Annotated in this window: 192 protein-coding genes, 2 tRNA genes, 3 pseudogenes and 2 riboswitches (2 of these 199 cut by a window edge); of the genes and pseudogenes, 109 read left to right on the top strand and 88 right to left on the bottom strand. The window is 63.7% G+C overall.

Going from position 1 to position 228,740, the window contains the following annotated elements; translation table 11 throughout:
* Positions 1-94, bottom strand: the start of a protein-coding gene (locus tag ACMGGG_RS21705; protein ID WP_063546542.1) for a 16S rRNA (uracil(1498)-N(3))-methyltransferase. Its footprint begins 626 nt before the window's first position; only the first 94 of its 720 coding nucleotides appear in the window; the start codon lies at positions 92-94; the stop codon falls past the left edge of the window.
* A gap of 122 nt (positions 95-216) precedes the next feature.
* A complete protein-coding gene (locus ACMGGG_RS21700; protein ID WP_063546540.1) occupies positions 217-1,623 on the bottom strand; it encodes an adenosylmethionine--8-amino-7-oxononanoate transaminase in 1,407 nt (468 codons plus the stop codon).
* A gap of 274 nt (positions 1,624-1,897) precedes the next feature.
* On the opposite strand from ACMGGG_RS21700, the gene ACMGGG_RS21695 reads away from it, so the two are divergent.
* The 3 genes from ACMGGG_RS21695 to ACMGGG_RS21685 all read left to right on the top strand — a co-directional run bounded on the left by ACMGGG_RS21695 (position 1,898) and on the right by ACMGGG_RS21685 (position 5,069).
* Positions 1,898-3,688: a flavin monoamine oxidase family protein gene (locus tag ACMGGG_RS21695; protein ID WP_414154411.1), complete on the top strand. Its 1,791-nt coding sequence runs from the start codon at positions 1,898-1,900 to the stop codon at positions 3,686-3,688.
* 216 nt (positions 3,689-3,904) lie between these two features.
* Positions 3,905-4,456, top strand: a complete 552-nt coding sequence (locus tag ACMGGG_RS21690; RefSeq protein WP_063546536.1) for a cytochrome b — start codon at positions 3,905-3,907, stop codon at positions 4,454-4,456.
* A 34-nt stretch (positions 4,457-4,490) separates the two neighbouring features.
* A complete protein-coding gene (locus ACMGGG_RS21685) occupies positions 4,491-5,069 on the top strand; it encodes a YceI family protein (protein WP_054894828.1) in 579 nt (192 codons plus the stop codon).
* A gap of 53 nt (positions 5,070-5,122) precedes the next feature.
* Here ACMGGG_RS21685 and ACMGGG_RS21680 read toward each other — a convergent pair whose 3' ends face one another.
* The 4 genes from ACMGGG_RS21680 to ahcY form a co-directional block, all read right to left on the bottom strand.
* A complete protein-coding gene (locus ACMGGG_RS21680; protein ID WP_414154410.1) occupies positions 5,123-7,027 on the bottom strand; it encodes a DEAD/DEAH box helicase in 1,905 nt (634 codons plus the stop codon).
* Positions 7,028-7,366: 339 nt separating this feature from the next.
* Positions 7,367-8,443, bottom strand: a complete 1,077-nt coding sequence (locus ACMGGG_RS21675) for a hypothetical protein (protein WP_414154409.1) — start codon at positions 8,441-8,443, stop codon at positions 7,367-7,369.
* A gap of 91 nt (positions 8,444-8,534) precedes the next feature.
* The gene (gene metF, locus ACMGGG_RS21670; RefSeq protein ID WP_065863854.1) at positions 8,535-9,380 is read right to left on the bottom strand and encodes a methylenetetrahydrofolate reductase [NAD(P)H]; all 846 of its coding nucleotides are present in this window, start codon (positions 9,378-9,380) and stop codon (positions 8,535-8,537) included.
* Positions 9,381-9,511: 131 nt separating this feature from the next.
* On the bottom strand, positions 9,512-10,921 hold the full coding sequence (gene ahcY / locus ACMGGG_RS21665; RefSeq protein WP_414154408.1) for an adenosylhomocysteinase: 1,410 nt from the start codon (positions 10,919-10,921) through the stop codon (positions 9,512-9,514).
* Between the two features lie 21 nt (positions 10,922-10,942).
* A riboswitch (S-adenosyl-L-homocysteine riboswitch) is annotated at positions 10,943-11,038 on the bottom strand.
* Positions 11,039-11,217: 179 nt separating this feature from the next.
* Here ahcY and ACMGGG_RS21660 point away from each other — a divergent pair.
* The gene (locus tag ACMGGG_RS21660) at positions 11,218-11,619 is read left to right on the top strand and encodes an acyl-CoA thioesterase (protein WP_054894823.1); all 402 of its coding nucleotides are present in this window, start codon (positions 11,218-11,220) and stop codon (positions 11,617-11,619) included.
* A gap of 58 nt (positions 11,620-11,677) precedes the next feature.
* Here the strand turns inward: ACMGGG_RS21660 and ACMGGG_RS21655 are convergent, their stop codons facing one another.
* Positions 11,678-12,913, bottom strand: coding sequence for a cation:proton antiporter (locus ACMGGG_RS21655; protein WP_065863852.1), 1,236 nt, complete (start codon positions 12,911-12,913; stop codon positions 11,678-11,680).
* A gap of 200 nt (positions 12,914-13,113) precedes the next feature.
* Here ACMGGG_RS21655 and ACMGGG_RS21650 point away from each other — a divergent pair, with 200 nt between their 5' ends.
* Complete coding sequence (locus ACMGGG_RS21650; protein WP_054894821.1) at positions 13,114-13,947, top strand: DMT family transporter; 834 nt, start codon at positions 13,114-13,116, stop codon at positions 13,945-13,947.
* Positions 13,948-13,971: 24 nt separating this feature from the next.
* Complete coding sequence (locus ACMGGG_RS21645; protein ID WP_054894820.1) at positions 13,972-14,358, top strand: MAPEG family protein; 387 nt, start codon at positions 13,972-13,974, stop codon at positions 14,356-14,358.
* A 39-nt stretch (positions 14,359-14,397) separates the two neighbouring features.
* Here the strand turns inward: ACMGGG_RS21645 and ACMGGG_RS21640 are convergent, their stop codons facing one another.
* Positions 14,398-15,549 carry a murein transglycosylase A gene (locus ACMGGG_RS21640; RefSeq protein ID WP_414154407.1) on the bottom strand — a complete coding sequence of 384 codons (1,152 nt, stop codon included), beginning with the start codon at positions 15,547-15,549 and terminating at the stop codon, positions 14,398-14,400.
* Positions 15,550-15,668: 119 nt separating this feature from the next.
* On the opposite strand from ACMGGG_RS21640, the gene ACMGGG_RS21635 reads away from it, so the two are divergent.
* A complete protein-coding gene (locus ACMGGG_RS21635; protein WP_414155832.1) occupies positions 15,669-16,115 on the top strand; it encodes a c-type cytochrome in 447 nt (148 codons plus the stop codon).
* A gap of 46 nt (positions 16,116-16,161) precedes the next feature.
* Here the strand turns inward: ACMGGG_RS21635 and ACMGGG_RS21630 are convergent, their stop codons facing one another.
* From ACMGGG_RS21630 to ACMGGG_RS21620, 3 genes are all read right to left on the bottom strand, one after another.
* Complete coding sequence (locus ACMGGG_RS21630) at positions 16,162-16,557, bottom strand: DUF1090 domain-containing protein (RefSeq protein WP_054894818.1); 396 nt, start codon at positions 16,555-16,557, stop codon at positions 16,162-16,164.
* Between the two features lie 204 nt (positions 16,558-16,761).
* The gene (metK, locus tag ACMGGG_RS21625) at positions 16,762-17,952 is read right to left on the bottom strand and encodes a methionine adenosyltransferase (RefSeq protein ID WP_063546518.1); all 1,191 of its coding nucleotides are present in this window, start codon (positions 17,950-17,952) and stop codon (positions 16,762-16,764) included.
* Between the two features lie 12 nt (positions 17,953-17,964).
* The gene (locus tag ACMGGG_RS21620) at positions 17,965-18,963 is read right to left on the bottom strand and encodes a metalloregulator ArsR/SmtB family transcription factor (RefSeq protein WP_063546517.1); all 999 of its coding nucleotides are present in this window, start codon (positions 18,961-18,963) and stop codon (positions 17,965-17,967) included.
* Between the two features lie 279 nt (positions 18,964-19,242).
* Between ACMGGG_RS21620 and tkt the strand changes: the two genes are divergently transcribed.
* The 8 genes from tkt to ACMGGG_RS21580 all read left to right on the top strand — a co-directional run bounded on the left by tkt (position 19,243) and on the right by ACMGGG_RS21580 (position 30,712).
* A complete protein-coding gene (gene tkt, locus ACMGGG_RS21615; RefSeq protein WP_063546515.1) occupies positions 19,243-21,240 on the top strand; it encodes a transketolase in 1,998 nt (665 codons plus the stop codon).
* Between the two features lie 151 nt (positions 21,241-21,391).
* A complete protein-coding gene (gene epd / locus ACMGGG_RS21610; RefSeq protein WP_054895473.1) occupies positions 21,392-22,453 on the top strand; it encodes an erythrose-4-phosphate dehydrogenase in 1,062 nt (353 codons plus the stop codon).
* A gap of 12 nt (positions 22,454-22,465) precedes the next feature.
* A complete protein-coding gene (locus tag ACMGGG_RS21605; protein ID WP_063546513.1) occupies positions 22,466-23,629 on the top strand; it encodes a phosphoglycerate kinase in 1,164 nt (387 codons plus the stop codon).
* The gene (locus ACMGGG_RS21600) at positions 23,629-23,880 is read left to right on the top strand and encodes a hypothetical protein (RefSeq protein ID WP_371105668.1); all 252 of its coding nucleotides are present in this window, start codon (positions 23,629-23,631) and stop codon (positions 23,878-23,880) included. The genes ACMGGG_RS21605 and ACMGGG_RS21600 overlap by 1 nt, the downstream gene beginning before the upstream one ends.
* 106 nt (positions 23,881-23,986) lie before the next feature.
* Positions 23,987-24,316 (top strand): MliC family protein, encoded by a 330-nt coding sequence (locus ACMGGG_RS21595; RefSeq protein ID WP_054895470.1) that lies wholly within the window; start codon positions 23,987-23,989, stop codon positions 24,314-24,316.
* Positions 24,317-24,416: 100 nt separating this feature from the next.
* Positions 24,417-25,481, top strand: coding sequence for a class II fructose-bisphosphate aldolase (gene fba, locus ACMGGG_RS21590; protein WP_009399343.1), 1,065 nt, complete (start codon positions 24,417-24,419; stop codon positions 25,479-25,481).
* A gap of 216 nt (positions 25,482-25,697) precedes the next feature.
* A complete protein-coding gene (locus ACMGGG_RS21585; RefSeq protein ID WP_063546509.1) occupies positions 25,698-27,839 on the top strand; it encodes a putative bifunctional diguanylate cyclase/phosphodiesterase in 2,142 nt (713 codons plus the stop codon).
* Between the two features lie 59 nt (positions 27,840-27,898).
* Positions 27,899-30,712 carry an RHS repeat-associated core domain-containing protein gene (locus tag ACMGGG_RS21580; protein ID WP_414154406.1) on the top strand — a complete coding sequence of 938 codons (2,814 nt, stop codon included), beginning with the start codon at positions 27,899-27,901 and terminating at the stop codon, positions 30,710-30,712.
* Between the two features lie 38 nt (positions 30,713-30,750).
* Here ACMGGG_RS21580 and ACMGGG_RS21575 read toward each other — a convergent pair whose 3' ends face one another.
* The 8 genes from ACMGGG_RS21575 to ACMGGG_RS21540 form a co-directional block, all read right to left on the bottom strand.
* Entirely contained in the window at positions 30,751-31,683 is a 933-nt protein-coding gene (locus tag ACMGGG_RS21575) for a carbohydrate kinase family protein (RefSeq protein WP_414154405.1), read from the bottom strand.
* A gap of 41 nt (positions 31,684-31,724) precedes the next feature.
* Complete coding sequence (gene xylB, locus ACMGGG_RS21570) at positions 31,725-33,215, bottom strand: xylulokinase (protein WP_414154404.1); 1,491 nt, start codon at positions 33,213-33,215, stop codon at positions 31,725-31,727.
* Between the two features lie 16 nt (positions 33,216-33,231).
* Positions 33,232-34,707 carry a mannitol dehydrogenase family protein gene (locus tag ACMGGG_RS21565; RefSeq protein ID WP_414154403.1) on the bottom strand — a complete coding sequence of 492 codons (1,476 nt, stop codon included), beginning with the start codon at positions 34,705-34,707 and terminating at the stop codon, positions 33,232-33,234.
* A 21-nt stretch (positions 34,708-34,728) separates the two neighbouring features.
* Positions 34,729-35,841, bottom strand: a complete 1,113-nt coding sequence (locus ACMGGG_RS21560) for an ABC transporter ATP-binding protein (protein WP_054895464.1) — start codon at positions 35,839-35,841, stop codon at positions 34,729-34,731.
* A gap of 157 nt (positions 35,842-35,998) precedes the next feature.
* Positions 35,999-36,832, bottom strand: coding sequence for a carbohydrate ABC transporter permease (locus ACMGGG_RS21555; RefSeq protein ID WP_063546497.1), 834 nt, complete (start codon positions 36,830-36,832; stop codon positions 35,999-36,001).
* 10 nt (positions 36,833-36,842) lie between these two features.
* The gene (locus tag ACMGGG_RS21550; RefSeq protein ID WP_063546495.1) at positions 36,843-37,766 is read right to left on the bottom strand and encodes a carbohydrate ABC transporter permease; all 924 of its coding nucleotides are present in this window, start codon (positions 37,764-37,766) and stop codon (positions 36,843-36,845) included.
* An 81-nt stretch (positions 37,767-37,847) separates the two neighbouring features.
* Entirely contained in the window at positions 37,848-39,158 is a 1,311-nt protein-coding gene (locus ACMGGG_RS21545; protein ID WP_414154402.1) for an ABC transporter substrate-binding protein, read from the bottom strand.
* A gap of 173 nt (positions 39,159-39,331) precedes the next feature.
* Positions 39,332-40,237, bottom strand: a complete 906-nt coding sequence (locus ACMGGG_RS21540; RefSeq protein ID WP_054895474.1) for an AraC family transcriptional regulator — start codon at positions 40,235-40,237, stop codon at positions 39,332-39,334.
* 130 nt (positions 40,238-40,367) lie between these two features.
* On the opposite strand from ACMGGG_RS21540, the gene ACMGGG_RS21535 reads away from it, so the two are divergent.
* The 6 genes from ACMGGG_RS21535 (at position 40,368) to ACMGGG_RS21510 (ending at position 44,703) form a co-directional block, all read left to right on the top strand.
* Complete coding sequence (locus tag ACMGGG_RS21535) at positions 40,368-40,868, top strand: M48 family metallopeptidase (protein WP_054895460.1); 501 nt, start codon at positions 40,368-40,370, stop codon at positions 40,866-40,868.
* 13 nt (positions 40,869-40,881) lie between these two features.
* A complete protein-coding gene (locus ACMGGG_RS21530) occupies positions 40,882-41,178 on the top strand; it encodes a winged helix-turn-helix domain-containing protein (protein WP_054895459.1) in 297 nt (98 codons plus the stop codon).
* Complete coding sequence (locus tag ACMGGG_RS21525; protein ID WP_231100279.1) at positions 41,175-41,816, top strand: transcriptional regulator; 642 nt, start codon at positions 41,175-41,177, stop codon at positions 41,814-41,816. The genes ACMGGG_RS21530 and ACMGGG_RS21525 overlap by 4 nt, the downstream gene beginning before the upstream one ends.
* 108 nt (positions 41,817-41,924) lie before the next feature.
* Positions 41,925-42,890: a threonine/serine dehydratase gene (locus ACMGGG_RS21520; protein ID WP_414154401.1), complete on the top strand. Its 966-nt coding sequence runs from the start codon at positions 41,925-41,927 to the stop codon at positions 42,888-42,890.
* Positions 42,887-43,879, top strand: a complete 993-nt coding sequence (locus ACMGGG_RS21515; RefSeq protein ID WP_112899327.1) for an ornithine cyclodeaminase family protein — start codon at positions 42,887-42,889, stop codon at positions 43,877-43,879. The genes ACMGGG_RS21520 and ACMGGG_RS21515 overlap by 4 nt, the downstream gene beginning before the upstream one ends.
* An 86-nt stretch (positions 43,880-43,965) precedes the next feature.
* The gene (locus ACMGGG_RS21510; RefSeq protein ID WP_054893129.1) at positions 43,966-44,703 is read left to right on the top strand and encodes a substrate-binding periplasmic protein; all 738 of its coding nucleotides are present in this window, start codon (positions 43,966-43,968) and stop codon (positions 44,701-44,703) included.
* A 178-nt stretch (positions 44,704-44,881) separates the two neighbouring features.
* Here the strand turns inward: ACMGGG_RS21510 and yccS are convergent, their stop codons facing one another.
* The 7 genes from yccS to ACMGGG_RS21475 all read right to left on the bottom strand — a co-directional run bounded on the left by yccS (position 44,882) and on the right by ACMGGG_RS21475 (position 56,169).
* Entirely contained in the window at positions 44,882-47,065 is a 2,184-nt protein-coding gene (yccS, locus tag ACMGGG_RS21505) for a YccS family putative transporter (RefSeq protein ID WP_054893130.1), read from the bottom strand.
* Positions 47,066-47,287: 222 nt separating this feature from the next.
* Positions 47,288-48,469, bottom strand: a complete 1,182-nt coding sequence (locus ACMGGG_RS21500) for an NAD(P)/FAD-dependent oxidoreductase (RefSeq protein WP_414154400.1) — start codon at positions 48,467-48,469, stop codon at positions 47,288-47,290.
* Between the two features lie 145 nt (positions 48,470-48,614).
* Positions 48,615-49,952, bottom strand: coding sequence for an ATP-dependent RNA helicase DbpA (gene dbpA / locus ACMGGG_RS21495; RefSeq protein WP_253782014.1), 1,338 nt, complete (start codon positions 49,950-49,952; stop codon positions 48,615-48,617).
* A 112-nt stretch (positions 49,953-50,064) separates the two neighbouring features.
* A complete protein-coding gene (mdtD, locus tag ACMGGG_RS21490) occupies positions 50,065-51,492 on the bottom strand; it encodes a multidrug transporter subunit MdtD (protein WP_054893133.1) in 1,428 nt (475 codons plus the stop codon).
* A gap of 70 nt (positions 51,493-51,562) precedes the next feature.
* Complete coding sequence (locus ACMGGG_RS21485; RefSeq protein WP_414154399.1) at positions 51,563-52,894, bottom strand: TldD/PmbA family protein; 1,332 nt, start codon at positions 52,892-52,894, stop codon at positions 51,563-51,565.
* Positions 52,894-54,336: a TldD/PmbA family protein gene (locus ACMGGG_RS21480; RefSeq protein WP_414154398.1), complete on the bottom strand. Its 1,443-nt coding sequence runs from the start codon at positions 54,334-54,336 to the stop codon at positions 52,894-52,896. The genes ACMGGG_RS21485 and ACMGGG_RS21480 overlap by 1 nt, the downstream gene beginning before the upstream one ends.
* Before the next feature lie 30 nt (positions 54,337-54,366).
* Entirely contained in the window at positions 54,367-56,169 is a 1,803-nt protein-coding gene (locus tag ACMGGG_RS21475; protein ID WP_063546477.1) for an acyl-CoA dehydrogenase, read from the bottom strand.
* Positions 56,170-56,596: 427 nt separating this feature from the next.
* Between ACMGGG_RS21475 and ACMGGG_RS21470 the strand changes: the two genes are divergently transcribed.
* A complete protein-coding gene (locus tag ACMGGG_RS21470; protein ID WP_414154397.1) occupies positions 56,597-59,503 on the top strand; it encodes an RHS repeat domain-containing protein in 2,907 nt (968 codons plus the stop codon).
* 73 nt (positions 59,504-59,576) lie between these two features.
* Here the strand turns inward: ACMGGG_RS21470 and putA are convergent, their stop codons facing one another.
* Positions 59,577-63,527, bottom strand: a complete 3,951-nt coding sequence (gene putA, locus ACMGGG_RS21465) for a trifunctional transcriptional regulator/proline dehydrogenase/L-glutamate gamma-semialdehyde dehydrogenase (protein WP_414154396.1) — start codon at positions 63,525-63,527, stop codon at positions 59,577-59,579.
* A gap of 94 nt (positions 63,528-63,621) precedes the next feature.
* Complete coding sequence (locus ACMGGG_RS21460) at positions 63,622-63,810, bottom strand: hypothetical protein (protein ID WP_153774234.1); 189 nt, start codon at positions 63,808-63,810, stop codon at positions 63,622-63,624.
* A 74-nt stretch (positions 63,811-63,884) separates the two neighbouring features.
* Here ACMGGG_RS21460 and putP point away from each other — a divergent pair, with 74 nt between their 5' ends.
* The 9 genes from putP to ACMGGG_RS21415 all read left to right on the top strand — a co-directional run bounded on the left by putP (position 63,885) and on the right by ACMGGG_RS21415 (position 74,607).
* Positions 63,885-65,363, top strand: a complete 1,479-nt coding sequence (putP, locus tag ACMGGG_RS21455) for a sodium/proline symporter PutP (RefSeq protein ID WP_414154395.1) — start codon at positions 63,885-63,887, stop codon at positions 65,361-65,363.
* A 148-nt stretch (positions 65,364-65,511) separates the two neighbouring features.
* Positions 65,512-66,348: a 23S rRNA (adenine(2030)-N(6))-methyltransferase RlmJ gene (locus tag ACMGGG_RS21450; RefSeq protein ID WP_414154394.1), complete on the top strand. Its 837-nt coding sequence runs from the start codon at positions 65,512-65,514 to the stop codon at positions 66,346-66,348.
* A gap of 116 nt (positions 66,349-66,464) precedes the next feature.
* A complete protein-coding gene (locus tag ACMGGG_RS21445) occupies positions 66,465-68,222 on the top strand; it encodes a carbamoyltransferase (protein ID WP_054893141.1) in 1,758 nt (585 codons plus the stop codon).
* A complete protein-coding gene (locus ACMGGG_RS21440; protein WP_063546469.1) occupies positions 68,206-69,336 on the top strand; it encodes a glycosyltransferase in 1,131 nt (376 codons plus the stop codon). Before ACMGGG_RS21445 ends, ACMGGG_RS21440 begins: the two co-directional genes overlap by 17 nt.
* Positions 69,336-70,232 (top strand): antimicrobial resistance protein Mig-14, encoded by an 897-nt coding sequence (locus ACMGGG_RS21435; protein WP_054893143.1) that lies wholly within the window; start codon positions 69,336-69,338, stop codon positions 70,230-70,232. Before ACMGGG_RS21440 ends, ACMGGG_RS21435 begins: the two co-directional genes overlap by 1 nt.
* On the top strand, positions 70,229-71,632 hold the full coding sequence (locus ACMGGG_RS21430; RefSeq protein WP_414154393.1) for a PIG-L deacetylase family protein: 1,404 nt from the start codon (positions 70,229-70,231) through the stop codon (positions 71,630-71,632). The genes ACMGGG_RS21435 and ACMGGG_RS21430 overlap by 4 nt, the downstream gene beginning before the upstream one ends.
* A gap of 46 nt (positions 71,633-71,678) precedes the next feature.
* Positions 71,679-72,635: a glycosyltransferase gene (locus ACMGGG_RS21425; protein ID WP_323453085.1), complete on the top strand. Its 957-nt coding sequence runs from the start codon at positions 71,679-71,681 to the stop codon at positions 72,633-72,635.
* A 58-nt stretch (positions 72,636-72,693) separates the two neighbouring features.
* The gene (locus ACMGGG_RS21420) at positions 72,694-73,467 is read left to right on the top strand and encodes a glycosyltransferase family 2 protein (protein WP_112899318.1); all 774 of its coding nucleotides are present in this window, start codon (positions 72,694-72,696) and stop codon (positions 73,465-73,467) included.
* Between the two features lie 48 nt (positions 73,468-73,515).
* Positions 73,516-74,607 carry a glycosyltransferase gene (locus ACMGGG_RS21415; protein WP_414154392.1) on the top strand — a complete coding sequence of 364 codons (1,092 nt, stop codon included), beginning with the start codon at positions 73,516-73,518 and terminating at the stop codon, positions 74,605-74,607.
* 3 nt (positions 74,608-74,610) lie between these two features.
* On the opposite strand, the gene ACMGGG_RS21410 is transcribed toward ACMGGG_RS21415, so the two are convergent.
* Positions 74,611-75,216, bottom strand: a complete 606-nt coding sequence (locus tag ACMGGG_RS21410; RefSeq protein ID WP_063546459.1) for a hypothetical protein — start codon at positions 75,214-75,216, stop codon at positions 74,611-74,613.
* A gap of 100 nt (positions 75,217-75,316) precedes the next feature.
* Here ACMGGG_RS21410 and ACMGGG_RS21405 point away from each other — a divergent pair, with 100 nt between their 5' ends.
* From ACMGGG_RS21405 to hldE, 3 genes are all read left to right on the top strand, one after another.
* Positions 75,317-76,492 carry an O-antigen ligase family protein gene (locus ACMGGG_RS21405; protein ID WP_414154391.1) on the top strand — a complete coding sequence of 392 codons (1,176 nt, stop codon included), beginning with the start codon at positions 75,317-75,319 and terminating at the stop codon, positions 76,490-76,492.
* A gap of 15 nt (positions 76,493-76,507) precedes the next feature.
* Positions 76,508-78,316, top strand: a complete 1,809-nt coding sequence (gene msbA, locus ACMGGG_RS21400; protein ID WP_054893200.1) for a lipid A export permease/ATP-binding protein MsbA — start codon at positions 76,508-76,510, stop codon at positions 78,314-78,316.
* A 129-nt stretch (positions 78,317-78,445) separates the two neighbouring features.
* Positions 78,446-79,867, top strand: coding sequence for a bifunctional D-glycero-beta-D-manno-heptose-7-phosphate kinase/D-glycero-beta-D-manno-heptose 1-phosphate adenylyltransferase HldE (hldE, locus tag ACMGGG_RS21395; RefSeq protein ID WP_414154390.1), 1,422 nt, complete (start codon positions 78,446-78,448; stop codon positions 79,865-79,867).
* 66 nt (positions 79,868-79,933) lie between these two features.
* On the opposite strand, the gene ACMGGG_RS21390 is transcribed toward hldE, so the two are convergent.
* The 4 genes from ACMGGG_RS21390 to ACMGGG_RS21375 all read right to left on the bottom strand — a co-directional run bounded on the left by ACMGGG_RS21390 (position 79,934) and on the right by ACMGGG_RS21375 (position 83,324).
* Positions 79,934-80,902, bottom strand: a complete 969-nt coding sequence (locus ACMGGG_RS21390; protein WP_414154389.1) for a metal ABC transporter ATPase — start codon at positions 80,900-80,902, stop codon at positions 79,934-79,936.
* A 37-nt stretch (positions 80,903-80,939) separates the two neighbouring features.
* A complete protein-coding gene (locus tag ACMGGG_RS21385) occupies positions 80,940-81,752 on the bottom strand; it encodes an aldo/keto reductase (protein WP_372821930.1) in 813 nt (270 codons plus the stop codon).
* A complete protein-coding gene (locus tag ACMGGG_RS21380; RefSeq protein WP_414154388.1) occupies positions 81,749-82,924 on the bottom strand; it encodes an NAD(P)/FAD-dependent oxidoreductase in 1,176 nt (391 codons plus the stop codon). The genes ACMGGG_RS21385 and ACMGGG_RS21380 overlap by 4 nt, the downstream gene beginning before the upstream one ends.
* 67 nt (positions 82,925-82,991) lie before the next feature.
* On the bottom strand, positions 82,992-83,324 hold the full coding sequence (locus ACMGGG_RS21375; protein ID WP_112899312.1) for a DMT family transporter: 333 nt from the start codon (positions 83,322-83,324) through the stop codon (positions 82,992-82,994).
* A gap of 87 nt (positions 83,325-83,411) precedes the next feature.
* Between ACMGGG_RS21375 and ACMGGG_RS21370 the strand changes: the two genes are divergently transcribed.
* The 3 genes from ACMGGG_RS21370 (at position 83,412) to ACMGGG_RS21360 (ending at position 86,255) form a co-directional block, all read left to right on the top strand.
* The gene (locus ACMGGG_RS21370; RefSeq protein WP_112899311.1) at positions 83,412-84,302 is read left to right on the top strand and encodes a LysR family transcriptional regulator; all 891 of its coding nucleotides are present in this window, start codon (positions 83,412-83,414) and stop codon (positions 84,300-84,302) included.
* A 100-nt stretch (positions 84,303-84,402) separates the two neighbouring features.
* Positions 84,403-85,683, top strand: coding sequence for a lipid IV(A) 3-deoxy-D-manno-octulosonic acid transferase (gene waaA, locus ACMGGG_RS21365; protein WP_063546445.1), 1,281 nt, complete (start codon positions 84,403-84,405; stop codon positions 85,681-85,683).
* A 137-nt stretch (positions 85,684-85,820) separates the two neighbouring features.
* Positions 85,821-86,255, top strand: coding sequence for a hypothetical protein (locus ACMGGG_RS21360; protein ID WP_414154387.1), 435 nt, complete (start codon positions 85,821-85,823; stop codon positions 86,253-86,255).
* 44 nt (positions 86,256-86,299) lie between these two features.
* Here ACMGGG_RS21360 and ACMGGG_RS21355 read toward each other — a convergent pair whose 3' ends face one another.
* A complete protein-coding gene (locus ACMGGG_RS21355) occupies positions 86,300-87,736 on the bottom strand; it encodes a TolC family outer membrane protein (RefSeq protein ID WP_054893157.1) in 1,437 nt (478 codons plus the stop codon).
* 160 nt (positions 87,737-87,896) lie between these two features.
* Positions 87,897-88,004, top strand: a riboswitch (TPP riboswitch).
* A 158-nt stretch (positions 88,005-88,162) separates the two neighbouring features.
* Between ACMGGG_RS21355 and thiC the strand changes: the two genes are divergently transcribed.
* A complete protein-coding gene (thiC, locus tag ACMGGG_RS21350) occupies positions 88,163-90,043 on the top strand; it encodes a phosphomethylpyrimidine synthase ThiC (protein ID WP_323453094.1) in 1,881 nt (626 codons plus the stop codon).
* A gap of 155 nt (positions 90,044-90,198) precedes the next feature.
* Positions 90,199-91,482, top strand: coding sequence for a putative hydroxymethylpyrimidine transporter CytX (gene cytX / locus ACMGGG_RS21345; protein ID WP_414154386.1), 1,284 nt, complete (start codon positions 90,199-90,201; stop codon positions 91,480-91,482).
* Here the strand turns inward: cytX and ACMGGG_RS21340 are convergent.
* Complete coding sequence (locus ACMGGG_RS21340; RefSeq protein WP_414154385.1) at positions 91,451-92,197, bottom strand: RsiV family protein; 747 nt, start codon at positions 92,195-92,197, stop codon at positions 91,451-91,453. The genes cytX and ACMGGG_RS21340 overlap by 32 nt on opposite strands.
* A 172-nt stretch (positions 92,198-92,369) precedes the next feature.
* Here ACMGGG_RS21340 and ACMGGG_RS21335 point away from each other — a divergent pair, with 172 nt between their 5' ends.
* The 9 genes and pseudogenes from ACMGGG_RS21335 (at position 92,370) to ACMGGG_RS21295 (ending at position 101,677) form a co-directional block, all read left to right on the top strand.
* Positions 92,370-92,987 carry an NUDIX domain-containing protein gene (locus ACMGGG_RS21335; protein ID WP_054893161.1) on the top strand — a complete coding sequence of 206 codons (618 nt, stop codon included), beginning with the start codon at positions 92,370-92,372 and terminating at the stop codon, positions 92,985-92,987.
* Positions 92,978-93,430 (top strand): DUF1249 domain-containing protein, encoded by a 453-nt coding sequence (locus ACMGGG_RS21330; protein ID WP_054893162.1) that lies wholly within the window; start codon positions 92,978-92,980, stop codon positions 93,428-93,430. Before ACMGGG_RS21335 ends, ACMGGG_RS21330 begins: the two co-directional genes overlap by 10 nt.
* Before the next feature lie 84 nt (positions 93,431-93,514).
* The gene (gene cpdA / locus ACMGGG_RS21325) at positions 93,515-94,324 is read left to right on the top strand and encodes a 3',5'-cyclic-AMP phosphodiesterase (RefSeq protein ID WP_232233510.1); all 810 of its coding nucleotides are present in this window, start codon (positions 93,515-93,517) and stop codon (positions 94,322-94,324) included.
* Between the two features lie 155 nt (positions 94,325-94,479).
* Positions 94,480-95,088, top strand: coding sequence for a YqiA/YcfP family alpha/beta fold hydrolase (locus tag ACMGGG_RS21320; protein ID WP_153774218.1), 609 nt, complete (start codon positions 94,480-94,482; stop codon positions 95,086-95,088).
* Positions 95,089-95,123: 35 nt separating this feature from the next.
* Positions 95,124-97,028, top strand: a complete 1,905-nt coding sequence (gene parE / locus ACMGGG_RS21315) for a DNA topoisomerase IV subunit B (RefSeq protein WP_063546429.1) — start codon at positions 95,124-95,126, stop codon at positions 97,026-97,028.
* Positions 97,025-98,012 (top strand): annotated as a pseudogene (locus ACMGGG_RS21310) (esterase-like activity of phytase family protein). Before parE ends, ACMGGG_RS21310 begins: the two are co-directional and overlap by 4 nt.
* Positions 98,009-98,527, top strand: a complete 519-nt coding sequence (locus ACMGGG_RS21305; protein ID WP_054893167.1) for a TIGR02281 family clan AA aspartic protease — start codon at positions 98,009-98,011, stop codon at positions 98,525-98,527. Before ACMGGG_RS21310 ends, ACMGGG_RS21305 begins: the two are co-directional and overlap by 4 nt.
* A gap of 10 nt (positions 98,528-98,537) precedes the next feature.
* Complete coding sequence (parC, locus tag ACMGGG_RS21300) at positions 98,538-100,793, top strand: DNA topoisomerase IV subunit A (protein WP_065863794.1); 2,256 nt, start codon at positions 98,538-98,540, stop codon at positions 100,791-100,793.
* Positions 100,794-100,966: 173 nt separating this feature from the next.
* On the top strand, positions 100,967-101,677 hold the full coding sequence (locus tag ACMGGG_RS21295) for a membrane integrity-associated transporter subunit PqiC (RefSeq protein ID WP_414154383.1): 711 nt from the start codon (positions 100,967-100,969) through the stop codon (positions 101,675-101,677).
* Positions 101,678-101,787: 110 nt separating this feature from the next.
* Here the strand turns inward: ACMGGG_RS21295 and ACMGGG_RS21290 are convergent, their stop codons facing one another.
* Positions 101,788-103,260: a hypothetical protein gene (locus ACMGGG_RS21290; protein WP_054893170.1), complete on the bottom strand. Its 1,473-nt coding sequence runs from the start codon at positions 103,258-103,260 to the stop codon at positions 101,788-101,790.
* Positions 103,261-103,395: 135 nt separating this feature from the next.
* On the opposite strand from ACMGGG_RS21290, the gene serB reads away from it, so the two are divergent.
* On the top strand, positions 103,396-104,610 hold the full coding sequence (serB, locus tag ACMGGG_RS21285) for a phosphoserine phosphatase SerB (RefSeq protein WP_054893171.1): 1,215 nt from the start codon (positions 103,396-103,398) through the stop codon (positions 104,608-104,610).
* A gap of 45 nt (positions 104,611-104,655) precedes the next feature.
* On the opposite strand, the gene asd is transcribed toward serB, so the two are convergent.
* The 3 genes from asd to ACMGGG_RS21270 are packed head-to-tail and all read right to left on the bottom strand — an operon-like array spanning position 104,656 to position 107,919.
* Positions 104,656-105,519 (bottom strand): archaetidylserine decarboxylase, encoded by an 864-nt coding sequence (gene asd / locus ACMGGG_RS21280; RefSeq protein ID WP_054893172.1) that lies wholly within the window; start codon positions 105,517-105,519, stop codon positions 104,656-104,658.
* A 9-nt stretch (positions 105,520-105,528) separates the two neighbouring features.
* The gene (locus ACMGGG_RS21275) at positions 105,529-106,338 is read right to left on the bottom strand and encodes a rhodanese-like domain-containing protein (protein ID WP_414154382.1); all 810 of its coding nucleotides are present in this window, start codon (positions 106,336-106,338) and stop codon (positions 105,529-105,531) included.
* Between the two features lie 45 nt (positions 106,339-106,383).
* The gene (locus ACMGGG_RS21270; protein WP_063546417.1) at positions 106,384-107,919 is read right to left on the bottom strand and encodes an HDOD domain-containing protein; all 1,536 of its coding nucleotides are present in this window, start codon (positions 107,917-107,919) and stop codon (positions 106,384-106,386) included.
* A 130-nt stretch (positions 107,920-108,049) separates the two neighbouring features.
* On the opposite strand from ACMGGG_RS21270, the gene motA reads away from it, so the two are divergent.
* Both motA and motB read left to right on the top strand, forming a co-directional pair.
* Positions 108,050-108,901, top strand: coding sequence for a flagellar motor stator protein MotA (gene motA / locus ACMGGG_RS21265; RefSeq protein WP_054893175.1), 852 nt, complete (start codon positions 108,050-108,052; stop codon positions 108,899-108,901).
* Between the two features lie 3 nt (positions 108,902-108,904).
* Entirely contained in the window at positions 108,905-109,930 is a 1,026-nt protein-coding gene (motB, locus tag ACMGGG_RS21260) for a flagellar motor protein MotB (protein WP_414154381.1), read from the top strand.
* 42 nt (positions 109,931-109,972) lie between these two features.
* Here the strand turns inward: motB and rsgA are convergent, their stop codons facing one another.
* Complete coding sequence (gene rsgA, locus ACMGGG_RS21255; protein ID WP_063546413.1) at positions 109,973-111,004, bottom strand: small ribosomal subunit biogenesis GTPase RsgA; 1,032 nt, start codon at positions 111,002-111,004, stop codon at positions 109,973-109,975.
* A 92-nt stretch (positions 111,005-111,096) separates the two neighbouring features.
* On the opposite strand from rsgA, the gene orn reads away from it, so the two are divergent.
* Together orn and ACMGGG_RS21245 are read left to right on the top strand one after the other, a co-directional pair.
* Entirely contained in the window at positions 111,097-111,639 is a 543-nt protein-coding gene (gene orn / locus ACMGGG_RS21250; RefSeq protein WP_054893178.1) for an oligoribonuclease, read from the top strand.
* Between the two features lie 85 nt (positions 111,640-111,724).
* On the top strand, positions 111,725-112,336 hold the full coding sequence (locus ACMGGG_RS21245; protein WP_054893179.1) for a trimeric intracellular cation channel family protein: 612 nt from the start codon (positions 111,725-111,727) through the stop codon (positions 112,334-112,336).
* 66 nt (positions 112,337-112,402) lie between these two features.
* On the opposite strand, the gene queG is transcribed toward ACMGGG_RS21245, so the two are convergent.
* The gene (gene queG, locus ACMGGG_RS21240) at positions 112,403-113,470 is read right to left on the bottom strand and encodes a tRNA epoxyqueuosine(34) reductase QueG (protein WP_414154380.1); all 1,068 of its coding nucleotides are present in this window, start codon (positions 113,468-113,470) and stop codon (positions 112,403-112,405) included.
* Between the two features lie 65 nt (positions 113,471-113,535).
* Between queG and ACMGGG_RS21235 the strand changes: the two genes are divergently transcribed.
* From ACMGGG_RS21235 to ACMGGG_RS21130, 22 genes and pseudogenes are all read left to right on the top strand, one after another.
* The gene (locus tag ACMGGG_RS21235; RefSeq protein ID WP_414154379.1) at positions 113,536-114,396 is read left to right on the top strand and encodes an NAD(P)H-hydrate dehydratase; all 861 of its coding nucleotides are present in this window, start codon (positions 113,536-113,538) and stop codon (positions 114,394-114,396) included.
* Positions 114,384-114,857, top strand: a complete 474-nt coding sequence (gene tsaE / locus ACMGGG_RS21230) for a tRNA (adenosine(37)-N6)-threonylcarbamoyltransferase complex ATPase subunit type 1 TsaE (RefSeq protein WP_065863785.1) — start codon at positions 114,384-114,386, stop codon at positions 114,855-114,857. The genes ACMGGG_RS21235 and tsaE overlap by 13 nt, the downstream gene beginning before the upstream one ends.
* Positions 114,858-116,303, top strand: coding sequence for an N-acetylmuramoyl-L-alanine amidase (locus ACMGGG_RS21225; RefSeq protein WP_196759876.1), 1,446 nt, complete (start codon positions 114,858-114,860; stop codon positions 116,301-116,303).
* Positions 116,300-118,201 carry a DNA mismatch repair endonuclease MutL gene (gene mutL / locus ACMGGG_RS21220; protein WP_112899303.1) on the top strand — a complete coding sequence of 634 codons (1,902 nt, stop codon included), beginning with the start codon at positions 116,300-116,302 and terminating at the stop codon, positions 118,199-118,201. The genes ACMGGG_RS21225 and mutL overlap by 4 nt, the downstream gene beginning before the upstream one ends.
* A gap of 1 nt (position 118,202) precedes the next feature.
* Positions 118,203-119,174, top strand: coding sequence for a tRNA (adenosine(37)-N6)-dimethylallyltransferase MiaA (miaA, locus tag ACMGGG_RS21215; protein ID WP_414154378.1), 972 nt, complete (start codon positions 118,203-118,205; stop codon positions 119,172-119,174).
* Positions 119,175-119,267: 93 nt separating this feature from the next.
* Entirely contained in the window at positions 119,268-119,528 is a 261-nt protein-coding gene (hfq, locus tag ACMGGG_RS21210; protein WP_029612777.1) for an RNA chaperone Hfq, read from the top strand.
* 12 nt (positions 119,529-119,540) lie between these two features.
* Positions 119,541-120,842: a ribosome rescue GTPase HflX gene (gene hflX, locus ACMGGG_RS21205; protein ID WP_054893184.1), complete on the top strand. Its 1,302-nt coding sequence runs from the start codon at positions 119,541-119,543 to the stop codon at positions 120,840-120,842.
* A gap of 96 nt (positions 120,843-120,938) precedes the next feature.
* Positions 120,939-122,120 (top strand): FtsH protease activity modulator HflK, encoded by a 1,182-nt coding sequence (gene hflK / locus ACMGGG_RS21200; protein WP_063546405.1) that lies wholly within the window; start codon positions 120,939-120,941, stop codon positions 122,118-122,120.
* Entirely contained in the window at positions 122,120-122,989 is an 870-nt protein-coding gene (hflC, locus tag ACMGGG_RS21195) for a protease modulator HflC (protein ID WP_054893186.1), read from the top strand. Before hflK ends, hflC begins: the two co-directional genes overlap by 1 nt.
* 280 nt (positions 122,990-123,269) lie before the next feature.
* Positions 123,270-124,457 (top strand): ATP phosphoribosyltransferase regulatory subunit, encoded by a 1,188-nt coding sequence (locus ACMGGG_RS21190; RefSeq protein ID WP_063546403.1) that lies wholly within the window; start codon positions 123,270-123,272, stop codon positions 124,455-124,457.
* A 55-nt stretch (positions 124,458-124,512) separates the two neighbouring features.
* Positions 124,513-125,805: an adenylosuccinate synthase gene (locus ACMGGG_RS21185; protein ID WP_054893188.1), complete on the top strand. Its 1,293-nt coding sequence runs from the start codon at positions 124,513-124,515 to the stop codon at positions 125,803-125,805.
* A gap of 552 nt (positions 125,806-126,357) precedes the next feature.
* Positions 126,358-127,050 (top strand): annotated as a pseudogene (locus ACMGGG_RS21180) (methyl-accepting chemotaxis protein); the annotation flags it as partial.
* 390 nt (positions 127,051-127,440) lie between these two features.
* Positions 127,441-127,956: pseudogene (locus tag ACMGGG_RS21175) on the top strand (methyl-accepting chemotaxis protein); the annotation flags it as partial.
* A gap of 256 nt (positions 127,957-128,212) precedes the next feature.
* Positions 128,213-128,923 carry an autoinducer binding domain-containing protein gene (locus ACMGGG_RS21170; RefSeq protein ID WP_063546400.1) on the top strand — a complete coding sequence of 237 codons (711 nt, stop codon included), beginning with the start codon at positions 128,213-128,215 and terminating at the stop codon, positions 128,921-128,923.
* A 112-nt stretch (positions 128,924-129,035) separates the two neighbouring features.
* A complete protein-coding gene (locus ACMGGG_RS21165; RefSeq protein ID WP_063546399.1) occupies positions 129,036-129,656 on the top strand; it encodes an acyl-homoserine-lactone synthase in 621 nt (206 codons plus the stop codon).
* 47 nt (positions 129,657-129,703) lie between these two features.
* Positions 129,704-130,300: an NAD(P)H-dependent oxidoreductase gene (locus ACMGGG_RS21160; RefSeq protein WP_054893190.1), complete on the top strand. Its 597-nt coding sequence runs from the start codon at positions 129,704-129,706 to the stop codon at positions 130,298-130,300.
* A 16-nt stretch (positions 130,301-130,316) separates the two neighbouring features.
* Positions 130,317-130,838: a DUF2867 domain-containing protein gene (locus tag ACMGGG_RS21155; RefSeq protein WP_323453395.1), complete on the top strand. Its 522-nt coding sequence runs from the start codon at positions 130,317-130,319 to the stop codon at positions 130,836-130,838.
* A gap of 9 nt (positions 130,839-130,847) precedes the next feature.
* Positions 130,848-132,062: an AfsA-related hotdog domain-containing protein gene (locus ACMGGG_RS21150; protein WP_063546397.1), complete on the top strand. Its 1,215-nt coding sequence runs from the start codon at positions 130,848-130,850 to the stop codon at positions 132,060-132,062.
* Positions 132,063-132,067: 5 nt separating this feature from the next.
* Positions 132,068-133,207: an NADH:flavin oxidoreductase gene (locus ACMGGG_RS21145; RefSeq protein ID WP_414154377.1), complete on the top strand. Its 1,140-nt coding sequence runs from the start codon at positions 132,068-132,070 to the stop codon at positions 133,205-133,207.
* An 11-nt stretch (positions 133,208-133,218) separates the two neighbouring features.
* The gene (locus ACMGGG_RS21140) at positions 133,219-133,992 is read left to right on the top strand and encodes an SDR family NAD(P)-dependent oxidoreductase (RefSeq protein WP_414154376.1); all 774 of its coding nucleotides are present in this window, start codon (positions 133,219-133,221) and stop codon (positions 133,990-133,992) included.
* Positions 133,961-134,743 carry an SDR family NAD(P)-dependent oxidoreductase gene (locus tag ACMGGG_RS21135; protein ID WP_063546391.1) on the top strand — a complete coding sequence of 261 codons (783 nt, stop codon included), beginning with the start codon at positions 133,961-133,963 and terminating at the stop codon, positions 134,741-134,743. The genes ACMGGG_RS21140 and ACMGGG_RS21135 overlap by 32 nt, the downstream gene beginning before the upstream one ends.
* Complete coding sequence (locus ACMGGG_RS21130; RefSeq protein ID WP_414154375.1) at positions 134,740-135,171, top strand: hypothetical protein; 432 nt, start codon at positions 134,740-134,742, stop codon at positions 135,169-135,171. The genes ACMGGG_RS21135 and ACMGGG_RS21130 overlap by 4 nt, the downstream gene beginning before the upstream one ends.
* Positions 135,172-135,209: 38 nt before the next feature.
* Here ACMGGG_RS21130 and ACMGGG_RS21125 read toward each other — a convergent pair whose 3' ends face one another.
* The 4 genes from ACMGGG_RS21125 to ACMGGG_RS21110 form a co-directional block, all read right to left on the bottom strand.
* Positions 135,210-136,775, bottom strand: coding sequence for an ABC transporter permease (locus ACMGGG_RS21125; RefSeq protein WP_414154374.1), 1,566 nt, complete (start codon positions 136,773-136,775; stop codon positions 135,210-135,212).
* Entirely contained in the window at positions 136,775-137,788 is a 1,014-nt protein-coding gene (locus ACMGGG_RS21120) for an extracellular solute-binding protein (RefSeq protein ID WP_063546388.1), read from the bottom strand. Before ACMGGG_RS21120 ends, ACMGGG_RS21125 begins: the two co-directional genes overlap by 1 nt.
* A gap of 169 nt (positions 137,789-137,957) precedes the next feature.
* Positions 137,958-138,044: transfer RNA gene (locus ACMGGG_RS21115), tRNA-Leu, on the bottom strand.
* A gap of 81 nt (positions 138,045-138,125) precedes the next feature.
* Positions 138,126-138,212, bottom strand: a tRNA-Leu gene (locus ACMGGG_RS21110).
* Between the two features lie 273 nt (positions 138,213-138,485).
* Between ACMGGG_RS21110 and rnr the strand changes: the two genes are divergently transcribed.
* The 8 genes from rnr to ACMGGG_RS21070 all read left to right on the top strand — a co-directional run bounded on the left by rnr (position 138,486) and on the right by ACMGGG_RS21070 (position 148,191).
* Entirely contained in the window at positions 138,486-141,086 is a 2,601-nt protein-coding gene (rnr, locus tag ACMGGG_RS21105) for a ribonuclease R (protein WP_414154373.1), read from the top strand.
* Positions 141,083-141,829 carry a 23S rRNA (guanosine(2251)-2'-O)-methyltransferase RlmB gene (gene rlmB, locus ACMGGG_RS21100; RefSeq protein ID WP_063546384.1) on the top strand — a complete coding sequence of 249 codons (747 nt, stop codon included), beginning with the start codon at positions 141,083-141,085 and terminating at the stop codon, positions 141,827-141,829. Before rnr ends, rlmB begins: the two co-directional genes overlap by 4 nt.
* A 258-nt stretch (positions 141,830-142,087) precedes the next feature.
* A complete protein-coding gene (gene rpsF / locus ACMGGG_RS21095; RefSeq protein ID WP_029612766.1) occupies positions 142,088-142,513 on the top strand; it encodes a 30S ribosomal protein S6 in 426 nt (141 codons plus the stop codon).
* A gap of 28 nt (positions 142,514-142,541) precedes the next feature.
* Positions 142,542-142,772, top strand: coding sequence for a 30S ribosomal protein S18 (rpsR, locus tag ACMGGG_RS21090; protein ID WP_003249563.1), 231 nt, complete (start codon positions 142,542-142,544; stop codon positions 142,770-142,772).
* A 33-nt stretch (positions 142,773-142,805) separates the two neighbouring features.
* Positions 142,806-143,696 carry a hypothetical protein gene (locus ACMGGG_RS21085; RefSeq protein WP_054894539.1) on the top strand — a complete coding sequence of 297 codons (891 nt, stop codon included), beginning with the start codon at positions 142,806-142,808 and terminating at the stop codon, positions 143,694-143,696.
* A gap of 20 nt (positions 143,697-143,716) precedes the next feature.
* Positions 143,717-144,163, top strand: a complete 447-nt coding sequence (gene rplI, locus ACMGGG_RS21080; RefSeq protein ID WP_003249568.1) for a 50S ribosomal protein L9 — start codon at positions 143,717-143,719, stop codon at positions 144,161-144,163.
* A 112-nt stretch (positions 144,164-144,275) separates the two neighbouring features.
* Positions 144,276-145,673, top strand: coding sequence for a replicative DNA helicase (gene dnaB / locus ACMGGG_RS21075; RefSeq protein ID WP_054894540.1), 1,398 nt, complete (start codon positions 144,276-144,278; stop codon positions 145,671-145,673).
* Between the two features lie 217 nt (positions 145,674-145,890).
* Positions 145,891-148,191, top strand: coding sequence for a YgiQ family radical SAM protein (locus ACMGGG_RS21070; protein WP_414154372.1), 2,301 nt, complete (start codon positions 145,891-145,893; stop codon positions 148,189-148,191).
* A gap of 63 nt (positions 148,192-148,254) precedes the next feature.
* Here the strand turns inward: ACMGGG_RS21070 and ACMGGG_RS21065 are convergent, their stop codons facing one another.
* Entirely contained in the window at positions 148,255-148,842 is a 588-nt protein-coding gene (locus tag ACMGGG_RS21065) for a TIGR00730 family Rossman fold protein (protein ID WP_054894542.1), read from the bottom strand.
* Positions 148,843-149,214: 372 nt separating this feature from the next.
* Between ACMGGG_RS21065 and azu the strand changes: the two genes are divergently transcribed.
* Positions 149,215-149,661, top strand: coding sequence for an azurin (azu, locus tag ACMGGG_RS21060; protein ID WP_054894543.1), 447 nt, complete (start codon positions 149,215-149,217; stop codon positions 149,659-149,661).
* Positions 149,662-149,777: 116 nt separating this feature from the next.
* On the opposite strand, the gene nadE is transcribed toward azu, so the two are convergent.
* Together nadE and pncB are read right to left on the bottom strand one after the other, a co-directional pair.
* Positions 149,778-150,605: an ammonia-dependent NAD(+) synthetase gene (nadE, locus tag ACMGGG_RS21055; RefSeq protein ID WP_063546378.1), complete on the bottom strand. Its 828-nt coding sequence runs from the start codon at positions 150,603-150,605 to the stop codon at positions 149,778-149,780.
* A 3-nt stretch (positions 150,606-150,608) separates the two neighbouring features.
* Positions 150,609-151,814 carry a nicotinate phosphoribosyltransferase gene (gene pncB, locus ACMGGG_RS21050; protein WP_063546375.1) on the bottom strand — a complete coding sequence of 402 codons (1,206 nt, stop codon included), beginning with the start codon at positions 151,812-151,814 and terminating at the stop codon, positions 150,609-150,611.
* Between the two features lie 470 nt (positions 151,815-152,284).
* On the opposite strand from pncB, the gene ACMGGG_RS21045 reads away from it, so the two are divergent.
* The 6 genes from ACMGGG_RS21045 to ACMGGG_RS21020 all read left to right on the top strand — a co-directional run bounded on the left by ACMGGG_RS21045 (position 152,285) and on the right by ACMGGG_RS21020 (position 158,745).
* A complete protein-coding gene (locus ACMGGG_RS21045) occupies positions 152,285-153,421 on the top strand; it encodes a branched-chain amino acid ABC transporter substrate-binding protein (RefSeq protein WP_054894546.1) in 1,137 nt (378 codons plus the stop codon).
* Between the two features lie 158 nt (positions 153,422-153,579).
* Positions 153,580-154,494, top strand: a complete 915-nt coding sequence (locus tag ACMGGG_RS21040; RefSeq protein WP_054894547.1) for an ABC transporter permease subunit — start codon at positions 153,580-153,582, stop codon at positions 154,492-154,494.
* A 2-nt stretch (positions 154,495-154,496) separates the two neighbouring features.
* The gene (gene livM / locus ACMGGG_RS21035; protein WP_414154371.1) at positions 154,497-155,798 is read left to right on the top strand and encodes a high-affinity branched-chain amino acid ABC transporter permease LivM; all 1,302 of its coding nucleotides are present in this window, start codon (positions 154,497-154,499) and stop codon (positions 155,796-155,798) included.
* Positions 155,795-156,670, top strand: a complete 876-nt coding sequence (locus tag ACMGGG_RS21030) for an ATP-binding cassette domain-containing protein (RefSeq protein WP_063546373.1) — start codon at positions 155,795-155,797, stop codon at positions 156,668-156,670. Before livM ends, ACMGGG_RS21030 begins: the two co-directional genes overlap by 4 nt.
* Positions 156,667-157,383: an ABC transporter ATP-binding protein gene (locus ACMGGG_RS21025; RefSeq protein ID WP_054894550.1), complete on the top strand. Its 717-nt coding sequence runs from the start codon at positions 156,667-156,669 to the stop codon at positions 157,381-157,383. The genes ACMGGG_RS21030 and ACMGGG_RS21025 overlap by 4 nt, the downstream gene beginning before the upstream one ends.
* Positions 157,384-157,977: 594 nt before the next feature.
* Positions 157,978-158,745 (top strand): SDR family oxidoreductase, encoded by a 768-nt coding sequence (locus ACMGGG_RS21020; RefSeq protein ID WP_414154370.1) that lies wholly within the window; start codon positions 157,978-157,980, stop codon positions 158,743-158,745.
* A gap of 158 nt (positions 158,746-158,903) precedes the next feature.
* Here ACMGGG_RS21020 and ACMGGG_RS21015 read toward each other — a convergent pair whose 3' ends face one another.
* The 3 genes from ACMGGG_RS21015 to ACMGGG_RS21005 form a co-directional block, all read right to left on the bottom strand.
* The gene (locus ACMGGG_RS21015; RefSeq protein WP_414154369.1) at positions 158,904-160,013 is read right to left on the bottom strand and encodes an AGE family epimerase/isomerase; all 1,110 of its coding nucleotides are present in this window, start codon (positions 160,011-160,013) and stop codon (positions 158,904-158,906) included.
* 82 nt (positions 160,014-160,095) lie between these two features.
* Positions 160,096-160,728 carry a TetR family transcriptional regulator gene (locus ACMGGG_RS21010; RefSeq protein WP_054894553.1) on the bottom strand — a complete coding sequence of 211 codons (633 nt, stop codon included), beginning with the start codon at positions 160,726-160,728 and terminating at the stop codon, positions 160,096-160,098.
* A gap of 125 nt (positions 160,729-160,853) precedes the next feature.
* Complete coding sequence (locus ACMGGG_RS21005; protein ID WP_112899292.1) at positions 160,854-161,354, bottom strand: phage infection protein; 501 nt, start codon at positions 161,352-161,354, stop codon at positions 160,854-160,856.
* A gap of 341 nt (positions 161,355-161,695) precedes the next feature.
* Here ACMGGG_RS21005 and ACMGGG_RS21000 point away from each other — a divergent pair, with 341 nt between their 5' ends.
* Positions 161,696-163,759: an AsmA family protein gene (locus tag ACMGGG_RS21000; RefSeq protein ID WP_414154368.1), complete on the top strand. Its 2,064-nt coding sequence runs from the start codon at positions 161,696-161,698 to the stop codon at positions 163,757-163,759.
* Between the two features lie 68 nt (positions 163,760-163,827).
* Here the strand turns inward: ACMGGG_RS21000 and ACMGGG_RS20995 are convergent, their stop codons facing one another.
* Complete coding sequence (locus ACMGGG_RS20995; RefSeq protein WP_063546361.1) at positions 163,828-164,415, bottom strand: TetR/AcrR family transcriptional regulator; 588 nt, start codon at positions 164,413-164,415, stop codon at positions 163,828-163,830.
* A 116-nt stretch (positions 164,416-164,531) separates the two neighbouring features.
* On the opposite strand from ACMGGG_RS20995, the gene ACMGGG_RS20990 reads away from it, so the two are divergent.
* Entirely contained in the window at positions 164,532-165,713 is a 1,182-nt protein-coding gene (locus tag ACMGGG_RS20990; RefSeq protein ID WP_414154367.1) for an epoxide hydrolase family protein, read from the top strand.
* Positions 165,714-165,778: 65 nt separating this feature from the next.
* Here the strand turns inward: ACMGGG_RS20990 and ACMGGG_RS20985 are convergent, their stop codons facing one another.
* Positions 165,779-166,309 (bottom strand): ferritin-like domain-containing protein, encoded by a 531-nt coding sequence (locus tag ACMGGG_RS20985; protein ID WP_054894559.1) that lies wholly within the window; start codon positions 166,307-166,309, stop codon positions 165,779-165,781.
* A 42-nt stretch (positions 166,310-166,351) separates the two neighbouring features.
* Positions 166,352-166,693 (bottom strand): osmotically-inducible lipoprotein OsmE, encoded by a 342-nt coding sequence (osmE, locus tag ACMGGG_RS20980; protein ID WP_414154366.1) that lies wholly within the window; start codon positions 166,691-166,693, stop codon positions 166,352-166,354.
* A gap of 135 nt (positions 166,694-166,828) precedes the next feature.
* Between osmE and ACMGGG_RS20975 the strand changes: the two genes are divergently transcribed.
* The gene (locus tag ACMGGG_RS20975; protein WP_151926074.1) at positions 166,829-167,719 is read left to right on the top strand and encodes an esterase/lipase family protein; all 891 of its coding nucleotides are present in this window, start codon (positions 166,829-166,831) and stop codon (positions 167,717-167,719) included.
* Here ACMGGG_RS20975 and ACMGGG_RS20970 read toward each other — a convergent pair.
* Entirely contained in the window at positions 167,700-168,593 is an 894-nt protein-coding gene (locus ACMGGG_RS20970; protein WP_065861632.1) for a DMT family transporter, read from the bottom strand. The two genes, ACMGGG_RS20975 and ACMGGG_RS20970, sit on opposite strands and share 20 nt — an antisense overlap.
* Positions 168,594-168,759: 166 nt before the next feature.
* Here ACMGGG_RS20970 and ACMGGG_RS20965 point away from each other — a divergent pair, with 166 nt between their 5' ends.
* The 3 genes from ACMGGG_RS20965 to ACMGGG_RS20955 all read left to right on the top strand — a co-directional run bounded on the left by ACMGGG_RS20965 (position 168,760) and on the right by ACMGGG_RS20955 (position 170,982).
* Positions 168,760-169,548, top strand: coding sequence for an AraC family transcriptional regulator (locus tag ACMGGG_RS20965; RefSeq protein ID WP_414154365.1), 789 nt, complete (start codon positions 168,760-168,762; stop codon positions 169,546-169,548).
* Positions 169,549-169,610: 62 nt separating this feature from the next.
* A complete protein-coding gene (locus ACMGGG_RS20960; protein ID WP_054894563.1) occupies positions 169,611-169,904 on the top strand; it encodes a PsiF family protein in 294 nt (97 codons plus the stop codon).
* Between the two features lie 70 nt (positions 169,905-169,974).
* Positions 169,975-170,982 (top strand): AI-2E family transporter, encoded by a 1,008-nt coding sequence (locus ACMGGG_RS20955; protein WP_054894564.1) that lies wholly within the window; start codon positions 169,975-169,977, stop codon positions 170,980-170,982.
* A 129-nt stretch (positions 170,983-171,111) separates the two neighbouring features.
* On the opposite strand, the gene ACMGGG_RS20950 is transcribed toward ACMGGG_RS20955, so the two are convergent.
* Positions 171,112-172,383 carry an Hsp70 family protein gene (locus ACMGGG_RS20950; RefSeq protein WP_414154364.1) on the bottom strand — a complete coding sequence of 424 codons (1,272 nt, stop codon included), beginning with the start codon at positions 172,381-172,383 and terminating at the stop codon, positions 171,112-171,114.
* A 163-nt stretch (positions 172,384-172,546) separates the two neighbouring features.
* Between ACMGGG_RS20950 and cbpA the strand changes: the two genes are divergently transcribed.
* Positions 172,547-173,500 (top strand): curved DNA-binding protein, encoded by a 954-nt coding sequence (gene cbpA, locus ACMGGG_RS20945; RefSeq protein ID WP_054894566.1) that lies wholly within the window; start codon positions 172,547-172,549, stop codon positions 173,498-173,500.
* 2 nt (positions 173,501-173,502) lie between these two features.
* Positions 173,503-173,808, top strand: coding sequence for a chaperone modulator CbpM (locus ACMGGG_RS20940; RefSeq protein WP_054894567.1), 306 nt, complete (start codon positions 173,503-173,505; stop codon positions 173,806-173,808).
* Positions 173,809-173,821: 13 nt separating this feature from the next.
* On the opposite strand, the gene ACMGGG_RS20935 is transcribed toward ACMGGG_RS20940, so the two are convergent.
* The 18 genes from ACMGGG_RS20935 to cbiE form a co-directional block, all read right to left on the bottom strand.
* Entirely contained in the window at positions 173,822-174,352 is a 531-nt protein-coding gene (locus ACMGGG_RS20935) for a GNAT family N-acetyltransferase (protein ID WP_054894568.1), read from the bottom strand.
* Positions 174,353-174,355: 3 nt separating this feature from the next.
* Positions 174,356-174,880, bottom strand: coding sequence for an N-acetyltransferase family protein (locus ACMGGG_RS20930; protein WP_414154363.1), 525 nt, complete (start codon positions 174,878-174,880; stop codon positions 174,356-174,358).
* A 31-nt stretch (positions 174,881-174,911) separates the two neighbouring features.
* Entirely contained in the window at positions 174,912-175,610 is a 699-nt protein-coding gene (gene urtE / locus ACMGGG_RS20925) for an urea ABC transporter ATP-binding subunit UrtE (RefSeq protein ID WP_054894570.1), read from the bottom strand.
* 140 nt (positions 175,611-175,750) lie between these two features.
* Complete coding sequence (gene urtD / locus ACMGGG_RS20920) at positions 175,751-176,608, bottom strand: urea ABC transporter ATP-binding protein UrtD (protein WP_063546347.1); 858 nt, start codon at positions 176,606-176,608, stop codon at positions 175,751-175,753.
* Complete coding sequence (gene urtC, locus ACMGGG_RS20915) at positions 176,605-177,684, bottom strand: urea ABC transporter permease subunit UrtC (RefSeq protein WP_065861637.1); 1,080 nt, start codon at positions 177,682-177,684, stop codon at positions 176,605-176,607. Before urtC ends, urtD begins: the two co-directional genes overlap by 4 nt.
* The gene (urtB, locus tag ACMGGG_RS20910; protein ID WP_414154362.1) at positions 177,684-179,171 is read right to left on the bottom strand and encodes an urea ABC transporter permease subunit UrtB; all 1,488 of its coding nucleotides are present in this window, start codon (positions 179,169-179,171) and stop codon (positions 177,684-177,686) included. Before urtB ends, urtC begins: the two co-directional genes overlap by 1 nt.
* Before the next feature lie 127 nt (positions 179,172-179,298).
* Positions 179,299-180,564 carry an urea ABC transporter substrate-binding protein gene (gene urtA / locus ACMGGG_RS20905; RefSeq protein WP_112899285.1) on the bottom strand — a complete coding sequence of 422 codons (1,266 nt, stop codon included), beginning with the start codon at positions 180,562-180,564 and terminating at the stop codon, positions 179,299-179,301.
* A 271-nt stretch (positions 180,565-180,835) separates the two neighbouring features.
* Positions 180,836-182,242 (bottom strand): D-serine/D-alanine/glycine transporter, encoded by a 1,407-nt coding sequence (cycA, locus tag ACMGGG_RS20900; protein ID WP_054894575.1) that lies wholly within the window; start codon positions 182,240-182,242, stop codon positions 180,836-180,838.
* Positions 182,243-182,481: 239 nt separating this feature from the next.
* Positions 182,482-183,849, bottom strand: a complete 1,368-nt coding sequence (locus ACMGGG_RS20895; protein WP_414154361.1) for a PepSY-associated TM helix domain-containing protein — start codon at positions 183,847-183,849, stop codon at positions 182,482-182,484.
* A gap of 57 nt (positions 183,850-183,906) precedes the next feature.
* The gene (locus ACMGGG_RS20890; RefSeq protein ID WP_414154360.1) at positions 183,907-185,964 is read right to left on the bottom strand and encodes a TonB-dependent copper receptor; all 2,058 of its coding nucleotides are present in this window, start codon (positions 185,962-185,964) and stop codon (positions 183,907-183,909) included.
* 67 nt (positions 185,965-186,031) lie between these two features.
* A complete protein-coding gene (locus tag ACMGGG_RS20885) occupies positions 186,032-186,469 on the bottom strand; it encodes a DUF2946 domain-containing protein (protein WP_414154359.1) in 438 nt (145 codons plus the stop codon).
* A 19-nt stretch (positions 186,470-186,488) separates the two neighbouring features.
* Positions 186,489-186,971, bottom strand: coding sequence for a copper chaperone PCu(A)C (locus ACMGGG_RS20880; protein WP_063546333.1), 483 nt, complete (start codon positions 186,969-186,971; stop codon positions 186,489-186,491).
* A 44-nt stretch (positions 186,972-187,015) separates the two neighbouring features.
* Positions 187,016-187,402: a DUF2946 domain-containing protein gene (locus tag ACMGGG_RS20875; RefSeq protein WP_054894579.1), complete on the bottom strand. Its 387-nt coding sequence runs from the start codon at positions 187,400-187,402 to the stop codon at positions 187,016-187,018.
* A 216-nt stretch (positions 187,403-187,618) separates the two neighbouring features.
* On the bottom strand, positions 187,619-188,473 hold the full coding sequence (locus ACMGGG_RS20870; protein ID WP_054894580.1) for an SPFH domain-containing protein: 855 nt from the start codon (positions 188,471-188,473) through the stop codon (positions 187,619-187,621).
* Positions 188,474-188,497: 24 nt separating this feature from the next.
* Positions 188,498-188,935, bottom strand: coding sequence for an NfeD family protein (locus tag ACMGGG_RS20865; protein WP_054894581.1), 438 nt, complete (start codon positions 188,933-188,935; stop codon positions 188,498-188,500).
* Between the two features lie 165 nt (positions 188,936-189,100).
* Positions 189,101-189,820, bottom strand: coding sequence for a cobalt-precorrin-6A reductase (locus tag ACMGGG_RS20860; protein ID WP_414154358.1), 720 nt, complete (start codon positions 189,818-189,820; stop codon positions 189,101-189,103).
* On the bottom strand, positions 189,817-190,911 hold the full coding sequence (locus ACMGGG_RS20855; protein ID WP_414154357.1) for a cobalt-precorrin-5B (C(1))-methyltransferase: 1,095 nt from the start codon (positions 190,909-190,911) through the stop codon (positions 189,817-189,819). Before ACMGGG_RS20855 ends, ACMGGG_RS20860 begins: the two co-directional genes overlap by 4 nt.
* Positions 190,904-192,115, bottom strand: coding sequence for a precorrin-6y C5,15-methyltransferase (decarboxylating) subunit CbiE (gene cbiE / locus ACMGGG_RS20850; RefSeq protein WP_414154356.1), 1,212 nt, complete (start codon positions 192,113-192,115; stop codon positions 190,904-190,906). The genes ACMGGG_RS20855 and cbiE overlap by 8 nt, the downstream gene beginning before the upstream one ends.
* A gap of 228 nt (positions 192,116-192,343) precedes the next feature.
* On the opposite strand from cbiE, the gene cobG reads away from it, so the two are divergent.
* The 5 genes from cobG (at position 192,344) to ACMGGG_RS20825 (ending at position 197,523) form a co-directional block, all read left to right on the top strand.
* Positions 192,344-193,675: a precorrin-3B synthase gene (gene cobG / locus ACMGGG_RS20845; RefSeq protein ID WP_414154355.1), complete on the top strand. Its 1,332-nt coding sequence runs from the start codon at positions 192,344-192,346 to the stop codon at positions 193,673-193,675.
* Positions 193,668-194,294 (top strand): precorrin-8X methylmutase, encoded by a 627-nt coding sequence (locus ACMGGG_RS20840; RefSeq protein ID WP_054894218.1) that lies wholly within the window; start codon positions 193,668-193,670, stop codon positions 194,292-194,294. The genes cobG and ACMGGG_RS20840 overlap by 8 nt, the downstream gene beginning before the upstream one ends.
* Positions 194,291-195,025, top strand: a complete 735-nt coding sequence (locus ACMGGG_RS20835) for a precorrin-2 C(20)-methyltransferase (RefSeq protein WP_172964810.1) — start codon at positions 194,291-194,293, stop codon at positions 195,023-195,025. Before ACMGGG_RS20840 ends, ACMGGG_RS20835 begins: the two co-directional genes overlap by 4 nt.
* The gene (gene cobJ, locus ACMGGG_RS20830; RefSeq protein ID WP_414154354.1) at positions 195,013-196,719 is read left to right on the top strand and encodes a precorrin-3B C(17)-methyltransferase; all 1,707 of its coding nucleotides are present in this window, start codon (positions 195,013-195,015) and stop codon (positions 196,717-196,719) included. The genes ACMGGG_RS20835 and cobJ overlap by 13 nt, the downstream gene beginning before the upstream one ends.
* 120 nt (positions 196,720-196,839) lie before the next feature.
* Positions 196,840-197,523 (top strand): hypothetical protein, encoded by a 684-nt coding sequence (locus ACMGGG_RS20825; protein ID WP_112899272.1) that lies wholly within the window; start codon positions 196,840-196,842, stop codon positions 197,521-197,523.
* A 785-nt stretch (positions 197,524-198,308) separates the two neighbouring features.
* On the opposite strand, the gene ACMGGG_RS20820 is transcribed toward ACMGGG_RS20825, so the two are convergent.
* The 7 genes from ACMGGG_RS20820 to prmA all read right to left on the bottom strand — a co-directional run bounded on the left by ACMGGG_RS20820 (position 198,309) and on the right by prmA (position 208,118).
* Complete coding sequence (locus ACMGGG_RS20820) at positions 198,309-201,080, bottom strand: response regulator (protein WP_414154352.1); 2,772 nt, start codon at positions 201,078-201,080, stop codon at positions 198,309-198,311.
* Positions 201,081-201,215: 135 nt separating this feature from the next.
* On the bottom strand, positions 201,216-202,511 hold the full coding sequence (gene purD, locus ACMGGG_RS20815; protein ID WP_063546314.1) for a phosphoribosylamine--glycine ligase: 1,296 nt from the start codon (positions 202,509-202,511) through the stop codon (positions 201,216-201,218).
* Positions 202,512-202,693: 182 nt separating this feature from the next.
* Positions 202,694-204,301: a bifunctional phosphoribosylaminoimidazolecarboxamide formyltransferase/IMP cyclohydrolase gene (gene purH / locus ACMGGG_RS20810; RefSeq protein ID WP_414154351.1), complete on the bottom strand. Its 1,608-nt coding sequence runs from the start codon at positions 204,299-204,301 to the stop codon at positions 202,694-202,696.
* Between the two features lie 80 nt (positions 204,302-204,381).
* The gene (fis, locus tag ACMGGG_RS20805; protein ID WP_029614158.1) at positions 204,382-204,702 is read right to left on the bottom strand and encodes a DNA-binding transcriptional regulator Fis; all 321 of its coding nucleotides are present in this window, start codon (positions 204,700-204,702) and stop codon (positions 204,382-204,384) included.
* A complete protein-coding gene (gene dusB, locus ACMGGG_RS20800) occupies positions 204,699-205,712 on the bottom strand; it encodes a tRNA dihydrouridine synthase DusB (RefSeq protein ID WP_054894209.1) in 1,014 nt (337 codons plus the stop codon). Before dusB ends, fis begins: the two co-directional genes overlap by 4 nt.
* A 168-nt stretch (positions 205,713-205,880) precedes the next feature.
* Complete coding sequence (locus tag ACMGGG_RS20795) at positions 205,881-207,185, bottom strand: DUF3426 domain-containing protein (protein WP_414154350.1); 1,305 nt, start codon at positions 207,183-207,185, stop codon at positions 205,881-205,883.
* 54 nt (positions 207,186-207,239) lie between these two features.
* Complete coding sequence (gene prmA / locus ACMGGG_RS20790) at positions 207,240-208,118, bottom strand: 50S ribosomal protein L11 methyltransferase (RefSeq protein WP_414154349.1); 879 nt, start codon at positions 208,116-208,118, stop codon at positions 207,240-207,242.
* 186 nt (positions 208,119-208,304) lie between these two features.
* Between prmA and ACMGGG_RS20785 the strand changes: the two genes are divergently transcribed.
* Entirely contained in the window at positions 208,305-212,192 is a 3,888-nt protein-coding gene (locus tag ACMGGG_RS20785) for a dermonecrotic toxin domain-containing protein (protein WP_414154348.1), read from the top strand.
* 172 nt (positions 212,193-212,364) lie between these two features.
* Here the strand turns inward: ACMGGG_RS20785 and accC are convergent, their stop codons facing one another.
* From accC to ACMGGG_RS20755, 6 genes are all read right to left on the bottom strand, one after another.
* Positions 212,365-213,720 (bottom strand): acetyl-CoA carboxylase biotin carboxylase subunit, encoded by a 1,356-nt coding sequence (accC, locus tag ACMGGG_RS20780; RefSeq protein ID WP_054894205.1) that lies wholly within the window; start codon positions 213,718-213,720, stop codon positions 212,365-212,367.
* 17 nt (positions 213,721-213,737) lie between these two features.
* Entirely contained in the window at positions 213,738-214,202 is a 465-nt protein-coding gene (accB, locus tag ACMGGG_RS20775) for an acetyl-CoA carboxylase biotin carboxyl carrier protein (protein WP_054894204.1), read from the bottom strand.
* Between the two features lie 109 nt (positions 214,203-214,311).
* Positions 214,312-214,764 carry a type II 3-dehydroquinate dehydratase gene (gene aroQ / locus ACMGGG_RS20770; RefSeq protein WP_054894203.1) on the bottom strand — a complete coding sequence of 151 codons (453 nt, stop codon included), beginning with the start codon at positions 214,762-214,764 and terminating at the stop codon, positions 214,312-214,314.
* 179 nt (positions 214,765-214,943) lie between these two features.
* Entirely contained in the window at positions 214,944-216,710 is a 1,767-nt protein-coding gene (locus tag ACMGGG_RS20765; RefSeq protein ID WP_414154347.1) for a protein-disulfide reductase DsbD, read from the bottom strand.
* 203 nt (positions 216,711-216,913) lie between these two features.
* The gene (locus tag ACMGGG_RS20760) at positions 216,914-217,693 is read right to left on the bottom strand and encodes a methyl-accepting chemotaxis protein (protein ID WP_414155831.1); all 780 of its coding nucleotides are present in this window, start codon (positions 217,691-217,693) and stop codon (positions 216,914-216,916) included.
* 1,295 nt (positions 217,694-218,988) lie between these two features.
* Complete coding sequence (locus ACMGGG_RS20755) at positions 218,989-220,605, bottom strand: response regulator (RefSeq protein WP_063546300.1); 1,617 nt, start codon at positions 220,603-220,605, stop codon at positions 218,989-218,991.
* 250 nt (positions 220,606-220,855) lie between these two features.
* Here ACMGGG_RS20755 and ACMGGG_RS20750 point away from each other — a divergent pair, with 250 nt between their 5' ends.
* From ACMGGG_RS20750 to speA, 4 genes are all read left to right on the top strand, one after another.
* Complete coding sequence (locus tag ACMGGG_RS20750; RefSeq protein WP_054894199.1) at positions 220,856-221,923, top strand: DUF2333 family protein; 1,068 nt, start codon at positions 220,856-220,858, stop codon at positions 221,921-221,923.
* The gene (locus ACMGGG_RS20745) at positions 221,920-222,453 is read left to right on the top strand and encodes an NUDIX hydrolase (RefSeq protein ID WP_054894198.1); all 534 of its coding nucleotides are present in this window, start codon (positions 221,920-221,922) and stop codon (positions 222,451-222,453) included. The genes ACMGGG_RS20750 and ACMGGG_RS20745 overlap by 4 nt, the downstream gene beginning before the upstream one ends.
* Positions 222,454-222,662: 209 nt before the next feature.
* The gene (locus ACMGGG_RS20740; protein ID WP_054894197.1) at positions 222,663-223,034 is read left to right on the top strand and encodes a translation initiation factor Sui1; all 372 of its coding nucleotides are present in this window, start codon (positions 222,663-222,665) and stop codon (positions 223,032-223,034) included.
* Positions 223,035-223,187: 153 nt separating this feature from the next.
* On the top strand, positions 223,188-225,101 hold the full coding sequence (gene speA, locus ACMGGG_RS20735; protein ID WP_054894196.1) for an arginine decarboxylase: 1,914 nt from the start codon (positions 223,188-223,190) through the stop codon (positions 225,099-225,101).
* Positions 225,102-225,143: 42 nt separating this feature from the next.
* Here the strand turns inward: speA and ACMGGG_RS20730 are convergent, their stop codons facing one another.
* Positions 225,144-226,481, bottom strand: coding sequence for an MATE family efflux transporter (locus ACMGGG_RS20730; RefSeq protein ID WP_414154346.1), 1,338 nt, complete (start codon positions 226,479-226,481; stop codon positions 225,144-225,146).
* A gap of 204 nt (positions 226,482-226,685) precedes the next feature.
* Between ACMGGG_RS20730 and ACMGGG_RS20725 the strand changes: the two genes are divergently transcribed.
* Positions 226,686-228,740, top strand: the 5' end (the start) of a protein-coding gene (locus ACMGGG_RS20725; protein WP_414154345.1) for an alpha-2-macroglobulin family protein. 2,847 nt of this gene lie beyond the right edge of the window; only the first 2,055 of its 4,902 coding nucleotides appear in the window; it begins with the start codon at positions 226,686-226,688; its stop codon lies off the right edge, out of view.

The following is a 228,740-nucleotide window of genomic DNA, read 5'->3' as shown; positions in this document are numbered from 1 at the left end:
GCAGCACGCGGCCGATGTAGTGGGCCTGGGCCTCGGGCAACTCGTGTTCGCCAAGGCTCAGGGGGGCGTCGATGAAGAAACGGGACAGTCTCATGGTTCGGCTCGGAATAGGGGTGAGGACATCATCCTCTGTGGGAGCGGGCTTGCCCGCGAATGCGCCAGTGGCAGCACTGCAGCATTCGCGGGCAAGCCCGCTCCTACAGGGTTAGGTGGTAGTCAGCCCGGATCGCGGAAGTCGGGATGGAAATCGGCAGGCACCGTCACGCTGACACTGTCACGGGTGGCGATATCGATGCCTTCGCTGGCCACTTCGGCCAGGAAGTCGATCTGCTCCGGGGTGATCACGTAGGGCGGCAAGAAATACACCACGCTGCCCAGCGGACGCAACAGCGCGCCGCGGGTCAGGGCATGCTCGAAGACCTTCAGGCCGCGGCGTTCCTGCCACGGATAGGCGACCTTGCCGGCCTTGTCCTTGACCATCTCGATGGCCAGGGCCATGCCGGTCTGGCGCACTTCGGCCACGTTCGGGTGATCGACCAGGTGCGCGGTGGCGCTGGCCATGCGCGCCGACAGCGCTTTGTTGGCATCGATCACCTGGTCCTGCTCGAAGATGTCCAGGGTCGCCAGCGCGGCGGCGCAGGCCAGCGGGTTGCCGGTGTAGCTGTGCGAATGGAGGAAGGCGCGCAGGGTCGGGTAGTCGTCGTAGAAGGCCTGGTACACGTCATCGGTGGTCAGGCAGGCGGCGAGCGGCAGGTAGCCACCGGTCAGGGCTTTGGACAGGCAAAGGAAGTCTGGGCGGATACCGGCCTGCTCGCAGGCGAACATCGTGCCGGTGCGGCCGAAACCGACGGCGATTTCGTCATGGATCAGGTGCACACCGTAACGGTCGCAGGCTTCGCGCAGCAGCTTGAGGTAAACCGGATGATACATGCGCATGCCGCCAGCGCCCTGGATCAGCGGCTCGACGATGACCGCGGCGATCGTGGCGTGGTGTTCGGCCAGGGTCTGCTCCATGGCTGCGAACATGTTGCGCGAGTGTTCCTCCCAACCCATGCCTTCAGGGCGCAGGTAGCAATCGGGGCTGGGCACCTTGATGGTGTCGAGCAGCAGGGCCTTGTAGGTTTCGGTGAACAGCGGTACATCGCCGACCGACATCGCGGCGATGGTTTCGCCGTGGTAGCTGTTGGTCAGGGTGACGAAGCGCTTCTTGGCGCCTTGGCCCTTGTTCTGCCAGTAGTGGAAGCTCATCTTCAGCGCCACTTCGATGCATGACGAGCCGTTGTCGGCGTAGAACACCCGATCCAGCCCGGCCGGGGTCATGGCCACCAGGCGCTCGGACAGCTCGATCACCGGCTGATGGCTGAAGCCTGCAAGGATGACATGTTCGAGCTGGTCGACCTGATCCTTGATGCGCTGGTTGATGCGCGGATTGGCATGGCCGAAGACGTTGACCCACCAGGAGCTGACCGCGTCCAGATAGCGCTTGCCCTCGAAGTCCTCGAGCCAGACACCCTCGCCGCGGCGGATCGGGATCAGCGGCAGGCTCTCGTGGTCTTTCATCTGGGTGCAGGGGTGCCACAGGACCTTGAGGTCGCGCTGCATCCACTGTTGATTCAGGCCCATGGGCGGATCTCCTGGCTGGGGTGGCAAGTAGGACGGCGTAAGCCTAAGCAAAGGCACCCCCAGGAACAACCTTGGATTTTGTGCAGGCTTGTGTGGGAGTGGGCATGTCGGGACGACGAATCGCCGCGAAGGACCCACCACAGAAACCTGAACCATTCGAAGCACTTGATAGCGCTGTGCTGGCAGGCTCCTGGGACCTGACGTATTCTTAGCGCTTCTCTCCTGGGGAGATCCTCCCCACTTACATTTCGCTTCTGATCCGGAGTTCGCCGACATGGCTGCTGCTTGGGTGCGCCTGTGCGCGTTGGTATTGATTGGTGCATCCAGCGCTGGTGCGCTGGCGAAGGACAAGACCCCCACGGCCATTGTCGTCGGCGGTGGCCTGGCCGGCCTGACGGCGGCCTATGAGCTGCAGTCCAAGGGCTGGCAGGTGACCCTGCTCGAAGCCAAGGGCGGCATGGGTGGCCGTTCGGGGCTGGCGACCAGCGAGTGGATCGGCAACAACAAGGCGCAACCGGTACTCAATCAGTACCTGGACCGCTTCAAGCTGGAAACCTTGCCTGCGCCCGAGTTCGTGCGTACCCCAGGCTACCTGATCGACGGCGAGTACTTCAGCGCGGCCGACCTCGCCACCAAGCAGCCCGCGACCGCCGAGGCGATCAAGCGCTACGAGAAGACCCTCGATGACCTGGCCCGTTCGATCGATGACCCGCTGAACCCGGCTGCCAACAGCACGTTGTTCGCCCTCGATCAGATCAACGTCTCCACCTGGCTGGACAAGCTGCAACTGCCAGCGACCGCCCGTCAGTTGATCAACCAGCAGATCCGTACTCGCTATGACGAGCCCTCGCGCCTGTCGTTGCTCTATTTCGCCCAGCAGAGCCGGGTCTATCGTGGGGTTGGCGATCGTGACCTGCGCGCCGCACGCCTGCCCGGCGGCAGCCCGGTACTGGCACAGGCCTTCGTCAAGCAACTCAAGACCATCAAGACCAGCTCGCCGGTCACCGCCATCGTCCAGGACAAGGACGGCGTCACCGTCAAGGTGGGGGCCGTGGGCTACCAGGCTGACTATCTGGTTCTTGCCGTGCCGCTGCGCGCGCTGGCCAAGATCCAGATGACGCCGGGGCTGGACAACCAGCATCTGGCGGCACTCAAAGGCACCAACTACGGCTGGCGCGACCAGTTGCTGCTCAAGTTCAAGAACCCGGTGTGGGAGAGCCGCTCGCGTATGTCGGGCGAGATCTTCAGCAACGCAGGCCTGGGCATGCTGTGGATCGAACCGGCGCTCAAGGGCGGTGCCAATGTGGTGATCAACCTGTCCGGCGACAACGCCCGCCTGCTGCAGGCCTTCGGTGACAAGCAGATGGTCGACCAGGTGCTGATTCGCCTGCATGCCTTCTACCCTCAGGCTCGTGGCGCCTTTACCGGTTACGAGGTCAAGCGCTACAGCACCGACGCCGGCACCGGCGGCGCCTACCTGGCCTACGGGCCGGGGCAGATCAGCAAGTACTGGCGTCTGTGGGAGCGCCCGGTGCAACGTGTCGCCTTTGCTGGCGAACACACCGATGCACTTTACCCGGGCACCCTGGAAGGCGCGCTGCGCAGTGGCCAGCGTGCCGCGGGCCAGGTCGAGGACCTGGCCGCTGGCAAATCCTTCGATCCAGTGGTCAAGGCGGCGCCGGTCGCTGCCGCTGCGGCAGTCGGCGCGGCAGCCGCCAAGGACAACAAGCCTGGCTTCTTCTCCCGTCTGTTCGGTGGCGACGACAAACCGGTGGCCAAGACCGAGCCGGTGACCAAGGCCGCCGAGCCGACACCCGCGCCGCCAGCTCCTGCTCCTGCAGCCGCACCAGCGGCGCCGGTCGTTGCGCCTGTGGCCAAGGAAGAACCGGTCAAGGCCCAACCCGCCAAGGCTGCACCGACCAAGGCGGCACCTGCCAAGCACGCACCAGCGCACAAGCCGCCGGCCAAGCAGGCCAGCAAGACGGAGCCGGTGAAGAAGGCCGCCGCAAAAGCCGAGTCCGTCAAGAAGAAACCTTCGACCGACACTCAGGCCAAGGCCAACTGATTGGTCATTGCGGGCACTCGTGGCATTGCCGCGATGTGCCCGCGCTGTTGCCTGCCCTGGCAAGTCCCCCGCGTTCGCCTACTGTTAATGTTTTCTTAATTAGATGAATTCAAAATAAGCTATCGATTTTTTCGATTATAAGAAGCGGACTTTTCCGCTTTATTTCGATACTTATCGCGTTATCTTGTGCACAGCTTTCACGGGGAATACGCCAACATGCAACTGCGCAATTCTGCTTCTCGCTATGGTGCGGTCAGCATCTTCCTGCACTGGGGCGTAGCTCTTGTCGTATTCGGGTTGTTCGGTCTGGGCCTGTGGATGGTCGGTCTCGACTACTACGATCCTTGGCGCAAAGCCGGGCCCGACCTGCACAAGAGCATTGGCCTGGTATTACTGGCTGTCATGCTGCTGCGGGTACTCTGGCGTTTGATCAGCCCACCTCCACCGGCTCCGGCCAGCCACGGGGCACTCACCCGCATGGCCGCCAAGCTGGGGCACCTGGCGCTGTATCTGGGGTTGTTCGCGGTCATGGCCGCCGGCTACCTGATCTCCACCGCCGACGGTGTCGGCATTCCGGTCTTCGGCCTGTTCGAAGTACCGGCACTGGTCAGCAACCTGCCCGATCAGGCGGACACTGCCGGTGTGATTCACCTGTATCTGGCCTGGGGGTTGGTGATTTTCGCCATCCTGCATGCCCTGGCAGCCTTGAAACACCATTTCATTGACCGTGACGCGACCCTGGCTCGTATGCTGGGCCGCAAAGCTTGACTCTCAACCTCAATTGCAAAGGAAGGAAGTAAGGATGTTGAAAAAGACTTTTGCCGCCCTGGCGCTCGGTACCGCTCTGATTGGCGCTGGTCAGGCCATGGCCGCTGACTACAAGATCGACAAGGAAGGCCAGCATGCTTTCGTCGACTGGAAGATCAGCCACTTGGGCTACAGCTTCATCCACGGCACATTCAAGGACTTCGACGGTTCGTTCTCCTGGGACAGCGCCAAGCCTGAAGCCAGCAAGATCAGCGTCGACCTGAAGACTGCCAGCCTGTGGTCCAACCATGCCGAGCGCGACAAGCACATCGCCAGCGCCGACTTCCTGGACGTGAAGAAATATCCGGACGCCAAGTTCGTCTCCACGGCCGTCAAGTCCACCGGTGACAAGACTGCCGACGTAACCGGCGACCTGACCCTGCATGGCGTGACCAAGCCGGTCACCTTCAAGGCCGTGTTCAACGGCGAGGGCAAGGACCCGTGGGGTGGCGAGCGCGCTGGCTTCAACGCCAAGACCACGCTGAACCTGAACGACTTTGGCATCAAGGGCCCAGGCCCGACTTCCCAGACCCTGGATCTGGACATCAGCCTGGAAGGCGTGAAGCAGAAGTGATTCGCGTCATCTGAAACGACAAGGGGCCGCTATGCGGCCCCTTGTCGTTTCTGTCAGCCCTTGCGGGTCAACAGCGCCGGACGCTCGCCACGGGGGCGGCTCGGCAGGTCGTCCAGTTGCTCGGGCGTCGGGTAGCGGTCGAGCTTGGATTCCTTGCGGATGATCACAGGCGTGCTCTGCGACTCGCGCGGATTGCGTACGGCAGGTTCCTGGCGGTTGCTGTCGTCCCGGCGCGCACGGCCCGGGTTGCCATCGCGGCGTGCACCACCACCATTGTTGTTGCGGGGGCGCTTCTCGCCAGAACCCTGGCCGCCCTGGCGCTGGCCGCCGCTACCGTTGTTGTTGCGAGGCTGGCCCGAACCCGAACGCTGTCCCTGGCCTTGAGCCTGGCCGCCGTTGCCGCCCGGGCGACGGTTGCGGCCCTGGTTCTTGCCGTTCTGGTAAGGGCTGACGTAGTCGGCGCGGTTACCGAAGTTGTCGATATCGTCGTCCAGGAACTCTTCCGGGTCGCGATCGGCGGGTACTTTGGGGGCATTGCCCTGGGCCTGGCCGGCCTGCTGCTGACGCGGCTTCCTGTTGTCGCGCTGCTTGCGTGGCTCCTGCTTCTTCTGCTGCGGCTTGTCGCCCGCAGTGCCCTTGTCGGCAGGCTTGTCGGCGGCCTGTTGCTTGGCCTTGCCTTTGTCCTTGCCCTTGTCCTTGCGTCCGCCGCTGCCTTCCTTGCTGCCTTCGGCACGTTGCTGCTGGTTGCGCCCGCCACGGCCGTTGTTCTGCTGGCGCTCGCGCACCTCGGGTTTCTCAGCCTCGACCTGCGAGGCATCGAAGCCCATCAGGTCGCCATCCGGGATCTTCTGCTTGGTCACCCGCTCGATGCTCTTGAGCAGTTTCTCTTCGTCAGGTGCCACCAGCGAAATGGCTTCACCGGAGCGGCCAGCACGGCCAGTACGACCGATGCGGTGAACGTAGTCTTCCTCGACGTTGGGCAGTTCGAAGTTGACCACGTGCGGCAACTGGTCGATGTCCAGGCCACGGGCGGCGATGTCAGTGGCGACCAGCACTCGCACGCTGTTGGCCTTGAAGTCGGCCAGAGCCTTGGTGCGCGCATTCTGGCTCTTGTTGCCGTGGATCGCGGCAGCGGTCAGACCGTGCTTTTCGAGGTACTCGGCAAGGCGGTTGGCGCCGTGCTTGGTACGGGTGAAGACCAGCACCTGTTCCCAGGCGCCGAGGGTGATCAAGTGGGCCAGCAGCGCACGCTTGTGGCTGGCAGGCAGGCGGTAGACGCGCTGCTCGATACGCTCGACGGTGGTATTGGGCGGCGTGACCTCGATGCGCTCGGGGTTGTGCAGCAACTTGTCGGCGAGGTCGGTGATGTCCTTGGAGAAGGTCGCCGAGAACAGCAGGTTCTGGCGCTTGGCCGGCAGGCGTGCGAGGACTTTCTTCACGTCATGGATGAAGCCCATGTCGAGCATGCGGTCGGCTTCGTCCAGAACGAGAATTTCCACCTTGGACAGGTCGACGCTGCCTTGGCCGGCCAGGTCGAGCAGACGGCCCGGGCAGGCGACCAGAACGTCGACACCCTTGGCCATCGCCTGGATCTGTGGGTTCATGCCGACGCCGCCGAAGATGCAGGCGCTGATGAAGTTCAGGTCGCGGGCATAGATCTTGAAGCTGTCGTGGACCTGTGCGGCCAGTTCGCGGGTCGGGGTCAGGACCAGGACGCGCGGTTGGCGCGGGCCGTGACGCTGCGATTTGTCGGGGTGACCACCTGGGAACAGGCGCTCGAGGATCGGCAGGGCGAAGCCACCGGTTTTACCAGTGCCAGTCTGCGCGGCGACCATCAGGTCGCGGCCTTGCAACACGGCGGGAATGGCCCGCTGTTGCACCGGGGTAGGCTGGGTGTAGCCCGCAGCCTCGATAGCGCGGACAAGTGCCTCGGAGAGACCGAGGGAAGCAAAGGACATGGGCAATCCTGTTCTCGTTTGGGCTGGGCCCTGTGGGATGTTCTGCCTGGCGCGACGGGCATCGGTGGGATGCGATCGCGTCCGGTCCAGCTGGGCTTACACTGCGCATCCTGGAGGCCGCGGGCGGGCACTTGAGGGTGCGTCGCTGCTGGTCGAGATGCCTTTTGCGAGGCCGAGCGTCCGGGCGTGAGCCGGGCGGGAAGGCCCGAGTATAACAGAGCTATCGCGATGTGCTGCGATCCTGCTGCTCAACGGCGTCGAGAAAATGTTCGGCGGAGTTTGCGTTGCGCGCATGCTGGGCAGTACAGGGGCGCTCCGCGATCGCCAGCAGGGCTGTACTCAGGCTTGCTGTGCGTCGATCAGATGCCGTTCGATATCTTTGTGACGCGTGCCCAGCGACAGACGAAGGCCGGGTTGGCGCAAGCATTCGCGCAGTTGCTCGGGGCTCATGCCGCCCTGGCGCTGATTGAAGTTTTCCAGGGCCTTGTCCCACCACGCCGTGGCGCAGGCGCGGTCGAATTCGTTGTCGTAGGGGTAGCAGCCATAGAGCAGTTCACGGGCGAACTGGCGGTGGCGACTGGGTAGCGTGAGGCTCATTGCCTTGTAGCCGAGGCGGTGCAGGGTGGGTGGGCGAGGCAGTTGATCGTTGACCAGCGTGATGTCGGCCATCGCGGCCTCGCCGAATGGATCGTTGCCGTGCTTGCGCAACCACGCCTGGATCTTGGCGCGGAACTGGGCCTTGCGGCTCCAATAGTGATGGATGACGTCGGTGCAGGTGGCCAGTTGCAACGTGCGGTAGGCGGCGACCGCCAGGCAGAACTCCTCGAGCGTATAGGCCTCGCGTGCCAGGGGATAAAGCTCGTCCATCAGCGCGATGGAGTGGTCCAGGATCGTTGCATCCTGTGCAGTCAGGCCCATGACACCGGAGTTGACCAGCGGCATCTGGCAGTCGGCCAGGCCACGCTGTTGCAGGAGCGTCAGCAGGTTCTTGTACAGCAGGCACTTCTGGTTTTCGCCGTAGCGACCGCCAATGGCATTGCACAGCAGGCTGCCGGGCTTTACCCGGCGGAACAGCTCTATGGGCGATTGGCGGAAAAAGGTATCGGTATCGATCAGCACTGCCAGCGGGTGCTGTTCGAGGACATGGCGCAGCAGCACATGCTTGCTGCGAAAGTGATACCCGTGCGGCTGGTTCCAGGCTGCACGCGTGTGCTCATCGAGCAGGTGCACGGTGACGGGCAGCTTGGCGTAGGGTTCGGGGTTGTCGGTGTAGACCTGGATGTCTATGGCTTCACCTGGCGTCTTGCGCAGGTTGGCCAGGGCGCTGACGATGCTGAAGCACGCTTCCTGGTGATAGGTAGCCGGGCCGAAGGCGAGGTAGACGAGTTGCGGGGTGTCACGGTTGCTTGGCTGCATCGAGGGAAACCTGGCATCAGCTTGAATGATCAAGGCTCCAATCTACGTTCGGAGCCTTAATCATTGCTTAAGCTATTGTTACCAAAAGGTTTCAGCGCGGCAGCTTGAGGTTGTTCCAGATCGCCAAGCTCGGCTCGGCCTGGTTCAGCGTGTAGAAGTGCAGGCCCGGCGCACCGCCTTGCAGCAGCTCTTCGCACATCTTGCTGATCACTTCCTCACCGAATGCCTGGATGCTGGCGGCATCGTCGCCGTAGGCTTCCAGCTGCTTGCGGATCCAGCGCGGAATCTCGGCACCACAGGCGTCGGAGAAGCGCGCCAGCTTGCTGTAGTTGGTGATCGGCATGATGCCGGGCACTACCGGAATATCCACGCCCAGCTTCTGTACGCGCTCGACGAAGTAGAAGTAGCTGTCGGCGTTGAAGAAGTACTGGGTGATGGCGCTGTCGGCACCGGCCTTGACCTTGTGTACGAAGTTGGCCAGGTCGTCCTCGAAGTTGTGCGCCTGCGGGTGCATTTCGGGGTAGGCGGCAACTTCCAGGTGGAAGTGGTCACCGGTTTCCTGGCGGATGAACTCGACCAGGTCGCTGGCATGGCGCAATTCGCCACTGGCCATGCCCATGCCGGATGGCAGGTCACCGCGCAGGGCGACGATGCGCTTGATTCCGGCCGCCTTGTATTCGGCGATCAGGGCGCGCAGGTCGTCCTTGCTGTCGCCGACGCACGACAGGTGCGGGGCTGCCGGGACCTTCACTTCGTTTTCCAGTTGCAGCACGGTGTTCAGCGTGCGGTCGCGAGTCGAGCCGCCAGCGCCGTAGGTGCAGGAGAAGAAGTCGGGGTTATAGGTGGCCAGCTGACGGGCAACGGCCATGAGTTTTTCGTGACCGGCATCGGTCTTGGTCGGGAAGAACTCGAAACTGTAGCGGCGTTCCTGGGACATCGGTCGTTCCTCTGGCAGCGTGCTTCAAGCGCCAAGCTGCAAATAAAAGCCAGATCGGTGATGGCCGATCTGGCTTGGGCGTCGTTCAGATCCTTGCGCTGCTGCGGCGCGCAGTGCGCGCCGCACGCCGCTTAGTAGCGGTACGCGTCGGGCTTGAACGGGCCTTCGACAGTCACGCCGATGTACTCGGCCTGCTGTGGGGTCAGCTGGGTGACTACACCGCCGAAGCCGCGGACCATTTCCAGGGCCACTTCTTCGTCGAGCTTCTTGGGCAGCACTTCGACGGTCAGGCGCTCGGCCTTCTTCGCAACTGGCAGCTCGGCGAACTTCTGCTCGAACAGGAAGATCTGCGCCAGTACCTGGTTGGCGAACGAGCCGTCCATGATGCGGCTCGGGTGGCCGGTGGCATTGCCCAGGTTCACCAGACGGCCTTCGGCCAGCAGGATCAGGTAGTCGTCATTCTGCGGATCGAAGGTGCCGGCGCCGGTGCGGTGGATCTTGTGCACCTGTGGCTTGACCTCTTCCCATGCCCAGTTCTTGCGCATGAAGGCGGTGTCGATCTCGTTGTCGAAGTGACCGATGTTGCAGACCACTGCGCGCTTTTTCAGGGCCTTGAGCATGTTGGCGTCGCAGACGTTGACGTTACCGGTGGTGGTGACGATCAGGTCGATGCGGCCCAGCAGGTCCTTGTTGATGCCGGCTTCGGTGCCGGTGTTGATACCGTCCTTGAACGGCGAAACCACTTCGAAGCCGTCCATGCAGGCCTGCATGGCGCAGATCGGGTCGACTTCGGTGACCTTGACGATCATGCCTTCCTGACGCAGGGACTGGGCCGAGCCCTTGCCCACGTCGCCGTAGCCGATCACCAGGGCCTGCTTGCCCGACAGCAGGTGGTCGGTGCCGCGCTTGATGGCGTCGTTCAGGCTGTGACGGCAGCCGTACTTGTTGTCGTTCTTGCTCTTGGTGACCGAGTCGTTGACGTTGATCGCCGGGACTTTCAGCTCGCCTTTGGCCAGCATGTCCAGCAGGCGGTGCACGCCAGTGGTGGTCTCTTCGGTCACGCCGTGGATCTTGTCCAGCATGGCCGGGTATTTCTTGTGCAGGATTTCGGTCAGGTCACCGCCGTCGTCCAGAACCATGTTGGCGTCCCAGGGCTGGCCATCTTTCAGGATGGTCTGCTCGATGCACCACTCGTACTCCTGCTCGGTTTCGCCTTTCCAGGCGAACACCGGGATACCGGCAGCGGCGATGGCGGCAGCAGCCTGGTCCTGGGTGGAGAAGATGTTGCAGGACGACCAGCGCACTTCGGCGCCCAGGGCGATCAGGGTCTCGATCAGCACGGCGGTCTGGATGGTCATGTGGATGCAGCCGATGATCTTCGCGCCCTTGAGCGGTTGCTCGGCTTGATACTTGCGGCGCAGGCCCATCAGTGCGGGCATTTCCGATTCGGCGATGATGACTTCCTTGCGGCCCCAGTCGGCCAGGGAGATGTCGGCGACCTTGAAGTCGGAAAAACCAGCGGGCGTGTTTACAGCGCTCATGAAGAGCCTCCATTCGTAGTGTGCGAATGGGCGCCGTTGTGCGTTGAGCGTCCGCAGCAGCGGACAACGCCCCATCCGAGCCTGACAGGTGAACCTGCTGCAGCGCCCCTCGGACAGGTGGCGGGATGACCACCGCAGCGGGTGGCCATTGGAAAACGGCGAGATTATAGCCGCGCCCGTGTGACACACCCAAGACTTTCTGTCGATTTATCGCGACGATAGTCGATGTTCAATGGAGGCTGACCGGCGGGTCTGCCATCATTACCCCACGTCAGTCAGGCACGTCAGGAGTTGTAATGAATTTCCACACGCGCAAATGGGTAAAACCCGAAGACCTCAATCCCAACGGCACCTTGTTCGGTGGCAGCCTGTTGCGCTGGATCGACGAGGAAGCGGCGATCTACGCCATCGTCCAGTTGGGCAACCAGCGGGTGGTGACCAAGTATATTTCCGAGATCAACTTCGTCAGCGCCTCGCGCCAGGGCGAGATCATCGAGCTGGGTATCACCGCCACCGAGTTCGGTCGCACCTCGATCACCCTGCAGTGCGAAGTGCGCAACAAGATCACCCGCAAGAGTATCCTCACCGTCGACAAGATGGTCTTCGTCAATCTGGGCGAGGATGGCCTGCCGGCACCGCACGGGCGCACCGAGATCAAGTACATCCAGGATCAGTTCCCGGATTCGGCGGTGGAGTAGAGCTGGAAACCGTGCGGCGCACTTCGCGCGCTTGCCCGCCAAGTGCGCGCCATCGTAATCACGGCTGGGCGCTTACCCGTCGCACCACCTTGCCGATTGTCAGCCCCTGCACCAGGATCGACGACAGCACCACGATGTAGGTGATCGACAGCAACAGGTCGCGTTCGTCACCCACCGGCAGCGACAGCGCCAGGGCCACCGATACACCCCCGCGCAAGCCTCCCCAGGTCAGTACCCGCACCGTGCCACGCGGCACCTCGCGCCAGCGCCGCAGCAAGACGATGGCTGGTGCCACGGTCAACAGGCGCGATGCCAGCACCGCGACCGCAAGCACGCCACCCGCTGCCAGGTGCAGCCAGTTGAACGGCAGCAGCAACAGCTCCAGGCCGATCAGGGCGAAGAGCAGGGCGTTGAGCATGTCGTCGATCAGCTCCCAGAAACCGTCCATGTAACGACGGGTCATGTCGTTCATCGCCAGGTTACGCCCCAGGTTGCCGATGATCAGGCCGGCTACCACCATGGCGATCGGCGCCGACACGTGCAGTTCGTAGCACATGGCCGAGCCACCGATCACCAGTGCCAAGGTCAGCATCACCTCCACCTGATACTGCTCGATGCTCTTGATCATGCGGTAGGTGGCGTAGCCGATCAGCCCACCGAACACCACGCCGCCTACGGCTTCGCGGGCGAACAGGATGGCGGTGTCGGAAACGCTTGGCGTCTCGCCGAGCTGAATGATGCCCAGCAGCACGGTGAACACCACCACCGCGGTGCCGTCGTTGAACAGCGACTCACCGACGATGGTGGTCTTCAGCGGTTTGGAGGCGTTGGCGGTACGCAGTGCACCGAGCACCGCGATGGGGTCGGTCGGCGAGATCAGCGCGCCGAAGAGCAGGCAGTAGATCAGCGGTACGTCCCAGCCGAACATCGCGAACACCCAGTGGGCGAGATAGCCGATTACCACGGTAGCGATCAGAACGCCGATGGTGGCGAGCAGGCCGATTGGCCAGCGGTAGCTGCGCAGGTCGCCGAGGTTGACGTGCAACGCGCCCGCGAACAGCAGGAACGACAGCATCCAGTGCATCAGCAGGTCATTGAAGTCGATCTGGTTCATCAAGCCTTCGACGCGTTCCTCCAGGCCGGGAAAGCCGATCAGGCTCAGGCCTTGCAGGATCAGTGAGAACAGCAGGGCGGTGACCATCACGCCGATGGCGGGCGGCAGGCCGATGAAACGGTAGTTCACATAGGTGAGGAGGGTGGTAAGGCAGATGAACGCGGCAACTAATTCAAGCATCCTGAATCCTGTGACAATGGCTTCCAAGTCGTAACCCGAACAGCTCGGGCAGTTCTTTGATGGCCTGACGGAGCACTCGGGACACACCTTATGACCGGAATTATCAGGATCGTTCCTCAATTCACGGCTGAAGCCGCGCCTACAGGCGCTGCCCGGATCGCGTATATAGTGACGCGAGTCTTGTTCAAGGAACCTTCCGCGTGCTGGCAACTTCCCTCGTCCTGATCGCTGCCCTGCTGCATGCCACCTGGAACACCCTCATCAAGTTCAGCGCAGAACGCCTGCTGGTGATCGCCAGCATGGACGCGGTGGCGCTGGTCTTCGCGGTGCTCGCGGTGGCGTTCGTCGAGCCCCCTCCGGCCGCGATCTGGCCGTGGCTGCTGGCCTCGGCGCTGGCCGAGCAGGTCTATCGTGTCCTGCTGATCAAGGCCTACCGGGTCGGTGACCTGGGCCTGGTCTATCCTCTGATGCGTGGATTGTCGCCGCTGGTGGTACTGGGGCTGACCCTGGCTTTCGCCGGTGAGTCGCTGAGCGGCCAGCAGATCATTGGCATCCTGCTGATCCCCTGCGGCATGGCTTGTCTGCTCTGGCAGGGCGGTGGCGGTGATCGGTTGCCCTGGTCGATGCTGCCGGTGGTGGCGCTGATCGGCCTGTGCATCGGCTGTTACACCTGGTTCGACGGCCAGGCGGTGCGCCTGTGGGGTAAACCGTGGGACTACCTGGTCTGGCTCACTCTGCTGAGTGCCTGGCCGTTCCCGGTGCTGGCGGGCGTGGCCCGACGTGCACCCTTCGTGCTGTTCTGGCGCAGCCAATGGCGACTCGGGTTGGCGGTCGGGCTGTGTGTATTGCTGAGTTATGCCCTGGTGTTGTGGGCCATGCATCTGGGGTCGGTGGCGGAGGCGGCGGCGCTGCGGGAGGTCAGTGTGATCCTGGTGGTGCTGTTGGGCATGCGCTATCTCAAAGAACCTTTTGGCGGCCCGAGACTCCTAGCTTGCGGGCTGGTCCTGGCAGGCATGCTGGTGATGAAGCTCTGACCTTTCTGAACGAGGAGCCTGTCCATGACCGTTGCCCTGTGGTGCATCCTGATCGCCCTGGTCCTGCCGCCTTTGTGCGCATTGATTGCCAAAGTCGCCAGTGGCCGTTTTGGCTTGAGCGACAACCATGATCCGCGAGCCTTTCTCGACACGCTCTCGGGCCTGCCTCGGCGCGCCAATGCGGCGCAGCAGAACGGCTACGAGGCGTTTCCAGCCTTTGCCGCAGCGGTGCTGGTGGCGGATATCGTCGGCAACGCCGAGCAGGTGACCCAGGATGTGCTGGCGGTGCTGTATATCACCAGCCGCCTGCTGTACATCATCTGCTACCTGGCGGACTGGGCGGCGTTGCGCTCGCTGGTGTGGTTCGCCGGGTTGGCGTTGATCGTGTCGTTGTTCGTCGTATCGGCGTGAAGCCATCGCGGGCTTGCCCCGCGATAGCTCAACCCCCGATCACGGCACCTTCGGCACTTCAGGCAGCGCAGCCCCCTTGGGCCACAGCATCCAGATCTGCCCCTGTTGCTTCATGTTCCCAGCCAGCTCGCCGGCCTCGGGGCCGGTCCCCCAGAACAGGTCGGCGCGCACCTCGCCGGTGATCGCGCCGCCGGTGTCCTGCGCACCTACCGGGCGCACCACCGGCGAGCCATCCGGCCGGGTGGTGGACAGCCACAGCAGGCTGCCCAGCGGAATCACCTTGCGGTCGATGGCCACGCTGTAGCCCGCGGTCAATGGCACGTTGAGCGAGCCGCGCGGGCCTTCGTCGCTGTCGGGGCCTGCTGCGAAGAACACATAGCTCGGGTTGCTTGCCAGAAGCTCCGGCACCCGCTGTGGGTTGGCCTGGGCCCAGGCGTGGATGCTGCCCATGGTCACGTCTTCTTTCTTCAACTGGCCCTGGTCCACCAGCCAGCGGCCGATCGGTCGGTAAGGGTGGCCGTTCTGGTCGGCGTAGCCCAGGCGCAGCTGGCGGCCGCTCTCCAGTTGCACGCGACCGGAGCCCTGGATCTGCAGGAACTGCAGGTCCATCGGGTCGGTCAGCCAGGCCAGCACCGGCGCCTTCACACCCTGGCGGTTGATCACTTCGGCGGTGTCGTAGGGCTTGAGCACACGACCTTCGATACGACCGCGAAGGCGTTTGCCCTTGAGCTCCGGGTATACGCTGGCCAGGTCGACCACGATCATGTCGTCGGGAGTGCCATAGACGGGGACCTGGGCTTGTGCCGTGCGCGTCAGGCTGCCTGGGTAGACCGGTTCGTAGTAACCGGTGATCAGGCCGTTGGCGTTGTTCTCGGCGGAGCGCAGGCCGTAGACCTGCAGGTTCTGTTGCAGGAAGGCACGTACCTGGGCCGGATCGCCCGGCACCGCAGCCGCCGCGCTGCACGTCGCAGCCCAGACCGGGTCGCGCTTGAGTTTCTCGCAGCCGTTGCGCCAGGCCTGGAAGCCTGCGACCAGGTCGCTGTCAGTGACGCTCGGCAAATCTTGCCAGGTGGCACCGGCATAGGTGGCGATGGCGTGGGGCTCGGGCTTGGTGCCCTCGCCGCCGTTGCAGCCGGCCAGCAGGGCCAAGGCCGGGAGCACCCAGGCCAGAGGGCGCAAAGCAGATTTCATAAGCGGGGTCCTGTTATGGGCGGAGATGAACATTCGCCCTTGTCTTTTGTGTGGCTATTGGTCTTTGCCCGACGGGCGGCGATACTGGCGGCCCGTTCATGCAGGCCGAAGAGACCGTGATGTTCAAGCGATTGACCGTAGTACTGCTCGCCACCCTGACGCTGACCGCTTGCGAGCGTGTCGATCCGAACTCGCCATTGGGCCAGCGCAAGGCAATCTTCAAGGACATGCTCAAGACCAGCGAAGACCTGGGCGGCATGTTGCGCGGCCGCTTGCCGTTCGATGGGGGGAGGTTCGCCGAAGGGGCGGTAAAGCTCGATACCCTGGCCCACGAACCCTGGCAGCACTTCCCGCAGGCTCGTGACGGGGGAGATAGCAGCGCCCGGCCTGAGGTCTGGGAGCGCCAGGCGCGTTTTCATGACCTGGCCCGCCAGCTCGAGAGCGTTACCGGCGACCTGGTCGGTGTGACCCGCAGCCAGCCATTGGATGCTGCTGGGCTGAAGGCACCGATGGACCGCGTCGAGGCTGCGTGCAAGGCCTGTCATACCGAGTTTCGCAATCATTGATGGTCTGCGGTGCCCTGTGTGGGAGCGACCGCGTTTGCCGTTGGCCTCAGCGCTCGAGTTCGTCGACCGCTTCCTGCAGTTCCTTCTTGGCGTCGGCGAGCTTTTCCTTGCGCTTGTTGATCTTCTCCGAGTCGCCCTTCTTCATGGCCTTGTCCAGGTCCTTGGTGCGCTGGTTCACTTCATGCCGGGCGTCGAGCACCTTCTGCTCGCGCTCCTTGCGCAGGCTGCTATCGGTGCAGTTGGCCGTGACTTCGCTCAGGGCTTTTTCCAGGCCTGCGACCTGGGCACTGTTGTTGTGCGCGCGGGCTTCGCTCAACTGGTTTTCGATGGCGCTGCGCTTGGCGGCGCAGCCGGTGAGACCGGGCTCGGGCTGGGCGGCCTGCAAGGGGCCGGCGGCCAGGCCGACGGCAGCCAGCAGAACGAGCGTGGAAACTGATTTCATGAACTAGAGCCTCTTTTCAGGGCAGGGCGGCAAAAAGGGAAATCCTGCCCTGATTTTGCCCATTTGGAAACCGCAATGGACTGATCGCTGGCAAGAAGAGGAAAGTACCTACGTAATCAGTGCATTACACGGACTTGCAGTAATTTCTGGAAACGAAAAAGCCCCTGTCGATCACTCGCCAGGGGCTTTTGTCAGGCCGGGTGTTTACAGGCCGGCAGCGTCGCGCAGGGTGGCGGCGCGGTCGGTGCGCTCCCAGGTGAAGGTGGTGAAGGTGTCGTCACCCACGGTCTTCTGCTGCGGCTCACGGCCGAAGTGACCGTAGGCGGCAGTCTCCTGGTACATCGGGTGCAGCAGGTCGAGCATGGTGGTGATCGCGTAGGGGCGCAGGTCGAAGCACTCGCGCACCAGCTGGATGATCTTGTCGTCGGACACCTTGCCGGTACCGAAGGTGTTGATCGAGATGGAGGTCGGCTGGGCTACGCCGATAGCGTAGGAGACCTGGATCTCGCAACGTTCGGCCAGGCCTGCAGCGACGATGTTCTTGGCCACGTAGCGACCGGCGTAGGCGGCGGAGCGGTCGACCTTGGACGGGTCCTTGCCGGAGAACGCGCCACCACCGTGACGGGCCATGCCGCCGTAGGAGTCGACGATGATCTTGCGGCCGGTCAGGCCGCAGTCGCCCACCGGGCCGCCGATGATGAAGTTGCCGGTCGGGTTGATGTGGTACTGGGTGCCCTTGTGCAGCAGTTCGGCCGGCAGGGTGTGCTTGACGATCAGCTCCATCACCGCTTCCTGCAGGTCTTTCTGCGACACTTCAGGGTTGTGCTGGGTCGACAGGACCACCGCGTCGATGCCGACCACCTTGCCGTTCTCGTAGCGGCAGGTGACCTGGGACTTGGCGTCCGGGCGCAGCCACGGCAGCAACTTGGACTTGCGCGCTTCGGCCTGACGCTCGACCAGACGGTGCGAGAAGCAGATCGGCGCAGGCATCAGCACTTCGGTTTCGTTGCTGGCGTAGCCGAACATCAGGCCCTGGTCGCCTGCGCCCTGGTCTTCCGGCTTGGAGCGGTCGACGCCCTGGGCGATGTCCACCGACTGCTTGCCGATGATGTTCATCACGGCGCAGGTGGCGCCATCGAAGCCGACGTCGGAGCTGTTGTAGCCGATGTCGATGATGACCTTGCGCACCAGGTCTTCCAGATCGACCCAGGCCGAGGTGGTGACTTCGCCGGCGATGATGGCGACACCGGTCTTGACCAGGGTTTCACAGGCTACGCGGGCGTATTTGTCCTGGGCGATGATGGCGTCCAGGACCGCGTCGGAAATCTGGTCGGCGATCTTGTCCGGATGCCCTTCGGACACGGACTCGGAAGTGAAAAGGGAGTATTCGCTCATCTCGAGGGGTTCCTAAAATTTACCGATGTGTGTGTCGCCAGCGGCCCGCTGGAAATGGCGGACCTGAATCTGGAAACCGTTACGCAAGCCAACATAGAGGCTGTCCCCGGGGATCAGCCCCGCAGCATTGGCCCAACGGGCCAGGTCGTCCTGCTCGAAGCCAAGCCAGAGGTCGCCGCAGGCGTCCCGCGCCCACCCCTGGTCATGGCTGCACAGCTCGGTGACCAGCAGGCTGCCGCCCGCCTTCACCCGTTTGGCCAGCAGGCGCAAGGCCAGGGCCGGGTCGCTGAAATGGTGCAGGACCATGTTCAGCACAACGCAGTCGGCTTCCACATCCGTTGCACCCAGTGCATCGGCCAACTGCAGGATTACATTATCCAGGCCTTCACGTTCGCAGACCTGGCGCGCCAGCTCGAGCATGGTCGGGCTGTTGTCCATCGCCGTGACCTGGGCGAAGCGCTGCGCCAGGTCGGGCAGGAAGCCGCCATCGCCGGGGCCAACCTCCAGGGCGCTGGCGTCGCTGCCAAAGCTCAGCTTGTCGAGCAGGGACAGCAGGCTTTCGCGGTATTGCGGCACGCCGGCGATCAGGTCCTGCTGGGCACGGAATTTTTCTTCGACGCGCTGGAAAAAGTCTTGGCTGGTGGCCGCGCGGCGCTGCTGCACCTGGGCAATACGCGCCTGCACATCGTCCGGCAGGGCCAGTTCGTCGACTTCTTCGAGCAGGGCCGCGTGCAGGCGTCCGCCCTGGCGCAGGCTGTCGGGCAGGGCGCGGCGATAGAAGATCGCATTGCCTTCGCGACGCGTGGCCACCAGTTCGGCCTGGGCCAGCACCTTAAGGTGGTGGCTCATGCCGGACTGGCCGATATCGAAGATCTGCGCCAGCTCCAGTACGCCGAACGAGTCGCTGGCCAGGGCGCGCAGGACATTCAGGCGCAGCGCATCGCCACTGGCCTTGCACAGGGCAGCCAGTGCGTCGCTTTGCTGGGGTATCGCTTGCGCACGCAGGTTCATGGGGCGGCAGTCTAGACAGGCATCGTTGCCCTGGCAAGGCAATATCAAAAAGTTTTGATATTGCCTGATGGGTGGCTGATGCCTGGCTCCGGGGGCTGTGTGGGCGGGTTCACTCGCGCAAAGCATGAGGCTGGTCCCACGTTTTTTACCCGAAGTGCCAGCCAATCACAGGAAAAATCCCCGACTGCGACCATCCGTCATTGCCCCCAAGGCCCCCAGTGGGCGAAAATGGCCGCCTTTTTTCGTTTCACCACTTATTCAAGCCTCAGGAGATAAGCGATGCCCAGCCGTCGTGATCGTGCCAACGCCATTCGTGCCCTCAGCATGGATGCCGTGCAAAAGGCCAACAGCGGCCATCCAGGTGCCCCCATGGGCATGGCGGATATCGCCGAAGTGCTTTGGCGCGACTACCTCAAGCACAACCCGAGCAACCCGAATTTCGCCGACCGTGACCGCTTCGTGCTGTCCAACGGCCATGGCTCGATGCTCATCTATTCGCTGCTGCACCTGACCGGCTACGACCTGTCCATCGATGACCTGAAGGCGTTCCGCCAACTGCACAGCCGTACCCCGGGCCACCCGGAATATGGCTACACCCCAGGCGTCGAGACCACCACTGGCCCGCTCGGCCAGGGCATCGCCAACGCGGTCGGTTTCGCCCTCGCCGAGAAAGTGCTGGCAGCGCAGTTCAACCGTGAAGGCCACCAGATCGTCGACCACAACACCTACGTGTTCCTGGGCGATGGCTGCATGATGGAAGGTATTTCCCACGAAGTCGCCTCGCTGGCCGGCACCCTGGGCTTGAACAAGCTGGTCGCCTTCTACGACGACAACGGCATCTCCATCGACGGCGAAGTCCACGGCTGGTTCACCGACAACACCCCGGCGCGTTTCGAAGCCTACAACTGGCAGGTCATTCGCAACGTCAACGGCCACGACGCCGAAGAAATCAAGATGGCGATCGAGACCGCGCGCAAGAGCGACCGTCCGACCCTCATCTGCTGCAAGACCATCATCGGTTTCGGCTCGCCGAACAAGCAGGGCAAGGAAGACTGCCACGGCGCGCCGCTGGGCAACGACGAAATCGCCCTGGCCCGCAAGGAACTGAACTGGAACCACGGCCCGTTCGAAATTCCGGCCGACATCTACGCCGAGTGGGACGCCAAGGAAGCCGGTGCCAAGGCCGAAGCCGAGTGGAACCAGCGTTTCGACGCCTACGCCAAGGCTTTCCCTGAACTCGCCGCCGAGTTCAAGCGCCGCGCTGCTGGCGACCTGCCGGCCGACTTCGCCGAGAAGGCCCAGGCCTACATCAATGAAGTCGCCGCCAAGGGCGAGACCATCGCCAGCCGCAAGGCCAGCCAGAACACCCTCAACGCTTTCGGCCCGCTGCTGCCCGAGTTCCTCGGTGGTTCGGCGGACCTGGCCGGTTCCAACCTGACCCTGTGGAAAGGGTGCAAGGGCGTCGAGGCCAATGACGCCAGCGGCAACTACGTGTTCTACGGCGTGCGCGAGTTCGGCATGACCGCCATCATGAACGGCGTGGCGCTGCACGGCGGCCTGGTGCCTTATGGCGCCACCTTCCTGATGTTCATGGAATATGCCCGCAACGCGGTGCGCATGTCGGCCCTGATGAAGCAGCGCGTCATCCACGTCTACACCCACGACTCCATCGGTCTGGGCGAAGACGGCCCGACTCACCAGCCGATCGAGCAACTGACCAGCCTGCGCAGCACGCCGAACCTGGACACCTGGCGTCCGGGTGACGCGGTCGAGTCGGCCGTTTCCTGGAAAGCCGCCCTGGAGCGCAAGGACGGCCCTTCGGCGCTGATCTTCTCGCGTCAGAACCTGCAGCACCAGGAGCGCAGCGCCCAGCAGATCGCCGACATCGCCCGTGGCGGCTACGTGCTCAAGGACTGCGCCGGCGAGCCTGAGCTGATCCTGATTGCCACCGGTTCCGAAGTGGGCCTGGCGGTCCAGGCATTCGAAAAGCTCAGCGAGCAGGGCCGCAAGGTCCGCGTCGTGTCGATGCCAAGCACCAGCGTGTTCGACGCCCAGGACGCTGCCTACAAGCAGTCGGTACTGCCGTTGGAAGTGGGTGCGCGTATCGCCATCGAAGCTGCCCATGCCGACTTCTGGTACAAGTACGTCGGCCTCGAAGGCCGCGTCATCGGCATGACCACCTACGGCGAATCGGCCCCGGCCGCCGCGCTGTTCGAGGAGTTCGGCTTCACTCTGGAGAACATCCTGGGTACCGCCGAAGAGCTGCTGGAAGACTGATGTAACGATCTGCGGGCGGTGTCGCCCTTGTTCGCGGGCAAGCCCGCTCCCACAGAGGTTGCAATTGACCTTGTGGGAGCGGGCTTGCCCGCGAATGCCGCACCGCAAATCCTGCAGACTGACGACAATCGATCTGTTTCGTGAGCGCTGAATGTCCCACCCTCGTCCCTACAAAGTTGCACTCAACGGTTACGGCCGCATCGGCCGCTGTGTCCTGCGCGCACTGTTCGAGCGGGGGGCGAAGGCCGGTTTCGAGATCGTTGCGTTGAATGACCTGGCCGACCAGGCCAGCCTGGAGTACCTGACGCGCTTCGACTCCACCCACGGGCGGTTCCCCGGCGAGGTGAGCGTTGACGGCGACTGTCTGCATATCAATGGCGACTGCGTGAAAGTCATGCGCAGTGCCACCCCTGAAGGCATCGACTGGGCCGCGCTGGGCATCGACCTGGTGCTGGAATGCTCCGGTGCCTACAACACCCGCGCCGATGGCCAGCGTTTTCTCGACGCCGGTGCGCCGCGCGTGCTGTTCTCGCAGCCGATGGCCAGCGAGGCAGATATCGATGCGACGGTGGTCTACGGTATCAACCAGCATCGCCTGACCGGCGACGAACTGCTGGTCTCGAACGCCTCCTGCACCACCAACTGCGGTGTGCCGCTGCTGCGCGTGCTGGACCAGGCTTTCGGCATCGAGTACGTGCAGATCACCACCATCCACTCGGCGATGAACGACCAGCCGGTGATCGACGCCTACCACCACGAAGACCTGCGCCGTACCCGTTCGGCGTTCCAGTCGGTGATCCCGGTGTCCACTGGTCTGGCGCGCGGCATCGAGCGCCTGTTGCCGGAACTTGCCGGGCGAATCCAGGCCAAAGCGGTACGCGTGCCGACCGTCAACGTCTCGTGCCTGGACATCACCCTGCAGACTGCCCGTGACACTACGGCTGCCGAGGTCAACCGGGTGCTGCGCGAGGCGGCGCTGGACGGCCCGCTCAAAGGCCTGCTGGCCTACACCGAACTGCCCCATGCCAGCTGTGATTTCAACCATGACCCGCATTCGGCCATCGTCGATGCCAGCCAGACCCGCGTCTCAGGCCCCCGCCTGGTGAACCTGCTGGCCTGGTTCGACAACGAATGGGGGTTCGCCAACCGTATGCTCGACGTTGCCGAACATTATCTGCACGTCGTCCACCAAACCCGCAGCAAACAGCCCTGAAGGACTGCATTCATGACCGTGTTGAAGATGACCGACCTCGACTTGCAAGGTAAGCGCGTACTGATCCGCGAAGACCTCAACGTGCCTGTGAAGGACGGTGTGGTAACGAGCGATGCGCGTATCCTGGCTGCGCTGCCGACCATCAAGCTGGCCCTGGAAAAGGGTGCTGCGTTGATGGTCTGCTCGCACCTGGGCCGCCCGACCGAGGGCGAGTTCTCCCAGGAAAACAGCCTCAAGCCGGTCGCCGACTACCTGAGCAAGGCCCTGGGCCGTGCGGTGCCGTTGGTCGCCGACTATCTCGACGGCGTCGAGGTCAAGGCCGGTGAGGTGGTGCTGTTCGAAAACGTACGCTTCAACAAGGGCGAGAAGAAGAACGCCGACGAGCTGGCGCAGAAGTACGCCGCCCTGTGCGACGTTTTCGTCATGGACGCCTTCGGCACCGCCCACCGCGCCGAGGGTTCCACCCACGGTGTAGCCAAGTTCGCCAAGGTCGCCGCTGCTGGCCCGCTGCTGGCGGCCGAGCTGGACGCCCTGGGCAAGGCCCTGAAGGCGCCGGCCAAACCCATGGCGGCCATTGTTGCCGGTTCCAAGGTCTCGACCAAGCTCGACGTGCTCAACAGCCTGTCGACCGTCTGCGACCAGCTGATCGTCGGCGGCGGCATCGCCAATACCTTCCTCGCCGCGGCCGGTCACCCGGTCGGCAAGTCGCTGTACGAGCCTGACCTGGTCGAGACCGCCAAGGCCATCGCCGCCAAGGTCAGCGTACCGCTGCCGGTCGATGTGGTCGTTGCCAAGGAGTTCGCCGAGAGCGCCGAAGCCACCGTCAAGGCTATTGCTGACGTGGCCGCCGACGACATGATCCTGGATATCGGCCCGCAGACCGCCGCCAACTTCGCCGAGCTGCTGAAGTCGTCGAAGACCATCCTGTGGAACGGTCCGGTCGGTGTATTCGAGTTCGACCAGTTCGGCAACGGCACTAAAGTGCTGGCCAAGGCCATCGCCGAAAGCGCCGCGTTCTCCATCGCGGGTGGTGGCGACACCCTGGCGGCCATCGACAAGTATGGCGTTGGGGCTGATATCTCCTACATTTCTACCGGTGGCGGTGCGTTCCTCGAATTCGTCGAGGGCAAGGTCCTGCCTGCCGTGGCAATCCTGGAAGAACGGGCCAAGGCCTGATAGTGACGGCGCCTGGCAAAGGGAGCGACCTGATGGTCAAGCAATTGCCTGTGATGATCGTGGCCTTGTTGCTGGGTGCCTGCTCCAGTGGCGGCGCCCCGCAAAGCGAGCCCGCCGGCGAGCCAAAGGGCGGCTGTTACCAGTCGCAGTGGCAGGCGGAGACGGTGCCGGTGATCAACAAGCGCCTGGGGCCGGACGGGTTGGAGAAGTACGACGAAGAACACCAGCGCAAGGCGCCCGGCTGCCCTTGATCGGACAGCGGGCAACCGATGGGCTGTTTTGTGGTCTTGAACAGAGGAGCGGCGGTGCGGCCTTCGCGGGCAAGCCGCACCACCGACTTCGAAGCGAGGATACTCAATGAAAGCGCTGCTGGCCGTACTGGCCCTGGCGACCCTGGCAGGCTGCTCCCTGCTGCAACCGTCGCAACCTGCCGCGACGGACAACTGGACCCGCTGGGTCTGCGACAGCCAGGCCGAAGTGCTGTGGCGCTTCGCCGATGCCGCGCAGCAGTCGGTCGATGTCCGCCTCGGCGGCGCTGACCAGGTCTACCGGCTCAAGGCCGAGCCCGGCGCCTCGGGCGCGCTGTACAGCGATGGCGTGCTTGCCTTCCACACCAAGGGTAATGAAGGCCTGGTGTACTGGGAAGCGACCAACGATCTGATTGGGCGGGGCTGCAAGGCACCGTGATTGGCCGGACCGCGACGGTGGTCCACAACTACTTGAACAGCAACCGCCCCTGCGGCAGGCTTGCACGAAACAACGACGCTTGTCGGGAGAGAGATACACAATGGCACTCATTAGCATGCGCCAGATGCTGGACCACGCCGCCGAGTTCGGCTACGGCGTTCCAGCTTTCAACGTCAACAACCTCGAGCAGATGCGCGCCATCATGGAAGCCGCCGACAAGACCGACTCTCCGGTCATCGTCCAGGCCTCCGCCGGTGCTCGCAAGTACGCCGGTGCTCCCTTCCTGCGTCACCTGATCCTGGCGGCGATCGAAGAATTCCCGCACATCCCGGTGTGCATGCACCAGGACCACGGCACCAGCCCTGACGTGTGCCAACGTTCGATCCAGCTGGGCTTCAGCTCGGTAATGATGGACGGCTCGCTGCGCGAGGACGGCAAGACCCCGTCCGACTACGAATACAACGTGCGCGTCACCCAGCAGACCGTGGCATTCGCCCACGCCTGCGGTGTATCGGTGGAAGGCGAGCTGGGTTGCCTGGGCAGCCTGGAAACCGGCCAGGCCGGTGAAGAAGACGGCGTCGGCGCCGAAGGCATCCTGGACCACAGCCAGATGCTGACCGACCCGGAAGAGGCTGCCGACTTCGTCAAGAAGACCCAGGTCGATGCCCTGGCCATCGCCATCGGCACCAGCCACGGCGCCTACAAGTTCACCAAGCCGCCTACCGGCGACATCCTGGCGATCGACCGCATCAAGGCGATCCACCAGCGTATCCCCAACACTCACCTGGTGATGCACGGTTCCTCGTCGGTTCCGCAGGACTGGCTGGCGATCATCAACGAGTTCGGCGGCGACATCAAAGAGACCTACGGCGTGCCGGTCGAAGAGATCGTCGAAGGCATCAAGCACGGCGTGCGCAAGGTCAACATCGACACCGACCTGCGTCTGGCGTCCACGGGCGCGATTCGTCGCTTCCTGGAGCAGAACAAGTCCGAGTTCGACCCGCGCAAGTACTTCGCCAAGACCGTCGAAGCCATGCGTGACATCTGCATCGCGCGTTACGAAGCCTTCGGTACCGCTGGCAACGCGTCGAAGATCAAGCCGGTTTCGCTGGATGAGATGTACCTGCGTTACGCCAAGGGCGAGCTGGCCGCAAAGGTCAACTGATCCGCTGATGGCCTGGCAGAAACCCGCAGAAATGCGGGTTTTTTTATGGCCGGACGGTGGGACATATGCAAAAGCCAAGGCGCTCTGACCATTAGTCGGCTATTTTCACTTTATCCATTGATAGCGAACTGATTGCATTGCGTCCTGCAAAGTCGCGTCTAGAGTAGAGAATCGGATCCAATTACAAGACGAAGTCGGTCGGACAAGAGAAGCGGCATGGATGGAGCTCAACCCGCGGCACCGGAAGGCAGCTCAGTACTGCTGGTGGTCGATGACTACCCGGAAAACCTGATCAGCATGCGGGCTTTGCTAGCCCGTCAGGATTGGCAAGTACTCACCGCAAGCTCAGGAATGGAAGCCCTGAGCACGTTGCTGGAACACGAAGTGGACCTGGTCCTGCTCGATGTACAGATGCCCGAGATGGATGGCTTCGAGGTCGCCCGCCTGATGCGTGGCAGCCAACGCACGCGCCTGACCCCGATCATCTTCCTTACCGCCAATGAACAGTCCGAAGCTGCCGTGCTCAAGGGCTATGCCAGTGGTGCAGTGGACTACCTGTTCAAGCCCTTCGATCCGCAGATCCTCAAGCCCAAGGTGCAGGCCTTGCTCGAACAGCAGCGCAACCGCCGCATGCTGCAGCGACTGAGCCGTGAACTGGAGTCGGCCCGCGCATTCAATGCCTCGATTCTGGAGAACGCCGCCGAGGGTATCCTGGTGGTTGACGAGGCGGGCGATATCAGCTTTGCCAACCCCGCCATCTCGCGTCTGCTGCAGGTGCCGGTGGACAAACTGCAGGGCGCCCATCTCCTGGACCTGATCCAACTGCCCAGCGCCGCGTTGTGGCGCGACTCGGACTTCTACCAGGCTTACCTTGGGCGGCAGATCTTCCGCGTGCACGATGCCCAGTTGCGTCCGCCCGAGGGGCCGCTGGTTCCGGTGGCGCTGTCGTGCGCGCCGTTGCCCGCTGAACAGAAGGCCATGGTGGTGACCGTACTGGACATGTCGGTGGTGCGCAGCCTGCACCAGCAACTGGAACACCAGGCGGTGACCGACCCGCTGACCGGCCTGCTCAACCGTCGCGGTTTCTACCAGACGGCAGAAGGTGCATTGCTGCGCAACGAACGATCCGGCAAGGTCCAGGCCTTGATGTACATGGATCTGGATGGTTTCAAGCGAATCAACGATTCGCTGGGCCACGAGGCGGGCGACCGGGTCTTGCGCTGGGTCGCCGAACAACTCAAGGAGTGCCTGGGCAGCCAGGCGCTGCTCGGGCGCATGGGCGGCGATGAGTTCACGGCGTTGTTCGATGGCTTGCCCTATGCGGAGCACGCAGGCCGGTACGCCGAGACCCTGATCGAGCGCATGTCCAGCTGTCCGCAGGTGGACGGCCAGGATGTCATTCTTGGTGTCAGTATCGGCATCGCCACCTATCCCGATTGCGGCGCCACCGTCGAAGGCCTGCTGCGCGCTGGCGATGCGGCGATGTATGCCGCCAAGCGCGCCGGGCGCCAGCAGTATCGCTTCTATGATCAGGAGCTCAACGGCCGCGCGCGTTCGCGGCTGATGCTCGAGGATAGTGTGCGCACCGCCATTGAGCACAAGGACTTCACCTTGGTCTACCAGCCACAGGTGGGGTTCGCCGACGGACGCCTGCGTGGCTTCGAGGCGCTGCTGCGCTGGCAGCACCCCAGTGTCGGCGATGTACCGCCGGGGCTGTTCATTCCGTTGCTGGAGGAGGCGCGTCTTATCCATCGGCTGGCGAGCTGGATCTACAGCAAGGGCGCGGCCCAGCGTCACGAGTGGCGTCAGGTGTTCGCCGACGATGTAGTGCTGGGTATCAGCCTGAGCCGCGCGCAGTTCACCCAGCCGAACCTGGTCGATGAATTGCGGCGGGCGATCCAGGAGCATGGCCTGGAGCCTGCGCAACTGGAAGTGGAGGTGGCGGAAACCTCGTTGATGTACGACATCGACGCGGCGGCCAAGCAGGTGACGCGTTTGCGCGAGCTGGGCGTGCGCGTGGCGCTGGATGACTTCGGCGCAGGGGATTGCTCGCTGCGCATGCTGCGCGACCTGCCGATCGACACCCTGAAACTCGACCGTAACCTGGTCGCCCGCCTGCCCGATTCGAAGGTCGATACGGCGCTGGTGCGCAGTGTCATCGCGCTGTGCGCCGACTACGGCATCACGGTGATCGCCGAGGGCGTGGAAACAGACGCCCAGGCGCAGTGGCTGCGCGACAGCGGCTGCGCCTACGTGCAGGGCTTCCTGGTTGCGCGGCCAATGACGGCAGGGGATGCGCGTGGTTTTCCGGCGGTGTATCCGTGGGCGCAGGCTGGATCGCCTGCCTCCCTGACCTGATAAATCTGCCAGTTGTCTGTTCCGGTCGTTGTGGGCGACTGTTGCCTCTCCAGCCATGAATGGCAGGTAAAAAGGTGGTGAGCAGCGCACTGTTCCAGCAGACCCCCTCGATCAAGGTACTCGACAATCGGCGCCAAGCGGTGCGTGAGGTCGAGTATCACCGTGCGTCGCCATTGGACGCCGATACGCGTATCACGCGACAGGTTTTCAGTCCGGCAGGGCGATTGGCACAGATCACTGATCCACGGTTGCATGACGCAGGTGTTGCCAACTTCGTACATGGGCACGACCTGACAGGCCAGGTCATACGCACGCAAAGCGTCGATGCGGGGGTGAGCCTCGATTTGAAAGACGCGGCCAGGCGCGACTTGTTCTCGGTGAGCCGTATTGGCAGGACGTTGGATGGCCAGGACAGTTTCGCCGAAGCCGTGACCCGGACCCTGCGCTACGAACCGGTCAATATGCCCGGGCGTCTGCTGGCAGTGGGCGAGCAGGTTGCTGGCGATATCCCTCGTACCAGTGAGCGTGTGTTGTACGGCGGCAATGAGGCGCAAGAGAAAGCCCGCAACCTGGCCGGCACTCGGATTGCCCATTACGATCCAGCCGGGCGCGTTTCCATCCTCGCCAGCGCACTCGGCGGCGCAGCCCTCTGTGTACAGCGCAAGCTGTTGAAGGGTGGCGACGACGGTACTGTGCATGTCGACTGGCAAGGTGAGGCCACGGAGGCCTGGGATGCACTGTTGGAGAATCAACGCTACACGACTCGCACTCAGGTAGACGCCACAGGCAAGGGCCTCACCGCGCTGGACTGCGCAGGCCATCGGCAGCGCAGCGCCTACAATGTGGCAGGCGCCCTGGCGGCCAACTGGCTGATGCTCAAAGGCGCGCCAGAGCGTGAGATCGTCAGGTCGGTGAGTTACTCGGCGGGTGGACGCAAGCAGCACGAGGTGCATGGCAACGGCATCGTCACTGTGTACACCTACGAACCGACGACCCTGCGCCTGGCGGCCGTGCGGACCACTCGCCAGACCAGCGAAGGCCAGCGATTGCAGGACCTGCACTATCGCTATGACCCTGTCGGCAACGTCGTCGGGCTGGCCAACGACGCCGAGCCGACGCGCTTCTGGCGCAACCAGAAGATCAGCGCGCAAAGCGAGTACCGCTACGACAGCCTGTATCAACTGGTCTTCGCCAGCGGTCGTGAGATGGCCAATGCCGGGCAGCAGGGCAATCATCTGCCAGGCGTGCTGGTACCGCTGCCGGTGGATGATTCGGCCTATACCCTCTACACCCGGAGTTATACCTACGACAGCGCGGGCAATCTCACGCATGTCCGTCATAGTGCACCGGCTACGAACAACAACTACGTCACTGCAATCACCGTCAGCCAGTGCAGTAATCGCGGCGTGTCGAGTACGTTGGCCAGCAATCCGGACGAGGTCGAAGCGCTGTTCACCGCAGGGGGCGAGCAGCGTGTGCTGCTGCCGGGACAGCCGCTTGAGTGGACGGCACGCGGCGAGTTGCGCCGGGTCGCAGGCGGTACTCAGGAAAGCTATCGCTACGACGCTGGCAGGCAGCGTGTGCTCAAGGTGAGTCATCAGCAGCAAGGTGGATCACTGAAGGCGCTGCGCACGCTGTATCTGCCGGGGCTTGAGCTGCGTATCACCCTGGTTGACGGCGCCGTGCAGGAGAGTCTGCACACGGTGGTGATGGGCGAGGCTGGGCGTGCCCAGGTGCGGGCGTTGCGTTGGGAGGCGGGTAAACCGGAGGGGGTCGATAACGACCAGGTGCGTTTTGGCTATGACAGCCTGATCGGCAGCGTCGGGCTGGAGCTCGATGGCGAAGGCAGTGTCATCAGCTTCGAGGAGTACTACCCCTTTGGCGGGACGGCGATTCTGGCGGGGCGTCATCGTATCGACGTGGAGTACAAGACGGTTCGCTATTCGGGGCGGGAGCGAGATGCGACAGGGCTTTATTACTACGGGTATCGCTATTACCAGCCATGGGTGGGGCGATGGTTAAACCCCGATCCTGCAGGGACTATTGATGGTCCTAATCTATATCAAATGTTGAACAACAATCCCGTAGGGAATTTCGACGCCTCAGGTCTGAGGACCATGAGCTTTAATCTCGACGAGAGCCGAGGGGATCTCATCTATGGCCTGAGCGACCCGCGTCACAATTATCTAAGGGTTGTTGTCGATGGTTACAAGGGCATCGATGACAAATCCGCTTTGACGATCGATCACTATAATCTAGCGATCGCGAAAGCCATCCGATTGAAAGCACTGGCGGACTTTGAACTGCCGGATGATGCTTCTCCAAGACAGGTTTTAAACGCTGTTCGTACGGATGCCAGGCTTTTAGATGTAATGAAATTGGCCTTTGGCAATTATGTGCTCTGGGATAGCTATTTTTCAGCAGGCCGGGAAAATGAAAAATTTAACATTTCTACTATTTATGGCGACGTTTCACGGCAGTGGGGAGAAAGTCCCTTTCATGATTGGTGGGTGGATGACACCGGGCCGCAGTTACTATGGAAGCGAGGGTCGAAACTGGGTTTATATATGGCAGCCCATAACGCTGGGCAAAAAATTCATTTTGTCCTGGATGACTTGAACACGTCGGCGGTCGTCACGAAAAAGGGTGAGTTTGGACATTCTGTTAGTGCGAGCGAGTTGCGTTATGCCTTTCGAAACAGGCATGCGTTGCGTGGAAAAATTCACTTTTACAAAGGCGGGTGGGAAGTCTCGGCACCTTGGCAGACATCACCGTGGAAGTGGAGCGCATACAAATCTAAATCTGAGCATCGCGACCGTTTTTCGCGATGGCAGGCGCTGCGACGAGAGTCGCGTCGACTGCGCAACGCATAGTTCCGGTTAAGACGATGCTCGGATGATGTGCGGCTTGGCTACAACTCATCCGCAAACGGCAAATCCGGTCCAACTCGTGAGCAGGTGATCGCCGCCGCACGAATGGCAAAGCCCAGCATGCCATCGATCGTTTCCCGCTCCAGCGCCGCCAGCCCTGCGGGGCTGTCTGCACCCAGGCGGGCGAGGTAGCTCAGCACTGCCGCCTGGAAGGTATCGCCAGCGCCTACCGTGTCTTTCACTGCCAGCGAGGCATCCGCAGGTTGTGTCCATGAGCCGTGCGCGCAATGTACGCTGGCGCCGTCTGCACCGTGGGTGACGAACACCAGTCGGCAGCGGTCGTTCAGCCAGCCACGGGCCACCTCGGACGGCGTGCGATCCGGATAGAGCAGCGCGAGGTCTTCCTCGCTGGCCTTGATCAGGTGGGCGTGGGCCGCGAAGGCTTGCACCTGGCGTCGCCACAACGCCACGTCGGGCTGCGGGTTGAGGCGGACGTTGGGGTCGAGGCTGATCAGCCGGTGTGCGCTTTCGCGCTGCACCAGCGCCAGTAATGTATCCGCCACCGGCGTGACCACCAGGGTGTAGGAGCCCACGTGCAGGCCGCGCACCTGGTCATCGAGCGCCGGTAGGTGTTCGAGGCGCACCTGCCGGTCGGCGCAGCCTTCGCCGCGGAACTGGTACTGCGCCGAGCCGTTGGCATCCAGCCCGACCATGGCCAGGGTGGTCGGTGCATCGCTGGTCACCAGGTAACTGCAATCGACCTTTTCCTCTTCCAGCACCCGACGCAGGCGTGTGCCCAGGTAGTCGCTGGACAGCCCGCCGAACAACGCCGAATCCACGCCTAGCCGGCGCAGGCCGACCGCGACGTTGAACGGCGAACCGCCGGCAATCGCCTTGAAGCCCAGCTCGCTGCTGCGCGGGCTGTCATCCAGGCTGAACACATCGAACAGGGCTTCGCCACAGACCAGGTACATGAAATTCTCCGAAACGAAGTAAGCGGGCAGGATACCTGCGATCAGTGCGCAGGCAGATGCGAAAGATAACGTTGATAGGCTGTTTCGTAGGCCGCCTGCTGTGCGGGCCGGGGCGTGGTGCGGGTGCTTTCGTCGAGTTCGACGCAGCGCTGGCACAGGGCCTGCAGGCTATCTCCTTCGCCGAGCTTTCGGCCCAGGCTCCAGGCGGCCTGGATGGCAGCGCCCAGGGCGGCGGCTTCGGTCTGGCGCGGGCACACCACCGGCAGGCCGAGCAGGTCGGCGAGCGTCTGGCGCCACAGTGGGCTTTTCGCCGCGCCGCCGACCAGGCGGATCTCCTGCCCCTGCAGGCCACTGGCGCGCAACAGGTCGAGCCCGTAGCGCAGGCTGAAGCAGGTGCCTTCGAGCACCGCCCGGCAGAGGTTGGCGCGGGTCAGGTTGCTGCTGGTCATGCCGTGCAGACTGGCGCTGGCCTCGGGCAGTGCCGGCACGCGTTCACCATTGAAGAATGGCAGCAGCAACAGGCCGTCGGCGCCGACCGGGGCTTGTGCGGCGAGCTCGCTGAACGCCGACAGGTCAAGCTGCAACAGGTCTTGCACCAGGGCGCAGGCGCTGGTGAGGTTCATGGTGCAGATCAGCGGCAGCCAGCCGCCGGATGAGCCGCAGAAGGTCGCGACTTCACCGTGGGGGCTGACGTGTGGCTCGTCGAGGTGTGCGGCAAGGGTGCCGGAGGTGCCCAGGCTGAGGGTGATCATGCCGGGATGGATGTTGCCGGTGCCGATGGCGCCGAGCATGTTGTCGCCGCCACCGCTGGCCACCCAGGCGCCAGTGTCCAGGCCCAGCGCCCGGGCTGCCGAGGGCTGCAGGGTGGCGATGCAGTCGCCAGGTTCGACCAGCTCGGGCAGTGCCGCCAGCAGGCGCTTGCCGGGCTCGATCAGCGCCAGCACATCGGCGGCCCAGGTGCGATTGCGCACATCGTAGTAGCCGGTGCCCGAGGCGTCGCCAGGTTCGCTGCAGGCACGGCCGGTGAGCCAATGGTTGAGGTAGTCGTGAGGCAGCAGCAGGTGTGCGGCGCGGGCGAACAGCGCGGGGTGATGGCGCTGGCTCCACAGCAGCTTTGACAGCGTATAGCCCGGCGCGACCACCAGCCCTAGGCGCTCCAGCGAGCCTGCGGCGCCGCCGAGGGCGGCCAGCAATTCGTCGTTTTCCGCGGTGGTCTCGGTGTCGCACCAGAGCTTGGCCGGGCGCAGCACTCGGCCCTGGTCGTCGAGCATCACCAGGCCGTGTTGCTGGCCAGACACGGCCAGTGCGCGGATGGCATGGCCGCCGACCCCTGCGTCGGCCAGGGCATTGGCTACCGCCGTGCGCAGCGCCTGCAGCCAGTCTGCCGGATCCTGTTCGCGGCGCCCGTGGTCGCCCTGCGGCGCCGCATGTGCCGCGCTCCCCAGCCCCAGTACACGGCCGCTGCCTGCGTCGAGCACTAGGGCCTTGGTGCCCTGGGTGCCGCAGTCGATGCCGAGGAACAGTCCGTCCATATCGCCGTGCTCCGTCTCAGTCGCCCAGTACCCGGCGCAGGGTTTCACTCACGCCGACTTCACGCAAGCTGTCGTACAGGCGCTCGAAGGCCTCGACGAAGGCCCGCGAGTTGGGGATCGCCGTGCCGAAGATCGCCTCGTCGCCCAGCACCCGGGCGGCCAGCCCTTCGCGCTGGACGACACGGGCCTGGCACTGTGCCGCGCGCGGATCGGGAATGCTGTAGACATTGCCCTTTTCATCCTTGCCGCCCAGGTACAGCGCCCAGGCTGCGACTACCAGCGCCACGCGCTCCAGTGGCTTGCCGTCGGCGATCAGGCGGTTGGCGGTGGGCACGATGAACTTGGGGAATTTTGACGAGCCGTCCGAGCACACCCGCTCCAGCTGGTCGGCGATGGCACGGTTGGAGAAGCGCTCGGTGAGGCTGTCCTTGTAGTGCGTCAGGTCGATGCCCGGTACCGGAGCCAGTTGCGGGGTGACGTCCTGGTCCATGAAGGTGCGCATGTAGCGGCGCAGCAGGTCGTCGGCGAGGGTCTCGTGGACGAAGCGATAACCCTGCAGGAAGCCCAGGTAGGTCAACGCCAGGTGGCTGCCGTTGAGCAGCTTGATCTTCATCTCTTCATAGGGCGTGACGTCGTCGGTGAACTGCACGCCGACCTTCTCCCAGGCCGGGCGACCGCTGACGAACTTGTCTTCCAGCACCCACTGCAGGAACGGCTCGCAGACCACCGGCCAGGCGTCCTCGACGCCATGGCGCTCGGCCAGTTGGCGGCGGTGTTCGTCGCTGGTCATGGGGGTGATGCGGTCGACCATGGCATTGGGGAAGCTGACGTGCTGGGCGATCCACTGGGCCAGGTCGTGGTTGAGCAGGTGGGCGAAGGCCAGCAGTGCCTTGCGCGCCACGTCGCCGTTGTGGGGAAGGTTGTCGCAGGACATCACCGTGAACGCCGGGGTGCCGGCCTCGCGGCGACGGCGCAGGGCCTCGCAGAGAAAGCCGAATACGCTGTGCGGCTGGTCAGGTCTGGCCAGGTCGTGCTGGATCAGCGGCAGGTTCTCGAGGAACTCGCCCGTGCTGTCGTCGATGCAGTAGCCGCCCTCGGTGATGGTCAGCGAGACGATGCGGATGGCCGGGTCGGCAAGTTTGTCGAGCAATGCCTGGCTGTCGCTTTCTGCCAGCAGCATGCCGCTGATGGCACCGATTACACGCACCTCGGTGTCGGGGTTTTCGCCCAGCTCGAACAGGGTGTAGAGGTGGTCCTGGCCAGCCAGGGCGTCGCGCATGGCGCGGTCTTCGCTGCGCAGGCCGGCGCCGCAGATCGCCCAGTCGAGGGCTTCGCCGCGGTTCATCAGGGCGTCGGTATAGGCGGCCTGGTGGGCACGATGGAAGCCGCCGACACCAATGTGCACGATGCCCTGGCGCAGTTGCGCCGGGTCATAGGCGGGGCGTGCGACCGCGGTCGCCAGCTTGTCGAGATTGCGCTGGTTGAGTTTCATCGAAAAATCCTTGAAGACGGCTCAGGCCGCCTGTTGCAGTCGTTTGTCCAGGGCCTTGCCGGTGCTGTCGAACAGATGGCAGTGCGCCGGATCGAAGCTCAGTTCCAGTTGCTCGCCGTACTCGGGCGCGAAGTCGCCGCGGACCCGCACGGTGAGCATCTCGCCGGAGGCGCTACGCACGTGGCAGTAGCTGTCGCTGCCCAGGCGTTCGCTGACATCGGCGGTGACCTGCAGCGAGCCATGCTCGCCGTGACCGCTGCGGCTGATGCTCAGGTGCTCCGGGCGAATGCCCAGGGTGATCTGGCTGCCGGTGGCCAGTTCGCCTGCGCATAGCGGCAGGGCGATACGGGCGCCGCACTCGAGGGCGACCTCGCACTGGTTGCCCTGGCTGCGGCTCAGGTGCCCGCGCAGGAAGCCCATCTTCGGTGTGCCGAGAAAACCTGCGACGAACAGGTTTGCCGGATGGTGGTACAGCTCCAGCGGCGAGCCGACCTGCTCGATGCGACCGGCGTTGAGCACCACCACCTTGTCGGCCAGGGTCATCGCCTCGACCTGGTCGTGGGTGACGTAGATCATGGTCGCCGCCAGTTCCTTGTGCAGGCGCGAGAGCTCCAGGCGCATCTGCACGCGCAGGGCGGCGTCGAGGTTGGACAGCGGCTCGTCGAACAGGAAGATCTTCGGGTTACGCACGATCGCCCGGCCGATGGCCACCCGCTGGCGCTGGCCGCCAGAGAGCTGGCGCGGCTTGCGCTCGAGCATCGGTTGCAGCTCGAGAATGCGCGCGGCGTTGTCGACCTTGCTGGCGACCTCGGCCTTGGCCACGCCCGCCAGGTCCAGGGCGAACGACAGGTTCTTGCGCACGGTCATGTGCGGATACAGGGCGTAGGTCTGGAACACCATGGCCAGGTTGCGCTTGGCCGGAGCGGTGTCGGTGATGTCGACGCCATCGAGGGTGATGCTGCCGCTGCTGACTTCTTCGAGGCCGGCGATCAGGCGCAGCAAGGTCGACTTGCCACAGCCGGATGGCCCGACGAACACCACGAATTCACGGTCGTGCACGTCCAGGTCGATGCCCTTGATGATGGCGTGGCCATCAAAGCCTTTTTGCAGGTTGCGGATCTTCAGGTCAGCCATGTCGAGTTACCTGTGCAGTGGCCAGGAAAAAATGAGGTTTTGCAGAATCCTGTAGGAGCGGGCTCGCCCGCGAACACCGGCATAGCCGGTGCCATGCATCGCAGTGTTTGCTTCGCGGGCAAGCCCGCTCCTATAGAAATGGTGTAGTTGGGGGTATTCATTTCACCGCTCCGAACGACAGCCCGCGCACCAGCTGCTTCTGGCTGATCCAGCCAAAGATCAGGATCGGTGCGCAGGCCAGGGTCGAGACGGCCGAGAGCTTGGCCCAGAACAGGCCTTCGGGACTTGAGTAGGAGGCCACCAGCGCGGTCAGCGGTGCGGCGGCCGAAGAAGTCAGGTTGAGCGACCAGAACGCCTCGTTCCAACACAGGATCAGCGACAGCAGCACGGTCGAGGCGAGGCCGCCACGGGCGATCGGCAGCAGCACGCGCAAGATTTCCTGCCAGGTGCCGGCGCCGTCCAGGCGCGCCGCTTCGAGGATGTCGACGGGGATGTCCTTGAAGTAGGTGTACACCATCCACACCACGATCGGCAGGTTGATCAGGGTGTAGACGATGATCAGCGACAGCCGTGAATCGAGCAGGCCGAACTGCTTGGCCAGCAGGTAGATCGGCATCAGCACGCCCACCGGTGGCAGCATCTTGGTCGACAGCATCCACAGCAGCGTGCGTTTGGTGTGGCGGGTTTCGAAGAACGCCATCGAGTAGGCCGCAGGCACTGCGATCAGCATGCACAGCAGGGTTGCGGAGAACGAGATCAGCACCGAGTTCCAGGCGTAGGCGAAGTAGTCGCTGCGCTCGTTGATGTGCAGGTAGTTCTCCAGCGTCGGGTGGAAGATGAACTGCGGCGGCGTGGCGAAGGCGTCGAGCTCGGTCTTGAAGCTGGTCAGCAGCATCCAGAAGATCGGGAAGAAGATCGCCAGGGCAATGCCCCAGCACAGCAGGCCGATCAGCGCATCGCGCAGGCGGCGGGTTTGCTTGAGTGTCAGCATGGCGGGCTCCTCAGCTGCGCTCGGTGAGGTTCTTGCCGATCATGCGCACCAGCACGATGGCGGCGATGTTGGCGATCAGCACGGCGATCAGGCCACCGGCCGACGCCATGCCGACGTCGAACTGCAGCAATGCCTGGTTGTAGATCAGGTAGGCGAGGTTGGTGGACTCGTAGCCCGGCCCGCCGCTGGTGGTGGTGAAGATCTCGGCGAACACCGACAGCAGGAAGATGGTCTCGATCATCACCACCACGGCGATCGGCCGCGCCAGGTGCGGCAGGGTGAGGTGCCAGAAGATCGCCAGCGGGCCGGCGCCGTCCAGGCGTGCGGCCTCCTTCTGTTCCTGGTCCAGCGACTGCATGGCGGTCATCAGGATCAGGATGGCGAACGGCAGCCATTGCCACGACACGATCAGGATGATCGACAACAGCGGATAGTGCGCCAGCCAGTCCACCGGCTGCGCGCCGAACAGGCGCCAGACCGCCGCGAGGATCCCGGACACCGGGTGGAATATCAGGTTCTTCCACAGCAGCGCGCTGACCGTGGGCATGATGAAGAACGGCGAGATCAGCAGCACGCGCACCACGCCGCGGCCCCAGAACTCACCAGCCTCCAGCAGCGCGGCGATGAGCACGCCGAACACCACGCTGATCGCCAGCACGCTGCCGACCAGGGTCAGGGTATTCAGGGCGCCGGGCAGGAAGCCGGCATCGGTGACGAAGAAGCTGAAGTTCTCCAGGCCGACGAAGTCGTTCTCGCCGGGGTACAGCAGGTTGTAGCGGATCAGCGAGAAATACAGGGTCATGCCCAGGGGCACGATCATCCATAACAGCAGCAGCGCCACCGAAGGGCTGACCAGGAACCAGCCGGGGCCGACGCGGCGTTTGCCGGGGCGGGCGGGGGCGTGGGTCGGGGTGTCGAGGGCCGAGGTGTTCATGACGACTCCGTGTACGGCAGAAAGAGGCGAGCAGCCGGCCGCTGGCACACCGAGGGCGGCGTGCTGGCGGTCAGTGGCGGTCTACTTGGAGTAGCCGGCGCGTTTCATCTCGCGTTCGGTGGACGACTGGGCGGCAGCCAACGCCTGTTCAGGCTTCATCTGGCCGGTCAGGGCGGCGGAGAACAGCTTGCCAACCTGGGTACCGATGGCCTGGAACTCAGGAATGGTCACCAGCTGGATACCCACGTAGGGCACAGGCTTGAGGGTCGGATGGTTGGGGTCGACCTTCTTCAGTGACTCCAGCGTGACCTTGGCGAACGGTGCGGCCTGCAGGTAGGCCTCGCTGTAGGTGGAGGCACGGGTGCCTGGCGGCACGTTGGCCACGCCTTCCTTGTCGGCGACCAGCTGGCCATAGGCCTGGGAGGTGGCCCAGGTGCTGAAGGTCCTGGCCGCGTCCTTGGACTTGGAACTGGTGGGGATCGCCAGCGCCCAGGAATACAGCCAGGTCGCGCCCTTGTCGGTGACTTCCTTCGGCGCGAAGGTGAAGCCCACATCGTCCACGACCTTGCTCTGGCTCTTGTCGGTGACGAACGAGCCGGCGACGCTGGCGTCGACCCACATCGCGCACTTGCCGCTGTTGAACAGCGCCAGGTTCTCGTTGAAGCCATTGCTGGAGGCGCCGGGCGGGCCGTACTGCTTCATGGTGTCGACGTAGAAGTTCAGCGCCTTGGTCCACTCGCTGCCGGTGAACTCCGGCTGCCACTGCTCGTTGAACCAGCGGGCGCCGAAGGCATTTGCCAGGGTGCCGATGAGCGCCATGTTCTCACCCCAGCCGGCCTTGCCGCGCAGGCAGATGCCGTACTGGCCGGCTTCGGGTTTGTTGAGCTTGGCGGCAAATTCGCCCAGTTGGGTCCAGGTCGGTTGCTCGGGCATCTGCAGCCCGGCCTGCTGGAACAGGTCCTTGCGGTAGTAGGTGATCGAGGCTTCGGCATAGAAGGGCAGGGCGTAGAGCGTGCCCTTGACCGACAGGCCGTCGCGCACCGAAGGGAAGACATCGTCGAGCTGATAGTCGGCAGGCAGGTCCTTCATGGGCTCCAGCCAACCCTTGGCGCCCCACAGCGCGGCTTCGTACATGCCGATGGTGAGCACGTCGAATTGCCCGCCTTGGGTGGCGATATCGGTGGTCAGGCGTTGGCGCAGGACGTTCTCTTCGAGCACCACCCACTTGAGCTTGATGTCCGGATGCTGTTCCTCGAACACCTTGGACAGCCGCTGCATGCGGATCATGTCGTTGTTGTTGACGGTGGCAATGGTCAGGGTTTCGGCAGCCTGGGCAAACACCGGCAGGCTCAGACAGGCAACGGCCACGCAGGCCTTGATCGAGTCGTTCATCGTTGAACTCCTCTTCCGGACCGCAGGGCGGCGCGGAAGTCACTATTGTTTTTTTTGTGTCGCTGGTTGCCGATTACACTCCTGCATCGCCAGCGCAACAAAGCCTCGACTGCACGCGGGCCGATACTTTTTTGCACTGGGGTATTTGCAGTGTGATGCACTGCTCAAACGTTTCAGGAAAGGTTCTGCTCGGTCAGGCGCTGGGTGACCAGGCTGCGGTAGCCCGACGGTGTCATGCCCTTGAGCTGCTGGAAACGCCGGTTGAAGTTGGACAGGTTGCTGAAGCCGGATTCGAAGCACACCTCGGTCACCGGCAGGTCGCTGCGCGCCAGCAGCTCGCAGGACTTGCTGATCCGCAGGCGATTGACGAATTCGACGAAGCCACGCCCGGCGGCCTGCTTGAAGAAGCGCGAAAAGTAGGTGGGGGTCATGCCCAGGTGCTCGGCAACCTCGTTCTGGGTGAGGTCCTGGGCGTAGTGCTGGAAGATGTAGTCCACCGCGCGGTTGATGCGGTCGACGTTGTGTTCATCGGCCAGCTGCGAGGAGGTGACGGTGGACAGCAGCTGGTAGTCCTCGCAGGCAGCCAGCTGTTCCATGAGGATAAAAAAGTATCCCAGGCGCGTCATGCCGGCACTTTGCGAGATGCGTTGCATCAGTTGCTGGCTCTCGGCGATCAGGCGCGGGTCGCGGAATTCGATGCCATAGCTGGCACGGGCCAGCAGTGGCGTCAGCTGGTTGAGCTCGGAGAACACCTGGCTGCCTTGCTCGAGCACTTCGTCGGTAAAGTTGACCAGCATGTCCCGGGTGTCGACCACCTCGTCGGCGGCCACCTGGCTGATCCAGTTGTGTGGCAGGTTCGGCCCTGTGAGAAACAGCGTGCCCGGGGCGAAGTTGCCGATGTAGTCGCCGATGAACACCTTGCCGGAGCTGGCGACGATCAGGTGCAGCTCGTATTCCTTGTGGAAGTGCCAACGCACCAGCGGGCTCGGGAAACCGTGCTGGCGGTAGATCAGCGAATGGCCTTCGTGGTCGTCCATCAGTTCATAGGACGGGTCGGTGATCTTGCTGGCTTTGGGCATGGTGAGTGCTTCGAGCAGGGGCGAATACAGCATCCTAGCCAAATTTTGCGTCCTGTAGGAGCGGGCTTGCCCGCGAAAGGGCCAGACCTGCCAACCACAGGCCCTCACCAATTCGGTAAACTCCCACCCCATGACCACCCTACGCTACTTGCAAGCCTACCCCCCGCACCTGCAGGAACAGGTCCGCCAGATGATCGCCAGCGATCGCCTGGGCGGTTACCTGCAGCAGCGCTACCCCGCGCGCCACGAGGTGCAGAGCGACAAGGCGCTGTACCTCTATGCCCAAGACCTGCGTCAGCAATACCTGCGCAGCGCGCCGCCGCTGGACAAGGTGCTCTACGACAATCGCCTCGACCTCACCCACCGGGCCCTGGGCCTGAACACGGCGGTGTCGCGGGTGCAGGGTGGCAACCTCAAGGCCAAGAAGGAAATCCGCATCGCCTCGTTGTTCAAGGACGCGGCGCCGCAGTTTCTGCGCATGATCGTGGTGCACGAGCTGGCACACCTGCGTGAGCGCGACCACAACAAGGCGTTCTACCAGCTGTGCCAGCACATGGAGCCGGACTACCATCAACTGGAGTTCGACTTGCGTGTCTACCTGACCTGGCGCGAATTGCCAGGCAATGCATGAGGATCCCATCAGCATGGACGTGAGCAAGACCAAGAGCAGCTTCTATCGCCGTCTCTACGTGGCCTGGCTGATCGATAGCCAGACCGCCACCAGCGTGCCCGCGCTGATGGAAGCCACCGGCATGCCGCGGCGTACTGCCCAGGACACCATCGCCGCGCTCGCCGACCTGGATATCGTCTGCGAATTCGAGCAGCAGAGCGGCGCGCGCAACCACGCTGGCCACTACCGCATCCGTGAATGGGGTGCGATCGACAAGCAGTGGATCATCCAGCACCTGCGCACTATTCGCGAAGTGCTCGGCTATCCATGACCACCCTCCAGGACCCGTTCATGTCGTCCAGCCGCTTCAGCAACTACGCCGCCATGGCCGAGGGCATCGCAGCCCTGTTGTTCCCGCATGCCGAAGTGGTGGTGCACGACCTGGCCAGCCAGACGGTGGTGCATATCGCCAACAACATTTCCAAGCGCCAGCTCGGCGATGATTCCGGGCTCGACGACCTGCCCAGCCAGCTCGATGACAGCACCCGCCTGGGGCCGTATGAAAAGCTCAACTGGAACGGGCAGAAAATCCGTTCGATCAGCAGCGTGATGCGCGACGCCAGCGGCCAGCCCGAGGCGCTGATCTGCATCAACCTCAACGTTTCGATTCTCGAGCAGGCGCGCGATGCGCTGGAGGCGTTCTTCCAGGCCAGCCGCCTGTTGCCGCAACCGCAGGCATTGTTCCGCGACGACTGGCAGGAGCGCATCAACACCTTCCTGCATGCCTGGTTGCAGGCGCGTGGATTGAGCCTGGGCGGGCTGGACCGCGAGCAGAAGCGGCAGTTGGTCGAGGCGCTGCACGGGGAGGGCGCGTTCCGCGGCAAGAGCGCCCATGACTACGTGGCCAACGTGCTGGGGATGGGGCGGGCGACGGTATACAAGTATGTGAAGGCGTTGCGCGAAGGCTGAGGCCACCGCTGGCAAACGACAGGCTTTCAATGCCTGGAAAAATAGTCTACGGTAGAATTTAATTCTACATCGTAGCGTTTGCCCCTGCGCATCGCCCAAGGAGCCCCCATGACCATCCTGGACACCCTGCCCCACGCCATCCGCGAAGCCCATGAAGCCCTTCGTCCCCAGGTGGCGGTCACGCCGCTCAGCCACAGTCCGGGGCTCTCCCGCCAGAGCGGCTGCAATGTTCATCTCAAGTTCGAACATCTGCAGCACACCGGCTCCTTCAAATTCCGCGGGGCCAGCAACAAGCTGCGCCTGCTCGACCCTACGCAGCGTCAGGCTGGCGTGATCACCGCCTCTTCCGGCAATCACGGGCAGGGCCTTGCACTGGCCGGGCAGTTGCTGGGTGTGCCGGTCACCGTGTACGTCAGCAGCAGCGCCTCGCCGCTGAAGATCCGGGCCATGCGCGGCCTGGGGGCCGAGGTTATCGAACTCGACAGTGACCCGCTGTCGGTCGAGCTTGAGGCGGCTCGCCAGGCCAAGCTGCAGGGCAAGCCTTTCGTCTCCCCCTACAACGACGCGCAGATCATCGCTGGCCAGGGCACCATCGGCATGGAGCTGTTCGAGCAGGCGCCGGACCTGGACGCGGTGTTCGTCGCTGTCGGTGGTGGTGGCTTGATCTCGGGCATTGGCGCTGCATTGCGCGCGCTTGCACCCTCGGTGCAGGTCATCGGCTGCTGGCCGGCCAACGCACCCACCCTGCAGCGCTCGTTGGAGGAGGGGCGGATCATCGAGATGCAAGAACTCGATACCCTGTCGGACGGCACGGCCGGCGGCGTCGAGCCCGGCGCCATCACCTTCCCCCTGTGCCAGCAGTTGCTGCATCGCACCGTGCTGGTCAGCGAGGCTGAGATCAGCGCAGCCATGCGCGACGTCGCAGCCCACGACCGCTGGATCATCGAAGGGGCGGCAGGGGTTGCCGTCGCAGGCATGCAGAAACTGGCTGGTGAGTTCCAGGGCAAGAAGGTCGCGGTGGTGCTGTGCGGGCGCAACATCGTGCTGGAGAAGTTCCTGGAGGCGATCCAATGAGGATCATCGACAAGGCGCAACTGGTCGAAATCCTCGACCGGGATTTGGCGGTACGCCTCATCGAAGAGGGTTTTATCGCCTTCTCCGCGGGCAAGGTCCATGTGCCACCGGTGCAGAATTTCGCCTTCACCGAACAAAACGGCGACTGCTGCGTGAAGTCCGCCTGGCTGCAGGGCAGCGATACCTTCACGGTGAAAGTCTCCACCGGTTTCTACGACAACCCGTCCAAGGGCCTGGAAAGCAACGATGGCTTGATGCTGGTGTTTTCGGCCAGAACCGGCCAACCGCTGGCGCTGCTCCAGGACCAAGGCTGGCTGACCTGCCTGCGCACTGCACTGGCCGGGCGTGTCGTCGCCCACCTGTTGGCGCCGCGCAAGGTACGGGCAATCGGTGTACTGGGCAGCGGAGTGCAGGCGCGGATGCAGCTCGAACAACTGCTGCCGGTCACCGACTGCCGCCGTCTGATCGCCTGGGGCCGCGATGCCGGGCGGCTTGCGGACTATCGACGGTTCGCCGAAGGGCTGGGCTTCGAGGTACGCACCACTCATGAGGCCCGCGAGCTTGCCGAGTCCGCCAACCTGATCGTCTGCACCACGCCTTCGCGCGAGCCGCTGCTGCAGCGTGAATGGATACAGCCCGGCACCCATATCACCGCGGTGGGAGCCGATGGGCCGGGCAAGCAGGAGCTCGACCCGGCGCTGGTAGCTGCCGCCGATTGCATCGTGGTGGACGCCGTCGGGCAATGCAGCCGCTACGGCGAGGTGTCCCACGCCTTGGAGGCCGGGCTCATTGCACCTGGCGACCTGATCGAGATCGGCGCGTTGCTGGCTGGGCAGGCAAGTGGTCGGACGCAGGATGACGCGATCACGTTGGCTGACCTGACCGGCGTGGCGGTGCAAGACGCGCAGATCGCGCGGTGTGCATTGATGTCCCTTGGGGCAAGCCGCCAAGGAGACCTGCTCGCACAGTTCGGCCAAAATAGAGGCTAAATGACATCATCGTCCGCTGCCGTTGCCTGTCGCCTTTGTGTACTCTCCCGTAAGTGTGGGGCTCTCAACTGCGAAAGGAACTGAGCATGCGGCCACTGCTTTGCGTTCTGGGATTGACCGCAATGATGTTCACGGCGCTCGCGGCGGCGCAGCCACCGCTGCGCCTGGTGGCGGATAAATGGCCGCCGTTCTCCGACAGTGCCATGCCGGGCGGAGGCCTGGCCACCAGCATCGTCACTACGGCACTCACCCGCGCCGGGTACGCCAGCGAGTTCGAGGAAGTGCCCTGGGCGCGGGCGCTGCTGGGGATTGGCGAGGGGCGCTACGACGTGCTCATCAATGCCTGGTACAACGAATCGCGTACTCGCCTGGGCCAGTTCTCGGGGGCCTATCTGACCAACCGTATTCGCCTGCTCAAGCGCCAGCGCGAGGTACTTGGCTTCAAGCGACTGGCCGATCTTTATCCGTATAGCATCGCCGTGGTGCGTGACTACGCCTACTCACAAGCGTTCGATGGCGACAGCCGGCTGAACAAGGTGGCGGTGCGCAACTTCCCGTCGGCGATCCGCATGCTGGCGGCAGGGCGCGTAGACCTGGCGGTGGAGGACGAGTACGTTGCGCGCTACAACCTGCAGCGGGAGCCGCAGGAGGTGCGCGAGGCTGTGGATTTCGTCGAGCGGCCGCTGGGGGAGAACAGCCTGCATATCCTGGTCAGCCTTCAGCATCCTGAGCATCGGCAGATCGTCGAGCGTTTCGAGCGGGCGATTGCAGCGATGAAGGCCGATGGCAGCTATGCGCGGTTGTTGAAGCAGTATGGCTTGTGACCTGGGGTGTCGGTGCAGGCCCTATCGCGGGACGAGCCCGCTCCCACAGGTACAGTGCAGGCCTGAACATCTGGGAGCAACTGTCTTGCTCAAAATTTAAAGTTCAGCCCAATTCCTGTGGGAGCGGCCCTGTCACGCCCCGACTCGTCCCGCGGTAGGGCTGGTGCGGACAGCCGACTCAAGCCGGCTCCCCTTCCTTGATCAGATGCGCCGCCAATGTACGCAACGGCCCCAGTTGCCGGCAGATCAACGCCAACTGGGTCTGTACCAGTCGCTGATGCTCATCCAGCTCCTCGGGCATCTGCTCCAGCTGGTTGGCCAGCGCTTCTTCTTCATCGCTGTGAATGGCCACTGGCAACCGCGCCGCCAGGCCATTGGCGATCTCGTCGAGACTGCGCGCCAGGCTGCTGCCGACGCCATCGATCAACTGCTCGTGTACTTCGGCAGGCAACGCCGTGTCCCTGTGTGCACCCAGCCCTGACAGGTAGCTGAGCAAGGTGTGCGACAGCACCAGGAAGCGGAAGCCGACATCGGCCTCCTTGCGGAAGTGCCCCGGCTCCATGAGCATGTTCGACAGCGTGGTAGACAACGCCGCATCGGCATTGTGGGCGTTGCGTCGAGCCAGGCGGTAGGCGAGGTCGTCGCGCTTGCCGTTGGCGTACTGCTGCATGATCTGGCGCAGGTACAGGCTGGCGCAGGTCAGGGTGTTGGCCAGCACCTTGTTCAGGCGCCGCCCCTGCCAGTCGGGCAGGAACAGGAATACCGCGAGGATCGCGATCAGGGCGCCCACCAGGGTGTCGAACAGGCGCGGCAGGAACAGCCCGTAGCCATCGCCGATCTGGTTGAAGCAGAACAGCACCATCAGCGTGATCGCCGCCGTGGCCAGGGTGTAGCGTGTGGTGCGGTTGACGAAGAACACCACGCCAGCGACCACCGCGAACAGCGACTGGACGATCGGGTTGGGGAACAGGTCGAACAGCGCCCAGCCAACCGTCAGGCCGATGGCGGTACCGAAGATCCGCTGCACCAGCTTGCGCCGCGTCGCGCCATAGTTGGGCTGGCAGACGAACAGGGTGGTGAGGATGATCCAGTAGCCTTGCGTGGGATGGATCAGGTGCACCATGCCATAGCCGATCGACAGCGCCAGCGGCAGGCGCAGGGCATGGCGGAACAGCAGCGAAGTGGGCGTGAGCTGGGTGCGCAGGCGTTTCCATACCTCCTTGAACGTGCGCGGCGAACGGTCGAGCAGGCTGCTGTCGCTGGCGTCGGCGAGGCTGTCGGGGTTGCTGGCCGCGCCGAGCAAGCGGTCCAGCGTGGCCAGGTTCACCGCCAGTGCCCGCAGCGAGCGCAGCAGGCTGCGCCAGGCCGGGTTGTTCTGGGTGCGCAGATGCTCCAGCGAGGCGTTCAGGTCTTCCAGCGCCTCGGGGTAGCCGCTGGCGAGCACGAACGGCTGGCGCAGGCGGATCGAACGGGCCAGTTCCTGGCAGGACGAACCCTGTTTGCGCAGCAGGCGCTGGCAGCGGAACATCACATCGCTGTGGAAGAACGCCTCGCTCAGGGCGTTGTAGGGGTAGTGCGAGGCGCTGACGCGCTCGTGGATGTCCTGGGCCAGGAAGTACAGCTTCAGGTAGCGACTGACCTTGGAGCTGGGCTGGCTGTTGCCGACCCTGTGCAGGATGATTTCCTTGGCGGCATTGAGCGCGGCCACCACCTTGCCGTTCTGCTTGGCCAGCTCCAGGCGCGTGGCCTCCACGTCGAGGGTGCGCACCGGTTCGAACAGGCTGGCCTTGAGCTTGAGGTAGCTGCCCAGCTCGTAGAACAGCTTGGCCAGGCTCTGCTGCACCGGCTGGTTGGAGAACAGCGCCTGCCAGAGTACCGAGAGCGCCCCGTACCACGCGGCACCAGCCACCAGCAGCAGCGGCTCGTGCCAGAAATCAGTGACCACGCCGCCGCGCTGGTCAACGCCGATCATGGTGTACACCGACAGGATCAGCGTCGCCGAGGCGATGGCGCCATAGCGTTCGCCAAGGGCACCGAGCATGGTCAGGCCAAAGGCTGCCAGGGCCAGTGAGCCGGCGAAGATCCAGGGGTAGGGGAAGAGCAGCTCGACCGACAACGCGGCGATGGCGAAACACACCAGCGTGACGGCCAGCGCACTGAGACGGCCCTGCCAGCCGTCGTCGGTCTCGGCCAGGGCGCTGGCGATGATGCCGAGGAACAACGGGATGAGCAGGCTCATCTCGTTCTGGTACCAGCACCAGGCCATGGTGCCGGTCAGGGCGATGGTCACCCGGATGGCATAGCTGAACTTGTCTTGGCCCCACAAGCGACGCAATGAATGGCGGAACGAGCTCGATGACATAGTGGCCTTGGGCTGTGAGCGAATGGGTGTCCTTACATGGCCGTGGAGCGGCGGCGCGCCCATCGCGGGGCGAGCCCGCTCCTACAGGCACCCCGCTGTCCAGGAAAACAGCGGGGGCCTGTAGGAGCGGGCTCGTCCCGCGATGGGCTGCGCAGCAGCCCCAAAAAAACCGGCACTCGGCACAGACCAGCAAGAAGCGTTCCGTGCTGAAAGGATTCTACTCTAAACGAACTGCGCCGCTGCGTTGGCAGAGGCCCACGCCCACTGGAAATTGAACCCGCCCAGGTGGCCGCTGACGTCCAGCACCTCGCCGATGAAGAACAATCCCGGGCTCTTGAGCGATTCCATGGTCTTGGACGACACCTCGCGGGTGTCGACGCCGCCCAAGGTCACTTCCGCGGTGCGGTAGCCCTCGGTACCTGCCGGCACCAGTTGCCAAGCCGCGAGCTGCCCGGCGATCTGGGTCAATTCTGCCGGGGTGTACTGCTTCAGGGGTTTCGAAACGAACCACTGCTCGGCCAGCAGGGTCGCCAGCTTACGGGTGAACACCTCGCCCAGCACGGTCTTCAGCTCGCTGTTGGGGCGTTCGGCCTGCACGGCTTGCAGCCATTCCAGCGCATCGCGGTCGGGCAACAGGTTGATCTCCAGCGTGTCGCCCGCTTCCCAGTACGAGGAAATCTGCAGGATCGCCGGGCCGCTCAGGCCGCGATGGGTGAACAGCAGGTTTTCGCGAAAACTGGTGCCGTTGCAACTGGCGATGCAGTCCAGCGACGTGCCGGAGAGCTCCGTGCACAATGCCTTGAGCTGGGGCTCGGTAATGGTGAACGGCACCAGCGCGGCGCGGGTCGGCAGCAGGGCGTGGCCGAACTGGCGGGCGACCTGGTAGCCGAAGCCGGTTGCGCCCAGCGTCGGGATCGACAGACCGCCGGTCGCGATCACCAGCGACTGGCAGGCAAATGCTCCGGCACTGGTCTGCAGGCGATAACCGCTGTCGGTCTTCTCGATCTGCTCGATGCTGGTATTCATCCGCAGCTCGGCGCCGGCGTCGTCGCATTCGGCCAGGAGCATGTCGAGGATGTCGCTGGACTTGTTGTCGCAGAACAGCTGGCCGAGCTTCTTCTCGTGGTACGGCACGCCGTGCTTGGCGACCAGCGCGATGAAGTCCCATTGGGTGTAGCGCGCCAGCGCCGACTTGCAGAAGTGCGGGTTCTGCGAGAGGAAATTGGCGGGCTCGGTGTACATGTTGGTGAAGTTGCAGCGCCCGCCGCCGGACATGAGGATTTTCTTGCCCGGTTTGTTGGCATGGTCGAGCAGCAGCACGCGGCGGCCGCGGCGCGCGCTGAGCTGGGCGCACATCAGGCCGGCGGCGCCGGCGCCGAGGATGATCACGTCGGTGGAGTGCACGGTGTTACCTCATGGATTGCCGGGGCCGCTTCGCGGTCCATCGCAGGCAAGCCAGCTCCCACAGGATCCCCAGAGCCTAGGCCGGGTGCATTCCCTGTGGGAGCTGGCTTGCCTGCGATGGGCTGCACAGCAGCCGCAAAATGGTTCAGACGATACGGACCTTCAGGGCACGCCCTTTGATCTTGCCGCTGTTCAGTCGCTGCATCGCCTGCTTGGCCACGGCCCGCTCGACCGCCACGAAGGCCACGAAATCGAAAATCGCGATCTTGCCCACCTGCTTGCCCGGCAGCCCGGCATCGCCGGTCAGGGCGCCGAGGATATCGCCCGGACGCAGCTTGTCCTTGCGCCCGGCGGCGATGCACAGGGTGGTCATGGTCGGCAGCAGTGGTTCACCGCCCTTGCTCTTCAGGCTGTCCAACTGCTCCCAGCGCAGCGGGCGCTTCTGCAGGTCTTCGATGGCCTGGGCGCGGTGGCCTTCGGCCGGGGCCACCAGGCTGATCGCCACGCCTTTCTCGCCGGCGCGGCCAGTACGCCCGACGCGGTGCACATGGATCTCGGCATCGCGCGCCAGTTCCACGTTGATCACAAGGTCCAGGCCGTCGATATCCAGGCCGCGGGCGGCGACATCGGTGGCCACCAGCACCGAGCTGCTGCGGTTGGCGAACATCGTCAGCACCTGGTCGCGGTCACGCTGTTCCAGGTCACCGTGCAGGGCCTGGGCAACGATGCCCTTGGCGGTGAGGTGGGTGACCAGGTCCTCGCACTGCTGCTTGGTGAAGCAGAACGCCACGCACGACTGCGGGCGGTAGTGGCCCAGTACGCGGGTAACCGCCTCCAGGCGCTGCTGCGGGTCGATCTCGATGAAACGCTGCTCGATCTGGTTGTCGCTGTGCTGGCTCTCGACCGTGACCTGCTGCGGCTTGCGCATGAAGTCGGCGGCCAGTTGCGCGATGCCGGCCGGGTAGGTGGCCGAGAAAAGCAGGGTCTGGCGGCGCGATGGGGTCTTGCCGATGATTGCGGCGATGGCGTCGAAGAAGCCCATGTCGAGCATGCGGTCGGCTTCGTCGAGTACCAGGGTGTTGAGCCCCTTCAGGTCCAGGGTGCCCTTGTCCAGGTGCTGCTGGATGCGGCCCGGGGTGCCGACGATGATGTGCGCACCGTGCTCCAGCGAGGCGATCTGCGGGCCCAGCGAGACGCCGCCGCAGAGGGTGAGGATCTTGATGTTGTCCTCGGCGCGGGCCAGGCGGCGCAGTTCCTTGGCGACCTGGTCGGCCAGTTCCCGCGTCGGGCACAGCACCAGCGCCTGGCAGCCGAAGAAGCGCGGGTTGATCGGATTGAGCAGGCCGATGCCGAAGGCGGCGGTCTTGCCGCTGCCGGTCTTGGCCTGGGCGATCAGGTCCTGGCCCTTGAGGATGACCGGCAGGCTCTGGGCCTGGATCGGGGTCATCGAGGCATAGCCCAGGGCGTCCAGGTTGGCCAGCATGGCGGCGGACAGCGGCAGGGAGGCGAAAGCGGTGGATTCGGTGGTCACGAGGCGGGCCTGCGGTGCGAAGCGAAAAATGCCGCACAGTCTACCAGCCTCATGGCCATTCGCCCTACGTTTCCACGTGTTCTTCCGGACGACGGGCACGCCTTCCGTCCGTCGGCGACAGTTGCAGGAAGATCGCCGCGGCCAGCATCGCCATCAGGCCGATGGTCAGGAAGGTCAACTGGAACGCGCCCAGCGTGGTTTCCACTCCCTCTGCGCTCCCCGAGGCGGTAAAGCCGCCGAGCAGCGCACCGGCGCAGGCCACGCCCAGGCTCAGGGACAGTTGCGCGACCACCGACAGCAGGCTGTTGCCGCTGCTGGCGCTGGCGTCGTCGAGGTCGATCAGCGTCACCGTGTTCATCGCGGTGAACTGCAGCGAGTTCACCGCGCCCAGCAAGCCTAACTGCATCAGCAGCAGCCAATACGGCGTCTGCTCGTCGACCAGTCCCAGGCTGGCCAGCAGTACCCCCAGCAACAGCGTGTTGCCGGTGAGGATGATGCGATAGCCGAGGCGCTCGATCAGTGGCCGCGCCACCGACTTGGCGATCATCGCCGCGGCGGCCAGCGGGATCATGCTCATGCCGGCCTGGGCCGGCGAATAGCCCAGCGCCACCTGCAGCAGCAGCGGCACCAGGAAGGGCAGGGCGCCGCTGCCCAGGCGGGCGAACAGGTTGCCGAGGATGCCGATGGCAAAGGTACGCACGCGGAACAGGCTGGGCGAGAACAGCGGCTCCGGGTCACGCCCGGCGCGCAGCCAGTAGGCGGCAAGGCAGGCCATGCCGGCGAACAGCAGCAACATCACCCGCAGGTGTGGCAGGTGCAACTCGCCCAGGCCCTCCATGGCGATGGTGATCAGCACCATCGCGGCGCCGAACAGGATGAATCCGGGTCCATCGAAGGTGGTGCGTTCGCTGCCGCGCAGGTCGGGGATGAACTTCCATACCGCGTAGCACCCCAGCGCGCCGACCGGCAGGTTGAGCAGGAAGATCCAGTGCCAACTGAGGATTTCCACCAGCCAGCCGCCGACGGTTGGGCCCAGCAGCGGGCCCAGCAGGCCGGGGATGGTGATGAAGCTCATGATCCGCACCAGCTCCGAGCGTGGGTAGGCGCGCAGCACCACCAATCGCCCGACCGGCAGCATCAGGGCACCGCCCAGGCCCTGGATGACGCGGGCGATGATCAGAAAGCCCAGGCTGTTGGCCGCCGCGCACAGCAGCGAACCCAGGCTGAACAGCAGGATGGCGCCGAAGAAGATGTGCTTGGTGCCGAAGCGGTCGGCGATCCAGCCCGAAGCCGGAATCAGCAGGGCCACGGTGAGCATGTAGGCGATGATCACGCCCTGCATGCGCAGCGGGTCTTCTGCCAGCGAGCGGGCCATGGCCGGCAGCGCGGTGTTGAGGATGGTGCCGTCGAGCGACTGCATGAAGAAGGCGATGGCCACCACCCAGGGGATCCAGCGGGCGGTGGTAGGGTCGAGCGGGGCGCGTTCGGGCATGGCCTCTATCCTGAAAAGTGCGCAGTTCCCTGTGGAAGCGTCTAAACGGCGCTCCCACAGGGGCGTGGCGTTACAGTGTCAGCGTCAATCCTCTGACCAACGCCCCGGGCAGATGACTCGATCCGGTTTGCCGCTGCCCATAGGTGCTGGTCGACAGGATCAGCTCGCGTTCGCGCGTCAGGTCTTCCAGCTGAGGGCCCAGCAGATTGTAGAGACTGTCGTCGAAGCGCATGGTGCTGACCGGGCCCTGGATCTGGCCGTCTTCCACCCAGAACGTGGCGAAGCGGGTCAGGCCGGTCATGCGCGCTGCCGGCAGGTCTGAATAGTTCAGGTACCAGAGGTTGCTGATGTACAGCCCGGTGCCCAGGCGTGCCAGGATATCCGCCGACGCCAGCTCCCCAGGTGCCAGGCTCAGGGCGCACGGTGCCTCATAGCTGTCGGCGCCGTTGCCCTGCAGGGCGAACTCTGCCGCGCTGCGAGGGCTGACCAGGCGCGCGCTGCCCCGGCCTTCGACGATCAGCGCTACGTCCTCGCGGGGCGAGCCCTCGCTGGAGAACGACGGGCTCAGCGAACCGCTGACCTGCTCCGAGAAGCCAACCCGTGGATCGAGCTGGGCATCACCGGTGTACAGACGTTGCAGTGGGCTGTTGCCGGTGGCCAGGGCCTGGGCCGAGAAGCCTCCCCAGCCGAGCATGCCCGCGATCTCGTCCATTGCCGCTGGCGCCAGGTAGGCGCGGTAGCGGCCAGGCTTGAGGGTGATCGTCGGGCGCCCCAGGTACTCAAGCTGTTCGCGGGCCAGTTGCAGGCGTGCACTGAAGGCCTCGCCGCTCCAGACCTGGCCCGCATAGTTGGCCTTCACCGCCTGGCCGTTGCTGTGGAACAGGCTCCAGTCGAAATTGAAGCTGTTGGCCTGGTGCCAGCCGAAGGCCCCGAACGAGCTGGCGAAACCCCGGCAGATCGGGCCGGCGGCGTAGATGCCGACCAGATCGAGGTTGCCTGCCTGCTGCTCGACCAGTGCCAGTACTTCAGTGAAGTCGGGCAGCGCCGGTTCTTGCACGCTGTGGCTGTGCCAAGCGCTTTCGTCGAGTTTCAGGTAGGGGTCGAGCGGCAGCAGTGGCAAGGTCTGGCGCAGTTGCGCCAGGGCATCTTGCAGGCGCTGGCGATCCAGTTGCGCATCGTCACCGAGAGTGAACTGGTGTTCGGCCTGACGCCCGTCACGCACCAGACGCAACAGTGCGCTGGCCTGGGCCACTTCGCCGGCCTGGCGCACCTTGGCATGGTTGAAACGCACGAAGCGCGACTGCTCGGCGCTGTAGCCGAGGGTGAACTGCTCGCCGGGGTGCAGCGCCTCGCGCAGGGCACTGACCAATGCCTCGAAGCGTTCTTGATAGGGGGTGCTCATCAGGCGTCTCCTCCGAATACGTCGATCTGGCGGAACACGCAGGCCGGCGAGGCATGGCCGACCGGGATGACCTGGTTGGGCTCGCCCTTGCCGCAGTTGGGTGTGCCAAGCACCTGGAAGGTGCTGCTATCGCCCACTGCCGACAGGTTGCGCCAGAACTGCGCGGAGATGCCGCGATAATTGGGGTTCTTGACGACACCCTTGAGCTCGCCGAGTTCGATCAGTTGGCCCCATTCGCAGCCGAACTGGAACTTGTTGCGCGCATCGTCGATGGACCAGGAGCGATTGGTGCGCATCAGGATGCCGTGCTCGATCCCACCGATGAGTTGTTCGAGCGACTGGTCGCCCGGCTCGATGTTGAGGTTGGCCATGCGGTCGATCGGGGCGCGGTTCCAGCCACAGGCGCGGCTGTTGGCCACGCCGTCGAGCCCTGAGCGCAACTGCGACAGAGCGCCGCCCAGCGGGCGCAGTAGCTTGCCCTCGCGGATCAGGAACTGCTTGCTGGCCGCGGTGCCGTCGTCGTCGAAGCTGTAGCTGGCCAGCTCCTCGTCGATGGTAGGGTCGAAGGTCACGTTCAGCAGGGGCGAGCCGTATTGCAACTGCCCGAAATCGCTGGGCTTGACGAAGCTGGTGCCCGCGTAATTGCGCTCGTCGCCGAGAATACGGTCCATCTCCAGCGGATGGCCGATGGACTCGTGGATCTGCAGCATCATCTGGTCGGGCATCAGCAGCAGGTCGCGCGTACCGCTCGGGGTGTTGGGCGCCAGCAGCAGTTGCAGGGCTTCGTCGGCGATACGTCGGGCGGCGCCGACCAGGCCGCAGCGCTGGACGACTTCGAAGCCACCCTGCTGACCAAAGTTCTCTCGGCCCAGGCTGCGGCTCTGGCTGTCGCGCCCATCGCTGGCGGTGACGCCAAGGCCCGGAAAGATGAAGCGCTGCGCGTTGCGCAGCTCAGCGCCGGCTGAGTTCAGGTAAGTCTGCTCGACCAGGGTGATGCCCAGGCTCGCCTGCCAGTCCACCAGACGTTCGTCCTTGGGCACACTGGCCGATTCAGTGGCGAGCAGCTCGAGGCAATCAGCAAGGTTTGGCAGCGATTGGTCGAAGTTGGGCGAGATATGGTCGTGGCGCGTGCTCGGCACCGGTTGGTCGCGCAGGTCGAGCAGGTGGTGGCCGGTGATCTGCCGGGCCAGGGCCTCGGCGTGTTCCAGGGCGCGTTGCAGGCCGCTCTGCGACAGGTCGGCGGTGGCGGCGTAGGCCTCGACGCCGTTCAGGCGCACGGTGAGCATGGCACCTTCGTCCTGGCTGAAGAATGGCGGTTCGGCGACGTTGCGCCGCACCGACAGCGATTGATGCGATTGCTTCACGTGGCGAAGCGAGAACAGTTCGGCCGTGCTGCGCAGCGCTGCGAAGCGCTGGCGCAGCAGGGCGCTGGAATCGAACATGCGGGAACCTCCGGTTCGCGGTGGCTCCCCCTAGAACCACCCCTCTTGCATGCCCAGGCAGGTGTCGTCGCGTGCCTCGAGCAGTGCGAGCTCAGTATGGCAGCCTGGCACTTCCCAAGTCAGGAAATAACGTGCGGCCTGCAACTTGCCACAGTAAAAATCGCGATCGACATCGACTCCCTTCATCAGCCCGAGTTCGGCATGGATGGCCTGCTCCAGCCAGCGCCAGCCGATCACGCAGTGGCCGAACACCTTGAGGTACAGCGCCGAGTTTGCCAGCGCGCCGGCGACCTTGCCCTGGGCCAGGTCGCCGAGCAGTGCCAGGGTCACGGCTTGCAGGCGGTTGACCAGTTGCTCCAGCGGCTGGCGCAGTGCGTCCAGGTTGGGGTGATGGCTGGCGCGCTCGGCAGTGCTGGCGATCAGGCGAATCAGCTGCTTGAGCCCGGCGCCGCCGTTCTGCGCCAGCTTGCGCCCGAGCAGGTCGAGCGACTGGATGCCTTCGGTGCCTTCGTGGATCGGGTTCAAGCGGTTGTCGCGGTAGTACTGCTCTACCGGGTATTCGCGGGTGTAGCCGTGGCCACCAAGAATCTGGATCGCCAGTTCGTTGGCCTTGAGGCAGAACGTCGAAGGCCAGGACTTGACGATCGGGGTGAGCAGGTCGAGCAGTTCCTGGGCCTGGGCGCGTGCCGCCTCGTCGGGTGCGCTGTGGGTGTCGTCGAACAACCGGGCGGCATACAGGCCCAGGTCGAAGGCACCTTCCACATAGGCCTTCTGCGCCAGCAGCATGCGTCTTACATCGGCGTGTTCGATGATCGGCACTGCTGGGCTGCCGGGATCCTTGTTGTCCACCTGGCGGCCTTGCGGGCGTTGGCGGGCGTAGTCCAGCGAGTACAGGTAGCCGGCGTAGCCGAGCATCACCGCGCCCATGCCGACGCCGATGCGCGCCTCGTTCATCATCTGGAACATGCACGCCAGGCCCTGGTGCGGCTTGCCGACCAGATAGCCGACGCACTGGCCGTTGTCACCGAAGTTCAACGCCGTGGAGGTCGTGCCACGCCAGCCCATCTTGTGGAACAGCCCGGCCAGCAGCACGTCGTTGCGGGCGCCGAGGCTGCCGTCGTCGTTGACCAGGTACTTGGGCACGATGAACAGCGAAATGCCTTTCACCCCGGGCGGTGCATCCGGCAGCTTGGCCAGGACCATGTGCACGATGTTCTGCGACAGCTCGTGGTCGCCGCCGGAGATGAAGATCTTGTTGCCCTTGAGCCGATAGCTGCCATCGCCTGCGGCTTCTGCACGGGTGCGGATATCGGCCAGCGACGAGCCGGCGTGGGGCTCGGTCAGGGCCATGGTGCCGAAGTAGCGACCTTCGATCATCGGCTGCAGGAAAAGGCGCTTCTGCTCGTCGCTGCCAAAACTCTCGATCAGGTTGGCTGCGCCCATGGTCAGGAAGGGGTAGGCCGTGGTGCCAGCGTTGGCGGCCTGAAAGTGGGCGAAGCAGGCTTGCGAAACCAGGCTTGGCAACTGCATGCCGCCGACGTCGAAGTCGCGGTTGGCGTTGAGGAAGCCCGCCTCGAGGAAGGCCTCTACCGCAGGCTTGACCTCGGGAATCAGCTCGGCGCGGCCGTCGACATAGCGCGGCTCGTGCTCGTCGCCCTTGCGGTTGTGCGGGGCGAAGTACTTCTCGGCAATCGTGCGGGCCGTACCGAGCGCTGCGTCGAAGGTCTCGCGGTTGTGCTCGGCGAAACGCGGGCGCTGGGTCAGGCCCTCGGCGTCGAGGACTTCGTAGAGTTCGAAGGCGAGGTTGCGGCTGCTGAGGAGTTGCTCGGACATGGCGGGATTCCTGGGTTCGAGATGCTGCGAGTCTAGAGCCAGGGATAGTGGCTGCACAGGCTCATGGGTGTGCGTGATGACACTCCAGAAGGCTGAGCGCAGGTGTGCCATCAGTGGCGCTCGCTTGTCGAAATACCTTGCGCTGCTCCACTGGTATTTCTGTCAGGTGTGGCTTGTGCATCACTGGGGTAGCCTAGACTCTGGCTGAAATGCACCTGCACTCGCCCATACTGCGTTGAGACGGGGCTCGGAATGCTCATGTACTGCAGTACCGTCGGGCGAGGCCCCCGGGGGTCCTTCCCCTGTTTCGCCTTGTCTGGCCTTCGTGCAGACACATTCAGGACAGAGCCTAGGCCTTTGTCGGATCCCCGTTGAGCTCTGATTGGGGGGCTGCTTGCCATTTAGACCCGCACCGGAGCATTGCCCAATGACCAGCAACGCGCCATTAGTCCATTGCCAAACCCCATCGGTATCGGTGTTTGCTCGCAAGCTGAAGGTACGGGAAATCACCTGCCATCGTGATGGGCTTGCGCTTGGGCAGACCACCCTGCTCATCACGCGGCACAGGCACGATCCTCGTGGTTTCCTGGATCGTAGCAGCGACCCGCGTATGGCTGGGCGCGGTCTGGTGAACTTCGCGTTGGCCAACGATTTCGCTGGCAAAGTGCTGCGTGTTCAGAGTGTCGACGCGGGTATTGAAGTTGCCTTGGCTGATATCGATAGTCGGCCTTTGGTGCGTATCACTGCAATCGCGACAGGTGCAGAAGGGCGTGACGATTACAGCCAGGCGGTGGTACGTCGATCGGTGTACGAGGCTCACGGTCTGGCGGGCCGTTTGTCGAGCATCAGCGATACAGTTGGCGGTGGTGTTCCCCGCATGACCCAGCGCTTTGTCTATGGGGATAGCAGTGCACCGGAGCGGGGGCGAAACCTGGCGGGTCGCTGTATACGTCTTTACGACACTGCTGGCCTTGCCCTGCACGACGCCATCGCCATGACGGGGACCACGCTGTCTGTCACCCGACGTCTTCTGGGGCAGGGAGATGAAGTACAGACAGTGGTCGATTGGCAAGGTGAAAGCGTCGATGAATGGGATCGCGCACTTGAGCCGATTGCACAGGCGCGCACTACGTGTTCGGTCGTGGACGCAACCGGAACAGTATCGAGCATTGTCGATGCAGCAGGGCACCTGCGGCGTGTCACCTATGACATCGCGGGTCGGCTCCAGGCAAGCTGGCTGAGGCGCAAAGGCGCTCAAGAGTGCGAGATCGTCCGGTCGACGAGTTACCTGGCAGGTGGACATAAGGCCCGTGAACTGCATGGTAATGGTGTGTTGAGCACCTATTTCTTTGAGCCACGAACGCAACGCCAGGCGCGGCTACGGATCGAGCGGCCTGCGAGTCATGCCCTGGGTGCGAGGCTCCTGCAGGATTTGCAGTGTACGTTCGACCCTGTGGGCAATGTGGTGAGCGAACGTGACGAGGCCGACAATAGGCGGTTCTGGCGCAACCAGGTGGCGGAACCGCAGACAACCTACCATTACGACAGCCTTTATCAATTGGTCAGCGCCTGCGGAAGGGAGCAGGTCAATGCGTCATCGCGGTCGGGAGAGTACAACACGCCGTCTCCTTCTCCCCATGATGAGACGCTCTTTACCTGTTATACCCGCAACTTTATCTATGACACTGCTGGCAACCTGACGCGCATGGTGCACCGGGTGCCTGCTAGCAATCACTGTCGTGTCGTCGAGATCGCAGTCAGTGACCGCAGCAATCGGGCGGTGCTGGGCATGATGGCGAAGACACCTGCCGAGGTTGAGGCGTTGTTCACGGCAAAGGGTCAGCAGATCTCGCTGTTACCCGGCAATCCCTTGTGCTGGACGCCTCAAGGGGAGTTGCATCAGGTCATCTCCCAGCAACGCGAGGAGGGGCAGGATGACCATGAGCACTACCGTTATGACAATGCCAGCATGCGAGTCCTGAAAGTCAACACGCAGTGGAGCGCTGCAAGCCGGCACACGCTTCGAGTCACCTATTTACCCGGGCTTGAATTGCGCTGCACTACCCGCGATGCCTCCCTTGAGGAGGAGTTGCAGGTTATTTCGGTCGGTGAGCCCGGTCATGCACAGGTGCGAATGTTGCACTGGTGCAGCGAGGCGCCTGACGGGTTGGAGAACGATCAACTGCGCTACAGCTACGACACGCCACTGGGCAACGGCATCCTGGAGGTCGACGGCGCGGGCAGACTGATCAGCCATGAAGCGTATTACCCTTTTGGGGGAACCGCGTTGTGGGCAGCCCGTAGCGAGCTTGAAGGGAGTTACAAGACCTTGCGTTATTCAGGCAAGGAACGAGATGCGACTGGGTTGTACTACTACGGTTATCGCTACTACCAGCCGTGGGTCGGGCGGTGGCTGAGTGCAGACCCGGCGGGTGCGGTGGATGGCCTTAACTTGTATTGCATGGTGCGCAACAATCCGGTGACGCGCAGGGATGCCAACGGATTACACAGTTTTGAGTCGGAGTTCGGGGCTGACTTCGCTGCGTTGGACAAGTTGATCGAGTTTCCGGAGATTTTTAAAAATCTGAAGCCTGGGGTTGTACTAAAGGGCAATGTCAGTCACGACACGCAACATCGAAAGAAATTAACGGTGTATTGGATGCGTGAGAGTGAAGCGTATCAACCCACTGAACTGGAAAGGGTCATAGGTCCGTCGGGCAACAGCGAGCAAGAAGCTCTTGGTCCGGCTGCGCAGCTCGCGGAGGATCTAGGGGTGACTGAACAGTTTGCCAAGGACTTTATGCGTAGCACGTACACTCTGATAGAAAACGGCGAGGAAACGCCCTTGTTTGTACACAACGTCGAGAAGTACTTCAGCCCGCAGCAGCTAGAGGTTATTTCGATGCTTGCGCATCAAGCACTTGCTGCCGAGATAACCAGCTTACTCTACTCCATCGAGCCTGCCGGCGGGGCGTTCACCGAGGAAGGCCAGGTGCGCGGCATATGGTCAGCGGCCCCGGGCGCGGCCTCTGAATACCAGATTCACAGGGGCACAAGAGGCGAACCGGACGAGGTATCGATCAGCTCGAGACAGGTCTTCAGCCTGAAGGATGTGGCGACAGGGGACTTTATAGCTAAGGTTGATGCGATTACCCAGCAGACTGTATTGCTGGCCACATCTACCGAGAGTGGAGCGGTAAATTATAACCTCCAGAAGCATGTGCCCAGCCTGCAAAAGATAACGCTTTTGCATGTTTTGCCGGAGCAACCGGTGACCAAAAAGTCACCCGTTTTATCCAGATTCAAGTTCTGGAAATCGAAAAAAAAACAATAGGTGGGTTGCCCGCGACCACCGTTTCGCTGCTGAACCGGTGGGAGCGGGCTTGCCCGCGATGGCGTCAGTACGGTCAGCCGATGGTCATCAGGCTGGCGTTACCCCCCGCAGCCGCGGTATTCACGCTCACCGCACGCTCGATCACCAACCGCTCCAGCGCGATCTGCTGATCACCGCTGGACAGCCCATGCACACCCACGATGGCACCGGCACGCTTGGCGACCTGCTGGCACACCGCACGCAACTGGTCGGAGTCGCCGTGGTGGATGACCGCGTCGAACGCCACTTCATCCTTGCTCCAGTCGGCCACCAGCTTGATCTTGCCTTGCAGGTCTTTCGGCAGGCGTCCGCGCAGGCCCTTGGCCGGCTCGCCGTCGGCCCACACCGCCGAGCTGCCCACTGCCAGCACCGCGGCGAACTGCGCGAGCAGGTCAGCCTCGTTGTCGGCCAGGCACAGCACATGCTCGCGAGGCAATACGGTGTAGGTGTTGCGCTCGCCGGTCGGGCCAGGCAGGACACGGGTGATGCCACTTTGCGACTGTTCGGCGAACTGCTCGCACAGTTCCACCAGCTCGGGCTGGTTGCTCGAAGCCCAGGCCTTGAGCACCTGCAGCGGCTTGAGCAGTTGGTCGCGCAGGGTGGTGTCGGCCTTGGTCTCACCGTCGGCGCGCTGGAAGTGGCGGGTGATGGCGTCAGCCGGACGGGTCGACAGCAGGCGGTACAGGTACAGCGGGCCACCGGCTTTCGGGCCGGTGCCGGACAGCCCCTCACCACCGAATGGCTGCACGCCGACCACGGCACCGACGATGTTGCGGTTGACGTACATGTTGCCGGCGTTGACGTTGTCCACCACCTTGGCGATGGTCTCGTCGATGCGGGTGTGCACGCCCAGCGTCAGGCCGTAGCCGGAGGCGTTGATCTGCGCGATCAGCTGGTCGAGGTGCTTGCGGTTGTAGCGCACCACGTGCAGCACCGGGCCGAAGATCTCGCGCTTGAGTTCGTCGAAGCTTTCCAGCTCGATCAGGGTAGGCATGACGAAGGTGCCGCGCTTGCACTCCTCGGATTCGGCGATGGCCACCTGGTAGACGCTGCGACCTTTCTCACGCATGGCCTGGATGTGCTTCTCGATACCAGCCTTGGCTTCTGCGTCGATCACCGGGCCGATGTCCACCGACAGGCGCTCGGGGTTGCCCATGCGGTTCTGCGCCATGGCGCCCTTGAGCATCTCGATCACGCGGTCGGCGGAATCTTCCTGCAGGCACAGCACGCGCAGCGCCGAGCAGCGCTGGCCGGCGCTGTCGAAGGCCGACGACACTACATCGATCACCACCTGTTCGGTCAGCGCCGAAGAGTCGACGATCATCGCGTTCTGCCCGCCGGTTTCGGCGATCAGCGGGATCGGACGACCCTGGGCATCCAGGCGACCGGCGACGTTGCGTTGCAGCAGGCGCGCGACTTCGGTGGAGCCGGTGAACATCACGCCCTTGACCCGCTCGTCGCCGACCAGGCCGGCGCCGACGGTTTCGCCGCGCCCCGGCAGCAGTTGCAGCACGCCTTCAGGGATACCGGCTTCGAGCAACAGGCGCACGGCCTGGGCCGCGACCAGCGGGGTCTGTTCGGCCGGCTTGGCCAGCACCGGGTTACCGGCGGCCAGTGCGGCGGCCACCTGGCCGGTGAAGATCGCCAGAGGGAAGTTCCATGGGCTGATGCACACGACCGGGCCGAGCGGGCGGCAGGCGTCGTTGCTGAAGTCGTTGCGCGCCTGCACTGCGTAGTAGCGCAGGAAGTCCACGGCTTCGCGCACTTCGGCGATGGCGTTGGCGAAGGTCTTGCCAGCCTCGCGGATGAGCAGGCCCATCAGCGGCTGGATCTCGGCTTCCATCAGGTCGGCGGTGCGCTCCAGGATCGCGGCGCGCTCGGCCGGCGGGGTGGCTTGCCAGATTGGCGCGGCATTGAGGGCACACTGGATGGCGTTGTCGACGTCGGTGACGCTCGCCTCTTGCACATGGCCCACCACATCGCGGTGATCGGCTGGGTTGAGCACTGGCGCAGCGGCTTCCTGGCTGGTGGCGCAGGCCAGCAGCGGGGCAGCCTTCCAGTCGTTGTGTGCGGTTGCCAGCATGGCGCAGGACAGCGACGCCAGGCGGTGTTCGTTGGCCATGTCGATGCCGGCCGAGTTGGCGCGCTCGCTGCCATAGAGGTCGCGCGGCAGCGGAATGCGCGGATGCGGCAGGCCGATGCTGCCTTCCTGGGTGGCCATGCGCTCGATGCTCGCGACCGGGTCGGCGACCAGTTCCTGGATGGAGATCGAGTGATCGGCGATACGGTTGACGAACGAGGTGTTGGCGCCGTTTTCCAGCAAGCGGCGCACCAGGTAGGCCAGCAGGGTTTCGTGGGTGCCGACCGGCGCATAGACGCGGCACGGACGGTTCAGCTTGCCATCGGCGATCTTGCCGACGACCTGCTCGTACAAGGGCTCGCCCATGCCGTGCAGGCACTGGAACTCGTACTGGCCTGGATAATAGTTCTGGCCGGCAATATGGTAGATGGCCGACAAGGTGTGGGCGTTGTGTGTGGCGAACTGCGGGTAGATGGCTTCCGGCACCGACAACAGCTTGCGGGCGCAGGCGATGTAGGACACGTCGGTATAGACCTTGCGGGTGTAGACCGGGTACCCCTCCAGGCCTTCGACCTGGGCGCGCTTGATCTCGCTGTCCCAGTAGGCGCCCTTGACCAGGCGGATCATCAGGCGGTGACGGCTGCGCTTGGCCAGGTCGATGACCGAGTCGATCACGTACGGGCAGCGCTTCTGGTAGGCCTGGATGACGAAACCGATACCGTTCCAGCCCGCCAGTGACGGCTCGAAGCACAGGCGTTCGAGCAGGTCCAGCGACAGCTCCAGGCGGTCGGCTTCCTCCGCGTCGATGTTCAGGCCGATGTCGTAGTGCTTGGCCAGTTGGGTCAGCGACAGCAGGCGCGGGTACAGTTCTTCCATCACGCGCTCGTATTGCGCGCGGCTGTAGCGCGGGTGCAGCGCCGAGAGCTTGATCGAGATGCCCGGGCCTTCATAGATGCCGCGCCCGTGCGATGCCTTGCCGATCGAGTGGATCGCCTGCTCGTAGGAGGCCAGGTACTTCTGGGCGTCGTGCTCGGTCAGCGCGGCTTCGCCGAGCATGTCGTAGCTGTAGCGGAAGCCCTTGGATTCGAAGCGGCTGGCGTTGGCCAGGGCTTCGGCGATGGTCTCGCCGGTGACGAATTGCTCGCCCATCAGGCGCATGGCCATGTCGACACCCTTGCGGATCATCGGCTCGCCACTCTTGCCGATGATGCGGGTGAGCGAGGAGGTCAGGCCGGATTCGTTGTGGGTGGAGACGAGCTTGCCAGTCAGCAGCAGGCCCCAGGTGGCGGCATTGACGAACAGCGATGGGCTGTTGCCCAGGTGTGGCTGCCAGTTGCCCGTGCTGATCTTGTCGCGGATCAGCGCGTCGCGGGTACCTTTGTCGGGGATGCGCAGCAGGGCTTCGGCCAGGCACATCAACGCCACGCCTTCCTGGGACGACAGCGAGAACTCCTGCAGCAGGCCCTGGACGATGCCGGCGCGGCCGCTGGCGCTCTTCTGGTTGCGCAGCTTGTCGGCCAGGCCTGCGGCCATCTTGTTGGTCGCTTCGGCCAGCGGGGCCGGCAGGCGTGCCTGCTCCAGCAGCATCGGCACCACTTCCTGCTCGGGGCGACGGTAGGCTGCGGTGATCGCTGCGCGCAGCACGGACTGCGGCAGAATGCTTTCGGCGAATTCGAGGAAGCACTGGTGGGCGTGGTCGGCCGGAAGTTCGCCGGCGTCGTCACCGAGCTGTGCGGCGTGGCCGTTGATTTCGTTCAGGGTTGCACCACCCTCGAGCTTCTCCAGGTAATTGAAGATCGCTTGCTTGATCAACCAGTGCGGGGTGCGGTCGATGGACTGCGCAGCCGCTTTGAGTCGCTCACGGGTCGGGTCGTCGAGTTTGACCCCAAGGGTGGTCGTCGCCATTTCTTATCCTCGTTATTGCCACGGGCGTGGCTAAGCTGGCGGCAAGATTAGCGCCAGGCACCTCTCGGGTGCAACCGGGTGCAACCCGAATTTTTCATGAAAAAGGTGCAACTCGTCTGGCGCAAGACGCTAAACAGCGGAAAGGGTCGTTTTTGCTGCCTTTGCTTATTAAAAGCGTCGCTTTTGCTTCAAAAAGGAGCAAAAAAGGGGTTTTAACTGAAAAGACATTTCCAGGTGCAACTTGCAAATGAAAAATGGTTGCACCCGATTCATGTTGTTGCATAGGATTCGCCGCCTGGGTGCAACCGTCTCACGAAGGTCGGGTGCAAGAGATAACAACAACGCCAGGGCACAACCATGGGCAATCCAATCACGATCACCTTTGTGATCTATATCGCGGCAATGGTGCTGATCGGCTTCGCGGCTTATCGCTCCACCAAGAACCTCTCCGACTACATCCTCGGCGGTCGCAGCCTCGGCAGCGTGGTCACCGCGCTTTCTGCTGGCGCTTCCGACATGAGCGGCTGGCTGCTGATGGGCCTGCCGGGCGCCATCTACATGTCGGGCCTGTCGGAGGCCTGGATCGCCATCGGCCTGACTGTCGGTGCCTACCTGAACTGGCTGTTCGTCGCCGGCCGTCTGCGGGTGCAGACCGAGCACAACGGCGATGCGCTGACGCTGCCCGACTACTTCGCCAGCCGTTTCGAAGACAACAGCTGCCTGCTGCGGGTGATCTCGGCCATCGTGATCCTGGTGTTCTTCACCATCTACTGCGCCTCGGGCATCGTTGCCGGCGCGCGTCTGTTCGAAAGCACCTTCGGCATGTCCTACGAGACGGCGCTGTGGGCAGGTGCTGCGGCGACCATCGCCTACACCTTCGTCGGTGGTTTCCTGGCGGTGAGCTGGACCGACACCGTGCAGGCGTCGCTGATGATCTTCGCGTTGATCCTCACCCCGATCATCGTGCTGATCTCCACCGGCGGCTTCGACACCACGATGCTGGCGATCGAAGCGCAGAACGCGGCGAACTTCGACATGTTCCGCGGCGCTACCTTCATCGGCATCATCTCGCTGATGGGTTGGGGCCTGGGCTACTTCGGTCAGCCGCACATTCTGGCGCGTTTCATGGCAGCCGACTCGGTGAAGTCGATCGCCAACGCACGCCGCATCTCCATGACCTGGATGATCCTGTGCCTGGCCGGCACTTGCGCCGTGGGCTTCTTCGGCATCGCCTACTTCTCGGCCAACCCTGATCTGGCCGGCCCGGTCACCGAGAACCACGAGCGTGTGTTCATCGAGCTGGCGAAGATCCTGTTCAATCCGTGGGTCGCCGGTGTGCTGCTGTCGGCCATCCTGGCGGCAGTCATGAGCACCCTGAGCTGCCAGTTGCTGGTGTGCTCGAGTGCACTGACCGAGGACTTCTACAAGGCTTTCCTGCGCAAGGGTGCTTCGCAGACCGAGCTGGTCTGGGTCGGTCGAATGATGGTGCTGGCCGTGGCATTGATCGCCATCGCCCTGGCGGCGAACCCTGACAACCGTGTGCTGGGCCTGGTGGCTTACGCATGGGCGGGCTTCGGTGCTGCGTTCGGGCCGGTGGTGCTGCTGTCGGTATTGTGGAAGGGCATGACCCGCAACGGTGCCCTGGCGGGGATCGTGGTGGGTGCACTGACCGTGATCCTGTGGAAGAACTACGTCGGGCTTGGCCTGTACGAAATCATCCCGGGCTTCCTGTTCGCCACCATCGCCATCATCGTGGTGAGCAAGCTGGGGCGTCCGAGCGGCAGCATGGTTTCGCGGTTTGAAACGGCTGATGCTGCATATCACGCAGACAAGTAACACCTGCTGATCCGGCGACGGCTGCTTCGCGGGCGGGCCCGCTCCTGTGGGGGCGGGCCTGCCCGCGAATGGCCCTCGTGCCGATCGACGGCCAGGCCTGACTCCGCCCGCAAGGCAAGGTAAACTTGCCGCCCCCGCAGGAGTTGCCATGAACTATCGTCACGCCTTCCACGCCGGCAATCATGCCGACGTCCTCAAGCACATCGTGCTGACCCGCCTCATCGCCTTGATGTCGCGCAAGGAACAGCCGTTCGCCTATATCGACACCCACGCCGGCCTGGGTCTGTACGACCTGCAAGGCGACCAGGCCACGCGTACAGGTGAATATCTCGAAGGCGTTGCCCGCCTGTGGAACCGTGAAGACCTGCCGGCTGCCACCGCTGACTACCTGCGCATCATCAAGCGCCTCAACGCCGATGGCGAGTTGCGCTACTACCCCGGCTCGCCGGAGTTGGCACGGCGCCTGATGCGCCAGCAGGATCGCGCACTGCTCAACGAGAAACACCCCGAAGACGGGCCTTTGCTCAAGGAAAACATGAAGAAGGATCCGCGGGTCACCGTGCACCTGGGCGAGGGCTGGCATGTGCCGCGCGGGCTGCTGCCGGTGCAGGAAAAGCGCGCGATCATGCTGATCGACCCGCCCTTCGAGCAGGCCGACGAACTCAAGCGCTGCACCGTGGCGATGAAGGAGGCGATCGGTCGCATGCGCCAGACCGTCGCGGCCATCTGGTATCCGATCAAGGACCAGCGCTCGCTGACCCGTTTCTACCAGGACCTGACCAGCACCGGCGCGCCCAAGCTGCTGCGCGTCGAACTCTATGTGCATCACCAGGACAGCCCGCAGGGGCTGAACGGCTCGGGCCTCGCCATCGCCAACCCGCCATGGGGGCTGGAGGAGGAGCTCAAGGAGCTGCTGCCCTGGCTGGCCAGGGAGCTGGCACAGACGGCGGGCAGCTTCCGCATGGACTGGCTGATCGCCGAATAACCCCGCTCCCACAAGGGGCAGTGTGTCCCTGATCTTTGCGTTATAATCCCGCCCTTTAGCCGCCAGCCGCCCACGAGGCCGCTGGCGCATCTCTACCGAATGAAGAGGCTAGTCCCTTGGCATTGACGATTCTTGGCCTGTCCGGCGCCCTTAGCCATGACCCTTCCGCGGCCTTGTACATCGACGGCAAGCTGGTTGCCGCTGCAGAAGAAGAGCGCTTCGTGCGTGACAAGCATGCGAAGAACCGCATGCCCTACGAATCGGCGAAGTTCTGCCTGGAGCAGGCCGGTATCAAACCGTCCGACGTTGATGTGGTGGCCATTCCGTTCGCCCCCATCAGCCTGTTCGGCAAGGCCCGCTGGCACTACGCCAAGCGCTACTGGTACGCCCCGGACCGCGCCCTCGATGCGATCCTGATGGGCAACCGTCGCTACAAGCGCTACCGCAAGAAGATCGTCTGGTGCCTGGAGCAACTGGGCTTCGACCCGAAAAAGGTCAAGATCGAACCGGTCGAGCACCACCTGGCCCACGCCTCCAGCGCTTATCACTGCTCGGGCTTCAAGGAAAAGACCGCGATCCTGGGTATCGACGGCAAGGGCGAGTACGCCACCACCTTCTTCGGCTACGGCGAAAACGGCAAGATCCACAAGATCAAGGAGTTCTTCGACCCGGATTCGCTGGGCGGCCTGTACGGCGCGATCACCGAGTTCCTGGGCTTCGAGATGCTCGATGGCGAGTTCAAGGTCATGGGCATGGCCCCGTATGGCGACGCCAGCAAGTACGATTTCTCCCGTCTGGCCAGCTTCGAGAACGGCGAACTGGTGATCAACACCGAGTACGCCAACGTTATCGGCCTGCGTCGCTATAAAGAGAAGGGCAAGGGCTTCTACTTCTCACCCAAGCTGATCGAATGGCTGGGCCCCAAGCGCGAAGGCGATATCGCCGACGAGCCGTACATCCATTACGCGGCCAGCATGCAGGCGCTGTTCGAAAAGCTCGCCTTGCAGATGATCGACCATTACCTGGGCGACATCCTCAAAGAGACCGGCAAGCTGGCCTTCGCCGGTGGCTGTGCGCTGAACGTCAAGCTGAACCAGAAGATCATCGCCCGCCCCGACCTCAAGGAGCTGTTCGTCCAGCCGGCCTCCGGCGACGCCGGTACCGCGGTCGGTGCAGCGGCCTACGTGTCCCACGCCCGTGGCGTGCCGGTCGAGAAGATGGAGCACGTCTACCTCGGCCCTGCGTACTCCAACGAGGACGTTATCGCTGCCTGTGCCCGCCATCCGAATGCGCCGAAGTGGCGCAAGCTCAACGACATGCCGCAGCGCATCGCCAAGATCATGGTCGACGGCAATCCGGTGGCCTGGTTCCAGGGCCGCATGGAGTTCGGCCCGCGTGCACTGGGTGGTCGTTCGATCATCGGCTGCCCGAGCGTGCCGAACGTCGCCGATCGTATCAACGAGCAGATCAAGTTCCGCGAGCGCTGGAGACCATTCTGCCCGTCGATGCTCGACACCGTTGCACCGCAGATGATCAAGATCGACCATCCCGCGCCGTTCATGACCTTCACTTTCGAAGTGGCCGAAGAGTGGAAGACCCGTGTGCCGGAAGTGGTGCACGAGGATGGCACCTCGCGTGCCCAGGTGCTCAAGCGTGAGTACAACCCGCGCTACTACGACATGATGAAGGCGCTCGAGGAGCTGACCGGCAACGGCGTGTCGCTGAACACTTCGCTCAATCGCCGTGGCGAGCCGATGATCTGCTCGCCTACCGACGCGCTGAACATGTTCTACGGTTCGGATCTGCAATACCTGATCATGGAAGACATCCTGGTGGTCAAGGACGGCGCGGCCGCGTATGACCAGCCGCTCTGACCTGCGTGTCCTGCAGTTCTGCCATGGCTACGACGGGCCGTTCCTCGACTGCGCCCGTCAGTACGCCAGCCTGTTCGAGGGGCGTGGCTACAAGGTCACCACGGTTTTCCTTACCGGCAAGGCCAACGCGCAGGTGGCTGCAGGCTGTGCATCCGACGAAGTGCTGTTTCTCGAGTTCAGCTCCAAGGCCGTACGCGGCCTGAAGCTGGGCGCGATCCGCGCGCTGCGCAAGATCGCGGCCGAGCGCCGTTTCAGCTTCTGCATCGCCCACCGCTTCAAGCCGATCTACGTCGCGCTGCTGGGTACCGGCTTGCCGGTGATCGGCGTGCATCATGCCTTCGGCGATTACCAGCGCAAGGGGCGACGTCTGTTCGCCAACCTGTTTCGCAAACGCTTGAGCCTGCTGGGTGTGTCCGACGCGGTGCGTGACGACATGCGCCGCTGTCTGGCGCAATGGCCGCACGAACGCATCCAGACGCTGTACAACCGTATCGACGTCGAGGCGCTGCAGGCCAGTCTCGTGCCGCGCGACGAGGCGCGGCGTGCTCTGGGGCTCGATGCACAGGCGTGGATCGTCGGCAACGTCGGCCGTCTGCACCCGGACAAGGACCAGGCGACCCTGCTGCGCGGTTTCGCCGAGGCGTTGCCTGGCCTGCCGGCCAATGCGCGTCTGGTGGTGCTGGGCAAGGGGCGGCTGGAAGACACGCTCAAGGCCCAGGCAGCCGAACTGGGGATTGCCGACCGTGTCGACTTTCTTGGCCAGGTGCCGGATGCCCGCCGCTATTTCCAGGCGTTCGATGTGTTTGCCCTGAGCTCTGACCACGAACCCTTCGGCATGGTCCTGCTGGAGGCGATGGTCGCTGGCGTGCCGTTGTTGGCCACGGCCTGTGGCGGTGCGCGCGAGGTAGTCGAAGGGGTAGGTGTGCTGTTCCCGCTGGGCGACGCCGGGCAACTGGCGCAGGGGCTGAAGCACATGGCCGGGCTGAGCGTCGATCAGCGTCGCGAATGCGCGCAACTGATGCTGCGGCGTCTGCGCGAGCGATTTTCCGACGCAGCCGTGCGCCAGGCGTTCTGGCAATTACCACAGGTGCGTGCACTGGAGGCTCGCAGCTGATGCTCAATCATCTGAAGGCCTGGCGAGAACGCGGCTGGGCCGTTATCGATGCGAACGAGTATGCGCACACCTGGCAGCGTTTCGGCGGCAGTGTCGCCACTCATCCGTTGGTGGTCGAGCAACTGGCCGAACTTGCACAGATTCCGGTGCGCTACCTGGGCTGGCGCCAAGGCGGCGAGCTCGTGGCGGCAGTCCCTACCTGGGGGCGTCACCTGGCGTTGTCCAAGGATGTTCTCAAGCGTCATGGCAAGAAGGGGCTGTTCGACCTGGGCAATGCCGAGCTCATCCTGCCTGCAGCGGTTGATGCTGCTGCGCCCTTGCGCCACGCCGGGCGCTACCTGTCGGAGCTCAATCACGGGCGCTTCGAGGGCTTGAAACCCCAGGCCGAGCAATTGGCCATGGCGCGCCCGCATGAAGATCTGTCGAAGAAGTTTCGCTACAACCAGCGCCGCGAACTGCGCCTGCTGGAGGAGGCCGGTGGCGTGGTGCGTCCGATCACCGACTTCAGTGGTGCCGAGATCGCCGCGATGTACTGCGACCTGTTCCAGCGCCGCTGGAGCTTCCCTGCGACCGGCGCCGCGCGTATGGATGAGGTGGTCGAGCGCTTGCGCGAGCTGCTGATCGGCTCGGTGCTGTTTCTCGAGGACAAGCCGATTGCCATCCAGCTGATTTACCGGGTCGAGTCGCCTGAATGGATCAGCGTCGAGTACGTCAACGGTGGTGTTGACCCTGAGACCAAGGCGTTCAGCCCCGGCAGCGTGCTGAGCTTCCTCAATACCCAGGCCGCCTGGGAAGACGCCAACGCCCGTGGCAAGGCCCTGCGTTTCTCATTCGGCCGTGCCGACCGTGAATACAAGGACCGTTGGTGCAACCCGGTCCCGGTGTACCAGGCATGAGTCGCAAGCAGCAATTGCTCAAGCGCCACCGGCGTAACAAGCGCCTCGGGCTGGTGATCGGGTTGTTGCTGCTGATCGCATTGGGCGCGCTGAGCTGGTGGTGGCTGCCACTGTTGCTGCTGCCGCTGGTCTGGGCCGCCCACGAAGCCTGGTTCGCCGACCATCTGTTCTACGCGCCCGGCGAAGATTATGCCTTCGACTTCGGCGAGCACAGCCGTGTCGAGGCCGTCGGCATTCAAGACGGCGTGCTGAAGAGCGCTGCATCGTTCAGCGATGATGACACGCTGATCCTCGAGGTTCGTGTGAAGTCTGGGTGGCTTGGTCGCTTTCTCGATCCTCGGGTCGAGCTGGTCGCGGACGCCATGCGTGACAGCCAGACCTTCGAGCGCGGCGTCGATGGTGTGCGTTTTCTCAACCTGACCGGCCTTGGCGCGGCACTGCGCGATGGGCGACTGCGCCTGCTCGGGCGCCACTGCCGACTGCTGGGCGAGCCGCGCCTGTGGATAACCCCGGCTGTGGAGTTGCGCCGCCGTCGGGTCATGGTGATCGCGCCCCATGCTGACGATGCAGAGCTGGCGGCTTATGGGCTCTACAGCCAGGCCGACGAGGCCTGGGTGGTCACACTGACCGCTGGCGAGATCGAGGCCGAGCACTACCAACAGATGGGTCTGGCCAAGGCCGAGGCGGCGCAGCTCAAAGGGCGCCTGCGCGCCTGGGACAGTATTGCCGTGCCACGTTGGGCCGGGGTGCCGGAGGCCCGTTGCGTGCAGTTGGGCTATTTCTGTCTGCAATTGCCTGCCATGCAGGCTGCGCCCGATCAGCCTGCGGCCTCGCGTGAGGCGGAGATGACCGATATCCGGCCGTTCCGTCGTTTCAATCCGTTTCCACTGCCGGGCGATGCCGATGGTGCGCCGACCTGGAACAACCTGCTGGCCGACTTGCGTGTGCTGCTGCAGATGGCCCGCCCAGAGATTCTGGTCATGCCGCACCCGCAGCTCGATCCACACCCGGATCATCTCTGTGCCCAAGCGGCTGTGCTCGAAGCCCTGCAGGGGTTGGACTGGCAGCCGCAGACCTTGTTGTGCTACGCCAACCACCTGCACGACAACGACCGCTGGCCCATGGGTGACAGCGGTGATGGCATTGCCCTGCCGCCACAACTCGAAGCTGGCCAGCCCTGGGCGCCCTGCAGCCTGGTGCTGGACGTGCCGACCCAGCGCGACAAGGCCATGGCGCTGGGCATGATGCACGACCTGCAGCCTCCGGCGCCGTTCAAGCGTCGCCTGCGGCGTCTGTTGCAGCGCTGGCTGGCCGGGCGTCGACCGTCGCCTTACGGGGAGAACGAATTCTTCCGCAAGGCGGTGCGTCGACATGAACTGTTCTGGCGCCGCGAGCAGTGAGTGCCCGATGATTGACCGCGATGGCGTCACGCCCCCAAGGAATGCAATGAAAGTCCTATTTCTGGTGCAGAAGGAACAACGGGCCATCCTCGATCGCCTGTACGACGGCGTTGCGGCCAACTGCGAGTGCGACTTGCGCTGGTTGTCGAGCGACGACCAGCGCAACCTGCGGCGCTACTTCAAGCGTGAAGTGGACGTCGAGCGCTATGACCGTATCGTCTTTTTCCTGCGCTTCAAGCAGGAGATCCGCCAGGTCGGCTTCATTCGCACGATCCCTAATCTGGTGATACTCGAGCACGACGCCTACCAGAACTACATTCCCTGCAAATACACCGGCAAGTTCAGCGCGCACTACCGCAAACTGCCTTGGGCGCGAGTGATCAGCTCTGGCTACATGGTCAGCGAGCGCCTGCGCCAGGAAGGTTTCGATGCGGTGTTCGTGCCCAAGGGCTATGACGAGCAATTGCTGACCGACCAGGGGCGTGAGCGTGATATCGAACTGGCCTTTGTCGGCAGCACCAAGAGCGTCGCCTATAGCGGCCGCAAGGCGTTGCTCGATGAACTGGGGCAGGTGGAAAACCTGGTCGTGACTCGTACCAAGTCCGGTGAAGACTACTGCAACACGCTCAACCGTATCCGCTTCTTCGTCAGCGCCGACGTTGGCATGGGCGAGTACATGATCAAGAACTTCGAGGCCATGGCCTGTGGCTGCGTGCTGCTGGCCTACGACCAGGGCGAGGCGGAAAACCGTGCGCTGGGTCTCGAGGACATGCACAACGTGGTGCTGTACGACAGCATCCCGGTGCTGCAGGAGAAGTTGCGGACATTACGCGCCGATCCGGCACTCGCCGAACGCATCGCCGCCAATGGCCGCGAACTGGCGGTTTCTGGCTTTAGTTTTGCCCAGGTCGGGCGTAGCATCGTCGACCACATGATGCCCCCCCTCAGACCACGAGCGCCGCTCAGTGCGTGGCAGCGTCTGCGTCTGAAACTGGGGCTTTGAACCACATCAACCTGTCCATCGGACGGATTGGAAATGGCCCCAAGGCGGAGGGAGCCCAGTGCGCTTCTCGGAAAACAGTGACATCACGCTGGTGGTAACCAGCTGCGGGCGTTTCGACCTGCTCAAGACAACGCTGGAAAGCTTCGACCGCTACAACACCGCGTCGATCCGTGAGGTGTTCATCACCGAAGACTCGGGAGACGATGCGGTTCACGCTGCCGTCCCCGAGCATTGGAAGGCCCACTGCAAGGTGTTCGTCAACCGGCCCAAGCTGGGGCAACTGGCGTCGATCGACCTGGCCTACAGCCACGTCAAGACGCCCTACATCTTCCATTGCGAGGATGACTGGAGCTTCTATCGCCAGCACTTTGTCGAGGACTCCCGGCTGATCCTCGAGGCCAGCCCGCAGATCCTGCAGGTATGGCTGCGCAGCCATGCTCACGACCTGGCGATCCACAGCCCGTACATCCGCCTGGGAGACCGTCAGGTTATCGCCAATGTGCCCTGCTACCCCTTGCTTTCAGAAAAAGCCGATTGGCAGGCTTTCTCTCTGAATCCAGGATTGCGTCGGCTGAGCGATTACCAGACTTGTGCACCATTTGCTGCCTATTCTGGAGAGAAGGCGCTGTCGCGCCGTTATGCCGAGCTGGGCCTGACCGCCGTCACGCTCGAGGGCGATGCGGTGCTGCATACTGGTTTCGGTAGCCATGTGACCTTGCCCGAGGAAGTCCAGCGCAAGGTCAAGCGTCGCCAGCGTGACCGGATCAAGCTGGTTGCCACGCTCGTTGCAGGAACATTGGTCGGTATTGGAATCGGCTTTCTTGCTCATTGAATCGGTTGACCTGGCGGTTGGCCTGTCGGGTATGAGGGAGCTATGCCGATGAATGTTGTCAATGTGATGTGGTCGGGAGGTGCCCCGTACATGTCAGTTCACAAGGTGCACCGTCAGATGCTGTGCCATGTAGCAGAAGGGGCCGAGATCACCAATTGGCTGCTGCTGGGCGATGGCCTGTGCTGCGGCGAGGGCGCGATCCGAGAGTGGCACATGCCGCCTCGCACGCTCAAAGGCCGCAGCTTCTGGCGCTGGTTGACACCTGTGCTGCGGCACCGCTTGTACAAGGCACTGCAGCAGACCCGACCCGACGTCTTGCTGCTCGACGGCATGGGTGTTGCGCGCCTTGTGCTGCCGTTGATGCGACATTTCCCTGAGACACGAGTGACCGTGCTCTTTCATGGCTCGACCCGCATGCGCGGCAGCGACATTCGCTTGCTGCGCGCGGTCGAGGCGCACCGCCTGAGCATTGCTGCGGTTTCCCGCACCCTTGCCCAGGCGCTGGAGCAGGCCCTTGGTCGATCGGTCGATAGCCTGCGTGTCGCACTGGATCCCCAGGTATTCGGCGCGGCGCTCTTCGAGCGTGACCACGCCAGGCGGTTGCTTGCCATTGTTCAGCGTCCAGGGCCTGTATTCGGCGCGGTCGGTCGGCTGGTGGAGAGCAAAGGTTTCGAGATGCTGATCGAGGCCTTTGCTCAGGTGCACCGGCAGCAACCGGACGCCCGCATGGTGATCCTCGGCGACGGCGAGCTGCGAGCGCGCCTCAACGCCCGCATCCAGTCGCTCGGTCTGGGCGATAGTGTGCAGCTATGTGGTTACCGTCCCGATTTGTCGCAACTCTACCGTGCCTTCGACTGGCTGTTGGTGCCTTCGCGCTCGGAGGGGTTGGGGATGGTACTGCAGGAAGCCGTGCTGGCCGATGTGCCGGTGCTATGCAGCGACCTGCCGGTGTTTCGCGAGCAATTGGGACAGGCCGGGCGCTACCTGCCGGTAGGAGACCAGGCCGCCTGGGCGCGTGCGATCGGGGAGTGCAACACACTCAGCGCAAAGGAGACGGCTGCCAGGCAGCGTGATGCGTTGGACCCGGAGCAGGCCTGGCAGGCATTCAGCCAGGGCTCGCGGGCTTTGTTGCGGGGCTGATGTTCAGCGCTCCAGCAGCGCTGACTTCAGTTCGGTGAGCGGGAAGTGATCGCCCAGTCGCTCCCGCTCGATGTAGTTCGCCAGATGCTGCACGTTGCGTCGAACCATGCGTGCCGACAGCGGAGGGCGCAGAAAGCGCATGTCGGCGACATCAATGAGGCCCAGCTGTTGCTCGGGGGTAACCACGACGTTGCCCAGGTGCAATGAGCGGAAGTAGATCCCTGAACGATGAAGGTGTCGGATCAGTGCGATCAGTGCAGGCAGGTAGTCATTCCAGCTGAACCCCGGCAGGCGCGAACGCTGCAGCAGGGTTTCACCCGGCAGCGGGCGATAGAGCACTGCGGTGCGCCCCGGCAGATCCAGTTTGTGATGGCTGATCACTTCCAGAGTAGGGATGCCCAGTTGCACCAGGCGCGCTGCGTTGTCGATGAACCGCTGGGAGTAGGGGCGCAGCAGCGCAGATGAAATCAGACGTTTACGACGAAAAACCTTGAGGATATTGCCATCCTCGAGCAGGTAGACTTTGGCGCCGTAACTGTCGGCCTCCAGAACCCTGGCGCCGAGTGTCAGCTGATCGAAGTCGGGCTGGGAGAGTCGGGAGCATTGCATGGATGGGTGCCTTGTCTTCTGCAAGCAAAATGACTGGCAATAATGCCGAAAATAATGCGGTTGCACCATGACGGTGTCATTGGACTGATCGGGGGAAGGAATGCTGTATGAAAAACGCTGGGCTCAGGCCTGGCTCGGATTCGGTTTCGTCTGGTTCCTGGCGGCGATCGCCATGGCACCGAGCAACAAGCTCTATCAGCAAGGCCTTATCCTGTTCCTCTGGCTACCGACCCTGGTATTCGCCTGGTCCGCCCGACATCTTTTAGTGAGCGGGTGGCGCCGTCAGCCGGCGCTCTGGTCGGCGATCGCACTTTTGTTGGTCTGGGGAGCGTTGAGCTTGGTGTGGTCATCCACCGAAGAGGGCGGGCGCGAGGGTAAGCGTCTGGTCTATATCCTGCTGTTCCTTATGGCTTTCCCGTTGCTGGCGCAGCTTGGCGCCTGCCGTGTGCGTATGTTGTTGCGCATCGGTGGCATCTTGATGGCGATTGCTGCACTGATTTCGATCTACCGCTTCTATCATGTGGCCGGTAACGTACTGGTTTCTCGTCTTGAGGGAATCGGTGAAATCAGCCATCCGATCCTGGGTGCCTACGTCGTCGGTGTCATGGCCGTAGCGATGCTCTACGACTGCCCGCGCAATCGCCTCGTGCAGTCGGGTTGGCTGCTGGCCCTTGCCTGTCTGGGTGCCTTCATTGCCTTTTGCCAGAGCCGCGGGGCGGGCGTGGCCTTGCTGCTCACTGTGCTGTTGGCGCCATTCTGGATGCGTGATCGGCTCAGCAAGCTGATCTTCGTGTCGTCGCTGCTGATCACAGTTGTTGCGGTATTCCTGTTCCAGGACCTGATCATGCAGCGGGGTTCCTCCTACAGGCCTGAAATATTCCAGTCCTCCGTGCAGATGATCGAACAGCACCCATGGACCGGCCTGGGGCTTGGTGCGTTCTACCGCGTGGAGGCACTGGGGATCCAGTTCGACCATACCCACAATATGCTCACTCACGTTGCCGTCGAACTGGGGCTGCCCGGTATGCTGTTGTGGATAGCAGTATGGCTGTTCGCGCTGCGCGAGATCCTGCGTGCCCGCGAGACGATGTTGGGCAAGCTGGCGCTGGCAGTTTGGGTGTTTTCAACCGTGGCCATGCAACTCGATGCCGCAAGCCTCACCGGTACCCCCCGCGCGGAGTGGTTCATCAGCTGGTTGCCGGTCGGTCTGGCGATGATGTTGCCGTGGGTGCATGCCGAGCGAAAAGCCTGTGGTAAAATTTCCGGTTCAACCTGAACAGCGAGCTCGATGATGGCCGAAACACCGCGACCGGCGGACAACCCCACAAGCCTGAAGATCTATTTCAGGCTGCTGGGCTATGTGAAACCCTACATCGGCATTTTCCTGCTGAGCATTATCGGTTTCGTGATCTTTGCCTCGACCCAGCCGATGCTGGCGGGGATCCTCAAGTACTTCGTCGATGGCCTGAGCAATCCGCAAGCGGTGTTGTTCCCCGACGTCCCCTACCTGCGCGACCTGCAATTGCTGCAGGCGGTGCCGTTGCTGATCATCCTGATCGCTGCCTGGCAAGGGCTCGGGTCGTTCCTCGGTAACTACTATCTGGCCAAGGTCTCCCTCTGCCTGGTCCACGACCTGCGCCTGGAGCTGTTCAACAAGTTGTTGGTGCTGCCCAACCGCTACTTCGACAGCCATAACTCCGGGCACCTGATCTCGCGCATCACCTTCAACGTCACCATGGTCACCGGTGCCGCCACCGACGCGATCAAGGTGGTGATCCGTGAAGGCCTGACCGTGGTGTTCCTGTTCATCTACCTGATGTGGATGAACTGGAAGCTCACCCTGGTGATGGTTGCCATCCTGCCGGTCATTGCAGTGATGGTGAGTACTGCCAGCAAGAAATTCCGCAAGCAGAGCAAGAAGATCCAGGTGGCCATGGGTGACGTCACCCACGTGGCCTCCGAAACCATCCAGGGCTACCGTGTGGTGCGCAGCTTCGGCGGCGAAGCCTACGAAGAGCGTCGATTCCGAAATGCCAGCCAGAGCAACACCGACAAGCAGCTGCGCATGAACAAGACCGGCGCCCTCTACACCCCGGCCCTGCAACTGGTGATCTACAGCGCCATGGCCGCGCTGATGTTCCTGGTGCTGTTCCTGCGTGGTGATGCCTCGGCTGGCGACCTGGTCGCCTACATCACGGCGGCTGGCTTGTTGCCCAAGCCGATTCGCCAGCTTTCGGAGGTCAGCTCGACCATTCAGAAGGGCCTGGCCGGCGCCGAGAGCATCTTCGAGCAGCTCGACGAGAAGCCCGAGGTGGACGGCGGTACCGTGGAGAAGGAGCGTGTCGAGGGCCGTCTGGAGGTGCGCAACCTGAGCTTCACCTATCCAGGCACCGAGCGTCAGGTGCTGACCGACATCAGCTTCGTCGCCGAGCCCGGGCAGATGATCGCCCTGGTGGGGCGTTCTGGCAGCGGCAAGTCGACGCTGGCGGCGCTGATCCCGCGTTTCTACCACCACAACAAGGGCGAGATCCTGCTCGATGGTGTGGAAATCGAGGATTATCGCCTACGTAACCTGCGCCGGCATGTGGCCCAGGTGACCCAGCATGTCACCCTGTTCAACGACACCGTGGCCAACAATATCGCCTATGGCGACCTGGCCGGTGCGCCGCGCGAGGCCATCGAGGCTGCCGCGGCCGACGCTTACGCCAAGGAGTTCGTCGACCAACTGCCCAAGGGCTTCGACACCGAGGTCGGCGAGAATGGTGTGCTGCTGTCCGGTGGCCAGCGCCAGCGCCTGGCAATCGCCCGGGCGCTGTTGAAGAACGCTCCCTTGCTGATCCTCGACGAGGCGACCTCGGCACTGGATACCGAGTCCGAGCGTCATATTCAGGCGGCGCTCGACCATGTGATGGAAGGGCGCACCACCCTGGTGATCGCGCACCGTCTGTCGACCATCGAGAAGGCCGACCTGATCCTGGTCATGGATCAGGGGCGCCTGGTCGAGCGTGGTACCCATGCCGAACTGCTTGAGGCTAATGGCCATTATGCCCGCCTGCACGCCATGGGGCTCGATGAGCCGGACAAGGCCGATATCACCTGAAACCCTCATGAATCGGGGCGTGTGCGCCCCGATTGTCACTGGAATTGTCCCCGCCGCAGTTGGCGTTAAAGCCGCCGGCTGCCGTGTGCTAATATCCTGCCCCTGTTCATTTTTCCATATGGGTTGCCCATGAAGTTGTCCATGCCGCGTTTCGATCAAGCCCCGGTACTGGTGGTCGGCGATGTGATGCTCGACCGCTACTGGCATGGCGGTACATCGCGTATCTCGCCGGAAGCGCCGGTACCGGTGGTCAAGGTCGACCAGATCGAGGATCGGCCCGGCGGTGCGGCCAACGTTGCCTTGAATATCGCGGCACTTGGCGCCCCGGCTTCGCTGGTGGGCGTCACCGGCCAGGACGAAGCGGCCGACAGCCTGGCCAACAGCCTGCAGGCCGCTGGTGTGCGCTCGGTGTTCCAGCGCATTGCGCACCAGCCCACCATCGTCAAGCTGCGGGTCATGAGCCGCCACCAGCAATTGCTGCGCATCGATTTCGAAGAGCCCTTCGCCACCGATCCGCTGTCGCTGGGGGCTGAGGTCGATGCGCTGCTCGAAGGCGTCAAGGTGCTGGTGCTGTCGGATTACGGCAAGGGCGCGCTGAAGAACCACCAGTCGCTGATCCAGGCTGCTCGCAGCAAGGGCATCCCGGTACTGGCCGACCCCAAGGGCAAGGATTTTTCCATCTATCGCGGTGCCAGCCTGATCACCCCCAACCTCAGCGAGTTCGAGACCATCGTCGGGCGTTGCGCCGATGAAGCCGAGCTGGTCGCCAAGGGTTTGCAATTGCTCGAAGATCTTGACCTCGGCGCGTTGCTGGTGACCCGTGGGGAGCATGGCATGACCCTGCTGCGCACCGGCCATCCGGCCTTGCACCTGCCGGCCCGCGCCCGCGAGGTGTTCGACGTCACCGGTGCTGGCGATACCGTCATCTCGACGCTGGCGGCTGCCATTGCCGCAGGCGAGGACCTCCCGCATGCGGTGGCCCTGGCCAACCTGGCTGCGGGCATCGTCGTCGGCAAGCTGGGTACGGCGGCCATCAGCGCCCCGGAGTTGCGCCGGGCGATCCAGCGCGAAGAAGGCTCCGAGCGCGGTGTGCTGGGGCTCGAGCAGTTGTTGCTGGCTATCGACGACGCGCGTGCGCACAACGAGAAGATCGTCTTCACCAACGGTTGCTTCGACATTCTCCATGCCGGGCATGTGACGTATCTGGAGCAGGCCCGTTCCCAAGGGGATCGCCTCATCGTTGCGATCAACGACGATGCTTCGGTCAGCCGTCTCAAGGGGCCTGGGCGTCCGATCAACAGCGTCGATCGCCGCATGGCGGTGCTCGCCGGCCTGGGGGCGGTGGACTGGGTCATCAGTTTCCCTGAGGGAACACCTGAAAACCTGCTGCGCCAGGTCAAGCCGGATGTGCTGGTCAAAGGCGGCGATTACGGGATCGACCAGGTGGTCGGGGCGGATATCGTCAAGGCCTATGGCGGTACGGTGAAAGTGCTGGGTTTGGTCGAGAACAGCTCGACCACCGCGATCGTCGAGAAGATCCGCAAGAACTAAGCAGGTGCTGCATCGCGTACCACCGGTGATCGCGGGGCAGGTTGCAGCGGCCAGGCGCCGCTGCTGCTATTTATGCAGTGTGGTCTTTGCCCGCTGCAGCAACGCCCGCGCCTTGTCGCTGAACCGCTGCAGGTGCGAAGGCTTCTCGGGCCGGCTCTCCACCAACCCTTGCTGACGCACCCATTCCCGCCAGCGCACGCGCTCTTCCCTCACCACCCACCCATCCTGCAGGGCGAAGCTTTCGGCCAGGTACAGCCCGCGCGTGCTCGCGGGTATCAGCTGGTCCTTCTTCAGGGTGAACAGCTCCGCCAGTGGCTTGCCGTCCTTCAGGGGCATCAGATACAGGTCGGGGCGCTTGCGGTTGAGCCGGGCCACCAGTTGGTCGCCTTCCAGGCGCTCGTCGACGTGGAACAGGCTGAGCGACTTGGCCTCCTTGGGGACCTGCAGGCGCAGATCGTAAATCAGTTGCAGCGAGGCGGTGGGCAGGTGCACATAGGCCCGTGGTCGCTCGAGCAGCATCAGGTTGCCGCAGTGTACCGGCCGCGCCGCGCCCGAGGCCGGGCTCAGGGTGAAGGGCAGGGCTTCGCGGTAGTGCAGGGCCGCGGCATAAGGGGCGGGTAGCCAGGTGTCGTTGAAACGTCCGCCCAGCCAGCCTTCCGGGGTTTCCAGCAGGCATTCTTCTGCCACTTCCTGGATGGCCGTGTGCAGCGGGAGGTTGAGCTCCTGGGCAGGTACGTAACCGGAGATCAGCTTGAGTACGACATCGCCGCGGTCCTGGCGGTGCTGACGTACCAGCACCCAGTAGTCGCGGTTCTGCCAGTTGAGGGTCAGGCGTACCGAAACGCCCAGGTTGGCCAGTTCGATGACGAAGCGTTCGCTGTCATCCAGCTGGATCGCCTTGCGCCGTTGCAGAGTCTGGGCGAAGTTCAGCGGCATACCGATGCTCTGGTAGCTCAGGCGTTCCGGGGTGGCTTCGACATGCAGCGGCAGGGTCTTGAAGTTGCTCGGGTTCTTGCGGATAAGCGTACGCGCCACGAGGCTCCTCCTTGCATTCGGCGGCCGCGTGAGCGGCTCAGGCCTGGCCCAGAATACGGGCGACGGTGGCCACGTTGTGGGCCAGGTGCAACGGATTGATGGTGCCGACAATAGCACTGCTGACCCCCGGATGGGCGAACAGCAGCTCGAAGCTGGCCTGGACCGGGTCGACTCCTGGAGACAGGCAGATATGGCCGCTGGCCAGGGCCTTCTTCACCAGGATGGCCTTGCCGTGTTCGGCAGCGTAGTCCAGTACCGGGCGCTCCGCCTGCTCGTTGAGGTTGTAGGTGATCATCGCGCAGTCGCCCTGTTCCAGTGCTTTCAGGCCGCCGACGGCGGTCTTGCCGGAAAAGCCATAGCCGAGGATCTTACCCTCCTGCTTGAGCGCGGCGAGTGTCTGGTAGACCTCTTGCTGCTCAAGGATGGCCAGGTCATTGCCGTCGGAGTGCACCAGTACCAGTTCGATACGGTCGGTTTCCAGGCGCTTGAGGCTGCGCTCGACCGAGCGTCGGGTATGGACGGCGCTGAAGTCGAAGTGCGACAGGCCGTTTTCGAACTCTTCGCCGACCTTGCTGACGATGATCCAGTCGTTACGCTGGCCACGCAGCAACGGGCCGAGACGCTCTTCGCTGCGACCATAGGCCGGCGCGGTGTCGATCAGGTTGATGCCCAGCTCGCGCGCCTGCGACAGCAGCAGGCGGGCCTCGTCGTCGCCGGGGATGGTGAAGCCGTTGGGATACTTCACGCCCTGGTCGCGGCCAAGCTTGACCGTGCCCAGCCCCAGTGGCGATACCTTCAGGCCGGTGCCGCCCAAGGGACGGTGGAAATCGTGCAGGGTCGGCAGGCTCATGGCAGCAGTTGCTCCCAGGCCGGCATGCCGAGTGGGGGACGCGGCAAGTCTGTCAGGTCGGCCTGGGCGCTCGGGCGAATACCATCGCGCTCGAAGGCGGCCAGGACGCGGTCGGAGAAGTCTGGCGCCAGCGCCAGCTTGGTCGGCCAGCCAACCAGCAGGCGTTCCTGCTCGCTGAGGAAGGCGTTGTCGGGGCGTACCAGGCCCGACTGTGCGGGCTCGGCGCGATCGACGCGCAAGGTGGCCCAGCGCACTTGGCTTTGATCGACCCAGGGCAGCAGGCCGGCGATCTCTTTTTGCGCTGCGGCAATCTGCGCGGCCGGCTCGCGTGCCACGCCATCGGCTTCGGCGAGGTCGCCGCCCAGGTACCAGACCCACTGGCCATCGGCCGCCGGGTGGGTGGTCACGGTGACCCGTGGCTTGGTGCCACCGCCCAGGCAGTGGGCGTACAGCGGCTTGAGGTTGGGGCCTTTGGCCAGGACCATATGCAAGGGGCGGCGCTGCTGCGCGGGTTGGCTCAGGCCGAGGGCATGCAGCAGGTCCTCGGTGCCGCCGCCGGCACTGAGCACGATGCGTTGGGCGCGGATCTCGCGACCATCGACCTTCAGGCCGACCAGCGCCTGGCCTTCGTGCAGTGGCTCGATCCGCTCGCCAGCGAGCAAGCTGTCGCCGGCCAGTTGCGCGAGGTTGCCGATCAGGCTGGGTACATCGATGACCAGCTCGGCCAGACGGTAGACCTTGCCTTTGAAGGCGCGGTCCTGCAGGGCCGGTGGCAACTGCTCGCCCTTGACCTGATCGACCCGGCCGCGCACGGCCTTGCTGGCGAAGAAGCTGGTGAGGTTGCCGGCCAAGGTGCCGGGCGACCATAGATAGTGGGCATCGGAGAGCAGGCGGGTGTCGCGCAGGTCCAGCTCGCCGCTACCGGCCAGGGCCTCGCGCCAGCGCCGCGGCATGTCGGCGATGGCCTCCGAAGCGCCGGTCAGCGCGCCGTGCAGGGCGTACTTGGTGCCGCCATGGATGATGCCCTGGGACTTGATGGTCTGCTCGCCGCCAAGGCTGGCGCGCTCCACCAGCACCGTCGAATAGCCCTGGCGACGCAGCCGGGCATTGAGCCAGAGGCCTGCGACCCCGGCGCCGACGATGAGGACGTCAGTGGAAATGGCGGATGGCATGCGGGCACCTCGAAAACTGGAACGATTGCCCAGTATACAGCCCGTGCCCGGCAATGTTGCCTATCGATCAATGCCCAGCTGTCTTGGAGAAGACCTGGATCACCACCACACCCCCTACGATCATCGCCATCCCCAGCATGGCCGGTACATCCAGCTTCTGCCCATAGATCACCAGCGCTGCGATGCTGATCAGCACGATCCCCATGCCGGACCACACCGCGTAGGCGATACCCACTGGAATGCTGCGCACCACCAGCGTGAGCATCCAGAAGGCCACGGCATAGCCACACACCATCAGCAGCAACGGCAACGGCGTACTCAGGCCCTTGACCGCTTTCATCGAAGCGGTGGCGATGACCTCGGCGCAGATGGCGATGGCGAGATAGGTGTAGGCATTCATGATCGGTTTCCTCTGGTTACTGGTCGGGCATTCTAGGTTGTTCCTGATTGCGGTAAAGTCATTACCTATCGATTCTGGGGATAGGTAATGGCCGAACAGTGGAACCTTGAACAGTTGCGGCTTTTCGTCCAGGTCGCCGAGCTACGCTCGTTTTCTGCCGTGGCCCGTGCCCAGCGCAAGGCGCAGTCGGCCGTGAGCAACGCCATTGCGCTGCTTGAAGCAGACCTTGGCGTGATCCTTTTCGAACGCAGCAGTGGTCGTCAGCCGCGTCTGACCGAAAGTGGCGAAGCCTTGCTACGTGACGCTCAGGAGTTGTTGCGCCAGTGCGAGCGGCTCGATGGTCGCGCCCAGGCCTTGATGCGCGGCCAGGAACCGCTGCTGCGGGTGGCTCAGGACGAAGCCATGCCCTACCAGCCGGTGATCGACAGCCTTGATGAGCTGGCCAGCCAGTTCCCCTTTCTCCAGGTGCAACTGGCCAGTGGCGCACAGGGCGACGTGGCGCGCAAGCTGGTCGGGCGGCGGGCAGATCTCGGCTTGTTTTTTCATCACGAAAGCATCCCGGACTCGCTGGAGCGCCGTACCCTGGGCAGTGTCGAGATGGTCACGGTCTGTGCTGCGCATCATCCGCTTGCCCATGCCGGACGGGTAACCTGTCAGCAGCTGGCGCGTCACCGGCAGTTGCTCATCGCCCCACAGGACAGCGACTATCCGGGCGGCGAGCCGGTCAGCGCTCAGGTCTGGCGTGCCGACAGCTTCTACGTCATGGCCGAGTTGCTGATGCGCGGTCTGGGCTGGGCCTGGCTGCCACGGCACGTGGTGCAGTACCCGACGTACCAGGCGCACATGGTCGAGCTCGATAGCGAATGGCGCCCGCCGGCGCTGGTTGCCGAGCTGGCCTGGCGGCGCGACGAGCCGCTTGGGCCGGCAGCCCAATGGCTGGCTGAGCGCTTTGCCATGCACCTGCGGGCAATCGGCTAGTCTGACAGACCTTTTTCCCGTGAATCTGAGGTGGCTGTCTTCAACGTAGTATGGGCGAGTGCAGACACATTTCAGACAGACCCTAGTAAACTGCGGCGCCATGAACAGAACCCTCTACACCCTGCTGTTTCACCTGGGCCTGCCGCTGGTCGCGCTGCGCCTGTTCTTGCGTGGGCGCAAGGCGCCAGCGTATCGCCAGCGCATCGCCGAGCGCTTTGCCTGCAAGCTTCCGGCCATGCGCCAGGGCGGTATCTGGGTGCATGCGGTATCGGTGGGCGAGAGCATCGCTGCGGCGCCGATGGTCAAGGCACTGCTCGCGGCTTACCCGGACCTGCCCATTACGCTGACCTGCATGACCCCGACCGGCTCGGAGCGTATCCGCGCGATGTTCGCCAGCGAGCCGCGGGTCCAGCATTGTTATCTGCCCTACGATCTGCCCTGGGCAGCGGCGCGCTTCCTCGATCATGTGCGTCCGAAGCTGGGCATCATCATGGAAACCGAACTGTGGCCCAACCATATCCACCAGTGCGCTAGGCGCGGTATTCCCGTGGCCCTGGCCAATGCGCGGTTGTCGGAGCGTTCGGCACGCGGTTATGCTCGTTTCGCCGGCCTGACCCGGCCGATGCTCGAAGAGATGAGCCTGATTGCGGTACAGACCGAGACCGAGGCCGAGCGTTTCCGCAGTCTGGGCGCCCGTGCGCAGTGCGTGCAGGTGACCGGTTCGATCAAGTTCGACCTGAAGGTGCACGATCAACTACTGCCACATGCCCGCCAGTTGCGCGAGCAGTGGTCGGCCCTGCAGCGGCCAGTGTGGATTGCCGCCAGCACTCATGAGGGCGAGGATGCGCTCATTCTCGAAGCCCACCAGCGCCTGCTGCAGGTGCATGGCGATGCACTCCTGATCCTGGTGCCACGTCACCCGGAGCGTTTCGATGCGGTGCATGAACTGTGTCGCGAACGTTTCACCACGGTGCGACGTTCTTCGGGTGCGGCGGTAGACGGGCAGGTCCAGGTCCTGCTTGGCGATACCATGGGCGAGTTGATGTTCCTCTACGCCTTGGCTGATATCACCTTCGTGGGCGGCAGCCTGGTGCCCACTGGCGGGCACAATCCGCTGGAGCCGGCAGCGCTCGCATTGCCGGTAATTACCGGCCCGCACGTGTTCAACTTCCTCGAGATCAGCGCGATGTTGCGTGAAGCTGGTGCGTTACAACAGGTGGACGACGCCGAAGGACTGGCCGCTGCGGTCCGACGCCTGATTGAGCTTCCCCAGGATTGTCGGCGCATGGGCGAGGCAGGCAGGGCGGTGATGCAGGCCAACCAGGGTGCCCTGCAACGATTGCTCGAGGCCCTTGGGAAGCTCATCCAGACGCGTTCATGATGTCCTCTTTCGACCGTCTGCATGGATGTGTTCGGCATGAGATCAGGGTGGTAATTATGTGGCGATGTGGCTGAGTGGGATGTCAGTAGGCTCGACATGAGGATGCCGCTGGGGCATCCCTATTGGAGAACTACCACATGCGCTCTCTTGCCCTGTCTTTCGCTTTGCTCATGGCGTCGCTTCCCGCATTCGCATACCTTGCACCTCGGCCTGTCGAGACCGGAGGATTCGACGGTCCCTGGATTGAGATGCTCGTGGATCATGCGGATCCTAACGCAAACGTCGATGTGTATGGCGACACCTTCGTTGTGGACGACCAAGCTTCGTTCAACGTGGACGATGTAAGTCGAGGAGGGTTGTATTTCGTTGAACGGGAGCTAGGGAGTAACGACTTCCATGAGTCGTTCTCGCTGGCTAGCGGTGACCGCACCTGCATCTACACTATCAAGTACACGGCCGAAACAGCGAGTCTGCAGCCCTCTGCAAGCTCGACGGGCCCCGAATTGGCCTCCTGCACGCATGAGCTGACGCAGGATGGTAATCGAAATACCGTGAAATTTGTCATGGACTGAACTGCACAACGGGCGAGCCGCCAGCTCGCCCCTTGTCATGTTCTTCAGGGCCGCCGCTCGAAGTTCTTCGCGGCTGCGGCCGCAAGATCCGGCGGCAGGAAGTCCTTGTCCGGGTTGTAGTCGGCTTTCAGGTAGCGCCCCAGGTCTTGAAGGTCTTGCGGGCTCAGCGTGCCGGCGGCCTGCTTGAGGCGAAGGTTGTCGAGGATGTAGTCGTAGCGGCTGTTGTTGTAGTCGCGCACCGAAGTGTAGAGCTGGCGCTGCGCATCGAGCACGTCGACGATGTTGCGGGTGCCGACCTGGTAGCCGATCTCGGTGGCTTCCAGGGCGCTTTGGTTGGAGATGATCGACTGTTTGCGGGCCTGCACCTGCTCCACATCGGTATTCACCGCGCGGTGCAGGTTGCGAGTGTTCTCCACCACCTGGCGGCGCAGGCTTTCGCGCTGCTGTTCGCTTTGGCTCAGGCGGGCATAGGCTTCACGCACCTGCGAGCTGGTCAGCCCGCCGCTATAGATCGGAATGTTCAGTTGCAAGCCAATGCTGGTCTGCTCCACGTCACCGCCGTAGCGCACGCCGGGTTGCGGCGCGGGGTTGGTGAAGCCGAGGTTGTCGTTGTCGCCCTTCTGGTAACGCGCCACGGCATCGAGGGTCGGGGCATGGCCGGCCTTGCGCTGGCGCAAGGTTTCCTCGGCGGCATCGACGGCGTGGTTGGTCGCCAGCAGGTTGAGGTTCTGCCGTGCGGCAGTCTCCACCCAGGCCTTGGCGTCGTTGGGCGCCGGTACCTGCACCGGCAAGCTGTGGACCACACCCTGCAGCGACCCGTACTCGCGGTTGGTCAAGGTCACCAGCGCCTCGAAGGCGTCCTGCACCTGGCGCTCGGCGATGATCCGATTGGCACGGGCGGTGTCGTAGCTGGCCTGGGATTGCAGCACGTCGGTCTTGTCGGAGAGCCCGACGTCGAAACGCTCGTTGGACTGGTCGAGCTGGCGCTTGAACGCTGCTTCCTCGGCCTTGGTCGAAGCCAGGTTGTCCTGCGCGCGCAAGACGGCGAAATAGTTTTCGGCCGTTTGCAGGATCAGGTTCTGCTCGGTGGCCGACAGCTCCAGCGCCGCTTGCTCGTTGACCGCCTCGGCGGCCTGCAGTTGGAACCAGCGGTCGGCACGGAAGATCGGCTGCGACAGTGTGGCACTCCAGGAGTTACCGCTGCGGTTGGAGGTGATCGAGGGTTCGTCCAGCTTGGTGCGGGTGTTCATCATTTCCGCACCGGCGGACAGATTGGGCAGCAGGCCTGCCCTGGCCTGCGGCACCACTTCACGGCGGGCGCCGTAGTCGGCGCGGGCGGCGGCGAGATCGGCGTTGTTGTTCACCGCTTCCTGGTAGACGCTGACCAGGTCGGTCTTCACCGTCGTGGGCACATCCGCTGCCCAGACCACTCCGTTGGACGCACAAGACACGGCAATCGCCAGTGAAAGTTTGCGCAGCATAGGGCAATCCTTGTACGAAATTGAATTTCTGAACTGTTGAGTTTCGTGCGATGCGCCAGTGTAGTGCCGCTGGCTGTCGGCAACAATCCGCCTGTTGCACCTTTCGTCTCTCGTGCATTTACGCGCTTGGCTTTGCCGACCACTCCAGTCTAGACTGCGCACGTTCTTGTCGGGGTGCCTTGAATCGAAGGCTGAGATCGGAGAGTTTCCGGATCCCGTTGAACCTGATCAGGTTAGCGCCTGCGTAGGGAACAAGATTGCTCGCCTTCCCGGGGAGCCTCTTGTGCCAGGTCCGGGAATGTCAGGCTGTCGTGCAGCCAAGGCACCCCATGTATCCGGCACTGCACTCCATCCAAGGGGTGCGTCCGCGCCTTTCAGGTTCTCCCCGACATTCCGCCCGCTAGGAAGCTGTCTGGAGAGCCTGTGATGAGTAAACAAGAAAAAGCGATCAGCCTGAGCGAGTCGGCCAAAGTCGACCAGCAGTCCGTGCAACCCTTGCCCAATTCGCGCAAGGTCTACGTCCAAGGCTCGCGCCCGGACATCCGCGTGCCCATGCGCGAGATCAGCCTGCACGACACCCCCACCGACTTCGGCGGCGAGAAGAACGCGCCGGTGCTGGTCTATGACACTTCCGGCCCCTACACCGATCCCAACGTCATCATCGATGTGCGCAAGGGCCTGGGCGATGTGCGTTCGGCCTGGATCGACGCGCGTGGCGATACCGAGCGCCTGGAAGGCCTGAGCTCGAATTTCGGCCAGCAGCGCCTGAACGACGCCGAACTCGCCAAGCTGCGCTTCGCCCACGTCCGCAACCCACGCCGCGCCAAGGCCGGTGCCAACGTCTCGCAGATGCACTACGCACGCCGGGGCATCATCACCGCCGAGATGGAATACGTCGCCATCCGCGAGAACATGAAACTGCAGGAGGCCCGCGCTGCCGGCCTGCTCGACCAGCAGCACGCCGGTCACAGCTTCGGGGCCAGCATCCCGAAGGAGATCACCCCCGAATTCGTACGTGAAGAGATCGCCCGCGGTCGCGCGATCATCCCTGCCAACATCAACCACACCGAACTCGAGCCGATGATCATCGGCCGCAACTTCCTGGTGAAGATCAACGGCAACATCGGCAACAGCGCCCTGGGTTCCTCGATCGAGGAAGAAGTGGCCAAGCTGACCTGGGGTATCCGTTGGGGCTCGGACACGGTCATGGACCTGTCCACCGGCAAGCACATCCACGAGACTCGCGAGTGGATCATTCGCAACTCGCCGGTCCCGATCGGCACTGTGCCGATCTACCAGGCCCTGGAAAAAGTCAACGGCGTTGCCGAAGACCTGACCTGGGAGCTGTTCCGCGACACCCTGATCGAGCAGGCCGAGCAGGGCGTGGACTACTTCACCATCCATGCCGGCGTATTGCTGCGCTATGTGCCGCTGACCGCCAAGCGCGTCACCGGCATCGTCAGCCGTGGCGGTTCGATCATGGCCAAGTGGTGCCTGGCGCATCACAAGGAGAACTTCCTCTACACGCATTTCGACGAGATCTGCGAAATCATGAAGGCCTACGACGTCAGCTTCTCGCTGGGCGATGGCCTGCGTCCGGGCTCGATCGCCGACGCCAACGATGCCGCCCAGTTCGGTGAGCTGGAAACCCTCGGCGAGCTGACCAAGATCGCCTGGAAGCACGACGTGCAGTGCATGATCGAAGGCCCAGGCCATGTGCCGATGCAGTTGATCAAGGAGAACATGGACAAGCAGCTGGAGTGCTGCGACGAGGCGCCGTTCTACACCCTTGGCCCGCTGACCACCGACATCGCACCGGGCTACGACCACATCACCTCCGGTATCGGTGCGGCGATGATCGGCTGGTTCGGCTGCGCCATGCTCTGCTACGTCACGCCCAAGGAGCACCTGGGCCTGCCGAACAAGGATGACGTCAAGACCGGCATCATCACCTACAAGATCGCCGCGCATGCCGCCGACCTTGCCAAGGGCCACCCGGGCGCGCAGATCCGCGACAACGCACTGTCCAAGGCGCGCTTCGAGTTCCGCTGGGAAGACCAGTTCAACCTCGGCCTGGATCCGGACACCGCACGCTCGTTCCACGACGAGACCCTGCCCAAGGAATCGGCCAAGGTTGCCCACTTCTGCTCGATGTGCGGGCCGAAGTTCTGTTCGATGAAGATCACCCAGGAAGTGCGCGAGTACGCGGCCAAGATCGAAGCCGTGGATGTGACCGCCGAGCAGGGCATGCGCGAGCAGGCCGAGCGGTTCCGCCAGGAAGGCAGCCAGCTTTATCACAAGGTGTAAGTGATGCCGGCAGGGTGGTGGTGAGCCACTCTGCCGTTGCATTTGTATCGAGGCCTCCGGCCCTTTCGCGGGCAAGCCCGCTCCCACGAGCGGGCTTGCCCGCGAAAGGACCGGAGGCTTCACCACACATCCCAACCCCTTTGGCGACCCTTCCAATGACCACCCCCAGCCATTTCTCGCCCGATCACCCGGTCCCCTCCAGCCAGCGCCTGTTCGGCGCCCGCGATCTGTTCTCGTTGTGGTTCTCCCTCGGCATCGGCCTGATGGTCCTGCAGGTTGGTGCCTTGCTCGCACCGGGCCTGGGCTTGGCGGGCTCGGTGCTGGCGATCGTGCTCGGTACGGCGGTCGGGGTGCTGTTGCTTGCGGCAGTGGGGGTGACCGGCAGCGATACCGGCCTTTCTGCGATGGCCGGTCTGCGCCTGTCGCTGGGGCGCCATGGCGCGCGTCTGCCGGCGTTGCTCAACCTGCTGCAACTGGTCGGCTGGGGATCGTTCGAGATCATTGTCATGCGTGACGCCGCCAGCCTGCTGGGCGCACGCACCTTCGGCGAAGGCAGCGCCTGGAACAGCCCGCTGCTCTGGACCCTGTGCTTCGGCGCGCTGGCAACCCTGCTGGCCGTCAGTGGCCCGTTGGCCTTCGTGCGCAAGGTGTTGCGCAAGTGGGGGATCTGGCTGCTGCTCGGCGCCTGCCTGTGGCTGACATGGAATCTGTTCGCCAAGGCCGATCTTGCCGACCTCTGGCGGCGCCCAGGCGATGGCTCGCTGTCGCTGGCGGTGGGCTTCGATATCGTCATCGCCATGCCGCTATCGTGGCTGCCACTGATCGCCGACTACTCGCGCTTCGGCAAGCGTGCCAGCCGCGTCTTCGGCGGCACCGCGCTGGGCTTTTTCATCGGCAACGCCTGGCTGATGAGCCTGGGCGTCTCCTATACCCTGGCGTTCGCTCCGAGCGGCGAGGTGAATGCCTTGCTGCTGGCGCTGGCCGGTGCAGGGCTGGGGATCCCGCTGTTGCTTATCCTGCTGGACGAGTCGGAAAACGCCTTTGCCGACATCCATTCGGCGGCAGTGTCCACAGGGCTGCTGGTGAGGCTGAAGGTCGAGCACCTGGCGCTGGCGATCGGTCTGCTGTGCACCCTGATCGCACTGTTGGCACCGCTGGCCCAGTACCAGAACTTCCTGCTGTTGATCGGTTCGGTGTTCGCGCCGCTGTTCGGTGTGGTGCTGGTGGATCACTTCGTGATCCGCCGTCGCCGCCTGCCGCAGCAGGTGCCGGGGCTGCATTGGCCGGCGCTGCTGGCCTGGCTGGCGGGGGTGGTGGTCTACCACCTGCTGGCGCACGAGGCGCCAGAGCTTGGGGCGACCCTCCCAGCCTTGCTGCTGGCAGGTGGCCTATATGGGGTACTGGGTGCTATCCGCGGCCGGGAAACAGCTCGGGCTTGATGACGCCGTTCAGGCGCGGATAAGGGATCTTCAGTTCGACGTGGCCCATGGAATAGGGCGCGATCGCGTAGACCTCATACTTCACCAGCACCGCGCCGTACGTCAGGGCGATGTGCGGCGAGCGCTTGAATGGCCAGGTCTTCACGAACTCGGCGTCCTTGTCCATGCCGGTGCTGATCAGCCAGGCGCGGTGCGACTCCTCGACGGTCTTCCAGAACGTCTCTTCCTGGCCAGGCACCAGCATGTCCTGGAGCGTGAGCACCTTGTCCTGCTTGCGTGAATAGTTGATGAAGGCCCGCCCCGGCATACCGTGGGCACCGCCGCTGTCCAGGTAACTGGACAGCTCGACGATCACCAGTCCGTCATGCTGCTCGCGTACCTTGGCCTGCAGGTAGCTGCTGTTGCGCGCTTGTGCGCTGGCCAAGTATTGCTGCTCATACTGCTGCAATGTGGTGGGTGTGGTACCGCGCTGGTTGTCTTCGGTCAGTTGCAGCAAGCGACGCTCGACGATGGCATCAAGCTTGGGCAGCGCCGGGAAGTGCACGGTGTCGATGTTCACCAGCGGGCAATCACGCTCGCTGCAACCGGGTTTGACGTGTTCCCAGGCGTCGCGCTTGACCTCGAGCGGTGCACGATAGTTGGGCGTGAACAAGCTCTGGCAGGCGCCGAGGGTCAACGCCAGCAGGGCGACGGCAGTCAGTTTGACGAGCGTCATGGTGATCCTTGCAGAACATGGATGATCGGCCTTGGACCGTCGGCAGGGCCTTCGGTTCGCCACTAAGCTAACAGAGTGAGGACAGCCTGTCCCGGTCGCCGGAAAGGGATGAAAGGTGGCGGCACGCAGAGTAGGATGGCGCGACGCAGTCGTTGATGTAATGAGGAATTCCATGTCAGACACCTTGAATTCGGTGCCCAAGGCGGTCGAGATCGTCGAACGGGCCAATTGCTTCCAGGGCTTCTACAAGCTCGACAAGGTGCGCCTGCGCCACGAGCTGTTCGCCGGTGGCATGGGGCGCGAGATCAGCCGTGAGCTGTTCGTGCGCCATGATGCCGTCTGCGTGCTGCCCTACGATCCGCTGCGTGACGAAGTGGTGCTGATCGAACAGTTTCGCGTCGGTGCGCTGGACAAGACCGATAACCCCTGGCTGATCGAGCTGGTCGCCGGGCTGATCGACAAGGATGAGCAACCTGAGGAGGTTGCCCACCGTGAAGCCGAAGAAGAGGCAGGCCTGAGCTTCTCCGCACTGTGGCCGATGACCCGATACTTCCCGTCGCCTGGCGGCAGTGACGAGTATGTCCATCTGTTCCTCGGGCGATGCAGCAGCGAGGGTGCCGGTGGCCTGCACGGGCTGGAAGAAGAGGGCGAGGATATCCGCGTGCGCGTCTGGTCGTTCGAGGATGCCTTGCAGGCGGTTCGCGATGGGCGCATCGCCAACGCGGCAAGCATCATCGCCTTGCAGTGGCTGGCGCTGAATCGTGACGAAGTCCGGGGGATGTGGAAGTGAACCTGCTGCGCGAACGCTACCGGGTCGACCTCGTCGGCCTGCAGGCTGCCTGCGAGGCGAACTACGCACGGCTGATGCGACTGCTGCCGGACATGCGCACCACGCAAAGCTCGCGACGCATCGGCATGACCCAGGGCGACCAGATGCTTGGCGTGCTGGTGCTCGACGTAGTGCTGGCCTGCCCCTACACCACCACGCTGCGGATATGCCAGGAGCACAGCCTGCCGTGGCTGCCGGTGCCGCAACTCGAGGTCCAGGTCTATCACGATGCGCGCATGGCCGAAGTGGTGAGTGCCGAGCACGCTCGGCGCCTGCGCAGCATCTATCCGTACCCCAACGCGGCCATGCACCAACCCGACGAGAAGGCCCAGCTCAACCTGTTTCTCGGTGAATGGCTGAGCCATTGCCTGGCCTGCGGCCACGAGTACGAAACCGTGCGTTGAAATGTGACGTCGGTTGGTTTCGAGTATTTGCTCCAACGCTTTCTACGGCCATAATCGTGCCGAATCCGATCAAGGAGACGGCCTTTGTCGCATTCACCCATTCCTTCCGTACAGGCTCCGGTGCATGTGGTGCAGCTCACCGACGCCCACCTGTTCGCTGATCCGGCTGGCACCCTGCTGGGCCTCAACACCCGTGACAGTCTGCGCCACGTGGTGAGCCAGGTGCGTCGCGAGCAACCACGCATCGACCTGTTGCTGTGCACTGGGGACCTGTCCCAGGACGCCAGCGTGGCGTCCTACGCTGCGTTCCGAGAGCTGACGGATGGTTTTGCCGTGCCGACCCGTTGGTTGCCGGGCAACCATGACGAGGCCAGGGTCATGGCGCGTGTGGCGCCAGATCTGGTCCATGCCGTTACCGACATTGGCGCCTGGCGCGTGGTGATGCTCAACTCGGCGGTGCTGGGTGCTACCCATGGGCTTCTTGAACAAGACCAGCTCTCGACCCTCGATAACGCGCTGGCGTCGGTGGGGGAGCGTCACTGCCTGGTGTGCTGCCACCACCAGCCGGTGGATATCGGCTGCGCCTGGATTGCACCGATTGGCTTGCGCAATGCCGATGAGCTGCTGCAGCGTCTGCGGGCATATCCACAGGTGAAGGCGTTGCTGTGGGGGCACATCCATCAGGAGTGGGACGAGGTCCGCGACGGTATTCGCTTGCTGGCCACGCCCTCGACCTGCATCCAGTTCGCCGCGCGCAGCGAGGACTTCAAGGTCAGTGAAGAGCAGCCAGGGTATCGCTGGCTGCGGCTGCATGCAGACGGACGGCTGGAGACCGGTGTCGAGCGGGCGAGGGATTTCGTGGTGACCCTGGATTTCAACAGCCCGGGTTACTGACAGATTTACTGCTCCTGCGAAGGTCGCGCCCGTCGTGGGATTTGAAGATTGTGTTGCGAAAATCCCACCCTTGCGCCAAAACCCGGCGAACGCGCTACACTGCGCGTCCCTGTGCCCGCATCGTCGGGCGCGAAGCCACAGATTCCGGGGGCAGCATGTCGGGTTCCATCCTCTATATCCATGGCTTCAACAGCTCGCCGCTGTCCACCAAGGCGCGCCAGCTCGCGGCGGTGATGCAACAGCTCGGCTTGAGCGCGCAGCTGCGCGTCCCCGAACTGCACCATCATCCGCGCCAGGCGATGGCTCAGCTCGAAGCGTGCATCGCCGAACTCGGCACGCCGCTGCTGGTCGGCAGCTCCCTCGGCGGCTACTATGCCACGCACCTGGCTGAGCGCCATGGCCTCAAGGCCCTGCTGGTCAATCCGGCAGTGACCCCACACAAGCATTTCGACGGCTACCTCGGTACTCAGCGCAACCACTACAGCGGTGAAACCTGGGAGCTGACCCACGACCATGTTCAGGCCCTGGCCGAACTGGAAGTGCCACCCCCCGAAGATGCCTCACGCTATCAAGTGTGGTTGCAGACCGCCGATGAAACGCTGGACTATCGCCATGCCGAGCGTTATTACCGGGCCTGTGCCCTGCGTATCGAGGCCGGCGGCGACCACAGCTTCCAAGGCTTCGCCCAGCGTCTGCCGGCCTTGCTGGCCTTCGCCGGCATTGCCAGGGCGCAGTATGACGCGCTTGATTTTTCTGTATTTTGACCTTTTTGCATTCACCAGACTGACGACGAGAACCCATGGCCAATCCCAGCGCTAGCGCCTATAACGCAGACGCCATCGAAGTCCTCTCCGGCCTTGACCCGGTCCGCAAGCGGCCGGGCATGTATACCGACACCAGCCGGCCCAACCACCTGGCCCAGGAAGTCATCGACAACAGCGTCGACGAAGCCCTCGCCGGTCATGCCCGGTCGATCCAGGTCGTGCTGCACGCCGACCACTCGCTGGAAGTCAGCGACGATGGTCGCGGCATGCCGGTGGATATCCACCCTGAAGAAGGCGTATCGGGTGTCGAGCTGATCCTTACCAAGCTGCACGCCGGTGGCAAGTTCTCCAACAAGAACTACCAGTTCTCCGGCGGCCTCCACGGCGTGGGCATTTCGGTGGTCAACGCCCTGTCGACCCAGGTCCGCGTGCGGGTCAAGCGTGACGGCAACGAGTACCAGATGACCTTCGCCGATGGCTTCAAAGCCACTGAGCTTGAGGTGATCGGCACGGTCGGCAAGCGCAACACCGGCACCAGTGTCTACTTCGCGCCCGATCCCAAGTATTTCGATTCGGCCAAGTTCTCCATCAGCCGCCTCAAGCACGTGCTCAAGGCCAAGGCCGTGCTGTGCCCGGGGCTGTCGATCAGCTTCGAGGACAAGGGCACTGGCGAGAAGGTCGAGTGGCACTACGAGGATGGTCTGCGCTCGTACCTGGTCGACTCGGTCAGTGAATTCCAGCGCCTGCCCGACGAGCCGTTCTGCGGCAGCCTGGCCGGTCATAAAGAAGCTGTGGACTGGGCGCTGCTGTGGCTGCCCGAGGGTGGCGACAGCGTCCAGGAAAGCTACGTCAACCTGATCCCTACCGCCCAGGGTGGCACCCACGTCAACGGCCTGCGCCAAGGCCTGCTCGATGCCATGCGCGAGTTCTGCGAATTCCGCAACCTGCTGCCGCGTGGCGTCAAGCTGGCGCCCGAGGACGTGTGGGAACGCATCACCTTCGTGCTCTCGATGAAGATGCAGGAACCGCAGTTCTCCGGCCAGACCAAGGAGCGCCTGTCGTCCCGCGAGGCCGCGGCGTTCGTTTCCGGTGTGGTCAAGGATGCCTTCAGCCTGTGGCTCAACGCCCACCCGGAGCTGGGCATGCAACTGGCTGAGCTGGCGATCAGCAACGCCGGCCGACGCCTCAAGGCGAGCAAGAAGGTCGAGCGCAAGCGCATCACCCAAGGGCCGGCATTGCCCGGCAAACTGGCCGACTGCGCCGGACAGGATCCAATGCGCGCCGAACTGTTCCTGGTCGAGGGCGACTCTGCAGGTGGTTCGGCGAAGCAGGCGCGTGACAAGGAGTTCCAGGCGATCCTGCCCCTGCGCGGCAAGATCCTCAACACCTGGGAAGTCGATGGCGGCGAAGTGCTTGCCAGCCAGGAGGTGCACAACATTGCCGTGGCCATCGGGGTCGATCCGGGTGCCACCGACCTGTCGCAACTGCGCTACGGCAAGATCTGCATCCTCGCCGACGCCGACTCCGACGGCTTGCACATCGCCACGCTGCTGTGCGCGCTGTTCGTCCAGCATTTCCGCCCGCTGGTCGAGGCCGGGCACGTCTATGTTGCCATGCCGCCGCTGTACCGTATCGACCTGGGCAAGGAGATCTACTACGCCCTCGACGAGGCCGAGCGAGACGGCATTCTCGACCGTCTGGTCGCCGAGAAGAAGCGCGGCAAGCCCCAGGTCACCCGATTCAAGGGGCTGGGCGAAATGAACCCGCCACAATTGCGCGAAACGACCATGGACCCGAACACCCGGCGCCTGGTGCAGCTCACCCTGGATGACCTCGCCGGTACCACCGAGATCATGGACATGCTGCTCGCCAAGAAGCGTGCGGGCGATCGCAAGAACTGGCTGGAGACCAAAGGCAACCTGGCCGAGGTCCTGGTTTGATTCGTCTGCTTGTCGCAGCCTTGCTCGCGCTGGCCAGCCTGACGAGTTTCGCCAGCGACTGGCCAGAGTTCAAGCTCACCGCCGAGCACCCGATCGAGGGCATGCGCGGCGGTAACCTGTCGGGCCTGGCCCAGTGCCGTGGCGCCCTGTGGGGCGTCTCGGACCGCGACGACGATCGAATCTACCGGCTTGAACAGCAGGATGGCGTGTGGCGTGCCGAGGCCCTGGTGTTCACCCCGCCGCCGGTACCGGAGAGCGGGCTGCCCTGGGGGCTGAAGTCGCGAAATTGGGCAGTGTCGTTCATCCGTGGCGGCGAGCTGGATTTCGAAGGCATCACCTGTGACAGCGCGGGCAACTTCTATGTGGTCAGCGAGGCGCATGCGGCGGTGCTGCAATTGCCGGTCGAGGGCGAGCCGAACTGGCTGAGGATCGATCCGGCCATGGTTCGCCAGGCCCGTGCCAGCGGCATGCTGTTGCACTTCAATGCCTTGTTCGAGGGCCTGGCCATCAATCCGGCCGGTGACCGCCTGTGGTTGGCTGCCGAGCGCGAGCGTCGTGGGCTGATCGCCGTGCAGCGTCAGCAAGCGGTATGGACCTGCGGACGCAGCTGTGTGCTGCTCAGCGAGGCAGGGGTGGAGATGCAACCGTCACAGATGCCAGGCTCGCGGGCGCTGTCGCGAGATTTCGCGGACCTTGCACTGTTCGACGGCAAAATGTTCACCCTGGAACGCAATGCCTTCCGCATTTGCCAGGCGTGACGCCGACACCGGTGCGGTCGAGCGCTGCTGGTCGTTCGCCGCCGATGCCCTGGTCGACACACGTCGCTACGACCAGCCGTTCGGCTTGGCCGAAGCCCTGGTGATCGACAAGGACGGTGCCTGGATCGGCCTGGACAACAACAACGGCACCCGTGCCGATGGTGAAAACCGCCCTATCGTCTGGCGCTTTGCCGCGCCAGCGGGCGGCTGGAGCGCCAAGCCTTGAGCCAGCCAGCGGGCAAGCGGGCGGGGCGGGTCCTGATGGTCCTCGCCTGGGCGGCGGCGATGTTTCTCGCCACGCGCTTTTTCGGGCAGTGGGAGGATCGCCAGCAGAACCCCAACAGTGTCGTGCAGTCCGAACGCGGCGAAGACTTTATCGAGGTGCGGCTGCTGAGCAATGGCCAGGGCCACTTCGTCGCCGATGGCGCGATCAACGGCAAGGTCGTGCACTTCATGCTCGATACCGGTGCCACCGATGTGGCGATCCCCGAGGCATTGGCGCGCGATCTGGCGCTACAGCGCGGCGCGCCGGTGATGCTCAGTACCGCCAATGGCCGCACCGAGGGCTATCGCACGCGGCTCGATAGCCTGCAACTGGGGGATATCCGCCTGCGTGATGTGCGTGCCCTGGTGGTGCCGGGGCTGGACGGACAGACGGTGCTGCTCGGCATGAGCGCTTTGAAACAACTTGAATTTACTCAGCGCGGCGGCACCATGCTGCTGCGCCAGAACCTGAAATGACGAGGCTCGCATGAGCGACTTACTGGACAGTCTCGAAGGCGTCGAACGCCGTTCCCTGGCCGACTTCACCGAACAGGCCTACCTCAACTATTCCATGTACGTGATCATGGACCGCGCCTTGCCGCACGTCGGCGACGGCCTCAAGCCGGTGCAGCGGCGCATCGTCTATGCCATGAGTGAGTTGGGGCTGGATGCCGATTCCAAGCACAAGAAGTCGGCGCGTACCGTCGGCGACGTGCTCGGCAAGTTCCACCCCCACGGCGACTCGGCGTGCTATGAAGCCATGGTGCTGATGGCGCAGCCGTTCAGCTACCGCTACACGCTGGTCGACGGTCAGGGCAACTGGGGTGCGCCGGACGATCCGAAATCGTTCGCCGCCATGCGTTACACCGAGGCGCGGCTGTCGCGCTACTCGGAAGTGCTGCTCAGCGAGCTGGGCCAGGGCACCGTCGACTGGGTGCCGAACTTCGACGGCACCCTGCAGGAGCCGCAGGTATTGCCGGCACGTTTGCCGAACATCCTGCTCAATGGCACCACCGGCATCGCCGTGGGCATGGCCACCGATGTGCCGCCGCACAACCTGCGCGAAGTCGCCAGCGCCTGCGTGCGCCTGCTCGACGAGCCCAAGGCGACCATCGAGCAACTGTGCGAGCACATCCAGGGCCCTGACTACCCAACCGAAGCGGAGATCGTCACGCCACGGTCCGAGATCCAGAAGATCTACGAAACCGGCAAGGGCTCGATTCGCATGCGCGCGGTGTACCGAGTCGAAGACGGCGACATCGTTGTCACCGCGCTGCCGCATCAGGTTTCCGGCGCCAAGGTGCTGGAGCAGATCGCCGCGCAGATGCAGAACAAGAAGCTGCCGATGGTCGCCGACCTGCGTGACGAGTCGGACCACGAGAACCCGTGCCGCATCGTCATCATCCCGCGCTCCAATCGTGTGGATGCCGACGAGCTGATGCAGCACCTGTTCGCCACCACCGATCTTGAAAACAGCTACCGGGTCAACGTCAACATCATCGGTCTCGATGGCCGTCCTCAGTTGAAGAACCTGCGCGCGCTGTTGCAGGAGTGGCTGCAGTTCCGCATCGGCACCGTGCGCCGGCGCCTGCAGTTCCGCCTGGACAAGGTCGAGAAGCGCCTGCACCTGCTGGACGGCTTGCTCACCGCCTTCCTCAACCTGGATGAAGTGATTCACATCATCCGCACCGAGGATCATCCCAAACAGGCGCTGATCGAGCGTTTCGAGCTGACCGAGATCCAGGCCGACTACATCCTCGAAACCCGCCTGCGTCAGCTGGCGCGCCTGGAAGAGATGAAGATCCGTGGCGAGCAGGACGAGTTGCTCAAGGAGCAGGCCAAGCTGCAGGCCTTGCTGGGCAGCGAGACGAAGCTGCGCAAGCTGGTACGCAGCGAACTGATCAAGGACGCCGAAACCTATGGCGACGATCGCCGCTCGCCAATCGTCGAGCGCGCCGAGGCCAAGGCTCTGTCGGAAAACGAGCTGATGCCGACCGAGCCGGTCACCGTGGTGCTGTCGGAAAAAGGTTGGGTACGTTGCGCCAAGGGTCATGACATCGATGCCACGGGCCTTTCGTACAAGGCTGGCGATGGCTTCAAGGCCGCAGCGGCGGGGCGTTCGAACCAGTTCGCGGTGCTTATCGACTCGACCGGGCGCAGCTATTCGCTGGCAGCCCACAGCCTGCCATCGGCCCGTGGCCAGGGCGAGCCGCTGACCGGGCGTCTGACGCCTCCGCCGGGCGCCACCTTCGAGTGCGTGCTGTTGCCTGACGATGATGCGCTGTATGTGGTGGCGTCCGATGCCGGCTACGGTTTCGTGGTCAAGGGCGAGGACCTGCAGGCCAAGAACAAGGCGGGTAAAGGGCTGCTGAGCCTGCCCAATGGCGCCAAGGTGATGACGCCACGGCCGGTCGCCGACCGCGAACAGGACTGGCTGGCAGCGGTCACCACCGAAGGCCGCCTGCTGGTGTTCAAGGTTGCCGACCTGCCACAACTGGGCAAGGGCAAGGGCAACAAGATCATTGGCGTACCGGGTGATCGTGTGGCCAGTCGTGAAGAATTCGTCACCGATCTGGCGGTGATTGCCGAGGGATCGACGCTTGTATTGCAGGCTGGCAAGCGTACCCTGTCACTGAAGCCGGATGACCTCGAACATTACAAAGGCGAACGCGGACGTCGTGGTAGCAAATTGCCACGTGGATTCCAGCGCGTCGACGGCATGGTGGTGGAGCGCCCGGAGTAAACCGGTTGTTCGTCTGGAACGGCGTTTTCAGCGTCGTTCCGGGCGGAAATGCTGGAGTCCGGCGACTATTTCGCGGATGATACACCCCTTGCGGGGCCGGCGTGGCCGTGTGCCCGCGGGAATCCACACGAGTATCACTGCGGTTGCCGGGCGGCGGCCGCTTGGATGGGATGATGAAATTTCTGCGCCTTCCATTTGCGCTGCTGATGACGGGTCTGCTGGGGCTGAGCGGGTGCAGCATGCACCAGCCGGTGGCCCTGTACCAACTCGACAGCGGCGACCCCGGCCAGCCTTCGCAGGCTGCCGGCATGGCGGTCGTGCTCGGTCCGGTATCGGTAGCCGACTACCTGCAACGTGAAACCTTTCTGCAACGTCAGCCTGATGGCAGCCTGACCGCGGCGACCGACGGTCGCTGGGCCGGCAGCCTTTCGTCGGATATCGACCAGTTGCTGGTGCGCCAGCTCGCCTGGCGCCTGGACAGCCAGCGCGTCGTGCTTGCACCTGCCAGCACCGGCTTCACGCCGGATGTGCAGGTACTGCTGTCGATCACCCGCCTGGACTCGGGCGCCAACCAGCCGGCGATCCTCGATGCCCAGTGGCGCGTACTGGATCGTCGTGGCCATGTGCGCGACAACCGTATCGTCCACCTCGAGCAACAGCATGAGGGCAGCGAGGCCTCGCAGGTCCAGGCCCAGGGGCAGTTGCTGCAGAAGCTGGTCGAGCAACTGAGCGTCGCCGTCAAGCCGCTGGCGAACCAGCCAACGGTCGCTGAAGAGGCGCCGAAAAAGCCAGCGGCTCCGGTCCAGGTCAAGAAGGAACCGGAGAAGTCGAGGATTCCGATGGCTTCGCCGATCCGCACCGATATGGAAGTCTATCGATTCTGATTCGACAGACATGAAAAAGCCCGCAGCGATGCGGGCTTTTTGTGGGTGCCGGATGGCAGGCCTTTCGCGACGCAAGGCCGCTTCTACAACTGCACCGCGGATCAGGCCATTCAGGCCCGACGCTCATGCATCCGCGCCAACTGGCGCTCGAGCATCGACGGGTAGGGCTCCATCAGTCGCTCGACACAGCAGGCGCCTTCAGGGCTGGCGATCGGCCGAATGCGCGCGCGCTGGCGGATCAGGGCGTCGTCGCTGACCTGGCGCTCGACCAGCAGCAGGTTGCGGCTGTGTTGCGACAGCGCCAGGGCATCCTGGGCCTTCTCGGTCATCAGCAGGTCGACCTGATCCATGCCCAGCAGGTCTTCACCCAGCGCCAGGCCCAGTTGCAACTGCAGGGTGATACCGCTGTCGGCGACCTCGATCTGCAGGGCGTGGCCCAGGGCGCGCAGCAATTCGCCACAGCAGATGGCATTGGTGAGGTAGTCCTCGCCGCTGTCACGGCTGTGGAACAGCAACAGCGTGCTGCCGTCGTCAAGGGTGTGCACTTCACCCTCGTACAGCGACGCGGCCTGGTCGAGGCAGTCGCGGTAGCGCTCCAGCAACTCGGTCAGGCGCGTGCGCGGCAGACGGCGCAGTTGCTCCTGGGAGCCGAGTTGCACGGCGAGCACGGCGCTGGTGTTCGGTTCGTCAGACTCTGGGATGGCCAGTGCCTTGGGGCTGTGCACGGTGTCGTCGATCAGGTCGGCAAAGGCGTCGTCGTCTGCGTCGTCGTCCTGGGCGGCCACCCTGGCCGCTACAGGCTTGGGTGCGGCCTTGCGTGGCGGCTCCTCCACATGCAGGTCGGCAAAATCATCTTCGTCGTCTTCCTGTTCTTCCGGCTCCGGCGGTGGCGGCGGGGCCAGGCGGGCATGAAGCTGACGAGCGAGATCGCCGATTTCGTCCTGGCGCTCGATGGCCGGGGTATAGGGGTGCGGGTCACGCAGCCAGACACGCAATTGCAGCAGCGGCGTCGAGATGAAGCGGCCCAGGCGCAGGCTGAGGGTAAGCGCCAGCGCCAGCAGGATGGCCGCGAGAATGCCCATGCTCTGCAGGCTGATCAGCATCGGTTGCTGGAACTGGCTCATGTCCAGGCTGATGCGCAGTTGCCCGGCGGTCACGTCCTGGAAGGTGATCTTGGTCTGGTAGACCCCTTCGGCCTCGCCCAGCAGGCTGTTTTTTGGCCGTTGCCCGGCCTCGGCGAGGATGCGGTTGTCGACGCTGTAGATCGCCGCGTGGGCCACCAGCGGGTTCTTCACCAGATTGCCCAGCAGCACGTTGAGGCTGAGGATGTCGTTGGACACCAGCAGCTCGGTAGCCGAGGTCGCGGTCTGCACGGTCAGGCTCTGGCCGACGGCATCGGCCTGCTCGTGCATGGCCTGCTTGAACTGCAGGCCCATCACGCAGGCATAGATCACCAAGGCCAGCGCCACCAGGAAAATGTTGTGGCTGGCGATGCGCAATGCCAGGGGAATACGACGCTGGCGCAGGGCTCGGAAGATCATCAGAAAGAAGTTGTCGGTTTTGACAGGCGTGGGCCGGTTCACAGAGCGCGGCTCTTTATGGCGGAAAAGATGCTGGGCAGTATAGCGACCCGCGTTTTGTCGGCAAAGTATCGATGGCGCCCGATGGTCATGGAAAGTGGGTAGAATGCGCATTTTTCATCGAGTTGGAGCCCGGTCTTGCGCGAAATCGTCCTGATCAACATCACTGGTGAAGACCGTCCGGGTCTCACTGCGGCCATCACCGGCGTCCTGCTCCAGGGCGGTGTGAACATCCTCGACATCGGTCTTGCGGTCATGCATGGCACGTTGTCGTTCGGCATTCTGGTCGATATTCCCGACAATGAAGTCGCTACCGGCCTGCTGCAAGGGGTGCAGTCCAAGGCCCATGAGCTGAACCTGCAGGCGCGCTACACGCCAATCTCCGAGGCAGACTACCAGCAATGGGTGGACGGCCATGGCGACAATCGCCACATCGTCACGCTGCTCAGCCGCAAGGTCACGCCCGAACAGTTGCAACGGGTCAGTGCAGTCATCAGCCAGTATGGCCTGACCATCGAGCGGATCGAGCGCCTCTCGGCACGTGTGGCGCTCGACGCCAGCACCGACAAGAGTCGCGCCTGCCTGGAAATCTCCGTGCGCGGTGAACCGACCGACGCCCAGTCCCTGCGCGCCGATTTCTTCGCATTGTCGGCCGAGCAGGGTATCGACATCGCCTTCCAGCAGGATGACCTGTTCCGTCGCAATCGCCGCCTGGCGGTGTTCGACATGGATTCGACGCTGATCGAAGCCGAGGTGATCGATGAGTTGGCCAAGGCTGCAGGTGTCGGCGAACAGGTTTCGGCGATTACCGAGCGCGCCATGCGTGGCGAGCTGGATTTCCGTGCCAGCTTCAAGGAGCGCATGGCATTGCTCAAGGGCCTGGACGTCGGCGTGCTGGACGAAATCGGCGCTTCGCTGCGCCTGACCGAAGGTGCCGAACACCTGTTCGCCGAACTCAAGCGCCTGGGCTACAAGACTGCAATCCTCTCCGGCGGTTTTTCCTACTTCGCCAAGCAGGTGCAGGCACGCCTTGGCATCGACTACGTGTTCGCCAATGAGCTGGAAGTGGTGGATGGCAAGGTGACGGGCGTGGCGATCGAGCCGATCGTCGATGCCCAGCGCAAGGCTGACCTGCTGCAGGAGCTGGCGCACAAGGAAGGGTTGCAACTGGAGCAGACCATCGCCGTGGGCGACGGCGCCAACGACCTGCCGATGCTGTCGCTGGCCGGCCTGGGCGTGGCTTTCCGCGCCAAGCCGCTGGTGCGTCAGTCTGCCAAACAGGCGATTTCCACGCTGGGGCTGGATGGCGTGCTGTATCTGCTGGGCTGGCGTGACCGCGACGGGCGCGTGTGAACCGTTGAAACAGCGGGGCTGCAAAGCAGCCCCAGCGATCCCGGGTCAGCCCTGTACCGGCAGCGCCAGTTGCTCACCCATGCGCACGGCAGACCCGGCGCCGAGGGCTTCGGCCCACTTCACCTGTTCTGGCCCGAACAGCACGATCGCGGTCGAACCCAGCTTGAAACGCCCCAGTTCCGCGCCTTTTTCCAGATGGATCGGCGCGCGGCTGGCTTCGTCGTAGCGGAAGGTCTTCAGCTCGCGCTTGGGCGGTGTGACCAGCCCGGCCCAGACCGTCTCGATCGAGGCAACGATCATCGCACCCACCAGCACCACCGCCATCGGCCCGCGTTCGGTATCGAACAGGCAAACCACGCGCTCGTTGCGGGCGAACAGCTCGGGGACGTTCTCAGCCGTGGTCTGGTTGACCGAGAACAGGCGGCCCGGCACGTAGACCATCTCACGCAGGGTGCCGGCCAGCGGCATGTGCACGCGGTGGTAGTCCTTCGGCGACAGGTAGATGGTGGCGAACTCGCCGCCCATGAACGGCGCGGCCAGCGCCGGGTCGCCGCCGAGCAGCTCGAGGGCGCTGAAGCTGTGGCCCTTGGCCTGGAAAATACGGCCGTGCTCGATCGGACCGAGCTGGCTGACCGCACCGTCGGCCGGACACAGGATCGCGCCCGGGGTTTCATCCAGGGGGCGCGCCCCCGGCTTGAGGGCGCGGGTGAAGAAGGCGTTGAAGTGCTCGTAGGCGGTGAGGTCCTCGACCAGCGCCTCGGACATGTTCACCTGGTAGCGTTTGGCGAACCAGGCGGTGAAGGCATTCTTGAACCAGCGTGCGCGGCACTCGGCGACGCAGCCGGCCAGGCGCGACAGCAGGTGGTGCGGCAGCAGGTGCTGGCTGATGATGAACAGACGGGATTTCATGCAGTTTCCTTAAACTTCTACAGGCGTGTCCGGGTGATTGCCCCACTCGCTCCACGAGCCGGCGTAGGCCTTGACCCGTGGATAGCCGAGTGACTTGGCCACCAGGTAGGTGAATCCGGAGCGACGGTGGGTCTGGCAGTGGGTGATCACTTCCTTGTCAGGGGTGATGCCCAATTGCTGCAGTACTTCGGCGATGTCCTTGCGAATGCGCAGGTGGTCGTTGAGGTCCATGCCTGCAGTCCACTCGAAGTTGACCGCGCCGGGGATGTGGCCGGCCTTGGCTGCCAGGACCTTCTCGCCGTTGAATTCCTGCGGGCCGCGGGCGTCCCAGACCACCAGGTCGTCGGCGCCCAGGCGGCTTTGCAGGTATTCGCGGGTGGCGGTGGGTTCGGCGCGCAGGCGCAGGCGCACAGGCGTGCTGGCGGCTGCTGGCACTTCAGTGACGAGCTTGTCCGCAGGCCAGGCCTGGATGCCGCCGTTGAGGTAGTGGTAGCGCGCTTGGCCGATCACGTCGAGCAGCCAGATGAAGCGCCCGGCCCAGCCGCCGCCTTCGTCGTCGTATACCACGTACACCGCGTCGTCTCGGTGGCCGAGCTCGCTGAACAGCTTTTCCAGGTCGGCCTGGGCCGGCAGCAGGCCGGGAGCCGGAGGCTGTCCCAGCTGGGTGCGTTTGCCCTCGACGAACCGCGCGCCTGGGATGTGGCCGCTGACATAGCGGTTGGCGCTGCTCAGGTCGACCAGGATCAGCTCGGGCGAATCCAGGCGTGGCAGCAGGTCGGCGGCTTCGATCACCAGTGGCAAGCCGGAAAAATCAGTCATCCACGGTCTCCGGGGAGCAAGGGAGGTGCGATTGTAGCGCAAGGTTCAGGCATTGCGGTTGGCGAAGCTGGCCAGCGCGCGCTCGATACATTGTGCGGTTTTTCCGAAGGCCTGCACGCTCACGTCCGCAAGCGGCCTGCCGCCCTGGTCGGCGATCGCCAGCATCAATACCTGGTCGTTCACGGCCAGCGAGCGCAACAGCAAGTGCTCGCTGGGGAACAACGCACGTAGCGGTGCGGGCAGCAGGGCGGAAAACTGGGCATGATTGTCGGGCGTCAGACGCAGTTGCGAGGCTTTGCTCAGCAGTTTTTGCAGCAGCTTGCTCTGGCCTGCTGCCAATGTCAGCGCTGAGGCTTCGCGCGGCAACCCGGCGCTCTGCTGTACGCGCAGGCAGTCATTGGGTTTGTCGAGCAGCAGCAACAGCACCCGCTGCATGCCGCAAGCCAGCAGTGCCTCGCGCGCCTGGGTGGCCAGGTGCACGGTGTTGGTGAACGGGCTGGGCTGGGCCAGCAGGTCGCCGCACAGCGTGCGCCAGCGTTGCAGGTCCTGGGCAGGTGGCGGTGGCGGGGTGAGCATGTCTGGGTGCGGGCGCCGCTGCTGCCAGGGCCAGATCAGCGCCTCGGCCGGGTGGAACAGTGCATGCCGGGCATGGTGGCGCGCGCTGGCCGCTGCTTGCTGGTGCACTTGCTGTTGCACATCATCCAGCGTGGTTTGCAGGTACATGGCGGTGAGCAGTTGCCAGCGCAGCAAGTGCGGGTTGTCCCAGCCGACCTGCGCCGACAGCGCCAGGCCGTTGGCCAGCAGCACGGTATTGGCCGGCTGGTTGAACCAGCGGCGCAGCCCGGGCTCTTCGTCCAGTCGATGCTGCTTGCTCAACTCGTCAGGCTCGCGGGCGATGTTCAGTACCTGGGCCAGTTGTTCGCGTTCTTCGAGCAGCAGGCGATAACCCTGGGTGACCCATTCCGGCAGGCGCCAGTGCGTGGCGACGGCGCGGCACAACTCCATGATGCGCACGCCGAACAGTGCATGCTCCACCTCTGAAGCCTCTTCACCCTTGTGAATGACCCGCAGTTCCCAGGTGTCGAGCAGCTTGGGGTAAGCCAGGGCCAGTGCCCACAGTGGCGAGAGGAACAGCAGGCTGCCCCAGTGGATTTCCTGCCACAGGCGCGCCAGGCGGCTGGCGAACAGGCCGTTGGCTTGCTGGGTGGCGTGCTGGCTGATCAGCAGGAATTGGCGCAGCACCGGCGGAATGTCGTCTCCCGGTATCGATGGCAGGCGTCCCATCAGTTGCAGGATGCGGCTCAGGCCCAGACGGTTCAGGGCGATTTCCAGGCTTTCGGCGGGCTCGGCCTGGCTGGCGTGGTTCGGGTGATTGGCTTCGCGCATCACGCACAGCACCAGCGACGGGCTGTCCTGCATCAGTTCGGCGATGTCGCGCAGCGAGCGGCGATTGTCGTTGATGGCCGCCAGAACCCGGTCATGACTCTCTTTGGGCACCGGCACGCGGATGCCGTCGAGCAGCCTTACCCAGGCGTCTAGAGAGGAGGGGATCTGCGCTGGCACCTTGGTTTCGATTGGCATTTTGACATCAGTCCAAACTGGCTTTTCGCATTGAGTGGCTATAGTCTGGCGCAGTTCTGCCGATAAGGAGAAGAAGAGTTTCCAAGCTTCCGCCCCTGACCCTGACCACGACAGCAAGTGCTTCCAATCTATGGCTAAAATTATCGGCATCATCGTCGTATTCGCGAGTGTCCTCGGCGGATACGTCCTCTCCCACGGCAAGATCGCGGCGCTGATCCAGCCGTTCGAAGTGCTGATCATCGGCGGTGCGGCCTTTGGCGCGTTTCTCCAGGCCAACCCTGGCTACATGACCATGCACGTCATGAAGAAGTCGCTGAAGATGTTCGGCAGCCGCTTCACCCATACGTTCTATCTGGAAGTGTTGGGCCTGATCTACGAGATTCTCAACAAGAGTCGCCGCGAGGGCATGATGGCCATCGAGGGTGACATCGAGGATCCCGCGGCCAGCCCGATCTTCGCCAAGTACCCTGCGGTCATGGGCGATGCGCGGATGACCGCGTTCGTCTGCGACTACCTGCGCATCATGTCGACCGGCAACATGGCACCCCATGAGCTCGAAGGCCTGTTCGACATGGAGCTGCTGAGCCTGAAGGAAGACCTCGAGCACCCGTCCCATGCGGTGACCAGCGTTGCCGACGCCATGCCCGGCTTCGGTATCGTGGCGGCGGTACTCGGCATCGTGGTGACCATGGCCTCGCTGGGCGATGGCGACCAGAAATCCATCGGCCTGCACGTCGGTGCTGCGCTGGTCGGGACCTTCTTCGGTATTCTCGCGGCCTATGGTTTCTTCGGTCCGCTGGCCAACTGCCTGCGCCACGACGCCAAGGAAGAACTGAACGTCTACGAGGCGATCAAGGCTTCGCTGGTGGCCTCGGCGTCCGGCATGCCGCCGTCGCTGGCCGTCGAGTTCGGGCGCAAGGTGCTGTACCCGGCGCACCGTCCGAGCTTTGCCGAACTGGAACAAGCGGTTCGCGGTCGCTAAGCCATGGAGAACAATCAGCCCATCATCGTCAAGCGCGTCAAGCGCTACGGCGACGGCCACCATGGCGGCTCCTGGAAGATCGCCTTCGCCGACTTCGCCACGGCGATGATGGCGTTCTTCCTGGTGCTGTGGTTGCTGTCCACGGCCACCCCGGAGCAGAAGATCGCCATCGCCGGCTACTTCAAGGATCCGATCGGCTTCTCCGAGAGCGGTACGCCCTACGTCATCGACCTGGGCGGCTCGCCGCAGCTGGCCCCGGAAAAGACCATCAACCCGGAGGAGAAGTCCGAGCCGACGCCTGACACCAGCGTGCAGATGGACAAGGACCGGATCGAGACCATGGCCGACCAGGTCGAGCAGGAGCGGCTGCAACTGCTGCTGCAGGAGCTGCAGAACAAGGTCGAGGAAAATCCGCAACTGCAGAAGTTCAAGGACCAGATCCTGTTCGAGATCACCCAGGACGGCCTGCGCATCCAGATCATGGATGCCGAGAACCGGCCGATGTTCGACCTCGGCAGTGCGCGCCTGAAGCCCTACTTCGAAGACATCCTGCTGGCGATGGCCGACACCATCAAGGCCGTGCCGAACAAGATCAGCGTCAGCGGCCACACCGATGCCAAGCCTTATGCCGGTACCGGTGATTTCGGCAACTGGGAGCTGTCGGCCAACCGTGCCAACGCCGCGCGACGTGCGCTGGTGGCGGGTGGTTATCCGGATGGCCAGGTGGCGCGAGTGGTGGGTTACGCCTCGTCGTCGCTGTTCGACCGCGAAAACCCGTTCAACCCGGTCAACCGCCGGATCGACATCATCGTGCTGACCAAAAAAGCGCAGCGGGATATCGAGGGCGAGCAGGGTGCACCTGAGGCACCGGCCAACCCAACCCCGCCTGCCAATGCGGCGCCAGGAGCCCCTGGTGCCTCCGCCGCGCCGGCCGATGGCTCGGCACCGATGCAGCCGCGTGAGCTGCGCCAGAAGCTGAACATCTTTGAGGATGGCGTGCTGAAGATGGACGAGCCCAAGGAAAACTGAGTTCGTAATCTGCAGGAGCGGCGCAACGCCGCTCCTGCATCTTCAGTAGGTGTCTTGCGTCAGGCTTGCCACGATCGAGCGGTAGCTGTGCATCCGCTGCGCCGAGATACGCCCTTCCTCCAGACCTTTGAGCAACGCGCAGCCGGGCTCGCGGTCATGCTTGCAGTCGCGGAAGCGACAGTTGCCGAGCAGGTCGCGGAACTCGATGAAGCCCGCTTCCACATCGTCACGGCTGACATGCGCCAAGCCAAACTCGCGGATACCGGGGGAGTCGATCAGGTCGCCGCCGTTGGGGAAGTGGTAGAGCCGTGCAGTGGTGGTGGTGTGGGTACCCTGGCCCGACCACTCCGACAGATCGCCCACCCGCGTTTGCGCCTGCGGCAGCAGGCTATTGACCAGCGACGACTTGCCCACGCCCGACTGCCCGACGAACACGCTGATGTGCTCGTCCAGTGTCTGCTGCAGGCGCTGCATGCCATCGCCGTGGTGTGCGGACACTTCGAGCAGCGGGTAACCGAGATCGCGGTACACCGCTAGCAGCGCATTGAGCGTCGCTGCGTTGTCGTCGTTGATCAGGTCGGCCTTGTTCAGCAACAGCAGCGGGCGGATGCCAGCGTGCTCGGCAGCAACCAGGTAGCGGTCGATGAGATTGGCCTGGGGCTCGGGTGCCGGGGCGAAGACGATCACGATCAGGTCGACGTTGGCCGCGACCGGCTTGAGCTGGCCGTGGTTGTTCGGCCGACACAGCTCGGTGCTGCGCGGCATCTGCGCGACGATCACACCGTTGCCCTGGTTGCCGGCCCGCCAGACCACCTTGTCGCCTGTGACCAAGGCAGGCAGGTTGGCGCGCAAGTGGCAGCGGAACACCTGGCCTGCGACGTCGCCGTCCTGGGCCTCGACCTCGACCGTGACGCCGAAGTGGGCGATCACCAGGCCCAGTTGTTCGGGCCCCAGGTCGCCGCCTTCGAGCTCTTGCAGGGCGTGCTGCTCGCGTTTGGCGGCGCGGGCGGCGCGTTCACCCTGGATCTTTTCGATGCGCCAGTTCTGGCGGCGGTTGAGCTGGCGTTTGGCCATGGAGGTTCCGTGTTGGCGGGGCAAAAGAAAACGGCAGGCAGTTTAGCACGCTCCACTAGGCTAATATGTTGGCCTATTCGAGGAGCTCATTCATGCACAACCCACAGAACCTGATCTGGATCGATCTGGAGATGACCGGCCTGGATCCGGACAACGACGTCATCATCGAGATGGCCACTATCGTCACCGACAGCGAGCTGAACACCCTGGCCGAAGGCCCGGTGATCGCCATTCATCACAGCGACGAAGTCCTGGCGCGCATGGACGAGTGGAACACCCGCACCCATGGCGCCTCGGGCCTGACCCAGCGCGTGCGCGAAAGCCGTATCGACATGGCCGAAGCTGAAGCCCAGACCATCGCCTTTCTCGAGCAGTGGGTACCAAAGGGCAAGTCACCCATCTGCGGCAACAGCATCTGTCAGGACCGCCGCTTCCTCTATCGTCACATGCGCGCGCTGGAAGGCTACTTCCACTACCGCAACCTCGATGTCTCCACACTCAAGGAGCTCGCTGCGCGCTGGGCGCCGGACGTGCGCGACAGCTTCAAGAAAGGCAGCACCCACCTGGCACTGGATGACATCCGCGAGTCGATCGCCGAGCTGCGTCACTACCGCGAGCATTTCATCAAGGTCTGATGAATCAGGGGGCGTGCATACGCCCCCTTTTGGTGCCACGCGCGACTGAGTAGACTGCGCGCCTTTTCTCGCACGGATCTGCGCCATGCTGTTGATGCTCTACCTCATCGCCATCACTGCCGAAGCCATGACTGGCGCCTTGTCTGCTGGCCGGCGAGGCATGGACTGGTTCGGCGTGGTACTGATCGCCTGCATCACCGCCCTGGGTGGCGGCTCGGTGCGCGACGTACTGCTTGGGCACTACCCGCTGACCTGGGTGAAGCACCCCGAATACCTGGTGCTGACCAGTTTCGCCGCATTGCTGACGATCTTCATCGCGCCGCTGATGCGTCACCTGCGCTCGCTGTTCCTGGTCCTCGACGCCCTCGGATTGGTGGCCTTCACCTTGATCGGCTGCATGACTGCACTGGAAATGGGCCAGGGGATGCTGGTGGCGTCGATCAGCGGTGTGATCACCGGTGTGTTCGGCGGGATCTTGCGCGATATCTTCTGCAACGACATTCCGCTGGTGTTTCGTCGGGAGCTGTATGCCAGCGTGTCGTTCGCTGCGGCCTGGTTCTATCTGGGTTGCGTGTACTTCAAGGTGCCGGCCGAGCAGGCGATGCTGCTGACGCTGTTTGGCGGCTTCCTCTTGCGTTTGCTGGCCATCCGCTTTCACTGGGAAATGCCCAAGTTCCACTACAACGACGAGCATTGAGTCTTCGGGATCGAATGCGGCCTTTTCGCGGGCAACTCGGAGCGCGAAAAGGTCGTACTGTTCCTGTCAGCCCGCCGCCTCGTGCCGCGCCAACGCCCACTCCACGTGGTCCCTGACCAATGCCGAAGGATGCTCGCGCCGCGCTTTCAGGGCCTCGAGCACGGCGATCGTCGAAGGTGCATTGCCCAGCCCGACCGCCAGGTTGCGCAGCCAGCGCTCGTAACCGGCGCGACGTAGCGGCGAGCCTTCGGTGCGGCTGAGAAAGGTCTTTTCGTCCCACAGAAACAGTGCCGCCAGCTCGGCGTTGTCCAGCCCGTGGCGCGGCTTGAAGTCGTCCTCGCCGGTCGATTTGGCGAAGCGGTTCCAGGGGCAGACGATCTGGCAGTCGTCGCAACCGAACACCCGGTTGCCGATCAGAGGTCGCAGCTCCAGCGGGATCGCGCCCTTGAGCTCGATGGTGAGGTACGAGATGCAGCGCCGCGCATCGAGCTGGTAGGGCCCGACGAAGGCCGCGGTGGGGCAGATGTCCAGGCACGCCTGGCAGCGCCCGCAATGCTCGCTGGTCTGGGCTTCGTCGGCGGGCAGTGGCAGATCGACAAACAGCTCGGCGAGGAAGAAGTAGCTGCCCGCCTTACGGTTGAGCAGCAGGGTGTTCTTGCCGATCCAGCCGAGCCCGGCCTGTTGGGCGATGGCCTTTTCCAGTACCGGAGCGCTGTCGACGAAAGCGCGGTAGCCGAAGGGGCCGATGGTTTCCTGGATGCGGTCGGCCAGGTGCTGCACGCGCTTGCGCACCAGCTTGTGGTAGTCGCGGCCCAGTGCGTAGCGAGAGATATAGGCTTTTTCCGGTTGAGCCAGGCGCTGGGCCATCTGCGTATCGCCGGGCAGATAGTCCATGCGCAGCGAAACCACCCGCAAGGTGCCGGGGATCAGTTCGGCAGGGCGCGAACGTTTCGTGCCGTGCGCTGCCATATAGTCCATCTCGCCGTGATGGCCGGCTTCAAGCCAGCGCTGCAAGTGCTGTTCATGCTCGCCAAGCTCGACATCGGCGATGCCCACGTGGGCAAAACCGAGTTCGCGGCCCCAATCCTTGATCGATTGGGCCAGTGCTGGGAGGTCTAGAGAGGAGGCGGACATGGATGGACAAGGCATTGCAGGCTCAGGTGCGTATAATTCTGCCAGACATCGGAGCCTTTGACCCCATGCCTCAGACCAAACACCACGCCAATACCGCGCAAACGCTCAGCAGCGTGACCGTCGCGCACCTGCCTGCGCGGCCAGCAACTGCCCACAAGGGCGATTTTGGCCATGTGCTGGTGGTTGGCGGCGACTTGGGTACCGGCGGCGCCGTGCTGCTCAGTGCCGAGGCTGCGCTGCGCTGTGGTGCCGGGCTGGTCAGCGTGGCGACACGCCCCGAGCATGTGGGCGCGAGCCTCAGCCGTCTGCCGGAAACCATGTGCCTGGGGGTCAGTTCGGCCAACCAGTTGATGGCCGTGCTGGAGCGCGCTTCGGTGCTGGTGGTCGGGCCTGGTCTTGGCCAGGCGGCCTGGGGCCGCAGCCTGCTGTCGGCAGTCGCCAATGCACACCTGCCGCAGGTCTGGGACGCCGATGCGCTCAACTTGCTGGCGCGTACGCCCCTGGCCTTGCCGGGCGGCAGCATCCTGACCCCGCATCCTGGGGAGGCTGCGCGTTTGCTGGGCGTTTCCACCGAGGCCGTGCAGGCCGACCGGCCCGGGGCTGCGCGTAAACTGGCGCGTCGCTATGACAGTGTCTGCGTGCTCAAGGGCGCCGGAACCCTGGTCGCCGACCCGAGCGGCCAGTTGCGGCTGTGCGAGCGAGGCCACCCGGCCATGGCCAGCGCCGGCCTGGGTGATGTGCTGACCGGCGTGCTGGCCGCGTTGCTCGCCCAGGGCCTGGACGCCTGGCAGGCGGCGGGCCTGGGCGTCTGGTTACACGCCTGCGCTGGCGAACGCCTGGGCGCGCAGGGCAGAGGTCTGGCGGCCAGCGATCTGGCTCCGGTCATTCGAGAATTGTTGGAGGAGCATTCAGCGTGTCAGGCATAACCCTGTTTCTGGCCGACGAGCCGGCCACCGTCGAGTTCGGTGCGACACTCGCCAAGGTCACCGGCGGCCATGGTGTGATCTTTCTGGAAGGCGACCTGGGCGCCGGCAAGACCACCTTGTCGCGAGGCCTGATCCGTGGATTGGGTCACACTGGCGCAGTAAAAAGCCCGACCTTCACGGTGGTCGAACCTTATGAAATAGGCGATATCCGCGCCTTCCATTTCGACCTTTACCGCCTGGTCGATCCAGAAGAGCTAGAGTTCATGGGAATTCGCGATTATTTCGAAGGCGATCCGCTGTGTCTTTTCGAATGGCCGCAGAAGGGCGCGGGCGTTTTGCCAAAGCCCGACCTGACCATTACCATAAGCCCCCAGGCGGGCGGCCGCTCGCTGAACCTGTCGCCGCAGGGGGCTCGCGGCGAAGCCTGGTGTGCCGCTCTGGCTGCCGAAAACAAATCGTAAGTGGGGAAAGGTATGCTGCGCATTCGCGCACTGGTCGCCGTCGTTGGACTGCTGCTGACAGCGGTGACCGTTGACGCTCTGGCCGTCACACAAGTCAAGAGCATGCGCCTGTGGCGCGCGCCGGACAACACTCGCCTGGTCTTCGACCTGTCGGGCCCGGTGCAGCACAGCGTCTTCACGCTCAGCGCGCCTGATCGCCTGGTCATCGACATCAATGGTGCGACGCTCGCCTCGCCATTGAACGTCTCCACCTCGAACACGCCTATCACCAGCGTGCGCTCGGCCCAGCGCACCGCCACCGACCTGCGCGTGGTGGTCGACCTGAAAAAGGCTGTCACGCCCAAAAGCTTCACCCTTGCACCCAACGCCCAGTACGGCAATCGCCTGGTGGTCGACCTGTACGACCAGGAAGCCGATGCGGTTGCCGCCAGCAACCCCACGCCGCCGCCGGTCACCCAGGCGCCAGCCACCACGCCCGCAGTACCGGTGACGCCGGCGCAACCGGCGATCAAGCTGCCGCCGGTGCCCAACGGCAAGCGTGACATCGTGGTCGCCATCGACGCCGGCCATGGCGGGGAAGACCCTGGCGCCTCCGGCTCGCGTGGCCAGCACGAGAAAGACATCGTGCTCGATATCGCGCGCGAGCTTCAGCGCCAGATCAACACCGAGAAAGGTTATCGCGCCGAACTGACCCGTACCGGCGATTACTTCATTCCGTTGCGCAAGCGCACCGAGATTGCCCGCAAGAAGGGCGCTGACCTGTTTATCTCCATCCACGCCGACGCCGCGCCGTCGAAAGCGGCCTTCGGCGCCTCGGTATTTGCCCTGTCCGACCGTGGCGCTACCTCCGAGACCGCGCGCTGGCTGGCCGACAGCGAGAACCGCTCCGACCTTATCGGCGGTGCCGGTAACGTCAGCCTCGATGACAAGGACCGCATGCTTGCCGGTGTGCTGCTCGACCTCTCGATGACGGCCACGCTCAGTTCCAGCCTCAACGTGGGCCAGAAAGTGCTGGGCAACATGGGCCGCATCACGCCGCTGCACAAGCAGCGCGTGGAACAGGCGGGATTCATGGTGCTGAAGTCGCCGGACATTCCCTCGATCCTGGTCGAGACCGGTTTCATCTCAAACGCCAACGAAGCCAACAAGCTGGCAACCAAGAGTCACCAGCAGGCGCTGGCCCGCTCGATTCATAGCGGTGTGCGCCAGTTCTTCCAGCAGAACCCGCCGCCAGGCACCTACATCGCCTGGTTGCGCGATTCCGGCAAGATCGCCCAGGGTCCACGTGAACACAGCGTGCGCCCGGGCGAGACGCTGGCGATGATCGCCGTGCGTTATCAGGTCAGCGTTGCCAGCCTGCGCAGCACCAACAACCTCAAGAGCGATGAGCTCAAGGTCGGTCAGCACCTCGATATCCCGGCCACTACCCTGGCGTCCCAGCAATGAGTGGTGGTTCGCGAATCCAGCTGCTCAGCCCGCGGCTGGCCAACCAGATCGCCGCCGGCGAGGTGGTCGAACGCCCGGCGTCGGTGGCCAAGGAGCTGCTGGAGAACAGCCTGGATTCCGGTGCCCGGCGCATCGACGTGGATGTCGAACAGGGCGGCGTGAAGCTGCTGCGCGTGCGTGACGATGGCAGTGGCATCGCCCCGGACGACCTGCCTCTGGCGCTGGCGCGCCACGCGACCAGCAAGATCCGCGAGCTGGAAGACCTTGAGGGCGTGCTCAGCCTGGGCTTTCGTGGCGAGGCACTTGCGTCGATCAGTTCGGTAGCGCGCCTGACCCTGACCTCGCGTACCGCCAATGCCAGCGAAGCCTGGCAGGTCGAGACCGAGGGCCGAGACATGCTCCCGCGGGTTCAGCCGGCGGCGCACCCCATCGGTACGTCGGTCGAAGTACGCGACCTGTTCTTCAACACCCCGGCCCGGCGCAAGTTCCTCAAGGCCGAGAAAACCGAATTCGATCATCTGCAGGAAGTGATCCGGCGCCTGGCGCTGGCGCGCTTTGATGTGGGCTTTCACCTGCGCCACAACGGCAAGAGCATCCTCAGCCTGCATGAGGCGCCCGACGAGCTGTCGCGCGCGCGGCGGGTCGGGGCGATCTGCGGGCCTGGCTTCCTCGAGCAGGCGCTGCCGATCGAGGTAGAGCGCAATGGCCTGCGCCTGTGGGGCTGGGTCGGCTTGCCGACCTTCTCGCGCAGCCAGGCAGACCTGCAGTACTTCTTCGTCAATGGCCGCGCGGTGCGCGACAAACTGGTCGCCCACGCGGTGCGCCAGGCGTACCGCGACGTGCTGTTCAACGGCCGGCATCCGACATTCGTGCTGTTCCTGGAGCTCGATCCCACCGGTGTCGATGTCAACGTGCACCCGACCAAGCACGAAGTGCGCTTTCGTGAAGGGCGGATGGTCCACGACTTCCTGTACGGCACCTTGCACCGTGCGCTGGCCGATGTGCGCCCCGAGGATCAGCTCGCGGCGCCGGCGGCAACCACTGAAATCGTGCGTCCCAGCGGCTTGCAGGCCGGTGAGTTCGGCCCTCAGGGCGAGATGCGCCTGGCCGCCTCGGTGCTCGAACAGCCCCAGGCGCAGCAGCAGCCGTCGTTCTCCAATGGCGGCGCGGGCGCAGGCTACCAGTACCAGTACACGCCGCGGCCGTCACAGCCGGTGCCGGCAGCAGAGGCGCAAGCAGTCTACCGCGAGTACTTCGCCCCGCTGGAGACCAGCGTCCAGCCGCCTGTGGCGCTGCCGGAAAGCCAGGGTGACATTCCACCGCTGGGCTATGCCCTGGCTCAGCTCAAGGGCATCTACATCCTCGCCGAGAACGCCGTGGGCCTGGTGCTGGTAGACATGCACGCCGCCCACGAGCGGATCATGTACGAGCGCCTGAAGCTGGCGATGGCCAGCGAAGGGCTCAGTGGCCAGCCGCTGCTGGTGCCCGAGTCACTGGCGGTCAGCCAGCGTGAGGCCGACTGCGCCGAGGAACATGCCCAGACCTTCCAGCGCCTGGGCTTCGAGCTGCAGCGCCTGGGCCCGGAAACCCTGGCGATCCGCCAGATCCCCGCGTTGCTCAAGCAGGCCGAGGCCAACCGCCTGGTGCAGGATGTACTCGCCGATCTCATGGAGTACGGCACCAGCGACCGCATTCAGGCGCACATCAACGAGCTGCTCGGCACCATGGCCTGCCACGGTGCGGTGCGTGCCAACCGACGCCTGGCGATCCCGGAGATGAACGCCTTGCTGCGTGACATGGAGAACACCGAGCGCAGCGGCCAGTGCAACCACGGCCGACCGACCTGGACCCAGATGGGCCTGGATGATCTGGACAAACTTTTCCTGCGCGGTCGATGACATGAGTGGCAAGCCCCCAGCGATTTTTCTCATGGGCCCGACGGCTGCCGGCAAGACCGACCTGGCCATTGCCCTTACACCGTCCCTGCCTTGCGAGCTGATCAGCGTCGACTCGGCCATGGTCTACCGCGGTATGGACATCGGCACCGCCAAGCCTTCGCCAGAGGTGTTGGCTGCCCATCCGCACCGGCTGGTAGACATCCGCGACCCGGCCGAGAGCTATTCGGCGGCGCAATTCTGTGGCGATGCGCTGCAGGCCATGGCCGAGATCACTGCGCGTGGCAAGATCCCGCTGCTGGTCGGCGGCACCATGCTGTACTACAAGGCGCTGGTGGACGGCCTGGCCGACATGCCGCCCGCTGATGCCGAGGTTCGCGCCGAACTCGAGGCCCAGGCCCGCGAGCTGGGCCTGGGGGAGCTGCACCGGCAGTTGGCCGAGATCGACCCGGTATCGGCGGCGCGCATTCATCCGAACGATCCGCAGCGGTTGATCCGTGCGCTGGAGGTATACCGGGTGAGCGGCCAGAGCATGACCGCCCACCGCGAGCGTCAATCAGCCGAAACCCGCGGTTCAGACGCAGGCGCGGGCGGACATTTGCCCTATACTGTCGCCAGTCTGGCGATTGCGCCTACAGATCGTCACATTTTGCATGAGCGAATTGCGCTACGATTTTCGCAGATGCTGGAACAGGGCTTCATCGACGAGGTCCGAGAGCTGCGGGCCAGAAGTGACTTGCATGTCGGGCTGCCGTCTATACGGGCAGTGGGGTACAGGCAGGTATGGGACTATCTGGACAGCAAACTGACAGCCGAGCAGATGCGCGAACGCGGTATCATCGCCACCCGCCAGCTGGCCAAGCGGCAGTTCACCTGGTTGCGTAGCTGGTCCGACGTACACTGGCTGGACAGCCTGGCCTGCGACAATCTGTCCCGCACCTTGAAATACCTGGAATCGGTCTCCATATTGAGCTGAGTCCCTGCAATTGCCGTCTATTCTTGCGACTGACGGCCTTAATGAACGAATTTTTTCAGTTTTTTACTATTGATCCTTACAGGAGTGCGGCATATGTCAAAAGGGCATTCGCTACAAGACCCTTACTTGAACACCTTGAGAAAAGAAAAGGTCCCGGTCTCGATCTACCTGGTCAACGGCATCAAGCTGCAAGGCCAGATCGAATCTTTCGACCAGTTCGTCGTGCTGCTGAAGAACACCGTCAGCCAGATGGTCTACAAGCACGCGATTTCCACTGTCGTACCTGCCCGTCCGGTTCGTCTGCCAAGCCCGTCCGATTCCGAGCACGGCGACAGCGAGCCAGGCAACGCCTGATAGGAGCCTGCATTGTTCTTTGAGCGCCACGGTGGTGGTGAGCGGGCGCTGCTCGTTCACTTGGAAGGTCAGAACCCTGAGGCGCGCGAAGACCCGCAGGAGTTTCAGGAGCTGGCACTGTCGGCCGGAGCGGACATCGTCCACCTGGCCACGGTTGCCCGGCACCAGCCCACAGCCAAGTTTCTGATCGGCAGCGGCAAGGTCGAGGAACTGCGCGACCTGGTCAAGGCCGAAGAAGCCGACCTGGTGATTTTCAATCACACCCTCACGCCCAGTCAGGAGCGCAACCTCGAGCGCGTCTTCGAGTGCCGCGTGCTTGACCGTACCGGTCTGATTCTCGATATCTTCGCCCAACGGGCGCGAACTCACGAAGGCAAGCTGCAGGTCGAACTGGCCCAGCTCGAACACATGAGCACGCGGCTGGTGCGCGGCTGGACCCACCTTGAGCGACAGAAAGGTGGTATCGGTCTGCGCGGCCCGGGTGAAACCCAGCTTGAAACCGACCGCCGCCTGCTGCGGGTGCGCCTGCGTCAGATCAAGGCGCGTCTGGAGAAGGTGCGCAGCCAACGCGAGCAGGCCCGACGCGGGCGCAAGCGCGCGGACATCCCCTCGGTGTCGCTGGTGGGCTATACCAACGCCGGCAAGTCCACGCTGTTCAACGCCCTGACGCAATCGGAGGTGTACGCGGCCGACCAGTTGTTCGCCACACTCGACCCGACATTGCGCAGGCTCGAGCTGGACGACCTGGGGCCGATCGTGCTGGCCGACACCGTGGGCTTCATTCGCCACCTGCCGCACAAGCTGGTCGAGGCTTTTCGGGCTACGCTCGAAGAGTCGAGCAACTCCGATCTGCTGCTGCATGTAATCGATGCGCACGAGCCCGAGCGCATGGAGCAGATCGAACAGGTGCTCGCGGTGCTGGGCGAGATCGGTGCCGAAGGCTTGCCGATCCTCGAGGTCTATAACAAACTCGACCTGCTCGAAGATGTCGAGCCGCAGATCCAGCGCGATGCCGACGGCAAGCCGGAGCGGGTCTGGGTTTCGGCCCGCGACGGGCGTGGCCTTGAGCTTGTGGGGCAGGCGATAGCCGAATTGCTGGGGGATGATCTGTTTGTCGGAACCCTGCGCCTGGAACAGCGACTTGCACGCTTGCGCGCGCAATTCTTCGAACTGGGGGCAGTGCAAGGCGAAGAACACGATGAACAGGGCAGCAGCTTGCTGAGCGTGCGTCTGCCCCGGGTCGAGCTCAATCGCCTGATCAGCCGCGCAGGCCTTGAGCCTGAAGTGTTCATCGAGCAACACACTTTGCAATAAATGCCCGTCGAGGTCGCCGGGCAGCCGTGACAGGCATTCTGTAGCATTGGACGGCGCGCCGTGGGCGCGTCTTTGCTTTATCAGATGGAGAGCGCTATGGCTTGGAACGAGCCGGGTGGCAACTCGAACAATCAGGATCCCTGGGGCGGCCGCCGTGGTGGCGGTGGTGGTGGCGACAAGAAGGGACCACCGGATCTCGACGAGGCCTTCCGCAAGCTGCAGGACAGCCTGAACGGCATGTTCGGCGGCAGCAAGAAACGCGGTGGCGGTGGTGACCGCAACATCGGCAAGGGTGGCGGCTACGGCTTGCTGGGCATTGGCCTGGCAGTTCTGGCGGCAATCTGGCTGTACAGCGCCGTCTACGTGGTCGACGAGCAGGAGCAGGCCGTGGTGCTGCGCTTCGGCAAGTACTACGAGACCGTGGGGCCGGGTCTGAACATCTACTTCCCGCCGATCGACCGCAAGTACATGGAAAACGTCACGCGTGAGCGTGCGTACACCAAGCAGGGCCAGATGCTCACCGAGGACGAGAACATCGTCGAGGTGCCGCTGACCGTGCAGTACAAGATCAGCAACCTGCAGGACTTCGTTCTCAACGTCGACCAGCCGGAAGTAAGCTTGCAGCACGCAACCGACAGTGCCCTGCGCCATGTCGTGGGCTCCACCTCGATGGACCAGGTGCTGACCGAAGGTCGTGAGCAGATGGCCGTGGATATCCGCGAACGCCTGCAGCGCTTCCTCGACACCTACCGCACCGGTATCACCGTCACCCAGGTCAACGTACAGAGCGCGGCAGCCCCGCGTGAAGTGCAGGAAGCCTTCGACGACGTGATCCGCGCCCGTGAGGACGAGCAGCGTGCGCGCAACCAGGCCGAGTCCTACGCCAATGGCGTGGTGCCTGAGGCCCGTGGTCAGGCGCAGCGCATCATCGAGGACGCCAACGGTTACCGCGATGAAGTGATCGCCCGCGCCAAGGGTGAGGCCGATCGCTTTACCAAGCTGGTCGCCGAGTACCGCAAGGCGCCGGACGTCACCCGTCAGCGTCTGTACCTGGAGACCATGCAGGAGGTGTACAGCAACACCAGCAAGGTCATGGTGGCCACCAAGGACGGGCAGAACAACCTGCTCTACCTGCCACTGGACAAGATGGTCGAAGGCAGCCGCAACACTGCAGCGCCGTCCAGCAGCGTGTCGCCGTCGGTCAACGACGCCGCCACTCGCGCTGTACAGGACCTGCAACAGCAACAACAGCCGCTGCGCACTAGGGAGAGCCGCTGATGAGCAATAAATCGCTGTTCGCCCTGATTGCCGCCGTGGTGCTGGCGATCGTCGCCTGGAACTGCTTCTACATCGTGTCGCAGACCGAGCGGGCGGTATTGCTGCAGTTCGGCCGTGTGGTCCAGGCGGATGTCCAGCCGGGCCTGCATGTGAAGGTTCCGTACGTCAACCAGGTGCGCAAGTTCGACGCCCGTCTGATGACCCTCGACGCCCCGACCCAGCGTTTCCTGACGCTGGAGAAGAAAGCCGTGATGGTCGATGCCTACGCCAAGTGGCGGGTGAAGGACGCCGAGCGTTTCTACACCGCGACCTCGGGCATGAAGCAGATCGCCGACGAGCGTCTGTCGCGTCGTCTGGAAAGCGGCCTGCGTGACCAGTTCGGTAAGCGCACCCTGCATGAGGTGGTATCCGGTGAACGTGACGCGCTGATGGCCGACATCACCGCTTCGTTGAACCGCATGGCCAACAAGGAGCTGGGGATCGAGGTCATCGACGTCCGCGTCAAGGCCATCGACCTGCCGAAGGAAGTCAACCGCAGCGTGTTCGACCGTATGAGCACCGAGCGTGAGCGTGAAGCGCGCGAGCACCGTGCCAAGGGTAACGAGCTGGCTGAAGGTATTCGTGCAGATGCCGACCGTCAGCGCCGTGTGCTGCTGGCTGAAGCCTACCGTGAAGCTGAAGAAACCCGTGGTGATGGCGATGCCCAATCGGCTGCCATCTATGCCAAGGCCTACGGCCAGGACGCTGATTTCTATGTGTTCTACCGCAGCCTGCAGGCTTATCGCGAGAGCTTTGCCAGCAAGAGCGACGTGCTGGTCCTGGATCCGAAGAACGAGTTCTTCCGCTTCCTGGACAAGAGCAAGCCGTAACAGGAAAGACCCCCGCCGGGCAGCTAAAACGCCCGGTGGGGTGCATCCCGAATCAAAAGGGGTGTATGATGAGTCAGCCGGGAAATTCCCGGCTTTTTTGCGTCTGCAAGGTTGATTGGCCCCCGGCTTTTTGACGACTTGGACAGGACGCGCAGTTTTTCGAGGGTGTTGGCACGGCGGCGGCGCTGGGATCGGTGCTGCCTGCTGTTGTGCGCCAATGCCTGCTTCACAGACGGCTAACCTGTTGGGCGGCCGCCCGGACCAGAGGGGAAATGGCGTAATGGCAACGGTAGACCGCTGGCTTCTGCCAGATGGCATCGAGGAAGTACTGCCACCTGAAGCGGCGCGCATCGAGATTGCGCGTCGCCAGGTGTTGGACCTGTTCCAGAGTTGGGGTTATGAACTGGTCGTCACCCCACATATCGAGTACCTGGAGTCGCTGCTTACCGGCGCCGGCCAGGACCTGGATCAGCGTACCTTCAAGGTGGTCGACCCGCAGTCCGGTCGCCTGATGGGTTTCCGTGCCGATTTCACGCCGCAGGTGGCGCGCATCGATGCCCACACCCTGCGCCGCGAAGGCCCGAGCCGCCTGTGCTACGCCGGCAGTGTGCTGCACGCCGAGCCGCGTGCGTTGTCGACTTCGCGCAGCCCGATCCAGTTGGGTGCCGAGTTGTATGGCGACGCCAGTCCGACCAGCGACGTCGAAGTGATCAGCCTGATGCTGACCACCTTGCAACTGACCGACGTTGCCGATGTGCACATGGATCTGGGGCACGTCGGTATCTACCGTGGCCTGGCTCGTGCCGCCGGCCTGTCGGGCGCGGTCGAGCAGCAGTTGTTCGATGCGCTGCAGCGCAAGGCTGTCGATGAAGTTCACGAGCTGACCGCCGACCTGCCGAAAGACCTGGGCAACATGCTGCGTGCCCTGGTCGAACTGTGCGGTGGTCGTGAAGTGCTGGCCGACGCCCGCGTGCGCCTGGGCCGAGCTCCGGCCAGCGTGCTGGCGGCCCTGGACGACCTGCTGGCGATCGCCGATCGCCTGGCGGCGCGTTACCCGGACCTGCCGCTGTACTTCGACCTGGGCGAGCTGCGCGGCTACAACTATCACACCGGCGTGGTGTTCGCGGTGTTCGTACCCGGTGTCGGCCAGTCGATCGCCCAGGGTGGACGCTACGATGACATCGGCGCCGACTTCGGCCGGGCACGTCCGGCCACCGGTTTCTCCACGGATTTGAAGACCCTGGTCACACTGGGGCGAGCGGAGGTCGTATTGCCTTCTGGCGGCATCTGGATGCCGGACAGTGGCGACGCGGCCCTCTGGCAGCAGGTCTGCCAGTTGCGCAACGAGGGCCAGCGTGTGGTCCAGGCACTGCCTGGCCAGCCGCTGAGTGCTGCTCTCGAGGCGGATTGTGATCGGCAATTGATTCAGCAAGACGGGCGCTGGCAGGTTCTGCCGCTGACCCATTGAGATTCTTCGCCGGCAATGGGCCGGCAACCAAGTTGCGTGAATGAGGACAAGTGTTATGGGTAAGAATGTCGTCGTCCTGGGCACCCAGTGGGGTGATGAGGGCAAAGGCAAGATCGTCGATCTGCTGACCGAACATGCTGCCGCCGTCGTGCGTTACCAGGGCGGCCACAACGCGGGCCACACCCTGGTGATCAACGGTGAGAAGACCGTTCTGCACCTGATCCCGTCGGGTATCCTGCGAGAAGGCGTACAGTGCCTGATCGGCAACGGCGTCGTCGTCGCGCCGGACGCCCTGATGCGCGAAATCACCAAGCTCGAAGAGAAGGGCGTACCGGTTCGCGAGCGCCTGCGCATCAGCCCGGCTGCTCCGCTGATCCTGTCGTACCACGTGGCGCTGGACCAGGCCCGCGAAAAGGCCCGTGGCGAAGCCAAGATCGGCACCACCGGCCGTGGTATCGGCCCAGCCTACGAAGACAAGGTCGCCCGTCGCGGCCTGCGCGTGGGTGACCTGTTCCACCGCGAGCGTTTCGCCGCCAAGCTTGGTGAGCTGCTGGACTACCACAACTTCCAGCTGGTCAATTACTACAAAGAGCCGGCCATCGACTTCCAGCAGACCCTCGACGAGTGCATGGCCTATGCCGAGCAGCTCAAGCCGATGATGCTCGACGTCACCGCCGAACTGCACAACCTGCGCCGTGCCGGCAAGGACATCATGTTCGAAGGCGCCCAGGGCTCGCTGCTGGACATCGACCACGGCACCTACCCGTACGTCACCAGCTCGAACACCACCGCTGGCGGCATCTCCACCGGTTCCGGCGTTGGCCCGATGTACCTGGACTACATCCTCGGTATCACCAAGGCCTACACCACCCGCGTGGGTTCCGGTCCGTTCCCGACCGAACTGTTCGACGAAACCGGTGCTACCCTGGCCAAGCGTGGCCATGAGTTCGGCTCCACCACCGGTCGTGCCCGTCGCTGCGGCTGGTTCGATGCCGTGATCCTGCGTCGTGCCATCGACGTCAACAGCATCTCGGGTATCTGCCTGACCAAGCTGGACGTGCTGGACGGTCTGGAAACCATCAACATCTGCGTCGGCTACAAGAACGAGAACGGTGCGGTGATCGACGCGCCTTCCGATGCCGACAGCTACATCGGCCTGGAGCCGGTGTACGAAGAGATGCCAGGCTGGAGCGAGTCGACCCTGGGCGTGAAAGCCCTGGAAGAGCTGCCGCAGGCCGCGCGCAACTACATCAAGCGCATCGAGGAGCTGGTCGGTGCCCCGATCGACATCATCTCCACCGGCCCGGACCGCAACGAGACCATCGTGCTGCGTCATCCGTTCGCCTGATCTGCCTTCTGGCTGATCCTGCGCCGCAGCCCTGCAAGGGGTTGCGGCTTTTTTGTTCCTGGCTGCAGTGGTCTTTCGCGGGTAAGCCCGCTACCACGGTTCATCGGGCTGCTAGACCTTGGCGTATTTCCCTCCTGCTTCAGGCATGACCCTTGCTGTAAGAAGATTCTGTAGATGCCATCAAAGTAATGGCGCCAGAAACACGGGGGTTCAAACGTGTCTGCCATCCTCTCTCTGTTACGAAGCCGCCTCCTGCGGCCTGTTTTTGTTGCACTTGGTATCGCTCTTCTGGTGCAAGTCGTGGTCGCCGTGGTGCTGACCCGCAGCACCGTCACTGCGCTGGAGGCCGACCTGGGCGAACGCCTGGGCGCTGACAGTCGCAAGCTGGCAGGTGAGCTGGAGCAGGCCGGGCAAGATGTGCGCTCCGGTCTCGACAGCCTCTCGGCCAGTACCCGGCAACGCCTGAGCGCAGGGCTTTCCACGCGATTACAGAGCGAACAGCAACAGCTACGCACCACGCTGGAGCAAAGCCTCAAGGAGTCGGCCAACGATATGGCCGAGTTGCTGGCCTCGGTGGCACCGAGGGCGATCTGGGACAATGACGTCCCCACGCTATCTGACTTCGCTCGTCGCGCGCAGCGCAATCCCAACGTGTTGTTCGTGATCTACGACAACGCCGAGGGCGAGCACCTCACCCGTTACCTCAACCGCCAGAACCCGATCAATCAGGCGCTGATGGAAAAGGGTCAGGGCGAGCGGGCGCTGGACAAGGTGCTCGACGCTGCGCGCCGGGATCCATCGGTGTACTTCGTCGAGGCTTCGATCAGCCCCAATGGCGCCCAGATCGGCAAGGTACTCATGGGGGTCTCGACCGCCGCCGTCGATCAAGAGCTCAAGGCGCTCGACCAGCGCTTTGCCGCCCTGATCGCCAGTGGCGAGCAACTGGTCGGCGAGAGCCTCGGCGCTGCCGCGGCCGATAGCGGCAAGACCCTGCAGGCTCGTCTTGAGACCGCGCAGAACAGCGCCACTGCCATGCAGGCCAATACCGCGCAGACGGTTCGCGACGCGGCCGGCGAGCTGCGTTGGCGCATCGGCGTCGGCCTGGTGCTGGTCGGGCTTGGCGTGCTGTTGGTGGTTGCCGTGGTGCTGGGGCGGCGGGTGGTCAGCAAGCTGCGCCTGCTCATTGCTGCCCTCGACGACCTGGCCGCCGGGGAGGGCGACCTGACCAAGCGTGTGGCGCTCGACAGCCGTGACGAGATCGGCGACATGGCGTCGGCGGTCAACCGCTTCGTCGACAAGCTTCAGCCGATCGTTCGCGAAGCCGGTGAAGTGGCCCAGCGTACCGGGGTGGAAATCGGCACCATGGCCCAGCGCAATGCGGGGGCCGATGCAGCGGCAGCGTTGCAGCGCGACGAGGTGGCGGCGAGTCTGCGCGACCTGTCGAGCATGGCCGACGAGGCTCAGGCCGAGAGCCACGCCATGCAGGCGGCGTTGCAGCAGGTCGTGGATATCCGCCAGGCTACCGACGAGAACAGTCGCGCTTCGACCCAGCTGGCCAAGCTGATCGAGAAGCTGGCGGGGGAAGTGGAAAGCGGCTCGCAGGTCATCGAGCGCCTCGCCAAGCAGAGCGAGCAGATCGAAGTGGTGCTGACCGTGATCCACGGCATCGCCGAGCAGACCAACCTGCTTGCGCTCAATGCGGCGATCGAGGCGGCGCGTGCCGGTGAGACAGGGCGCGGTTTTGCAGTGGTAGCCGATGAAGTGCGGGCTCTGGCAAGCAAGACGCAAAGCTCCACCGGCGATATCCAGGCGCATATCGTTGCCTTGCAACAGGGGGCGAAAGAGGCTGTGGCCACCATCGGCCAGGCGGGGCGCCAGGCCAGCGAAGGGCTGCTGGTGTTGCGTGATAACGAACGCCGCCAGCAGTCGGTGCAGGCGGCGGTGGAGCAGGTGCATGCCGCCATCGGCCTGGCGACTCGTGCCGCCGAGCAGCAAGCCAACGGCGCCCAGGCGGTGCGGGGGCGGGTCGAGAATATCCACGCGCAGGCAGAGCGCTCGGCCGAAGTGGTGATGCAGACCACGGCCAGCAGCAAGGTGCTGGATGATCTGGCGGCGCAGTTGAGGGCGAGTCTGGGGCAGTTCAGGGCTTGAGCAGGCGTCAATCCAGATAGGCAGGAGATATCGGTGAATCGCCCGGGGGCGCCAGCATTTTTGTAACGCTGTGCTTGTATCGTCAGCGCCAAGGTGCCGAACCGACCAGGCCGGCCACGGGATAAATACCGCGCGGTAGTATTCGTTAACGTTGTGGCGAATTGATATCGCTCAATGTCCGGCTGTTGCAGCTCCGCTAGGCTCGCACCTTCAGGGGGCGGCTGCAGCAGCTTCACATTCATGGAGAGAATAATAAATGCAATGGATGGGCGACATGCTGGCGGCGGTTTATGACGCGCGCGATACGCAAACGTTGTTGGAAGAGGTCAAGGCAGCCGCGCGCCGTCTGGGCTTCGATTACTGTGCTTATGGCCTGCGCACGCCGCTGCCTGTCACCAAGCCGCGGATCGTCATGCTCAGCAACTACAGCCGGTCATGGTGTGATCATTACCATGCCAATGGGTACCTGCTCCTTGACCCGACGGTCCGCCACTGTCAGCGCTCGATGCAGCCAGTGGTCTGGGGCGACGAAATATTCGCCGACGCTCCGCAGTTGTGGGATGAGGCACGGCAGGCCGGTCTTCGCCACGGTTGGGCGCAATCGTGTCTGGAGGGGAGCAAGGGCGGGGGGATGCTGACCCTGGCGCGCTCCGGCGAAGGGATCGGCGCATGTGAGTTGCGTGCCCATGAGACGCGGATGCGCTGGCTGGCGAATGTCGCCCACCAAGGCTTCTCGCGGCTGCTCTCGGACTCCTGGCAACCGCAGCCGCAGTCCCCGCTCTCCGAACGTGAGCGCGAAGTGCTGCGTTGGGCTGCCGATGGCAAGACGCTCAACGAGGTTGCCGACATCCTCACCTTGTCGATTGAAACGGTGAAATTCCATACCCGCAATGCCGGCGCCAAACTGGGCGCTGCAAATCGTACGGCAGCGGTAGCGCGGGCGGCGCTTCTGGGGTTGCTGGCCTAGCGCGAACGCCCTGCGCTTATGTGCAGAAGTACCCTGCCAAATAGTGCAGTTTTGCTATCACCCTACTTCGAGTCGAATACGCGTCCTTTCCACATTGGCCGGAGGACGCGAGATGGAAATCGTCGTTGGAACACAGCAGGAGCTGGGGCAGGCGCGCTTGCTGCAGATGGACCGTTACCGTTATCGGGTATTCGTCGACACCCTGGGGTGGGAGTTAGCGTGTGATCCAGGTCGCGAGCGTGATCAGTTCGACCATGACGAGACGCTCTATGTGCTTGCCTGCAATGATCAGGAGCAGGTCATAGGCACGGCGCGTGTGCTGCCTACCAACCAACGCTACCTGCTTGCAGAAGTATTCCCGCAGTTGATGGGCGATCAGACACTGCCGTGTGATTCGCGGATCTGGGAGCTGTCGCGTTTCTCCGCCATGGATTTTGGTCTGGCCGGGCGGACCTCTGGCGGCCAATTTTCTTCCGTCGTCGCCACGCAGTTGCTGGATGCCGTGTTGCGCTGTGCGGCCGCTCGGGGCGTGCGGCAGTTGATCACCGTGTCGCCACTAGGCATCGAGCGATTGCTGCGCCGTGCAGGCTATCGCGCCCGTCGAGCCGCGGCGCCGGTGCGCGTGGGCGACCATTGGCTATTCGCTTGCTGGATCGACGTCCCGACCCAGGCCTGCACAATTGGGGAGGTTACAGATGCCGCGGACTATCGTTCAATCCACCGCGCCGCATGAACCCCCCTGGCTGCGGCCTGGACACCATCACTTGAAAGGACTTCTCCATGGATAACATTCTGGTCGTAATCGGTCATCCTGACTTGAGCAGCTCGCGGGCCAATGCCGCCATCGTCGAAGCCCTGCAAGGTAGCAATGTCACGCTGCACCCCCTGTCGGCCGCACTGGGCAGCAATGGCTTCGACATCGCCGCCGAGCAGAAGCTGCTGTGTGCCCACGAACGCATCGTGCTGCTGTTCCCGCTGTACTGGTACTCGTGCCCGGCGTTGATGAAGCGCTGGATCGACGATGTCTTCACGCCCGGTTTTGCCTATGCGCGCGGTGGTGACAAGCTGCAGGACAAGGAGTTTCTGATCGTCACCACCGTCGGGGCGCCAGCGTCCGGCTACCGTGCGGGCGGGTTCAACCGTTTCACGCTGGATGAGCTTCTGCGACCGCTGCAGCAGACCGTTGCCTACGTGAAAGGTCATTACCTGCCGCCGATTCCGTTGTTCGAGTCGGTGTTCATCGCCGATGAGCCGCTGGACGAGTCGGCGCGTGAAATCGCGGGCTTGATCACCAGCCGCCAGGAGTCACCCGACGAGGCCTACGAGAAGCTCCTGCTCAAGGCCGAATTGGCTGCCATCGCCCTGCTCCAGCAATGACAGGGGCATGCAGATGATGCCCGCGGCCCTGATTTGCGCCCCCAAGGATGTTCGCCTGGTCGCCGAGCTTGCGCAGCTGGATTTCCTGCACTGCGCTGCGGTGCGCATCGGCGGGCGCGTCACGGCCCTGCAGGCATACTGCGCGATGACTGCGCATATCCCGGCGTGGCTCTCTGCGGCTTTTCGCCTTCGTGACTTCGTTTCCCGCCGGTTCCGTGTGGCCGACATCCATGGTTTCACACCCCGAACGGCCGAGCGGGAACCTGCGGTGGGCGAGCGCCTCGACTTCTTCACGGTGGAGGCGATCGATGCGCATCGGCTGGTGCTCACTTCGCGCGATACGCACTTGGCGGTCATGGTCTGCCTCGATCTCACGCCCGCAGGCGAGGGCGTGCAGCGCTTGAGCGTGACGACCTCCGTCCAGCGGTACAACGCCTTCGGAAGGCTTTACATGATCCCGGTCGGCCCTGCTCACGGCCCCATCGTCAAGCGCATGCTGAAGAACGCTGTGCTCGCCTTCCCCGTCGAACCCTATTAGGTAATCAACATGGAACGTCAGTTACCCCTGACTCCACAGGTCTTGCACAAAGGGACTGTGGACGACGTACTGCTCTGCGGATTTCAGGATCTTCTGCCGGCTCGTCTGACCGTCGAAGAGACCAACTTCCTGCTCGAACATCTCGATGAGCGCGGGTGTGCTGCGTTGGGCGTCCTGTATCGCGACGACGCTCAAGGTGGCCGGGTGCTTGCCAGCATTCCCACCACACTCGGGCAGGAAGATTTCGACTCCCTCGACAGTTTCGAAATGAATGCCCAGGCCTACTATGCCTTGCACGAGGGGGGCTACCGACTGTCCGCTGCGTGGCTACCGCGTCAGGTCGAGTGCTACCTGCAGAGGCGTTTCGGGTTGCCGGCAGCAGATCCGGCGTTGGTCACTCAATTGGCCGACACGCTGCACGCGCTGCCGGGTTGGACACGTGCCAACCTGTCGTCGTACGGCCTGATGAACGACACCAACAACTACTTTTTCTACAACAAGCCCCATGAGCACGTGCCTGGCCTGATGCTGATCGAAGTGGCTCGTCAGGCGATGTACCACTATTTCTATAGCCATTCGGGTTACCGGCGCGGTGAAATCTCGATCTCGATCGAAGACTTGTCCGTCTCCTTCAATAACTACACCGAGTCCACCTATGCGGTGGAGGTTGTAGTCCAGCACAGCGCTGGCGAGAAGCGCGCCCTGCCCCGGACGGTGGACAAGACCGCGATGTTCTTCCAGAACGGTAATCTGGTCACCACGCTGCGCCTGCGTGGCAGTGCGATCAAGATGCCGCTTTTCAAGCGCATGCGCACGGTCAACTTTCCGGAGAGCCACTGGTTCGCCCCCTCCAACCGCGTGTTGCCGCAGGTTTTGTTGCACACGGCGCGCGGCACGGCAGTCGAGGGGTTGCTCGAGCATGTTTCACTGCGGGCGGTGAGGTTTCGCGTGGAGGAAAACGCGCAGGCCCATGAGGTGGTGCAACTGTCCATCTATGTGCGGGACATGGGTTTTCTGAGCTTTCCGATCGTCGAGTGCCGACCTTCACAACAGCCTGCGGTGCAACTGGCCGTATTCGCCAAGCTTGATCGCGCCACGCTGTCGACGCTCAAGGAAGTCATCAAGTGCCACTGCTTCCACGAGCCCTTGCAGGAACTGTCGGTGGCTGCGCTGGCAAGCAATGATGCCCAGGGCGCGCCTTGCAATGATCGGCAGAGCGGGTAACCGGCGTGGCCTCGGGATACCCGCTGACGCGCCAGTCCATCACCCTCGGACGACACCTGAACCTGAAGAACCGTGTGTACTTCGCACCCATGGGTATCGATCTGGGTCGTGAAGGTTGCCTGACGCCGCAGATGCTGACCTTCTACAAGGGCATCATCGATGGAGGCTGCGCCATGGTGGTATTGGCCAACTCCGCAGTCGATGCATCCACACGGCTGCACGAGGGAGGGTTGTGCCTGTACGAGCAGCGTCACGTCCACCACTTGGCGCCGCTGATCGACTACGGGCGGGAAAATGCCTGCCCTGTGGTCGTGCAATTGCAGCACTACGGCAGCCAGGGCGATCTGGCTCGCAGTGGCGGAGTTCTACTGGCGCCCAGCCGGGCAGTGGGTAGTCGAAGTCGTCGCGGCACGAGGGTCATGACTCACGAGGATGCCCGCAGCGTCTGTGCCCAGTTCGCCAATGCAGCACGTCTGGCGCAGCAAGCCGGCGCCCGCATGGTGCAATTGCAGGCCTCCAATGGCTACCTGTTGAGCAGCTTTCTCTCGCCCTACAGCAACCGGCGAACGGATCGCTACGGCGGCTCGCCATTGCGCCGGGCCCGCCTGCTGCTGGAGGTCATGGACGCGATCGTGGAGGCAACCCAGGGCGGCATCGACATCTCCGTGCGTCTGGGTATCGATGATTGCCTGGGTGACAAGGGGCAGCAACCGGCCCTGCTCGAGCAGGTGGTGCCTGCGCTGGAGCGTGCAGGCGTGGCGGCCTTGATGTGTTCGGCGGCAATCAAGGAGACGTTCCATTACATGCTGCGCGCCGATCCGCGTGTCCACGCCATGCTGGTGCATGGCGTGAAGCACATCCGCGAACTGACGTCGCTCCCGGTGGGCTTTGCCGGCTTCACTGGCTCGCTGGCCCAGGCCGAGGCCTTGCTCGAGCTGGGTGTCACTGACCTGGTGGGCATGAGTCGTGCCCTGTTCGCTGACAACGACCTGGTGAACAAGTCGTTGCAGGGCAAGCCGGGAAGTGTCCATGCCTGTCGATTCGAGGGCAACTGTTTCCGTGACAAGAGCAATCCCCAGCTGGATCGCGTGTACTGCTGCGTCAATGACCGGTACAAGCGGCCAGCCTCTATTCGATATGACTAAGGAGAGTCCAGATGCAGTTTCAGGGAAAGACCATCGTTGTCACCGGTGGCAGCAGTGGTATCGGCCTGAGCATTGCCCGGCGGCTGAGCGAGGAGGGGGCGCGCGTCGTTGTGCTCGGCCGCAGCCTGGAGAAGGGGCGTTCGGCGCTTGAGCAACTGGGCGCGCAGGCCAGTTTCATCCCGTGCGATGTAGCTGAGCCTGGCGCGGTGCGCGATGCCTTCGCCGAGATAGAGGCGCGTTTCGGCGGACTCGACCATGCCGTCAATGCAGCGGGTATCACTGCACCGTATGCGCAGGTCGCCGACCTTCAGGTACACGACTGGGAGCGGGTCGTGCGTATCAATCTGAACGGCCCGTTGTATTGCCTGCAACATGAGTTGCGGTTGATCGCCAGGAAGGCAGGCGGCTCGATCGTCAATCTGTCCTCCTGCGCGGGGGTGATGGCCATGCCCAACCAGGCTGCTTATGTGGCGAGCAAGGCAGGGCTCAACGCCCTGACCCAAGTGGTGGCGATGGAGAATGCCTGCGACCGCGATGGGCGCCATGCAGTGCGTGTCAATGCGGTAGCGCCAGGGCCGATTCTTGGCGGGATGAACTCTCCGCAGCGGCTGGCGGCCAATCCTGCGGGCACCGAGCGCAAGATCAACGCTACGGTCATGAAGCGCTTCGGCGAGGCAGGCGAGGTGGCTGCTGCAGTGTTGTTCCTGCTTGGCGACGGCGCCAGCTACATGACTGGCAGCGTGTTGAGCGTCGATGGCGGCTATCACATCGGCAAGTTCGAGTGAGGCACTGATGGCTCACATATTCATTACGGGCGTCAGTTCGGGCATCGGGCTGGCACTGGCCAGGTTACACCTGGAGCGGGGCGATGAGGTCTGGGGTATTTCGCGACGGGTACCAACGGCGCTGCTGGAGCATCCACGCATGCATTTCCGGGCGCTGGATCTTTGTGCGGGCGAGGCTGTCCAGCCTGTTCTGCAGGCCTTCATCGGTGAGACGACATTCGAAACGGCCTACCTTAATGCCGGAACATTCGGCAGCGCCCCGGAGCTTGCGAGCAATACGCCAGTGGAGTCCTTCCGCTCGGTGCTGGAGCTCAACCTGGTAGCGGTGAAATGGGTACTTGACCTGCTGCTGTGCCGACAGGCCAAGGTTAGCCAGGTGGTGTTCTCGGCCTCGGTTTCAGGCATTCGTCAGCGCGCAGGCATGCTTTCCTACAGTGTCTCCAAAGCCGCCCTCAACGCCCTGGCCAAGGTCTACCAGCTGGAGAATCCGCAGGTGTTCTTTGCGGTGCTGGGGTTATGCAATGTCGCCACCACCGTGGCGCAAACCATCCTGCAGGCCGACGAGCGCTTTCCCGAACTGGTGGCCTTGCGAGAGCGCTCGACGCAGCCGGGGTACATCGTCAGTGCGCAACAACGCGCCGCGCAAATCGTCGAACTGCTTGGTCGACGTCACGCGATCGCGCTGCAATCAGGACAATTCTACGAAGTCAGAGCGCTTCTCGAACGCATGCACATGGAGGTTTGCCAATGAATCAATCCCGTTACGCCAACATCGTCCGGATCGGCGCTGTATATGACATCGTCGCCACCCTGCCATTTGCCGTTCCACTGCTGAGTGCCTGGGCATTCCAGCTTTTTGCCGGGCTCGATGCCTGGCTTGGCCTGGGGACGTCCTTCAGTGTGCTCGACCCAACCTCGATGTTCTTCATCAATCTAGGCGCCCTGGCTTATGTCATCTGGGGTGTGGCGCGCCTGCGCGAACCTTCGGTGGCCAATGGTCGGCTCGATGCGCTGTTGCGTCTGTTGGTCGTCGGTCTGCAGATGGTGGCTCTGAGCCAGGGAGCGACGCCGATCCTTTGGGGGCTGGCGGTGGTTCTTTCGGTTTTCGCGGTATTGCAGTTGCGCAGACCGAGCCATGTCGTCAGTGCCGGACCGGAAAAACGCGCGCTGGGCTATTGAATGGCTGGGCCCGGGCTGCCTGCGCCCGGGCCTCGATGCTACGCCTTGTTCAGGTACATCCGTGTCGTCAGCAGGTATACCGGCAATCCCGATACCAGGATCAGCAGCGCCGCGTAGGGCGCGGCGGCGGCGAACTCGACATTGGCAGTGTGCGCCCAGACTTCCGTGGCCAGGGTAGTCATGCCAGTCGGGCTGAGCAGCAAGGTCGCGGTCAGCTCCTTCATGGCATCCAGGAACACCAGGGCGAAGGCCGCAGCCAGGGCCGGGAAGATGATCGGTAGCGTGACCCGGCAGAATGCCGCGAAGCTGCTGGCGCCCAGGGTGCGGGCGGCTTCCTCGAGCGTTGGCGAGGCCTTGTTCAGCGCTGTGCGCACTGGCGCCTGGGCCAGCGGCAGGAAGAGCAGGGCGTAGGCCAGGATCAGCAGCGCAGTGGTCTGGTAGAGCGCTGGCACGTAGTGCAGGGCGAAGAACACCAGGGTCAGAGCGATCACCAGGCCGGGAAGCGCATGCAGCAGGTAGGGCAGGCGTTCGGCCCAGATCGCCAGGCGGCCTTTATAGCGCACCACCAGGAAGCTGATCGGCAATGCCAGCACTACGCAGAAGCCAGCACCGCCCAGCGATACCGACAGGGAGGTCAGCAAGGCCTTGCCGATTGCCGCCGCCGGGAAGGCTGCCGACGAGCCGACACTCAGCCAATAGCCAAGCATGGCCAGCGGAATGCCGCTGCCCAGCACCGCCAGCCCGAGACAGAACAGCTGTGCTGGCAGGCTCCAGCCTTTGAGCCGCAAGGGCTGTGCCCGACGCGCCACGCCCTGGCCGATGCGCACGTGGCGGGCCTTGCCGCGCACGCGCAGCTCCAGCCAGAGCATCACCAGACACAGTGCGAGCAGCACAGCCGAGAGCATTGCGGCGTTGGCGTTGCTGAACTCCAGTTCGAACTGCTGGTAGATCGCCGTGGTGAAGGTCTGCAGGCCGAGGATCGACAGTGCGCCGAACTCCACCAGCATGTGCAGGGCGATCAGCAGCGCGCCGCCGAGCATGGCGGGCCACAGCAATGGCAGGGTGACCTTGAGGAACACGCCCCAGCGGCTGCAACCGAGGGTGCGCGCCGACTCCTCCAGCGAGGTGTCGAGGTTGCGCAAGGTTGCCGCCACCGGCAGGAACACCAGCGGATACTTCGACAGCGCCATGACCAGGATCGCCCCGCCGAGCCCTTCGAAGTCCGAGCTCAGCGACACCCAGGTAAAGCTGCTGACGAACGAAGGTACGGCAAACGGCAGGCACAGCACCACGCCCCACAGGCGGCGCCCGCGCAGGTCGCTGCGTTCGAGCAGCCAGGCCAGCGCCAGGCCGACCACCATGCACACCAGGGTGACCCCCACCATCAGCAGCAAGGTGTTGCGCAGCAACCCCCACACGAAGGAGCGCCAGAGCAGGCGCAGGGCTTCATGCAAGCCGGCTTCCCAGGCCTTGATGGCGACATACAGCAGTGGCAGCAGGCTCATCGCCACCAGGAACAGCACAGGCAGCACCACCCACACGGAGGGGCGCTTGCGGCGTGGCACGAAGCGTACCAGGACCGGATCGGGCGCGGCGGCAGTCATCAGAGCAGACCGACCTCACGTTCGAGCTCGATGGCTTCTTCGGCATTGCCAAGGTCGGCCGGGCTGATCTTCGGTGGACGCAGCTCTTCGAACGGCTTCAGGCCGCGGTCGGAGACCATGCCTTTGTGCAGGGGATATTCGGCGGTGGTCTGGGTGATCACGCGCTGGCCTTCTTCGCTGGCCATCCAGTTGAGCAGTGCCTGGGCTTCCTTGGGATGCTTGCTGGCCTTGACGGCCGCAGCGCCGGAGATCGTCACCAGGTTGCCGGCGTCACCGTCGGCCAGGTAGTAGAGCTTGGAGTCGAGCTTGCCGCGCTCGCGCTCCAGGGCGTACCAGTAATAGTTGTTCACCAGCACGGCAGCGACTTCGCCTTTTTCCACTGCTTTCAGTGCAACCATGTTGTTGGTGTAGGTCTTGCCGAACGCCTTCAGGCCGGTCAGCCATTCTTCAGTGGCTTCGCGGCCGTGCATCTTGAGGATGGCGACGGCCTGCTCCTGGAAGGCGCCACTGGTCGGCACGTAACCGACGCGGCCATCCCACTCGGGATCGGCAAAGTCCATCACGGTGGTGGGGAGGTCTTTCTCGTCGATCTTCTTCGGGTTGTAGACCACCACGCGGGTGCGCGCGGTCACGCCCATCCAGGTGCCGTTGGCGCCCACGTATTCCTTGGGCAGCATGTCCAGCGTGGCGTCGTCGATCTTCGCCAGCAGGCCCAGTTCGCCCAGGTTGTTCAGTGGCGGGGATTCTTCGGTGTAGATGATGTCGGCAGGCGAGCGCGCGCCTTCCTCGATGATCTGGCTGGCCAGCTGATTGCTGCTGCCCTTGCGGATATTGATGTGGATACCGGTCTTGGCCTCGTAGGCCTTGGCGATGGCTTCGCCGATTTCCTTGTGCTGGCCGTTGTACATGGTCAGCGTGACCGGTTCGTCTGCCAGGGCGGCCGGCGCGCCAATCACCAGGCCCAGGACAGCGGCGGCCAGGGTGCGCATCAGCGGTTTCGGGCGGATCGTCATGCGGGTACTTCCTCGCTTACGGCTACATATTTCGAAACAATGGTAAACGAAATCGTTTCTCATGTGGCCGTATGAAGGCAAATAGTCGAGGGGAGGTGGATGCGGGGGCAGTGGGGGGCAAAAATCGCAGGCAAGAAAAAACCCACTAGCAAGCTAGTGGGTTTTTATATGGTGCCCAGGAGAAGACTCGAACTTCCACGACCGTTAAGTCACTGATACCTGAAACCAGCGCGTCTACCAATTCCGCCACCTGGGCAAAGCTTTTACATCTACTGCATGAAACTTGAATCGTGTTGCTGAATGACAGAAAAATCTGCTATCTATCACTCGAAATATTTGGTGCCCAGGAGAAGACTCGAACTTCCACGACCGTTAAGTCACTGATACCTGAAACCAGCGCGTCTACCAATTCCGCCACCTGGGCACACATTTTGTCGAGGTCACATGATGCTTTACATCAGGTTTCATCTCAACTACAACGTCGGCTGTCCGTCGTTGTGGTGCGCACTATACGGATGCCCCTGAGGGCTGTAAAGCCCCGGATCGAAAAAAATTTCAAAAAATTCAAGTTGTTGATTCCAGTGACCTAATGCCGCTGCCGGGGTGCCCCGCAGGGGCTGTCCAAGGCAAAGATTTCCGGTTTCAATACGCCTATGCCAGAATTCCTATCTATATACCCCAAGGTGAACCCCTTCTGATGGCCGATTGGCAATCCCTCGATCCCGAGGCCGCTCGCGAAGCGGAAAAATACGAGAATCCCATCCCCAGCCGTGAGCTGATCCTGCAGCGCCTTGCCGACCGTGGCGAACCCGCCGCGCGCGAGGAGCTGGCGGCAGAGTTCGGTCTGTACGAAGAAGACCAGATCGAGGCCCTGCGCCGCCGTCTGCGCGCGATGGAGCGTGATGGTCAGCTTATCTATACCCGGCGCGGCACCTATGCCCCGGTAGACAAGCTTGACCTGATCTGCGGCCGCGTCTCCGGCCACCGCGATGGCTTCGGCTTCCTGATCCCCGACGACGGCAGCGAAGACCTGTTCCTCAGCCCTGCGCAGATGCGCCTGGTGTTCGACGGCGACCGCGGCCTTGCCCGCGTGTCCGGTGTCGATCGCCGTGGCCGCCGCGAAGGCGTGCTGGTCGAGATCATCTCCCGCGCCCATGAAAGCGTGGTTGGCCGCTACTTCGAAGAAGGCGGCATCGGCTATGTGACCCCCGACAACCCGAAGATCCAGCAGGAAGTGCTGGTGACTGCGGGGCGCAACGGCGGCGCCAAGATCGGCCAGTTCGTCGAGATCAAGATCACCCACTGGCCGACCCCGCGGTTCCAGCCGCAAGGTGATGTGGTCGAGGTGATCGGTAACTACATGGCGCCGGGCATGGAGATCGATGTCGCCCTGCGCAGCTACGACATCCCCCACGTCTGGCCCAAGGACGTGATCAAGGAAGCGCGCAAGTTCCGCTCCGAAGTCGAAGAGAAGGACAAGGAAAAGCGCATCGACCTGCGCCACCTGCCGTTCGTCACCATCGACGGCGAGGACGCCCGCGACTTCGACGACGCCGTCTATTGCGAGCCGCTGGGCAAGCTGCGCCTGTTCTCCGGCGGCTGGCGCCTGTACGTGGCGATCGCCGACGTTTCCAGCTACGTGCGCCTGGGCTCGGCCCTGGACGTCGAGGCCCAGCAGCGTGGCAACTCGGTGTACTTCCCCGAGCGTGTGATTCCGATGCTGCCCGAGGAACTCTCCAACGGTCTGTGCTCGCTGAATCCGCATGTCGATCGCCTGGCCATGGTCTGCGAGATGACCATCAACAAGGCCGGCCAGATGGTCGACTACCAGTTCTACGAAGGCGTGATCCACTCCCATGCGCGTCTGACCTACAACAAGGTCAGCTGCATGCTCGAGCACTCCCGCACCCGCGAGGGCAAGGCCCTGCGCGAGGAGTACAGCGCGGTACTACCGGACCTCAAGCACCTCTACGCGCTGTACAAGGTGCTGGTCGATGCCCGTCATACCCGTGGTGCGATCGACTTCGAAACCCAGGAAACCCGGATCATCTTCGGCGAAGACCGCAAGATCGACGAAATTCGTCCGACCGTGCGCAACGACGCCCACAAGTTGATCGAGGAATGCATGCTGGCGGCCAACGTCGCCACTGCCGAGTTCCTGCAGAAGCACAACGTGCCGTCTCTGTACCGCGTGCACGATGGGCCGCCACCGGAGCGCCTGGAAAAACTGCGCGCCTTCCTCGGTGAGCTGGGTCTGTCGCTGCACAAGGGCAAGGACCCCTCGCCGAAGGACTACCAGGCCCTGCTGGCAAGCATCGCCGGGCGCCCGGACTTCCACCTGATCCAGACCGTCATGCTGCGCTCGCTGAGTCAGGCGGTGTACAGCACCGAGAACAATGGCCACTTCGGCCTGAACTACGAGGCGTACACCCACTTCACCTCACCGATCCGCCGTTACCCGGACCTGTTGGTGCACCGCGCCATCCGTAGCGTGATCCGCTCGAAGATCGACACCCCGCACGTCAAGCGCGCCGGTGCGATGAGCATTCCCAAGGCGCGGATCTACCCGTACGACGAGAACAGCCTCGAGCAGATGGGCGAGCAGTGCTCGATGACCGAGCGCCGTGCCGATGAAGCCACCCGCGACGTGGTCAACTGGCTCAAGTGCGAATACATGCGTGATCGCGTGGGCGAAACCTTCCCAGGCGTGATCACCGCGGTGACCGGTTTCGGCCTGTTCATCGAGCTGACCGACATCTATGTCGAGGGTCTGGTGCACGTCAGTGCGCTGCCGGGCGACTACTACCACTTCGATCCTGTGCATCACCGCCTCGCCGGTGAGCGCACCGGTCGCAGCTTCCGCCTGGGCGACACCATCGAAGTGAAGGTGATGCGCGTCGACCTCGAGCAGCGCAAGATCGACTTCGAACTTTCCGAAGCCGCGATCAAGGCGCCGGGCGGCCGCAAGCCGCGTAGCGAATCGGCTGACGCCGGCAAGCCTGCGACCATCAAGGGTGCGGCCAAGTCTGAACCGGCACCGGCCACCGAGGCGAGGATCTCGCCCAAGCCGCGCAGCCGCAAGAGCGAAGCTTCTGAAGCCTACTTCCCGAAAGACGCCGTGCAGCGTAACGCCGAAGTGCGCAAGAGCCGCGAGATGAAGAAGGCGCTGATGGGGGATGCGCGGCAGCACACCAGCAGCAAGGCCGAGAAGGGCAGCAAGGCTGCGGGCAAGACCAAGCATCGCAAAGGCCCGTCGAAGTCCGGCGCGCCGCGTAAGGGCAAGAGCGGCAAGTCATGAGTCAGCTGGAAAAAATCTACGGCGTACATGCCGTGCAGGCGTTGCTGCAGCACCATCCCAAGCGGGTCAAGCAGATCTGGTTGTCGGAAGGGCGTAGCGAGCCGCGTCTTCAGGCGCTGCTGGCACTGGCTGCAGAAAACCGCGTTGCGGTCGGCCAGGCCGAGCGCCGTGAGCTGGACGCCTGGGTCGAGGGCGTGCACCAGGGTGTGGTCGCCGAGGTGAGCCCAAGCCAGGTGTGGGGCGAAGCGATGCTCGAGGAGTTGCTCGAGCGCACCGAGACGCCGCCGCTGATCCTGGTGCTCGACGGTGTCACCGACCCGCACAACCTCGGCGCCTGCCTGCGCACCGCCGATGCTGCGGGCGCAACTGCCGTGGTGATTCCCAAGGACAAGTCGGCCACGCTGACAGGCGTGGTGCGCAAGGTCGCCTGTGGCGCTGCCGAGGTGATCCCGCTGGTGGCCGTGACCAACCTGGCGCGCACCCTGGAGAAACTCCAGCAGCGCGGCCTGTGGGTGGTCGGCACTGCTGGCGAAGCGGAGCAGGAGATCTACCAGCAGGACCTCACCGGTCCGCTGGTGATGATCATGGGCGCAGAAGGCAAGGGCATGCGCCGCCTGACCCGTGAGCATTGCGACTTCCTGGTGAAGCTGCCGATGGCTGGTAGTGTCAGCAGTCTGAACGTCTCGGTGGCGACCGGGGTGTGTCTGTTTGAGGCGGTGAGGCAGCGTCAGGCCAAGCGTTGAGAGCCTGAAGCGGCGGCGTTCCTTTCGCGGGCAAGCCCGCGAAAGCATCACCGCCGCGTTCACATATCCCGCCAATATGTTTCCGACTGTTCAAATAATCGCCAATCACCTTGCTTGTCCAACCCGCCTTCTCTACAATTGCGCCCCTTGCCGAGCTGGCAGGCGCGCATGTGCCTCTTCTCAAGCAAGACATACAGTGTCATTCACTCCTTGTCTGACCAGATTCGCTGGCAGACTACTAACCCGTAAGGAGCATTCATGCGTCATTACGAAATCATCTTCCTGGTTCACCCGGACCAGAGCGAGCAAGTCGGCGGCATGGTCGAGCGTTACACCAAGCTGATCGAAGAAGATGGTGGCAAGATCCACCGCCTGGAAGACTGGGGCCGTCGTCAACTGGCCTACGCAATCAACAATGTGCACAAGGCTCACTACGTGATGCTGAACGTTGAGTGCACCGGCAAGGCCCTGGCCGAGCTGGAAGACAACTTCCGCTACAACGATGCCGTTATCCGTAACCTGGTCATCCGTCGCGACGAAGCCGTTACCGGTCAGTCCGAGATGCTGAAGGCTGAAGAGAACCGCAGCGAGCGCCGTGAGCGTCGCGAGCGTCCTGAGCATGCTGACTCCGCCGATGGCGACGACAGCAATGACAGCGACTCCAGCGATAACGCTGACGAGTAATCCACGGACCTTTAGAGGAGCCTATTAAATGGCACGTTTCTTCCGTCGTCGTAAATTCTGCCGCTTCACTGCTGAAGACGTGAAAGAGATCGACTTCAAAGATCTCAACACCCTGAAAGCTTACGTATCCGAAACCGGCAAGATCGTTCCAAGCCGTATCACTGGTACCAAAGCTCGTTATCAGCGTCAGCTGGCTACCGCTATCAAGCGCGCCCGCTTCCTGGCCCTGCTGCCCTACACCGACAGCCACGGCCGCTGAGACCGGGTCGTCGACAAGTAGTAAGGGATAGGCATGCGAGCGTTGGCTGATTTCATCATGCGCGGTCGTGTGCAGGCCACTGTCGTGGTGGCTGGTTGTGCGGCATTGCCGCTGTTGTTCTGGTTGAGTGCCGCCGCCGGGAGCCTGGTGTTCCTGCGGCGTGGTTTCAAGGACGCATCCTCGGTCATCGTGTGGGGCATCTTGCCCGCGCTGGCCTGGTGGATCTTCGGTGAGCCGCGCACCTTGATGGTGCTGCTGGGGACGCTGGGGCTGGCTGCGCTGTTGCGCGCCGGGCACTCCTGGAACCGGGTGCTGTTGTCCAGCATCGCCTTGGGCCTGTTGTACGGTGTCATCCTCGGTTCAGTGTTCCGCGAACCGATCGAAGCTCTGGCGCGAGCGCTTGAAAAAGCCCTGCCGCAGATGCTCGACGGTCTCTACCAGCAGTTGTCGGTGGAGGAGCAGGCACACCTGGGGGCACTCATCGTACCGGTGCTCAACGGCCTGATTGCAGCTTTGCTGCAGGTCGTCAGCGTTCTGGCCCTGATGTTGGGCCGGTACTGGCAGGCCGCGTTGTACAACCCGGGAGGTTTTGGCCGCGAGTTTCAAGCGGTGCGGATTCCCCTGGTGCCGGCACTGGTGCTGCTGGCGTGCATGGTGTTCGGGCCGAACTTCGGTTCCGCCGTCGCCTTGCTTACGCCGCTGTGCAGTGTGCCGCTCATGTTCGCGGGCATTGCCCTGCTGCATGGGCTGGTGGCCCAGAAACGCTTGGCCAGGTTCTGGCTGGTGGGGTTGTACGTGACGCTGGTGCTGTTCATGCAGCTGACCTATCCGTTGCTCGTGGTCTTGGCCATTGTCGACAGCCTGATTGATTTTCGCGGTCGCCACTCCCCCAAGGGGAATGATTCCGCGAACGGTGAAGGTTAAAAGTTAAGAGGTTTTACCAAATGGAACTGATCCTGCTGGAAAAAGTCGCCAACCTGGGCAACCTGGGCGACAAAGTAAAAGTTAAGGCTGGTTACGGCCGTAACTTCCTGCTGCCATTCGGCAAGGCCACCGTTGCCAACGCCGCTAACCTGGCTGCATTCGAAGAGCGTCGTGCAGAGCTGGAAAAAGCCGCTGCCGACAAGAAAGCTTCGGCTGAAAGCCGCGCTGCCCAACTGGCCGAGCTGGAAGTGACCATCACTGCCACCGCTGGCGACGAAGGCAAGCTGTTCGGTTCGATCGGCACCCACGACATCGCTGATGCCCTGACCGCCTCCGGCGTTGAAGTGGCCAAGGCTGAAGTTCGTCTGCCGAACGGCACCATCCGTCAGGTTGGCGAATACGACGTAGCTGTGCACCTGCACAGCGACGTTGAAGCCACCGTACGCGTGGTCGTCGTAGCTGCCTAAGCTGCGCTGACTGACTGGCCCCTTGCGGGCCAGCCGGTTAACATCGGGCACGGTCCTGTTTTTCAGGCCGTGCCCTTTGTCTTTTTGAACCCCCCAGAATTCTTGCGTGGCCATGAACGAGATTACCAATCCCGAACAGCTCGACCTGCAAACCGCTGCCCTGAAGGTGCCGCCGCATTCCATCGAGGCCGAACAGGCTGTGCTCGGTGGTTTGATGCTGGATAACAACGCCTGGGAGCGAGTGCTGGACCAGGTGTCCGATGGCGATTTCTACCGGCATGACCACCGTCTGATTTTCCGTGCCGTGCACAAGCTGGCCGATGCCAACCAGCCGTTCGACGTGGTCACCCTGCACGAGCAGTTGGACAAGGAAGGCCTATCGACCCAGGTCGGTGGCCTGGCGTACCTGGCCGAGCTGGCCAAGAACACTCCGTCGGTGGCCAACATCAAGGCCTACGCCGCGATCATCCGTGAGCGGGCGACGCTGCGCCAATTGATCAGCATCAGTACCGACATCGCCGACAACGCCTTCAACCCGCAAGGGCGCAACGCCGAAGAGATTCTCGACGACGCCGAGCGGCAGATCTTCCAGATCGCCGAGGCGCGGCCCAAGACCGGTGGCCCGGTGGGGGTCAACGAGCTGTTGACCATGGCGATCGACCGTATCGACACCTTGTTCAACTCCGACAGCGACATCACCGGTGTTTCCACCGGCTTTACCGACCTGGACGAGAAGACCAGCGGCCTGCAGCCCGCCGACCTGGTCATCGTCGCCGGCCGTCCGTCGATGGGCAAGACCACCTTCGCCATGAACCTGGTCGAGAACGCCGTGTTGCGCAGCGACAAGGCTGTGCTGGTGTTCTCCCTCGAGATGCCTGGCGAATCGCTGATCATGCGTATGCTCTCGTCGTTGGGTCGCATCGATCAGACCAAGGTCCGCTCCGGCCAGCTCGACGACGATGACTGGCCGCGCCTGACCTCGGCGGTCAATCTGCTCAATGACCGCAAGCTGTTCATCGACGACACCGCCGGTATCAGCCCCTCGGAGATGCGTGCACGTACCCGCCGCCTGGCGCGTGAGCATGGCGAGATCGCGCTGATCATGGTCGACTACCTGCAGCTGATGCAGATTCCGGGCTCGGCCGGCGACAACCGGACCAACGAGATTTCCGAGATCTCGCGCTCGCTCAAGGCCCTGGCCAAGGAGTTCAACTGCCCGGTCATCGCGCTGTCGCAGCTCAACCGCTCCCTGGAGCAGCGCCCGAACAAGCGCCCGGTCAACTCCGACCTTCGTGAATCCGGAGCGATCGAGCAGGACGCCGACGTGATCATGTTCGTCTACCGTGACGAGGTGTATCACCCCGAGACCGAGCACAAGGGCGTGGCGGAAATCATCATCGGCAAGCAGCGTAACGGTCCGATCGGTTTTGTACGCCTGGCGTTCATTGGCAAGTACACCCGCTTCGAGAACCTGGCGCCGGGCATGTACAACTTCGACGACGACGAATAACCCCCCAGAACTGAATCGGCCCCCCTGTGGGAGCGGGTTTACCCGCGAATGCGATGTTGAACCCGCCATCGCATTCGCGGGTAAACCCGCTACCACAGGGGGGGCGATGTTTTTCTGGGCGATCACTATGATTCCGACCACCACCGTCGGATTTGGTCAAAATTTGTGCTATATTCCGCGCCCGCGATTTCCCTGCACACCAGAACCGGTCACTGACATGCAAGCAGCCAAACCACTCTACGACTATCCCAAGTACTGGGCCGAATGCTTCGGGCCAGCGCCTTTCCTGCCGATGAGCAGGGAGGAGATGGATCAGCTCGGCTGGGATTCCTGCGACATCATCATCGTGACCGGTGACGCCTACGTCGACCACCCATCGTTCGGCATGGCCATCATCGGCCGCCTGCTGGAAGCCCAGGGCTTTCGCGTCGGTATCATTGCCCAGCCGAACTGGCAGTCCAAAGACGACTTCATGAAGCTCGGCGAGCCGAACCTGTTCTTCGGTGTCGCGGCCGGCAACATGGATTCGATGATCAACCGTTACACCGCCGACAAGAAGGTGCGTTCCGACGACGCCTACACGCCTGGTGGCCTGGCCGGCAGCCGTCCGGACCGCGCCAGCCTGGTGTACAGCCAGCGCTGCAAGGAAGCCTACAAGCACGTGCCGATCGTGCTCGGTGGCATCGAGGCCTCGCTGCGCCGCATCGCCCACTACGACTACTGGCAGGACAAGGTCCGCCACTCGATCCTGGTCGATGCCAGCGCCGATATCCTGCTGTTCGGCAACGCCGAGCGGGCGGTGGTCGAGGTTGCCCAGCGCTTGTCCAACGGCGAGAAGATCGAGTCGATCACCGACGTGCGCGGCACCGCGTTCATCCGCCGGGACACCCCCGAGGGCTGGTACGAGATCGACTCCACCCGCATCGACCGTCCGGGCCGTGTCGACAAGATCATCAACCCCTACGTCAACACCCAGGACACCCAGGCCTGCGCCATCGAGCAGGCCAAGGGCGAGGTGGAAGACCCGAACGAAGCCAAGGTCGTACAGATTCTCGACAGCCCGCGCATGACCCGCGAGAAGTCGGTGATCCGTCTGCCATCGTTCGAGAAGGTACGCAACGACCCGGTGCTCTATGCCCACGCCAACCGCGTGCTGCACCTGGAAACCAACCCAGGCAACGCCCGCGCCCTGGTGCAGAAGCACGGTGAAGTGGACGTGTGGTTCAACCCACCACCCATTCCGATGAGCACCGAGGAAATGGACTACGTGTTCGGCATGCCCTACGCGCGCGTCCCGCACCCGGCCTATGGCAAGGAGCGCATCCCGGCCTACGAGATGATCCGCTTCTCGGTGAACATCATGCGCGGCTGCTTCGGCGGCTGTACCTTCTGCTCGATCACCGAGCACGAAGGCCGGATCATCCAGAACCGCTCCCACGAATCGATCCTGCACGAGATCGAGGAGATGCGCGACAAGGTACCGGGCTTCACTGGCGTGGTCTCTGACCTGGGCGGGCCGACCGCCAACATGTATCGCATCGCCTGCAAGAGCCACGAGATCGAGAAGCACTGCCGCAAGCCGTCATGTGTGTTCCCGGGCATCTGCGAGAACCTCAATACCGACCACAGCTCGCTGATCTCGCTGTATCGCAAGGCGCGTGCGCTGCCGGGGGTGAAGAAGATCCTCATCGCCTCGGGCCTGCGTTACGACCTGGCGGTCGAGTCGCCGGAGTACGTGAAGGAGCTGGTCACCCACCACGTCGGTGGCTACCTCAAGATCGCCCCGGAGCACACCGAGCGTGGTCCGCTGGACAAGATGATGAAGCCGGGTATCGGCAGCTACGACCGCTTCAAGCGCATGTTCGAGAAGTACTCGAAGGAAGCGGGCAAGGAGCAGTACCTGATCCCGTACTTCATCGCTGCGCATCCTGGCACCACCGACGAAGACATGATGAACCTGGCCCTCTGGCTCAAGGGCAACGGTTTCCGCGCCGACCAGGTGCAGGCGTTCTACCCTTCGCCCATGGCGTCGGCCACGGCCATGTACCACTCGGGCAAGAACCCGCTGCGCAAGGTTACCTACAAGAGTGAGGGTGTGGAGATCGTCAAGAGCGACGAGCAGCGCCGCCTGCACAAGGCGTTCCTGCGCTACCACGACCCGAAGGGCTGGCCGATGCTGCGTGAAGCGCTGACCCGCATGGGGCGCGCCGACCTGATCGGCCCGGGCAAGCATCAGTTGATCCCGCTGCACCAGCCGCAGACCGACAGCTACCAGAGCGCCCGTCGCAAGAACTCGACGCCGGCTGGCAGCCACAAGGTGGCCAAGGAGCAGAAGATCCTCACCCAGCACAACGGCCTGCCGCCGCGTGCCAGCGATGGCAGCAAGCCGTGGGACAAGCGCGAGAAGGCCAAGGCCGAGGCATTCGCCCGCAACCAGCAGGCGGCCAAGGAGCGCAAGGAAGCGGCCAAAGGCGGCAAGGGCAACAAGAGGCCGCGCCAGCCAGTGATTCCGCGCTGACCTCCAGGCCCGCAAGGAACATGGTGGGGGCGAAGCGCCGCCCCCACGGGTTCTGTAAAACGATCAATCGGGCTTGTGATCGACCCACTTCGGCGCCACCGGGGCGATGAAGCTGTCCATGCCATCGAGCAGCTCATCCGCCTGCTGACCGAGCAACAGCATCGCCCGGTGCTGCGGCCGCACGAAACCTTCCTCGACGATATGGTCGAGGAAGCCGCCAAGCTTTTCATAGAAGCCATTCACATCCAGCAGCCCCAGCGGCTTGGCGTGATAGCCCAGTTGACCCCAGGTCCAGACCTCGAACAACTCTTCCAGCGTACCCAGCCCACCCGGTAGGGCGATGAAGGCATCGCTGAGCTCGGCCATGCGCGCCTTGCGGGCATGCATGCCGTCGACCACCTCCAGGCGCGTCAGCCCTTTGTGGCCAACTTCGGCGTCCATCAGGCTCTGCGGGATGATGCCGATGACTTCGCCGCCAGCGGCCATGGCAGCATCGGCGACGATGCCCATGAGGCCGACGGCGCCACCGCCGTAGACCAGAGTCAGGCCGCGGTGGGCGATGGCCTGGCCGAGGGCGATGGCGGCCTCACGATAGGCCGGGTTGGCGCCGATGCTGGCGCCGCAGAAGACACAGACGGAACGTACGGGCATTGCTTATCTCCAGTGCAGTTCACCCGCTGCGCAGGCAGCGGGGCACACAGGGTAAGGCGCAATGCCGCGTGCTCCAAGCGTCGAGTTCACTCCGGTCGGGCGAACTCGCAGACCGCAGCACCGGTTGCGCCGCACGCATAGGCAGCCAAGAGGCCGCGCATGAAATTTCCGAGATTCATGGTACTTGCTCCTAAATGAGAGGTTGTCCCATCGTCTATCAAGCAGGCATGATGTGCTCTTAGATTGTTTGTATACAATCCATTGAACAATACTACTGGCTGGCTCATTGATGGCCCTTGATTCAAATCAGCAAGGGCCTGGCCGGTTTCAGGCAGTCTCGCAATTGATAAAACCCTGCCAAGGAGATTCACGATGTTTGCGAAAGCTGTAGCGGTATCCCTGCTGACCCTCGCCAGCGCTTCTGTCTTTGCCGCCGACTGCAAGGTGACTGTCGACTCTACCGACCAGATGTCGTTCAACACCAAGGAGTTCACCGTCGACAAGAGCTGCAAGACCGTCGAGATCGAACTGACTCATGGTGGCAGCCTGCCGAAGAACGTCATGGGCCATAACCTGGTGATCAGCAAGACTGCCGACATGCAGGCCATTGCCACCGAGGGCATGACCCAGGGTCTGGACAAGGACTACATCAAGGCTGACAACGCTGCGATCATCGCCCACACCAAGATGATCGGCGCTGGCGAGAAAGACACCATCAAGCTGGACACCTCCAAGCTCGAAGCCGGTGGCGACTACAGCTTCTTCTGCACCTTCCCGGGCCACATCTCGATGATGAAGGGCAAGGTTGTCGTCAAGTAATGGCTGTTGTGTAGGGCCTTAAGGCCCAATTCGCGGGCAAGCCCGCTCCCACAAGTTGTTCACTGCCCTTGAGAACAGTGAACAACTTGTGGGAGCGCGCTTGCCCGCGAAGCTTTTCAAGGGGCGAACGGCAGTTCGCGCTTGTGCTGGGTCTTGCGGTAGGTGGCGACGATAATGTCGAAGGCTTCCTGGCGCACCGACTCACCGTGCAGGAAGGCGTCGATCTCCTTGTAGGTCACCCCGTGCGATGCCTCGTCCGGCTTGCCTGGTTCCAGGTCTTCCAGATCTGCAGTCGGCACCTTCTCCACCAGCGATTCCGGCGCACCGAAGCTGCGCGCGATCGCCCGCACCTGGTTCTTCACCAGCCCGCTCAGCGGCGCCAGGTCACAGGCACCATCACCGAACTTGGTAAAGAAGCCCATCACCGCCTCGGCGGCGTGGTCGGTGCCGATCACCAGGCCTGCGCGCGCGCCAGCGATGGTGTACTGGGCGACCATGCGGGTGCGCGCCTTGACGTTGCCGACGACGAAGTCGACCAGGGTCGGCGAACCGTTCTTCAGTTCCACCACTTCGGCGGCCAGGGCCCTGACAGCCGGGGCGATATCGACGGTGTGCACTTCGTCTGCCTTGATCACCTCCAGGCAGGCCTGAGCGTCGTGCTCGTCGTGCTGTACCTGGTAGGGCAGGCGTACGGCGATGAAGGTATAGGCCTGGTCGCCGGTCTCGGCGCGCAGTTCATTGACAGCGCGTTGGGCGAGCAGGGCAGCGGTCAGCGAATCGACGCCGCCGCTGATGCCTAGCACCAGGGTCTTGAGCCGGGCGTTGGCCAGGCAGTCCTTGATGAAGGCCACGCGCCGGGCCACTTCCTTCTCGAGCGCGGCGGCGTCGGCGAAGGGCGGCTGTACCTTGAGCGCCTGGGCAATCTCTTGCTGAACGGCTTGCATGGGTTACTCCTTGCTAGGGACTTTGAATACGTGACGCAGGTAGGCGACGAAGTTCTCGTCGCGGCATTGGGTCTTGGCGGCTTCGTCGGAAATCTTCGCCACTGGCGAGCCGTTGCAGTCGGTCATTTTAAGCACGATGCTCATCGGCGCCACACCCGGAATGTCACAGGTCAGGTTGGTGCCGATGCCGAAGCTGACATTGATGCGACCGCGCAGTGCGCGGAAGATCTGCAGGGTGCGCGGCAGGTCCAGGCCATCGGAGAACACCAGGGTCTTGGTCATCGGATCGATCCCCAGCTTGCGGTAGTGCGCGATGGCCTTTTCCGCCCAGGCCACCGGCTCGCCCGAATCGTGGCGCAGGCCGTCGAAGAGCTTGGCGAAGTACAGGTCGAAGTCGCCGAGGAATGCATCCATGGTGATGCAGTCGGTCAAGGCGATGCCGAGCAGCCCGCGGTACTCGCGCACCCAGCAGTCCAGTGCGGCGATCTGGCTGTCGATCAACCGTGGGCCGAGTTGCTGGTGGGCCATGATCCATTCGTGGGCCATGGTGCCAAGTGGCTTGATATCCAGTTTCCATGCCAGGTCGACGTTACTGGTGCCGACGAAGCGTGCCGGGAAGTCATCGCGCATCACCCGCACCACTTCTTCCTGCACGCGGCTCGAGAAGCGTCGGCGGGTGCCGAAGTCGGCGACCTGCAGGGCGCGCAGCTCCTCTTCGCTGGCATTGGCGCGCAACCAGTCGAACTTGCGATGGAGCTGGTCGCGCGCAGCGTTCAGGCGCATCTGCGGATGCAGGTGGCGGTTGCGCACTTCACTGATGATCGCCAGCAGCGGCACCTCGAACAGGATTACGTGCAGCCACGGGCCGCGCAGGCGCAGGAACAGCTGGTCGTGCTCGATGCCGATGCGCAGGTAGCGCAGGTTGAAGCGGAACAGGCCGAGAAAGCGCAGGAAGTCGGGCTTGAGGAAGCTGATACGCTCGAGGAAGGTCAGTTGGCCGTCGTCGAGGGTGAGGTCGGCCAGCCGTTCGATCTGCCGGCGGATTTCGCCCAGATAGGGGCGCAGGTCTTCGCCATTGCGGCAGCGGAATTCCCATTCCACGTCGGCGTCCGGGTAGTTGTGCAGGACGCCCTGCATCATGGTGAGCTTGTAGAAGTCGGTGTCGAGCAGGTTATGCACGATGCGCTCGGCGAATGCGCTCTCGCTCATTGAATGGCTCCAGGGCGGCGATTGGTGCCTATTGTGCCAGCTTCGAGAGGGGGGCAGGGATTTGTGGTGGCCCCTTTGCGGGGAAACGCCGCCTGACTGCGAAAGGCCATCATCGATAAACCACCATTCCCCGTCACAGCGTCTAGCCTTGAAACAGTGCCTGCCTGTAGCAGTCGCGCACCAGCGGTGTGCACTTCGGTGACGTCATGCTGTTACAGGATGGTTGCACGTAAACACTTGCGAGGGTTGCAATGATGGCACCTTGCGGTTGCTCCTTTGTTTTGCGTTCAGTGGCGCCTGCCCTGTGGCAGACGGTTGCACGCTCAATAAAGAAACGACCGCCGGAGGTCTGCAGTGGCCCAGCGGAGTGTGTTTTCCCGGAAGACAAAACCGATGGCACGGCCCTTGCTCAGAGCACAGGGTTGATGAAGTTGTAGTGCCAACTAAAAAAACTCTAGGAGCACCACCTCATGTCGCAGACGTTTTACAAGAAAGGTTTCCTGGCACTGGCCGTGGCTACGGCACTGGGTGTTTCTTCGTATGTACAGGCCGACGTAAAGATCGGCGTAGCGGGCCCGATGACCGGCGCCAACGCAGCGTTTGGCGAGCAATACATGAAGGGCGCCCAGGCGGCAGCCGATGTGGTCAACAAGGCCGGCGGCATCAACGGCGAGAAGATCGTCCTGGTCAAGGGCGATGACGCCTGCGAGCCGAAGCAGGCCGTGGCCGTTGCCAACCGCCTGGTCGATCAGGACAAGGTGATCGGCGTGGTCGGACACTTCTGCTCCTCCAACACCATTCCCGCCTCCGAGGTGTACGACGAAGCGGGCGTCATCGCGATCACCCCCGGGTCGACCAACCCGCAGGTCACCGAGCGTGGCCTGTCGGCCATGTTCCGCATGTGCGGACGTGACGACCAGCAGGGCATCGTTGCCGGCGACTACATCGTCGATGTGCTCAAGGGCAAGAAGGTCGCGGTCCTGCACGACAAGGACACCTATGGCCAGGGCCTGGCCGATGCGACCAAGGCGCAGCTCGAGAAGCGCGGCGTCAAGCCTGTGCTGTACGAAGGCCTGACCCGTGGCGAGAAGGACTTCAGCGCCGTGGTCACCAAGATCCGCTCCACCGGTGCCGACGTCGTCTACTTCGGCGGCCTGCACCCGGAAGCCGGTCCGCTGGTGCGCCAACTGCGCGAGCAGGGCCTGAAGGACGTCAAGTTCATGTCCGACGACGGTATCGTCACCGACGAACTGGTGGCCACCGCAGGCGGTGCGCAATACACCGACGGCGTGTACATGACCTTTGGTGCCGACCCGCGCCTGCTGCCGGACAGCAAGGCGGTGGTCGAGGAGTTCCGCAAGGCCGGCACCGAGCCTGAAGGCTACACCCTGTACGCCTACGCCTCGATCCAGGCGCTGGCCGCCGCGTTCAACGGCGCCAAGTCGAACAAGGGCGAAGACGCCGCCAAGTGGCTCAAGGCCAATCCGGTCAAGACCGTCATGGGCGAGAAGAAGTGGGACAGCAAGGGCGACCTGACCGTCTCCGACTACGTGGTCTACCAGTGGGATGCCAACGGCAAGTACCACCAGCTGGAAAAACAAAAATAACAACGGCTCGCGGCCCGGGCGCGTTGGCGCACCGGGCCCAGCCCCGCGGTATTTGTACTTTATCCGTAGATCTGCACAGTCCTGCGCGGCGAGGGACGCTCTGCCCTTGCCCTCGCCGTGGTCGGCGCTCGTGCAATCTCAACAGGTGAGATTGCGTTATGGATGGTATTTTCCTGCAGCAACTGATCAATGGGCTGACCCTCGGGTCTGTCTATGGTCTGATCGCCATCGGCTACACAATGGTCTATGGCATCATCGGCATGATCAACTTCGCGCACGGCGAGGTGTATATGATCTCCGCGTATCTCGCGGCGATCAGCCTGGCATTGCTGGCCTACTTCGGTATCGAATCCTTCCCGCTGCTGATGCTTGGCACGCTGTTGTTCACCATTGTCGTCACCGGTGTCTATGGCTTCACCATCGAGCGCATCGCCTACAAGCCACTGCGCAACTCCACCCGCCTGGCGCCGCTGATCAGCGCCATCGGTATCTCGCTGATCCTGCAGAACTACGCGCAACTCAGCCAGGGGGCGCGCCAGCAAGGCGTACCGACCCTGCTCGAAGGTGCCTGGCGCGTCGATATCGGCACCGGCTTCGTCCAGCTCACCTACACCAAGATCTTCATCCTGGTGGCCGCTTTCGTCGGCATGGGCCTGCTCACCTATGTCATCAAGTACACCAAGCTCGGGCGCATGTGCCGCGCCACCCAGCAGGACCGCAAGATGGCGTCGATCCTCGGGATCAACACCGACCGGGTGATCTCCTATGTGTTCGTCATCGGTGCAGTGATGGCTGCGCTGGCGGGTGTGCTGATCACCATGAACTACGGCACCTTCGACTTCTATGCGGGCTTCATCATCGGCATCAAGGCGTTCACTGCCGCGGTACTCGGGGGCATCGGCTCGCTACCGGGCGCCATGCTCGGCGGGATCATCCTGGGCATTTCCGAGTCGCTGTTCTCTGGGCTGGTCAACTCCGACTACAAGGACGTCTTCAGCTTCTCGCTGTTGGTGATAATCCTCATCTTCCGTCCACAAGGCCTGCTCGGTCGCCCGCTCGTGGCTAAGGTGTGATCATGTCCGTTGCCAATACTGCCTCCACTTCTTCAAGCAAAGGTTTCGACATCAAGCGCAGTCTGATCGAGACCCTCGTCGCCGGCTTGCTGGCGCTCATCGTTTTCGGACCTGTCGTCGGCGTGGTGCTCGACGGCTACAGCTTCAATGCAGAACCCCGGCGCGTGGCCTGGCTGGTCGGCGGGGTGATGATCGGTCGCTTCGTGCTCAGCCTGTTCCTGCAGACAACCACCGGCCAACGCCTGCTGCAAGGTTTCGACAGCGGCGGCTCAGGCGTGCACGTGCTGGCACCCGACTACAAGTCGCGCCTGCGCTACATCATCCCGGCGCTGATCGTCATCGCCATCGTCTTCCCGATCTTTGCCAACAAGTACTTGCTGACCGTGGTCATCCTCGGGCTGATCTATGTGCTGCTGGGCCTGGGCCTGAACATCGTGGTCGGCCTGGCCGGGTTGCTCGACCTGGGTTACGTGGCGTTCTACGCCATTGGCGCCTATGGCCTGGCGCTGGGCTACCAGTACCTGGGGCTGGGCTTCTGGAGCGTGCTACCGCTGGCGGCCATCGCTGCGGCACTGGCCGGATGCATACTGGGCTTCCCGGTGTTGCGCATGCATGGCGACTACCTGGCGATCGTGACCCTGGGCTTCGGTGAGATCATCCGCCTGGTGCTGAACAACTGGCTGTCGTTCACCGGTGGCCCGAACGGCATGCCGGCGCCGTCGCCGACCTTCTTCGGGCTGGAGTTCGGCCGTCGGGCGAAGGATGGCGGGGTGCCGTTCCACGAGTTCTTCGGTATCGAATACAACGCCAACTACAAGTTCCTGTTCATCTACATCGTGCTGTTCCTGGTGGTATTGGCGGTGCTCTACATCAAGCACCGGCTGACGCGCATGCCGGTCGGCCGCGCTTGGGAGGCGCTGCGCGAAGACGAGATCGCCTGCCGTTCGATGGGCCTGAACCACGTGCTGGTCAAGCTCTCGGCCTTCACCCTTGGCGCGTCTACTGCCGGTCTTGCCGGGGTGTTCTTCGCCACTTACCAAGGCTTCGTCAACCCGTCCTCGTTCACCTTCTTCGAATCGGCGTTGATCCTGGCCATCGTCGTGCTGGGTGGGATGGGCTCGACCGTGGGTGTGGTGATCGCCGCCTTCGTGCTGACCGTGGCGCCGGAGCTGCTGCGCAGCTTCTCCGAGTACCGCGTGCTGCTGTTCGGTGTGCTGATGGTGCTGATGATGATCTGGCGACCGCGAGGGCTGATTCGCATCAGCCGCACTGGCGTGGTCCCAAGTAAAGGAGTGGCGCCATGAGCGACGAAATCATTCTCTCGGTCGACAACCTGATGATGCAGTTCGGCGGCATCAAGGCGCTCAGCGACGTCAGCCTGAAGGTCAAGCGCAACCAGATCTTCGCCCTGATCGGCCCCAACGGCGCCGGCAAGACCACGGTGTTCAACTGCCTGACCGGCTTCTACAAGGCCAGCGGTGGGCGTATCGAGCTGAACGTGCGTGGCAGCCACACCAACGTCATCCAACTGCTGGGCGAACGCTTCGAGGCGACGGATTTCGTTTCGCCGGCACGCTTCGCCAATCGTCTGTACTACAAGATGTTCGGTGGTACCCATCTGGTGAACCGCGCGGGCCTTGCGCGCACCTTCCAGAACATTCGTCTGTTCAAGGAAATGTCGGTGGTGGAAAACCTGCTGGTGGCCCAGCACATGTGGGTCAACCGCAACCTGCTGGCCGGGGTGCTCAACACCAAGGGGTATCGCCAGGCCGAAAGCGACGCGCTGGATCACGCGTTCTACTGGTTGGAGGTAGTCGATCTGGTCGATTGCGCCAACCGCCTGGCTGGCGAGTTGTCGTACGGTCAGCAGCGTCGGCTGGAGATCGCCCGGGCCATGTGCACGCGGCCAAAGATCATCTGCCTGGACGAGCCGGCCGCCGGTCTCAACCCGCAGGAGACCGAGGCGCTGAGCCGCATGATCCGTGTGCTGCGCGACGAACACGACATCACCGTGGTGCTGATCGAGCACGACATGGGCATGGTCATGAGCATTTCCGATCACATCGTCGTGCTCGACCACGGCAATGTGATCGCCGAAGGCGCTCCGCAGGACATCCGCAACAACCCGACGGTAATCGCCGCCTACCTGGGTGCCGACGAAGAGGAACTGATATGAGTGCACCCATTCTCGAGCTCAAGGACCTGGATGTGTTCTACGGGCCGATCCAGGCGCTGAAGAAGGTCTCGATGCATATCGAGGAGGGCGAGACGGTCAGCCTGATCGGTGCCAACGGCGCGGGCAAGTCCACGCTGCTGATGTCGATCTTCGGCCAACCGCGCGCAGCTTCCGGGCAGATCCTCTACCGTGGCACCGACATTACCCGCAAGTCGTCGCACTACATCGCCTCCAACGGCATCGCCCAGTCACCGGAAGGGCGGCGGGTGTTCCCCGACATGACCGTCGAGGAGAACCTGATGATGGGCACCATCCCCATCGGCGACAAGCATGCCGACGAAGACATGCAGCGCATGTACGAGCTGTTCCCGCGACTCAAGGAGCGACGCAACCAGCGGGCCATGACCATGTCTGGCGGCGAGCAGCAGATGCTGGCCATCGCCCGCGCCTTGATGAGCCGGCCCAAGCTGCTGTTGCTGGACGAGCCGTCGCTGGGGTTGGCGCCGATCGTGGTCAAGCAGATCTTCTCGACCCTGCGCGAACTGGCCAAGACCGGCATGACCATTTTCCTGGTCGAGCAGAACGCCAACCATGCGCTGAAACTGTCGGACCGGGCCTATGTGATGGTCAACGGGCAGATCCGCATGACAGGGACCGGGCAGGAGTTGCTGGTCAACGAAGAGGTGCGTAGCGCCTATCTGGGCGGGCATTGAGGTGTGGCAGGGGCTGCTTTGCGGCCCCGGTCGCCAATGTGGACAACTTGTCGCACATCCCGCTTGAACCACCGTAGATTCCCTGCATAACCCCTTGTTTCCACAGGCACGATGTTTTCCACGATTAATGTGGAACCGCCTGTGGAAAACATGGTGGCATGTCGCTGGACCCCACGTATCCTAAGGCCTGCATGGCATTGGTCAATATTTGATCAGTCACGCTTTGTGCACTATTGCGTCGCGCTTTTGCCCATGAATCGCGGCTCGAAATCGCTGTTGCCTTTCTGTGGATAAGTCTGTGCGCAACCCTTGGACAGACTGCTGGACACGGCATGGTTGAAAGCGTTGCGCCATCACCTGAGCGTTCTAAATGAGTTTATCCAGGTCAAAGGGTTCCCTTTGACCGACGAGTTGCCCCCAATCCATGGGGAAAGCCTTGTGGATAAGATGCGTATAGCCTGCACCAGCCCTTGTGCTGCAAGGCTTTCGAAGTGTTGCCTGTTTTTTGACCAGTACCGAAAACGGCTTGCTGCCAGCGTGCGCCGCGGGCATGCTGCAAGGCCTGCGACGACCCCTACAGCGAAGGAGAACAGCATGACGTCCACCGTATTCATCACAGGTGCCACTTCCGGTTTCGGTGAAGCCACTGCCCGTCGTTTCGCCGACGCTGGCTGGAAGCTGGTGCTTACTGGTCGCCGCAAGGAGCGCCTGGATGCCCTGTGCGCCGAGCTGTCGGCCAAGACCGAGGTGCTCGGCCTGGTGGTCGATGTACGCGACCGCAAGGCGATGGAGGCGGCCATTGTCAGCCTGCCGCCGGCCTTCGACAAGCTGCAGGGCCTGGTCAACAACGCAGGGCTGGCCCTGGGCGCCGACCCTGCACCGCAGTGCGACCTGGACGACTGGGAAACCATGGTCGATACCAACATCAAGGGCCTGATGTACACCACCCGCCTGCTGTTGCCACGCCTGATCGCCCATGGCCGTGGCGCAAGCATCCTCAATGTGGGTTCGGTGGCGGGTAACTACCCCTATCCGGGCAGCCATGTGTATGGCGGCACAAAGGCCTTTGTCGGGCAGTTCTCCCTGAGCCTGCGCTGCGACCTGCGCGGCACCGGCGTACGGGTGACCAACATCGAGCCGGGCCTGTGCGAAAGCGAGTTCTCGCTGGTGCGCTTTGGTGGCGACCAGTCGCGCTACGACGCTACCTACGCGGGCGCCGAGCCGATCCAGCCGCAGGACATCGCTGACACTATCTTCTGGGTGCTCAACCAGCCGGCGCACATCAACATCAACAACCTTGAGCTGATGCCGGTAAGTCAGGACTGGGCTGGGTTCTCGATCGACCGTTCGGCCAAGGGCTGAGAACGGTTCCACGCCAGCCCTTGTAGGAGCGGGCTTGCCCGCGAAAGAGACACCGCGCTGCCTGGCACGGGCTACGCCCGTGTTCGCGGGACCAGCCCGCTCCCACAGGGATTGGGCTGGTCTTTAGATTTTGAGCAGGACAGTTGCCCCTACGTCAATCAGAGCAGGCGTTGCAGGCCTTCGAGGCAGGTGGCCAGGTGGTAGGGCGTGGTGGACGGCATGTCGTGTCGGCTGACTGCGCCCTGGCCGTCGCGGCATTCGTGCCAGCCGCCGGCATGCAGGAAGTTGTCTTCGAGGGCTTTGAGCTGGGTCATCAGCTTCGCCTCGTTGTCTGGCTTCAATGCCAGCGCCCGCAGATATTCGGCCTGGGCCCAGATCCGCTGGGTCGCATCGATCACCTTGCCTTCGACATCCAGCGAAGCGATCACCGCCGCGTCCTTCACGCCGCAGCGCTCGGCGTACCCGAATGCCCGGCTGATCGACGCATGCAGCGGTGTGCCGCGCAGCAGTGGCGAGGTGTCGAGCAGGTAGAACCATTCGAACTGATGCCCAGGCTCGAACCAGTTATCCACAGCACCGCGGGGTTTCTCCAGCATCACGCCGTGGGCCGGATCGATGAACTGCGCCTGCAGGGCTGTGCATAACTGCACCAGGGCCGCTTGCGCGGCATCGTCCTCGCGTACGGCCAGGGTCTGCAGGAAGGCTTCGGCCAGGTGCATCTGCGGGTTCTGCAGCGGGCCGCTGCCAAGATCGGACCAGTCTTCGCCGAGTACGGCTTCGTACAGGCCATCATCCCGGGCGAACTGTTCCTCGATGATTTCCAGGGCGGCGTTCAGCGCCGACTCGACCAGCCCTTCGCGGACCTTGCCCCAGTAGTGGGCGCAGGCGAAGACGATGAAGGCGTGGGTGTAGAGGTCCTTGCGTCGGTCCAGTGGCTTGCCGTCGGCATCGATGCTGTAGAACCAGCCGCCGTGCTCGGCATCGTGAAAATGCCGTTGCAGCGAGCGGAACAGGGCGGCGGCGCGCTCGGCGGCACCGGGTTGCTCGATGCGGCTGCTGAACAGGTACAGCTGGCGTGCGCAGGCCATGGCGCGGTATCGCTGCACCGGCAGGGGGTGGTGTTCGGCGTCGAGGGCTTCGAAGGGCAGGGCCATGTCGGCGTTCCAACCGGGACCTTGCCACAAGGGCACGATGCGCTTGGCGAAATGTTCGCGCACAGAAGCCAGGCAGGTACTCAGCTCGGACGGGGTAGGGCGGGGGTTGGACATGAAGGCGCTCGTCGCAATCGGGCAGGGCGCCATGGTAGCAGAACTGGGGAAGGGGTTGATTGTGGCGGCCGCTTCGCGGGCTTCAGCCCGGATTCCCCAACCCCTGCCAATGCCGCGCCCCGACGAAAATGAAGCGCAGTTGCTGGGTGATCTTGTCCTGTGCGGTCAGCGCCTGCGGGCAAGCCGGATCAGGGCTGTCGATCAGCTCTGGCAGGGTGGCGAACACGGTCTTGACCACCAGGTCGGCCATCACCCCGAGGGCGGCGCTGTCCAGATGCTGCCAGCGGGTCATGCGTGCAAGGTCGGTGGCCAGGTCAGAGCTGATATCCCGGCGCAGTCGGGCGATGGCCTGGCGCACGGGCTGCGAGCCGCCGTACTGTTCACGGGCGAGGAACAGGAACTGGGCGCGGTGTGCCGCTACCACATCGAGGAAGATACGTACCGAGGCGTCGGTGATGCCACCGAGTTCGAATTCGTTGTGGCGCACCAGGCGAATGGTCTGGCGGAAGGTGGCATCGACCTCGGCGACCAGCGCCAGGCCCAGGGCATCCATATCGGGGAAATGCCGGTAGAAACCGGTGGGGACGATGCCGGCCGCCTTGGCCACTTCGCGCAGACTGATGCTGCCGAAGCCCCGGCCACTCTCCATGAGCTGGCAGGCGGCGTCGAGCAAGGCCTGGCGGGTCTGTTGCTTCTGTTCGGCACGCGGCAGCATGGGGCTCTGGATTCTGTGACTGTACGGCTTGGCACTCTAGATAAAAAAACGAAGCCCGGTCAATGGACCGGGCTTTGGAGGGGAGCAAGCGCTGTATGTCGAGTTGTCGTTATCAGCCATGGGCATCAGCTCACGCGGCGGATTTCGACCAGACGATCAGAGCCACCTTCGGCTACGCGGTTGTTGCGTTCGATCAGACGATCCGAGCCACCTTCGGCAACGCGGTTGTTGCGTTCGATCAGGCGATCCGAGCCACCTTCGGCAACGCGGTTGTTGCGTTCGATCAGACGATCCGAGCCACCTTCGGCGACGCGGTTGTTGCGTTCGATCAGACGGTCCGAGCCACCTTCGGCGACGCGGTTGTTACGTTCGATCAGACGGTCCGAGCCACCTTCGGCAACGCGGTTGTTGCGTTCGATCAGACGGTCCGAGCCACCTTCGGCAACGCGGTTGTTGCGTTCGATCAGACGATCAGAACCACCTTCGGCAACCGTCTTCAGGGGCTGGGAAATCACTGCCGAGCTGGAACGGGCTTCGGCACTCAGGTGTTGGTCGGCAGCCGGCAAGGCGAAGGCGTTGGCGGCGAGGATGGAAAGACTCAGACTCAGCAGCAGTTGGCGTTTCATGATTCGGTGCTCCTCGTGGGACGCTGGAAAGTGGGTACGAGGGCAATGCTACGCTTGGTAACTCAAGAAAAAAGTTCATATGGCTAATGGTAACAATCGACGCAAATGATGGTTGGTCGGGAAGGCTCTGGATCAGTGATTTCGGGGTGGTTGGTGGCTACGTGCTACCGCGTTTTACCGGTAACATCCAGGTCGATTCCACCCACAAAGCTGAGAAATGGGTCAGAAAAAACTTCGCTATCATTGCCGTCGTCGATAAAACCCCTCGGGCTTTCATCAGTCCGAAGTAATGAATGCCTTTGCCGCACCGCTTCAAGTCTTGCAGTCAGGAGAGCCCCGCAATGACGCGCCCCGCCAGAATCTTCACCTGGATCCTCGCCAGCCTCGCGGCCTTGCTGGTGATACTGGTGGTGGTGATTGCCACCTTCGACTGGAACCGTATCAAGCCGCTGCTCAACGAGAAGGTCTCCGAAGCGCTGCACCGCCCGTTCGCCATCAATGGCAACCTCGCCGTGCACTGGCAGCGCGAGCCCGATGAGGGCGGCTGGCGCGCCTGGGTGCCTTGGCCGCGCTTCGTGGCCGAAGACCTGACCCTGGGCAATCCCGACTGGCTCAAGGAGCCGCAGATGGTCGGCCTGGAACGTGTCGAGTTTCGCCTGTCGCCGCTGCCGCTGTTGTTCCAGCAGATCTCGATCCCCCGAATCGACCTTACTCATCCCACCGCCAGCCTCACGCGCCTGGCTGACGGCCGCGCTAACTGGACTTTCGATTTCGGGCCCAAGGACGAGAACGCCGAACCTTCCAGGTGGGTGCTCGATATCGGGGCGATCGGATTCGACCAGGGTAATGTGCGCTTCGACGACCAGACCCTGAAAACCGACATGAAGGTGCAGATCGACCCGCTGGGCAAGCCGATCCCGTTCAGCGAGATCGTCGGCAAGGCCAGCGCGGAAAAAGCCGGTGGCGCGCAGGATTACGCGTTCGGGCTCAAGGCCGAAGGCCGCTACAAGGGCCAGCCAGTGTCCGCGACCGGCAAGATCGGCGGCTTGCTGGCGCTGCAGGACGCCAGGCAGCCATTCCCGCTGCAGGTCGATGCGCGCGTAGGCGACACCCGCGCAGCCGTCGCCGGCACCCTGACCGACCCACGCAATCTCGGCGCTCTGGACCTGCGCTTGAAGCTTTCCGGCAGCAGCCTGGGCAACCTCTACCCGCTGACCGGTGTGACCCTGCCCGATACCCCGGCGTATTCCACCGACGGCCACCTCAGCGCCAACCTGCATGATCCGCAGGGCGCGCGTTTCCGCTACGAAGGCTTCAACGGCAAGATCGGTGACAGCGACATCCATGGCGACCTGGCCTTCGTCGCCAGCCAGCCACGCCCCAAGCTCTCCGGCAACCTGGTCTCCAATCAGTTGCTGTTCAAGGACCTGGCGCCACTGATCGGCGCCGATTCCAATGCCGAGCAAAAAGCCCGTGGTGGCGCCAGCAAGCAGCCGACCGGCAAGGTGCTGCCGGTAGAGGAGTTCCGCACCGACCGCTGGCGGGCGATGGATGCCGACGTGACGTTCGCTGGCAAGCGCATCGTGCATAGCGAGCAGTTGCCGTTCAAGGATCTGTCTGCCCATGTGGTGCTCGAGGACGGTCTGCTGCGTATGGTCCCGCTGCGCTTTGGCGTGGCCGGCGGCAACCTCGATGCCAATATTCGCCTCGATGGCCGCTCGGTGCCGATGCAGGGCCGGGCCCGCCTGACTGCCCGCGGCTTCAAGCTCAAGGAGCTGTTCCCGACCTTTGCCCCGATGCAGACCAGCTTCGGCGAGCTGAACGGCGACGCCGACCTGAGCGGTCGCGGCAACTCTGTGGCGGCGTTGCTGGGCACCTCCAACGGCGACCTGCGCCTGCTGATCAATGATGGTGCGATCAGCCGCAGCCTGATGGAGATCGCCGGGCTCAACGTCGGCAACTACGTGGTCGACAAGCTGTTTGGCGACGAGGATGTGAAGATCAACTGCGCGGCGGCCGACGTCGGTATCAAGGATGGCCTGGCGACCACGCGGCTGTTCGTGTTCGACACCGAGAACGCGATCATCTACATCGATGGCACGGCGAATTTCGCCAGCGAGCAACTGGACCTGAAGGTCACTCCGGAATCCAAGGGGCTGCGCCTGTTCTCGCTGCGCTCACCGCTGTATGTGCGTGGGCCGTTCGCCAAGCCCAGTGCTGGCGTGCAAGCGGTGCCGCTGGCCTTGCGTGGCGCAGGGATGGTAGCGCTGGGTGTGGCGATCGGGCCGGCCGCCGGGTTGCTGGCGCTGATCGCTCCGAGTGGTGATGTGCCCAACCAGTGCACGCCGCTGCTGGAGCGGATGAAGGCCGGCAAGGCGCCTGCGGCGGTGAAGCCGAAGAAGTAGAGGGAGCGGCACGGCGGTTCGGCGCCCCGACTGGTCCCGCGGTAGGGCCGGCCCAGCCAAATAATCGGCTACAGCCCGAGCGCCGTCAGGAAGGCATCGATCTGCCGCTCGAACGCCGGCCGCTCATACTCCACCAACGCCATGCGCCACAGCCCCTTGAGGTAGGTGGCGATGATCGCTGCATTCAATTGCGGGTCCAGGCTCGCCGGCAACTCCCCACGCTCGCGGTCCTCGGCCAGGCGCAAGGCGAACATCGCTTTCAAGTCCGCCAGCGCCTGCTCGGCGCGTAACCTCAGCTCGTCGTCGACCAGCACTTCCTCGGTCTCCATCGCCGCCAGCAGGCACAGGCGCGAGGGCGTTTGTGGGTTGTCGAGGCTGTCGAGCACATCGGCGAAGAATGCACGGATGCCCAGGGCCGCAGTCGGTGCGGCCAACAGGGCCTGTTCGCGCTTGCCGACCACCTCTTCGTTGTAGCGCTCGACGCAGGCCAGGTAGAGCTGCTTCTTGCTCTTGAGGGTGTTGTAGAACGAGCCCTCGCCGATGCCCATGACCTTGAGCAGATCGCGCAGGCCGGTGGCGGCGTAGCCGTTTTTCCAGAACAAGTCCGTGGCGCTGGCCAGGGCTTGCTGATAGTCGAATGAGATTTTTCGTGTCATGGGCGGCACTCTATCGCATTTGTAGCAGTCGTTAAAGTTTTTCGTTGACAGTGTTCGGAGGCGCGACTTAGTGTTTGTAGTGACCGCTACAGGTTCGTTTTCATCCGGAGTTGAACATGTCCACGCTTTCCACCCTTGAGCCATTCAAGGTCGATATCCCGCAGGCTGCAATCGACGACCTGCACCAGCGCCTGCGCGCCATCCGCTGGCCCGACCCGGAACTGGTCGCCGACTGGTCCCAGGGCGTGCCCCTGGAGGCTGCCAAGGGCTTGATCGACCATTGGCTCAACCACTACGACTGGCGCCAGTTCGAGGCTCGCATCAACCGCTTCGAGCAGTTCCACACACAGATCGACGGCGTCGCTGTTCACTTCATCCATGCGCGCTCGCCGCATCCCCAGGCGATGCCGATCCTGCTCACCCATGGCTGGCCGGGTTCGGTGGTGGAGTTTCTCGACGTCATCGAGCGCCTTACCGACCCGACCCGCTTCGGCGGCCGTGCCGAAGACGCCTTTCACGTCGTGGTGCCGTCGATTCCCGGCTATGGCTTCTCGGAAAAGCCCACCGAGCGGGGCTGGAATCCACAGCGAATTGCCCGCGCCTGGGCCGTGCTGATGACCGAGAGGCTTGGGTACCCGCGCTGGGTCGCCCAGGGTGGTGATTGGGGTTCGGCGATCACCCACGCACTGGCCAGTCAGCAGCCGGCGGGCTTGCTCGCCGCCCATGTGAACCTGTTGCTGGTGGTGCCCGAGCACGCACCGCAGCATCCCACCGAGGCCGAGCTGCGGGCGCTGAGTGACGTGGATCATTATCTGGACCAGATGTCCGGCTATGCCGACCAGATGAACACCCGGCCGCAGACCATCGGCTATGCACTGAACGACTCGCCGCTGGCGCTGGCCATGTGGATGTACGAGAAATTCTGGGAGTGGACCGATAACAAGGGGCGCCCGGAAGATGCCCTGAGCCGCGACCAGATGCTCGACGACATCTCGCTGTACTGGTTCACCGGCACCGGTACGTCCAGCGCCCGCTTGTACTGGGAGGGTGTGGGCAGCACCATTCGCGACCGCAGTTTCTTCTCGGCGGTGCGTGCGTCTTCAGAGCGCATCCAGTTGCCGATGGGGGCCACGGTGTTTCCCGCCGAGACCTTCCAGCCGCCGCGCAAGTGGGCCGAGCAAGCCTACGCTGAACTGTTCTACTGGAATGAAGCCGAGCACGGCGGGCACTTCGCGGCGTTCGAGCAGCCGCAGATCTTTGCCCGGGAGATGTGGCGGGCCTTTGCGCGGTTCCGCTGAGAGGGGTGAGCGGGCTTGTCGCGGTGCCGGGCACCGCGACGGCCTCTTCGCGGGCAAGCCCGCTCCTACAGCCCTTGCAGCAGGTCCGACATATCGTCCGCGTGCTCTTCTTCCTGGGCCAGGATGTCTTCGAAGATGCGACGGGTGGTCGGGTCCTTGTCACCGATGTACTGGATGATCTCGCGGTAGCTGTCGATGGCGATACGCTCGGCAACCAGGTCTTCGAGCACCATCTCCTTGAGATTGCTGCCGGCCACGTACTGCGCGTGGGAGTTCTTGCTCAGGTTGTCCGGGTTGAAGTCCGGCTCGCCGCCCAGCTGGACGATACGCTCGGCCAGCTTGTCGGCGTGTTCGGACTCCTGGTTCGCGTGCTCGAGGAACTCCTCGGCAGCGACGCTGGCCTTGATACCACTGGCCATGAAGTAGTGGCGCTTGTAGCGCAGGGTGCAGACCAGCTCGGTGGCCAGCGACTCGTTGAGCAGGCGGATGATGGTCTCGCGGTCGGCGTTGTAGCCTTCGGTGACGGCGCCTTGCTCTACATGCTGGCGTGCGCGCTGGCGCAAAGTGTCGATATCGGTCAGTTCAACGTTGCTCATGATTCTCTCCATACAGATCAGGGGGTAAGTGGGCGGGAGGGCTTACTGGCCGGGTAAGCCCTTGCGGTCCTCTTCTCGCTGTTTGCAGGTCTTGAATCCCTTGGCGTCGACATGCCCGCTGGCGTCGAAGCGCACGTAGTAGGGCTGTTGCTTGCCATCCTTGTAGAGGATGTAGTCGTTGCAGATCCCGCCGTTGGGCAGGTCGCTCATGTTCGATGGGCTGCCGCCGATGGCGATGACCTTTTGCGTGGTCATGCCGTGCTCGACCTGCTTGACCAGCGGCTCGTCGCGGTAGGTGACGTAGTCCGCCGGGTTTTCCGGACGGCTGCCGCAGGCCGCGAGGGTCGTGCTTGCGACAAGAATGGCCAGGATCGCTTTGTTCATGGTTCCGCTCCTTGCAGAAAGGTCCGTTGCGGGTGGCTGTCAAGGTTGGAACCGCACGGCGCGTCAAGAGTTCGATTCATCAGGCGAAGCGGCGACTACCCTGAGAAGGGCAGGGTTCAGGGAGAGGAACGGCAGATGACAAACGAACTGGCCACACGCTACCCACTGGTGCTGGTACCGGGCATGCTCGGCTTCGTGCGCTTGCTGCTCTACCCCTACTGGTTTGGCATCGTGCCGGCGTTGCGCCGGGGTGGGGCACAGGTGTTCGCGGTGCAGGTCTCGCCGCTGCACTCCAGCGAGGTGCGTGGCGAGCAGTTACTGGTGATCATCGAAGACATCTGCCAGCGCACCGGGGCAGACAAGGTCAACCTCATCGGCCACAGCCAGGGCGCTTTGAGCGCGCGTTATGCCGCAGCGCGCAGGCCTGGGCGAGTGGCGTCGGTCACCTCTGTTGCCGGTCCCAACCACGGCTCGGAACTGGCTGATCATCTTGAACGCAGCGCCCCCGGCGATTCGCCACGGGGGCGCCTGCTCAAGGCTGCACTGCATGGCCTGGCGCTGCTGCTGGTGTGGCTGGAAACCGGCTGGCGCCGTGATCCGTTGCCGATCGATGTGCACGCCTCGCACCAGTCGCTCACCTGTTCGGGCGTGGCGCTGTTCAACCAGGCTTATCCACAGGGCTTGCCGCAGCACTGGGGAGGCGAGGGTGCTGCCGAGGTCGACGGCGTGCGCTACTACTCCTGGTCCGGCATCCTGCAGCCTGGGCGCACCGACAAGGGTTGGAATCGCTTCGATGGCAGCAACCGCTTCTGCCGGCTGTTCGCCCGCAGTTTCATTCGGGAAAAAGGCCAATGCGATGGCATGGTCGGGCGTTACAGCTCGCACCTGGGCCAGGTGATCGGCGATGATTACCCGCTCGATCACCTGGACATCGTCAACCAGCAGTTCGGTGCCGTGGGCAAGGGCGCCGACCCGGTGCGCCTGTTCACCGAGCACGCTGCCCGGCTCAAGGCTGCCGGGCTGTAAGCGCGCGGCGCACGGGAGTGGTCCAGCGTTCGGCGAGGATGACCCCGGCCAGTGTCAGCAGGCCGCCATACAAGTGATAGCTGGCCAACTGTTCGTTCAGGACGCCAGCAGCGATCACGGCAGTCACCACCGGCAACAGGTTGAAGAACAGGGTCGTGCGGGTCGGCCCGAGCCTGTGCACGGCCTGCATCCAGAACTGCGGCGCGATCATCGACGCCAGCACACAGGCATACAGCACCAGGCCGATGTTGTTCGCGGTCAGCCCGGTCTTCTCCGACAGCAGGTACATCGGCAGCAGTACCAGGATCGCCATCCAGATCTGCAGATACAGCAGTTGCATCTGTGGCAGGCGCAATTGCCATTTCTTCAACAGCACGCTGTACAGGGCATACGCGAAGGTGGCGACCAGCATCAGCAGGTCACCGCCATTGAGCCCTTGGTGCAGCAGCGCGCCGGGATTGCCGGCGGACACCACCTCCAGCACGCCGAAGAACGACACCAGGGCGCCGAGGGAGGCGCCGTAGGTCAGGCGCTGGCCGAGCCAGGCGATCGACAGGGCCAGCGACATCAGTGGCATCAGCGAAAGGATGATGCCCATGTTGGTGGCGCTGGTGATGCCGGCCGCGAAGTACGCCATGCTCTGGTACATGACCATGCCCAGTACCCCCAGGACGAACAGCTTGCCCAAGAGCGGGCGGATCGCTGTGCGATTGCGCCACACCTGCGGCAGCAGGAAGGGGGTGAACAGCAGGCCTGCGAGCAGCCAGCGGTAGAAGCCGATCTCGGCGGGAAAGATCGCCCCGGCGGACATCTTGGTGACGACGGTGTTGCCGGCCCAGATAAGAATCGCCAGGACGGGGAAGCTGTAGTTCATGAGGCTTTGACTCGTGGGAATTGCTGTTTCGGTGTGACGCTTCTGGGGGGCGGTTCGGCGCTCCGACTTGCCCGCGAAAAGAACACCGCAGATGCCCGCCATTATCCTCTGTCTGTCCACAAGGCTATACTCCCATCCAGACAACTCGCCCCGTGAAGCAGACAGCATGTCCGCCAAATACCTCGACCATCCTCGTTTCCCCGAACTCCCGGCGCCGGTGTACTTTCGCTACGACGAGTTCGGCGCCGACACGGTCAGCGCCCCGCACTTTCATCCGTGGGGCCAGCTCAACTATGCCGCTCACGGCGTCATGCACCTGGATGTCGACGGCCAGCGTTTCATCTCGCCGCCAAACCACGCGGTCTGGGTTCCTCCTGATCATGAGCACGGTTGCTACAACCCGCAGGCCGTCGTCTTCCGCTCGGTCTACCTCGACCGCAGCCTATGCGTCGATCTGCCGGCCCAGCCTTGCAGCCTGGCGATAAGCGACATCCTCAAGGCGATCCTCGGCGACTTTGCCCGTCGCGACCTCAAGATCGCCCAGGACGAACGGGACCAGCGCCTGGTCCAGGTGCTGCTCGACCAACTTCGGCTGGCACCCGCGCAAACCTGCTACCTGCCTTTCGCCCGCAGCGACGGCCTGCGTCAGGTGCTCGAGGCCCTGCACGCCGAGCCCGGCGATAACCGACCGCTCGGTGACTGGGCCGCGCAGGTGCATGTCAGCGAGCGTACCCTGGCCCGCCAGTTCATCCGCGAGCTGGGCATGAGCTTTGGCGAGTGGCGCTTGCGCCTGCGCTTTCTGCGCGCCATCGAAGCGCTGGAAAGCGGCGCGCCGATCCAGAGCATCGCCTTCGACCTGGGCTACAGCAGTGCCTCGGCGTTCATCGCCATGTTCCAGCGCCAGGCTCGGTGCACGCCTGAGCAATACCGGCGCCGCGTGCGATCAGGGATATAGGAATTGTTGTCTACACTCAGCTCGACGACCGTGCATCCTGCGCGGGACAAGGAGACCACTCCATGAAGATGCTGCACGTGTCATTGCTGGTACTGGGGATGTCGATCGCCGGGCAAGGATTCGCCGCTACGCCGCAACAGGAAAAGATGAAGACCTGTAACGCCGACGCCACCACCCAGGCCCTCAAGGGCGACGAGCGCAAGGCGTTCATGAGCAACTGCCTCAAAAAAGCCGAGCCTGCCAAGCCGACCACGCCGCAGGAGCGCATGAAGGCCTGTAACGCCGACCCGAAGGCCACGGCGCTCAAGGGCGACGAGCGCAAGGCCTTCATGAGCGAATGCCTGAAGAAGAAGTGACCTGCGCCTATGCCTTGCGCCTGAAGGCTGGCAGACTGCGGGTCTTTCCGCTGTCTGCCGCCGAGGCTGTATGACTTTCACTCCCCGCCAGATCACCCTGGCCAGCTGCATCATCGTCGTTGCCGGCCTGCTCCTTGCGTTGCCCCTCAAGCTGCTGCCGAGCCTGCTCGCGGGCCTGCTGGTGTTCGAGCTGGTGAACATGCTCACCCCACGCTTGCAGCCACTGATCGCCGGACAACGGGCGCGCTGGCTGGCGGTGGCGCTGCTCGGCACCCTGGTGGTGAGCACGCTGACGCTGTTGATCGCCGGCGCTTTCAGCTTCCTGCTGCACGAAGCCGAAAACCCCGGCGCTTCGCTGGACAAGTTCATGGGCCTGGTGGAGCGCGCCCGGGGGCAGTTGCCGCCGTTCATCGAGGGTTACCTGCCGGCCAGCGCGGCAGAGTTCAAGGTGGCCATCGGCGACTGGATCCGCAGCCACCTGAGCGACCTGCAACTGGTGGGCAAGGGCATGGCACACATGTTCGTGACCCTGCTGATCGGCATGATCCTCGGCGCCATCATCGCCTTGCAACGGCTGCCCGACCTGTCCCGACGCAAGCCGCTGGCCGCCGCGCTGTTCGAGCGTCTGAGCCTGCTGGTGCAGGCGTTTCGCAATATCGTCTTTGCGCAGATCAAGATCTCGCTGCTCAACACCGCGTTCACCGGCATCTTCCTCGCCGTGGTGCTGCCGCTGTTCGACGTGCACCTGCCGCTGACCAAGACCCTGATCGTACTGACCTTCCTGCTCGGGCTGCTGCCAGTGATCGGCAACCTGATGTCCAACACCCTGATCACCATCGTCGGGCTGTCGTTGTCGATCTGGGTTGCGGCGGCGGCGCTGGGCTACCTGATCGTCATCCACAAGGTCGAGTATTTCCTCAACGCGCGGATCGTCGGTGGGCAGATCCGTGCCAAGTCGTGGGAGCTGTTGCTGGCGATGCTGGTGTTCGAAGCGGCGTTCGGCTTGCCGGGGGTGGTGGCGGGGCCGATCTACTATGCCTACCTGAAGAGTGAGCTGAGGCGGATGGAGCTGGTCTGAGGGGTTGCTTGAACGTGTACCGGCCTCTTCGCGGGTAAACCCGCTCCCACAGGATTAGCTATGCCTTGAAGGCAGCCGTGGACCTGTGGGAGCGGGTTTACCCGCGAAGAGGCCAGTACAGGCAAAGGCTCAGATTGTCCCGTACCGCTTGCGCGCCTCAATGGCCAGACCGCTGCCAATGCTGCCAAAGACATTGCCTTCCACATGCCGCGCATTGGGCAGCATCGCCGCAACGCTGTTGCGCAGCGCCGGAATGCCGCTTGAGCCCCCGGTGAAGAACACCGTATCCACCTGCGCTTCACTGACCCCGGCCTTGGCCAGCAGTTCGCTGACACTGCCACGGACCCGCTGCAACAGGCCGTCGATGGCGTCCTCGAACAGGCCGCGGGTCAGGTCCGCAGCCAGGCCCGGCTCGACCCGGCCCAGGTCGATGCGCCGGCTGACCTGGTCGGTCAGCTCGATCTTGCTGGCCTCCACTTCCATCGCCAGCCAGTGTCCGGCGCGCTGTTCGATCAGGTTGAACAGGCGGTCGATGCCCAGCGCATCCTCGATGTCGTAGCGCATGCTGCCCAGGGCCAGTTGCGACTTCTGCGAGTACAGGGCGTTGATGGTGTGCCAGGTCGCCAGGTTCAGGTGGTAGCTGGTCGGCATCAGCGCGCCGCTCTTCATGCGGCTGCCATAGCCGAACAGCGGCATCACGCCTTGCAGGCTCAGTTGCTTGTCGAAGTCGGTACCGCCGATGTGCACGCCGCCGGTGGCGAGGATGTCATCCTGGCGCTCATCGACCAGGTGCCGTTCGGGCGACAGGCGGATCAGGGTAAAGTCCGAAGTACCACCGCCGATATCGACGATGAGCACCAGCTCTTCGCGGCTGATGCCCGACTCGTAGTCGAAGGCTGCGGCGATCGGTTCGTACTGGAACGACACGTCCTTGAAGCCGATCTTGCGTGCCACCTCGGCGAGGGTATCCTCGGCCTCCTGGTCGGCCGCCGGGTCCTCGTCGACGAAGAACACCGGGCGGCCCAGCACGACCTGGTCGAAGCTGCGCCCGGCATTGGCCTCGGCGCGCTTCTTCAGTTCGCCGATGAACATGCCCAGCAGGTCCTTGAATGGCAGCGCGCTGCCGAGCACGCTGGTGTCATGCTTGATCAGCTTGGAGCCCAGCAGGCTCTTGAGCGAGCGCATCAGGCGGCCTTCGTAGCCTTCCAGGTACTCGTGCAGGGCCAGACGGCCATACACCGGGCGCCGCTCCTCGATGTTGAAGAACACCACCGACGGCAGGGTGATCTTGCCCTCTTCCAGGGCGATCAGCGATTCGACGCCAGGGCGGTGCCAACCCACCGTGGAGTTGGAGGTGCCGAAGTCGATGCCAAGGGCGCGAGCCGGGGATAGGTCAGACATGGGGAGGGGCTTCCGGAGGCCAAACGGCCGCGCAGTTTATGCCAGTGGCCGACAGAATCAAGACCGATCGTCTGCCATATGACAAACCCAAGCGAACCTTGAAAGGCTATGCTTGACCCCAATCTTCAGATGCAACACGAAAATTCCTACTGGTGATCCTTAGATGGACTTCAAAGACTATTACAAGATACTCGGCGTCGAGCCCAGCGCGGACGAGAAGGCGATCAAGGCCGCGTACCGCAAGCTGGCGCGCAAGTATCACCCCGACGTCAGCAAGGAGCGTGACGCCGAGGAGAAATTCAAAGAGGCCAACGAGGCCTACGAAGTGCTGGGCGATGCGCAGAAACGCGCTGAATTCGACGAGATCCGCAAGTACGGCGGCCAGCATGGCCGGCCGTTCCAGGCGCCGCCAGGCTGGGAAAGCCGCGGCGGTGGCGGCGGCTTCGAGAGCGGTGACTTCTCCGACTTCTTCAGCTCGATCTTCGGTGCCCGTGGCGGCAATCCCTTTGGCGGCGCACGCGGCCAGCAGCGCAGTGCCGGCAGGCGAGGGCAGGACGTGGAACTGGAACTGGCGGTGTTTCTCGAAGAGACCCTGAGCAAGGAGTCCAAACAGATCAGCTTCCAGGTGCCGCAGACCAACGCTGCCGGGCAGCGCACCGGTTTCACCACCAAGACGCTGAACGTGAAGATCCCGGCCGGAGTGACCGACGGCGAGCGTATTCGCCTCAAGGGCCAGGGCGCTCCGGGTGTCGGCGGTGGTGCCAACGGCGACCTGTTCCTGACCATCCGCATGGCGCCGCACCCGCTGTTCGATGTCGAAGGCCACGACCTGATCATCACCGTGCCGCTGGCTCCCTGGGAGGCAGCGCTGGGCACCAAGGTGGCGGTACCGACCCTGACCGGCAAGATCAACCTGACCATCCGCCCCGACAGCCAGAGCGGCCAGCGCCTGCGGGTCAAGGGCATGGGCCTTGCGAACAAGCAGGGCGAGCGTGGCGATCTCTACGCCCAGCTCAAGGTGGTCATGCCGAGCACCTCCGATGCGACCACTCGCGAACTCTGGACCAAACTCTCCGAGAAGGCCGCGTTCAACCCGAGGACACAATGGAGTAAGTGATCATGAGCAGCACCCTGATCGTTCAACTGGACATGCGAACCTTGTGTCAGGAGGCCGATGTCACGGCCGACTGCGTGATCGAAATCGTCGAGCACGGCATTGTCGAACCCACCGGGCGCACCCCGGAGGACTGGTTATTCGACGATCAGGCGCCGCTGCTGGCCAAGCGTGCGGCAAAGCTGCACCAGGAGTTGGAACTGGAGTGGGAAGGGGTGGCGCTGGCGCTGGAGTTGCTGCAGGAAGTGCAGCAGTTGCGCAGTGAGAACAGCATGTTGAGGCAGCGTTTGGGGCGATTCACCCAGATGTAGAACTGCGGTGTTCTCAAGCGCCAGCCAGCACCTTGTAGTACAGCGCGGTCGCCCGATACACACCATCCGGGCCGCAGGCATAGTCCGGGATCTCACCGGCCTTGTCATACCCCAGTGCCTGGTAGAATCCCTCGGCACCCGACCCTGCCTCGGTGTCCAGGTACAGCATCCCGCGTTTCAGACGTCGGGCATCGGCCTCCAGCGCCGCTATCAACTGTTGCCCCAGCCCACGCCGCCGGGCACGGCTGTGCACCAGCAGCTTCTGCACTTCGGCGCGGTTCAGGCCGTTGGGTTTCAGGCACAGCCCCAACTGCACGCTGGCCAGCACCTCCTGCCCCTGGGCGATCACCCAGAGCAACTGCTCACCGCTGACAAGCCGGCTGCGAACTTCAGCGAAATACGCAAGCGCCTGGGCCTCGTCGATGTCCGCCAGAAACCCCACCGAAGCCCCATTGCGTACCGCATCGAGCAACAGCGCCACGAGGCTGTCGCGGTAGTAGGTCAGGCTCTCGTGGGTGACGCGCTGTAGCTGTGCGGCGTTCATGAATCAGTCCTTTCGAGGTGGTTCGCGGTTGTCGTCCAACGCCAGTTGCATGAACGTCAGGTCGAGCCAGCGACCGAACTTCACCCCGACCTGGGCCATTTGCCCGGTCGTAATGAAACCCAGTCGCTCGTGCAGACGGATCGAGGCCGCGTTGCCGCTCTCGATGGCCGCGACCATCATGTGCTTGCCGCACTGTCGGGCGCGTTCGACCAGCGCCTGCATCAGCAGCGGACCCAGGCCCTTGCCGCGCTGGTCGCTGCGGATGTACACCGAGTGTTCGACCGTGAGGCGAAAACCCTCGAACGGCCGCCAGTCGCCGAACGAGGCGTAGCCCAGTACGCCGGTTGCGTCGGCCGCGACCAGGATCGGGTAACCCTGCTCGGCGCGGGCGGCGAACCAGGCCTGGCGGTTGGCCAGGTCGACCGGGGTTTCGTTCCAGATCGCCGTGGTGTTGCGCACGGCGTCGTTGTAGATGTCGAGGATGCCCGCCACGTCGTCGGGTAGGGCATCACGGATCAGGTAGCTCATGGCAGTGTCTTCGCGAAGTCGATGCTGCAGATTAAATGGTTACCAGCCCGCGTACACCTTCTGCCTGCATGTTTTCGCCGCGGCCGCGCTGGACGATTTCACCGCGGGCCATGACCAGGTACTGGTCGGCCAGCTCTTCGGCAAAATCGTAGAACTGCTCGACCAGCAGGATGGCCATGTCGCCGCGCTGGGCCAGGCTGCGGATGACCGCGCCGATTTCCTTGATCACCGACGGCTGGATGCCTTCGGTAGGTTCGTCGAGGATCAGCAGGCGCGGGCGGCTGGCCAGGGCGCGACCGATCGCCAGCTGTTGCTGCTGGCCGCCGGAGAGGTCGCCGCCACGGCGTTGCTTCATCTGTTCGAGCACCGGGAACAGCTCGTAGATGAATGCCGGCACCTCCCGCGCCTCGCGGGCGCTGAAGCGCGACAGGCCCATCAGCAGGTTTTCCTCCACGGTCAGGCGCGGGAATATCTCGCGGCCCTGGGGCACGTAGGCGATGCCGGCATGCACCCGCTGCTGGGGCTTGAGCGCAGTGATCGGCTTGCCCTCCCACTCGATGCTGCCTTCGCGGGCTGGCACCAGGCCCATCAGGCAGCGCAGCAGGGTGGTCTTGCCCACGCCGTTGCGGCCCAGCAGGCAGGTGACTTCGCCGATCCTGGCTTCGAACGACAGGCCTCGGAGGATGTGGCTGCCGCCATAGTACTGGTGCAGGGTGTCGATCTTGAGCATGTTGGGTTCCTAGTAAAACTGTTTTGTCTGTGCCGGCCTTTTCGCGGGCAAGCCCGCTCCTACGGGTTCACGCTGTCTTGTGGGAGCGGCGGTTCGGCGCTCCGACTTGCCCGCGAAAAGGCCGACACAATTCCCACTGTTCAACGACCGAGATAAACCTCGACCACCCGCTCGTCCGCCTGCACCTGTGCCAGCGACCCCTCGGCCAGCACCGAGCCCTGGTGCAGCACCGTCACATGGTCGGCAATGCTGCCCACGAAGCCCATGTCGTGCTCCACCACCATCAGCGAATGCGTGCCCGCCAGGCCCTTGAACAGCTCGGCGGTGAACTCGGTCTCGGCGTCGGTCATGCCCGCCACCGGCTCGTCGAGCAGCAGCAACTGCGGCTCCTGCACCAGCAGCATGGCGATCTCCAGGAACTGCTTCTGGCCGTGTGACAACAGCCCGGCCTGGCGCGAGGCCAGGCTGTTCAGGCGCACGGTCGTCAGTACGTGCTCTATTCGTTCACGCTGCTCGCCGCTCAAGCGCGCCGCCAGGCTGGCCCAGACCGACTTGTCGGTCTTGAGCGCCAACTCGAGGTTTTCATGCACGCTCAGCGCCTCGAACACCGTGGGCTTCTGGAATTTGCGGCCGATGCCCGCCTGGGCGATCTGGTACTCGCTCATGCGGGTCAGGTCCAGGGTATCGCCAAAGAACGCACTGCCGGTGTCGGGGCGGGTCTTGCCGGTGATCACGTCCATCATCGTGGTCTTGCCGGCGCCGTTGGGGCCGATGATGCAACGCAGCTCGCCGACGCCGATGTACAGGTTGAGCGCGTTGAGCGCCTTGAATCCGTCGAAGCTGACGCTGATGTCTTCAAGGCTCAGTACCGTGCCATGGCGGGTGTCGAGCCCGGCCTTGCGCGGCTGGCCCAGGCCGATGGCGTCGCGGCCGGTGCCCACCTGATCGAAGACCGGCTCCAGCATGAATTCCGGATGAACCGCAGGGATGCCTCTCATGGCTGGCTCCTTTTCTTCAGCAGCCCGACCACGCCCTTGGGCAGGTACAGGGTGACCAGGATGAACAGTGCGCCGAGGAAGAACAGCCAGAACTCCGGGAAGGCCACGGTGAACCAGCTCTTCATGCCATTGACCAGGCCTGCGCCAAGCAGCGGGCCGATCAGCGTGCCGCGTCCGCCCAGGGCAACCCAGACAGCGGCTTCGATGGAATTGGTCGGCGACATTTCGCTGGGGTTGATGATGCCCACCTGCGGCACGTAAAGCGCCCCGGCCAGGCCGCACAGCACGGCGCTGAGCACCCACACCAGCAGCTTGAAGCCGCGTGGATCGTATCCGCAGAACATCAGGCGGTTCTCGGCGTCGCGCAGCGCGGTGAGCAAGCGCCCGAACTTGCTGCGCGTCAGCCACCAGCACAGGTAAAGGCTGCCCAGCAGCAGTGCGACAGTGAGCAGGAACAGCACCGCGCGGGTGCCCGGTGCGGTGATCTCGAAGCCCAGGATGGTGCGGAAGCTGGTGAAGCCGTTGTTGCCGCCGAACCCGGTTTCGTTGCGAAAGAACAGCAGCATCCCGGCAAAGGTCAGGGCCTGGGTCATGATCGAGAAGTACACGCCCTTGATCCGCGAGCGGAAGGCGAACCAGCCGAACACCAGTGCCAGCATCCCCGGCGCCAGTACCGCCAGGCACAGCGCCCAGGCGAAGTGCTGGGTGCCGGCCCAGTACCAGGGCAGCTCGCTCCACGACAGGAAGGTCATGAAGCCTGGCAGGCCGTCGCCGGCCGCCTGGCGCATAAGGTACATGCCCATGGCATAGCCGCCGAGGGCGAAGAACAGGCCGTGGCCCAGCGACAGCAACCCGGCGTAGCCCCAGACCAGGTCCAGGGCCAGGGCGACGATGGCGTAGCAAAGGATCTTGCCGACCAGGGTCAGGGTGTAGGCCGAGACCTGCAGCGCATGGCCGTCAGGCAGCAGCGACAGCAGCGGCAGGGCCACCAGCACCAGGATGACGATGGCGCCGATGGCCAGTGACAGGCGTGGCCCGACCTTTTGCGTGGCAGTGACAAGCAGTGGCTGGTTCATCAGTCGATTACCCGTCCCTTGAGGGCGAACAGGCCTTGCGGGCGTTTCTGGATGAACAGAATGATCAGCGCAAGGATGAGGATCTTGCCGAGTACCGCACCGATCTGCGGTTCCAGCAGCTTGTTGGCGATGCCCAGCCCGAAGGCCGCCCAGAGGCTGCCGGCCAGTTGCCCGACGCCGCCGAGCACCACCACCAGGAAGGAGTCGATGATGTAGCTCTGGCCCAGGTCAGGGCCAACGTTGCCGACCTGGCTCAGGGCCACCCCGCCCAGCCCGGCGATGCCCGAGCCCAGGCCGAAGGCGAGCATGTCGACGCGCCCGGTGGACACACCGCAGCAGGCCGCCATGTTGCGGTTCTGCGTGACCGCGCGCACGTTCAGCCCCAACCGTGTGCGGTTGAGCAGCAGCCAGGTGAGCAGAACCACCGCCAGGGCGAAGCCGATGATCACCAGGCGGTTGTAAGGCAGCACCAGGTTGGGCAGCACCTGGATGCCGCCAGACAACCACGCCGGGTTGCTCACTTCGACGTTTTGCGCGCCGAACAGCAGGCGCACCGCCTGGATCAGGATCAGGCTGATGCCCCAGGTCGCCAGTAGGGTTTCCAGTGGGCGGCCGTAGAGATGGCGGATCACCGTTCGCTCCAGTGCCATGCCGACTCCGGCACTGACGGCGAAGGCCACCGGCAGAGCGATCAGCGGGTAGAACTCGATGGCGCCGGGGGCATAGCGCTGCAGCAGCACCTGCACCAGGTAGGTGCTGTAGGCGCCGAGCATCAGCATTTCGCCGTGGGCCATGTTGATCACCCCGAGCAGGCCGAAGGTGATCGCCAGGCCCAAGGCCGCCAGCAGCAGGATCGAACCCAGCGACAGACCGCTGAACGCCTGGCCGAGGATCTCACCGAACAGCAGCTTGCGTTGGACCTGGGCCAGGCTGGTCTCGGCGGCGGTGCGCACCCCGGCGTCGGGTTCTGCGCCAGGCTGCAACAGAGCTTCCAGACGGGTACGTGCCAGCGGGTCGCCGGTTTCCCCGAGCAGGCGCACTGCGGCCAGGCGTACCCGAGGTTCGCTGGCGCCCAGTTGCAGGTTGGCCAGGGCAAGGCCCAGGGCCGCGTGCACGGCGGCGTCCGGCTCACTGGCGAAGGCGCGGTCGAGCAGCGCCATCTGCGCCGGTTGCGCGCTTTTTTGCAGTTGCCGTGCAGCGGCCAGACGCAGGTTGCTGTCGGCGCTGAGCAGTTGATGGCTGGCCAGGGCGTTGTCGATCAGGCCGCGCAGGCGATTGTTCAGGCGCACCTTGCGCGTGTCGTCTTCGGCTATGCGCCCTTCGCGCAGGTTTTGCAGCAGCGCCAGGCGGGCCGGTTCGGGCTGTGCGGCCCAGCCTTCGAGCAGGCTGGCCTGTTCGGCGGGCTTGGCGCCGAGGAAGAATTCGCCCTCGCTGGCCTGAGTGGCTAGGGGTAGCAGGAGGAGGAGGGTGAGCAGGAGTCTGAGCATGCGAGCAATCCTGGAAATCGGAGGTGGATTCTTCGCGGGCAAGCCCGCTCCCACAGGTTCAGCGGTGTTCCCGGGATCTGTGGGAGCGGGCTTGCCCGCGAAAGGGCCGCAAAGCGGCCCCATGCACTCAGTTACCTTTCACTGCATAGTCAGGCCGTTTGTCATTGCCTGGTATGAACGGGCTCCACGGCTGCGCACGCAGCGGCTGCTCGGTCTGCCAGACCACACTGAACTGCCCGTCTTCCTGGATCTCGCCGATCATCACCGGCTTGTGCAGGTGGTGGTTGGTCTTGTCCATGGTCAGGGTGAAGCCGGACGGTGCCTGGAAGCTCTGCCCGGCCAAGGCCTCACGCACTTTGTCGACATCGGTGGACTTGGCTTTCTCGACCGCCTGCGCCCACATGTGGATGCCGACGTAAGTGGCCTCCATCGGGTCGTTGGTCACCGCCTTGTCGGCACCCGGCAGGCCCTTGGCCTTGGCGTAGGCTTTCCAGTCGGCGACGAACTTCTGGTTGACCGGGTTTTCCACCGACTCGAAGTAGTTCCACGCCGCCAAATGGCCGACCAGCGGCTTGGTGTCGATGCCACGCAGTTCCTCTTCACCCACCGAGAAGGCCACCACCGGCACGTCGGTGGCTTTCAGGCCCTGGTTGGCCAGCTCTTTGTAGAAGGGCACATTGGAGTCGCCATTGACGGTGGAGATCACCGCCGTCTTGCCGCCCGCGGAGAACTTCTTGATGTTGGCGACGATGGTCTGGTAGTCGCTGTGGCCGAACGGCGTGTAGACCTCTTCGATGTCCTTGTCGGCCACGCCCTTGCTGTGCAGGAAAGCGCGCAGGATCTTGTTGGTGGTGCGCGGGTAGACGTAGTCGGTGCCCAGCAGGAAGAAGCGCTTGGCACCACCGCCGTCTTCGCTCATCAGGTATTCCACTGCCGGGATCGCCTGCTGGTTGGGCGCAGCGCCGGTGTAGAACACGTTCGGCGACATCTCCTCGCCTTCATATTGCACCGGGTAGAACAACAGCCCGTTGAGCTCCTCGAACACCGGCAGCACCGACTTGCGCGACACCGAGGTCCAGCAGCCGAACACCACCGCGACCTTGTCCTGAGTCAGCAGTTGGCGGCTCTTCTCGGCGAACAGCGGCCAGTTCGAAGCCGGGTCGACCACCACCGGTTCGAGCAGCTTGCCATTGACCCCGCCCTTGGCGTTGATCTCGTCGATGGTCATCAGCGCCATGTCCTTGAGCGACGTTTCGGAAATGGCCATGGTCCCGGACAGCGAATGCAGGATGCCGACCTTGATGGTCTCGGCCGCCTGGATGCTCCAGCTCAGACCCATCGCCGCGATCGATGCGCTGAGGGTGAAGGCCTTGATCAGACTGCGTCGCTTCATGTGCTCTCTCCGCTGAGTTGTTGTGGTGTTGGCAGAGGGGAGATTGCAAAGGCTGTGCCGTGGTGCGCGAGGCTGCGGATTAGAAGGGTTGTGCTTCGATGCGGGGCCTTGAGGAGGGCCAGGTTGGTGCTTGCTCGGCGAGCCTGCACAGGATTGGGGCCAGAGGGTGAGCAGTTTCTGCGCAGCGCGCTGGGGGCGACGTGAAACTACACACCATGATTGCGAGAGCGGGGTTTGCCCGCGAAAGGGCTGCAGAGCAGCCCTGTGCAGATCAGTTGTCGCGCACCACCGCCCGTGGCTGGCGCTTGCTGCGTACGAACTGGTAGGTAACGGCCAGCAGCAGGAACCAGATCGGCGTGACCACCAGCGCCGAACGGGTGTCGGCCTCAAGGCTCAACAGCACCAGGATGCCGGCGAAGAACACCAGGCACACGTAGCACATGAAACGCCCGCCAGGCATCTTGTAGATCGACTTCTCGTGCAGCGCCGCGCGCTGCTTGCGGTAGCTCAGGTACGACAGCAGGATCAGCGTCCAGACGAACATGAACAGCACCGCCGACACCGTGGTCACCAGGGTGAAGGCTTCGATCACGTTCGGCACCAGGTAGATCAGCACCGCGCCGAGCAGCAGGCACAGGCAGGAGAAGTACAGGCCGTTGGCCGGTACGGCGCGCCGCGAGAGCTTTTCGAAGGCCTTCGGTGCATCGCCTTCCTGGGCCAGGCCGTAGAGCATGCGGCTGGTGGAGAACACGCCGCTGTTGGCCGACGAAGCGGCCGAGGTCAGCACCACGAAGTTGATGATGCTTGCCGCTGCCGGCAGGCCGGCCAGCACGAACAGTTCGACGAACGGGCTCTTGCCCGGGACCACGTCGCGCCATGGTGTAACCGCCATGATCGCGATCAACGCCAGCACATAGAACACGATGATGCGGATCGGGATCGAGTTGATCGCCCGTGGCAGGGTGCGCTCGGGGTTCTTCGCTTCGGCGGCGGTGGTGCCTACCAGCTCGATGCCGACGAATGCGAATACCGCGATCTGGAAACCGGCGAAGAAGCCGAACAGGCCATTGGGGAACATGCCGCCGTCATTCCACAGGTTGGCCAGGCTGGCCGTGTGGCCGCTCGGCGACTGGAAGCCGGTGATGACCATGTACAGGCCGGTGGCGACCAGGCCGAGGATGGCGACGATCTTGATCAGGGCGAACCAGAATTCCATCTCGCCGAACAGTTTCACCGTGACCAGGTTCAGCGACAGCAGGACCGCCACGCAGGTCAGCGCCGGTATCCACTGCGGCAGGTCGGGGAACCAGAACTGTGTATAGGCGGCGATCGCCACCACGTCGGCGATGCCGGTGACGACCCAGCAGAACCAGTAGGTCCAGCCAGTGAAGTAGCCGGCCCAGGGGCCGAGCAGGTCGGCGGAGAAATCGATGAACGACTTGTAGTTGAGATTCGAAAGCAACAGTTCGCCCATGGCACGCATGACGAAGAACAGCATGAAGCCGATGATCATGTAGACGAAGATGATCGACGGGCCGGCGAGGCTGATGGTCTTGCCCGAGCCCATGAACAGGCCGGTGCCGATGGCGCCACCGATGGCGATGAGCTGGATGTGGCGGTTGGTCAGGTTGCGCTGCAGATGCTGGTCATCTGCCTGGGGGGATGAGGTCCGGGTCATAGGCTGCATTCCATTGAGGGTCAGTCTTCTTGTGAGCGAAAGCCGGTTAGGCTAACACGCACTGCAAAGGTGCGGGCGTGACAGATCGCCACGATCTTGGCGGTGCAGTGGGGATTTTTGACTGACCGCAGTCAAGGGTTGGCCTTTTCGCGGGCAAGCCGGCTCCCACGGTACAGCGCTGAACCCGAGTCTGCGCCGTACCGTGGGAGCGGGCTTGCCCGCGAAAAGGTCGACGCGATTCAGGCCTGTACCGCGACCCGCCCGCGCCGCACCACCAGGCTATCGACCACCCACATCACTACCATCGACACCCCCACCAGCGGGAACACGATACCCAGTACCAGCATCACCGTCACCGCTGTCTTCCAGCGCGGCAGGTCATGCCGCAGCGGCGGTACGCCAAGCCCACCGGACGGGCGGCGCTTCCACCACATCACCAACCCGCTCACCGAGCCCAGCAGGATCATCAGGCACACCAGCAGGATGACGATCTGGTTGAGCGGCCCGAACATCTTGCCCTCGTGCAGCATCACCCCAAGCTCGGTGGCGCGGGCTACCGGGCTGTAGTCGTGCCAGCGCACGTCGGCCAGGACCTTGCCGGTGTACTGGTCGACATGCAGGGTGGCGTCGTTGCGTGGATCGTCGGCGAACACCGCGATGGTGAACACGCCTTCAGCGGTGCTCGGCGAGGTGATGCTGTAGCCCGGCGCCACGCCGCGGGCGTTGGCCAGATCCTCGACCTGCTGCAGGGTGATCTGCGGCGCGGCCGGGGCGCTGTGCATGTCGTGATGGCCCATGTGCTCGGCATGCGCGCCGGACACCGGCATCGGCGTGTTCTCCAGGGCCCAGGGCACGGTCTGGCGATGAGCGCTGTTCAGCGCGCCTGCCTGCTGGTCGGATTTCGGTACGTCGTTCCACATCGCCGCCGGGAAACGGTTCCACAGGTCGGCGTACTGCTTGCCCCACAGCCCGGTCCAGGTCATGCCGCTGAGCAGCATCAGCAACAGCAGTGCCGAACCCCAGAAGCCGCTGACCGCATGCAGGTCGCGCCAGAGCACGCGCCCGCGTGCCGACAGGCGTGGCCACAGTACGCCACGGCGGTTGCGGCCACGTGGCCACCACAGATAAAGCCCGGACACCACCAGCACGACGCCCCAGCCTGCGGCGAGCTCCACCAGCCGATCGCCGACAGTGCCGACCATCAGCTCGCCATGCAGGGCGCGGGCGATGGCCTGCAGGTTCTGCTTGCCGTCCTGCGCGCCCAGCACCTTGGCGTTGTACGGGTCGACGAACACGTTCAGTTCGCGGCCGCCGTCATGCACCACGAACTGCGCGCTGCGCTCGGCGTCCAGCGGTGGCAGGTACTGGCCGACATGGCCCTGTGGATAAGCCTGGCGCACCTGGGCCAGCAGCGTGTCGGCGCTCTGGCGCTGCGGGCCGGCCTCGACCACCATCAGGTCGCGGTACATCCACGGGTCGAGCTGCGGCTTGAACAGGTAGATGATCCCGGTGATCGCCAGCAGGATCATGAAGGGTGCGACGAACAGCCCGGCATAGAAATGCCAGCGCCAGGCCAGGTTGTAGAAGGATTGCTTTGGTTTGCTCATGGAGCCTCCCGTTCGACCAGGTGGGGCGCGGTCAGGCCCGCGCCCCGGTTGTTATTGTCAGAAGCTGAAATCGACCTTGGTCCAGAAGGTCCTGCCCGGCTCGTTGACCGGCTGCGGGTCTGCCGCCGGGTAGCCGAACCCGGCGTTCCCGGCCAGGTTCAAGTGCTCGGCGTAGGCCTTGTCGAACAGGTTGTCGACGCCCGCGCTGAGCTTGAGGTTGTTGTTGACCTTGTAGGCACCGTTGAGCGAGAACACGCCGAAACCGCCGCTCTTCTCGTAGTCCTTGCCCACCACGTTGCCCTGGTTCTGGGCGATGCGGTTCTGCGCCGCGACCAGGCGCCACAGCGCACCGACGCTCCAGGCATCGCGGCTGTAGGTCAGGCCGAGGCGGCTTTCCAGCGGAGGCATCTGCGGCAGGGCCTTGCCGTCGCTGCTGTTCTTGCCCCAGGCGTAGGCCAGCGTCGCGTCGGCTTTCCAGTTTTCGTCGAGCTTGTACGCCGCGCCCAACTCGCCGCCCATGATGCGGGCGTCGATGTTCTGCGCCTGGGTGCTGCTCATGCCCATCATGCTGCGGTAGTCGAACAGGATGTAGTCGCGGATCTGTCCGACGTAGCCGGAGGCCCAGGCTTGCAGGCGTTCGTCCTGGTACTGGATGCCGAAGTCGAGCTGGGTGGTCTTCTCCGGCTTGATGCTGTCGAAGGCGTTGACCGAGCCCCGCGGGCCGTTGGTTGGCGAGAACAGCTCCCAGTAGTCGGGGAAGCGCTGGGCGTGGCCCAAGCCGATATAGCTGGTAGCGGAAATCGCCGCCAAGTCATGCTCGTAGCGGATGAAGCCGCTGGGCAGGGTATCGGCGCGGGTATCGCCATGGGTGGCACTGGCCTGGCGGAAGTCGCGGGCCGAGGCACGGTCCAGGCGCGCGCCGCTGATCAGCCGATCCTCGCCGGTGGCGTACCAGGTCAGCTCGCTGAACACGCCGTAGTTATGGAAGTCGGCGTCCTTGGTCCAGGGCTTGCCCTTGTGCGCATCGACGCCCATGCCGCCGCGTTTGCGGTGTTCGTTGGTCTGCGCGTCGATGCCGCTGATCAACTGCACGTCGGCCCAGCGCCAGGTCGCCTTGATGCGTGCGCCGAGGGTGCGCCGATCGACGTTGCTGACCATGGGCATGCCCATCATGCCGCTGCCCGAGGGTGTGCGCAGGCTGTAGTTGTCCATCACGTGGTCGGCATAGTTGTAGTAGACCTGCGCCTCGACCTTGTCGAGCACCTCGCCGAGGTTGGACTTTTCGAAGCGCAGGCCCAGGCTTTCGCGCTTGAACTGCGAGCCGTCCATGCCGCGTCCGGCGTAGCGCGCTTCGCCATCGCCCTTGCCGGCGGTGAGTTCGAGCAGGGTGTCGGTGTCCGGGGTCCAGCCGAGGGTCACGTCGCCGTTCCATTTGTCCCAGCGCGAAGGCACGGTATCGCCATTGCCGTCCTTGTAGTCGTCCGAGCGCGACTGGTTGCCGACGAAGCGCGCATAGGCCTGGCTGTTGCCGGCGGCGGCGTCGAGCACCTTGTCGAAGCGGCCGTTGGAGCCCGCGAGCAGGCTGGCGTTGACCCGGCTGCCGAGGGTGCCGAATTTCTCCGGCTCGCGCTCGAAGAGGATGGTGCCAGCCGAGCCGCCGGGGCCCCAGATCACGCTTTGCGGGCCTTTGATCACGGTCAGGCGGTCGTAGGTTTCCGGCGAGATGTACGAGGTCGGGGCGTCCATGCGGTTGGGGCACGCGCCGAGCATCACACCGCCGTTGGTGAGGATGTTCAGGCGCGAGCCGAACATGCCGCGCAGCACGGGGTCGCCGTTGGTGCCGCCGGAGCGGATGGCGGAAAAGCCGGGGATGGTCTTGAGGTAGTCGGCGCCGTCACTGGCTGGCACCGGCTGACGTGGATCCTTGGGGTTGGTGACCACGGTCAGCGGCGAGCTGGGCGCGATGGCGGTGATTACCGTCGGGCTCAGCTCCGGGGCGTCATGGCCTTCGTGGCCAGGCTCGACGGCTAGCGCCAGCGGGCTCAGCAGCGAGCCGCAGAGCATGGCGAGGGTCCCATGGCGGGACAGGGCAGAAACAGGGGTGCAGCCGGACATAATGATTCCAGTCGATCAGTCATGAGTAAGCGCGAAGCCTCCTGGCTTCGGGCGTGAAACGGGGTGGTCAGACGTTGATCGATGGAGGTGGGGCGCGGCTGCGGGCACCGGGAAACACCGCTTGCAGGGCATGGCCCTGGCGGGTCGGGTAGGTGGCGAGGGTGGTCGGGATGGTGCTGGCGAGGCTGAGTGGGCTGAGGGTCTGGGGCAGGGCGGGGCAGTTGAACAGCAAACTGCAGTAGCCGCATTTCTCCCAATCGGTGTGTAGCTGGCCGTCGTTGCCGTGACCGTGGTGGTCTTGCCCGGCATGCGGGTGCCCCGCGGCCATGGGCATGTCCATGGCCATGCTCATGTTCATGCCGGCGTGGTGATCCATCGGCATCGACTGGGAAACCAGCGGGCCGATGAAAATCATCCACATGGCGAACAGGCTCAGCCAGCCGCCACCGACGCGCCTGCGATCAGGGCGGGTGCTGCGGGCTGTGCTGTTGCGCGGCAAGCTCATGACGAGCGCCTGTCAACGGTCAGTGCGCGTGTTCGTGTCCAGCCTGGTCGGCGGGCGGCTGCTTCTGCACGGCGACGTCGACGGTGATGTCGCCGGCTTTCTCGAAGTGCAGGGTGAGCGGGAAGCGCTTGCCGTCAGTGAGCAGGCTGCGGTCCTTGGGCTGCATCAGCATCACGTGATAGGCGCTGGGGGCGAAGGTCAGGTCCTTGCCTGCAGGTACGACCACACTCTGCACCTGCTGCATCTTCATGGCGCCGGCCGCGGTCTTGGCGTGTTCATGCAACTGGGCGTCATCGCTGACGGGGCTTTCGACACTCAACAGGCGGTCATCGACCTTGCCGTTGTTGTGAACGATGAAATACGCCGCGACATTGGGCGCGTTCGGTGGCAGCTCCAGCGACCAGGGGTGGGCGATATGCAGGTCGCCGACACTGTATTCGTGGGCGTTGGCGAAGGCGCTGGGCAGCAGCAGGGTGGCCAGGATGAGGGCTTGCTTGAGCATGGTGAGTCTCCGGTCTGTACAGGTTCAGGAACAGCGTCTTGAACTCAGGCCAACGGAGAGGCTCGCGGATTGAGTGCCGGCCAGAGCTGGCGCGGCGTGGGCTGGTGCGTGGCGAGTGGTGGTGCCTGGCCGAAGCGCAGTTGCAGCGGGCTGTGCAGTTGCGGTGCGTGGCTGGCCAGGGCGAGCACAGGCGAGGCACCCGAGCAGCACCAGCAGTGCTGCATGTTGGAGTGGTCGTCCTGTTGGCCCAGGTCGATCTTGGCCAGGGCCTGGACATCGAGCTTGGCCTTGCCCGCGCCAGTCGAGCAGAAGGCACCCCACAGCAGCTGTTCGGCCGGGCCCTTGGGCGCGGCAGAAGACAGCGGCATGGCCAGCAGGTTGAACAGCACTGCAAGGCAGGCTATCCAGGCGATGTGCCGACGTGGGGGCATGGAGAGATCCGGTCAGGAATCAGGTGGCTATTGTACGGCGGAGTATAGGTAAAAATGCGGGGGTGCGGTGAAGTGCCGCAGTTGCTGTTGCAAAACCGGTAAAAGCGGCGTTGTGTTCTTCGCGGGCAAGCCCGCTCCTACAGGAGCCCCGCAATGTTCACCTCGACGGGGCATTTGTGGGAGCGGGCTTGCCCGCGAAGCAGTCACCGCCGGTCTTCAGGCCTTGCCGCGCCCCAGCAACCCGCGCACGGTCTCCTGCAGGTCCGCTGGCAACACCACCACCTTGGAGTTGTCGCTGCCGGCCAGGTTCTCCATCGCGCCGATGTAGCGCTCACCCAGCAGGTACATGGCCGGGGTGGTCTCGTTGCCCACCGCTTCACGCACCAGGGTGATCGCCCGGGCCGAGGCTTCGGCGAGGCTGATCTGCGCCTCGGCGTCCAGCCTGGCGGCCTGCAGGCGAGCTTCGGCTTCGAGAATGGCGGCCTGCTTGGCGCCCTCGGCGCGGGTCACGTCGGCCTTTCGTTCACGTTCGGCTGCGGCCTGGCGCTCCATGGCCTTCTGCATGTTTTCCGAAGGCTTGATGTCCTGGATCTCCACCGAGCGTACGGTCACGCCCCAGTCTTCGGTCTGTTCGGACATCGCCTCGCGCAGGCGCGCCTTGATCTGCTCGCGGCTCGACAGCGCCTCGTCGAGGTCCATGGCGCCGACGATGGCACGCAGCGAGGTCATGGTCAGGCTGGTGACGGCGAAGGAGAAGTTCTGCACGCCGTAGGAGGCCTTCTGCGGGTCGACCACCTTGGCGAAGCACAGGGCGTTGGCGACGATCACCGCGTTGTCGCGGGTGATGATTTCCTGTTGCTGCACGTCGAGGATGATGTCCTTGGTCGGCAGGCGGTAGGCGACCACGTCCATGTACGGCACCAGGATGTTCAGGCCGGGCTTGAGGGTGCTGTGGTAGCGGCCCAGACGCTCGACGATCCATTCCTCGCCCTGGGGCACGATGCGCACCCCCTTGAACAGGGTGATCAGAACGAACAGGGCGATGGCGCCGACGACGATGAGGCTGGTCATTGCAAGCTTCCTTTCAGTACGGATTCAGGGGCGGGTAACCCGCGCGGTGTTGCCTTCGATGGCGGCCAGGCGAACGCGCTCGCCAGCAGGGATGTCGCTGTCGGCGACGCAGGTCCATTCCTCGTTGCCGAGGATGGGCTTCTGGAAGCGCACCCGGCCTTTCTGGAACTGCGACACGCTGGCGGTCAGCAGGCCGACTTCACCGATCACGCTGTCGGCGGTCCAGCGCACGTCCGGCTTCTTGCGCCGGAACAGCTTGAACCACAGCAGGGTGGTAAGGGAGGAGAATGCCACCCACAGCAGCACCTGCATGTCCAGTTGCAGGGCCGGGGCGGCCAGGGCGATCAGCGACACCAGGATGGCGCCGATGCCGAACCAGAGAATGAAGAACGTAGGCAGGACCAGTTCGAGCAGGACCAGGGCGATGCCGAAGACGAGCCAGATCCACCATTGCATTTCCATATGGGCAGGGCCTTGCGGTGAGGGGGCTTGAAGTTTACGGCAGGGGACGCGGGAAGACTATTGGCAGTGGAGGATGGTGGCTTCGGAAACGGCCGGGGCTGCTGCGCAGCCCATCGCGGGACGAGTCGCAGCGGCGAACCGCACCGGCAGAGTGGACTGCCCTGCTCATATCGACAAGGCTTCGCGCAACTGCGCCACCGATCCGAACAGCCGATCCACCTCCGGCAACTCCGGTCGCTTCAACACCAGCACCGGTACCCCACGCTCGCGCGCCACTTCAAGCTTTGGCTCGGTCGCGGCGCTGCCACTGTTCTTGCTGACCAGTACATCGATCTGGCGCCGCTCGAATAGTGCTCGTTCATCCTCGAGGTGGAACGGCCCCCGTGCGCCGATCACCTCGCAACGTTCATTGCCCGCGCAGGCTTCCAGGGCACGCAAGGTCCAGAACTGGTGGGCCGGAATGTCTTCGAGATGTTGCAGCGGCTCGCGCCCCAGGGTGAATAACGGGCGCTTGAAAGGCGCCAATGCGTCGATCAACGCATCCCAGCCCTCGACTTCGCGCCAGTCGTCACCTGGCTGTGGCTGCCAGGCGGGGCGGCGCAAGGCCCAGCAGGGAATCCTCGCCGCCTTCGCCGCCTGTGCGGCATTGGCGCTGATCTGTGCGGCATAGGGGTGGGTGGCGTCGATCAGCAGCTCGATCCGTTCGCGCTGCAGGTAGTCGGCCAGGCCGTCGGCCCCGCCGTAACCGCCCACCCGCACCTGGCAGGCCAGGTCCTGTGGGATACGGCCGATACCGGCGAGGCTGTAGACATGCTCCGGCCCCAGCAACCGGGCGATGGCCAGCGCCTCGGTGACGCCGCCCAGCAACAAGATACGGCCGCTCATTGCACACCCGCCTTGCCGACGACACCGCCCTGGCGGTCGATGGCGAAAACCTCGACCTGCACCTGTGCAGGCACCACGCTGCGGGCGAAGGCCAGGGCATGGGCACAGACGGCATCGCCCAGGTCGATACCGGCGGCATGGGCGAGAGCCAGCGCCTGCTGGCTGGTGTTGGCGCCGATGATCGCCGCCTGCAGGACGGCGTCTGCGCCGATATCGGCTGCCCAACCTGCAAGTTGCGGCAGGTCGATGCTCGAATGACGGCTGTGCAGGTCCATGTGGCCCGCGGCAAGCTTGCTGATCTTGCCGAAACCGCCGCACAGCGTCAGGCGTGGCACCGGTACCTTGCGCAGGTGCTTGAGCACCGCGCCGACGAAGTCGCCCATTTCGATCAGGGCGATTTCCGGCAGCCCATAGACCCGGCGCATGGTGTCTTCGCTGGCATTGCCGGTGCAGGCGGCGATGTGGGTGTAGCCGTTGCTGTGGGCAACGTCGATGCCCTGGTGGATCGAGGCGATGTAGGCAGAGCAGGAAAACGGCCGGACGATGCCGCTGGTGCCGAGGATCGACAGCCCGCCGAGAATGCCCAGCCGCGGGTTCATGGTCTTGAGCGCAAGCTCCGCGCCGCCCTGCACGTTCACCGTCACCTCGAATCCGCCCGCGTAGGCGCACTCGCCTGCCAGTCGCTGCAGGTGCTCGCTGATCATCCGCCGCGGCACCGGGTTGATGGCAGGTTCCCCGACCGCCAGGACCAGGCCGGGACGTGTCACCGTGCCCACGCCTTGGCCGGCGACGAAGCGCACGCCGGGCTCGTCGATCAGGCGCACCTGGCTGTAGAGCAGAGCACCGTGGGTCACGTCGGGATCGTCGCCTGCGTCTTTCACGGTGCCGGCCTCGGCGCGCTCGCCGTCTCGGCGGCAGAATTCCAGGCGCATCTGCACCTGCTTGCCCTTGGGCAGGGTGATCTGCACGGCGTCGGTGGACTGGCCGGTGAGCAGCAACTGTGCTGCCGCCAGGCTGGTGGCGGTGGCACAGCTGCCGGTGGTCAGGCCGCTGCGAAGTGGCGCGGGCTGTTCGCGGGTTTCTTCACGCATCGAGGGGTTTCACCACCTCGAGCAGCGTGATCGGCAAGGCCTGGCGCCAGGTATCGAAACTGCCCAGGGCCTGGGCCTGGGCCACATGGATGCGGGTCAGTTCGCCGCCATGCTGCTCACGAAAATGCGCCAGGGCCAGTTCGCTTTGCAGGGTCACGGCATTGGCTACCAGCCGCCCTCCAGGGCGCAGACGCTCCCAGCACAAGGGCAGTACGCCTTCGCCGGTGACGCCGCCGCCGATGAAAATGGCGTCGGGGCGTTCGAGATCGGCCAGGGCTTGTGGCGCCTTGCCGCGAATCAACTGCAGGCCAGGAACGCCGAGCTGGTCGCGGTTGAATTCGATGAACGCCTGGCGACCTTCGTCGGCCTCGATGGCCAGTGCGCGGCAGCTGGGGTGGGCGCGCATCCATTCGATACCGATCGAGCCGCAGCCGGCGCCGACATCCCACAGCAGTTCGCCTGGCTGTGGTGCCAGGCGTGCCAGGGTGATGGCGCGCACGTCGCGTTTGGTCAACTGGCCGTCGTGGCGAAAGGCGCTGTCGGGCAGGCCGCTGATGGGCGACAGGCGCGGGCTGTCCGGCGCGGCCTGGCATTCGATGGCGACCAGGTTCAGTGCTGCGACCTGGGCGTGTGGCCAGTCCTCTGCACTGCCGCTCAGGCGCTTCTCATCGGGGCCGCCCAAGTGTTCGAACACCTGCATCCGGCTCGGCCCGAAGCCGCGTTCACGCAACAACTGCGCAATGGCCGCAGGGCTGTCGCCGTCATTGCTCAGCACCAGCAGGCGCACACCGCTGTAGAGTTGGGCATTGAGCGCCGCCAGCGGCCGCGCGACCACCGACACCACCTGCACCTCCTGCAACGGCCAGCCCAGACGGGCGGCGGCCAGGGCGCAGGAGGAGGGCATCGACAGCACCTGCATCTGTTCGGCCGGGACCTGGCGCGCGAGGCTTGCGCCAACGCCGTAGAACATCGGGTCGCCGCTGGCCAGCACGCACACGGGCTCGCCGTGCAGGGCCAGCACAGGGCCGAGGGAGAACGGGCTGGGCCAAGCCAGGCGCTCACCGACCACGCAGCGCGGCAACAGGGCCAGTTGGCGCGGGCTGCCGAAGATACGTGCAGCAGACAGCAGCGCGCGCCGGGCCTGCTTGCCCAGGCCGCTGAAGCCGTCTTCGCCGATGCCTACTACTGTCAGCCAGGGGGTCATCTGATCATTTCCGTCGTGTTGGGAGTCGTGTCGCCCTTTTCGCAGGCAAGCCGCAGCGGCGAACCGCCGTTCCCATAGCTATCCGGACCTGCAGGATACCTGTGGGAGCGGGCTTGCCCGCGAAAAGGACGACACGGTCCTGATGCATTGCTCGACCATCGGCTTTTCATGCCGCCGGACAAAGCAGGCATAATACCGCGCCTTCTACACTGAAGCGCGTCTTCACGATTGCCGGAATCCCCCTTGAAGCCACCCCACACACCCGCCGTTTCGCCCCGCCCCTCGGCTTGCCCGGGGTTGTGGCGCATCGTCGCGGCGCGTGATGGCGGCATTTGCCGGATCAAACTGCCCGGCGGCCTGCTGCTGGCCGAGCAGGCCGAGGCGGTGGCCGAGGCTGCCGAGCGCTTCGCCGGCGGGGTGATCGAGGCAACCAACCGCGCCAACTTGCAGATACGCGGTATCGGCGACCACCACCTGGCGCTGGTCGGGCACCTGCTCGATGCCGGCCTCGGCCCGCGCGAGGCGGCCGGTGACGATGTCCGCAACCTGATGCTCAGTCCGTTGGCCGGTGTCGATCCGGCGATGCTGATCGACATTCGGCCCCTGGCCGGGCAGATCCTGCACCTGCTGGAAACCACCCCGCGTCTGCATGAACTGTCGGCCAAGTTCGCCGTGCAGCTCGACGCGGGGGAGTCCCTGGCGATGCTCGCGCACCCCCATGACCTGTGGCTGTCGGCGCTGTTGCTTGACCGGCAGGTGTGGCTGGCCTTCGGGCTGGCGGGCTGCCCGGGCGATGGCGCAACCCTTGGCGCCGTCCCGCTGGAGCAGGGGGTGGCATTGGTGCAGGCGGTGCTGGAGCGCTTCCTCGACCTGGCCACGCCCGAGCAGACACGGATGCGCCAGTTGCTGCAGACCTGCCCCGTGCAGGATTTCGTCGAAGGGCTGGGCCTGCCGATTCGTCGCGACAGCGCTGTGCGTCAATGGCGGCGTGTGCCTGCCACACCGCGCTGGCTCGGTGTGTTGGCCCAGCGTGAGGGCAGTGCATTCGGCGTGGCGCCGCCGCTGGGGCGCTTGACGCCCGCCATGCTTCGCGGCCTGGCCAGGCTTGCGCGCGAGGCCGGTGATGGCAGCCTGCGGCTCACACCCTGGCAGAGCCTGGTGCTGCCGAACTTCGATCCATCGCTGCTCGGGCAGGCCCAAGCTGAGACAAAGGCGCTGGGCATGATCAACGACGTCTTGCAGCCACTTGCACGCATCAGCGCTTGCACCGGCTCCAGTGGTTGCGCCAAGGGCCAGTCCGACACCAAGGCCGATGCGCAGGTGATCGCCGGCCTGCTGCACCATGGCGCCCCGGCCAGTGTGCACCTGTCGGGCTGCCCGCGTTCCTGTGCCGTGGCCCATGTCGCCCCGGCCACCCTGCTGGCCCGCGCCCCGGGCCGTTATGACCTTTATTTTCGCGATGCACGCCTGCCGGGTTTCGGCCGACTGCGCGCATCCGACCTTACCCCAGAAGAAGCAGGCGCCATGCTCGACCTGCCGACGGAGCACCTTGATGATTGACTACATCCGCGATGGTCAGGAGATCTATCGCAATTCCTTCCGCATCATTCGCGAGGAGGCCCGCCTGGAGCGGATTCCGGCCGATCTGGAAAAGCTCGCGGTGCGGGTGATCCACGCCTGCGGCATGGTCGAGGCCATCGACGGCCTACAGTTTTCCGAAGGTGCCGGAACGGCGGGGCGCCAGGCCCTGGCCAAGGGCGCACCGATTCTCTGCGACGCGCACATGGTTGCCGAAGGTATCACCCGCGCGCGTCTGCCGGCCGACAACCCGGTCATCTGCACCCTGCGTGATCCCAGCGTGCCGGGCCTGGCCAAGGACGCCGGCAACACCCGCTCGGCGGTGGCCCTCGAGCTGTGGCGCCCGCATCTGGAGGGCAGCGTGGTGGTGATCGGCAATGCCCCTACCGCGCTGTTCTACTTGCTGGAAATGCTTGACGCCGGTGCACCCAAGCCTGCGTTGATCCTGGGCTTCCCGGTAGGCTTCGTCGGCGCTGCCGAGTCCAAGGCGATGCTGGCCGCCGACAGCCGTGGTGTGCCGTTCGTCATCATGCAGGGGCGTCTGGGTGGTAGCGCCATGGCCGCCGCCGCTGTCAATGCGCTCGCCACGGAGGTGGAATGATGCAGCCCCGTGGACGTCTGCTCGGCCTGGGGGTTGGCCCTGGCGACCCGGAACTGATCACGGTCAAGGCCCTGCGCCTGCTGCGCGAGGCGCCGGTGGTGGCGTATTTCGTGGCCAAGGGCAAGCGCGGCAATGCCTTCGGTATCATCGAGGCGCACCTGCAGGCGCAGCAGACCCTGCTGCCGCTGGTGTATCCGGTCACCACCGAGGTGCTGCCGGCACCGCTGTCGTACGAGCAGGTGATCAGCGACTTCTACGACGAAGCCAGCGTGCAGGTGGCCGAACACCTGGACGCCGGTCGTGATGTGGCGGTGATCTGCGAAGGCGATCCGTTCTTCTACGGCTCCTACATGTACCTGCACGATCGCCTGGCCCAGCGCTACGAGGCCGAGGTGATCCCGGGCGTGTGCTCGATGCTCGGCGGGGCGTCCGTACTCGGTGCGCCGCTGGTCTACCGCAACCAGACCCTGACCGTGCTCTCCGGTGTATTGCCCCACGAAGAACTCAAGCGCCGTCTGGCCGATGCCGACGCCGCAGTGATCATGAAGCTTGGGCGCAACTTCCCCAAGGTGCGCGAGGTGCTTGCCGAGCTGGGCCTGGACGGTCGCGCGTTGTACGTGGAGCGCGCAACCATGGCCAACCAGAAGATCGTCGCGCTGGACGCGGTTGATCCGCAGTCTTCGCCGTATTTCTCGCTGATCGTGGTACCGGGTGAAAAATGGCAGGGATGAACAGCGACAAGGCACCGGCCATCGTCATTCTCGGCCCTGGCAGCCTGGCCACCGCCCAGCGGATCCAGCAGCGTTATCCACAGGCGCGGGTTTACGGCCTGAGCGGCCGGGTCGAAGGTGTCGAGCACTGCTACGAATCCTTCGGCGACACCCTGCGCGGCCTGTACCGCGAGGGTGCGCCGATCATCGCCCTGTGCGCGGCCGGGATCGTCATTCGCACCCTGGCGCCCCTGCTTGGCGAGAAGGGCGCCGAGCCGCCGGTGCTGGCGGTGGCGGAGGACGGCAGCGCCGTGGTACCGCTGCTGGGCGGCCTGAGCGGCGTCAATGTCATGGCGCGGGAGATCGGCGAGGTGCTGGGGGTGGCGGCGGCCATCACCACCAGCGGTGAGCTGCGTTTCGGCACCTGCCTGCTCAATCCGCCGACAGGCTACGCCTTGGCGGACCTGGAGCAGGGCAAGCGCTTCGTCTCTGACCTGCTGGCCGGCGAGAGCGTGCGCATCGAAGGCGCGGCGCCCTGGCTGGCCCAGGCGCAACTGCCCGAAGACGCAGCAGCCCGACGCAGTATTCATGTCGGCTGGCAGGCACGTCCGGCTAGCCGCGACGAACTGCTGATCCATGTGCGTTCGGTGTTGGTGGCGGTGGATGTCGTCCAGCCAGACCTCCCCGCCCGTGTGCGTGCTGCCCTGGCTGCGGCGAATATCGCTGAAGCCTCGTTGGCGTGTTTGCTGGCGGGTGAGGATGACATGGCCGAGCCAGCCTTGTATGAGGCGGCGCGAGAACTTGGTGTGCCGCTGCGGTTTGCGTCGTCACGTTCAAGCCTGGCCGAGATGGCCACGCAGGCACTGGATGGAGCACAGGTCATCGAACAGTGCGGACTGGCCATCGCCGTGACGCCGTCGCCGATCGTTCCACAACAGGTCGGCCGTCTACGCGGCCGCCTGGCGGTGATCGGACTGGGCCCTGGCGCCGCCGACCTCATGGTGCCGGCGGTCAAGGCCGAACTGGCTCGCGCCGAGGATGTGCTGGGTTACGAAACCTACGTGCGCATGGCCGGCCCTTTCCGTGCCGATCAGGTGCTGCACTGCACCGATAATCGCGAAGAGATGCAGCGCGCGCGCCATGCCTTCGAACTTGCCGCACAAGGGCGTTCGGTGGTGGTGGTGTCGTCGGGCGATCCGGGGGTGTTCGCCATGGCAGCCGCCGTGTTAGAGGCGCTGCACGAGTCCAGCGATCCGGCCTGGCACCGGGTCGATCTGCAGATACTGCCGGGCGTCTCGGCATCCCTGGCCACCGCTGCCCAGGCCGGAGCTCCGCTGGGGCATGACTTCTGCGTCATGTCACTGTCGGACAATCTCAAACCTTGGTCGATCATCGAGAAGCGCCTGGACCTCGCGGCGCAAGCCGACCTGGTACTGGCCTTCTACAACCCGATTTCAAAGTCCAGACCGCACCAGCTCGGTGTGGCGCTGGAGGTGGTACGCCGACATCGACAGGGCAACACGCCCGTAGTCCTTGGTCGCGATATCGGTAGGCCGGGGCAGACGCTGAAGGTCGTCACGCTGGCAGAGCTGCTGCCGGAGATGGTCGATATGCGCACGATGGTGCTGGTTGGATCCTCGACCACTTGCTGTATCGACAAGGTCGGAGGGGGGCGCTGGGTCTACACCCCTCGCTGGTACGACCGCGACTCCTGAGGGAGCGCTTGCCCGCCGGGGAAGGGTTACGCAGCGCCCGCATCCTGTTCTTCTCATTAGGTTGGTAGCCGAGGCCAGAAGGCCTCGGACATCAATTGAACCAAGAGAGGAACAACGGTCATGACTGCTGAAAACCACGATATAGAGATCTTGCCCAAACGTAACGTATTCGTGTTCTCCGATACCATGGACATGCGCAACCGGGATGCTGCCAAGGAGTGTCACGTATTCGCCATGAGCGCGGCGTCGGCAGAGTTCAATCCGGTCACTCAAGCGGCAGAATGGTTCCAGAACTATACGTCGGTCATGCAGCAGGCCGGCTGGCTGCCGGTCAACTACAAGACCGAAACCGTCACTGATGGCGGCAAGTCGATGTCCGCCAGCAACCTTGTAGGCAAGGGTTTGAAGCTGGCTGCCAGTTATCTCTCTGGCGGTGTGAAAGATACCGTGCAGAAAGTCGGCACAGCTGCGATGGATGCGATTGCCAATTCGCCGGATGCCGTCACGGTCTTCGATATCGAGGCCAAGGAGATCGATAACACTGCGCTGACGCTGGCCCAGTGCGAACAGTCGCCTGGCGGTGAGGTGGTGATGTTCATCGTGTCGATCCAGAGTGACGGCGACCCTGTGACCAACTACAAAGGCTTGCTGTTCAACTGGACGTCTCATACCAATCTCACCGTGACCAACAGTGCTGCGTTGGTCTTCCATCACGGTCTGTACGAGTCGGTGCGTGATGTGCTGACTTCTCGTGTCTCCTCGAACAGCCGCAAGTCGCTGTTGAACATGAAACTGAAGGCCTGATCCCACCTGCTCGCGCCTGGCGCGGGTGTCACGCGACTGCACCAGGCGCAGCCTTGGCACAAAGGAGAGCACCATGAGTGTGGATAACGACAAAGCAGTTCGCGCCAGCGCGGCTCCGGGTAGTCTGGCCGTGTTCTTGCCGGGAGTGAGTCCTGACGAGCGCGAGGACATCTTGCTGGGTAACCTGTATGCCCAGCTCACCACCCGCGAGGAGTTTGGTGCAGGTCTGGTCACGGACTGGTTCGATTGCTACAGACGCAAGCTGAAATTTCTCGGATGGGATGCCACGCCTGCCCCAGGTGTGATCTTGCCAGGACCGGACAGGGACAGCCTCAAGAAGGATGCGCTGGCCTTGATCAGCCAGTACGGCAGCGCAGCGATGGCAGATGCGACCCGGCAGGCGCTGGAGGGTCTGGCGCAGGATGCCGAGGCGCTGGAGATTTTTTCGTATTCGTTGCGCCAGACGGAAAAGATCCATTTCCAGTTGCTGCCCTGTGTAAGGCATTCGGGAGATTACTTCGACATGGTGATCTATCACATGGAGGGAGGAGTGACTGCCCGCTGGAACATCGGAACGCTGTTCATGAATCAGAATCCTGGGCTGGACTTCTCGAAGGTGCGGGTGGAGTTGGTGCGATTCAACCTGAGGCTGTTCCGTGACAAGTACAAAGCGCTCGTGCGTCAACGGGTGTATGGGAAGGGGGGGACTTCCTGCGCAACGTTAAGCTCGCGAAAAGCTGAAACCTTTGTATCCGGCGGCCTGCGGACCAGGGTCGCTGGATTTGTCAGGGGGCGTGCAGGTGATCTGTCACGGCCTCGCGCTGGTTCGCCCAGAACTGGATCAGTTCGCGCAGTTGCGACAGCTCTACAGGTTTGGCCATGTGCCCGTCCATGCCGGCCAGGCGCGCGCGTTCCTTGTGTTCGCTGAGAATATGCGCGGTCAGCGCCACCACTGGAGTGCGCTGGCGCTGGTTGGCCGCCTCCCAGTCACGCAGGCGTTGGGTCGCGGAGAAACCATCGAGTATCGGCATCTCGCAATCCATCAGGACCAGGTCGTAGCGCGTGGCCTGCATCGCCTCCAGCGCCTCTTCGCCGTTGCTGGCAGTGTCGGGCTCGAGGTTGAGCTTGCCGAGCATGCCGCGGATCACCTTGGTCGAGATGCTGTTGTCTTCGGCGACCAGGATACGGAAGTCGGCAGGCAGGTTCAGCGGCGTTGGCGTGCCACCGAGGGCGGCAATTATCGCCGGCTCGCGGCCGCGCTGGGCCAGCTCTTCGGCCAGGGTGGTCTTGAGCGTGTAGCCGGCTACCGGCTTGGCGAGGATGCGTTTGACCCCGGCATTGCGGGCGATGATCTTGCTGGGCGCGTTGCTGATGCCGGTCAGCATGATCACCAGGATGTCGTGGTTCAGGCTCGGATCTTCCTTGATCTTGGCTGCCAGTTGCATGCCTGTCATGCCGGGCATGTTCTGGTCCAGCAGCACGGCATCGAAGTAGTCGCGCAGGTGTGCCTTGGTGCGCAGCAGCGCCAGTGCCTCCTTGCCGGAAGGCACGGCGCTGACGTTCATGCCCCAGGCGCTGCACTGCTGCACCAGCACCTTGCGACAGGTGTCGTTATCGTCCACTACCAGCACCCGAGCATCGCGCAGCGGACCGTCAAGGTCGGCGGGCGGCTGTTCCAGGCGCAGTGGATCGAGCGGCAGTGTCAGCCATAGCGTATTGCCCAGGCTGGTGCTGGTCTTGATGCCGAATTCGCCGTGCATCAGGCCGATCAGTTGCTTGGCGATCACCAGCCCCAGGTGGCCGCCGAGCTTGTTGCTGGAGAGGAAGTGGTGGCTGTGCAGCTCGGCCTGCAGCAAAGCCTCGCGCTCGGCGCTAGCCATCGGCTCGCCGCTGTCCTGCACGGCGATACGCAGGCGCGGAGCGTCACCGCGCTGGTCGAGGGCCACCACCAGCAGGATTTCGCCTTGGTCGGTGTTCTTCAGGGCATTGTCCAGCAGACTCGACAGCGCCTGACGCAACCGCGTCGGGTCGCCGCTGATCACGCGTGGCACCTGTGGCTGGGTGAAGCTGATCAGCTCGATGTTCTGCTGTTCGGCCTTGGCCCGGAAGATGTTCAGGCAGTCTTCGATCAGTGCGTTGAGATCGAACTGCACATCATCCAGCTCGATCTGTCGTGATTCGAGCTTGGAGATGTCGAGGATCTCGTTGATCAGCGTGAGCAACTCGTTGCCGGCGCTGTGGATGGTCTGCACATAGTCGCGCTGCTTGACCGACAGCGGTGTGCCCAGCAGCAGCTCGGTCATGCCCAGCACGCCGTTCATCGGCGTGCGGATCTCGTGGCTGATCTTGGCCAGGAATTCGGCCTTGGCGTTGATCTCGGCGTCGCTGGCGGCGAGGGCTCGGCTGGCGCGCACGCGCTCCTCGTTGATCTTGCGCAGGCGCTCGCTGACGGCAAGGTTCAGCAACAGGCCGCTGACCACGGTCAGCCCCATCAGGATGACCAGCAGCCAGGGGGTGGGGGTGCGGGTCAGGCCGAGCAGCGCCGGCAGCAGGACCAGGCCACCGAGGTTGAACACCAGCATGGCCAAGGTGAACAGGCGGGCGGGGTTGTAGCCCTTGTACCAGTAGTAGGCGCTGGCCAGGAGCATGCTCAGGCTGCCGAGGGCAAGCAGGGTGTAGGTGGTCAGGTTCAGCGGCAGGGTGTCGATGAACAGCAGGAGCAAGCCGCTGATCGCGGCGATCAGCATTTCTGCCTGCAGGATGCGGGTGAGCCGCGCGGAACCGCAGGGCGAGAAGAAGCGCTGGGTGAAGTACAACCCGCAAAGCCCTGCCAGGACCAGCGTGAGGTAGGCAGCAGGCGTTTGCGCGCTGTGCCACAGGTGCCACCACGGGCCGCTGAGGTTGAGCAGGATCAAGGCACTGAGCAGCATCAACGCGTGGTAGAGCGCCAGCACCAGGGTCGTGCTGGAACGGGTGTAGAAGAAGCGAATCAGGTTGTGCAGGATCAGCATCACCAGGCCGCCGAACAGCAGGCCGAACAGCAGCGGCTGGCGCTGGTCGATGGCCGCGCTGGCCGCCGGTTCCAGAGAGATCGCCGGGCGCAACTGGTGCTCGGAGACCAGGCGCAGGTAGATGTCCAGCGGTTGTGTGGCGTTGGGCAGTGGCAGAACGTGGTCGCTGCCGCGCAGGGTGGGGCTGGCGTTGCCCAACTGTCGACCATGGTGCAACTGGCGCAGCAGCGTGCTGCCGTCGAGGGCGTAGAGGTCCAGGCGTGACAGGTCGGGGGCGAAGATGCGCAGCAGGCGCTCCTGGTCGGCGGGCTCCAGACGGTAGTGCAGCCACAGGGCCTGGTCGGGCAGGGCGGCATCCAGCTCATCCAGTTGCAGCGGGCTGAACTGGTTGCGATAGCGGTCGGAGCGTACGTCGGAGAGCTGCAGGCTTGCCTGTTCATCGAGCAGCACAGACCACCCGCCGCCTTGTTCGGCCGCAGCCGGAAGCAGGCAGAGCAGGGTCAGCATGCTGACGATCAGGGCAGTGGCAATCCGAAGCCGACGCACGACGAGATCCTTTCTTGGCTGATAAGCCGGATAACAACTATGCGCGGCGTGCCGCGCCGAAGGCAAGGCCCCGATGGGGCCCTGTCGACGAGCCGCAGGCCGTGCGCCAAGGCGCTACGACCTGCGGGCCGCAATTTACTGCTGGTGTTCACCGCGCTCGCGGGCGATGGCTCGGTAGCCGATGTCGGTACGGTAGAAACTACCGTTCCAGCTGACTTCCTTGGCCAGGCGGTAGGCCTGCTGCTGTGCATCGGCAACGGTGCTGCCCATGGCGGTGGCACACAGGACGCGTCCGCCATTGGTGGTCACCTGGCCATCCTTGAGTGCAGTACCGGCGTGGAACACCTTGCCTTCGATCTTGGCAGCAGCGTCCAGGCCGTGGATCACGTCACCCTTGGCGTAGTCGCCCGGGTAACCGCCAGCGGCCAGCACTACGCCCAGGCTCGGGCGTGGGTCCCACTGTGCTTCGACCTTGTCCAGAGCCTTGGCGAATGCGGCCTCGACCAACAGCACCAGGCTCGACTCCAGGCGCAGCATGACCGGTTGTGTCTCGGGGTCGCCGAAGCGGCAGTTGAACTCGATGACCTTGGGGTTGCCTGCCTTGTCGATCATCAGGCCGGCATAGAGGAAACCGGTGTAGACGTTACCTTCCTCGGCCATGCCGCGCACGGTCGGCCAGATCACCTGGTCCATCACGCGCTGGTGCACGTCGGCCGTGACTACCGGGGCCGGCGAGTAGGCGCCCATGCCGCCGGTGTTGGGGCCGGTGTCTTTGTCGCCGACACGTTTGTGGTCCTGGCTGGTGGCCATTGGCAGCACGTTGTGGCCATCGACCATGACGATGAAGCTGGCTTCCTCGCCGTCGAGAAACTCCTCGATCACCACACGCGAACCGGCTTCACCGAAAGCGTTGCCGGCGAGCATGTCGCGCACGGCGTCTTCGGCTTCCTGCAGGGTCATGGCGACGATCACGCCCTTGCCTGCGGCCAGGCCGTCGGCCTTGATCACGATCGGTGCGCCTTTCTCGCGCAGGTAGGCCAGCGCCGGCTCGATCTCGGTGAAGTTCTGGTAGTCGGCGGTCGGGATCTTGTGGCGAGCCAGGAAATCCTTGGTAAAGGCCTTGGAGCCTTCGAGCTGCGCTGCGCCCTTGGTCGGACCGAAGCAGTCCAGACCGCGGCTGCGGAACAGGTCGACCACGCCAATGACCAGTGGCGCTTCAGGGCCGACGATGGTCAGGTCGACGTTCTTCTCGGCGAAATCGGCCAGTTGCTCCAGGGCGCAGACGTCGATGGCGACGTTCTCGCATTTGGCTTCGATGGCAGTGCCGGCGTTGCCCGGGGCCACGAAGACTTTCTCGACGCGTGGATCCTGGGCGACTTTCCAGGCCAGGGCGTGTTCACGGCCGCCGCTGCCGATGATCAAAACTTTCATGTCAAAACCTCGAAATCTGTCGAACGAGAGACAATGCTTCTCGCTGTACGAGGTCGCACTGAAGCAGGTAGATGCAAGGCGGGGACGGTTCCGATGAGCGGAGTTGCCTTCTGGCAATGAGCATCAGCGGAACCGGCCCCAACGCAGCAGATGCCTGCTTCAGTGCGGCCGATTGCCATAAATCAGTGGCGGAAATGGCGCATACCGGTAAACACCATCGCGATACCGGCTTCATCAGCAGCAGCAATCACCTCGGCATCACGCATCGAGCCACCCGGCTGGATCACAGCGCTGATACCCACCTTGGCGGCGTTGTCGATGCCGTCGCGGAATGGGAAGAACGCGTCCGAAGCCATGACCGCACCCTGTACCTGCAGACCAGCATGCTCGGCCTTGATTGCAGCGATGCGAGCGGAGTTGACGCGGCTCATCTGGCCGGCACCGACACCGATGGTCTGGCGGTTCTTGGCGTAGACGATAGCGTTGGACTTGACGAACTTGGCGACTTTCCAGGCGAACACCAGGTCGTGGATCTCTTGCTCGGTCGGCGCGCGTTTGGTGACGACCTTCAGGTCCTCGGCGCTGATCATGCCGATATCGCGGCTCTGCACCAGCAGGCCACCGTTGACGCGCTTGAAGTCCCAGCCAGCAGCGCGCTCGGCAGGCCATTCGCCACACTCGAGCAGGCGTACGTTCTGCTTGGCGGCGACCACGTCGCGGGCGGCCTGGGAGATTTTCGGTGCGATGATCACTTCGACGAACTGACGCTCGACGATGGCCTTGGCGGTTTCGCCGTGGAGTTCGCGGTTGAAGGCGATGATGCCGCCGAACGCCGACTCGGTGTCGGTGGCGTAGGCCAGGTCATAGGCCTTGCGAATGCCACCTTCGTTTTCCGGGACCACCGCCACGCCGCACGGGTTGGCGTGTTTGACGATGACGCAGGCCGGCTTGAGGAAGCTCTTCACGCACTCCAGCGCGGCGTCGGTGTCGGCCACGTTGTTGAACGACAATTCCTTGCCCTGCAACTGGACGGCGGTGGAAATGCTGGCCTCGCCTTTCTTTTCTTCGACATAGAACGCCGCGCTCTGGTGCGGGTTCTCGCCGTAGCGCATTTCCTGGGCCTTGACGAACTGGCTGTTGAAGGTGCGCGGGAACTCGCTGCGGCCTTCGGTCGACAGGGTGTCCTTGGACTGGTCGATGCTGCCCATGTAGTTGGCGATCATGCCGTCGTAGGCGGCGGTGTGCTCGAAGGCCTTGAGCATCAGGTCGAAGCGCTGGGCGTAGGTCAGGCCGCCGGCCTTGAGGCCTTCGACGATGCCGGCGTAGTCGCTGGCGTTGACCACGATGGCGACGTCCTTGTGGTTCTTCGCCGCGGAACGCACCATGGTCGGGCCGCCGATATCGATGTTCTCGATGGCGGTCGGCAGGTCGCAACCTGGCTTGCTGATGGTGGCTTCGAACGGATACAGGTTGACCGCGACCAGGTCGATCGGCTTGATGCCGTGCTCGTTCATGATGGCGTCGTCGGTGCCGCGACGGCCGAGGATGCCGCCGTGGATCTTCGGATGCAGGGTCTTGACCCGGCCGTCCATCATTTCGGCGAAGCCGGTGTAGTCGGCCACTTCCACCGCGTTCACGCCGTTATCCTTGAGCAGCTTGTAGGTGCCGCCGGTGGACAGGATCTCGACACCGAGCTGTTGCAGCTCACGGGCGAACTCGAGGATACCGGTCTTGTCGGAGACGCTGATCAGGGCGCGGCGGATCGGCAGGCGGGTAGTCTGGTCGGTCATTTCGGATTCCATAACGCGGTGGAGTCAGCAAAAAAGGCGCCTCTTTCAACGGAGCCGCCTTTTCTGATTGGGATTCTGGCTTACAACAGGTCGTACTGTTTGAGCTTCTTGCGCAGGGTGCCTCGGTTGAGCCCGAGCATCTCGCTGGCCTTGGTCTGGTTGCCCTTGACGTGGTTCATCACGCTCTCGAGCAGCGGTGCCTCGACTTCCGAGAGCACCAGGTTGTACACGTCCGTGACGGTGGCGCCTTCCAGGTGGGCGAAGTAGTTGTGCAGTGCCTTTTCGACGCTGTCGCGCAGGGTCTGGCCCTCTTCGCTCGGCGTGTTCAGGTGCTGCTTCAGGTTGGCGTTGTCGCTCACGGGCGTTGTTCCACTCACTAATGTCTCGGTCATCATCGTCATGCGGCCACCCCTTGTCCGTCCTCTGTCTCAAGGCTCTGTCGACGTTCGGCGAAAAACGCCCGAACGTTGGCGCACTGCGCTTGGGTATCTTCCAAGGCATTGAAGCGGGCGCGAAACTCCCTGCCGCCCGTGCGTGTTGCCAGGTACCAGCCCACGTGCTTGCGGGCGATACGTACGCCCATCACATCCCCATAGAAGGCATGCAGCGCGGCAAGGTGCTCCAGCAGAATGCGTTCCACTTCATCCAGCCCGGGAGCCGGAAGATGCTCGCCTGTCCGCAGGTAATGCTCGATCTCGCGGAAGATCCATGGCCGCCCTTGGGCGGCACGGCCGATCAGCAGGCCGTCGGCCCCTGTGGCATCCAGCACCGCCCGGGCCTTTTCTGGCGACGTGATGTCGCCGTTGGCGAAAACCGGGATCGACACCGCCTGCTTGATTGCGGCGATGGTGTCGTACTCGGCTTCACCGGTGTACAGGTCGGCGCGTGTGCGGCCATGCACCGCCAGCGCCTGGATTCCAGCCTGTTCAGCGATCTTCGCCACGTTCAGGCCGTTCTTGTTCGAGCGATCCCAGCCGGTGCGAATCTTCAGGGTGACCGGCACATCGACCGCACCGACCACCGCGTCGAGGATTTCAGCGACCAGCGCTTCATCTCTCAATAAAGCAGAGCCTGCCGCTTTGTTGCAGACTTTTTTTGCCGGACAGCCCATGTTGATATCGATGATCTGGGCACCGGACTCGACGTTGGCTCGCGCTGCCGCGGCCAGCATCTGTGCATCGCCACCGGCAATCTGTACCGAACGCGGTTCGGGATCGCCTTCGTGGATGCGGCGCAGGCGCGATTTGCGGCTGTTCCACAGGTTCATGTCGCTGGTGACCATCTCCGACACCACCATGCCCGCTCCCAGACGTTTGCAAAGCGTGCGGAAAGGCTGGTCCGTCACCCCGGCCATAGGCGCGAGGATCAGGTTGTTCTGCAGTGTATATGGGCCGATGCGTACCGCCGACATAGGTGTTCCCTGTTGTGGGGCCGGATCATTGGAGTTCGAAAAAGGGATGGCATGATACCCGCTCTCGGTGACCGGATAAAGATGGAACTGGATAAAATCTGAACAGTTGTGGGCTTATGACATTTAGGTTGGTGATGTCGCCCACCGCGCTCCCTCAGGTATGGCGTGCTACTCGGGGGAGCGGAAACTCAAGCTGTAGTTCACCGCCTTGGGGCCTGGATCGAGGATGTCCAGAGCGATGTGGATCGGTGTCTGGCTAGGCATCTCGCCCCGCCCGGCCAGCTCGCCCGACAGGTACTCGCTGGGTTTGAACCGACGACTGGCGATCAACTGCCCGTTGAGGTCGGCGAAACGCAGCTCCAGCAAGGGGAAGGGTTGGCTGAAGGAGGCGCGGTTGTAGATGATCGCGTCGACGATCAGCGCGCCCTTGAAGTCCGGATGGCTGCGCACCACCAGGTTGCTGCTCTTGATACGAGCGATGTCGACTCGGGTGGGTACCTGGCAGCCGACGATCGGGCACAGTTGCTGGAACAGCGGCCGGTAACGATCGTGCCGGGCCATCTCATCGAAGTGGTAGTAGACGTACTGGAAGGCCAGCAGGCCAGCGGCTAGCAGCGCCAGGAAGCCCCAAAGCAGGCGCTTGCCCCAGTTCGGTGCGGGCTTTTGCCAGTCCAGTTGCAGCGGGTCGTCGACCACATCGACCAATGGTTCCTTGCGCGCGCGCGAGGGTTTGCTGGCCAGGACCGGCTCCAGCCGTTCGTCGTCTTCGGCATCATCGTGGTCGTCACGTGCCGACAGGCGCAGATTCGCGACATCGTCGTCCAGGGCCGAGAGGCCTTTTTCCGGACGAGGCTCGTCGAGGGACGAGAGCCGCTCGGTGGCTGGTTCGTCGCGTTCGGCGGGCAAGTGTGCGGGGGTGTCTTCGTCGTCGAGCTCAAGCGTCTGTCCGAGGGTTGGCTCGGTACGCTCCTGTGCTATCGGTTCCAGGTCGAGTGGCTCCTGCTCGACCAGAACCGGTGCAGGTGCCGGTGTGGGTTGCGAGTCGGGCTCGAGGCGGTCATCGGTTGCGGTGCCGAAGGGCTCGTCACCATGTTGCTCCGGGTGCTGATCGTCACGCCGCGCCTGCAAGGACTCGTCGCGCTCGGCGTTTTGGCGCTCGGGGCGAGGGCCTCGTCGCTCCAGGCGCGCAAGCTCCTGGTCCAGATCCATGGCATCCAGCGTGGCAGCCCAGTCGTCCTGGCTCGGCGCGGGTGGCTCGACCGCAGGCGTTGCTGGCACCGTTGGCGCTACCGGTGTCGTGGCAACCGGCGTTGGCGCAGCCCCCTGGCTCTGTTCGAGCAACTGCCGCGCGGCATTGAACACCTGCAGGCACTGGCCACAGCGCACCACCCCACGGGCCACGCTCAACTGGTGATACGTGACGCGAAAACGCGTCTGGCAATGCGGGCACTGGGTGACGAAACTGTCGGTCATGCGGCGATCCGGGGGTTGTGCAGGGTTGGAGTCTGGTGCTTTACGAACTGTAGCCTAGCGACGACGGCCGCTGATACGCACCCAGCCATCGCGCACGACGATCGGGTCGAGGTCGAAGTCGGCGGCGTAGGCAGCAGCCACTTCCTCGCCCTGCTCGGCGAGAATGCCCGACAGCGCCAGCAGGCCACCAGGGCGTACCAGGCCGGACAACTGCGGGGCCAGTGAGACCAGCGGGCCGGCCAGGATGTTGGCGACCAGCACATCGGCCTGCATCGCCGGCATGTGCTCGGGCAGGTACAGCGCCAGCTTCTCGTCGGCGATGCCGTTGCGCTGGGCGTTGTCACGCGAGGCTTCGATGGCCTGCACGTCGATGTCGGTCCCCACCGCTTCGCGGGCGCCCAGCAGCAGGGCGGCAATGGCCAGGATGCCCGAGCCGCAGCCAAAGTCGAGCACCTGGGTGCCTGCGAGCGACTGGCCGTCGAGCCATTCCAGGCACAGGGCGGTGGTCGGATGGGTGCCGGTGCCGAAGGCCAGGCCCGGGTCGAGCAGCAGGTTGACGGCGTCTTTCTCCGGGGCCTCATGCCAGCTCGGCACGATCCACAGGCGTTGGCCGAAACGCATCGGCTGGAAACCGTCCATCCAGCTGCGTTCCCAGTCCTGATCCTCGATGACTTCGGCCTGGTGCTCGGGCAGATCGGCGCCGGTCAGCAGCTGCAGGTGGGCGAACACCGCTTCGGGCTCGGCATCGGCTTCGAACAAGGCCAGTAGATGCGTGTGCGACCACAGTGGGGTGGTGTTGAGGTCCGGTTCGAAGATCGGCTGGTCTTCGGCATCCATGAACGTGACCGAGACGGCGCCGACTTCGAGCAGGGCGTCTTCGTAGGTTTCGGCTTGTTCCGGGCTGATGGCCAGACGTACTTGCAGCCAGGGCATGGCGGGCACCTTAAATGTGATTCGGTGTGATCGAAGAGGCAGTCTGCGACTGCCAAATCGGGCATTTTACGCGAGCGCATCCCATACGGACAGGCCGCAGGATGATCCGTCGAACAAATAACTACCGCTGGTCGTGCCGCGGCGCTACCTAGAATTCGGGCCCCCAAGCCTACGAGGTATAGCGTCATGAACGATCAGCCCGCTACCCATTCCCCCATTGACGATTCGTCGGCCCACTCCATCATCGAGCGACTCGGGCGCTGGAGTGCGGCCTTCGAGCAACGACGCAACTCCCAGCTGAGCTTTATCGAGGCAATCGAAAGCGACGCGCTTGTGCAACTGCGCACCTACTACACCGAAGATATCGACCCGAATTTCATCCAGGACCTGCTGGATGCTGCTCTGCAGCGCATGGTCACCCAGCAGCCGGTGCTCTATGACGAAGCAGAACATGCCATCTATCGCATCAGCGACGGGGAGCCGCGTGAAGTGCCGCTGGAACGGCGCCAGCAGGTCGAACAACTGGTGGAGGGCATCGGTGGGCGCATGGTTGAAACCTACCGGGATTACCTCACCCGCCACTGGGAGGCGAAGCCCCAGGGCTTGAGTGATGTGCTCGAGTACCAGAAGCGAATCAGCCAACGTTGCGAGCAGCACTGCATTGATCTTGAAGCCGCGCTGGGCGCGCCACAGGTTGCCGCGATGACCAGTGCCCAGGTGCGGGCGCTGATTCGGGAGCAGGAGCGGGACTGGCATGCGCAGCCTGCGCTGTTGTTTCTCGCCGATGACGATGAGAGGCAAGTGCTCGACAGGCTTGTCCGCAAGCACCTGCCGGAGTGGTATCGCAATTTGAATGCCGAGGACGTCGCGGCGCTGACTGCCGCTCAGGGCGTTTGCGAGGGAGCGCAGTCAACACTCGAAAGTTTGCTTGGTAGTGCGCGCTCGTTGCGTGAGCATGCGGGCAGCCTGGCGTCCGCCTATCTGCATGAGCATTTCGACCTGCCATTATCTGCCGACCTCATCACCGTCAAATGTGAACCGTCAGCTACGGAAAATGTGAGCGTCAGGACGCTGACCCTTACCGAGCTGGTGATGGAAGGCGCAATTGACGTGACACAGGTGTACAAGCCGCTGCAGGTGAGCATGCCGTTACTGCATTGCAAGCCACCTTCCGCTGAGCAACTACAGGGTCTGTTGAGCGAACTCGATGTCCCGCACAGCTTCATCGCGACCCTCAAGCAGCGCCATCAGGACGCTGAAGTCGAGTTGGCGCAGCTAGAGCTCTATGACTCGCAATTGCGCTATAGCCTGCTGATTGCCAGCAAGAAAGGGCACCTGTCGGATGCGCGTCATGATCAGGTCTTGGCATTGCTCGCCCAGGAGCCGCCAGGCGATGAGATCTGTCCTCTGCAATTGTGGGCGGGCGCAGATTGCAGTGACTTGTTGTTGTTCGCCGTAGCAGATGACGCCTTTGTGCTGTATGCCCCTGGTAAACCAGATGGCCAGGAGTGGATAGAGCTGGTATCACAGCGCGCGCTCAACAGTGAAATCGGTGGTTGGTTGGCGGAGGAAACGGGTCGTCATTATCTGTTGAGCCAGGTTCCCTTCGATCAACGAGCCACGGTCAGTGCATCCATCCTGAGCATCGTGGAAAAACCTTCCGAATGGTCCCTGAGTCTGGATCGTAGGAGAGCCCTGACGGGGTACGAGGCATGCTTGGCCGAGCGGGTGCGCTTGAGCAATAAAAAGGCCGAGGATGAGATCGAGGCCTCTATTGCGCCGTATTACGCACTTAACCTGAACATTGGCCAAAAGCGCGTGATCAACCTGGAAAAGCAGGTGGCGTTGCAAGCTGAGCACGTGTTTGCCGCGTCGATGCAGGATTATGAAGGTTTTCACGCGTTCGCCCGGCGTACCGTCGAGACTGCCATCAAGCCTTACCTGGACGACAAGGGCATCACCGAACAGGTCGACCCGGAGTCTATTCTGTTCGATCTGCCGTCCACAGACACGGATACGCCGCTGACGATGAACCTGGTCGATCTGGTCTGCTATGGATATGACGACAATTCCGGCCTGGACAACCCGAAAAAGGGCGTGCGCTCCCTGGTTGGCCAGGACCTGAGCGCTCTACGCAGCCACGATTTTACGCGCTATGCACGTCGCGCTTACGTTGGCGAGACGTACATCACACACATACGCGAACACTATCTGAACGAGTCCTCGGCGGATTATGAGGCTCGCCGGAAGATGTTCGGTCGTGCGCTGATCTCGGCGATGGACCGCGATTTGCGCCTGGCCAGTATCAAGGCTGAACTCGATCAAGCGACCTATACGAAACTGATTGCACTGGTGACGGCGCTGGGGCGGACGTTGAGCCAGCCCGACATCTTCAGTGAATCGGAAACGGTGGTCGAGAGTTCGGGGGTGTTTCGTTTGTCGATCGACGGCTGTTTCGTACTGGGCGCCTATGTCCTGCGCGATGTGGCAGACAAAGTGGCGACTGACTGGCTGTATACCCCGGATGCCCCGGATGGTGTTCTGCTGCGCCCCTATCAGTCCTTGAACGCCACAGGTACGGGCGTGCTTTACGATTATCTGCTCAACCGGGTTACGTTGGCCTCCAGATCCAAGGTCAGCACGCGCCTGAAGAGGTTGGCCAGTGGCGACAGTCATCGTGATTCCCTGCGTGGGCTCAACCAGGTGGTGACGGTGGTCGGGGAGTACAACGTGTTCATCGAGCATGCGCTCGCCGATGTCGAGGATGCGACCCTTGGCAAAGCCGAGGTCATTCGCGCCCAGGTGTTCAAAGGCGTTCTGTTCAGCGCACTGCCGTTGCTGGTGTATCCGCCGTTCGCCATAGCGTTTGGGGCCTTCATGACCGCCTCTGCTTTGAAAAAGGCCATTGTCGCCCATACTCGATGGGAAACCGCAGTGGCCCTGCAGAACTGGCTGGAAGCGTCGTGGGGTTTGTTGGGGGCGGTGTTGAGTGTGCCAGGAGTGAGCCTGGGAATGCTCAAGTCAGCGCTTGCGCCCTTGCGCCAGGCAGTTGTCCGCCGCCCTCAGGTGACGGGTGCGACACGAACCCCCTCCCTGCAGTTCGACAAGTCCTGGGCAGTCAAGAGCAAGCCTGGCGATCTGCACAAGGTGACGGAGGACGGTATCTGGAAAGGCACCTACCGTAGCGGCGCCAAGGACGCTACCAACGCAGAGCATTTCATCCGCTCGGGCGGTCGTTACTACAAGGTCGTACACGACGCTGAGCACGCTACATTACGGGTGTTCAAGGCCAATCGCCCGCAGAGCTACCATCGCCCGGCAGTGCGATTGCATGAAGATGGCCGATGGATTGCCAACAGCACCGGCCTTCGCGGCGGCAATCATGTGCAGGATGCTGGAACCCTGACGCAGGCAAGGCAGATTACCAATGGCGAGGGAGCGCCATCGGAAATACGTGGCGCTCTGCAGGGAGAAGCCGTGGTGGCGCGATACGTGGGGGCGGCGGATGACTACCTGTATACCGTCAATGCGCAGTCCTGTGTGGCGGTATCCTTGTACAACCCAGCAACACGTGCAGGTGCGGTGCTGCATATCGATCACAATGTCCGTAGCCTGATCGAGCCTGCACTGCGGCAAGTGCTGACGCAAATCGGCGCTGCGCAGGATGGCGCGGGCGTCAGGGCAGTCATGGCCGGTGGCGACTGGCTGGGCGGTACGGATATCGGCGGCGTCGTGCGGGCGTTGCTCAGGCGCCAGGGAATCCAGGCAAGTTGGCAGCACTGGTCGTTCTCGTCGTGTTTTGGCGGAAGCTATGGCATGACGCTGAACCTGGGGAGCGGCGTTACGCGTGTTTACCGAACGCCTATGAGCGTGGTCGAGCAAGTGCTGACGCCGATCATGAAGCAGGCTAATTTCCGGTTGAAGGGGGTGCCCGCTCGCGCCCACAGATTCCAAAGCCGTTTCCGGGCCCGCCCGCTGTATGAGCGGCCAAGCGGAGTTGTGGAAGATGCTGCCGGATTGGCGCCGGCCCCGGACGAACTAGCCTTGCAGGCGATCTCAGTGGTGAGCCTCTGACAAGCGGATATCGCGCTCATGCGAGCCTAGGTGACCTGCTCTGTCCTGGGTAGATAGCAAAAAAACCGATGCCAGATTCTGGCATCGGTTTTTTTTGTGGCATCCCCGGCTTTTCTGAAAGGCCAATGGCTGGCATCGCAGCGGTTGCCGGGCGTGCTACCTCAACAAGCGATCACTCCTGGTTGGCCAGTTTGTGCTCGAGGTAGTGGATGTTGACGCCGCCTTTGCAGAAACCTTCATCACGCACCAGGTCGCGGTGCAGCGGGATGTTGGTCTTGATACCGTCGACAACGATCTCGTCCAGGGCATTGCGCATGCGCGCCATGGCTTCGTCGCGGTCCTTGCCGTAGGTGATCAGCTTGCCGATCAGCGAGTCGTAGTTCGGCGGAACCGAATAGCCGCTGTACAGGTGCGAATCGACCCGCACGCCATTGCCACCCGGGGCATGGAAGTGCTTGACGGTGCCTGGGCTCGGAATGAACTTCTTCGGGTCTTCGGCGTTGATCCGGCACTCCAGCGAGTGACCGCGGATCACCACGTCTTCCTGGCGGAACGACAGCTTGTTGCCAGCGGCGATGCTGAGCATCTCCTTGACGATATCGATGCCGGTGACCATCTCCGAAACCGGGTGCTCGACCTGGACGCGGGTGTTCATCTCGATGAAGTAGAAGCGACCGTTCTCGTACAGGAACTCGAAAGTACCTGCACCGCGGTAGCCGATCTCGATGCACGCATCGACGCAACGCTTGAAGACTTCCTGGCGGGCCTTCTCGTCGATACCGGGGGCCGGGGCTTCTTCCAGTACCTTCTGGTGACGGCGCTGCAGCGAGCAGTCGCGGTCGCCCAGGTGCACGGCGTTGCCCTGGCCATCGGACAGTACCTGAACTTCCACGTGACGTGGGTTGGTCAGGAACTTTTCCAGGTAGACCATCGGGTTGCCGAACGCCGCACCGGCTTCGGTACGGGTCAGCTTGGCCGACGCGATCAGGTCTTCTTCCTTGTGCACCACGCGCATGCCGCGACCACCACCGCCACCGGCGGCCTTGATGATCACCGGATAGCCGACTTCACGGGCGATGGCCAGTGCAGTTTCTTCGTCTTCCGGCAGTGGGCCGTCAGAGCCCGGCACGGTTGGGACGCCCGACTTGATCATCGCATCCTTGGCCGAAACCTTGTCGCCCATCAGGCGGATGGTGTCGGCTTTGGGGCCGATGAAGGCGAAACCGGATTTCTCCACCTGCTCGGCGAAGTCGGCGTTCTCGGCGAGGAAGCCGTAGCCCGGGTGGATGGCGGTGGCGCCAGTCACTTCGGCGGCAGCGATGATCGCCGGGATGTGCAGGTAGGATTCTTTCGACGATGCAGGGCCGATGCAGACCGATTCGTCTGCCAGGCCCAGGTGCATCAGTTCGCGGTCAGCGGTGGAGTGGACCGCGACGGTCTTGATGCCCAGCTCTTTGCAGGCACGCAGGATCCGCAGGGCAATTTCCCCGCGGTTGGCGATCAGGACTTTTTCGAGCTTCCCAGACATCGTTGGCTCTCCGCGATTCAAACGATGGTGAACAGCGGCTGGTCGAACTCAACCGGCTGACCGTCTTCTACCAGGATGGCGTCGATGACACCGCCGATATCGGCTTCGATGTGGTTCATCATCTTCATGGCTTCGACGATGCACAGGGTGTCGCCTTTCTTCACCGACTGACCGACTTCAGCGAAGTTCGGCGAGGTTGGCGAAGGCTTGCGGTAGAAGGTACCGACCATCGGCGAGCGGATCACGGTGCCTTTGAGGGCAGGTGCTGCAGCGGCTTCGGCAGCCGGGGCGGCGGCCACGGGGGCTGCGGCGGCAGGGGCTGGAGCAGCAAATTGCGCTGGGGGTGCGAAGTACTGGGCGCCGGCAGGTTGTTTGCTGTTACGGCTGATGCGAACGGACTCTTCGCCTTCCTTGATCTCCAGTTCGTCGATGCCGGACTCTTCCAGCAGTTCGATCAGCTTTTTGACTTTACGGATATCCATTAATCAGCAACTCCCAAGGTTCGGTCGGGGACTTAATTATCAAAACGTGTCGAAAACGTTTCTTCGTAGTGTTTCGAAGCCCAGGCATGTAGGCCTGGGCTTTGCGTCATCAGGGCTGTGCGTTGGCAGCCAGGTGTTCCAGAGCAGACTCCAGGGCTAGCCGGTAACCGCTGGCGCCCAGGCCGCAGATCACGCCCACTGCCACATCGGAGAAGTAGGAGTGATGACGGAACGGTTCACGCTTGTGCACGTTGGAGAGGTGCACTTCGATGAATGGGATGCTCACAGCGAGCAATGCGTCACGTAATGCGACGCTGGTGTGGGTGAAAGCGGCCGGGTTGATCAGGATGAAGTCCACGCCTTCGTTGCGCGCGGCATGGATACGGTCGATCAGTTCGTACTCGGCATTGCTCTGCAGGTACTGCAGGTGGTGGCCGGCGGCGCGTGCGCGCTGCTCGAGGTCCTGGTTGATCTGGGCGAGGGTGACGGCGCCGTAGACTCCCGGCTCGCGGGTACCGAGCAGGTTGAGGTTGGGGCCGTGCAGCACCAGTAGGGTGGCCATCTGCGGTTTCCTTGGTTTTGTAGGGCAATTCGACATAGCGCGGCGACTATGCCGCAAGAGACTAGCGAGTGTCCAGTTCCCTGCAATAGCCAGCACGATGACCGAGATTCGCGCAAAGTATGTGACCAGATGATCAGCTCTGGTCACTTCGTTGGAGAAAGTTACCGGTGCGCGGGAAGTTATAGACCGAGTTTGCTGCGCATGCCGGTGAGAATTTTCGCAAATTCGTCGGCGTTCACCTCGCCTACCACCCGGTCAGTGGTCATTTCGCTGCCGTTTGCGGCAAAAAACAACAAGGCGGGTGGGCCGAACAGCGTGTAGCGGTCGAGCAGGGCGCGTTGTTCGGCGTTGCTCTCGGTCAGGTCGAACCGCAGCAGCTTGAAGCCGTTCAGCTGGGCCTGCACCTGTGGCGCGTTGAGTACTTCATGTTCGATCACCTTGCAACTGATGCACCAGTCGGCGTACCAGTCCAGCAGCAGCGGCTGGCCTGCGGCCTTGGCCTGGGCCAATGCGGCGTCCAGGGCGGCAGGGGTGGTGAGGGTTTGCCATGCATCTGCCTGGGGGGTGGCGGGGGGCGAGGTGCTGACGCCGGGGCCGGGCAATGGACGCAGAGGATCGCCCTGACCCGCGAGTGCGCCGTACCAGCACGCCAGTGCATAGACCAGGCAGAGCAGCCCCAGCAGCTGGGCCAGGCGTTGACGTGGAGTCTTGACCACGAACTCCAGCGCGCCGAGGAACAGCGCCACGCCTGCCGACAACAGGCCGATCAGCAGCAAGGTCACCGGCCCCGGCAACACGCGGCTGAGCAGGCCAAGCGCCACGCCCAGCAGCAGGACCCCGATCACGTTCTTCACCGTGTTCATCCACGCCCCGCTCTTGGGCAGCCAGGCGGCACCGCCTGTCGCCACCAGCAGCAGTGGCGCGCCCATGCCCAATCCGAGCGCGAACAGCTTAAGTGCCCCGCCCAGAGCATCGCCGCTGGCGCTGATATAGAGCAGGGCACCGGCCAGTGGTGCCGACACGCAGGGCGAGACCAGCAGGCTGGAAAGCACGCCCAGCACCGCAGCACCCAGTAGCGAACCGCCGCGGGTATTGCTCGCGACACGGTCCAGGCGTTGGCTCAGGGCGTGCGGCAACTTGAGTTCGAACAGGCCGAACATCGCCAGGGCGAACACCACGAAGAACAGGGCGAAGGGCACCAGTACCCAGGCCGACTGCAGACGTGCCTGCAGGTTGAGGCTGGCACCGAACAGGCCCATCAGCGCACCGAGCGCGGCAAAGCTGGCAGCCATTGGCAGCACGTAGGCCAGCGACAGGCTAAAGCCGCGCCAGCCACCCACCTGGCCGCGCAGCACCACACCCGAGAGAATCGGCAGCATCGGCAGCACGCAGGGGGTGAAGGTCAGGCCCAGACCGGCGAGGAAGAACAGCAGCAAGGTCTGCCAGCTCCAGCCCTCGGCCGTGGTGGTGGACAAGGTGCTGCCTTCGCCGGGAATCGACAGTCGTGCGGTTTCCGGCGGATAGCATAATCCCTTGTCGGCGCAGCCCTGGTAGCCGACCAGCAAGGTGAAGGCGCGCGAGTCGGTGCGCGGTACCTCTATGTCGACGATGCCATGGTAGACCTCGACATCGCCGAAGAACTCGTCGTGCTTGGCTTCGCCTTGGGGAATCCGTGCGCTGCCGAGGGCGATGTCGGGCGGCTCGCTGCGAAACTGGAAGCGATGGCGATAGAGGTAGTAGCCCTCGGTGGCGACGAAGCGCAGCTTGATCGACTGGGCATCTGCGCTGATCAGGTCGAGCTTGAAGGCTTCGTGGACCGGCAGAAAGTCTGCGCTGTTGGACAGCGAGGCGGCGCCGAGGGTGGCGCTGGGACGGTTGTCGAGCAGGCCCGAGGCGAAGGTGGGGCTGGCCAGCAGCAGGAACAGCAGGAGGAACAGGCGGCGCATGGCGGACTCGCGAGGCGGAACGTGCCCGGCATGATAACGGAGTTGGCTGGAGGCGGGGATGACAGGTGGTCGCAGGTTCGGCTGCTTGCAGGCCTGGCCCCTTCGCGGGCAAGCCCGCTCCCACTGGGTAGCGGCGAGGAAACCTCCTGCTGGCGCGGTTCCTGTGGGAGCGGGCTTGCCCGCGAAGGGGCCAGGCCTGCCGATCACACCCTGAAGGCCCCCACAGCGGTATTCAGCTCACCACCCAGTTGCAGCAACTGCTCACCCTGCTCGCGCCCTTCGCCGATGCGTTGCAGGTTGTCTTCACCGAGCGCATGAATCCGCTCGCTGTGGTCGCGGATTTCGCTCACTGCACCGCTCTGCTGTGCGGTGACGTCGGCAATCCTCACCGCTGTATCGGAGATGGTGCGAATCGCGCTGACGATCTCATCCAGCGCCCCATCCGCCGCCTGGGCCTGGCTGGCGGTCGCTTCGGCGTGTTCGAGCTGGGTGCGCATGCCATTCACCGATTCGCGCGCTGCCTGCTGCAGGCGGTCTATCAGCGTCTGGATCTCGCCGGTGGCGCCGGTGGTGCGCTGGGCCAGCGAACGTACTTCGTCGGCCACCACGGCAAAGCCGCGGCCCATTTCCCCGGCACGGGCCGCTTCGATCGCTGCGTTGAGGGCCAGCAGATTGGTCTGCTCGGCGATCGAGCGGATCACCGTCAGCACGCCACCGATGGTTGCCGACTCCTCGGCCAGTTGTTCGATCAACTGCGCATTGCCCTGCACCTCATCGACCAACGCTCGCAGGCCGGAGAGGCTGTGGCCGATCACCGCCTGGCCGTGCTCCACGGCGCGCCCGGCGTCGCGGCTGGCATCGGCGGCCGAACTGGCATCGCCGGCCACCTGCTGGATGGTCGCTTCGAGCTCGCCCAGGGCATCGCGGATCTGTGCGGTATCGCCTGCCTGGCGTTGGGCACCGTCATGCAGCGCGCTGCTCATGCCGGCCAGGGCATGGCTGCTGCCCGCGACCTGCTCGGCGTTGTGGCGGATGGTGCCGACCAGCGTCACCAGGTACTGGCGCAAGCGATTGAGCGACTCCTGGATGTCGAGCAGTTCGAGGTTGGTCTTGCCAAGGGCGACCGGCTGGGCAAAATCGCCCTCGGCCCAGCGCGACAGGGCCGGCGCGAGGCTGGTGAGGGTGCGTGTCAGGCGGCGCTGCAAGGTGTCGATGAGCAGGGCGATCAGCAGGATCAGGCCGATCATCAGGCCCTGGATGACCCGGACCTCGCCAGCGATCTTCGCGTGCTGACCACGCACCTCTGGTTCCAGTCCGGCGATGGCCTTTCGCACAGCTTCGAGGCGCTCGCTGGTGCTGGCGGCCAGTGCGGCACGACGCTCGATCTGTTCACGGGTGCGCTGCAGTTCGGCCGGATAGCGACCGAGCAAGCTCTGCAATTCACGCTTGAGGCTCACGGCAACGTCCTCCTTCTGCTCGCTGCCCTGGCTTTGCAGGCCCATCATCGCGGCGAAGTCGTCGGCGTTGGATTCGGCCGCGCGGGTCACCCCCAGCAACGGCAGGCTGTCGATGATTTGCGCCTGGGCGCGGATCTGTTGCAGTTCACGCTCCACTTCGTCGGCCAGTTCCGCGCGACCGCTGCTGACCAGCTTGTCGCGGGCCAGTGCCAGGCGGCCCAGGTGCAGCGAGGCGTCCATCAGCGGGGCCAGGTAGCGACCAGCCTCGGCGCTGCCGCTGTCGCGGGCATAACCGGCCAGTTGCTCAAGGTTGGCGCCCAGCTCGCGCTCGGCTTGCAGCAGCAGTGCCTGCGGATCACCGGCCAGCTTGCCGGCGGCCAGCAATTCGTTGGCGGTGAAGCCCTGCAGGCTGTCCAGGCTCGGGCGCAGCTTGGCGGCCAGTGCGTCTGGCCATTCTTCAAGGGCGCTGTGCAGCTGCTTGTTGGCCTCCATGGCCGAGGCATGGCGCAGGGCGTCGCCGCTGGCCAGGTAGGCCTGGATATTGCCGGCGGCCTCGTTCTGGAACTGCTGGGACAGCCCCAGGTAGCGCTCCATCATCTGGTAGGGACGCTCGAGTGCACGTTGCGACCACCACAGGGTTGCGCCCAGCGCGAAGCACACGGTCACCAGCAAGAGGGTGTTGAAATTGGTCAGCCACTTCAGGCGCATAGCCGCGAACTTCCTGCGGGAATGGAGAGGTAGGTGCCTGAAGTTATTGCGATTTTGTGACCGGGTGATGACGACGACGGGGTGGCGCCATAAAAAAGTGGCAGAGTGCCAGTCTAGGGCTCGACCCTCACCACGCAATTACGCCCCGCGTGCTTGGCCCGGTACAGCGCCTCATCCGCCGCGCTGGCCATGGTCAGCGCGTCCAGCGTGTCATCGAGTTGCACCACCCCGGCGCTGAAGGTGCACTGCAGGTCGTTCGGCTGGGCGGGATAGTGGATTTCGGCAAAGCGCTGGCGGATCTCGTCGAGCACCTTGTACGCAGCTTCCAGCCCGGTGTTGGGCATGACGATGGCGAATTCTTCACCGCCATAGCGGCCGATGAAATCGGTCTTGCGCAGGCGCTGCTTGAGGAACAGCGCCAGGCTCTTGATCACCCGGTCGCCCATGGGATGGCCATGCCGGTCGTTGATCTTCTTGAAATGGTCGATGTCGAGCATGGCGAAGCTCAATGGATGTTCCTCGCGGCGTGCGCGGAAACTGCAGTCTTCGAGCAGTTGCAGGATGTGGGTATGGTTGTACAGCCCCGTCAGGCTGTCGCGCACCATGCGTGCCTTGAGATGACGGGCGCGGGCGGCGCGGTTGCGCACGGTGGTCACCAGATGGCGGGCGCGGATCGGCTTGGTGAGGAAGTCGTCGCCACCTTCGCTCATGGCGTCGAGCTGCTTGTCCAGGTCGTCCTCGGCCGACAGGTAGATGATCGGTACGCTGACATAACGGTCGTTGTGGCGGATCACCTTGGCCAGTTCGGTACCGGTGCAGTCGGGCATGTACATGTCGAGGATGATCAGGTCGGGCTGGAAGTCAGCGAGCTCGGCCATGGTGCGGATCGGCTCGGTGAGCGTGCGGGTGATGATGCCGGCGCCGTTGAGCAGGCGCTCGGTGTGCATGGCCTGGGCGCGCGAGTCATCGATGATCAGCACCCGGAACGGGTCGTATTGGGCGGCGCTGGTCAGCAGTTCGACCTTCTCCAGCAGGCTGGAGGCTTCCAGGGTGCCGGTGAGGAACTCCTGGCCGCCGGCGCGCACGGCGGCCAGGCGGGTCGGGGTGTCGGTCTCGTGGAGGCTGAAGAACAGCAGCGGAATGTGCAGCTCCAGCCTTTGCTGGGCTTCGGCGGCCAGTTTGAGGCCCTGGCCGGGGCCACTGAAATCGACATCCATGACGATGGCCGAAGGCAGGCGTTCGCTCATCGAGGCACGAAAGGCATCGGCGTTGCCCAATGCCTGCACGCCCAATCCGAAGAACTCCAGCTGTTGCGCCAGGCGTTCGGCGCGGTCATGGTCCTGCAGCAGGATGTACACCGGCTTGCGCAAGGGCGGCAGGGGCACATGATCGAGCTGGTCGCCCTTGCGCAGGCCGGTGCGCGACAAGCGTTGCATCAGGCGATTGAGCTCGCCGATCAGTTCTGAATTGAGCCGCGTGCTGTTCGCTTCGATGGCCCTCAGCGTCTGCTCGATGGCAGTCGACAGGCTGCCGTGTTCGGGCTGTTCGAAACGATCGGCGTAGCGTTGCAGGCGCAGATTGGCGTCGCTCAGCTCGCCCAGCCCTGCGCTCGACCACTCGCCACGCTGCAAGCGCTGCCAGATCTCGAGGATCTGTCGGGCCTGATGGATGACCCGCTGGGCGAAATGCTGCTTCAAGCGCTCGTGGCTGGGCTCGGCTGGCTGGGTCATGTCCTGACTGCTTGTTGGAGGTTAGGGTGCAGGTTCAATGATGGCTCTATGCTAGCAGGTCTTTTCCTGCTCGCGAGTGCTGTGAATCAACAAAGCGTTCAGGCCCGATTATTCAGTTTCCGACCCATTGGTCGCTTATGCGTATGGCGGCGTCTGCTTTATAGTGCCGGGACGCGGGCTTGCCGTGGCACCCTGGCCGAGGCCTGTGGTCCAAGCCCCTGAACCGTCATGATTGATTAAGGACAACGCCATGCTGGACTGGAAAAACCGTGAGGCCAAGGCCGAGCGCCCTGAGCGCGCCGATGGCCGTGGCGCCGCCACCCGTAGCTACCTCGGCGGCCTCTGGAGCCGCGCCCTGGGCACTCTGATCGGCCTGTACCTGCTGGTGTGCATCGGCCTTGGCTGGTACTGGAGCGAAGAGCCCGACCTGTTCCCGGTGCAACAGAACGCCCAGGCTGCGGCCGAGCGTAACGGCCAGCAGATGGTGGTGGGCTATACCACCATCGAAACCCTCAAGAACGTTGCCGGCACCCTGCTCGACAAGCCGGGCGGTTATATCTCCAACGACCGCTTCCCGCCGGGTTTGTGGATGGACAACATGCCGAGCTGGGAATATGGCGTGTTGGTCCAGGTGCGCGACCTGTCGCGTGCGCTGCGCAAGGACTTCGCTCGCTCGCAGTCGCAATCGACCGAAGACGCCGACCTGGCCAAGGCCGAGCCGCGCTTCAACTTCGACAACAAGAGCTGGATCCTGCCGTCCAGCGAGTCGGAGTTCGAGGAAGGTATCAAGTCGCTCAACCGCTACCAGGTGCGCCTGGCCGCTGGCGACCAGGGCGCGATCTTCTACACCCGCGCCGACAACTTGAACAACTGGCTGGGCGACGTTGCCACGCGTCTGGGCTCGTTGTCCCAGCGTCTGTCGGCGAGCGTGGGACGGGTCAAGCTCAACAGCAACCTGAAGACCGAAACCGTCCAGGCCGGCCAGGCACCGCAGGTCGACGAGGAAATCGTCGAGACGCCATGGCTGCAGATCGACAACGTCTTCTACGAAGCCCGCGGCCAGGCCTGGGCGCTGTCGCATCTGCTGCGCGCCATCGAGGTCGACTTCGCCGACGTACTGGCCAAGAAGAACGCCACCGTCAGCGTGCGTCAGATCATTCGTGAGCTGGAAGCTTCGCAGGAGCCGCTGTGGAGCCCGATGGTACTCAACGGCAGTGGCTTCGGCATGTGGGCCAACCACTCGCTGGTAATGGCCAACTACATCTCCCGGGCCAACGCCGCAGTCATCGACCTGCGTCAGTTGCTCTCGCAAGGATGACCATCAATCCCGCCGAGGTCGCGCACCGCGCGGCCTCCGATGCCGAGCTGGTGGCCTGGGTGGACGAGCACGACCAGTACCTGGGTGCACTGGCGCGGGCCGAGTTGCGCGAGCGTGGGCTGATCGGGCGCTGCACTTTCATTCTGCTGTTCAATAGCCAGGGCGAGCTGTGCGTTCACCGACGCACCTTGAGCAAGGCGTTGTATCCCGGGTACTGGGATGTGGCGGCCGGTGGCATGGTCGGAGCACATGAGGAGTACGCCGAGTCTGCGGCCCGCGAGCTGGAAGAGGAACTGGGCATTGCCGGCGTGACGTTGCGCTTTCACGAGAAGTTCTACTTCGACCAGCCGGGTAATCGGCTGTGGTGCGCGGTGTTCTCGGCGGTGTCCGATGCGCCGCTGCGGTTGCAGCCTGAAGAGGTCATCGAGGCGCGCTTCGTCACTGTGGAGCAGGCAGAGGCCGAGAGCCGGGAGAAGGACTTCTGTCCGGACTCGCTGGCGGCGTTGCAGCGCTACAAGGCGAGCCTGTAGCAGCCAGCGCTCCCTCACGTCGCAAAACATTCGCAAAATGCCGCAATCCAGTACTTAGCAAGCCAAGGATTTATCGTTACACTGCGCGCCCTTTTCGGGCTGTCGCAACACCTGCGACAGTAGCGCCGCCCCTGCCAGAGTGGGGCTTCGCGGTCGGTCCAGTCCCCCTGTGGTCCGACCAGTTTTTGTCCTCAGCAAGAGGAACAAAAGTGGCCAAGAAAGCTTCTTCCTTCTCCGCCCTCGGCGGTCTCGTGTTTTCCACCGACGCTGGTCGGCACTGCCCCGACTGCAGCAAGCCGGTGGACGCGTGTGTCTGCAAGCAGCAACTCATCCCCGAAGGCGATGGCATCGCCCGGGTACGCCGTGAAAGCAAAGGGCGTGGCGGCAAGACCGTCACTACCATTACCGGCGTCCCGCTGCCGCTCGAGCAGCTCAAGGATCTCGCCAGCACGCTCAAGCGTCGATGCGGTACCGGTGGCGCCCTCAAAGACGGCGTCATCGAGATCCAGGGTGATCACGTCGAGCTGTTGCTCGCCGAACTGATCAAGCAGGGCTTCAAGGCGAAGAAGTCCGGCGGCTGAGCCAGCCCGCAGGATTTTTTGCCCAGTGCTTTCTAAACTCGTTTCCGTTGCCGGGGTCTACCCCCGAAGACGGACGAATCGTCATTTTCAGCTTCTACACTGCGCCCGCACCCATCGCGGGGCAGTGTCTTGACTTATCTATAGGGGACTTGAATGTCCGTACGACGCACACGCAAGGACGATGGCAGCCAATGGACCGTGGCCGACAGCCGCAGTGTTTATGGTATCCGCCATTGGGGCGCTGGTTATTTCGCCATCAATGAAGCCGGGCGTGTCGAAGTACGCCCCAACGGCCCCGACAGCGCGCCGATCGATCTCTTCGAGCAGGTCGACGAGCTGCGCCAGAGCGGCCTGTCGCTGCCACTGCTGGTCCGCTTCCCGGACATCCTGCAGGACCGCGTACGCCAACTGACCGGTGCCTTCGACGCCAACATCGCGCGCCTGGAGTACCAGAGCCAGTACACGGCCCTTTATCCGATCAAGGTCAACCAGCAGGAAGCGGTGGTCGAGAACATCATCGCCACGCAAAACGTCTCCATTGGCCTCGAAGCCGGCTCCAAGCCCGAGCTGCTGGCCGTGCTGGCGCTGGCGCCCAAGGGCGGCACCATCGTTTGCAACGGCTACAAGGACCGCGAGTTCATCCGCCTGGCGCTGATGGGCCAGAAGCTCGGCCACAACGTGTTCATCGTCATCGAGAAGGAATCCGAGGTCGCTTTGGTGATCGAGGAGGCCGCCGAGCTCAAGGTCAAGCCACAGGTCGGCCTGCGCGTGCGCCTGTCGTCGCTGGCGTCGAGCAAGTGGGCCGACACCGGGGGCGAGAAATCCAAGTTCGGGCTGTCGGCTGCGCAATTGCTGTCGGTGGTCAGCCGCTTCCGTGATGCCGGGCTCGACCAGGGTATTCGCCTGCTGCACTTCCACATGGGCTCGCAGATCGCCAACCTCGCCGACTACCAGCACGGCTTCAAGGAAGCCATCCGCTATTACGGCGAGCTGCGCGGCCTGGGCCTGCCGGTCGATCACATCGACGTCGGTGGCGGGCTGGGCGTCGACTACGATGGCACCCACTCGCGCAACGCCAGCTCGATCAACTACGACATGGATGACTATGCCGGCGTGGTGGTGGGGATGCTCAAGGAGTTCTGCGACGCCCAAGGCTTGCCGCACCCGCACATCTTCTCGGAGAGCGGTCGCTCGCTGACTGCGCATCACGCCATGCTGGTGATCCAGGTCACCGACGTCGAAAGCCACAACGACGAAGTGCCGACCATCGAGAACAAGGAGGCGCTGCCCGAGACCGTGCAGTGGCTGGCCGACTTGCTCGGCCCGACCGACATCGAGATGGTCACCGAGACCTACTGGCGCGCCACCCACTACATGGGTGACGTGGCCGCGCAGTATGCCGACGGCAAGATCAGCCTCTCCGAAAAAGCCCTGGCCGAGCAATGCTATTTCGCTGTATGCCGTCGCCTGCACAACTCGCTCAAGGCTCGCCAGCGTTCGCACCGTCAGGTGCTGGACGAGCTCAACGACAAGCTGGCAGACAAGTACATCTGCAACTTCTCGGTGTTCCAGAGCCTGCCGGACACCTGGGCCATCGGCCAGGTACTGCCGATCATCCCGTTGCACCGCCTGGACGAAGAGCCCATGCGCCGCGCGGTGCTGCAGGACCTGACCTGCGACTCCGATGGCAAGATCAACCAGTACGTCGACGAGCAGAGCATCGAAACCAGCATGCCGGTGCATGCGGTGCGCGAAGGCGAGGACTACCTGCTGGGTGTGTTCCTGGTCGGCGCCTACCAGGAGATTCTCGGCGACATGCACAACCTGTTCGGTGACACCGACTCGGTGAACATCTACCAGAACGCTGACGGTAGCGTGTACCACGCCGGCATCGAGACCCACGACACCATCGAGGACATGCTGCGCTACGTGCACCTGTCGCCGGAGGAGTTGATGACTCACTACCGCGATAAAGTCGCCAGCGCCAAGATCACCGCCCGGGAGCGGACCCAGTTCCTGGATGCGCTGCGTCTGGGCCTGACCCGTTCTTCGTATCTGTCGTCCTGATCGGCGGGCCGCTCCTGCAAGGTTTGCAGGAGCGGCCCTGCTTCAACCGATCCATGCTGCCCGCTGTTGCAACCGCCACCCCACCCACCCCAGCGTCACCGCGCGCAATCCCATGAATCCGAGAAACGCCAGCCACAGTCCATGGTTGCCGAATCCTCTGAGGGCGAATGCCAGCGGCAACGCGATCGCCACCGATACCAGCATCGCGTTGCGCATTTCGCGGGCACGCGTCGCACCGATGAACAGGCCATCCAGCAGATAGCTCCACACCGCTACCAATGGCAGCAGCGCCAGGTAAGGCAGGTAGGGGTAGGCCGCGTCACGCACGCTTTGGATATCGGTCTGCAAGTCGATGAACAGGTGCCCACCCAGCAGAAACAGCCCGGCAAAGACCAGGCTGACGATCAGCGACCAGCCACAGGCGACCACCAGCGAGCGGCGCAGGAGGTCGCGCTCACGTGCGCCGATGGCGTGGCCGCACAGGGCCTCGACCGCATGCGCCAGGCCGTCCAGGGCATAGGCAGTCAGCAGCAGGCCATTGAGCAGCAGCGCGTTGGCCGCGACCGTCGCCTCGCCCAGGCGCGCGCCCTGCACGGTGATCAGAAGGAACACCAACTGCAAGGCCAGGCTGCGCAGAAAGATATCGCGGTTGACCGCCAGTAGCGGGCGCCAGGCCTGCCAGCGTTTCAGCGCGGCCCAGGCGATGCGCCCAGGATAGGCGCGCAGCGCCGGGCGGGTCAGGGCAAGGCCCAGCAGCGCCCCGCTCCATTCGGCGATCACCGAGGCCCGCGCCGAACCGAGTACGCCCCAGTCCAGTCCGAGCACGAACCACAGGTTGAGGACGATGTTCAGCAGGTTGGTGGTCAGCAGGATCGCCAGCGGTGCGCGGGCGTTCTGGGTGCCGAGGAACCAGCCGACCAGGGCATAGCTGGCCAGTGCCGCTGGCAGGCCGAGCAGGCGGGTATGGAAGAAGTCTTCGGTGGCGCTGTGCAATGCTTCGCCGGGTTGCATCATGTGCAGCGCGAACTGGCTGAACGGCAGGGCAAGCAGGCCGATCAGCACGGCGAACGCCAGCGCCAGCAGCAACCCCTGTACCAGCACCTGGCGCAGCGCGGCGCCGTCGGCGCGACCGGCGGCCTGGGCGGCAAAGCCGGTCGAACCCATGCGCAGGAACCCCATCAGGCCGACCATGAAGGTGAACAGTGTGGCGCCGACGGCGACGGCACCGAGCTGGTGGGCGTGGGGCAGGTGACCGATGACCGTGCTGTCGACCAGTGCCACCAGCGGCACCGAGATGTTCGAAAGGATCATCGGCGCGGCCAGGGCCCAGACCTTGCGGTGGGTGAGGCGGTGCTGCCAGTCGGTGAGCAGTGAGGGCATGCGGGAGCGCTTATCCTGTGGGAGCGGGCTTGCCCGCGAAGGGGCGCACGGCGGCCCCGGTTTTCGGCTGGTGGCCATTGTACCGGCCAGGCAACCAATCCGTGCGAACGCGGTCTCATTTGCCACTGCAGCGCAGGTAGCCTGCCTTACGTTGCGCTATAGTTCCTGCCCTCACCACCCTGCTGCCGAAGAGTCCTCTCTCCCATGTTCAACAAAGGATTGTTGCTGGCCTGCGCGCTGGCCCTGCTCAGTGCCTGTGATTCCTCCTCCAAGGACGCCCCCGCGCCGGCGGAAAAGCCCGCGGCCAGCGCGCCAGCCGAAGCCAAGCCCGCCAAGCGCGAGGACCCGGCAGCGCTCGCCAAGCGCTACGCCGACCGTGAGCTCAACGTGCTGGACGTCTCGGAGGTCCAGCTCGACGGTGCCAGTACCCTGTCGATCAGCTTCTCGGTACCGCTCGATGCCAATCAGGACTTCGCCGCCAAGGTGCACCTGGTCGATACCGTCAAGGGCAAGCTCGACGGCGCCTGGGAACTGTCCGACAACCAGATGGAACTGCGCCTGCGCCACCTCGAGCCGCAGCGCAAGCTGGTGCTGACCGTCGACAAGGGCCTGCTCGCGGTCAACGGCAAGGCGCTTCAAGGCGAGTCGGTCAGCCGCCTGGAAACCCGCGACATGCAGCCGACCATCGGCTTTGCCAGCCGTGGCTCTTTGTTGCCTACCCGCCTGGCCGAAGGTTTGCCGGTGATCGCCCTGAACGTCGACAAGGTCGATGTCGAGTTCTTCCGGGTCAAACCGGAAATGCTCTCGACCTTCCTGGTCAACTGGGGCCGTAACAGCAGCCTGTACTACTACCAGTCCAAGGAAACCCTGGACATGGCCGAGCTGGTCTACAGCGGCCGCTTCGACCTGAACCCTGCACGCAACACCCGGGAAACCGTGCTGCTGCCGATCGCCGGGATCAAGCCGTTGCAGGAACCGGGCGTATACCTGGCGGTGATGCGCGCCTCCGGTACCTACGACTATTCGCAACCGGCGACGCTGTTCACCCTCAGTGATATCGGCGTGTCCGCCCACCGCTACCGCGACCGCCTCGACGTGTTCGCCCAGGCCCTCGAGGGCGGCAAGGCCCTGAGTGACGTAACCCTTGAACTGCACGACGACAAGGGCAAGCTGCTGGCCCAGGCCAAGACCGATGGCAAGGGCCATGCCGAGTTGCCGATCACGGCCAAGGCCGACACCCTGATCGCCACCCAGGGCGTGCACACCACGCTGCTGCGCCTGAACACCGCCGCACTGGACCTGGCCGAGTTCGACATCACCGGCCCCCAGGCCAACCCGCTGCAGTTCTTCATCTTTGGCCCGCGCGACCTGTATCGCCCCGGCGAAACCGTGCTGCTCAACGGCTTGCTGCGCGACCAGGACGGCAAGCCGGTCAAGGCCCAGCCAGTGACGGTCGAAGTGCGTCGCCCCGATGAGCAGGTCAGCCGCAAGTTCGTTTGGGAGGCTGACCAGAACGGCTTGTTCCAGTACCAGTTGCAACTGGCCAGCGAAGCGCCGACCGGGCGTTGGCAACTGCTGCTCGACCTGGGCGGCGGCCGCAAGCAGGTTTACGAGTTCCTCGTCGAAGATTTCCTGCCCGAGCGCCTGGCGCTGGAGCTCAAGGGCAGCAAGACACCGCTCAGTCCCGAGGAAACCGCGCGCATCCAGGTCAATGGTCGCTACCTCTATGGCGCGCCTGCCGCCGGCAATCGCCTGAGCGGCCAGTCCTACATCCGCCCGCTGCGTGAAGCCGTGCCGGCGCTGCCGGGTTATCAGTTCGGCTCGGTCACCGAGAGCGAGCTGACCCAGGACCTGGAACTCGATGAAGTCACCCTCGACCAGGCCGGCAAGGCCACTGTCGATATCGAGAGCCGCTGGGCCGAGGCCCGCTCGCCGCTGCAACTGACTGTGCAGGCCAGCCTGCAGGAGTCTGGCGGTCGCCCGATCACCCGTCGCCTGGAGCAGCCGATCTGGCCGGCCGATCGCTTGCCGGGCCTGCGCGGCCTGTTCGATGGCGAAGAGACCGACAGCGATGCCCCGGTGCAGTTCGAGGTGCTGGTCGCCGACCGCGACGGCAACAAGCTCGCCGCCGACGACCTCAAGGTGCGGTTGATCCGTGAGCGGCGCGACTACTACTGGAACTACTCGCAGAGCGATGGCTGGAGCTACAACTACAACGAGAAATTCCTCACCCAGAGCGAAGAAACCGTCAGCATCAAG

It is taken from the genome of Pseudomonas sp. BNK-44-b (genome assembly GCF_047456245.1).
Lineage (GTDB): Bacteria > Pseudomonadota > Gammaproteobacteria > Pseudomonadales > Pseudomonadaceae > Aquipseudomonas > Aquipseudomonas machongensis.
Note: the sequence above shows the minus strand (reverse complement) of the source record. Positions and strands in the feature narration are given on the sequence as shown.

What these genes read in the sequence shown, in the direction of transcription:
- ACMGGG_RS21700 (WP_063546540.1), bottom strand. Translation starts at nt 1,623, where the DNA reads ATGGGCCTGAATCAACAGTGGATGCAGCGCGACCTCAAGGTCCTGTGG.
- ACMGGG_RS21695 (WP_414154411.1), top strand. Translation starts at nt 1,898, where the DNA reads ATGGCTGCTGCTTGGGTGCGCCTGTGCGCGTTGGTATTGATTGGTGCA.
- ACMGGG_RS21690 (WP_063546536.1), top strand. Translation starts at nt 3,905, where the DNA reads ATGCAACTGCGCAATTCTGCTTCTCGCTATGGTGCGGTCAGCATCTTC.
- ACMGGG_RS21685 (WP_054894828.1), top strand. Translation starts at nt 4,491, where the DNA reads ATGTTGAAAAAGACTTTTGCCGCCCTGGCGCTCGGTACCGCTCTGATT.
- ACMGGG_RS21680 (WP_414154410.1), bottom strand. Translation starts at nt 7,027, where the DNA reads ATGTCCTTTGCTTCCCTCGGTCTCTCCGAGGCACTTGTCCGCGCTATC.
- ACMGGG_RS21675 (WP_414154409.1), bottom strand. Translation starts at nt 8,443, where the DNA reads ATGCAGCCAAGCAACCGTGACACCCCGCAACTCGTCTACCTCGCCTTC.
- metF (WP_065863854.1), bottom strand. Translation starts at nt 9,380, where the DNA reads ATGTCCCAGGAACGCCGCTACAGTTTCGAGTTCTTCCCGACCAAGACC.
- ahcY (WP_414154408.1), bottom strand. Translation starts at nt 10,921, where the DNA reads ATGAGCGCTGTAAACACGCCCGCTGGTTTTTCCGACTTCAAGGTCGCC.
- ACMGGG_RS21660 (WP_054894823.1), top strand. Translation starts at nt 11,218, where the DNA reads ATGAATTTCCACACGCGCAAATGGGTAAAACCCGAAGACCTCAATCCC.
- ACMGGG_RS21655 (WP_065863852.1), bottom strand. Translation starts at nt 12,913, where the DNA reads ATGCTTGAATTAGTTGCCGCGTTCATCTGCCTTACCACCCTCCTCACC.
- ACMGGG_RS21645 (WP_054894820.1), top strand. Translation starts at nt 13,972, where the DNA reads ATGACCGTTGCCCTGTGGTGCATCCTGATCGCCCTGGTCCTGCCGCCT.
- ACMGGG_RS21640 (WP_414154407.1), bottom strand. Translation starts at nt 15,549, where the DNA reads ATGAAATCTGCTTTGCGCCCTCTGGCCTGGGTGCTCCCGGCCTTGGCC.
- ACMGGG_RS21635 (WP_414155832.1), top strand. Translation starts at nt 15,669, where the DNA reads ATGTTCAAGCGATTGACCGTAGTACTGCTCGCCACCCTGACGCTGACC.
- ACMGGG_RS21630 (WP_054894818.1), bottom strand. Translation starts at nt 16,557, where the DNA reads ATGAAATCAGTTTCCACGCTCGTTCTGCTGGCTGCCGTCGGCCTGGCC.
- metK (WP_063546518.1), bottom strand. Translation starts at nt 17,952, where the DNA reads ATGAGCGAATACTCCCTTTTCACTTCCGAGTCCGTGTCCGAAGGGCAT.
- ACMGGG_RS21620 (WP_063546517.1), bottom strand. Translation starts at nt 18,963, where the DNA reads ATGAACCTGCGTGCGCAAGCGATACCCCAGCAAAGCGACGCACTGGCT.
- tkt (WP_063546515.1), top strand. Translation starts at nt 19,243, where the DNA reads ATGCCCAGCCGTCGTGATCGTGCCAACGCCATTCGTGCCCTCAGCATG.
- epd (WP_054895473.1), top strand. Translation starts at nt 21,392, where the DNA reads ATGTCCCACCCTCGTCCCTACAAAGTTGCACTCAACGGTTACGGCCGC.
- ACMGGG_RS21605 (WP_063546513.1), top strand. Translation starts at nt 22,466, where the DNA reads ATGACCGTGTTGAAGATGACCGACCTCGACTTGCAAGGTAAGCGCGTA.
- ACMGGG_RS21595 (WP_054895470.1), top strand. Translation starts at nt 23,987, where the DNA reads ATGAAAGCGCTGCTGGCCGTACTGGCCCTGGCGACCCTGGCAGGCTGC.
- fba (WP_009399343.1), top strand. Translation starts at nt 24,417, where the DNA reads ATGGCACTCATTAGCATGCGCCAGATGCTGGACCACGCCGCCGAGTTC.
- ACMGGG_RS21585 (WP_063546509.1), top strand. Translation starts at nt 25,698, where the DNA reads ATGGATGGAGCTCAACCCGCGGCACCGGAAGGCAGCTCAGTACTGCTG.
- ACMGGG_RS21580 (WP_414154406.1), top strand. Translation starts at nt 27,899, where the DNA reads ATGGCAGGTAAAAAGGTGGTGAGCAGCGCACTGTTCCAGCAGACCCCC.
- ACMGGG_RS21575 (WP_414154405.1), bottom strand. Translation starts at nt 31,683, where the DNA reads ATGTACCTGGTCTGTGGCGAAGCCCTGTTCGATGTGTTCAGCCTGGAT.
- xylB (WP_414154404.1), bottom strand. Translation starts at nt 33,215, where the DNA reads ATGGACGGACTGTTCCTCGGCATCGACTGCGGCACCCAGGGCACCAAG.
- ACMGGG_RS21565 (WP_414154403.1), bottom strand. Translation starts at nt 34,707, where the DNA reads ATGAAACTCAACCAGCGCAATCTCGACAAGCTGGCGACCGCGGTCGCA.
- ACMGGG_RS21560 (WP_054895464.1), bottom strand. Translation starts at nt 35,841, where the DNA reads ATGGCTGACCTGAAGATCCGCAACCTGCAAAAAGGCTTTGATGGCCAC.
- ACMGGG_RS21555 (WP_063546497.1), bottom strand. Translation starts at nt 36,832, where the DNA reads ATGCTGACACTCAAGCAAACCCGCCGCCTGCGCGATGCGCTGATCGGC.
- ACMGGG_RS21550 (WP_063546495.1), bottom strand. Translation starts at nt 37,766, where the DNA reads ATGAACACCTCGGCCCTCGACACCCCGACCCACGCCCCCGCCCGCCCC.
- ACMGGG_RS21545 (WP_414154402.1), bottom strand. Translation starts at nt 39,158, where the DNA reads ATGAACGACTCGATCAAGGCCTGCGTGGCCGTTGCCTGTCTGAGCCTG.
- ACMGGG_RS21540 (WP_054895474.1), bottom strand. Translation starts at nt 40,237, where the DNA reads ATGCCCAAAGCCAGCAAGATCACCGACCCGTCCTATGAACTGATGGAC.
- ACMGGG_RS21535 (WP_054895460.1), top strand. Translation starts at nt 40,368, where the DNA reads ATGACCACCCTACGCTACTTGCAAGCCTACCCCCCGCACCTGCAGGAA.
- ACMGGG_RS21530 (WP_054895459.1), top strand. Translation starts at nt 40,882, where the DNA reads ATGGACGTGAGCAAGACCAAGAGCAGCTTCTATCGCCGTCTCTACGTG.
- ACMGGG_RS21525 (WP_231100279.1), top strand. Translation starts at nt 41,175, where the DNA reads ATGACCACCCTCCAGGACCCGTTCATGTCGTCCAGCCGCTTCAGCAAC.
- ACMGGG_RS21520 (WP_414154401.1), top strand. Translation starts at nt 41,925, where the DNA reads ATGACCATCCTGGACACCCTGCCCCACGCCATCCGCGAAGCCCATGAA.
- ACMGGG_RS21515 (WP_112899327.1), top strand. Translation starts at nt 42,887, where the DNA reads ATGAGGATCATCGACAAGGCGCAACTGGTCGAAATCCTCGACCGGGAT.
- ACMGGG_RS21510 (WP_054893129.1), top strand. Translation starts at nt 43,966, where the DNA reads ATGCGGCCACTGCTTTGCGTTCTGGGATTGACCGCAATGATGTTCACG.
- yccS (WP_054893130.1), bottom strand. Translation starts at nt 47,065, where the DNA reads ATGTCATCGAGCTCGTTCCGCCATTCATTGCGTCGCTTGTGGGGCCAA.
- dbpA (WP_253782014.1), bottom strand. Translation starts at nt 49,952, where the DNA reads ATGCTGGCCAACCTGGACGCCCTGGGCTATGCCTCGATGACCCCGATC.
- mdtD (WP_054893133.1), bottom strand. Translation starts at nt 51,492, where the DNA reads ATGCCCGAACGCGCCCCGCTCGACCCTACCACCGCCCGCTGGATCCCC.
- ACMGGG_RS21485 (WP_414154399.1), bottom strand. Translation starts at nt 52,894, where the DNA reads ATGAGCACCCCCTATCAAGAACGCTTCGAGGCATTGGTCAGTGCCCTG.
- ACMGGG_RS21480 (WP_414154398.1), bottom strand. Translation starts at nt 54,336, where the DNA reads ATGTTCGATTCCAGCGCCCTGCTGCGCCAGCGCTTCGCAGCGCTGCGC.
- ACMGGG_RS21475 (WP_063546477.1), bottom strand. Translation starts at nt 56,169, where the DNA reads ATGTCCGAGCAACTCCTCAGCAGCCGCAACCTCGCCTTCGAACTCTAC.
- ACMGGG_RS21470 (WP_414154397.1), top strand. Translation starts at nt 56,597, where the DNA reads ATGACCAGCAACGCGCCATTAGTCCATTGCCAAACCCCATCGGTATCG.
- putA (WP_414154396.1), bottom strand. Translation starts at nt 63,527, where the DNA reads ATGGCGACGACCACCCTTGGGGTCAAACTCGACGACCCGACCCGTGAG.
- ACMGGG_RS21460 (WP_153774234.1), bottom strand. Translation starts at nt 63,810, where the DNA reads ATGCAACAACATGAATCGGGTGCAACCATTTTTCATTTGCAAGTTGCA.
- putP (WP_414154395.1), top strand. Translation starts at nt 63,885, where the DNA reads ATGGGCAATCCAATCACGATCACCTTTGTGATCTATATCGCGGCAATG.
- ACMGGG_RS21450 (WP_414154394.1), top strand. Translation starts at nt 65,512, where the DNA reads ATGAACTATCGTCACGCCTTCCACGCCGGCAATCATGCCGACGTCCTC.
- ACMGGG_RS21440 (WP_063546469.1), top strand. Translation starts at nt 68,206, where the DNA reads ATGACCAGCCGCTCTGACCTGCGTGTCCTGCAGTTCTGCCATGGCTAC.
- ACMGGG_RS21435 (WP_054893143.1), top strand. Translation starts at nt 69,336, where the DNA reads ATGCTCAATCATCTGAAGGCCTGGCGAGAACGCGGCTGGGCCGTTATC.
- ACMGGG_RS21430 (WP_414154393.1), top strand. Translation starts at nt 70,229, where the DNA reads ATGAGTCGCAAGCAGCAATTGCTCAAGCGCCACCGGCGTAACAAGCGC.
- ACMGGG_RS21425 (WP_323453085.1), top strand. Translation starts at nt 71,679, where the DNA reads ATGAAAGTCCTATTTCTGGTGCAGAAGGAACAACGGGCCATCCTCGAT.
- ACMGGG_RS21415 (WP_414154392.1), top strand. Translation starts at nt 73,516, where the DNA reads ATGAATGTTGTCAATGTGATGTGGTCGGGAGGTGCCCCGTACATGTCA.
- ACMGGG_RS21410 (WP_063546459.1), bottom strand. Translation starts at nt 75,216, where the DNA reads ATGCAATGCTCCCGACTCTCCCAGCCCGACTTCGATCAGCTGACACTC.
- ACMGGG_RS21405 (WP_414154391.1), top strand. Translation starts at nt 75,317, where the DNA reads ATGCTGTATGAAAAACGCTGGGCTCAGGCCTGGCTCGGATTCGGTTTC.
- msbA (WP_054893200.1), top strand. Translation starts at nt 76,508, where the DNA reads ATGGCCGAAACACCGCGACCGGCGGACAACCCCACAAGCCTGAAGATC.
- hldE (WP_414154390.1), top strand. Translation starts at nt 78,446, where the DNA reads ATGAAGTTGTCCATGCCGCGTTTCGATCAAGCCCCGGTACTGGTGGTC.
- ACMGGG_RS21385 (WP_372821930.1), bottom strand. Translation starts at nt 81,752, where the DNA reads ATGAGCCTGCCGACCCTGCACGATTTCCACCGTCCCTTGGGCGGCACC.
- ACMGGG_RS21380 (WP_414154388.1), bottom strand. Translation starts at nt 82,924, where the DNA reads ATGCCATCCGCCATTTCCACTGACGTCCTCATCGTCGGCGCCGGGGTC.
- ACMGGG_RS21375 (WP_112899312.1), bottom strand. Translation starts at nt 83,324, where the DNA reads ATGAATGCCTACACCTATCTCGCCATCGCCATCTGCGCCGAGGTCATC.
- ACMGGG_RS21370 (WP_112899311.1), top strand. Translation starts at nt 83,412, where the DNA reads ATGGCCGAACAGTGGAACCTTGAACAGTTGCGGCTTTTCGTCCAGGTC.
- waaA (WP_063546445.1), top strand. Translation starts at nt 84,403, where the DNA reads ATGAACAGAACCCTCTACACCCTGCTGTTTCACCTGGGCCTGCCGCTG.
- ACMGGG_RS21360 (WP_414154387.1), top strand. Translation starts at nt 85,821, where the DNA reads ATGCGCTCTCTTGCCCTGTCTTTCGCTTTGCTCATGGCGTCGCTTCCC.
- ACMGGG_RS21355 (WP_054893157.1), bottom strand. Translation starts at nt 87,736, where the DNA reads ATGCTGCGCAAACTTTCACTGGCGATTGCCGTGTCTTGTGCGTCCAAC.
- thiC (WP_323453094.1), top strand. Translation starts at nt 88,163, where the DNA reads ATGAGTAAACAAGAAAAAGCGATCAGCCTGAGCGAGTCGGCCAAAGTC.
- cytX (WP_414154386.1), top strand. Translation starts at nt 90,199, where the DNA reads ATGACCACCCCCAGCCATTTCTCGCCCGATCACCCGGTCCCCTCCAGC.
- ACMGGG_RS21340 (WP_414154385.1), bottom strand. Translation starts at nt 92,197, where the DNA reads ATGACGCTCGTCAAACTGACTGCCGTCGCCCTGCTGGCGTTGACCCTC.
- ACMGGG_RS21335 (WP_054893161.1), top strand. Translation starts at nt 92,370, where the DNA reads ATGTCAGACACCTTGAATTCGGTGCCCAAGGCGGTCGAGATCGTCGAA.
- ACMGGG_RS21320 (WP_153774218.1), top strand. Translation starts at nt 94,480, where the DNA reads ATGTCGGGTTCCATCCTCTATATCCATGGCTTCAACAGCTCGCCGCTG.
- parE (WP_063546429.1), top strand. Translation starts at nt 95,124, where the DNA reads ATGGCCAATCCCAGCGCTAGCGCCTATAACGCAGACGCCATCGAAGTC.
- parC (WP_065863794.1), top strand. Translation starts at nt 98,538, where the DNA reads ATGAGCGACTTACTGGACAGTCTCGAAGGCGTCGAACGCCGTTCCCTG.
- ACMGGG_RS21295 (WP_414154383.1), top strand. Translation starts at nt 100,967, where the DNA reads ATGAAATTTCTGCGCCTTCCATTTGCGCTGCTGATGACGGGTCTGCTG.
- asd (WP_054893172.1), bottom strand. Translation starts at nt 105,519, where the DNA reads ATGAAATCCCGTCTGTTCATCATCAGCCAGCACCTGCTGCCGCACCAC.
- ACMGGG_RS21275 (WP_414154382.1), bottom strand. Translation starts at nt 106,338, where the DNA reads ATGACTGATTTTTCCGGCTTGCCACTGGTGATCGAAGCCGCCGACCTG.
- ACMGGG_RS21270 (WP_063546417.1), bottom strand. Translation starts at nt 107,919, where the DNA reads ATGCCAATCGAAACCAAGGTGCCAGCGCAGATCCCCTCCTCTCTAGAC.
- motA (WP_054893175.1), top strand. Translation starts at nt 108,050, where the DNA reads ATGGCTAAAATTATCGGCATCATCGTCGTATTCGCGAGTGTCCTCGGC.
- motB (WP_414154381.1), top strand. Translation starts at nt 108,905, where the DNA reads ATGGAGAACAATCAGCCCATCATCGTCAAGCGCGTCAAGCGCTACGGC.
- rsgA (WP_063546413.1), bottom strand. Translation starts at nt 111,004, where the DNA reads ATGGCCAAACGCCAGCTCAACCGCCGCCAGAACTGGCGCATCGAAAAG.
- orn (WP_054893178.1), top strand. Translation starts at nt 111,097, where the DNA reads ATGCACAACCCACAGAACCTGATCTGGATCGATCTGGAGATGACCGGC.
- ACMGGG_RS21245 (WP_054893179.1), top strand. Translation starts at nt 111,725, where the DNA reads ATGCTGTTGATGCTCTACCTCATCGCCATCACTGCCGAAGCCATGACT.
- queG (WP_414154380.1), bottom strand. Translation starts at nt 113,470, where the DNA reads ATGTCCGCCTCCTCTCTAGACCTCCCAGCACTGGCCCAATCGATCAAG.
- ACMGGG_RS21235 (WP_414154379.1), top strand. Translation starts at nt 113,536, where the DNA reads ATGCCTCAGACCAAACACCACGCCAATACCGCGCAAACGCTCAGCAGC.
- mutL (WP_112899303.1), top strand. Translation starts at nt 116,300, where the DNA reads ATGAGTGGTGGTTCGCGAATCCAGCTGCTCAGCCCGCGGCTGGCCAAC.
- miaA (WP_414154378.1), top strand. Translation starts at nt 118,203, where the DNA reads ATGAGTGGCAAGCCCCCAGCGATTTTTCTCATGGGCCCGACGGCTGCC.
- hfq (WP_029612777.1), top strand. Translation starts at nt 119,268, where the DNA reads ATGTCAAAAGGGCATTCGCTACAAGACCCTTACTTGAACACCTTGAGA.
- hflK (WP_063546405.1), top strand. Translation starts at nt 120,939, where the DNA reads ATGGCTTGGAACGAGCCGGGTGGCAACTCGAACAATCAGGATCCCTGG.
- hflC (WP_054893186.1), top strand. Translation starts at nt 122,120, where the DNA reads ATGAGCAATAAATCGCTGTTCGCCCTGATTGCCGCCGTGGTGCTGGCG.
- ACMGGG_RS21190 (WP_063546403.1), top strand. Translation starts at nt 123,270, where the DNA reads ATGGCAACGGTAGACCGCTGGCTTCTGCCAGATGGCATCGAGGAAGTA.
- ACMGGG_RS21185 (WP_054893188.1), top strand. Translation starts at nt 124,513, where the DNA reads ATGGGTAAGAATGTCGTCGTCCTGGGCACCCAGTGGGGTGATGAGGGC.
- ACMGGG_RS21170 (WP_063546400.1), top strand. Translation starts at nt 128,213, where the DNA reads ATGCAATGGATGGGCGACATGCTGGCGGCGGTTTATGACGCGCGCGAT.
- ACMGGG_RS21165 (WP_063546399.1), top strand. Translation starts at nt 129,036, where the DNA reads ATGGAAATCGTCGTTGGAACACAGCAGGAGCTGGGGCAGGCGCGCTTG.
- ACMGGG_RS21160 (WP_054893190.1), top strand. Translation starts at nt 129,704, where the DNA reads ATGGATAACATTCTGGTCGTAATCGGTCATCCTGACTTGAGCAGCTCG.
- ACMGGG_RS21155 (WP_323453395.1), top strand. Translation starts at nt 130,317, where the DNA reads ATGCCCGCGGCCCTGATTTGCGCCCCCAAGGATGTTCGCCTGGTCGCC.
- ACMGGG_RS21150 (WP_063546397.1), top strand. Translation starts at nt 130,848, where the DNA reads ATGGAACGTCAGTTACCCCTGACTCCACAGGTCTTGCACAAAGGGACT.
- ACMGGG_RS21140 (WP_414154376.1), top strand. Translation starts at nt 133,219, where the DNA reads ATGCAGTTTCAGGGAAAGACCATCGTTGTCACCGGTGGCAGCAGTGGT.
- ACMGGG_RS21135 (WP_063546391.1), top strand. Translation starts at nt 133,961, where the DNA reads ATGGCGGCTATCACATCGGCAAGTTCGAGTGAGGCACTGATGGCTCAC.
- ACMGGG_RS21130 (WP_414154375.1), top strand. Translation starts at nt 134,740, where the DNA reads ATGAATCAATCCCGTTACGCCAACATCGTCCGGATCGGCGCTGTATAT.
- ACMGGG_RS21125 (WP_414154374.1), bottom strand. Translation starts at nt 136,775, where the DNA reads ATGACTGCCGCCGCGCCCGATCCGGTCCTGGTACGCTTCGTGCCACGC.
- ACMGGG_RS21120 (WP_063546388.1), bottom strand. Translation starts at nt 137,788, where the DNA reads ATGACGATCCGCCCGAAACCGCTGATGCGCACCCTGGCCGCCGCTGTC.
- rnr (WP_414154373.1), top strand. Translation starts at nt 138,486, where the DNA reads ATGGCCGATTGGCAATCCCTCGATCCCGAGGCCGCTCGCGAAGCGGAA.
- rlmB (WP_063546384.1), top strand. Translation starts at nt 141,083, where the DNA reads ATGAGTCAGCTGGAAAAAATCTACGGCGTACATGCCGTGCAGGCGTTG.
- rpsF (WP_029612766.1), top strand. Translation starts at nt 142,088, where the DNA reads ATGCGTCATTACGAAATCATCTTCCTGGTTCACCCGGACCAGAGCGAG.
- rpsR (WP_003249563.1), top strand. Translation starts at nt 142,542, where the DNA reads ATGGCACGTTTCTTCCGTCGTCGTAAATTCTGCCGCTTCACTGCTGAA.
- ACMGGG_RS21085 (WP_054894539.1), top strand. Translation starts at nt 142,806, where the DNA reads ATGCGAGCGTTGGCTGATTTCATCATGCGCGGTCGTGTGCAGGCCACT.
- rplI (WP_003249568.1), top strand. Translation starts at nt 143,717, where the DNA reads ATGGAACTGATCCTGCTGGAAAAAGTCGCCAACCTGGGCAACCTGGGC.
- dnaB (WP_054894540.1), top strand. Translation starts at nt 144,276, where the DNA reads ATGAACGAGATTACCAATCCCGAACAGCTCGACCTGCAAACCGCTGCC.
- ACMGGG_RS21070 (WP_414154372.1), top strand. Translation starts at nt 145,891, where the DNA reads ATGCAAGCAGCCAAACCACTCTACGACTATCCCAAGTACTGGGCCGAA.
- ACMGGG_RS21065 (WP_054894542.1), bottom strand. Translation starts at nt 148,842, where the DNA reads ATGCCCGTACGTTCCGTCTGTGTCTTCTGCGGCGCCAGCATCGGCGCC.
- azu (WP_054894543.1), top strand. Translation starts at nt 149,215, where the DNA reads ATGTTTGCGAAAGCTGTAGCGGTATCCCTGCTGACCCTCGCCAGCGCT.
- nadE (WP_063546378.1), bottom strand. Translation starts at nt 150,605, where the DNA reads ATGCAAGCCGTTCAGCAAGAGATTGCCCAGGCGCTCAAGGTACAGCCG.
- pncB (WP_063546375.1), bottom strand. Translation starts at nt 151,814, where the DNA reads ATGAGCGAGAGCGCATTCGCCGAGCGCATCGTGCATAACCTGCTCGAC.
- ACMGGG_RS21045 (WP_054894546.1), top strand. Translation starts at nt 152,285, where the DNA reads ATGTCGCAGACGTTTTACAAGAAAGGTTTCCTGGCACTGGCCGTGGCT.
- ACMGGG_RS21040 (WP_054894547.1), top strand. Translation starts at nt 153,580, where the DNA reads ATGGATGGTATTTTCCTGCAGCAACTGATCAATGGGCTGACCCTCGGG.
- livM (WP_414154371.1), top strand. Translation starts at nt 154,497, where the DNA reads ATGTCCGTTGCCAATACTGCCTCCACTTCTTCAAGCAAAGGTTTCGAC.
- ACMGGG_RS21030 (WP_063546373.1), top strand. Translation starts at nt 155,795, where the DNA reads ATGAGCGACGAAATCATTCTCTCGGTCGACAACCTGATGATGCAGTTC.
- ACMGGG_RS21025 (WP_054894550.1), top strand. Translation starts at nt 156,667, where the DNA reads ATGAGTGCACCCATTCTCGAGCTCAAGGACCTGGATGTGTTCTACGGG.
- ACMGGG_RS21020 (WP_414154370.1), top strand. Translation starts at nt 157,978, where the DNA reads ATGACGTCCACCGTATTCATCACAGGTGCCACTTCCGGTTTCGGTGAA.
- ACMGGG_RS21015 (WP_414154369.1), bottom strand. Translation starts at nt 160,013, where the DNA reads ATGTCCAACCCCCGCCCTACCCCGTCCGAGCTGAGTACCTGCCTGGCT.
- ACMGGG_RS21010 (WP_054894553.1), bottom strand. Translation starts at nt 160,728, where the DNA reads ATGCTGCCGCGTGCCGAACAGAAGCAACAGACCCGCCAGGCCTTGCTC.
- ACMGGG_RS21005 (WP_112899292.1), bottom strand. Translation starts at nt 161,354, where the DNA reads ATGAAACGCCAACTGCTGCTGAGTCTGAGTCTTTCCATCCTCGCCGCC.
- ACMGGG_RS21000 (WP_414154368.1), top strand. Translation starts at nt 161,696, where the DNA reads ATGACGCGCCCCGCCAGAATCTTCACCTGGATCCTCGCCAGCCTCGCG.
- ACMGGG_RS20995 (WP_063546361.1), bottom strand. Translation starts at nt 164,415, where the DNA reads ATGACACGAAAAATCTCATTCGACTATCAGCAAGCCCTGGCCAGCGCC.
- ACMGGG_RS20990 (WP_414154367.1), top strand. Translation starts at nt 164,532, where the DNA reads ATGTCCACGCTTTCCACCCTTGAGCCATTCAAGGTCGATATCCCGCAG.
- ACMGGG_RS20985 (WP_054894559.1), bottom strand. Translation starts at nt 166,309, where the DNA reads ATGAGCAACGTTGAACTGACCGATATCGACACTTTGCGCCAGCGCGCA.
- osmE (WP_414154366.1), bottom strand. Translation starts at nt 166,693, where the DNA reads ATGAACAAAGCGATCCTGGCCATTCTTGTCGCAAGCACGACCCTCGCG.
- ACMGGG_RS20975 (WP_151926074.1), top strand. Translation starts at nt 166,829, where the DNA reads ATGACAAACGAACTGGCCACACGCTACCCACTGGTGCTGGTACCGGGC.
- ACMGGG_RS20970 (WP_065861632.1), bottom strand. Translation starts at nt 168,593, where the DNA reads ATGAACTACAGCTTCCCCGTCCTGGCGATTCTTATCTGGGCCGGCAAC.
- ACMGGG_RS20965 (WP_414154365.1), top strand. Translation starts at nt 168,760, where the DNA reads ATGTCCGCCAAATACCTCGACCATCCTCGTTTCCCCGAACTCCCGGCG.
- ACMGGG_RS20960 (WP_054894563.1), top strand. Translation starts at nt 169,611, where the DNA reads ATGAAGATGCTGCACGTGTCATTGCTGGTACTGGGGATGTCGATCGCC.
- ACMGGG_RS20955 (WP_054894564.1), top strand. Translation starts at nt 169,975, where the DNA reads ATGACTTTCACTCCCCGCCAGATCACCCTGGCCAGCTGCATCATCGTC.
- ACMGGG_RS20950 (WP_414154364.1), bottom strand. Translation starts at nt 172,383, where the DNA reads ATGTCTGACCTATCCCCGGCTCGCGCCCTTGGCATCGACTTCGGCACC.
- cbpA (WP_054894566.1), top strand. Translation starts at nt 172,547, where the DNA reads ATGGACTTCAAAGACTATTACAAGATACTCGGCGTCGAGCCCAGCGCG.
- ACMGGG_RS20940 (WP_054894567.1), top strand. Translation starts at nt 173,503, where the DNA reads ATGAGCAGCACCCTGATCGTTCAACTGGACATGCGAACCTTGTGTCAG.
- ACMGGG_RS20935 (WP_054894568.1), bottom strand. Translation starts at nt 174,352, where the DNA reads ATGAACGCCGCACAGCTACAGCGCGTCACCCACGAGAGCCTGACCTAC.
- ACMGGG_RS20930 (WP_414154363.1), bottom strand. Translation starts at nt 174,880, where the DNA reads ATGAGCTACCTGATCCGTGATGCCCTACCCGACGACGTGGCGGGCATC.
- urtE (WP_054894570.1), bottom strand. Translation starts at nt 175,610, where the DNA reads ATGCTCAAGATCGACACCCTGCACCAGTACTATGGCGGCAGCCACATC.
- urtD (WP_063546347.1), bottom strand. Translation starts at nt 176,608, where the DNA reads ATGAGAGGCATCCCTGCGGTTCATCCGGAATTCATGCTGGAGCCGGTC.
- urtC (WP_065861637.1), bottom strand. Translation starts at nt 177,684, where the DNA reads ATGAACCAGCCACTGCTTGTCACTGCCACGCAAAAGGTCGGGCCACGC.
- urtB (WP_414154362.1), bottom strand. Translation starts at nt 179,171, where the DNA reads ATGCTCAGACTCCTGCTCACCCTCCTCCTCCTGCTACCCCTAGCCACT.
- urtA (WP_112899285.1), bottom strand. Translation starts at nt 180,564, where the DNA reads ATGAAGCGACGCAGTCTGATCAAGGCCTTCACCCTCAGCGCATCGATC.
- cycA (WP_054894575.1), bottom strand. Translation starts at nt 182,242, where the DNA reads ATGACCCGGACCTCATCCCCCCAGGCAGATGACCAGCATCTGCAGCGC.
- ACMGGG_RS20895 (WP_414154361.1), bottom strand. Translation starts at nt 183,849, where the DNA reads ATGAGCAAACCAAAGCAATCCTTCTACAACCTGGCCTGGCGCTGGCAT.
- ACMGGG_RS20890 (WP_414154360.1), bottom strand. Translation starts at nt 185,964, where the DNA reads ATGTCCGGCTGCACCCCTGTTTCTGCCCTGTCCCGCCATGGGACCCTC.
- ACMGGG_RS20885 (WP_414154359.1), bottom strand. Translation starts at nt 186,469, where the DNA reads ATGAGCTTGCCGCGCAACAGCACAGCCCGCAGCACCCGCCCTGATCGC.
- ACMGGG_RS20880 (WP_063546333.1), bottom strand. Translation starts at nt 186,971, where the DNA reads ATGCTCAAGCAAGCCCTCATCCTGGCCACCCTGCTGCTGCCCAGCGCC.
- ACMGGG_RS20875 (WP_054894579.1), bottom strand. Translation starts at nt 187,402, where the DNA reads ATGCCCCCACGTCGGCACATCGCCTGGATAGCCTGCCTTGCAGTGCTG.
- ACMGGG_RS20870 (WP_054894580.1), bottom strand. Translation starts at nt 188,473, where the DNA reads ATGACCAGCCTCATCGTCGTCGGCGCCATCGCCCTGTTCGTTCTGATC.
- ACMGGG_RS20865 (WP_054894581.1), bottom strand. Translation starts at nt 188,935, where the DNA reads ATGGAAATGCAATGGTGGATCTGGCTCGTCTTCGGCATCGCCCTGGTC.
- ACMGGG_RS20860 (WP_414154358.1), bottom strand. Translation starts at nt 189,820, where the DNA reads ATGAGCGGCCGTATCTTGTTGCTGGGCGGCGTCACCGAGGCGCTGGCC.
- ACMGGG_RS20855 (WP_414154357.1), bottom strand. Translation starts at nt 190,911, where the DNA reads ATGCGTGAAGAAACCCGCGAACAGCCCGCGCCACTTCGCAGCGGCCTG.
- cbiE (WP_414154356.1), bottom strand. Translation starts at nt 192,115, where the DNA reads ATGACCCCCTGGCTGACAGTAGTAGGCATCGGCGAAGACGGCTTCAGC.
- ACMGGG_RS20840 (WP_054894218.1), top strand. Translation starts at nt 193,668, where the DNA reads ATGATTGACTACATCCGCGATGGTCAGGAGATCTATCGCAATTCCTTC.
- ACMGGG_RS20835 (WP_172964810.1), top strand. Translation starts at nt 194,291, where the DNA reads ATGATGCAGCCCCGTGGACGTCTGCTCGGCCTGGGGGTTGGCCCTGGC.
- cobJ (WP_414154354.1), top strand. Translation starts at nt 195,013, where the DNA reads ATGGCAGGGATGAACAGCGACAAGGCACCGGCCATCGTCATTCTCGGC.
- ACMGGG_RS20825 (WP_112899272.1), top strand. Translation starts at nt 196,840, where the DNA reads ATGACTGCTGAAAACCACGATATAGAGATCTTGCCCAAACGTAACGTA.
- purD (WP_063546314.1), bottom strand. Translation starts at nt 202,511, where the DNA reads ATGAAAGTTTTGATCATCGGCAGCGGCGGCCGTGAACACGCCCTGGCC.
- purH (WP_414154351.1), bottom strand. Translation starts at nt 204,301, where the DNA reads ATGACCGACCAGACTACCCGCCTGCCGATCCGCCGCGCCCTGATCAGC.
- fis (WP_029614158.1), bottom strand. Translation starts at nt 204,702, where the DNA reads ATGACGATGATGACCGAGACATTAGTGAGTGGAACAACGCCCGTGAGC.
- dusB (WP_054894209.1), bottom strand. Translation starts at nt 205,712, where the DNA reads ATGTCGGCGGTACGCATCGGCCCATATACACTGCAGAACAACCTGATC.
- ACMGGG_RS20795 (WP_414154350.1), bottom strand. Translation starts at nt 207,185, where the DNA reads ATGACCGACAGTTTCGTCACCCAGTGCCCGCATTGCCAGACGCGTTTT.
- prmA (WP_414154349.1), bottom strand. Translation starts at nt 208,118, where the DNA reads ATGCCCTGGCTGCAAGTACGTCTGGCCATCAGCCCGGAACAAGCCGAA.
- ACMGGG_RS20785 (WP_414154348.1), top strand. Translation starts at nt 208,305, where the DNA reads ATGAACGATCAGCCCGCTACCCATTCCCCCATTGACGATTCGTCGGCC.
- accC (WP_054894205.1), bottom strand. Translation starts at nt 213,720, where the DNA reads ATGTCTGGGAAGCTCGAAAAAGTCCTGATCGCCAACCGCGGGGAAATT.
- accB (WP_054894204.1), bottom strand. Translation starts at nt 214,202, where the DNA reads ATGGATATCCGTAAAGTCAAAAAGCTGATCGAACTGCTGGAAGAGTCC.
- aroQ (WP_054894203.1), bottom strand. Translation starts at nt 214,764, where the DNA reads ATGGCCACCCTACTGGTGCTGCACGGCCCCAACCTCAACCTGCTCGGT.
- ACMGGG_RS20765 (WP_414154347.1), bottom strand. Translation starts at nt 216,710, where the DNA reads ATGCGCCGCCTGTTCCTCCTGCTGTTCCTGCTGCTGGCCAGCCCCACC.
- ACMGGG_RS20760 (WP_414155831.1), bottom strand. Translation starts at nt 217,693, where the DNA reads ATGAGCAGCGCGCTGCATGACGGTGCCCAACGCCAGGCAGGCGATACC.
- ACMGGG_RS20755 (WP_063546300.1), bottom strand. Translation starts at nt 220,605, where the DNA reads ATGACCCAGCCAGCCGAGCCCAGCCACGAGCGCTTGAAGCAGCATTTC.
- ACMGGG_RS20750 (WP_054894199.1), top strand. Translation starts at nt 220,856, where the DNA reads ATGCTGGACTGGAAAAACCGTGAGGCCAAGGCCGAGCGCCCTGAGCGC.
- ACMGGG_RS20745 (WP_054894198.1), top strand. Translation starts at nt 221,920, where the DNA reads ATGACCATCAATCCCGCCGAGGTCGCGCACCGCGCGGCCTCCGATGCC.
- speA (WP_054894196.1), top strand. Translation starts at nt 223,188, where the DNA reads ATGTCCGTACGACGCACACGCAAGGACGATGGCAGCCAATGGACCGTG.
- ACMGGG_RS20730 (WP_414154346.1), bottom strand. Translation starts at nt 226,481, where the DNA reads ATGCCCTCACTGCTCACCGACTGGCAGCACCGCCTCACCCACCGCAAG.